This is a genomic window from Paenirhodobacter sp. YD-8 (genome assembly GCF_056590935.1).
Window position 1 is genome coordinate 3,043,513 of the sequence record NZ_CM152649.1, and the last position, 222,499, is coordinate 3,266,011.

202 protein-coding genes, 4 tRNA genes and 2 pseudogenes (2 of these 208 running past the window's edge) are annotated in these 222,499 nt (G+C 68.6%); 74 read left to right on the forward strand and 134 right to left on the reverse strand.

From position 1 onward, the window contains the following. Positions 1-439 carry the beginning of a HupA family protein gene (locus AC0QTQ_RS14755; RefSeq protein ID WP_480257201.1) on the reverse strand. It extends 482 nt beyond the left edge of the window, so only the first 439 of its 921 coding nucleotides appear in the window; its start codon is at positions 437-439; its stop codon lies beyond the left edge, outside the window. A gap of 228 nt (positions 440-667) precedes the next feature. Here AC0QTQ_RS14755 and thyX point away from each other — a divergent pair, with 228 nt between their 5' ends. Genes thyX through AC0QTQ_RS14770 form a run of 3 tightly spaced genes read left to right on the forward strand, consistent with a single transcriptional unit; the run spans position 668 to position 3,055 of the window. After that, a complete protein-coding gene (thyX, locus tag AC0QTQ_RS14760; RefSeq protein ID WP_480257202.1) occupies positions 668-1,582 on the forward strand; it encodes an FAD-dependent thymidylate synthase in 915 nt (304 codons plus the stop codon). Continuing rightward, complete coding sequence (locus AC0QTQ_RS14765) at positions 1,579-2,622, forward strand: type I restriction endonuclease (RefSeq protein WP_480257203.1); 1,044 nt, start codon at positions 1,579-1,581, stop codon at positions 2,620-2,622. Before thyX ends, AC0QTQ_RS14765 begins: the two co-directional genes overlap by 4 nt. Before the next feature lie 4 nt (positions 2,623-2,626). Then, positions 2,627-3,055 carry a DUF1810 domain-containing protein gene (locus AC0QTQ_RS14770; protein WP_480257204.1) on the forward strand — a complete coding sequence of 143 codons (429 nt, stop codon included), beginning with the start codon at positions 2,627-2,629 and terminating at the stop codon, positions 3,053-3,055. On the opposite strand, the gene AC0QTQ_RS14775 is transcribed toward AC0QTQ_RS14770, so the two are convergent. Continuing rightward, on the reverse strand, positions 3,030-3,863 hold the full coding sequence (locus tag AC0QTQ_RS14775; RefSeq protein WP_480257205.1) for an alpha/beta fold hydrolase: 834 nt from the start codon (positions 3,861-3,863) through the stop codon (positions 3,030-3,032). The two genes, AC0QTQ_RS14770 and AC0QTQ_RS14775, sit on opposite strands and share 26 nt — an antisense overlap. Positions 3,864-3,923: 60 nt before the next feature. On the opposite strand from AC0QTQ_RS14775, the gene AC0QTQ_RS14780 reads away from it, so the two are divergent. Next, positions 3,924-4,526: a hypothetical protein gene (locus AC0QTQ_RS14780; RefSeq protein WP_121532775.1), complete on the forward strand. Its 603-nt coding sequence runs from the start codon at positions 3,924-3,926 to the stop codon at positions 4,524-4,526. 55 nt (positions 4,527-4,581) lie between these two features. On the opposite strand, the gene AC0QTQ_RS14785 is transcribed toward AC0QTQ_RS14780, so the two are convergent. From AC0QTQ_RS14785 to fabA, 3 genes are read right to left on the reverse strand one after another with little or no spacing between them, the layout of a single operon-like run. Then, a complete protein-coding gene (locus AC0QTQ_RS14785; protein ID WP_121532773.1) occupies positions 4,582-5,370 on the reverse strand; it encodes an enoyl-ACP reductase FabI in 789 nt (262 codons plus the stop codon). 16 nt (positions 5,371-5,386) lie between these two features. Then, entirely contained in the window at positions 5,387-6,616 is a 1,230-nt protein-coding gene (gene fabB, locus AC0QTQ_RS14790; RefSeq protein WP_121532771.1) for a beta-ketoacyl-ACP synthase I, read from the reverse strand. A gap of 24 nt (positions 6,617-6,640) precedes the next feature. Beyond that, positions 6,641-7,150 (reverse strand): bifunctional 3-hydroxydecanoyl-ACP dehydratase/trans-2-decenoyl-ACP isomerase, encoded by a 510-nt coding sequence (gene fabA / locus AC0QTQ_RS14795; RefSeq protein ID WP_128149306.1) that lies wholly within the window; start codon positions 7,148-7,150, stop codon positions 6,641-6,643. A 172-nt stretch (positions 7,151-7,322) separates the two neighbouring features. Between fabA and irrA the strand changes: the two genes are divergently transcribed. Further along, positions 7,323-7,751, forward strand: a complete 429-nt coding sequence (gene irrA / locus AC0QTQ_RS14800; protein ID WP_480257206.1) for an iron response transcriptional regulator IrrA — start codon at positions 7,323-7,325, stop codon at positions 7,749-7,751. Between the two features lie 6 nt (positions 7,752-7,757). Here the strand turns inward: irrA and AC0QTQ_RS14805 are convergent, their stop codons facing one another. Further along, positions 7,758-8,210 (reverse strand): N-acetyltransferase family protein, encoded by a 453-nt coding sequence (locus AC0QTQ_RS14805; RefSeq protein ID WP_480257207.1) that lies wholly within the window; start codon positions 8,208-8,210, stop codon positions 7,758-7,760. A gap of 66 nt (positions 8,211-8,276) precedes the next feature. Beyond that, entirely contained in the window at positions 8,277-8,846 is a 570-nt protein-coding gene (gene efp / locus AC0QTQ_RS14810; RefSeq protein ID WP_128149303.1) for an elongation factor P, read from the reverse strand. A gap of 97 nt (positions 8,847-8,943) precedes the next feature. Here efp and epmA point away from each other — a divergent pair, with 97 nt between their 5' ends. Continuing rightward, on the forward strand, positions 8,944-10,008 hold the full coding sequence (gene epmA / locus AC0QTQ_RS14815; protein ID WP_480257208.1) for an EF-P lysine aminoacylase EpmA: 1,065 nt from the start codon (positions 8,944-8,946) through the stop codon (positions 10,006-10,008). Here epmA and AC0QTQ_RS14820 read toward each other — a convergent pair. From AC0QTQ_RS14820 to AC0QTQ_RS14835, 4 genes are all read right to left on the reverse strand, one after another. Next, the gene (locus tag AC0QTQ_RS14820) at positions 9,984-10,364 is read right to left on the reverse strand and encodes a DUF2237 family protein (protein WP_121532761.1); all 381 of its coding nucleotides are present in this window, start codon (positions 10,362-10,364) and stop codon (positions 9,984-9,986) included. The genes epmA and AC0QTQ_RS14820 overlap by 25 nt on opposite strands. 13 nt (positions 10,365-10,377) lie before the next feature. After that, positions 10,378-11,541 carry a serine hydrolase domain-containing protein gene (locus tag AC0QTQ_RS14825; protein WP_480257209.1) on the reverse strand — a complete coding sequence of 388 codons (1,164 nt, stop codon included), beginning with the start codon at positions 11,539-11,541 and terminating at the stop codon, positions 10,378-10,380. A gap of 99 nt (positions 11,542-11,640) precedes the next feature. Then, positions 11,641-12,159 (reverse strand): MarR family winged helix-turn-helix transcriptional regulator, encoded by a 519-nt coding sequence (locus AC0QTQ_RS14830; RefSeq protein ID WP_121532757.1) that lies wholly within the window; start codon positions 12,157-12,159, stop codon positions 11,641-11,643. A gap of 81 nt (positions 12,160-12,240) precedes the next feature. Continuing rightward, the gene (locus AC0QTQ_RS14835) at positions 12,241-12,519 is read right to left on the reverse strand and encodes an FAD assembly factor SdhE (protein ID WP_480259239.1); all 279 of its coding nucleotides are present in this window, start codon (positions 12,517-12,519) and stop codon (positions 12,241-12,243) included. A 146-nt stretch (positions 12,520-12,665) separates the two neighbouring features. On the opposite strand from AC0QTQ_RS14835, the gene AC0QTQ_RS14840 reads away from it, so the two are divergent. Together AC0QTQ_RS14840 and AC0QTQ_RS14845 are read left to right on the forward strand one after the other, a co-directional pair. Next, entirely contained in the window at positions 12,666-13,868 is a 1,203-nt protein-coding gene (locus AC0QTQ_RS14840) for a pyridoxal phosphate-dependent aminotransferase (RefSeq protein WP_121532755.1), read from the forward strand. An 11-nt stretch (positions 13,869-13,879) separates the two neighbouring features. After that, positions 13,880-14,305: a hypothetical protein gene (locus AC0QTQ_RS14845; protein WP_121532753.1), complete on the forward strand. Its 426-nt coding sequence runs from the start codon at positions 13,880-13,882 to the stop codon at positions 14,303-14,305. A 170-nt stretch (positions 14,306-14,475) separates the two neighbouring features. Here AC0QTQ_RS14845 and AC0QTQ_RS14850 read toward each other — a convergent pair whose 3' ends face one another. The 4 genes from AC0QTQ_RS14850 to ppk2 form a co-directional block, all read right to left on the reverse strand. Next, positions 14,476-15,858 carry an MATE family efflux transporter gene (locus tag AC0QTQ_RS14850; RefSeq protein WP_480257210.1) on the reverse strand — a complete coding sequence of 461 codons (1,383 nt, stop codon included), beginning with the start codon at positions 15,856-15,858 and terminating at the stop codon, positions 14,476-14,478. A 44-nt stretch (positions 15,859-15,902) separates the two neighbouring features. Then, positions 15,903-16,478: a cytochrome b/b6 domain-containing protein gene (locus tag AC0QTQ_RS14855; protein WP_480257211.1), complete on the reverse strand. Its 576-nt coding sequence runs from the start codon at positions 16,476-16,478 to the stop codon at positions 15,903-15,905. Positions 16,479-16,545: 67 nt separating this feature from the next. Beyond that, positions 16,546-17,001: a c-type cytochrome gene (locus tag AC0QTQ_RS14860; protein WP_121532748.1), complete on the reverse strand. Its 456-nt coding sequence runs from the start codon at positions 16,999-17,001 to the stop codon at positions 16,546-16,548. Positions 17,002-17,196: 195 nt separating this feature from the next. Further along, positions 17,197-18,225: a polyphosphate kinase 2 gene (gene ppk2 / locus AC0QTQ_RS14865; protein WP_480257212.1), complete on the reverse strand. Its 1,029-nt coding sequence runs from the start codon at positions 18,223-18,225 to the stop codon at positions 17,197-17,199. Positions 18,226-18,427: 202 nt separating this feature from the next. Between ppk2 and AC0QTQ_RS14870 the strand changes: the two genes are divergently transcribed. The 3 genes from AC0QTQ_RS14870 to parE all read left to right on the forward strand — a co-directional run bounded on the left by AC0QTQ_RS14870 (position 18,428) and on the right by parE (position 21,512). Continuing rightward, on the forward strand, positions 18,428-18,640 hold the full coding sequence (locus AC0QTQ_RS14870; protein WP_480257213.1) for a hypothetical protein: 213 nt from the start codon (positions 18,428-18,430) through the stop codon (positions 18,638-18,640). A gap of 69 nt (positions 18,641-18,709) precedes the next feature. Next, positions 18,710-19,375 (forward strand): glutathione S-transferase family protein, encoded by a 666-nt coding sequence (locus AC0QTQ_RS14875; RefSeq protein WP_480257214.1) that lies wholly within the window; start codon positions 18,710-18,712, stop codon positions 19,373-19,375. Between the two features lie 178 nt (positions 19,376-19,553). Then, positions 19,554-21,512, forward strand: coding sequence for a DNA topoisomerase IV subunit B (gene parE, locus AC0QTQ_RS14880; RefSeq protein ID WP_480257215.1), 1,959 nt, complete (start codon positions 19,554-19,556; stop codon positions 21,510-21,512). 6 nt (positions 21,513-21,518) lie between these two features. Here the strand turns inward: parE and AC0QTQ_RS14885 are convergent, their stop codons facing one another. The 4 genes from AC0QTQ_RS14885 to AC0QTQ_RS14900 form a co-directional block, all read right to left on the reverse strand. After that, positions 21,519-22,382, reverse strand: a complete 864-nt coding sequence (locus AC0QTQ_RS14885; protein ID WP_480257216.1) for a BRCT domain-containing protein — start codon at positions 22,380-22,382, stop codon at positions 21,519-21,521. A 64-nt stretch (positions 22,383-22,446) separates the two neighbouring features. Then, the gene (locus AC0QTQ_RS14890) at positions 22,447-22,854 is read right to left on the reverse strand and encodes a cytochrome C (protein WP_480257217.1); all 408 of its coding nucleotides are present in this window, start codon (positions 22,852-22,854) and stop codon (positions 22,447-22,449) included. A 91-nt stretch (positions 22,855-22,945) separates the two neighbouring features. After that, the gene (locus AC0QTQ_RS14895; protein ID WP_480257218.1) at positions 22,946-23,599 is read right to left on the reverse strand and encodes a 3-oxoacid CoA-transferase subunit B; all 654 of its coding nucleotides are present in this window, start codon (positions 23,597-23,599) and stop codon (positions 22,946-22,948) included. A gap of 12 nt (positions 23,600-23,611) precedes the next feature. Further along, positions 23,612-24,262, reverse strand: a complete 651-nt coding sequence (locus tag AC0QTQ_RS14900; protein WP_480257219.1) for a 3-oxoacid CoA-transferase subunit A — start codon at positions 24,260-24,262, stop codon at positions 23,612-23,614. A 487-nt stretch (positions 24,263-24,749) separates the two neighbouring features. On the opposite strand from AC0QTQ_RS14900, the gene AC0QTQ_RS14905 reads away from it, so the two are divergent. Genes AC0QTQ_RS14905 through AC0QTQ_RS14915 form a run of 3 tightly spaced genes read left to right on the forward strand, consistent with a single transcriptional unit; the run spans position 24,750 to position 27,602 of the window. Then, positions 24,750-25,769: a TRAP transporter substrate-binding protein gene (locus AC0QTQ_RS14905; RefSeq protein ID WP_480257220.1), complete on the forward strand. Its 1,020-nt coding sequence runs from the start codon at positions 24,750-24,752 to the stop codon at positions 25,767-25,769. Beyond that, positions 25,766-26,311 carry a TRAP transporter small permease gene (locus AC0QTQ_RS14910; RefSeq protein ID WP_480257221.1) on the forward strand — a complete coding sequence of 182 codons (546 nt, stop codon included), beginning with the start codon at positions 25,766-25,768 and terminating at the stop codon, positions 26,309-26,311. Before AC0QTQ_RS14905 ends, AC0QTQ_RS14910 begins: the two co-directional genes overlap by 4 nt. A 10-nt stretch (positions 26,312-26,321) precedes the next feature. Next, positions 26,322-27,602, forward strand: coding sequence for a TRAP transporter large permease (locus tag AC0QTQ_RS14915; protein WP_480257222.1), 1,281 nt, complete (start codon positions 26,322-26,324; stop codon positions 27,600-27,602). On the opposite strand, the gene ftrA is transcribed toward AC0QTQ_RS14915, so the two are convergent. Then, on the reverse strand, positions 27,595-28,602 hold the full coding sequence (gene ftrA, locus AC0QTQ_RS14920) for a transcriptional regulator FtrA (RefSeq protein ID WP_480257223.1): 1,008 nt from the start codon (positions 28,600-28,602) through the stop codon (positions 27,595-27,597). The genes AC0QTQ_RS14915 and ftrA overlap by 8 nt on opposite strands. Positions 28,603-28,666: 64 nt before the next feature. Between ftrA and AC0QTQ_RS14925 the strand changes: the two genes are divergently transcribed. After that, on the forward strand, positions 28,667-29,071 hold the full coding sequence (locus AC0QTQ_RS14925) for a rhodanese-like domain-containing protein (RefSeq protein WP_480257224.1): 405 nt from the start codon (positions 28,667-28,669) through the stop codon (positions 29,069-29,071). 80 nt (positions 29,072-29,151) lie between these two features. Here the strand turns inward: AC0QTQ_RS14925 and AC0QTQ_RS14930 are convergent, their stop codons facing one another. Continuing rightward, positions 29,152-29,349, reverse strand: a complete 198-nt coding sequence (locus AC0QTQ_RS14930; RefSeq protein WP_128149281.1) for a hypothetical protein — start codon at positions 29,347-29,349, stop codon at positions 29,152-29,154. A 250-nt stretch (positions 29,350-29,599) separates the two neighbouring features. Beyond that, a complete protein-coding gene (locus tag AC0QTQ_RS14935) occupies positions 29,600-30,211 on the reverse strand; it encodes a 50S ribosomal protein L25/general stress protein Ctc (protein WP_121532724.1) in 612 nt (203 codons plus the stop codon). A 204-nt stretch (positions 30,212-30,415) separates the two neighbouring features. Between AC0QTQ_RS14935 and AC0QTQ_RS14940 the strand changes: the two genes are divergently transcribed. Beyond that, complete coding sequence (locus AC0QTQ_RS14940; protein WP_480257225.1) at positions 30,416-31,315, forward strand: bifunctional helix-turn-helix transcriptional regulator/GNAT family N-acetyltransferase; 900 nt, start codon at positions 30,416-30,418, stop codon at positions 31,313-31,315. Here AC0QTQ_RS14940 and AC0QTQ_RS14945 read toward each other — a convergent pair. Together AC0QTQ_RS14945 and trpA are read right to left on the reverse strand one after the other, a co-directional pair. Further along, positions 31,306-32,469 (reverse strand): alpha-hydroxy acid oxidase, encoded by a 1,164-nt coding sequence (locus AC0QTQ_RS14945; protein WP_121532720.1) that lies wholly within the window; start codon positions 32,467-32,469, stop codon positions 31,306-31,308. The two genes, AC0QTQ_RS14940 and AC0QTQ_RS14945, sit on opposite strands and share 10 nt — an antisense overlap. Positions 32,470-32,644: 175 nt before the next feature. Further along, a complete protein-coding gene (gene trpA / locus AC0QTQ_RS14950; RefSeq protein WP_121532718.1) occupies positions 32,645-33,436 on the reverse strand; it encodes a tryptophan synthase subunit alpha in 792 nt (263 codons plus the stop codon). A gap of 136 nt (positions 33,437-33,572) precedes the next feature. On the opposite strand from trpA, the gene ychF reads away from it, so the two are divergent. Next, positions 33,573-34,670, forward strand: coding sequence for a redox-regulated ATPase YchF (gene ychF, locus AC0QTQ_RS14955; RefSeq protein ID WP_480257226.1), 1,098 nt, complete (start codon positions 33,573-33,575; stop codon positions 34,668-34,670). A gap of 112 nt (positions 34,671-34,782) precedes the next feature. Here the strand turns inward: ychF and AC0QTQ_RS14960 are convergent, their stop codons facing one another. The 3 genes from AC0QTQ_RS14960 to ptsP all read right to left on the reverse strand — a co-directional run bounded on the left by AC0QTQ_RS14960 (position 34,783) and on the right by ptsP (position 40,189). Further along, entirely contained in the window at positions 34,783-36,528 is a 1,746-nt protein-coding gene (locus AC0QTQ_RS14960; RefSeq protein ID WP_480257227.1) for a fructose-specific PTS transporter subunit EIIC, read from the reverse strand. Positions 36,529-36,659: 131 nt separating this feature from the next. Next, complete coding sequence (locus tag AC0QTQ_RS14965; protein WP_480257228.1) at positions 36,660-37,643, reverse strand: 1-phosphofructokinase family hexose kinase; 984 nt, start codon at positions 37,641-37,643, stop codon at positions 36,660-36,662. Further along, positions 37,640-40,189 (reverse strand): phosphoenolpyruvate--protein phosphotransferase, encoded by a 2,550-nt coding sequence (gene ptsP, locus AC0QTQ_RS14970; RefSeq protein ID WP_480257229.1) that lies wholly within the window; start codon positions 40,187-40,189, stop codon positions 37,640-37,642. The genes AC0QTQ_RS14965 and ptsP overlap by 4 nt, the downstream gene beginning before the upstream one ends. A gap of 174 nt (positions 40,190-40,363) precedes the next feature. Between ptsP and AC0QTQ_RS14975 the strand changes: the two genes are divergently transcribed. After that, positions 40,364-41,341: a LacI family DNA-binding transcriptional regulator gene (locus AC0QTQ_RS14975; RefSeq protein ID WP_480257230.1), complete on the forward strand. Its 978-nt coding sequence runs from the start codon at positions 40,364-40,366 to the stop codon at positions 41,339-41,341. A gap of 58 nt (positions 41,342-41,399) precedes the next feature. Here the strand turns inward: AC0QTQ_RS14975 and AC0QTQ_RS14980 are convergent. The 10 genes and pseudogenes from AC0QTQ_RS14980 to lysA form a co-directional block, all read right to left on the reverse strand. After that, a pseudogene (locus AC0QTQ_RS14980) lies at positions 41,400-41,567 on the reverse strand (IS5/IS1182 family transposase); the annotation flags it as partial. A gap of 154 nt (positions 41,568-41,721) precedes the next feature. Then, positions 41,722-43,374 (reverse strand): flavin monoamine oxidase family protein, encoded by a 1,653-nt coding sequence (locus tag AC0QTQ_RS14985; protein WP_480257231.1) that lies wholly within the window; start codon positions 43,372-43,374, stop codon positions 41,722-41,724. A gap of 441 nt (positions 43,375-43,815) precedes the next feature. Continuing rightward, a complete protein-coding gene (locus AC0QTQ_RS14990; RefSeq protein WP_480257232.1) occupies positions 43,816-45,384 on the reverse strand; it encodes a D-aminopeptidase in 1,569 nt (522 codons plus the stop codon). 49 nt (positions 45,385-45,433) lie between these two features. Continuing rightward, positions 45,434-45,949: a L,D-transpeptidase family protein gene (locus AC0QTQ_RS14995; RefSeq protein WP_113901818.1), complete on the reverse strand. Its 516-nt coding sequence runs from the start codon at positions 45,947-45,949 to the stop codon at positions 45,434-45,436. Positions 45,950-45,958: 9 nt separating this feature from the next. Beyond that, positions 45,959-46,948 carry an ABC transporter ATP-binding protein gene (locus AC0QTQ_RS15000; protein WP_480257233.1) on the reverse strand — a complete coding sequence of 330 codons (990 nt, stop codon included), beginning with the start codon at positions 46,946-46,948 and terminating at the stop codon, positions 45,959-45,961. Next, a complete protein-coding gene (locus tag AC0QTQ_RS15005; protein WP_113901816.1) occupies positions 46,945-47,952 on the reverse strand; it encodes an ABC transporter ATP-binding protein in 1,008 nt (335 codons plus the stop codon). The genes AC0QTQ_RS15000 and AC0QTQ_RS15005 overlap by 4 nt, the downstream gene beginning before the upstream one ends. Before the next feature lie 3 nt (positions 47,953-47,955). Next, a complete protein-coding gene (locus AC0QTQ_RS15010) occupies positions 47,956-48,852 on the reverse strand; it encodes an ABC transporter permease (RefSeq protein ID WP_480257234.1) in 897 nt (298 codons plus the stop codon). Then, entirely contained in the window at positions 48,852-49,787 is a 936-nt protein-coding gene (locus AC0QTQ_RS15015; protein WP_480257235.1) for an ABC transporter permease, read from the reverse strand. Before AC0QTQ_RS15015 ends, AC0QTQ_RS15010 begins: the two co-directional genes overlap by 1 nt. 134 nt (positions 49,788-49,921) lie before the next feature. Beyond that, positions 49,922-51,505 carry an ABC transporter substrate-binding protein gene (locus AC0QTQ_RS15020; protein ID WP_480257236.1) on the reverse strand — a complete coding sequence of 528 codons (1,584 nt, stop codon included), beginning with the start codon at positions 51,503-51,505 and terminating at the stop codon, positions 49,922-49,924. A 100-nt stretch (positions 51,506-51,605) separates the two neighbouring features. Further along, positions 51,606-52,922 carry a diaminopimelate decarboxylase gene (lysA, locus tag AC0QTQ_RS15025; protein ID WP_480257237.1) on the reverse strand — a complete coding sequence of 439 codons (1,317 nt, stop codon included), beginning with the start codon at positions 52,920-52,922 and terminating at the stop codon, positions 51,606-51,608. Positions 52,923-53,082: 160 nt separating this feature from the next. Here lysA and AC0QTQ_RS15030 point away from each other — a divergent pair, with 160 nt between their 5' ends. Further along, positions 53,083-53,973 (forward strand): LysR substrate-binding domain-containing protein, encoded by an 891-nt coding sequence (locus tag AC0QTQ_RS15030; protein WP_480257238.1) that lies wholly within the window; start codon positions 53,083-53,085, stop codon positions 53,971-53,973. A gap of 806 nt (positions 53,974-54,779) precedes the next feature. On the opposite strand, the gene AC0QTQ_RS15035 is transcribed toward AC0QTQ_RS15030, so the two are convergent. From AC0QTQ_RS15035 to AC0QTQ_RS15045, 3 genes and pseudogenes are all read right to left on the reverse strand, one after another. After that, a tRNA-Ser gene (locus tag AC0QTQ_RS15035) sits at positions 54,780-54,869 on the reverse strand. A 150-nt stretch (positions 54,870-55,019) separates the two neighbouring features. Next, a pseudogene (locus AC0QTQ_RS15040) lies at positions 55,020-55,648 on the reverse strand (FMN-binding negative transcriptional regulator). Positions 55,649-55,708: 60 nt separating this feature from the next. Next, positions 55,709-56,575: a LysR family transcriptional regulator gene (locus tag AC0QTQ_RS15045; RefSeq protein WP_480257239.1), complete on the reverse strand. Its 867-nt coding sequence runs from the start codon at positions 56,573-56,575 to the stop codon at positions 55,709-55,711. Between the two features lie 99 nt (positions 56,576-56,674). On the opposite strand from AC0QTQ_RS15045, the gene AC0QTQ_RS15050 reads away from it, so the two are divergent. Next, positions 56,675-57,607 (forward strand): DMT family transporter, encoded by a 933-nt coding sequence (locus tag AC0QTQ_RS15050; protein WP_480257240.1) that lies wholly within the window; start codon positions 56,675-56,677, stop codon positions 57,605-57,607. Here the strand turns inward: AC0QTQ_RS15050 and AC0QTQ_RS15055 are convergent. The 5 genes from AC0QTQ_RS15055 to AC0QTQ_RS15075 all read right to left on the reverse strand — a co-directional run bounded on the left by AC0QTQ_RS15055 (position 57,601) and on the right by AC0QTQ_RS15075 (position 62,559). Then, positions 57,601-58,572 (reverse strand): Csu type fimbrial protein, encoded by a 972-nt coding sequence (locus tag AC0QTQ_RS15055; protein WP_480257241.1) that lies wholly within the window; start codon positions 58,570-58,572, stop codon positions 57,601-57,603. The genes AC0QTQ_RS15050 and AC0QTQ_RS15055 overlap by 7 nt on opposite strands. Then, positions 58,569-60,956, reverse strand: coding sequence for a fimbria/pilus outer membrane usher protein (locus AC0QTQ_RS15060; RefSeq protein ID WP_480257242.1), 2,388 nt, complete (start codon positions 60,954-60,956; stop codon positions 58,569-58,571). The genes AC0QTQ_RS15055 and AC0QTQ_RS15060 overlap by 4 nt, the downstream gene beginning before the upstream one ends. Then, positions 60,934-61,641 (reverse strand): fimbrial biogenesis chaperone, encoded by a 708-nt coding sequence (locus tag AC0QTQ_RS15065; RefSeq protein ID WP_480257243.1) that lies wholly within the window; start codon positions 61,639-61,641, stop codon positions 60,934-60,936. Before AC0QTQ_RS15065 ends, AC0QTQ_RS15060 begins: the two co-directional genes overlap by 23 nt. Positions 61,642-61,661: 20 nt before the next feature. Continuing rightward, positions 61,662-62,195 carry a Csu type fimbrial protein gene (locus AC0QTQ_RS15070; protein WP_480257244.1) on the reverse strand — a complete coding sequence of 178 codons (534 nt, stop codon included), beginning with the start codon at positions 62,193-62,195 and terminating at the stop codon, positions 61,662-61,664. Positions 62,196-62,482: 287 nt separating this feature from the next. Continuing rightward, positions 62,483-62,559: transfer RNA gene (locus tag AC0QTQ_RS15075), tRNA-His, on the reverse strand. 128 nt (positions 62,560-62,687) lie between these two features. Here AC0QTQ_RS15075 and AC0QTQ_RS15080 point away from each other — a divergent pair. Continuing rightward, positions 62,688-62,924 (forward strand): DUF6324 family protein, encoded by a 237-nt coding sequence (locus tag AC0QTQ_RS15080; protein WP_121532657.1) that lies wholly within the window; start codon positions 62,688-62,690, stop codon positions 62,922-62,924. Here AC0QTQ_RS15080 and AC0QTQ_RS15085 read toward each other — a convergent pair. From AC0QTQ_RS15085 to AC0QTQ_RS15110, 6 genes are all read right to left on the reverse strand, one after another. Next, a complete protein-coding gene (locus AC0QTQ_RS15085) occupies positions 62,908-63,378 on the reverse strand; it encodes an MmcB family DNA repair protein (protein WP_480257245.1) in 471 nt (156 codons plus the stop codon). The two genes, AC0QTQ_RS15080 and AC0QTQ_RS15085, sit on opposite strands and share 17 nt — an antisense overlap. 320 nt (positions 63,379-63,698) lie before the next feature. Further along, complete coding sequence (locus tag AC0QTQ_RS15090) at positions 63,699-64,049, reverse strand: hypothetical protein (protein WP_480257246.1); 351 nt, start codon at positions 64,047-64,049, stop codon at positions 63,699-63,701. Positions 64,050-64,175: 126 nt separating this feature from the next. Further along, positions 64,176-64,676 carry a transcription antitermination factor NusB gene (gene nusB, locus AC0QTQ_RS15095; protein WP_480257247.1) on the reverse strand — a complete coding sequence of 167 codons (501 nt, stop codon included), beginning with the start codon at positions 64,674-64,676 and terminating at the stop codon, positions 64,176-64,178. After that, complete coding sequence (locus AC0QTQ_RS15100) at positions 64,673-65,224, reverse strand: 6,7-dimethyl-8-ribityllumazine synthase (RefSeq protein WP_480257248.1); 552 nt, start codon at positions 65,222-65,224, stop codon at positions 64,673-64,675. The genes nusB and AC0QTQ_RS15100 overlap by 4 nt, the downstream gene beginning before the upstream one ends. A gap of 1 nt (position 65,225) precedes the next feature. Next, complete coding sequence (ribB, locus tag AC0QTQ_RS15105; RefSeq protein WP_121532647.1) at positions 65,226-66,359, reverse strand: 3,4-dihydroxy-2-butanone-4-phosphate synthase; 1,134 nt, start codon at positions 66,357-66,359, stop codon at positions 65,226-65,228. Next, positions 66,356-66,952: a riboflavin synthase gene (locus AC0QTQ_RS15110; protein WP_480257249.1), complete on the reverse strand. Its 597-nt coding sequence runs from the start codon at positions 66,950-66,952 to the stop codon at positions 66,356-66,358. The genes ribB and AC0QTQ_RS15110 overlap by 4 nt, the downstream gene beginning before the upstream one ends. 201 nt (positions 66,953-67,153) lie before the next feature. Between AC0QTQ_RS15110 and AC0QTQ_RS15115 the strand changes: the two genes are divergently transcribed. The 3 genes from AC0QTQ_RS15115 to AC0QTQ_RS15125 all read left to right on the forward strand — a co-directional run bounded on the left by AC0QTQ_RS15115 (position 67,154) and on the right by AC0QTQ_RS15125 (position 71,678). Then, on the forward strand, positions 67,154-68,440 hold the full coding sequence (locus AC0QTQ_RS15115; protein ID WP_480257250.1) for a capsule biosynthesis protein: 1,287 nt from the start codon (positions 67,154-67,156) through the stop codon (positions 68,438-68,440). A gap of 80 nt (positions 68,441-68,520) precedes the next feature. Then, positions 68,521-69,651, forward strand: a complete 1,131-nt coding sequence (locus AC0QTQ_RS15120; RefSeq protein ID WP_480257251.1) for a polysaccharide biosynthesis/export family protein — start codon at positions 68,521-68,523, stop codon at positions 69,649-69,651. Continuing rightward, entirely contained in the window at positions 69,651-71,678 is a 2,028-nt protein-coding gene (locus AC0QTQ_RS15125) for a capsular polysaccharide biosynthesis protein (RefSeq protein ID WP_480257252.1), read from the forward strand. The genes AC0QTQ_RS15120 and AC0QTQ_RS15125 overlap by 1 nt, the downstream gene beginning before the upstream one ends. Here the strand turns inward: AC0QTQ_RS15125 and ribD are convergent. The 5 genes from ribD to AC0QTQ_RS15150 all read right to left on the reverse strand — a co-directional run bounded on the left by ribD (position 71,675) and on the right by AC0QTQ_RS15150 (position 74,527). After that, on the reverse strand, positions 71,675-72,763 hold the full coding sequence (gene ribD / locus AC0QTQ_RS15130; protein WP_480257253.1) for a bifunctional diaminohydroxyphosphoribosylaminopyrimidine deaminase/5-amino-6-(5-phosphoribosylamino)uracil reductase RibD: 1,089 nt from the start codon (positions 72,761-72,763) through the stop codon (positions 71,675-71,677). The genes AC0QTQ_RS15125 and ribD overlap by 4 nt on opposite strands. Beyond that, positions 72,760-73,227 (reverse strand): transcriptional regulator NrdR, encoded by a 468-nt coding sequence (nrdR, locus tag AC0QTQ_RS15135; RefSeq protein ID WP_113898914.1) that lies wholly within the window; start codon positions 73,225-73,227, stop codon positions 72,760-72,762. The genes ribD and nrdR overlap by 4 nt, the downstream gene beginning before the upstream one ends. Before the next feature lie 140 nt (positions 73,228-73,367). Next, positions 73,368-73,784 (reverse strand): secondary thiamine-phosphate synthase enzyme YjbQ, encoded by a 417-nt coding sequence (locus AC0QTQ_RS15140; RefSeq protein ID WP_480257254.1) that lies wholly within the window; start codon positions 73,782-73,784, stop codon positions 73,368-73,370. After that, positions 73,784-74,104, reverse strand: coding sequence for a hypothetical protein (locus tag AC0QTQ_RS15145; protein ID WP_128151101.1), 321 nt, complete (start codon positions 74,102-74,104; stop codon positions 73,784-73,786). The genes AC0QTQ_RS15140 and AC0QTQ_RS15145 overlap by 1 nt, the downstream gene beginning before the upstream one ends. A gap of 57 nt (positions 74,105-74,161) precedes the next feature. Then, complete coding sequence (locus tag AC0QTQ_RS15150; protein ID WP_121532633.1) at positions 74,162-74,527, reverse strand: winged helix-turn-helix transcriptional regulator; 366 nt, start codon at positions 74,525-74,527, stop codon at positions 74,162-74,164. 105 nt (positions 74,528-74,632) lie between these two features. On the opposite strand from AC0QTQ_RS15150, the gene AC0QTQ_RS15155 reads away from it, so the two are divergent. Next, on the forward strand, positions 74,633-75,496 hold the full coding sequence (locus AC0QTQ_RS15155; protein WP_480257255.1) for an SDR family oxidoreductase: 864 nt from the start codon (positions 74,633-74,635) through the stop codon (positions 75,494-75,496). A gap of 9 nt (positions 75,497-75,505) precedes the next feature. Here AC0QTQ_RS15155 and AC0QTQ_RS15160 read toward each other — a convergent pair whose 3' ends face one another. The 4 genes from AC0QTQ_RS15160 to dnaG all read right to left on the reverse strand — a co-directional run bounded on the left by AC0QTQ_RS15160 (position 75,506) and on the right by dnaG (position 80,710). Beyond that, a complete protein-coding gene (locus tag AC0QTQ_RS15160; RefSeq protein WP_480257256.1) occupies positions 75,506-75,898 on the reverse strand; it encodes a hypothetical protein in 393 nt (130 codons plus the stop codon). Between the two features lie 112 nt (positions 75,899-76,010). Then, positions 76,011-76,523 carry a mismatch-specific DNA-glycosylase gene (locus tag AC0QTQ_RS15165; protein ID WP_480257257.1) on the reverse strand — a complete coding sequence of 171 codons (513 nt, stop codon included), beginning with the start codon at positions 76,521-76,523 and terminating at the stop codon, positions 76,011-76,013. A gap of 32 nt (positions 76,524-76,555) precedes the next feature. Beyond that, positions 76,556-78,568 carry an RNA polymerase sigma factor RpoD gene (rpoD, locus tag AC0QTQ_RS15170; RefSeq protein WP_480257258.1) on the reverse strand — a complete coding sequence of 671 codons (2,013 nt, stop codon included), beginning with the start codon at positions 78,566-78,568 and terminating at the stop codon, positions 76,556-76,558. A 135-nt stretch (positions 78,569-78,703) separates the two neighbouring features. Further along, positions 78,704-80,710, reverse strand: coding sequence for a DNA primase (gene dnaG / locus AC0QTQ_RS15175; RefSeq protein WP_480257259.1), 2,007 nt, complete (start codon positions 80,708-80,710; stop codon positions 78,704-78,706). Positions 80,711-81,021: 311 nt separating this feature from the next. Between dnaG and AC0QTQ_RS15180 the strand changes: the two genes are divergently transcribed. The 3 genes from AC0QTQ_RS15180 to AC0QTQ_RS15190 are packed head-to-tail and all read left to right on the forward strand — an operon-like array spanning position 81,022 to position 83,959. After that, entirely contained in the window at positions 81,022-82,743 is a 1,722-nt protein-coding gene (locus tag AC0QTQ_RS15180; protein WP_480257260.1) for a TadE/TadG family type IV pilus assembly protein, read from the forward strand. Between the two features lie 11 nt (positions 82,744-82,754). Further along, positions 82,755-83,303 (forward strand): TadE/TadG family type IV pilus assembly protein, encoded by a 549-nt coding sequence (locus AC0QTQ_RS15185; protein ID WP_480257261.1) that lies wholly within the window; start codon positions 82,755-82,757, stop codon positions 83,301-83,303. Then, positions 83,300-83,959, forward strand: coding sequence for a TadE/TadG family type IV pilus assembly protein (locus tag AC0QTQ_RS15190; RefSeq protein ID WP_480257262.1), 660 nt, complete (start codon positions 83,300-83,302; stop codon positions 83,957-83,959). Before AC0QTQ_RS15185 ends, AC0QTQ_RS15190 begins: the two co-directional genes overlap by 4 nt. An 84-nt stretch (positions 83,960-84,043) precedes the next feature. Here AC0QTQ_RS15190 and glpX read toward each other — a convergent pair whose 3' ends face one another. The 3 genes from glpX to AC0QTQ_RS15205 all read right to left on the reverse strand — a co-directional run bounded on the left by glpX (position 84,044) and on the right by AC0QTQ_RS15205 (position 86,714). After that, the gene (gene glpX / locus AC0QTQ_RS15195; protein ID WP_480257263.1) at positions 84,044-85,009 is read right to left on the reverse strand and encodes a class II fructose-bisphosphatase; all 966 of its coding nucleotides are present in this window, start codon (positions 85,007-85,009) and stop codon (positions 84,044-84,046) included. Between the two features lie 132 nt (positions 85,010-85,141). Beyond that, complete coding sequence (locus tag AC0QTQ_RS15200) at positions 85,142-86,440, reverse strand: homoserine dehydrogenase (protein WP_480257264.1); 1,299 nt, start codon at positions 86,438-86,440, stop codon at positions 85,142-85,144. A 76-nt stretch (positions 86,441-86,516) separates the two neighbouring features. Next, the gene (locus AC0QTQ_RS15205) at positions 86,517-86,714 is read right to left on the reverse strand and encodes a hypothetical protein (protein ID WP_480257265.1); all 198 of its coding nucleotides are present in this window, start codon (positions 86,712-86,714) and stop codon (positions 86,517-86,519) included. A 115-nt stretch (positions 86,715-86,829) separates the two neighbouring features. Between AC0QTQ_RS15205 and AC0QTQ_RS15210 the strand changes: the two genes are divergently transcribed. From AC0QTQ_RS15210 to AC0QTQ_RS15220, 3 genes are all read left to right on the forward strand, one after another. Beyond that, complete coding sequence (locus tag AC0QTQ_RS15210; protein WP_480257266.1) at positions 86,830-87,417, forward strand: TetR-type transcription factor C-terminal domain-containing protein; 588 nt, start codon at positions 86,830-86,832, stop codon at positions 87,415-87,417. Positions 87,418-87,460: 43 nt separating this feature from the next. Next, entirely contained in the window at positions 87,461-89,203 is a 1,743-nt protein-coding gene (recJ, locus tag AC0QTQ_RS15215; RefSeq protein WP_480257267.1) for a single-stranded-DNA-specific exonuclease RecJ, read from the forward strand. A gap of 156 nt (positions 89,204-89,359) precedes the next feature. Next, positions 89,360-89,434 (forward strand) — tRNA-Glu (locus tag AC0QTQ_RS15220). A gap of 87 nt (positions 89,435-89,521) precedes the next feature. Here AC0QTQ_RS15220 and AC0QTQ_RS15225 read toward each other — a convergent pair. The 4 genes from AC0QTQ_RS15225 to AC0QTQ_RS15240 all read right to left on the reverse strand — a co-directional run bounded on the left by AC0QTQ_RS15225 (position 89,522) and on the right by AC0QTQ_RS15240 (position 93,575). Continuing rightward, the gene (locus AC0QTQ_RS15225) at positions 89,522-90,172 is read right to left on the reverse strand and encodes an ANTAR domain-containing response regulator (RefSeq protein ID WP_480257268.1); all 651 of its coding nucleotides are present in this window, start codon (positions 90,170-90,172) and stop codon (positions 89,522-89,524) included. A gap of 7 nt (positions 90,173-90,179) precedes the next feature. Beyond that, a complete protein-coding gene (locus AC0QTQ_RS15230) occupies positions 90,180-91,328 on the reverse strand; it encodes a transporter substrate-binding domain-containing protein (RefSeq protein ID WP_480257269.1) in 1,149 nt (382 codons plus the stop codon). A gap of 33 nt (positions 91,329-91,361) precedes the next feature. Further along, on the reverse strand, positions 91,362-92,468 hold the full coding sequence (locus AC0QTQ_RS15235; RefSeq protein WP_480257270.1) for an AAA family ATPase: 1,107 nt from the start codon (positions 92,466-92,468) through the stop codon (positions 91,362-91,364). Between the two features lie 63 nt (positions 92,469-92,531). Continuing rightward, positions 92,532-93,575: an aliphatic amidase gene (locus AC0QTQ_RS15240; protein ID WP_121532601.1), complete on the reverse strand. Its 1,044-nt coding sequence runs from the start codon at positions 93,573-93,575 to the stop codon at positions 92,532-92,534. Positions 93,576-94,421: 846 nt separating this feature from the next. Here AC0QTQ_RS15240 and AC0QTQ_RS15245 point away from each other — a divergent pair. From AC0QTQ_RS15245 to AC0QTQ_RS15295, 11 genes are read left to right on the forward strand one after another with little or no spacing between them, the layout of a single operon-like run. Further along, on the forward strand, positions 94,422-95,669 hold the full coding sequence (locus AC0QTQ_RS15245) for a transporter substrate-binding domain-containing protein (RefSeq protein ID WP_480257271.1): 1,248 nt from the start codon (positions 94,422-94,424) through the stop codon (positions 95,667-95,669). A gap of 60 nt (positions 95,670-95,729) precedes the next feature. After that, positions 95,730-96,623, forward strand: coding sequence for an urea ABC transporter permease subunit UrtB (gene urtB, locus AC0QTQ_RS15250; RefSeq protein ID WP_480257272.1), 894 nt, complete (start codon positions 95,730-95,732; stop codon positions 96,621-96,623). 5 nt (positions 96,624-96,628) lie between these two features. Continuing rightward, positions 96,629-97,774 (forward strand): urea ABC transporter permease subunit UrtC, encoded by a 1,146-nt coding sequence (urtC, locus tag AC0QTQ_RS15255; RefSeq protein ID WP_480257273.1) that lies wholly within the window; start codon positions 96,629-96,631, stop codon positions 97,772-97,774. Positions 97,775-97,777: 3 nt separating this feature from the next. Further along, positions 97,778-98,527: an urea ABC transporter ATP-binding protein UrtD gene (gene urtD, locus AC0QTQ_RS15260; RefSeq protein WP_121532593.1), complete on the forward strand. Its 750-nt coding sequence runs from the start codon at positions 97,778-97,780 to the stop codon at positions 98,525-98,527. After that, positions 98,527-99,222, forward strand: a complete 696-nt coding sequence (gene urtE, locus AC0QTQ_RS15265; protein WP_480257274.1) for an urea ABC transporter ATP-binding subunit UrtE — start codon at positions 98,527-98,529, stop codon at positions 99,220-99,222. Before urtD ends, urtE begins: the two co-directional genes overlap by 1 nt. Positions 99,223-99,273: 51 nt before the next feature. Further along, the gene (ureE, locus tag AC0QTQ_RS15270) at positions 99,274-99,732 is read left to right on the forward strand and encodes an urease accessory protein UreE (RefSeq protein WP_480257275.1); all 459 of its coding nucleotides are present in this window, start codon (positions 99,274-99,276) and stop codon (positions 99,730-99,732) included. After that, a complete protein-coding gene (locus AC0QTQ_RS15275; protein WP_480257276.1) occupies positions 99,729-100,397 on the forward strand; it encodes an urease accessory protein UreF in 669 nt (222 codons plus the stop codon). The genes ureE and AC0QTQ_RS15275 overlap by 4 nt, the downstream gene beginning before the upstream one ends. A gap of 13 nt (positions 100,398-100,410) precedes the next feature. Next, complete coding sequence (locus tag AC0QTQ_RS15280; RefSeq protein WP_480257277.1) at positions 100,411-101,106, forward strand: urease subunit beta; 696 nt, start codon at positions 100,411-100,413, stop codon at positions 101,104-101,106. A gap of 3 nt (positions 101,107-101,109) precedes the next feature. Further along, a complete protein-coding gene (ureC, locus tag AC0QTQ_RS15285; protein ID WP_480257278.1) occupies positions 101,110-102,822 on the forward strand; it encodes an urease subunit alpha in 1,713 nt (570 codons plus the stop codon). Continuing rightward, entirely contained in the window at positions 102,819-103,505 is a 687-nt protein-coding gene (gene ureG, locus AC0QTQ_RS15290) for an urease accessory protein UreG (RefSeq protein ID WP_480257279.1), read from the forward strand. Before ureC ends, ureG begins: the two co-directional genes overlap by 4 nt. Further along, on the forward strand, positions 103,505-104,344 hold the full coding sequence (locus AC0QTQ_RS15295; RefSeq protein WP_480257280.1) for an urease accessory protein UreD: 840 nt from the start codon (positions 103,505-103,507) through the stop codon (positions 104,342-104,344). Before ureG ends, AC0QTQ_RS15295 begins: the two co-directional genes overlap by 1 nt. Before the next feature lie 3 nt (positions 104,345-104,347). Here AC0QTQ_RS15295 and hisG read toward each other — a convergent pair whose 3' ends face one another. Genes hisG through hisS form a run of 3 tightly spaced genes read right to left on the reverse strand, consistent with a single transcriptional unit; the run spans position 104,348 to position 107,603 of the window. After that, positions 104,348-105,040 carry an ATP phosphoribosyltransferase gene (hisG, locus tag AC0QTQ_RS15300; protein ID WP_480257281.1) on the reverse strand — a complete coding sequence of 231 codons (693 nt, stop codon included), beginning with the start codon at positions 105,038-105,040 and terminating at the stop codon, positions 104,348-104,350. Continuing rightward, positions 105,037-106,110, reverse strand: coding sequence for an ATP phosphoribosyltransferase regulatory subunit (locus AC0QTQ_RS15305; RefSeq protein WP_480257282.1), 1,074 nt, complete (start codon positions 106,108-106,110; stop codon positions 105,037-105,039). Before AC0QTQ_RS15305 ends, hisG begins: the two co-directional genes overlap by 4 nt. Then, positions 106,110-107,603 (reverse strand): histidine--tRNA ligase, encoded by a 1,494-nt coding sequence (gene hisS / locus AC0QTQ_RS15310; protein ID WP_480257283.1) that lies wholly within the window; start codon positions 107,601-107,603, stop codon positions 106,110-106,112. The genes AC0QTQ_RS15305 and hisS overlap by 1 nt, the downstream gene beginning before the upstream one ends. Positions 107,604-107,676: 73 nt before the next feature. On the opposite strand from hisS, the gene AC0QTQ_RS15315 reads away from it, so the two are divergent. Then, a complete protein-coding gene (locus AC0QTQ_RS15315) occupies positions 107,677-107,883 on the forward strand; it encodes a SlyX family protein (protein ID WP_121532571.1) in 207 nt (68 codons plus the stop codon). A 33-nt stretch (positions 107,884-107,916) separates the two neighbouring features. On the opposite strand, the gene dnaE is transcribed toward AC0QTQ_RS15315, so the two are convergent. After that, the gene (dnaE, locus tag AC0QTQ_RS15320) at positions 107,917-111,417 is read right to left on the reverse strand and encodes a DNA polymerase III subunit alpha (RefSeq protein ID WP_480257284.1); all 3,501 of its coding nucleotides are present in this window, start codon (positions 111,415-111,417) and stop codon (positions 107,917-107,919) included. 218 nt (positions 111,418-111,635) lie between these two features. Here dnaE and xdhA point away from each other — a divergent pair, with 218 nt between their 5' ends. The 8 genes from xdhA to AC0QTQ_RS15360 all read left to right on the forward strand — a co-directional run bounded on the left by xdhA (position 111,636) and on the right by AC0QTQ_RS15360 (position 122,412). Next, complete coding sequence (xdhA, locus tag AC0QTQ_RS15325) at positions 111,636-113,024, forward strand: xanthine dehydrogenase small subunit (protein WP_480257285.1); 1,389 nt, start codon at positions 111,636-111,638, stop codon at positions 113,022-113,024. Next, positions 113,021-115,369, forward strand: a complete 2,349-nt coding sequence (gene xdhB, locus AC0QTQ_RS15330) for a xanthine dehydrogenase molybdopterin binding subunit (protein ID WP_480257286.1) — start codon at positions 113,021-113,023, stop codon at positions 115,367-115,369. The genes xdhA and xdhB overlap by 4 nt, the downstream gene beginning before the upstream one ends. Beyond that, positions 115,366-116,310, forward strand: a complete 945-nt coding sequence (gene xdhC / locus AC0QTQ_RS15335) for a xanthine dehydrogenase accessory protein XdhC (protein ID WP_480257287.1) — start codon at positions 115,366-115,368, stop codon at positions 116,308-116,310. The genes xdhB and xdhC overlap by 4 nt, the downstream gene beginning before the upstream one ends. Then, positions 116,310-117,827: an ABC transporter ATP-binding protein gene (locus AC0QTQ_RS15340; protein ID WP_121532563.1), complete on the forward strand. Its 1,518-nt coding sequence runs from the start codon at positions 116,310-116,312 to the stop codon at positions 117,825-117,827. Before xdhC ends, AC0QTQ_RS15340 begins: the two co-directional genes overlap by 1 nt. Next, positions 117,824-118,903, forward strand: coding sequence for an ABC transporter permease (locus tag AC0QTQ_RS15345; RefSeq protein WP_121532561.1), 1,080 nt, complete (start codon positions 117,824-117,826; stop codon positions 118,901-118,903). Before AC0QTQ_RS15340 ends, AC0QTQ_RS15345 begins: the two co-directional genes overlap by 4 nt. Continuing rightward, a complete protein-coding gene (locus AC0QTQ_RS15350; RefSeq protein ID WP_113902000.1) occupies positions 118,900-119,832 on the forward strand; it encodes an ABC transporter permease in 933 nt (310 codons plus the stop codon). Before AC0QTQ_RS15345 ends, AC0QTQ_RS15350 begins: the two co-directional genes overlap by 4 nt. 43 nt (positions 119,833-119,875) lie before the next feature. Continuing rightward, complete coding sequence (locus AC0QTQ_RS15355) at positions 119,876-120,958, forward strand: BMP family ABC transporter substrate-binding protein (RefSeq protein WP_480257288.1); 1,083 nt, start codon at positions 119,876-119,878, stop codon at positions 120,956-120,958. Positions 120,959-121,128: 170 nt separating this feature from the next. Beyond that, positions 121,129-122,412, forward strand: coding sequence for an NAD(P)/FAD-dependent oxidoreductase (locus AC0QTQ_RS15360; RefSeq protein ID WP_480257289.1), 1,284 nt, complete (start codon positions 121,129-121,131; stop codon positions 122,410-122,412). 109 nt (positions 122,413-122,521) lie between these two features. Here AC0QTQ_RS15360 and AC0QTQ_RS15365 read toward each other — a convergent pair whose 3' ends face one another. The 8 genes from AC0QTQ_RS15365 to AC0QTQ_RS15400 form a co-directional block, all read right to left on the reverse strand. Continuing rightward, on the reverse strand, positions 122,522-124,453 hold the full coding sequence (locus AC0QTQ_RS15365) for an OmpA family protein (protein ID WP_480257290.1): 1,932 nt from the start codon (positions 124,451-124,453) through the stop codon (positions 122,522-122,524). A 130-nt stretch (positions 124,454-124,583) separates the two neighbouring features. Continuing rightward, positions 124,584-125,144, reverse strand: a complete 561-nt coding sequence (locus AC0QTQ_RS15370; protein ID WP_480257291.1) for a CHAP domain-containing protein — start codon at positions 125,142-125,144, stop codon at positions 124,584-124,586. A 204-nt stretch (positions 125,145-125,348) separates the two neighbouring features. Then, positions 125,349-126,221 (reverse strand): formate/nitrite transporter family protein, encoded by an 873-nt coding sequence (locus tag AC0QTQ_RS15375; protein WP_480257292.1) that lies wholly within the window; start codon positions 126,219-126,221, stop codon positions 125,349-125,351. 63 nt (positions 126,222-126,284) lie between these two features. Next, the gene (locus tag AC0QTQ_RS15380; protein ID WP_480257293.1) at positions 126,285-127,889 is read right to left on the reverse strand and encodes a sulfatase-like hydrolase/transferase; all 1,605 of its coding nucleotides are present in this window, start codon (positions 127,887-127,889) and stop codon (positions 126,285-126,287) included. Positions 127,890-128,054: 165 nt separating this feature from the next. Continuing rightward, positions 128,055-128,699 carry a 3-oxoacid CoA-transferase subunit B gene (locus tag AC0QTQ_RS15385; protein WP_480257294.1) on the reverse strand — a complete coding sequence of 215 codons (645 nt, stop codon included), beginning with the start codon at positions 128,697-128,699 and terminating at the stop codon, positions 128,055-128,057. Then, positions 128,699-129,403 (reverse strand): CoA transferase subunit A, encoded by a 705-nt coding sequence (locus tag AC0QTQ_RS15390; protein WP_480257295.1) that lies wholly within the window; start codon positions 129,401-129,403, stop codon positions 128,699-128,701. The genes AC0QTQ_RS15385 and AC0QTQ_RS15390 overlap by 1 nt, the downstream gene beginning before the upstream one ends. Beyond that, on the reverse strand, positions 129,400-130,689 hold the full coding sequence (locus AC0QTQ_RS15395) for an RNA polymerase factor sigma-54 (RefSeq protein ID WP_480257296.1): 1,290 nt from the start codon (positions 130,687-130,689) through the stop codon (positions 129,400-129,402). The genes AC0QTQ_RS15390 and AC0QTQ_RS15395 overlap by 4 nt, the downstream gene beginning before the upstream one ends. Positions 130,690-130,749: 60 nt before the next feature. Further along, the gene (locus AC0QTQ_RS15400; RefSeq protein WP_480257297.1) at positions 130,750-132,000 is read right to left on the reverse strand and encodes a CobW family GTP-binding protein; all 1,251 of its coding nucleotides are present in this window, start codon (positions 131,998-132,000) and stop codon (positions 130,750-130,752) included. A 427-nt stretch (positions 132,001-132,427) separates the two neighbouring features. On the opposite strand from AC0QTQ_RS15400, the gene AC0QTQ_RS15405 reads away from it, so the two are divergent. Then, positions 132,428-134,407, forward strand: coding sequence for a sigma-54-dependent Fis family transcriptional regulator (locus AC0QTQ_RS15405; protein ID WP_480257298.1), 1,980 nt, complete (start codon positions 132,428-132,430; stop codon positions 134,405-134,407). A 91-nt stretch (positions 134,408-134,498) separates the two neighbouring features. Here AC0QTQ_RS15405 and AC0QTQ_RS15410 read toward each other — a convergent pair whose 3' ends face one another. The 7 genes from AC0QTQ_RS15410 to AC0QTQ_RS15440 all read right to left on the reverse strand — a co-directional run bounded on the left by AC0QTQ_RS15410 (position 134,499) and on the right by AC0QTQ_RS15440 (position 143,387). Next, positions 134,499-135,329, reverse strand: coding sequence for a hypothetical protein (locus AC0QTQ_RS15410; protein WP_480257299.1), 831 nt, complete (start codon positions 135,327-135,329; stop codon positions 134,499-134,501). Next, entirely contained in the window at positions 135,326-137,596 is a 2,271-nt protein-coding gene (locus AC0QTQ_RS15415) for a hydantoinase B/oxoprolinase family protein (RefSeq protein WP_480257300.1), read from the reverse strand. Before AC0QTQ_RS15415 ends, AC0QTQ_RS15410 begins: the two co-directional genes overlap by 4 nt. A gap of 55 nt (positions 137,597-137,651) precedes the next feature. Continuing rightward, complete coding sequence (locus AC0QTQ_RS15420) at positions 137,652-139,808, reverse strand: hydantoinase/oxoprolinase family protein (RefSeq protein ID WP_121533746.1); 2,157 nt, start codon at positions 139,806-139,808, stop codon at positions 137,652-137,654. Between the two features lie 99 nt (positions 139,809-139,907). Further along, complete coding sequence (locus tag AC0QTQ_RS15425) at positions 139,908-140,312, reverse strand: acetone carboxylase subunit gamma (protein ID WP_245965265.1); 405 nt, start codon at positions 140,310-140,312, stop codon at positions 139,908-139,910. 3 nt (positions 140,313-140,315) lie between these two features. Beyond that, the gene (locus AC0QTQ_RS15430; protein WP_480257301.1) at positions 140,316-142,250 is read right to left on the reverse strand and encodes a hydantoinase/oxoprolinase family protein; all 1,935 of its coding nucleotides are present in this window, start codon (positions 142,248-142,250) and stop codon (positions 140,316-140,318) included. Positions 142,251-142,578: 328 nt separating this feature from the next. After that, on the reverse strand, positions 142,579-142,857 hold the full coding sequence (locus AC0QTQ_RS15435; protein WP_121533748.1) for an SH3 domain-containing protein: 279 nt from the start codon (positions 142,855-142,857) through the stop codon (positions 142,579-142,581). Between the two features lie 453 nt (positions 142,858-143,310). Further along, positions 143,311-143,387, reverse strand: a tRNA-Met gene (locus tag AC0QTQ_RS15440). Between the two features lie 202 nt (positions 143,388-143,589). On the opposite strand from AC0QTQ_RS15440, the gene AC0QTQ_RS15445 reads away from it, so the two are divergent. Further along, positions 143,590-144,297 carry a DUF1796 family putative cysteine peptidase gene (locus AC0QTQ_RS15445; protein ID WP_480257302.1) on the forward strand — a complete coding sequence of 236 codons (708 nt, stop codon included), beginning with the start codon at positions 143,590-143,592 and terminating at the stop codon, positions 144,295-144,297. A 19-nt stretch (positions 144,298-144,316) separates the two neighbouring features. Here AC0QTQ_RS15445 and AC0QTQ_RS15450 read toward each other — a convergent pair whose 3' ends face one another. Continuing rightward, a complete protein-coding gene (locus tag AC0QTQ_RS15450) occupies positions 144,317-144,934 on the reverse strand; it encodes a L,D-transpeptidase (protein ID WP_480257303.1) in 618 nt (205 codons plus the stop codon). 113 nt (positions 144,935-145,047) lie between these two features. Beyond that, a complete protein-coding gene (locus AC0QTQ_RS15455; RefSeq protein ID WP_121533752.1) occupies positions 145,048-145,257 on the reverse strand; it encodes a YgaP family membrane protein in 210 nt (69 codons plus the stop codon). A 147-nt stretch (positions 145,258-145,404) separates the two neighbouring features. On the opposite strand from AC0QTQ_RS15455, the gene AC0QTQ_RS15460 reads away from it, so the two are divergent. Then, the gene (locus AC0QTQ_RS15460; RefSeq protein ID WP_480257304.1) at positions 145,405-147,837 is read left to right on the forward strand and encodes a heavy metal translocating P-type ATPase; all 2,433 of its coding nucleotides are present in this window, start codon (positions 145,405-145,407) and stop codon (positions 147,835-147,837) included. 35 nt (positions 147,838-147,872) lie between these two features. On the opposite strand, the gene AC0QTQ_RS15465 is transcribed toward AC0QTQ_RS15460, so the two are convergent. The 3 genes from AC0QTQ_RS15465 to glpD all read right to left on the reverse strand — a co-directional run bounded on the left by AC0QTQ_RS15465 (position 147,873) and on the right by glpD (position 151,476). After that, a complete protein-coding gene (locus AC0QTQ_RS15465; protein ID WP_121533754.1) occupies positions 147,873-148,262 on the reverse strand; it encodes a tautomerase family protein in 390 nt (129 codons plus the stop codon). Between the two features lie 137 nt (positions 148,263-148,399). Further along, positions 148,400-149,878 (reverse strand): glycerol kinase GlpK, encoded by a 1,479-nt coding sequence (gene glpK / locus AC0QTQ_RS15470; protein ID WP_480257305.1) that lies wholly within the window; start codon positions 149,876-149,878, stop codon positions 148,400-148,402. Between the two features lie 20 nt (positions 149,879-149,898). Then, a complete protein-coding gene (gene glpD, locus AC0QTQ_RS15475) occupies positions 149,899-151,476 on the reverse strand; it encodes a glycerol-3-phosphate dehydrogenase (protein WP_480257306.1) in 1,578 nt (525 codons plus the stop codon). Between the two features lie 299 nt (positions 151,477-151,775). Between glpD and AC0QTQ_RS15480 the strand changes: the two genes are divergently transcribed. Further along, positions 151,776-152,120 carry a lytic transglycosylase domain-containing protein gene (locus tag AC0QTQ_RS15480; protein WP_342769162.1) on the forward strand — a complete coding sequence of 115 codons (345 nt, stop codon included), beginning with the start codon at positions 151,776-151,778 and terminating at the stop codon, positions 152,118-152,120. Between the two features lie 57 nt (positions 152,121-152,177). Here AC0QTQ_RS15480 and AC0QTQ_RS15485 read toward each other — a convergent pair whose 3' ends face one another. Further along, on the reverse strand, positions 152,178-154,676 hold the full coding sequence (locus AC0QTQ_RS15485; RefSeq protein ID WP_480257307.1) for an ABC transporter permease: 2,499 nt from the start codon (positions 154,674-154,676) through the stop codon (positions 152,178-152,180). Beyond that, positions 154,673-155,344, reverse strand: coding sequence for an ABC transporter ATP-binding protein (locus AC0QTQ_RS15490; RefSeq protein WP_480257308.1), 672 nt, complete (start codon positions 155,342-155,344; stop codon positions 154,673-154,675). Before AC0QTQ_RS15490 ends, AC0QTQ_RS15485 begins: the two co-directional genes overlap by 4 nt. Here AC0QTQ_RS15490 and AC0QTQ_RS15495 point away from each other — a divergent pair. Beyond that, on the forward strand, positions 155,343-156,035 hold the full coding sequence (locus AC0QTQ_RS15495; protein ID WP_480257309.1) for an arylesterase: 693 nt from the start codon (positions 155,343-155,345) through the stop codon (positions 156,033-156,035). The genes AC0QTQ_RS15490 and AC0QTQ_RS15495 overlap by 2 nt on opposite strands. A gap of 2 nt (positions 156,036-156,037) precedes the next feature. On the opposite strand, the gene AC0QTQ_RS15500 is transcribed toward AC0QTQ_RS15495, so the two are convergent. The 3 genes from AC0QTQ_RS15500 to hemC form a co-directional block, all read right to left on the reverse strand. Continuing rightward, positions 156,038-157,243, reverse strand: coding sequence for an MFS transporter (locus AC0QTQ_RS15500; protein ID WP_480257310.1), 1,206 nt, complete (start codon positions 157,241-157,243; stop codon positions 156,038-156,040). Between the two features lie 75 nt (positions 157,244-157,318). Further along, the gene (locus AC0QTQ_RS15505; protein ID WP_480257311.1) at positions 157,319-158,695 is read right to left on the reverse strand and encodes an FAD-binding oxidoreductase; all 1,377 of its coding nucleotides are present in this window, start codon (positions 158,693-158,695) and stop codon (positions 157,319-157,321) included. Positions 158,696-158,789: 94 nt separating this feature from the next. Beyond that, positions 158,790-159,734 (reverse strand): hydroxymethylbilane synthase, encoded by a 945-nt coding sequence (hemC, locus tag AC0QTQ_RS15510; protein WP_480257312.1) that lies wholly within the window; start codon positions 159,732-159,734, stop codon positions 158,790-158,792. Between the two features lie 115 nt (positions 159,735-159,849). On the opposite strand from hemC, the gene hemE reads away from it, so the two are divergent. Further along, positions 159,850-160,881, forward strand: coding sequence for a uroporphyrinogen decarboxylase (hemE, locus tag AC0QTQ_RS15515; RefSeq protein WP_480257313.1), 1,032 nt, complete (start codon positions 159,850-159,852; stop codon positions 160,879-160,881). 84 nt (positions 160,882-160,965) lie between these two features. Here the strand turns inward: hemE and AC0QTQ_RS15520 are convergent, their stop codons facing one another. Both AC0QTQ_RS15520 and hemF read right to left on the reverse strand, forming a co-directional pair. Continuing rightward, positions 160,966-162,993, reverse strand: coding sequence for a DEAD/DEAH box helicase (locus AC0QTQ_RS15520; RefSeq protein WP_480257314.1), 2,028 nt, complete (start codon positions 162,991-162,993; stop codon positions 160,966-160,968). Positions 162,994-163,134: 141 nt separating this feature from the next. Further along, positions 163,135-164,019 (reverse strand): oxygen-dependent coproporphyrinogen oxidase, encoded by an 885-nt coding sequence (gene hemF / locus AC0QTQ_RS15525; protein WP_480257315.1) that lies wholly within the window; start codon positions 164,017-164,019, stop codon positions 163,135-163,137. Between the two features lie 102 nt (positions 164,020-164,121). On the opposite strand from hemF, the gene AC0QTQ_RS15530 reads away from it, so the two are divergent. Then, the gene (locus AC0QTQ_RS15530) at positions 164,122-164,532 is read left to right on the forward strand and encodes a hypothetical protein (protein ID WP_480257316.1); all 411 of its coding nucleotides are present in this window, start codon (positions 164,122-164,124) and stop codon (positions 164,530-164,532) included. 19 nt (positions 164,533-164,551) lie between these two features. Here the strand turns inward: AC0QTQ_RS15530 and AC0QTQ_RS15535 are convergent, their stop codons facing one another. From AC0QTQ_RS15535 to clpS, 3 genes are read right to left on the reverse strand one after another with little or no spacing between them, the layout of a single operon-like run. Next, on the reverse strand, positions 164,552-165,361 hold the full coding sequence (locus AC0QTQ_RS15535) for an SDR family NAD(P)-dependent oxidoreductase (protein ID WP_480257317.1): 810 nt from the start codon (positions 165,359-165,361) through the stop codon (positions 164,552-164,554). A 42-nt stretch (positions 165,362-165,403) separates the two neighbouring features. Further along, entirely contained in the window at positions 165,404-166,465 is a 1,062-nt protein-coding gene (locus AC0QTQ_RS15540) for a class I SAM-dependent methyltransferase (RefSeq protein WP_480257318.1), read from the reverse strand. Between the two features lie 22 nt (positions 166,466-166,487). Further along, complete coding sequence (gene clpS, locus AC0QTQ_RS15545) at positions 166,488-166,829, reverse strand: ATP-dependent Clp protease adapter ClpS (protein ID WP_113899604.1); 342 nt, start codon at positions 166,827-166,829, stop codon at positions 166,488-166,490. Positions 166,830-166,950: 121 nt separating this feature from the next. Here clpS and AC0QTQ_RS15550 point away from each other — a divergent pair, with 121 nt between their 5' ends. Together AC0QTQ_RS15550 and AC0QTQ_RS15555 are read left to right on the forward strand one after the other, a co-directional pair. Next, positions 166,951-167,646 (forward strand): HAD family hydrolase, encoded by a 696-nt coding sequence (locus tag AC0QTQ_RS15550; RefSeq protein WP_121533771.1) that lies wholly within the window; start codon positions 166,951-166,953, stop codon positions 167,644-167,646. Positions 167,647-167,906: 260 nt separating this feature from the next. After that, positions 167,907-169,559 (forward strand): D-alanyl-D-alanine carboxypeptidase family protein, encoded by a 1,653-nt coding sequence (locus AC0QTQ_RS15555; RefSeq protein WP_480257319.1) that lies wholly within the window; start codon positions 167,907-167,909, stop codon positions 169,557-169,559. A 74-nt stretch (positions 169,560-169,633) separates the two neighbouring features. On the opposite strand, the gene ccoS is transcribed toward AC0QTQ_RS15555, so the two are convergent. The 8 genes from ccoS to ccoN all read right to left on the reverse strand — a co-directional run bounded on the left by ccoS (position 169,634) and on the right by ccoN (position 177,711). After that, positions 169,634-169,792, reverse strand: a complete 159-nt coding sequence (ccoS, locus tag AC0QTQ_RS15560) for a cbb3-type cytochrome oxidase assembly protein CcoS (protein ID WP_113899601.1) — start codon at positions 169,790-169,792, stop codon at positions 169,634-169,636. Positions 169,793-169,804: 12 nt separating this feature from the next. Next, a complete protein-coding gene (locus tag AC0QTQ_RS15565; protein WP_480257320.1) occupies positions 169,805-172,051 on the reverse strand; it encodes a heavy metal translocating P-type ATPase in 2,247 nt (748 codons plus the stop codon). A 4-nt stretch (positions 172,052-172,055) separates the two neighbouring features. After that, a complete protein-coding gene (locus tag AC0QTQ_RS15570) occupies positions 172,056-172,511 on the reverse strand; it encodes a FixH family protein (protein WP_121533775.1) in 456 nt (151 codons plus the stop codon). Positions 172,512-172,521: 10 nt separating this feature from the next. Next, positions 172,522-173,964, reverse strand: a complete 1,443-nt coding sequence (gene ccoG / locus AC0QTQ_RS15575; RefSeq protein WP_480257321.1) for a cytochrome c oxidase accessory protein CcoG — start codon at positions 173,962-173,964, stop codon at positions 172,522-172,524. A gap of 271 nt (positions 173,965-174,235) precedes the next feature. Then, positions 174,236-175,129 carry a cytochrome-c oxidase, cbb3-type subunit III gene (gene ccoP, locus AC0QTQ_RS15580; protein ID WP_480257322.1) on the reverse strand — a complete coding sequence of 298 codons (894 nt, stop codon included), beginning with the start codon at positions 175,127-175,129 and terminating at the stop codon, positions 174,236-174,238. Between the two features lie 12 nt (positions 175,130-175,141). Continuing rightward, positions 175,142-175,357, reverse strand: coding sequence for a cbb3-type cytochrome c oxidase subunit 3 (locus tag AC0QTQ_RS15585; protein WP_121533778.1), 216 nt, complete (start codon positions 175,355-175,357; stop codon positions 175,142-175,144). 11 nt (positions 175,358-175,368) lie between these two features. Next, complete coding sequence (ccoO, locus tag AC0QTQ_RS15590; RefSeq protein WP_480257323.1) at positions 175,369-176,097, reverse strand: cytochrome-c oxidase, cbb3-type subunit II; 729 nt, start codon at positions 176,095-176,097, stop codon at positions 175,369-175,371. A gap of 12 nt (positions 176,098-176,109) precedes the next feature. Further along, positions 176,110-177,711: a cytochrome-c oxidase, cbb3-type subunit I gene (gene ccoN / locus AC0QTQ_RS15595; RefSeq protein WP_480257324.1), complete on the reverse strand. Its 1,602-nt coding sequence runs from the start codon at positions 177,709-177,711 to the stop codon at positions 176,110-176,112. Positions 177,712-177,964: 253 nt separating this feature from the next. On the opposite strand from ccoN, the gene AC0QTQ_RS15600 reads away from it, so the two are divergent. Continuing rightward, entirely contained in the window at positions 177,965-178,804 is an 840-nt protein-coding gene (locus AC0QTQ_RS15600; RefSeq protein ID WP_480257325.1) for a universal stress protein, read from the forward strand. A 59-nt stretch (positions 178,805-178,863) separates the two neighbouring features. Here the strand turns inward: AC0QTQ_RS15600 and AC0QTQ_RS15605 are convergent, their stop codons facing one another. Both AC0QTQ_RS15605 and fnrL read right to left on the reverse strand, forming a co-directional pair. Then, a complete protein-coding gene (locus tag AC0QTQ_RS15605) occupies positions 178,864-179,190 on the reverse strand; it encodes a YnfA family protein (protein ID WP_480257326.1) in 327 nt (108 codons plus the stop codon). A 31-nt stretch (positions 179,191-179,221) separates the two neighbouring features. After that, positions 179,222-179,968, reverse strand: coding sequence for a transcriptional regulator FnrL (gene fnrL / locus AC0QTQ_RS15610; RefSeq protein WP_480257327.1), 747 nt, complete (start codon positions 179,966-179,968; stop codon positions 179,222-179,224). 58 nt (positions 179,969-180,026) lie between these two features. On the opposite strand from fnrL, the gene hemN reads away from it, so the two are divergent. Beyond that, entirely contained in the window at positions 180,027-181,382 is a 1,356-nt protein-coding gene (hemN, locus tag AC0QTQ_RS15615) for an oxygen-independent coproporphyrinogen III oxidase (protein ID WP_480257328.1), read from the forward strand. A 171-nt stretch (positions 181,383-181,553) separates the two neighbouring features. Here the strand turns inward: hemN and AC0QTQ_RS15620 are convergent, their stop codons facing one another. From AC0QTQ_RS15620 to AC0QTQ_RS15645, 6 genes are all read right to left on the reverse strand, one after another. Then, positions 181,554-182,780, reverse strand: coding sequence for a glycosyltransferase (locus tag AC0QTQ_RS15620; protein WP_480257329.1), 1,227 nt, complete (start codon positions 182,778-182,780; stop codon positions 181,554-181,556). Next, positions 182,777-184,369 (reverse strand): ABC transporter ATP-binding protein, encoded by a 1,593-nt coding sequence (locus tag AC0QTQ_RS15625; protein WP_480257330.1) that lies wholly within the window; start codon positions 184,367-184,369, stop codon positions 182,777-182,779. Before AC0QTQ_RS15625 ends, AC0QTQ_RS15620 begins: the two co-directional genes overlap by 4 nt. After that, positions 184,366-185,472 carry an ABC transporter permease gene (locus AC0QTQ_RS15630; protein ID WP_480257331.1) on the reverse strand — a complete coding sequence of 369 codons (1,107 nt, stop codon included), beginning with the start codon at positions 185,470-185,472 and terminating at the stop codon, positions 184,366-184,368. The genes AC0QTQ_RS15625 and AC0QTQ_RS15630 overlap by 4 nt, the downstream gene beginning before the upstream one ends. Beyond that, complete coding sequence (locus AC0QTQ_RS15635; RefSeq protein WP_121533788.1) at positions 185,472-186,623, reverse strand: microcin C ABC transporter permease YejB; 1,152 nt, start codon at positions 186,621-186,623, stop codon at positions 185,472-185,474. The genes AC0QTQ_RS15630 and AC0QTQ_RS15635 overlap by 1 nt, the downstream gene beginning before the upstream one ends. Before the next feature lie 31 nt (positions 186,624-186,654). Further along, the gene (locus AC0QTQ_RS15640) at positions 186,655-188,544 is read right to left on the reverse strand and encodes an extracellular solute-binding protein (protein WP_480257332.1); all 1,890 of its coding nucleotides are present in this window, start codon (positions 188,542-188,544) and stop codon (positions 186,655-186,657) included. A 139-nt stretch (positions 188,545-188,683) separates the two neighbouring features. After that, entirely contained in the window at positions 188,684-189,217 is a 534-nt protein-coding gene (locus tag AC0QTQ_RS15645; protein WP_121533790.1) for a c-type cytochrome, read from the reverse strand. 200 nt (positions 189,218-189,417) lie between these two features. Here AC0QTQ_RS15645 and AC0QTQ_RS15650 point away from each other — a divergent pair, with 200 nt between their 5' ends. Next, complete coding sequence (locus AC0QTQ_RS15650; RefSeq protein WP_480257333.1) at positions 189,418-190,266, forward strand: prephenate dehydratase; 849 nt, start codon at positions 189,418-189,420, stop codon at positions 190,264-190,266. 22 nt (positions 190,267-190,288) lie between these two features. Here AC0QTQ_RS15650 and AC0QTQ_RS15655 read toward each other — a convergent pair whose 3' ends face one another. Both AC0QTQ_RS15655 and nudC read right to left on the reverse strand, forming a co-directional pair. After that, positions 190,289-190,765, reverse strand: coding sequence for an SRPBCC family protein (locus AC0QTQ_RS15655; RefSeq protein WP_121533792.1), 477 nt, complete (start codon positions 190,763-190,765; stop codon positions 190,289-190,291). Positions 190,766-190,832: 67 nt separating this feature from the next. Continuing rightward, positions 190,833-191,825, reverse strand: coding sequence for an NAD(+) diphosphatase (nudC, locus tag AC0QTQ_RS15660; protein ID WP_480259240.1), 993 nt, complete (start codon positions 191,823-191,825; stop codon positions 190,833-190,835). A gap of 281 nt (positions 191,826-192,106) precedes the next feature. On the opposite strand from nudC, the gene AC0QTQ_RS15665 reads away from it, so the two are divergent. From AC0QTQ_RS15665 to AC0QTQ_RS15685, 5 genes are all read left to right on the forward strand, one after another. After that, positions 192,107-194,026 (forward strand): bifunctional 2',3'-cyclic-nucleotide 2'-phosphodiesterase/3'-nucleotidase, encoded by a 1,920-nt coding sequence (locus AC0QTQ_RS15665; RefSeq protein WP_480257334.1) that lies wholly within the window; start codon positions 192,107-192,109, stop codon positions 194,024-194,026. Between the two features lie 187 nt (positions 194,027-194,213). After that, positions 194,214-195,233 carry an ABC transporter substrate-binding protein gene (locus AC0QTQ_RS15670; RefSeq protein WP_121533795.1) on the forward strand — a complete coding sequence of 340 codons (1,020 nt, stop codon included), beginning with the start codon at positions 194,214-194,216 and terminating at the stop codon, positions 195,231-195,233. A 47-nt stretch (positions 195,234-195,280) separates the two neighbouring features. After that, entirely contained in the window at positions 195,281-196,069 is a 789-nt protein-coding gene (locus AC0QTQ_RS15675) for an ABC transporter ATP-binding protein (RefSeq protein ID WP_480257335.1), read from the forward strand. Continuing rightward, positions 196,069-196,833, forward strand: coding sequence for an ABC transporter permease (locus AC0QTQ_RS15680; RefSeq protein WP_121533797.1), 765 nt, complete (start codon positions 196,069-196,071; stop codon positions 196,831-196,833). Before AC0QTQ_RS15675 ends, AC0QTQ_RS15680 begins: the two co-directional genes overlap by 1 nt. 162 nt (positions 196,834-196,995) lie before the next feature. Next, entirely contained in the window at positions 196,996-197,832 is an 837-nt protein-coding gene (locus AC0QTQ_RS15685) for an EamA family transporter (protein WP_480257336.1), read from the forward strand. Here the strand turns inward: AC0QTQ_RS15685 and AC0QTQ_RS15690 are convergent. The 4 genes from AC0QTQ_RS15690 to fsa form a co-directional block, all read right to left on the reverse strand. Beyond that, positions 197,829-198,527: a CDP-alcohol phosphatidyltransferase family protein gene (locus tag AC0QTQ_RS15690; RefSeq protein WP_480257337.1), complete on the reverse strand. Its 699-nt coding sequence runs from the start codon at positions 198,525-198,527 to the stop codon at positions 197,829-197,831. The genes AC0QTQ_RS15685 and AC0QTQ_RS15690 overlap by 4 nt on opposite strands. Positions 198,528-198,613: 86 nt before the next feature. Then, complete coding sequence (locus tag AC0QTQ_RS15695) at positions 198,614-199,540, reverse strand: tyrosine recombinase XerC (RefSeq protein WP_480257338.1); 927 nt, start codon at positions 199,538-199,540, stop codon at positions 198,614-198,616. After that, positions 199,537-200,241, reverse strand: coding sequence for a DUF484 family protein (locus AC0QTQ_RS15700; protein WP_128148097.1), 705 nt, complete (start codon positions 200,239-200,241; stop codon positions 199,537-199,539). The genes AC0QTQ_RS15695 and AC0QTQ_RS15700 overlap by 4 nt, the downstream gene beginning before the upstream one ends. A 151-nt stretch (positions 200,242-200,392) precedes the next feature. Beyond that, the gene (fsa, locus tag AC0QTQ_RS15705; protein WP_480257339.1) at positions 200,393-201,046 is read right to left on the reverse strand and encodes a fructose-6-phosphate aldolase; all 654 of its coding nucleotides are present in this window, start codon (positions 201,044-201,046) and stop codon (positions 200,393-200,395) included. Positions 201,047-201,174: 128 nt separating this feature from the next. On the opposite strand from fsa, the gene AC0QTQ_RS15710 reads away from it, so the two are divergent. The 4 genes from AC0QTQ_RS15710 (at position 201,175) to AC0QTQ_RS15725 (ending at position 206,190) form a co-directional block, all read left to right on the forward strand. After that, positions 201,175-203,364, forward strand: coding sequence for a primosomal protein N' (locus AC0QTQ_RS15710; RefSeq protein ID WP_480257340.1), 2,190 nt, complete (start codon positions 201,175-201,177; stop codon positions 203,362-203,364). A gap of 113 nt (positions 203,365-203,477) precedes the next feature. Continuing rightward, entirely contained in the window at positions 203,478-204,101 is a 624-nt protein-coding gene (locus AC0QTQ_RS15715) for a GcrA family cell cycle regulator (RefSeq protein ID WP_480257341.1), read from the forward strand. A 93-nt stretch (positions 204,102-204,194) separates the two neighbouring features. Continuing rightward, the gene (rimO, locus tag AC0QTQ_RS15720) at positions 204,195-205,601 is read left to right on the forward strand and encodes a 30S ribosomal protein S12 methylthiotransferase RimO (RefSeq protein ID WP_480257342.1); all 1,407 of its coding nucleotides are present in this window, start codon (positions 204,195-204,197) and stop codon (positions 205,599-205,601) included. Positions 205,602-205,698: 97 nt separating this feature from the next. Then, positions 205,699-206,190, forward strand: a complete 492-nt coding sequence (locus tag AC0QTQ_RS15725) for a CAP domain-containing protein (RefSeq protein ID WP_480257343.1) — start codon at positions 205,699-205,701, stop codon at positions 206,188-206,190. 60 nt (positions 206,191-206,250) lie between these two features. Here the strand turns inward: AC0QTQ_RS15725 and AC0QTQ_RS15730 are convergent, their stop codons facing one another. Beyond that, positions 206,251-206,667 carry a hypothetical protein gene (locus AC0QTQ_RS15730; RefSeq protein ID WP_480257344.1) on the reverse strand — a complete coding sequence of 139 codons (417 nt, stop codon included), beginning with the start codon at positions 206,665-206,667 and terminating at the stop codon, positions 206,251-206,253. A gap of 92 nt (positions 206,668-206,759) precedes the next feature. Next, positions 206,760-207,176, reverse strand: a complete 417-nt coding sequence (locus AC0QTQ_RS15735) for a hypothetical protein (RefSeq protein ID WP_480257345.1) — start codon at positions 207,174-207,176, stop codon at positions 206,760-206,762. A gap of 257 nt (positions 207,177-207,433) precedes the next feature. Between AC0QTQ_RS15735 and ettA the strand changes: the two genes are divergently transcribed. Continuing rightward, complete coding sequence (gene ettA / locus AC0QTQ_RS15740; RefSeq protein WP_121533810.1) at positions 207,434-209,089, forward strand: energy-dependent translational throttle protein EttA; 1,656 nt, start codon at positions 207,434-207,436, stop codon at positions 209,087-209,089. Between the two features lie 201 nt (positions 209,090-209,290). Here the strand turns inward: ettA and AC0QTQ_RS15745 are convergent, their stop codons facing one another. The 4 genes from AC0QTQ_RS15745 to AC0QTQ_RS15760 are packed head-to-tail and all read right to left on the reverse strand — an operon-like array spanning position 209,291 to position 216,031. After that, positions 209,291-211,384, reverse strand: a complete 2,094-nt coding sequence (locus AC0QTQ_RS15745; protein ID WP_480257346.1) for a hypothetical protein — start codon at positions 211,382-211,384, stop codon at positions 209,291-209,293. Continuing rightward, positions 211,381-214,119 (reverse strand): DUF4159 domain-containing protein, encoded by a 2,739-nt coding sequence (locus tag AC0QTQ_RS15750; protein ID WP_480257347.1) that lies wholly within the window; start codon positions 214,117-214,119, stop codon positions 211,381-211,383. Before AC0QTQ_RS15750 ends, AC0QTQ_RS15745 begins: the two co-directional genes overlap by 4 nt. After that, the gene (locus tag AC0QTQ_RS15755; protein WP_480257348.1) at positions 214,116-215,027 is read right to left on the reverse strand and encodes a DUF58 domain-containing protein; all 912 of its coding nucleotides are present in this window, start codon (positions 215,025-215,027) and stop codon (positions 214,116-214,118) included. The genes AC0QTQ_RS15750 and AC0QTQ_RS15755 overlap by 4 nt, the downstream gene beginning before the upstream one ends. Next, positions 215,024-216,031, reverse strand: coding sequence for an AAA family ATPase (locus AC0QTQ_RS15760; RefSeq protein ID WP_121533813.1), 1,008 nt, complete (start codon positions 216,029-216,031; stop codon positions 215,024-215,026). The genes AC0QTQ_RS15755 and AC0QTQ_RS15760 overlap by 4 nt, the downstream gene beginning before the upstream one ends. A gap of 70 nt (positions 216,032-216,101) precedes the next feature. On the opposite strand from AC0QTQ_RS15760, the gene AC0QTQ_RS15765 reads away from it, so the two are divergent. Continuing rightward, entirely contained in the window at positions 216,102-216,707 is a 606-nt protein-coding gene (locus AC0QTQ_RS15765) for a DUF1285 domain-containing protein (RefSeq protein ID WP_480257349.1), read from the forward strand. Positions 216,708-216,796: 89 nt separating this feature from the next. On the opposite strand, the gene AC0QTQ_RS15770 is transcribed toward AC0QTQ_RS15765, so the two are convergent. The 5 genes from AC0QTQ_RS15770 to AC0QTQ_RS15790 all read right to left on the reverse strand — a co-directional run. Then, on the reverse strand, positions 216,797-217,738 hold the full coding sequence (locus tag AC0QTQ_RS15770; RefSeq protein ID WP_121533815.1) for a cation diffusion facilitator family transporter: 942 nt from the start codon (positions 217,736-217,738) through the stop codon (positions 216,797-216,799). 70 nt (positions 217,739-217,808) lie between these two features. Then, a complete protein-coding gene (gene polA / locus AC0QTQ_RS15775; RefSeq protein ID WP_480257350.1) occupies positions 217,809-220,667 on the reverse strand; it encodes a DNA polymerase I in 2,859 nt (952 codons plus the stop codon). Positions 220,668-220,790: 123 nt separating this feature from the next. Next, the gene (locus tag AC0QTQ_RS15780) at positions 220,791-220,985 is read right to left on the reverse strand and encodes a zinc-finger domain-containing protein (RefSeq protein ID WP_113899559.1); all 195 of its coding nucleotides are present in this window, start codon (positions 220,983-220,985) and stop codon (positions 220,791-220,793) included. A gap of 96 nt (positions 220,986-221,081) precedes the next feature. Then, entirely contained in the window at positions 221,082-221,462 is a 381-nt protein-coding gene (locus AC0QTQ_RS15785) for an HIT domain-containing protein (protein WP_480257351.1), read from the reverse strand. 10 nt (positions 221,463-221,472) lie between these two features. Then, positions 221,473-222,499 carry the 3' portion of a DUF5928 domain-containing protein gene (locus AC0QTQ_RS15790; protein WP_480257352.1) on the reverse strand. 548 nt of this gene lie beyond the right edge of the window, so only the last 1,027 of its 1,575 coding nucleotides appear in the window; its start codon lies beyond the right edge, outside the window — the gene reads right to left on this strand; the stop codon is at positions 221,473-221,475.

The following is a 222,499-nucleotide window of genomic DNA, read 5'->3' on the forward strand; positions in this document are numbered from 1 at the left end:
CCTGACCGGCCCCCGGCCCGGTGCCGATCTCGGGCCGCTCGAAGGCGCCCTTGCGGGTGTAGACGCCGCCGGCGAAATACTTGTTGAACTGCCCGCCATCCGCCACCGTCGTCGCCGACACCGAACCGTCGGGCGACTGCGCCGCAAGCGCGATGAACAGCCGGTCGAGCGCGTCTTCCTGCACCGAATAGGCCTGATAGCCCGCCACGTCGAGCGCGGCGGTGCGGCGATACTGCACCGTCGCCGGCGTCGAATCGAGCGAGGCGATCTGCACGCTCAGGGTCTGGGCCGCGGGGTCATAGGCGATGGCATTCACGTTCACCCGCAGATCGGCGGGGATATCGGCGGCCGAGGTGATCGACCCGTTGCCCGTGCTGCCGCCATCCGTTCCGCCGCCCGCCGGACCGACAACGGCCGCCCCGCCACAAGCCGAAATCATGAGAACTGCCGAAAGCGGCAAAACGAGCCTGAACATTATGGTATCTTTCTTTGAGCCTGCCTCGCCGCGAAGCGTGCCCAAGCCCTCCCGGAAAGTCAATTCTTGCACACGTTTGCGCGTGTCCGGCCCCCTCGCCGTGGCCCCCCGGAAACACCCGCATCATGTCGCGGTTCCGCGCACCCGCCCCTCCAGATATAGTGCGAACCGAATCTATCCCCGGAGGACCCCATGCCGCTCACCCCCGAACAGGAAGCCGAGATCGCCGCACAGCGCGCCACCGCCTCCCCCACCCTGCGCGCCACCGCCCCGGGGATGGAGGCGCATCTCTATACCGCGCATCCGGTGCTCGACCACGGCCTCGTGCGGGTGATCGACTACATGGGCGACGACGCGGCGATCTGTCAGGCGGCGCGCGTGAGTTACGGCCGCGGCACCAAGGCGGTCAGCGACGACCGCGGCCTGATCCGCTATCTGATGCGGCACTGGCACTCGACGCCGTTCGAGATGTGCGAGGTCAAGTTCCACGTCAAGCTGCCGGTCTTCGTCGCCCGGCAATGGATCCGCCACCGCACCGCCAACGTGAACGAATATTCGGCGCGCTATTCGATCCTCGACCGCGAGTTCTACATCCCCGCGCCCGAGAACCTTGCCGCGCAGTCCACCGTGAACAACCAGGGCCGCGGTCAGGTGCTGGAAGGAGCCGAGGCCGCGCGCGTGCTCGACCTGCTGCGCGAGGACGCGATGCGCAGCTATGACCATTACGAGGACATGCTGACCCCCGACGCCGAGGCGGGCAAGCTGGGCCTCGCGCGCGAGCTTGCGCGGATGAACCTGCCGGCGAACATCTACACGCAGTGGTACTGGAAGATAGACCTGCACAACCTCTTCCACTTCCTGCGCCTGCGCGCCGATACCCATGCGCAATACGAAATCCGGGTCTATGCCGAGACGATGTGCGCGATCGTCAAGGACTGGGTCCCCGCCGCCTACGAGGCCTTCGAGGATTACCGTCTGGGCGGGGAGACCCTGTCGGGCAAGGCGGTCGAGGTGCTGAAAAGAAGGCTTGCCGGAGAGGCCGTGACGCAGGAGACTTCCGGCATGAGCAAGGGCGAATGGCGGGAATTCATAGGGATTTGGGGATGACCGGAATTGACGTTGCGTTAAAAGGACTTTCAGAACGTATCCGCCAGCATGCGGCGACCATCATAACCGAGGAAGCGGTGAAGACGTCTGTCGTCTTGCCGTTTCTTCAGTCCCTCGGATACGATGTTTTCAATCCGGCAGAAGTCATTCCAGAATTCACCGCCGATGCCGTCGGCAAGAAAGGTGAAAAGGTTGACTACGCCATTCGGCTGAACAATGAGGTTCGCATTCTCATCGAGTGCAAACCTCTTGACGCCAAGCTGGAGCGAAAGCATCTGGCGCAGCTTTTCCGCTACTTCACCGTCACCAACGCCCGCTTCGCAATCCTTACGAACGGGCAAGTGTATGAATTTTATACAGATCTTGATGAGCCAAACAAGCTCGACAACAAGCCGTTCTTCACCTTCGACCTTCTCGATGTGAATTCAAGCTCGGTAACAGAACTTCGCAAGTTTGAAAAATCTGCCTTCGACGTGGACAAGATCCTGCTGAATGCAGGTCGCCTGAAATACGTCTCGAGCGTCAAACGTTTTCTCAGCGCACAATTTGAGGAACCCTCGCAAGAGTTTCTCAAACTCATTGCGTCGGAGGTCTACGACGGGCGGATCACGGCACAGGTGCGGGACGCAATCGGCGCGGCGACCAAGATCGCGTTCCGTGAAATCGTTCGGGAATCCGTGCAGGCGAAACTCTCCTCTGCGTTGGAAACCACCCAGCACACCGAACACCCGGAGGAAGAGGCTTCGGCAGAGGATATCGTCACCACTCAGGATGAAATTGAAGGGATGCTGACGATCCGGGCAATCGTCCGAGATATTATATCGGCCGAACGTGTCGGACTCCGGGACGCCAAAACCTATTGTGCCGTGCTGGTCGACAACAACAACCGAAAACCCCTTGCCCGGCTGCATTTCAACCGCAAGCAATGGTATTTGAGCCTCTTCGACACCGAAGAAGAAGAGCGGATCGCCATTGGCTCGCTCACTGATATTTACCAGTTCTCCGAACGACTGCGGAGCCGGGCCAAACAGCTCGGTTGAGCCCATGCCCGACCGCTTCCACGCCCCGCAATCCCGTGACCTGCCCATTGCCCTGCGCGAACTCCGCGCGGGGCGGAAGCTGACGCACTGGATCTGGTGGATCTTTCCGCAACTCGCCGCCCTCGGCCGCTCGCAGCGCGCGATCGACTTTGGCATCCGCGATCTCGACGAAGCGCGCGCCTATCTAGCCGACCCCACCTTGCGCGCGAACCTGATCACGGCGGCCGAGGCGGTGCTCACCCACCCCGACACGCCGATCGTGGACATCATGGGCCCCGTCGACGCGCTGAAGCTGCGCTCCTGCGCGACGCTCTTCGAGGCGGCCTCGGAGGGGCGCGAGCCGGTCTTCGCGCGCCTCCTCGACACGTTCTATGCCGGTGAGCGCTGCCCGCTCACCCGCGCCGCGATCACAGCCGCGCCACCCAATCCCTGAGCACCGCGACCGCCTCGGGCTCGTCGAGGAAGGGGATATGGGCGCGGCCCGGCACCTCGGCAAACAGCATGTCGGGGCGGCGGCGGCGCATCTCGGCCGCGGCCCCCGCGCCCAGCAGGTCGGAATTCGCGCCGCGGATCAGCGCAAGCGGCAGCCCCTCGCAGGCGTCGAACAGCGGCCAGGCCTCGGGCACGCTGCCATCGGTCGGGAAGGCCGAGACGAAGGCGTCGCGCAGCGCCGGGTCATAGTTGATCGTCACCCCCGCGGGCGTCTCGAGGTAATGGCGCTCGACCTCCTCGCGCCAGCGGCCTGCCGGCACGCCCTCGAACCCCGCCATCACCGAAGGCAGCTTTGCCGCCAGCTCGCGGAAGGTCTGCGCCACCGGATTGCGGCCGATATAGGCGAAGATCTTCATCAGCCCGTCCTTCTCCAGCGCCGGGCCGACGTCGTTCAGGCACAGCCCGGTGACACGCGGCCTGGCGACGGCGGCCAGATACATGCCGATCAGCCCGCCGCGCGAAGTGCCGAGGATCGCCGCCGAGGCCAGCCCGAGATGGTCGAGCAGCGCCAGCGCATCCGCCCCCTCGCGCGGCACGGTATAGGTGGCGGCGCCGGTCCAGGCGCTGTCGCCGCGGCCGCGGTAATCCATCCGGATCACCCGGCAGCCCGCCAGCGCCGGCATCGCATAGTCGAAGTCGCGCCCGGTGCGGGTGAGCCCCGCCAGCGCCAGCACCGCCGGCCCCTCGCCCTCGTCGCGATAGGCGATCCGCGCCCCGTCATCGGCGGTAAAGAACTGAACTTCGGTCATGTTTTCCCTCTTGGCACCGGCCCCTGCCCCGCTACCTTAGCGACAAAGAAGGAGAAGACCATGCCCGAGACGCTGGAAAAGATGCAGGCGCGCCTCGCGGAGCTCGAGGCGCAGATCGAGGCGGAATGGGAAAACCGGCGCGAACGGCTGAATTACCACCTCGACCGCGGGCGGGTGGTCTTTGGCGAGGGCGTGCGCGAGGCGCATCGCCATGCACGCGTCAACCTGTGGCTGTTCCTGCGCCGCACCCGGCCGCTGGTCGTGCTGACCGCGCCGCTGATCTATGCGGTGGTGATCCCCTTCGCGCTGCTCGACCTCTTCGTGACGATCTATCAGACGATCTGCTTTCCGGTCTACGGCATCCAGAAGGTGCGCCGGCGCGACCATGTGGTGATCGACCGCCATCACCTTGCCTATCTGAACGGAATCCAGAAGCTGAACTGCATGTATTGCAGCTATGGCAACGGCGTCATCGCCTATGTCCGCGAGGTGGCGGCGCGGACCGAGAAATACTGGTGCCCGATCAAGCACGCGCGGCGGATGAAGGGCGCGCATGGCTATTACGGCGAGTTCTGCGACTTCGGCGATGCCGAGGCGTTCCAGAAGGAAACGCCGCGGCTGCGGCGCGAGCTGCGCGAGGTCGAGCCGCCAGCGAAGGACTGAGCCGCAACGAAGAGGGGCCCCGAAGGGCCCCTTGCATCCTGTGCCGCGATGCAGATCAGAGGTTGTCGGGCTGCGGCATGCCAAGGACGTGATAGCCGCAATCGACCATCACGATATCGCCGGTCGAGCACGCGCCATAGTCCGAGCACAGCCAGACCGCGGTGCCGCCCACGGCCTCGAGCGTCGCGTTCTGCCGCAGCGGGCTGTTCGCCTCGGTGTGGCGGAAGGTCTTGCGCGCACCGCCGATCGCGGCGCCGGCCAGGGTCTTCATCGGGCCGGGCGAGATCGCGTTGACCCGGATCCCCTGCGGGCCGAGGTCGTTCGCCAGATAGCGCATCGAGGATTCGAGCGCCGCCTTCGCCACGCCCATCACGTTGTAGAACGGCGTCACCCGGTTCGAACCGCCATAGGTCAGCGTCACCAGCGAGCCGCCCTCGGGCATCAGCTCGGCGGCGCGGCGCGCCACGTCGATGAAGCTGAACACCGAGATGCACATCGAGTTCTTGAAGTTCTCGCGGCTGGTGTTGATGAACCGCCCGGTCAGCTCGTGCTTGTCGGAATAGGCGATGGCATGGATCAGGAAATCGATCGTGCCCCATTCCTCCTTCAGCCGCGCGAAGGCGGCATCGAGGCTCGCGTCGTCGTTCACATCGACATCGACGAGCAACGTCGAGCCGACGGAAGCCGCCAGAGGCTCCACCCGCTTGCCGAAGGCCTCGCCCTGATAGGAAAAGGCAAGCTCCGCCCCTTCCGCCGCCAGCGCCGACGCGATGCCCCAGGCGATCGAGCGGTCGTTCGCGACCCCCATCACCAGGCCGCGCTTGCCCTTCATCAAGTCTGCCATGTCCTGCCTGTCCCGTTCAGTCCTGATATTTGCTCATCACCAGAGTCGCGTTGGTGCCGCCGAAGCCGAAGCTGTTCGACAGGACCGAGTCGAACTCCACGTTCTCGCGCAGAGAGGTGGCAATTTCCTCGGGCCGGATCGCCGGGTCAAGCTGGGTGACGTTGGCCGAGGCGGTGATGAAGCCACCCTGCATCATCAGAAGGCAATAGATCGCCTCGTGCACACCGGTCGCGCCCAGGCTGTGGCCGGTGAGCGACTTGGTCGAGGAGACCGGCGGCACCGCCCCCTCGCCGAAGACGCGGCGCACGGCCTCGATCTCGGTGACGTCGCCCGCGGAGGTCGAAGTGCCATGCGCGTTGATGTAGCTGACCTGCCGGCCTTCGGGCAGGGTGCTCAGCGCAAGCCGCATCGAGCGCTCGCCGCCCTCGCCCGAGGGCGCAACCATGTCGTAGCCGTCCGAGGTGGCGCCATAGCCGGTGACCTCGGCATAGATCTTGGCACCGCGCGCCTTCGCGTGTTCGAGCTCCTCGAGCACCACGATGCCGCCGCCGCCGGCGATGACGAAGCCGTCGCGGGTCGCGTCGAAGGGACGGCTCGCGGTCTCGGGCGTGTCGTTGTATTTCGAGCTCATCGCCCCCATCGCGTCGAACAGGCAGCTGAGCGTCCAGTGCAGCTCCTCGCCGCCGCCGGCGAAGACGATGTCCTGCTTGCCCATCTGGATCAGCTCGGTGCCGTTGCCGATGCAATGCGCCGAGGTCGAGCAGGCCGAGGTGATCGAATAGTTCACGCCCTTGATCTTGTAGGGCGTGGCCAGACAGGCCGAGGCGGTCGAGGACATGCAGCGCGTCACCATGAACGGCCCCATGCGCTTCGGCGCGCCCTTGGTGATGACGGTCTGGTGCGCCTCGAAGAAGTTCGAGGTCGAGGGCCCGCCCGAACCGACGATCAGCCCGGTGCGCGGGTTCGACACGTCGCTCTCTTCAAGCCCGGCATCGGCGATCGCCTGCTCCATCGACAGGAAGGCATAGGCGGCGCCCGGCCCCATGAAGCGCAGGTTGCGCTTGTCGATGTGATCCTCAAGCGTGATCTTCGGCTCGCCCTTGACCTGGCTGCGGAAGCCGTGCTCGGCGTAATCGGGCGCGAAGACGATGCCCGAGCGGCCGGCCTTCAGGCTGGCGGTGACTTCGTCGGCGGAATTGCCGATCGGCGAGACGATGCCCAGACCGGTGATGACGACGCGGCGCATGGTGGCCTCCTCAATGTTCGGGGGTCAGCTCTCGGAGAGCGCGACCTTCATGTCCTTGACGATGTAGATCACTTCGCCATCGGCCTCGACGATCCCGTCGGCGACGCCCATGGTCAGCCGGCGCGTCTGCAGCGCCTTGGTGAAATCGACCTTGTAGGTCAGCATCTTGCGGTCCGGGCGCACCATGCCGGTGAGCTTGACCTCGCCGACGCCGAGCGCATAGCCCCGCCCCTGCCAGCCACGCCAGCCGAGGTTGAAGCCGGTCAGCTGCCACAGCCCGTCAAGGCCGAGGCAGCCGGGCATGATCGGGTTGCCGGGGAAATGGCAGTCGAAGAACCACAGGTCCGGGGTGATGTCGAATTCGGCGACGACATGGCCCTTGCCATGCAGCCCGCCATCGGCCGAGATCTCGGTGATGCGGTCCATCATCAGCATCGGCGGCGCCGGCAGCTGGGCATTGCCCGGCCCGAACAGCTCGCCGCGCGCGCATTTCAGCAGATCCTCTTTCCCGAAGCTTGTCGGAAAGCCAGCCATCGGCACGTATCCCCCCAGTGGTTTGCCCCTCCCCTCTATCACCCGCGCAGGCGCACGTGCAAGGGCCGCCCCCGCCGCAGGCGCAGCCATTGCAGCCCCCGCGCCCCCTGTCGCGGGGCGATTGTCCATTGAAAGCTTCGGCTTTCATGAAATATAGATGGGGCTGGGAGACATGACCGTGACAACGATGCTTGCACATGAGCGGGGTCAGCGCTGGCTGACCGAGGGCGGATTGCGCCCGACGCGGCAGCGGCTTTCGCTGGCGTCCTTGCTTGTGGGCGACGGGATGAACCGCCATGTCACCGCCGAAAGCCTCTATGCCGCGGCGCTCCAGGCGGGCGAGAAAGTGTCGCTCGCCACCGTCTACAACACGCTGCGCGCCTTTTGCGACGCCGGGATCATGCACGAGATCACCGTCGACGGCACGCGCAGCTATTTCGACACCCGGATCGACGATCACCCGCATTTCTTCTGGGAAGACGAGAACCGCCTGTCGGATGCCGCGCCCGAGGAACTGGAGATCGCGCGCCTGCCCGAGGCGCCCGCCGGCACCGAGATCAGCCGCGTCGATGTGGTGATCCGGCTGCGCCGCAAGGGCTGAGCCCGCTCACCCAGCAGGCATCCAGGCGTAATGCACGACCGGATGGCCGCGCTCCGGATGCCGCCCCTCTCGCGTCAGCATCAGCCCGGCCCGCTCGTAGAACGCGCGTGCGGCGTCATTCTGCGCCCAGGTGTAGAGTGTGAACCCTCCGGGCATCCGCCGCTTTGCCAGATCGAGGAGTTGCCGGCCAAGCCCCCGCCCGATCCGGTCCGGCCGCACGAAGATCTCCTCGAGCACGCCGCGCGCGGGGGCGAGCGCCAGGAAGGCGACGATCTCACCCGCCGCCTCGGTCACCGTCACCTCGGGCCAGAGCGTGCCGAGCGCCGCCCCGACCCGATCGCGCAGAAACGCGGGTGAGGGCAGGTTCGGCGCCCCGCCGTGGCCCGCGCTTGCGTGCCAGATCCGGGCGATGGCGTCAGCGTCCGCCGGACGGGCCGGGCGCAGAAGGATATGTTCCATGGAAGCCTCCGGAAAACGCGAAAGGCGCCCCGAAGGGCGCCTTTCAAACCGGGTCGGGGCGGAGGATCACTCCTTCGCACGCTCGACGTAGGAGTTGTCGGTGGTGTTGATGATGATCTTGGTGCCGACGCCGATATGCGGGGGCACCATCACGCGGATGCCGCCGGTACAGGTCGCGGGCTTGTAGGAAGACGAGGCGGTCTGGCCCTTGACCACCGGCTCGGTGTCCTCGACCTCGACGGTGACCTTCTGCGGCAGCTCGATCGACAGCGCCACGCCCTCGTGGGTCAGCATCCACACCCGGATGCCGTCGCGCAGGTGGACCTTGGCGTCGCCCACGACATCCTCGCTCACCGCGATCTGGTCGTAGGTTTCGGGGTTCATGAAGTGATAGCCTTCGCCGTCCTCGTAGAGGAAGTCATACTCGGCCTCGTCGACATGCGCCTTCTCGACGCTGTCCACGGTGCGCCAGCGCTCCGACACCTTCACCCCATCCGAGATGCGGCGCATTTCGACCTGGGTCACCGAGTTGCCCTTGCCCGGGTGAACGTTTTCGGCGGTGAGCACGATGTAGAGAACACCGTCCATATCGAGGACGTTGCCCTTGCGGATCGAGGAGGCGATGACTTTGGCCATGATTGCGGTCCCTGGTTGTAGAAGGCAGGCTCTGGCGCCCGGATGGCTGAGCGCCTAAACCATCCGCAACGGAATTTCCAGTCGAAAGCCACAGAACATGTCCGAGACCCCGTGGTGGAACGCCGAACGGCATGCCGACCGCCGCCCGATCCTGCTCGCGCGCAACCGGACCCGGCGCGCGATCGGTGACTGGCTCGAGGCGCGCGACTTCATCGAGGTCGATCCTTCGGCCCTGCAGATCAGCCCCGGGAACGAGGCGCATCTGCACGCCTTCACCACCACCGCGATCGGCAATGACGGGCTGCCGCATCCGATGTATCTGCACACCTCGCCCGAATTCGCGATGAAGAAGCTGCTCGCGGCGGGCGAGCGGCGGATTTTCGCCTTCGCCCATGTCTGGCGCAACCGCGAGCGCGGCAGCCGTCACAGCCCCGAGTTCACCATGCTCGAATGGTATCGGGTGGGCGAGGATTACACCGTGCTGATGGCCGATTGCGCGGCGATGCTGCGGCTGGCGGCCGAGGCGGCGGGGGTGCGGGTGTTCCGCTATCGCGGCATCGACTGCGATCCCTTCGCCGAGCCCGAGCGGCTGAGCGTGGCCGAGGCCTTTGCCCGCCATGCCGGCATCGACCTGCTGGCCACCTGCCGCGGCGCCGAGACCGACGCCGAAGCCCTGCGCGCGCAGTGCCGGGCCGTGGGGATCGGCGTCGGCGACGACGATACCTGGTCACTGATGCTGTCGAAGGTGCTGGTCGAGAAGGTCGAACCGCATCTCGGCCATGGCCGCACCACGATCCTCGACCGCTATCCGGCCGCCGAGGCGGCGCTCGCCCGCCCCGCCCCCGATGACGACCGCGTCGCCGAGCGGTTCGAGCTCTATGCCTGCGGGGTCGAGCTGGCGAATGGCTTTGGCGAGCTGACCGATGCCGCCGAGCAGCGCCACCGCTTCGAGCTGGAGATGGAGGAGAAGGCCCGGATCTATGGCGAGCGTTACCCGATCGACGAGGATTTCCTCGCCGCCCTCGCCCAGATGCCCGCCGCCAGCGGCATCGCGCTCGGCTTCGACCGGCTGGTGATGCTCGCCACCTCGGCGCCGCGGATCGAGGACGTGCTCTGGACCCCGGTCGCCGATCCGGCTCAGAACGGCGACAGCACCCGGTAAAGCCGCAGCACCTCGAGCGGCACCAGCTCGAGCGTGCGCGCATGCGTCGCCTCGAGCACGACAGGCGGCGCGCAGCCCTCGTCATGCGCCTCGAGGAAGCGCCCCGCGCACAGGCACCAGCGGTCTCCGGGTTTCAGCCCGGTGAACCCGAGTTCGATCCGCGGCGAGACGAGATCGTTGCCGACATAGCTTGACCAGGCCAGGAACTCGGCCGTCATCACCGCGCAGACGGTATGCGCCCCGGCATCCTCCCAGCAGGTGTTGCAATGCCCGTCGCGGAAGAAGCCGGTGCGCGGCGCCCCCGAACACAGCTCGAGCGGCCCGCCCAGCACGTTGACCGAAGGCTCCATCTCCATCGTGCGCTCCCCCTCAGGGAGCAGCCTGCGCGAGGGCGCGGAACATCGCAAGGTTTTCCTCGTTGACGCCCTCGGCATCAAAGCCGCGATCGGCGCTGTTCACCGCGATCACCACGCCCGCCGCGGGGTTCACGTAGATGTACTGGCCATAGATCCCGCGCGCCATGTAGTCGCCGCCATGATCGGCATTGTCGACCGGGACCCACCACTGGAAACCATAGCCCGCCCCGTCCGCCGCCTGATGCGCGGTCGAGGCCGCGACCCAATCGGCCGGCACGATCTGGCGGCCGTTCCAGAAGCCCTTTTGCAGGAACATCTGGCCGATGCGGGCATAATCGCGGGTGCGCAGGTTCAGCCCGCCCAGCACGAAGCCCGTGCCCTCGCCGTCGGTCAGCATCACCGGGCTCGCCTCGAGCCCCATCGGCGCGATGATCCGCTCCTGCATCAGTTCGACCGGATCGCGCCCGGTGGCACCATGGATCACCATGCCCAGCACATGCGTGTCGATCGAGACATAATGCATGTGGCTGCCGGGCGCCGTCGCCCGCGTCTTCAGCGAGGCCGCGAAGGCATCCATCGAGCCGCCAAGCGCCAGCACCCGGCCCATGCGGTTGATGTCGGAACCGAAGTCCATGTAATCCTCGTTGAAGGCGACCCCCGAGGACATGGTCAGCACGTCGCGGATCGTCGTGCCGTCATAGGCCGAGCCCTTCAGGGCCGGCACATATTGCGTCACCTGCGCATCGAGATCGGGGATCCTGCCCTCGGCCACCACCGTGCCGAAGAGCGCCGACAGCACCGATTTCGCCATCGACCAGCTGATCCGCAGATCCTCGGCCCCGGTGCCGAGGAAATAGTCCTCCTGCACGATCCGGCCCGCGCGCAGCATCACGATCGAAGTGACGGCGCGACGGGTGATCCAGTCGCGCTCGACCGGGCCGATCGGTTCCGCCACGCCCGCGGGCAGCGGCGAGACCGGCCCGGTGCCGCGATCGAGCACGCGCGAGCGGAACAGCCGATCCATGTGCGAGAAGTTCTGCACGATCCGCTGTTCCGAAAACAGCCCGTTCACCGCAATCAGCCGGGTGATTTCCTCGCGCTTCCAGATCCCCGCCGCGATGGCAATCACCACCACCACAAGCAGCACCCGCGCCCCGATCCGCATCATCCGCCGCATCCGTTCCTCCCTGCCGCGCCGGCCGCCCTCCCGCAGCCCGGATGCAGGGAAGCACGGCGCGCCGGGGCCCGGCAAGCCCGCCCCGGCGTCAGTCGCGCGTCAATAGATGTAGCGGATCTGTTCGCTCCACGAGCGCTCCATCCGGCGCAGGGTGCGGTTCATCTCCTCGATCCGGGCAAGGTCGAGCGTGCCGCGCGCCTCCATGCCGCGCGCCTGACGGCGAAAGATCTCGGCCACCGCGTCGCGCATCCGCCGCCCCTTCGAGGTCAGCCGCACCCGCACCGAGCGCCGGTCGACCTCGCTGCGCTGATGGTGCATGTAGCCGGCTTCGACCAGCTTCTTCAGGTTGTAGCTGACATTCGAGCCCTGGTAATAGCCGCGCGATTTCAGCTCGCCCGCGGTCACCTCGTTCTCGCCGATGTTGAACAGCAGCAAGGCCTGCACCGGGTTGATGTCGAGCACAGCGGTGCGCTCGAACTCGTCCTTGATCACGTCGAGCAGCAGCCGGTGCAGCCGCTCGAGCAGCGACAGGCTGTCGAGATAGCCGGCCAGAAGCGCCGGCGGGCAATCCCGCTCCGCCTCGTCGCGCAGCGTCGTCATGGGGGTTTGAAAGGTCATCCGTCTCTCCCGCCGCTCGTTCCCGCATCGAGACTCGCGAAGAAAAGACAAATTTCCGTTAAACCGGCCCGGTCCGTCGGCTCAGGCGCGCACGTTCAGGTGCCGCGAGCGCGCGAAATCGGCGATCACCGCCAGAAGGTCGGCATAGACTTCCGGGCAGGGCAGCGCCCCCGACACCCACAGATAGAGGTCCTGGTCGTTTTCCTCGAGCAGCGCGTCATAAAGCGTCAGCGTCGCCTCGTCGAGCGCGGCAAGCTTCTCGTCCGCCCAGGGGCCGAGGATCAGGTCCATCTCCTTGGTGCCGCGCCGCCAGCTGCGCATCCGCATCCGCTTCAGCCGCGCTTCGCTCGTCTCGACGATCATAGCCGCCCCCCTGTCATGAACCCGTCACGGGCTGTGCCACCTCGGCGGGGCGCACGTCAACCCCTGCCCTGCCTGCGTCTCTTGATCGCATGCGGGGGCAGGCGTAAAGGATGCACCCGGCAGATTCAAACCGGAGCTCTCCCATGGCCTTCCTTTCCGACACGCTTGCGCGCGTGAAACCCTCGCCGACGATCGCGGTGACGAACAAGGCCCGCGAACTGAAGGAGGCCGGGCGCGACGTGATCGGCCTCGGCGCGGGCGAGCCCGATTTCGACACGCCCGAGAACATCAAGCGCGCCGCGATCGCCGCGATCGAGAGCGGCAAGACGAAATACACCGCCGTCGACGGCATCCCGGAACTGAAGAAGGCGATCTGCGCCAAGTTCGAGCGCGAGAACGGCCTGAGCTACAAGCCCTCGCAGATCACCGTCGGCACCGGCGGCAAGCAGGTGCTCTACAACGCGCTGGTCGCCACGCTGAACCCCGGCGACGAGGTGGTGATCCCCGCCCCCTACTGGGTGAGCTACCCGGACATGGTGCTGCTCGCCGGCGGCACCCCGGTCTTCGTCGAGGGCCGGATGCAGACCGGCTACAAGATCACCGGCGCGCAGCTGGAAGCGGCGATCACGCCGAAGACGAAATGGGTGATCTTCAACTCGCCCTCGAACCCCTCGGGCGCCGCCTATTCGCGCGACGAGCTGAAGGAGCTGACCGACGTGCTGATGCGTCACCCGCAGGTCTGGGTGATGTCGGATGACATGTACGAACACCTGACCTTCGGCGATTTCGAATTCGTCACCCCGGCGCAGGTCGAACCGGGCCTCTACGACCGCACGCTGACCTGCAACGGCGTCTCCAAGGCCTATGCGATGACCGGCTGGCGCATCGGCTACGCGGGCGGCCCGGAAGCGCTGATCAAGGCGATGGGCAAGGTGCAGTCGCAGTCGACCTCGAACCCCTGCTCGATCTCGCAATATGCCGCGGTCGAGGCGCTGAACGGGCCGCAGGATTACGTGATCGAAAGCCGCAAGGCCTTCGAGCGCCGCCGCGATCTGGTGGTTGCCGCGCTGAACACCTGCCCCGGCATCACCTGCCCGACGCCCGAGGGCGCGTTCTACGTCTATCCCTCGATCGAAGGCTGCATCGGCAAGACCTCGGCCGGCGGCGTGAAGATCGAGAACGACGAGGCCTTCGCCGCGGCGCTGCTCGAGGAGGCCGGCGTGGCCGTCGTCTTCGGCGCGGCCTTCGGCCTTTCGCCGAACTTCCGCATCAGCTACGCTACCTCGGACGCCGCGCTGACCGAGGCCTGCGCGCGGATCAAGGCCTTCTGCGAAGGGCTGAAGTAACAGGGGGCATGATGGCGGGCGATCTGCCGGACTACTATTTCCGCATCCGCGAGAACGGCGCGGCGGTGTTCAAGGTCGATACCGAGAACCGCCAGCGCCGGATCGAGATGGACCAGATCGCCGTCGTCAACACCCGCAACGGCGAGATCAAGCCGCAGGGCGACCGGCGGCTCACTCCCGAGGACCTGGCCGAGATCGAGGCCTGGATGGCAAGGCGCGTGGCCCTTCTGGCCGCGCGCGACATCGATGACATCCTGCGCGCGGTCGACTATCTGAACCTGACCACGCATTGGGTGCAGACCAAGGCGAGCGAAGCGCAGCTCGACGAGGTGACCGACAGCCTGTTGCTGGCGATGCATGACCTGCGCACGGTGCTCGTGCGCAAGAAGGCCGAGCGGCTGATGAAGGGCATGCCCTCCGAGGGCAACACCGACTGAACCGGCCGCAAGGGGGCGCTGCCCCCTCGCCGCGTGCCGCGGCTCACCCCCGGGATATTTTCAGCAATTGGAAGCGTGGAAGCCTGGGCTTCCCCAAAGGCCCGGTTCTTTCTTCTTGGTCGAAATACCTCGGGGGTGAGCGGCGCAAGCCGCGAGGGGGCAGCGCCCCCTCACGCCGCATGCAGCCAGGGACCGCGCCAGAACCGCAAGGAGAGCAGCGTCGCGGCACAGACCAGACCGCAGGCCAGCCCGAGCCAGAGCCCCACGCCCCCCAGCCCGAGCGGGAAGGTCAGCACATAGCCCGCCGGGATGCCGATCAGCCAGTAACAGGCGCCGGCCACCCACATCGGCACACGCGTGTCCTGCACCCCGCGCAGCAGCCCCATCGCCATCACCTGGGTCGAATCGAAGAGCTGGAACAGCGCCGCCACCGCAAGCAGGCGGGTGGCGAAGCCCAGAATCGCCTGCGCCTCGGGTTTCGCCGTGTCGAGGAAGGGGGCGATCAGCAGCTCCGGCACGCCGAGGAACAGGCCGACCGACAGCAGCGCGAAGAGGAAGGACAGCGCCTGCGCCACCGCCGCGCCCCCGCGCAGCCGGGCGAAATCGCGCGCGCCCTTCGCCCGCCCGGCCCGCACCGTCGCCGCATTCGACAGCCCCATGTGCACCATGAAGACGATCGAGGCGAGTTCGAGCGCGATGCCATGCGCGGCGAGCTGCTCGGTGCCGATCCAGCCCATCATCACCGCCGAGGCCTGGAACATCCCGGTCTCGAAGAGCGCGGTGAGCCCGATCGGCATGCCGACGCGGAAGACGGCGCGGAAGGCCTCCCAATCGGGGCGCCAGAAACGCTGGAACAGGTGGAAGCGGCGCAGCTCGGGCAGCCAGGCGGCGTAGATCATCAGCAGCACCGCGGTGACGATCTGCACCACCACCGAGGCCAGCGCCGCGCCGCGCAGCCCCATCTCGGGCGCGCCCCAATGGCCGAAGATCAGCGCCCAGTTCAGCGCGGCGTTCAGCCCGACGCCGACCAGGGTCACCCACATCACCATCTGCGTGCGCAGCTGCGCGCTGAGATAGGCGCGCAGCACCGCGATGATCAGCGCCGGCACCATGCCCCACATCGCGACGCGCAGATAGTCCTGCGCCAGTGCCGCGGTGCCGGGCGCCTGGCCCAGAAACCGCAGCAGCGGCCCCGCGAAGGCCAGCACCGGCATCACCGCCAGCCCGAAGAGGATCGACAGCCACAGCGCCATGCGTGCGTCGCGGCGCACCTGGGTCTCGTCGCCGGCGCCAAGGGCCGCGGCGATCAGCCCCATCACCGCATAGGAAAACCCCGAGCCGAGAAGAAAGAGGATGAAGAACAGCCCCGAGGCCAGCACCGCCGCGGCCAGCTCGGCCACGCCATAGCGGCCAAGCATCATCGTGTCGGTGACATGCAGCGCCATCTGCGCAAGATTCGAGCCGACAAGCGGCAGCCCGAGCGCCAGAAGCGCACGGACATGGGCGACGACGGAAAGCCGCGCCGGGGGGATCTGGGCCTGCGGTGAAGACATGGGCGGACGCTAGCCGAGCCCGCCGGCCGCGGCAAGGCGGATGCTCAGTCGCGACGCCGCCCGGTGATCATCGGGGTGACCAGATCCTCGCGCTTCCACAGCCGGTAGAAGACGATGGCACCGATGTGCAGCACCACGAGCGCCGCCACCAGCCAGGCAAGACGGTGGTGCCAGGAGAGCGCAAGGCGGTTCCAGTCGGTCGAGACCCAGCCCGCGAGCGGCCCGGTGTTGATGTAATCCTCGGGGTCGAGGAACAGCCCGGTCAGCACCTGCGCGCTCAGCGCCAGAAGCAGCGCGAGCACCGACCAGCCGCCCAGCGGGTTGTGGCCGGTCACCTGCACCGCGCGGCGCGCGGGCAGCGTGCGGGCATAGGCGAGAACCGCCCTCGGCCCCTTGACGAAGGAGGCAAAGCGCGCATTGCGCGGCCCGACGAGGCCCCAGATCAGGCGGAAGATCAGCAGCCCGATCACCGTGTAGCCCAGCCAGAAATGCCAGGTCATCTGCAGCGGCCCGAAATGGCCGAGCAGCCAGGCGCCGATCACGGCGACCGCCAGCAGCCAGTGGAACAGCCGCAGCGCCGGGTCCCAGATCTGCCGGCTCGTCTCGGGGGTGTCGCTCATCATCCGCTCCGTCGCAAAAGATGACCCGGGCGCCGCCGCCCGGGCCGATTTCAGATCTGCACTCCGGTCATTCCGGCAGGCGATACTCGTCGTGGCAGGCCTTGCAGGTGCCGCCGAACTTGCCGAAGGCCGCGGCGAAGGCGCCGGCATCCTCGCCACCGGCCGCCGCGACCAGTGCCGCTCCGGCGTCCTTGAAGGCCTTTTCCTTGGCCAGGAAGTCATCGAAATTCGACCAGATCGCGGGCTTGGCGCGGTTGTCGTCGGGGATCTCGGCGGCCGAGCTGCCCTCGGGGAAGAAGTCCTTGAAATCGCTCGTCAGAAGCGGGGCAAGCGCCTCCGCCTCGGTCTTCGCCGCGGCCGGATCATAGGCCTTGGCGAGTTCGCCCATCTTCTTCATCTCATAGCCGAGCTTCTTGAAATAGGTCTGGCGCGCGCCGACGGCCTCCATCGGGCTGGCCACCGCGAGGGTGACGGCCCCGAGGACCATGGCGGCAGGAAGGGTCACGGTAAAGAGCTTGCGCATTCAACGACTCCTGTTGTTGGGCTGGCACCCGATCATACGCATCTGCGCGCCATTTCCGACGCGACATATCGCATCTTCGGAAGGTGCCATGCCGCCGTGCGGCTGGTCCAGCCGGCAGGAGACGGATTTCACGAGATTTTCAACCGGGGCGAGAGCAGCGGCGGGAAACCGCCGCCCCCGCCCCGTCCCCCTCGGTCAGGGCTTTGCCGGCACCACCCGCCGCGTGGCCGGATGCAGCGCGGCACCAAGGATATGGTCGGCCTGATGGATCACATGGCTCGCATGCCCCACAAGCAGCGGGTCGGGCGGCGTGGCGATCGCCGGGTCCTTGTCGGGATAGTCGAGCGTCGACAGGAAGTGCCGCATGCAGTTCAGCCGCGCCCGCTTCTTGTCGTTCGACTTCACGATCACCCAGGGGCTGTCGGCGGTGTCGGTGTAGAAGAACATCGCCTCCTTCGCCTCGGTGTAATCGTCCCACTTGTCGAGCGAGGCGAGGTCGATCGGGCTCAGCTTCCAGCGCTTGAGCGGGTCGGTCGCGCGTTCGGTGAAGCGGCGGCGCTGCTCCTCGCGAGTGACCGAGAACCAGTACTTGTAAAGCCGGATCCCCGAGCGCACGAGCATCCGCTCGAATTCCGGGGCCTGACGCATGAACTCGAGGTATTCGGTCGGCGAGCAAAAGCCCATGACCCGTTCGACGCCCGCACGGTTGTACCAGCTGCGGTCATAGAAGACCATCTCGCCCGAGGTCGGCAACCAGTTGACATAGCGCTGGAAATACCATTGCCCGCGCTCCTCGTCCGAGGGCTTGTTCAGCGCCACGACCCGCGCGAACCGCGGATTGAGATGCTCGTTGAAGCGCTTGATCGTGCCGCCCTTGCCGGCCGCGTCGCGCCCCTCGAAGAGGATGACGAATTTCTGCCCGGTCTCCTGCGCCCAGAGCTGCACCTTCAGCAGCTCGGCCTGCAACAGCGCCTTCTCCTTCTCGTAGGCGGGGCGGCCCATCCGGTGCGGATAGGGGTATTTCCCGCTCTCGAAAGCCAGCCGGATCGCGTTCGGGTCGAGCTTCGGAAAGCTCTGCGGCCCCTTCAGCGCATCCTCGCCCGGCTCGGTCTCGGCAGGCGCCGCGACGGGCTCTGCCGCCTCCGGCACGACCTCTGCCGCCGGGGCAGGCTCCTGCTGCGGCTCTGCCCCCGCCAGCGTGTCGCCGATGCTCTGATCTTCCATGCGCGTCCCTCCGTCTGATCGGCGTGATCTTGCCGCAAGGCAGCGAAACTGTCCTTGACCCGTGTCAAGAAACCGTCACGAAACCGCCGCGACGGCGCGACGACAGGTCATCTTGCCGGGGGGCCGCGCCGGTGCGACCCTGTGCCGGCATCGCCCTCGGGTGCAAGGCGCCCCGCGAGGGTCCGGGCAGTGGGAGGAGAAGATGGCAGATCGCAATTTTTGCACCGCAGGTCAGGATTCTCAAGGCCGCTGGCACATCGCCTGCCGCGAGCCGGCGATGGGGTCCGTCGGCATCTTGCAGAACATGCGCTACACGCTGCAGATGTCCTGGCCCCACGACCAGCATTTCGACAAATGCGTCGACCACATCCGGCGTTTGGGCGGCACGCGCTGGACGACGAACGTTCTGCCCTGAGCCCTTCCGTTCCCCGTCCGCTTCGGGCAGGATGCCCCTCCGGAACAGGCAGGGACAGGGAGAACCGCCATGATCACGCTCTATGGCGTCTATCGCTCGCGCGCGTCGCGCAACATCTGGGCGCTCGAGGAACTCGGCCTGCCCTGGCAGCTGAAGACGGTCATCCAGGCTTACCGGCTCGAGGCGAAGGGCATCGACCCGAAATCCCCGGGCGCGCCCTTCAACACCCGCTCGCCCGATTTCCTGCGGCTTTCGCCCGCGGGCGCTATCCCGGTGATGGAGGACGCCGGCCTGCTGCTGACCGAGTCGCTCGCGATCAACCTCTACCTCGCGAAGAAGGCCGGCGGCCCGCTGGGTCCGCGCGACCCCCGCGAGGAGGCGCTGATGATGCAATGGGCGCTTTACGGCGCAACCTCGATCGAGGAGCCCGCCCTCGCGATCCAGTTCGCCCTTGCCGCCGGCAAGCCCGATGGCGCCGAGGGCGCGATCGCCGGCGCCGTCGACCGGCTGAACCGGCCGCTCACCGTGCTCGAAACCCATCTCGGCGCGCACAGCCACATGGTCGGCGGCCGCTTCACCGTGGCCGACATCAACATGGCGGAAATCCTGCGCTACGCCCAGGGCCACGCGCCGCTGATGGCGCGCTTCCCGCGCGTCGCGGGCTGGCTCAAGCTCTGCCAGGACCGCCCCGCCTTCCGCAAGATGTGGAGCACGCGCGAGGCCGAGCCCGCGTAAGCGCGCGCATACCCGCCCTGCCTGCATCGGCAGCCGGAACGGCCCGGCTGCCGTTTTCTTGGCCGAAATACTCCGGGGGGGCGGCCACCGGCCGCGGGGGGCAGCACCCCCCTGCTTGCCCCCCCTCCCCAAGCTGCGCTATCCCTGACCTCCATACCCAAGAAGGAAAGCGAGCAGCATGGCCGACGATCTTCTCTCCGCGCAGCCGTCCGAGACCTATGACGCCTCCTCGATCGAGGTGCTCGAAGGGCTCGAGCCGGTGCGCAAGCGTCCGGGCATGTATATCGGCGGCACCGACGAGCGCGCGCTGCACCACATGGTCGCCGAAATCCTCGACAACGCGATGGACGAGGCGGTCGCCGGCCACGCCACCCGCATCGGAGTCGAGATGAACGCCGACGGCTCGGTCACCGTCACCGACAACGGCCGCGGCATCCCGGTCGACCCGCATCCGAAATTCCCCGGCAAGTCGGCGCTCGAGGTGATCCTGTGCACCCTGCACGCCGGCGGCAAATTCTCGAACAAGGCCTATTCGACCTCGGGCGGGTTGAACGGCGTCGGCTCCTCGGTGGTCAACGCGCTCTCCGACCTGATGGTGGTGCAGGTCGCGCGCAACAAGGAACTTTACGAACAGCGCTTCTCGCGCGGCGTGCCGCAGGGGCCGGTCGAGAAACTCGGCGCCGCGCCGAACCGCCGCGGCACCTCGGTCACCTTCCATCCCGACCCCGAGATCTTCGGCTCGCTCGCGCTGAAGCCCTCGCGGCTGTTCAAGATGACGCGCTCGAAGGCCTATCTGTTCTCGGGCGTCGAGATCCGCTGGAAAAGCGCGCTTGCCGACGGCGACACGCCGATGGAGGCGACCTTCCATTTCCCGAACGGGCTTTCCGACTTCCTGAACGAGGTGCTGACCGGCACCTCGACCTATGCCGAGCGCCCCTTCGCCGGCCGCGTCTCCTTCGAGGAGAAATTCGGCGTGCCGGGCTCGGTCGAATGGGCGATCAACTGGACGCCGGCGCGTGACGGCTTCATCCACAGCTATTGCAACACCGTGCCCACGCCCGAGGGCGGCACGCATGAGGCGGGCTTCTGGAACGCGATCCTGAAGGGCATCCGCGCCTATGGGGATCTGTCGAACAACAAGAAGGCCGCGCAGATCACCCGCGAGGACATGCTCACGGGCGGCTGCGCGCTGATCTCGATCTTCATTCGCGAGCCCTCCTTCGTCGGCCAGACAAAGGACCGGCTCTCGACCGAAGAGGCCGCGAAATGGGTCGAAAGCGCGGTGCGCGACCATTTCGACAACTGGCTGGCGGCCGACCCGAAATCGGCCGGCGCGATCCTCGATTTCCTGGTGCTGCGCGCCGAGGAGCGGCTGCGGCGCCGGCAGGAAAAGGAAACCTCGCGCAAGACCGCGACGAAGAAGCTGCGCCTGCCCGGCAAGCTCGTCGACTGCTCGGCCACCAACCGCTCGGGGACCGAGCTGTTCCTGGTCGAGGGCGACTCGGCCGGCGGCTCGGCCAAGATGGCGCGCGACCGCACCCATCAGGCGCTGCTGCCGCTGCGCGGCAAGATCCTGAACGTTCTGGGTGCGGCCAGTTCCAAGCTCGGCCAGAACCAGGAGATCAACGACCTCGCGCAGGCGCTTGGCGTCGGCCTCGGCACCAAGTTCCGTGTCGATGATCTGCGCTATGACAAGGTCATCATCATGACCGACGCCGATGTCGACGGCGCCCATATCGCCTCTCTTCTGATGACCTTCTTCTTCACCCAGATGCGGCCGCTCATCGACAAGGGCCACCTCTACCTCGCCTGCCCGCCGCTCTACCGGCTGACGCAGGGGGCGAAGCGCGTCTATGTCTCGGACGATGCCGAGAAGGAGGCGATGCTGGCCAAGGGCCTGGGCGGCAAGGGCAAGATCGACGTGCAGCGCTTCAAGGGTCTGGGCGAGATGGACGCCAAGGACCTGAAGGACACGACGATGAACCCCGAGACGCGCAAGCTGATCCGGGTGACGATCGACGACGACTTCGCCGGCGAGACCGGCGATCTGGTCGAGCGTCTGATGGGCAAGAAACCCGAGCTGCGCTTCCAGTACATCACCGAGAACGCGCGCTTCGTCGAAGAGCTGGATGTGTGAGGGCGCTCAGCGCCCCATCAGCCCCAGAAGCTGCCATTCCGAGACGAATTGCGGCCCCTTGCCCCGCAACCGCAGCTCCATCGCCTTGCGCAGCTTGGTGCCGCGGTTGACCTCGATCCAGTCGCGCGAGGCGGTGCCGCCGATGATGACGTAATCGGTCCGACCGCTCACCGATTTCGCGATCTCGGCACCAAGCTCGCTCAGCTGCCGCTCCAGCAGGCTGCGCGGCGAGGTGCGGAAGGTGCCGGTCAGCACGACGGAGCGCTCGATGATCTCGTCGGGGAAGCTCTGCAGCCGATGCTCGGCGACATTCGCAACGCCAAAGACGTTGGAGAGCCCGGTATCGCCATAGGAATCGCCCACGACCTCGGCAATCGCGTCGCAGATCAGGGCGCCCTCGTCGGGCGTGACGATCCCGTCCTCGACCGCATCGCGGCAGGTGTTGTAGATCTCGCGCACCCCGACCGTCTCGACCAGCGCCGGGCTCAGCTCGACAAGCCGCACGATCCCTTCCGCCTCGGAGGTGGTGATGATGTTGTCGCACACGATGCCCCGGCAATAGCCGAGAAACCGGTTCAGCGCACTTTTCGCGCAGCTCGGGTCGATCCGCTCCGCGCGGGTCTCGACCATCTGGGTGACCGTCTCGTGCTCGAGAAGTTCGGCCTCGAAATCGTCGAGGATATCCGAGGCGTCGGCGTCCGCGATGCGGGTGATGAAGGTCCGGCACTCGGCCAGCAGCGGCGCGACCTCGCCCTGTTCGATCATGCCGCTCGCCGCGACGCCTTCGAGGAAGCCCGTGAAATGGCAGAAGAACTTGCGATCGTTCGCCACACGATGGATCGCCCCGAGGGCGCGGCCGTTATGGTCCATGGAAAAGGTCTCTCCGATGCAATGCGGTGCGAAGCATTGCGCCGGAGCGGCCGCGAGGCAAGCCTCACTTCTCCATCGCCTTGATGTATTCCATCAGCTTGACCAGCCGCAGCGGCGTGGGCGTCGGGATGCCGTCGCCGCTGTCGTAAAGCACCACCTGGCCCTCGGCCAGCGCCTCGAACGGGGGCATGTCGCCCGCCTGCGCGCCGACCATCTCGCCGTGCTGCTTGTAGCCGACGATCTTCGACATCACCCGCGCCTCGGGGAAGACGCCCTCGTTCAGCGTGGTCAGATCGGCAAGCGGCGTCGGGTTCAGCTTCAGCTCCTGGGCGATCGGGCCCGGATCGCGGCCATTGCCGTGACAGCCCGCGCAATAGCTCGCGTAATCCTCGGCGGGCGTCGGCACGCGCTCGGCGGCAGGCGGCAGGCAGGCGGCAAGGGCGAGCGGGGCGATCAGCATCAGGGCGCGCATCGGGGTCTTCCTCTGTTTCGCCACAAGCAAAGCACGCCGGGCGGGCGGGGGCAAGCCGGCGTCCCGCCGCGCCCCCGGCCCCGGGCAGGCCTCAGGCAAGAACCATCTCGGGCACCTCGTCCGGCACGATCAGCGCCGCCTCGGTCTCGGCCAGCACCGCCTCGACCGAAACGCCCGGCGCGCGTTCGCGCAGAACCAGCCCCGCGTCCGTCGGTTCGATCACCGCAAGTTCCGTCACCACCAGATCGACCCGGCGCAGCGTGGTCAGCGGCAGCGTGCAGCGCCGCACGATCTTCGACTCGCCCTTGGCCGAATGCTGCATGCCGACGATCACCCGCGCGGCGCCGGTGGCCAGGTCCATCGCCCCGCCCATGCCCGGCACCATCTTGCCCGGCACCATCCAGTTCGCCAGATGCCCCGCCTCGTCGACCTGCAGCCCGCCGAGCACCGTGGCATCGACATGGCCGCCACGGATCAGCGCAAAGCTCATCGCGCTGTCGATCGAGGCCGCCCCCGGCACCAGCGCGACAAAGCCCGCCCCGGCGTCGGTCAGGCTCGGGTTCTCGAGGCCCTCGGGCGGCAGGCCACCGAGCCCGATCACCCCGTTCTCCGCCTGGAAGAACACGCCCCGTTCGGCCGGCACATAGCGCGCCACCAGGCTCGGCAGGCCGATGCCCAGGTTGACGAGCGCCCCGGGCGCGATTTCCCGCGCGATGCGCCGCGCGATCAATTCCTTCGCGTTCATCTGTGTTCCTCCTCAGCCGCGCATCAGCAGGTGATCGACCAGCACGCCGGGCGTCTTCACGGCATCCGGGGGGATCGCGCCCACCGGCAGGTAATGTTCCGCCTCGGCGATCACCACCCGACCGGCAAGCGCGATGATCGGGTTGAAGTTATGCGCGGTCAGGGAATAGGTCAGGTTGCCGATGTAATCGGCCTGATGCGCGCCGATCAGGGCGAAATCGGCGGTGATCGGCAGCTCGAGCAGGAAGCGCTTGCCCTCGATCTCGATCACCCGCTTGCCCTCCTCGACCTCGGTGCCGAGCCCGGTGGGCGTCAGCACCCCGCCAAGCCCCGCGCCCCCCGAGCGGATCCGCTCGATCAGCGTGCCCTGCGGCACAAGCTCGACCGCGATCTCGCCCGCCAGCATCTTTGCCTGGGTCTCGGGGTTCAGCCCGATGTGCGAGGTGACGACGCGGCGCACCGCGCCCGCGGTAATCAGCTTGCCGATGCCGCGCCCGGGGTGTGCCGTGTCATTGGCGATCACCGTCAGTTCGCGGGCCTGCCGCGCCACCAGCGCGTCGATCATCCGCTCGGGCGTGCCCACCCCCATGAACCCGCCGATCAGCAGGCTCGAACCGTCGGGAATCCGCTCTGCCGCGGCCTCCGGTTTCAGCGCACCCTTCATCCAGCTTCCTTTCCGCGGTCGTCCCGGCCGGGGCCGGTTCCGCCGCGCTCCTCTGCGCCGCCCCCGCGCGCCCCGGGGGCCATTTCCGTTGCCGCGACAGGGGCGCCCTGCGGCCGAAAAGCCGCTGCCCGTCACCGGGCGCAGGGTCCGTTCCGGATCCGCGATCTGCCGAAGATGCCTCTGCGTGCTCCCTCCCGGCCGCCCGAATTTCGGCCGCGGGGTCCGCCTCGCTCTCCTCCAGTGCCGCCGCTGCGGGCCGCGCCTCATGCGCCTTTCATGAAGCCTCTCATCGTCCGATGCAAGGGCACGATCGGCGCCCCGAATGTGCAATGCCGCACAAAGGACACAGCCCCGCCCCGGCCGCATCCGCGGCATGGACCCTTGCGGTTTCATGCTCTAACACTTGAGCCGAAGACCATGCCGGACGTGTCCCGGGGCTCCCCCTCCGCGCCGCAGATCCGGCCTCACGCAGCAGGGAGCTGACCCAATGGCACGACATCTTCTCTCCACCGGCACCGCGATCCTTCTGGCGCTGGCAGCACCGGCCGGCGCCGAGACCACGCTGACCGTGGCGAACTGGCTGCCGCCGTCGCATCCGCTGGTGTCGGAGGTGATCGTACCGATGAGCGAGAAGATCGCCGAGGCGACGCATGGCGCGGTGAAGGCGACGATCCTGCCCGCGCCCCTCGGGCCGCCCGGCGCGCATTTCGACTTTGCGGTGAACGGCGTCGCCGACATCACCTTCGGCGTGCAGGGCTACAACCCCGGCCGGTTCAAGACCACGAACGTGGTCGAGCTGCCGTTCCTCGGCGAAAGCGCCGAGGACGTCTCGGTCGCCTACTGGCGGGTGTGGGAAAAACTCCTCAAGCCCGCCGGCGAATATGACCAGGTCAAGGTGCTCGCCGTGTTCAGCCACGGCCCGGGCGAGATCTTCATGAAGGATGGCGACGTCTCCTCGCCCGACTTCCTGCAGGGCAAGAAGATCCGCGTCGGCGGCGGCATCGTGCACGAGATCGTCTCGGCGCTTGGAGCGGCGCCGGTCGAGGGGCCGTCGTCCAAGGCCTATGAGCTGCTCAGCCAGGGCGTCGCCGACGGCATCACCTTCCCCTATGAATCGGTGAACTATTTCAAGCTGATCCCGCAGCTGAAGAAGGCGGTGGCAGTGCCGGGCGGGCTCTTCAACACCTCGTTCTACATCGTGATGAACAAGGCGAAATGGGACAGCCTGACGCCCGAGGAACAGGCGCAGATCGACAGCGTCACCGGCGAGGCGCTGGCGCGGCTCGCCGGGCAGATGTGGGACCGCCAGGATGCGCTCGGCCGCGAGGCGATGGCCGGCAAGATCGCGATCGAACCCGCGACCGAGGCACAGATCGCCGCCTGGAAGACCGCGCTGCAGCCGCTCGTCGACGCCAAGCTCGCCGAGGCCGCCTCGGCCGGGATCGACGCGACGGCCGCCGAGGCGATGCTGAAGGACGAGATCGCCAAGGAAGAGGCGGCGAAGTGAGCGACAAGGCGGCGGAGGTCTTCCTCCGCACCCCCGAGACCGACCCGTCCTCGGGCCGCCACCCCGAGCCCGCGCCGGTGCGCCGCACCCGCGCGCGGCTTGCACTCGCCGCGATCTGCGGCGCGATGCTGCTGGCGATGATGGGGCTGACCGTCGCCGACGTGCTGGGCCGCTACCTGCTCGGCGCGCCGATCACCGGCGCGACCGAGCTGACCGAGATGATGCTCGCCGCGGTGATCTTCCTCGGCCTGCCGGCGGTCAGCCTCGACCGCGACCACGTCACCGTCGACATCGTGACCGAGCATCTGCCGTCCCGCCTCCAGCCCTGGCGCGAGCTGCTGACGGCGCTGGTCTCGGCGGCGATGCTGTCTGTCGTCAGCTGGCGGATCTGGGTCTATGCCGGGCAGATCGCGGGCTATGGCGGGGCGACGAACTCGCTGCGCCTGCCGATCGCGCCGCTGGGCTATCTGGCCGCGGCCTGCTGCGCCCTCGGCGCGGTCTTCACCCTTTACGCCGCGCTGCGCGGCCTGCGTCGCAAGTGACGGGGACATGATGGAACATTGGCAGCTTGGCATCGCGGTCCTCCTCGTGCTGCTTCTGGGCGGCGTGCCGATCGCCTTTGCGCTGACCGCGGTGGGGCTGGTCGGCACGATCTCGATCATCGGCTGGGCGCCGGCGATGGCACTGCTCGGCTCGACCTTCTTCGACAATGGCCGCGACTATTCGCTGTCGGTGCTGCCGCTCTTCCTGATGATGGGCAATTTCGTGGTGCAGTCGGGCATCGCAAGCGAGCTTTACAACGCCGCCTATGCCTGGCTGCGCCACCGCAAGGGCGGCCTCGCGACGGCGACGGTGATCGCCTGCGGCGCCTTCAGCTCGGTCTGCGGCTCGTCGATGGCGACGGCGGCGACGATGACGCGCATCGCGCTCCCTTCGATGCGGCGCTTCGGCTATCCCGACCGGCTCTCCACCGCCTCGATCGCGGCAGGCGGCACGCTCGGCATCCTGATCCCGCCCTCGGTGATCCTCGTCTTCTACGGGATCATGACACAGCAGGACATCGGCAAGCTCTTCCTCGCCGGCATCATCCCCGGCCTTCTCGGCATCTTCGGCTATGCGATGGCGGTGCGCTTTTCCGTGGCCACGGGCAAGGACGATCTGCCGGTCGAGCCGAAGCTGCCGCTCAGGGACCGCATCCTGGCACTGAAGGGCACGGCCGGGGCGCTGCTGCTCTTCGTCTATGTGATGGGCGGGATCTATCTGGGCGTCTTCACCCCCACCGAAAGCGCGGGCATGGGCGCGGGCGGGGCCCTGCTTCTGACGATCCTGTCGCGGCGCTTCAGCTGGGGCGCGCTGCTCGACGTGCTCTATGACACGATGAAGACGACGGCGATGATGTTCTTCATCCTGTTCGGCGCGCTGACCTTCTCGAACTATGTCAATCTCTCCGGCATGACCCGCGACATCCAGGCCTTTCTCGAGGCCTTCGGCGGCAACCGCTGGGGGGTGATCTTCCTGATCCTGCTGATCTATCTGGTGCTCGGCTGCGTGTTCGAGAGCCTGTCGATGATCATGCTGACAGTGCCGGTGTTCTACCCGATCGTCGCGGCGCAGGGGTTCGACCTGATCTGGTTCGGCATCTTCGTGGTGGTGGTGACGGAGATTTCCTACATCACCCCGCCGGTCGGGCTGAACGCCTTCGTGCTGCGCTCGGTGGTGCCGGACGTGGCGCTTGGCACGATCTTCCGCGGCCTCGGCCCGTTCATCGTCGCCGACGCGATCCGCATCGCGATTCTGACGCTGGTGCCGGGGCTGGTGCTCTTCCTCACCTGAGGGCGCGACCGAACTGCCGCCGCCACGCCCCGGGCGAGAGCCCATAGCGGGCGTGGAAGGCGCGGCGCAGCACCGCGGCCGAGCCGAAGCCCGCCGCCTCCGCGACCGCCTCGAGCGGCGCCTCCGAGGTCTCCAAAAGCTCTGCCGCCCGCGCCAGCCGCGCCTGTGCCTGATAGCGCGCGGGGGTGGTGCCCGTCGCCTCGGCAAAGCGGCGCAGGAAGGTGCGCTCCGACATCCCCGCCCGCGCCGCCAGCGCCCGCGCCGGCGGGGTTTCGGCCAGATCCCGCGTCAGCGCCTCGAGGATCGGTGCCAGTCGCCCTCCCTCCCCCGCCCGCGGCACCGGGCGCAGCAGGAACTGCGCCTGCCCGCCCTCGCGCGAGGCCGGCATGACCAGGCGCCGCGCCACAAGGTTCGCGGCCTCGGCCCCGAAATCACGGCGCACGATATGCAGGCCAAGGTCCATCCCCGCGGCCGAGCCCGCCGAGGTCAGGATCTGCCCCTCGTCGACGAACAGAACATCGGGATCCACCCGCACCGCCGGAAAGCGCGCCGCCAGCGCCTCGGCATAGCGCCAGTGCGTCACCGCCCGCCGGCCATCGAGCAGCCCCGTGGCGGCCAGCACGAAGGCGCCCGAGCAGATCGAGGCGAGCCGCGCCCCCCGCGCATGCGCCGCCCGCAACGCCGCGATCAGCGCCTCGGGCACCGGTGCGTCAAGGCCGCGCCAGCCCGGCACCACGATCAGCCCGGCCTCCGCCAGAAGCTCCAACCCGCCATCGCAGCCGATGCGCAGCCCCCCCTCGGCCCGCATCGGCCCGGGATCGGCCGCGGCGGTCGCACAGCGATACCAGTTCGGCCCCATCTCGGGGCGGGGAAGGCCGAAGATCTCGGTCGCGATGCCGAACTCGAAGGTGCACAGCCCGTCATAGGCCAGCACCGCGACGCGCGGGTTGGCGATCGGCGGCAGGGCAAGGTTTGGCAGGATCTGCGCGATCGTTGTCATGCTGCCAGCTTACGCGCGCGGGTGCCGGCTGCCAAGATCCGGTCATCGAGAGAAGGAGAGCCCGATGAACCCCGTTCTTGCCCGCCCCGCCCCTGCGCCCGAAAGCCTGATCGCGCCGCTTGCGCAGCAATGCGCGCTGCACACCGATTGCCACGACGTGCATGACGCGATGGCCCTGCCCGATCCGGGCTTCGTGCTGCTGCATGTGATGGGCACGCCCGAGACCTATGCCCGCCGCCATGTGCCGGGCGCGATCTTCCTGCCGCACCGGCAGCTGACGGCCGAGCGGCTGGCCGACTGGCCCGCGGACACGCTTTTCGTCGTCTACTGCTCGGGCCCGCATTGCAACGCGGCCGAACAGGCGGCGCTGGCGCTGGCGCGGCTCGGCCGGCCGGTGAAGATCATGCTGGGCGGGATCCTGGGCTGGGAGTTCGAGGGCTTTGCCTTCGCCACCGGCCCCGCCGCCTGACCCTCTGGCCCAGACGGCACGGGGCGGCCCCGTGAGGGCCGCCCCGTCGCACGGCCCCCGAGGGGCCGCCTGCGCTGCCGTCACTCGGCGGCGAAGAGGTTGGTGAACTTGCCGCACCAGTCGTTCGGCTTCACCACCGGCCACAGGCCGCGGCTGTCGTCATCCTTCTGGGTCACAGGCGGATTCGCGCGGCACAGACCGCCGTCGTCGAGCTGGCTGGGGGAGTTTGCCACGTGGTCTTCGTAGAACACGCAGGCGTTGCAGGATTGATGCGCCATGATCGCCTCCTTGGCTTGCTGGATTGCAGGTCGCGGATGGCTGGCGGGCATCAAGGCTGGCTGGCTGTCTGAAGGCAAACTACGTCCCCGACTCGCTGCCGTCAAGAAAAATCGAATGATTCCAATTAGTTGACTGATTTCATCAGGGTTTTCAGGGAAAGAAAAACCGTCGGATTTGGAGATCCGCCCCCCGGAAATGCGAAACGCCGGGCACAGGGCCCGGCGTTCGTGCAAAGCATGTGAGCCGAAATCAGGCTTCGGCTTCGCCTTCCGCGGCTTCGGCCGAGATCAGCCCCGACGGCGCCGCGATGTTGGCGACGACGAAGTTGCGATCGACGGTCGGCTTGCAGCCTTCCGGCAGCGCGATGTCATTGATGTGGATGACGTCACCGATCAGCTTGCCGGTCAGGTCGACGGTGATGTGATCCGGGATGTCACCGGCCAGCACCTCGAGTTCGACTTCCGGACGCACGACGGTCAGGGTGCCGCCACGCTTCAGGCCCGGCGCGGCCTCGGCGTTGTCGAAGTTCACGTGGATGAACAGGTTGATGCGCGAGGCACGGTGGGTGCGCATGAAGTCGATGTGGGTCGGCAGATCCTTGACCACATCCTTCTGCACGCCGCGGCAGATCACCCGCACGTCTTCCTGACCTTCAACCTTCAGGTTGAAGAGGGTCGACATGAAGCGGCCCTTGCGCAGGCGGGTCAGCAGCTTGTTGTAGTCGAAGTTCAGAGCGACCGGCTCCTTGCCGTCACCGTAGACGATGCCGGGCACCATGCCCTGACGACGTGCAGCGCGAGCGGCCCCCTTGCCCGTCCCCGTGCGCACGACGGCTTCGATCGTTTCGATCTCTTTAGCCATTTGGGAATTCCTTACATCTGGCGTTTCGGGCCGCCTCCAAGGGTGCCGGCCCATGAGGCGGTGCGGATAAGCCGAAAAGCCCAATTTGGCAAGGCAAAAGTGGCCCGCGACACCGGCCCCGCCCCCGGCCCCGCACGGGCGGGGATTGCATGCGGAATTCATCTGACATAAGTCAGGTAAAATACCGGACAAAGGTCAGACATCATGCCCGCAAACCTGCCCCCACCCGATGCCGTCGCCCGCGTGCGCCGCTTCAACCGCGCCATCACCCGTGCCGTCGGCGCGCTCAACACCTCGTTCCTCGACCGCGGCCGGCCGCTTGGCGCGGCGCGGGTGCTGAACGCGATCGGTCAGGGCCGCAGCGATCTGGGCGAGATCCGCGCCTATCTCGGCCTCGATTCGGGGCTGATGAGCCGGCTCCTGCGCGGGCTCGAGGCCGAGGGGCTGGTCGCGACCGCCGCCGACGCGCAGGACAGCCGCCGCCGGGTGGTGCACCTGACCCCGGCCGGCGCCGCGGAATTCGCCGAATACGAGCGGCTGTCGGACGCCCAGGCCGCAGGCATCCTTGCCACTCACCCCGATCCCGGGGCACTGCTCGCCGCGATGGACCTGATCGGTTCGGCGCTCGGGCGCGACCGGATCACGCTCGAGGTCTGCGACCCGCGCAGCCCCGAGGCGCTCCGCTGCCTGCAGGCCTATTACGCCGAGCTGGCCGCGCGCCTGCCGCACAGCTTCGACGTCTCGCTCTCCTGCGACCCGCAGGCCGAGGCGATGATGGCGCCCCGCGGCGCCTTCCTCGTCGCGATGTCGGACGGGCTGCCGCTCGGCTGCGTCGGGCTGAAGGGCACCGATGCGGGCTATGCCGAGATCAAGCGGCTCTGGGTGGCCCCGGCGGCGCGCGGGCTCGGCCTGGCCCGCCGGCTGATGGACGGCGCCGAGACGGCGGCGCAGGGTCTCGGCATCGCGCTACTGCGGCTCGACACCAACAGCGCCCTGCCCGAGGCCATCGCGCTCTACCGTGCCACCGGCTGGACCGAGATCGCGCGCTTCAACGACGATCCCTACCCCGATGTCTTCTTCGAGAAGCGGCTCGCTCAGGCGTAGCTGTCGAAGAAGCCCTCGGGCACCAGCAGGTTCTCGCGCCGCAGGGCCTTCACGTCGCGCTCCCCGCACAGCGCCATCGAGGTATCGAGCTCCTTGCGGATGATCTCGAGCGCCGTGGTCACCCCCGCCTCGCCCATGGCGCCGAGACCATAGATGAAGGCCCGGCCGATCATCGTGCCGGTCGCGCCAAGCGCAAGCGCCTTCAGCACGTCCTGCCCCGAGCGGATGCCGCTGTCGAGGAAGACCTCGGTCCTGTCGCCGACCGCGGCGAGGATCGAGGGCAGCATGCGGATCGTCGACAGCGCGCCATCGAGCTGCCGGCCGCCGTGGTTCGACACCACGATCGCATCGGCGCCGAAATCGGCCGCCATCCGCGCGTCCTCGGCATCGAGGATCCCCTTCAGGATCAGCTTGCCGCCCCATTGGTCCCGAATCCGCGCGATCTTCGACCAGTCGAGCTTGGGGTCGAACTGCTCGGCGGTCCAGGTCATCAGCGAGGACGGGTCATTCACCCCCTTCGCGTGGCCGACGATATTGCCGAAGAAGCGCCGCGGCGTGCCCAGCATCTCGAGCCCCCACTGCACCTTCGTCGCCATGTTGACGATGTTGGGCAGGGTCAGCTTCGGCGGCGCCGACAGGCCGTTCTTCAGATCCTTGTGACGCTGCCCGAGGATCTGAAGATCGAGCGTCAGCACCAGCGCCGAACAGCCCGCCTTCTTCGCCCGCTCGATGATCGCGTCGACGAAGTCCTCGTCGCGCATCACGTAAAGCTGGAACCAGAACGGCGCCGGCGACTGCGCCGCCACATCCTCGATCGAGCAGATCGACATCGTCGAGAGGGTGAAGGGCACGCCGAATTTCGCCGCCGCCCGCGCCGCCTTGATCTCGCCATCGGCGCGCTGCATGCCGGTCATCCCGACCGGGGCCAGCGCCACCGGCATCGCCACCTTCTGGCCGATCATCGCGCTTTCGGTGCTGCGCCCCGACATGTCCACGGCCACCTTCTGCCGCAGCCGGACCTGCGCGAAATCCGAGATATTCTCGCGGAAGGTCTGTTCGGTGTAGGAGCCGCTCTCGCAATAGTCGAAGAACATCTTCGGCGTGCGCTTGCGGTGCAGCTCCTTCAGATCGGCGATGCAGGTGATGACGGCCATGGGAAAACCTCCGCTTCTGGTAATGTCGCCTTACCAATTCAAGCGGGAAAGATCAATCCACCGGAAAGCCCCGACTCTCCCGCCCGGCTTTCTCCTTGCCGAAAATACCTTCGGGGGGTGAATGCCGAAGGCAGAGGGGGGCAGACGGCCCCCCTGCGCAGGGCCCGGAACACCCTCAGGCCGAATGCGCGCCCGCGGCAAGCTCGGCCACGCGGGCCAGAACCTCGGCCGGGGACTTGCCCTCGCCCACCAGCTTCACGATCGCCGAGCCGACGACACAGCCGTCGGCGACGCCCGCGATGGTGCGCGCGGCCTCCGGCGTCGAGATGCCGAAGCCCACCACCACCGGCAGATCGGTCGAGGCCTTGATCCGCGCCACTTCGGGGCCGACATCGCCCGCCTGCGCCGCCTGGCTGCCGGTGATGCCGGTGACCGAGACGTAATAGACAAAGCCCGAGGTGTTCTGCAGCACCTTCGGCAGGCGCTTGTCATCGGTCGTCGGCGTCGCGAGACGGATGAAGTTCAGCCCCGCGTTCTTCGCCGGGATGCAGAGTTCCGCATCTTCCTCGGGCGGCAGGTCGACGACGATCAGCCCGTCGACGCCGGCCTTCAGCGCATCGGCCACGAACTTTTCGCTGCCGCGGTTATAGATCGGGTTGTAATAGCCCATCATCACGATCGGCGTGACGTCGTCGGTCTTGCGGAACTCGGCCACCATGTCGAGCGTCTTCTGCAGGGTCTGGCCGCCATCCAGCGCGCGCTGACCGGCAAGCTGGATCGTCGGGCCGTCCGCCATCGGATCGGTGAACGGCATGCCGAGCTCGATCACGTCGACGCCCGCCGCGGGCATCCCCTTCATCACCGCGAGCGAGGTCTCGATGTCCGGGTCTCCCGCCATGATATAGGCGACGAAGGCCTTCTTCCCCTCGGCCTTCAGCGCGGCAAATCTGGCATCGATGCGAGTCATGTGCGGTCCCCTGCTCTGTCCGCCCGGGTTTGCGGCATGGATGCGGGAAAATCAATGCCGAAAGGGGCGCGGCTTGCCATGCAACGCGCGCCCGCGTAAGAGGCGCGCAACAGCGGATGAGCGAGAGGGCAAGATCATGGGCTTCAAGATGGGGATCGTCGGGCTCCCGAACGTGGGCAAGTCGACGCTGTTCAACGCGCTCACCAAGACCGCCGCGGCGCAGGCGGCGAACTTCCCCTTCTGCACGATCGAGCCGAACGTGGGCGAGGTCGCGGTGCCCGACGCGCGGCTCGAGGCGCTGGCCGCGATCGCCGGCTCGAAGCAGCTCATTCCGACCCGGATGACCTTCGTCGACATCGCGGGCCTCGTGAAGGGCGCCTCGAAGGGCGAGGGCCTTGGCAACCAGTTCCTCGCGAACATCCGCGAGGTCGATGCCATCGCCCATGTGCTGCGCTGCTTCGAGGATGGCGATGTGACCCATGTCGAGGGCCGCGTCGATCCGATCGCCGATGCCGAGACGATCGAGACCGAGCTGATGATCGCCGACCTCGAGAGCCTCGAGAAGCGGCTCGCGAACCTTTCGCGCAAGATCAACGCCGGCGACAAGCAGGCGAAGGAAGACGCGCGCCTGATGCTGGCCGCGAAGGAGGTCCTCGAAAAGGGCCTGCCCGCGCGCACCGTCAAGATCGTCGAGGATGATCGCAAGGCCTGGAACATGCTGCAGCTGCTGACGGCGAAGCCGGTCCTTTATGTCTGCAACGTCGAGGAGGCGCAGGCCGCCACCGGCAACGCGCTGTCCGAGAAGGTGGCGCAGATGGCGCAGGAACAGGGCGCCGCCTCGGTGGTGATCTCGGCCAAGATCGAGGAAGAGATCAGCCAGCTCGACGACGAGGAAGCGACGATGTTCCTCGAGGAGCTCGGGTTGCACGAGGCCGGCCTCGACCGTCTGATCCGGGCGGGCTATCAGCTTCTGGGCCTCGAGACCTATTTCACCGTCGGCCCGAAGGAGGCCCGCGCCTGGACGATCCGCAAGGGCACGCTTGCGCCGCAGGCGGCGGGCGTCATCCACGGCGATTTCGAGCGCGGCTTCATCCGCGCCGAGACCGTGGCCTATGAGGATTACGTGAAATACAAGGGCGAGACCGGCGCCAAGGAGGCGGGCAAGTTCCGCGTCGAGGGCAAGACCTACGAAGTTCAGGACGGCGACGTGCTGCACTTCCTGTTCAACGCCTGAGCCCATCCGGGCCTGACATCCCGGGGGGCGCAAACGGCGCCGCCCGGACGCCCTGCACGCGATCCGCGCAAGACGCCCGGGCGACCGGGGAGGACCTGTCCGAGGGCCGCGCTCAGGCGGCCTTCAGCTGGGCGGAGGCAGCCGCCGCCGCAAGCCGCGGCTTGACGATCCGCAGCGCGATGACCGAGACCGCCGTGCCCGCCAGCATCGCGATCACGAAGCCCGGCAGGTTGCCCACCGCGTTCGGGATCGGCAGCACGAAGATGCCGCCATGGGGCACCTTGAGCTGAACCCCCATCGCCATGCAGATCGCACCGGCCACCGCCGAGCCCGCGATCAGCGAGGGGATCACCCGGAACGGGTCGCGCGCGGCGAAGGGGATCGCGCCTTCGGTGACGAAGGACAGGCCCAGCACGAAGGCCGCATTGCCCGCCTCGCGTTCCTCGGGGGTGAAGCGGTTGGCAAAGAGCTTCGTCGCGATCGAGAGCGCAAGCGGCGGCGTCATGCCGGCGCACATCACCGCAGCCATCGGCTCGGTCACGTTCGCGGCGATCAGCGTGGTGCCGAAGGCATAGGCCGCCTTGTTGATCGGCCCGCCCATGTCGACGGCCATCATCCCACCGAGCAGCGCGCCAAGAACCGCCGCCTGCGCGCCCTGCATCCCCTGCAGCCAGGCGGTGAGCGCGGCCAGGAGTTCCGCCGTCGGCTTGCCGATCACATAGAACATCAGCAAGCCGGTGATCGAGACCCCCAGAAGCGGCAGGATCAGCACGGGTTTCAGCCCCTGCAGCGTCTTCGGCAGCTTGATCGCCCGGTTCAGCCACAGCACCGCATAGCCGGCGATGAAGCCCGCGAGGATGCCGCCGATGAAGCCCGCGCCGATCGTGCCGGCGATCACGCCGCCGGTCATGCCGGGCGCGATGCCGGGCCGGTCGGCGATCGAGAAGGCGATATAGCCAGCGAGCGCCGGCACCATCAGCGTGAAGGCCCCCTTCGCGCCGATCTGGAACAGCGTCCAGCCCAGCGTGCCCTGATGCGCGTCGTCATAGACATAGATGCCGCCAAGCGCGAAGGCGATGGCGATCAGGATGCCGCCCGCCACGACGAAGGGCAGCATGAAGGACACACCGGTCATCAGGTGCTTGTAGACACCCGCCGCACCGCCGGCCTTCGCCGGAGCGGCACCGCTTTGCGCCTCGGCGGGGGCGTCGTCTTGCCCGGCCCTCAACACCGCGGCCTCGGCGATGGCGCGGCGGATCAGCCCGGCGCCGTCATTGATCGCGGGTTTCGTCTGCGACTGGAACACCCGCTTGCCGGCAAAGCGGCTCAGCTCGACCTGGCGGTCGGCGGCGATCACCACGAGGTCCGCCGCGGCAATCTCCGCCGCCGTCAGCGCGTCTTCCGAACCGACCGAGCCCTGGGTCTCGACCCGGATCTCGGCGCCGATTTCCTTCGCGCCCTGCTGCAGCCCCTCGGCCGCCATGAAGGTATGCGCGATGCCGGTCGGGCACGAGGTGATCGCGACGATCTTCAGCCCGGCGCCGATGCCCGGCGCCGATGCAGCGCCCTCGAGCCGGCCGAGCACCGCAGCCGGCGCATCGAGCACCTCCTGCAGCGTCGCGCGCAGCACCTGCTTGCCCTCGAAGCGCGGATCGGGCGGCAGCTCGCCCACCAGCAGCACCTTCGCCGCACCCGCCACCGTCGCGGCGTCGAGCGGGTCGCTCACGCCCTCGGGCATGTGCAGCTCGATCCGGATCGCGCGGCCCAGCCCGGCCGCGGCCTTCTTCAGCGCTTCGCGCGCCAGCATCCCGTGCGTCGCCAGGGTCTCGGCGCCGATCACGGCCACGATATCGGACATTTCTTCCTCCTGTCCTCCAGTGTCTTCTCCGCCCGGCCCCATCGGGGCCCGGGCCTCCCGCATCGGCGACCGCCCGTGGGCGGTGCGCCCTTTTCGTCCGGCCGGGTCTCCCTCCCCGGCCGCAATCCCGCTCAGCCCTCGGCGAGCCACGCCGAAAGCGGGCGCACCGGCACGGCGCTGGCAAGCGAGCGCAGCTCGGTCCTTTCGGGCAGGTGGGGCCCGGCGTTGCGCAGCTTGCCCACCGAAAAGGCGGTGGCGCGCTGTGCCAGCCGGTCGAGCGTCAGCCCCTCGGCCAGCGCCGAGACGATCCCCGCCACCATCGCGTCGCCCGCCCCCACGGTCGATCCGTGCGAAAGCGCGACCGGGGCAGCGTGGACGGCCACATCCCGACCGACGAAGATCGCCCCCTCGGTGCCCAGCGACACGACGACGAGCGCAATGCCGCGATCAAGCAGCCACCGCGCCGCGGCGACCAGATCGGCGCGCACGGCCAGAGGCCGGCCGAGGCACTCCTCGAGTTCGTGCCGGTTCGGCTTGATCGCGAAGGGGGCGGCATCGGCGGGCAGCGCCAGCGCCGCGCGCAGCGGCGCGCCCGAGACATCGAGCATCACCCGCGCGCCGCGCCGGGCAAGCCCGCCCGCAAGCCGCGCCGAGGCGTCATCGTCAAGCCCCGGCGGCTGGCTGCCCGAGATCGCGACAAGCGCGCCCGCACCCACATCCGCAAGGCTGTCGGCCACCGCCGCCAGATCGCGCGCCGAGGCGGAAAAGCCCGGCAGGTTGACGTCGGTGGTGCGCCCGCCCTCCTCCAGCAGCTTGATGTTGGTGCGCGTGGGTTCCGCGAGCCGCACCATGCGGTCGGCAATCCCCTTCGAGGCGAAAAGCTTCTCGAAGCGCGCGGCATTTTCGGCACCAAGGAGGCCATGAATGGCGACCCGCGCGCCCCAGTCCGCGAGGCAGGAGGCGACGTTCACCCCCTTGCCGCCCGGGTCGTGGCGGGCCGAGCGGGCGCGGGCGACCTCGCCCGGCACCAGCTGCGAAAGCCCCACGGTCAGATCGACGGCCGGGTTCAGCGCGACGGTGTGAAGGTCGGCGGTGTGAAGGTCGGCGGCGCTCATGACGCCACCTGCGGATCAAGGGCGAGCGCGCGCACCTGATCGGCGTCGGTCATCGCCAGCGCCCGTTCGGCCAGCGCCTGCAGCGCGGGCAGCGCCGCACCGCGCAGCCGCGCCTTCACCGCCGGGATGTCGCGCGGCGTCATCGACAGCTCGTCGACGCCAAGGCCGGCCAGCAGCCCCGCCCCGAAGGGATCGCCCGCGATGCCGCCGCAGACGCCGACCCAGCGGCCATGCGCATGCGCGCCCTTCACCGTCGCCGCGATCAGCGCCAGCACCGCGGGGTGCAGGCTGTCCGCCTCGGGCGCCAGCACCGGGTTCTGCCGGTCGATCGCCAGCGTGTATTGCGTCAGGTCATTGGTGCCGATCGAGAAGAAATCGGCATGCCGCGCCAGCCGGTCGGCCAAGAGCGCCGCCGAGGGCACCTCGATCATGATGCCAAGCGGGATCTCGGGCGCCTTCATCTCGGCGCGGATCCGCCCCGCCGTCTCGCGCAGCGCGATCAGCTCGGGTTCAGAGGTGATCATCGGGAACATCACCGAGATCCGGGCGCCATCGCGCGCCGCGCGGTAGAGCGCGCGCAGCTGCGGCACCAGCAGTTCCGGCCGGCGCAACAAAAGCCGCGCGCCGCGCACGCCGAGGAAGGGGTTCTCCTCGCGCGGCAGGTCCAGATAGGAGACCTGCTTGTCGCCGCCGATGTCGAGCGCGCGGATGACGAGCGGCCGGTCCCCCATCGCCTCGGCCATCGCGCTATAGGCCTGATACTGGTCTTCCTCGGTCGGGCTTTCGGCGCGTTCGAGGAACAGGAACTCGGTGCGCATCAGCCCGACGCCCTCGGCCCCTTGGGCAAGCGCGAAGGGCGCCTGTTCGGCCAGGTTGATGTTCGCGCCGATCTCGATGCGGTGACCGTCGGTGGTGGCCGCCGGCAGCGCGCGGGCGGCGGCATCCAGCTCGCGCCGCCCCTCCTCGGCCGCGATCCAGGCGCGGGCCGAGGCCAGATCCGCCTCGGAGGGCTCGAGATAGAGCCGCCCGCCGGTGCCGTCGACGATCGCCTCGGCACCATCGGTCAGCCGCGACAGCGCCGCGCCCGCGCCGACCACCGCCGGCAGGCCGAGCGTGCGCGCAAGGATCGCGCTGTGCGAGGTCGGCCCGCCCTGCGCGGTCACCAGGCCACGGACCCGCGCGGGGTCGAGCCCGGCGGTGTCGGTGGGCGTCAGGTCGTCGGCGATCAGGATCGTGCCTTCGGGCAGCTCGGCCGGGGTCGGACGCGCCAGCACCGGATCGATCAGGGCAAGCACCCGCTGCCCCACATCGCGCAGATCGGCGGCGCGGCCGGCGAGGATCGCATTGCCAGACCGGCGCATCGGCTCGGCCGCCTCCTCGATCGCGCGGTTCCACGACCAGGCAAGGCCATGGCCGTCGACGAGGGATTGCGAGGCATGGATCACCAGCGCCGGATCGCCCAGCAGTTCGGCCTGGGCGCGGAAGATGCCGGCGTCGGCCTCGCCCAGACGGCGGGCGGTGTCATCGGCGAGCGCGCGCAGCTGTTCACGGGCCCGGGCAAGTGCCGCATGCAAACGGTCGGCGGCGCGGGCCAGATCCTCGGGCTTGCCGGGCTCGGCATCGGGGATCTCGGTCGGCCCGGTCTCGAGCCGATGGAGCCGCCCGATCGCCAGCCCCGGCGCGGCCGACACCCCGTCGATCACCCGCGGGTCGTCGACATCGGGGGCGTGAACCGGCTGCCAGCCACCCGCCGCCTGCGCCGCGGCCCGCTTCGCCTCGGCCTGTGCGGCCTGCGCCTTCTCGCGCGCCGACAGGCCCGCGACGACGATGCGCAGGGTCGAGAGCGCATCGGCCGCATCCGGCCCCTCGGCCGAGAAGGTCAGCGCATCGCCCGCCTTCAGCCCGAGCTGCAGCAGCGACAGCATGTTGCGTGCGTCCGCCGCCTCGGCCCCGTGGCGCACGCGGATGCGCGACGAGAAGCGCCGCGCCGTCTCGGCCCATTCGGTCGCCGGGCGCGCGTGCAGCCCCGAGGGATAGTCGAGCACCCAGTCGAAGCTCTGCCCGAGGTCGGTCGCCGGGGCGGCGGCCGGCGCCGTGCCCTCGTCGCCCGCGAGTGCCGCGATGATCTCGTCGGCAGTCTCGGTGCGGGACAGGCGTTCAAGCCGCGGCACGTCCTGCATCAGCCGGGTCAGCCGGCGCAGGATGCCGATATGTGCGTCCGAGCGCGCCGCGATCGCCACCACCAGCTGCGCCGTCTGCCCCTCGTTCCAGCGCACGCCGTCGCGGACCTGCAGCACGGCGATGCCGTCGCGCTGGATGAGATCGCGCTCGTCGAGCATGCCATGCGGGATCGCGATGCCACGGCCAAGGAAGGTGTCCGCCGCCGCCTCGCGCTTGGCCATACTGGCCTCGAAACCCGGCCGCGTGCAGCCCGCGGCCGCCAGAAGCGCCGCCGCCTGTCGCAGCGCGTCGGCCTTGTCGGCGACCTTCGCATCCAGACGGATCAATTCGCGGGGCAAAAGCCCGGGATCATGGGAAAGGGACATTGGCGCTCCTCCAGCCACTGCGTGACGGCACATTAACACGTCTGTGGGAACGTTCCCACAATATTTTCCGCTGCACCCGCGAAGGCCCTCCACATACCCGCGCTATTTCATTGCGAAATCACTGAAAACATGGCATGTTCCGCGCAGCCAGAAACTGGAAACGTTTGCAGTGACATGAGCGTCAGCATCAAGGATGTCGCGCGGGCCGCGGGGGTTTCGACCTCGACCGTCTCTCGCGCCCTCGGCAAGGGGCCGGTCAGCGCCGAGGTGCTGCACCGGGTCGAATCGGCCGTTGCCGCCACCGGCTACCGACCGAACCTTGCCGCGCGACAGCTGCGCTCGCAGCGCTCGATGGCGGTCGGGCTGATCGTCGCCGACATCCGCAACCCGTTCTTCACCCAGCTCAGCCGGGCGGTCGAGGATGCCGCCTATGCCGCGGGCATGCGGGTGCTGCTGTGCAACACCGACGAGGACCCGGCGCGCGAGGCGATGTATCTCGAACTGATGGCCGAGGAACGGGTGAGCGGGCTGATCATGACGCCGACGCGCCATCTCTCGCCCGCCGCGCTGGCCCGCGTGGACCGGCCCGTGGTGCTGGTCGACCGCGCCATGCCCGAGACCGATTTCGACAGCGTCGTGCTCGACAATGCCCGCGCCTCGGCCGAGCTGGTCGATCATCTGGTGGCCTCGGGCCGGCGACGGATCGCCGGGCTGTTCGGCTCGACCTCCGCCACCGGCATGGAGCGGCGCGCCGAGGTCGAGGCGGCGCTCGAGCGTCACGGCCTGCCGGTGCGCAGCGCGCTCTCGCTGCCGAGCTTCGATGCCGGACACGCGGCGCTTGCGGAACTGCTCGAGCGCGAGATGCCCGATGCGCTGATCCTGTCGAACGGTCTGTTCGTGCGCGCCGCACTGAAGCTGTGCCACGAGCGCCGGATCGCAATCCCGGGCCAATTGGCGATCGCGGGCTTCGACGACGAGGTCTGGACCGACCTCGTCGATCCGGGCATCACGGTGATCCGCCAGCCGGTCGAGGATTTCGGCCGCGAGGCGATGCAGGCGCTGCTCGCCCGGATCGGCTCGGCCAAGATGCGGCCGCGGCGGGTGGTGCTGGCGGGCGAGCTGATCGTGCGCGGCTCGACCGCGCCGGCCTGAGCGTCCCCCCGCCCGGTCGGCGGGGCAGAGCAGGCTCGGACCTCGTTCCGGGTCACCGTCAGAAGAAGACAATTGCAGCGAGCACGATCGCGGAAGAGAACGTTTCCGGGCGGCGGTCGTATCGGGTCGCCCCCGCCTTCCAATCCTTCAGGCGGCCGAACATGGTCTCGATGCGGTCACGTCGCGTGTCGCACCGCTTGCCGTATCTGACAGCCCAATTGCGCGACACCGTCGTCTGATCGGCCTTGTGAAACGCGGGGGGACCGCGCCGAGGGCGCAGGCGCGGCCGGCGGCAAACCTCCGTCCCCCCCCCCGCGATCCAGACCCGCCGTTCGATACTGCGGCAGGCCGGCGCGGCGTTTCGGAGATCCGCCCGCTTCTCACTCCGGCAAGCGCACCGGGCCGAGATCCGCCCAGCGATCGCCGGGCCCCGGATTGTCGGCGGCGCAAGCACCGCCCAGATGGGTCATGATGCCCCAGACCGCGTTCAGCGCCGTCTGCACCGCGCCCTCGACCCAGGCCGGGGTCCAGCTGATGCCGTCGCCTGCCAGGAAGATGCCGCGTTGCTGCTCGGGGAACCCCGCCTGCATGAAATGACCATACATCCGGAGATTGTAGCGATAGTGACCGGGCAGCGCCCCCTTGAAGGCCCCGAGGAAATTCTCGTCCGCCTCCCAGCTGACGCAGATCGGATTGCCGCGGATGTGGCTGCGGATATCGACGCCGGGATAGATCCGCTCCAGCGCCGCAAGCGCCAGTTCCACGCGCTTCTCCGGGCCGTAGGGCAACAGCTTCAGCGCATCGGTCATCCAGCTGTAGGACAGGCAGATCACCGCGGGCTGGTCCGGGCCATTGTCGAAGAAATAGGTGCCGCGCGTGTTGCGATCGGTCAGCGTCATCGACAGCAGCGGGCGCCCGTCGGGGCCGAGATCGTTCCAGAACGGCCGATCGACCATCACGAAGGTCTTGGCGGCCTGCATGTAGCGGGTGCGATCGAGCGCCATCCACAGCTTCTGGTCGAACAGCGCCTCGTCCACCTCGACCGAGGTGGTCAAAAGGTGGCTCTGGCAGGTGACCAGAACCGCGGCATAGTCGCGTGCCACCCCCCAGAGATCGGTCACCGTCAGCCCGCCCTGCGCATTGCGTGCGATCCGGACGGCCCGCCCGAGCGTCGCCCCGCCGTTCAGCGCCGCGAGCGACGTGCCTTCGGGCCAGTGCACGCAGGGCACCACCTCGCGCCAGAGCCGGTGCAGCACCGTCTCCACCCCGCCGACGATGAAACGCTGATGGTCATCAAGTTCCAGCAGGTTGACACGCAGGATCTCGAGCATCGAATTCGGAAAATCGCTGTCCCAGCCGCCGGTGCCGAACCCGACTTGGCCAAACACCTCGCGGTGGCGGAAACTCAGGTTTCGGAACGCCTGCGATGAGGTGACAAAGTCGTAGAAGGTGCGCTCGTCCCATTTCTCGACGATCGGATCCCAGAGCTCTTTGATCCGCGCCGCGTCACGCGCCCGCACCGCCTGCGTCAATGCGGCGAAATCGGCATGTTCCTCGAGCGCGGCGCGATAGGCCTCTGCCACCTCCTGATAGAGGTGGGGCAGATCATCGGCCTGCCGGGCGAAATGTGTCTCACCTTCCAGATCGATCACCGTCGACCCGGCCGCCGGCGTCAACGGGTTCGGGAAAGGCCGGCTTTCCATCCCGAGCCTGTCGACATAATGATAGAAGGCGCGCGACGAGACCGGGAAGCGCATCCCGCCCAGTTCCGCGATCACCGACTCGGCGCCCTCGAAGGGCTCGGAACGCAGCCGCCCGCCGAATTTGGCGGATTCGTAGATCTCGGGCCGCAGCCCCATCTTCATCAACTCGTGCCCGGCAATGATCCCCGCCGCCCCCGCACCGATCACCGCCACGGGCTGGCCATACCTCTCGGCCGGAATGTGACCAAGCCCCGCGGGGTGGGTCAGCCAGTCGTCATAGGCGAAGGGAAAGTCTGGGCCGAAGGCGGTGACGGGCTTCTCAACATTCATGGCAGATCGGGCTTCCTGTTGGCCAAAATGGCGTAACTATATGAAGAACTATACGTTTTCCGGAGGACAGAAGGGAAGCGGACACTCTGTCAGACGCCGCCGACGAAAGGGCGGATCGAGGCCGTTTTTTCGGCACTTTGTATGCCGCTGGCGGCAGCCGCGTCGGCGGAGGCACGGATGATCCCGACGCCCACCGTCATCCCGGTCGGGTTCGAACATGTCCGGCGACGTCCCGTCCCCGCACGCGCCCATGGAAATGACGTCGTGGTGGCCCAGGCCAATCTCGCAGGGGACGAGGGGGAGTTGACGTTCGGCGGGCGGCCCGTCATCGCCGGCCCCGACGGCGCAGCCCCCGCCTGCGCTGGCGCTCGGGCGACGCGGTGCTCATCGTGGACCTGGCAAGACAGATGCCGCCCCGGCACGGTATCGGGCGGCCCCCGCTCAGGGACTGCCGAGCCGGCGATAGAGAATGCCGCGCGCCAGCCAGCAGCCGAGGCTCAGCCCTGTCACGCGGCCCGCGTCGTCGCGACGGATGTGCAGCGTCCATTCCCCGGGCGGGGCGGCATCCATCGCGCGGCGGCTGGTCACCGTCCACACATCGCGCGCCAACGGATACATGCGCTCCATCGGACCGGCCCCCAGCATCCCGTCGAAGCCGATATGGGCCGCTCCGTCGCGCGCCTCGATGTCCAGCGTGGCGCCGAGCCCGTCGGACCGGTAGCGCCCGGCGATTTCCGTTGCATCTGCCCGCGCAAGCGGTTCCAGCCGCTCGGCGCGGACAGTCAGGTTCTCCCCCCGGCGCTCCATCACCAGATGATCGCCCTCGCGCTGCAGCACGAGGCCCGGCGCTTCGGCGCGGGTCTCCCCCACAGGGCGCAGCAGGACCGGCGAGACGGCATATTGCAGCCGCACCCCTGCCGGCACATCGCGGGTGCGCAGGAACAGATCACGGTCACGGTCGAGCCAGAGCCCGTCCCAACCGGCCCCGGGCAGGGCGGCGGCGGGGGCCGGCGCGCCCAGCGCGGCGGCCATCAGCCCTTCGGCCGCGCGCATCGCGCTGGCCTCATGGTTAAAGATCACCACGACCGAGAGCCGTTCTGCCGCCACATGCAGCCGATAGGAGCAGAAGCCCCGCACCCCGCCACCATGTGCCGTCAGAGCCTGGCCGAGATGATGATAGCGGCGCAGGCCATAGCCATAGGGAGCGGCCGTGCCATCGGCAAAGGTGACGGGGGCAGAGATCCGATTGTACAGTCCCATCGCATCGTCGCGCGTGGCATCGATGTGCCGTTCCCAGGCCAGCATGTCGTCGAGCGAGGCGGAAACCCCCGAATCCCCGAACCAGGTCAGCGCGCTCTCGGCCGGCACGAAGCCCACCTCGTCATTGCCTTCGTAGCCGATCACGCCATCAAGGCGCTTGGCCATGTCAGGCGCGAGGCAGGCCGTCGGCATGCCGGCGGGCCGGAAGATGCGCTCGTCCAGCAGGTCGCCGAAATCGCGCCCGGTGGCGCGGCAGATCAACTCGGCGAGCAGGCGGAAATTGCCGTTCGAATAGGAGAAATGCGCCCCCGGCGGGAACTGCCCGTCCTGCGCCTGCGCCAGCAATGCCACCCCATCGGCCGCAGTGAACCGCCCCTCGGGGGCCGCGCCGTGCAGAACGGTCAGCGCCCAGTAGTCGCGCAGACCGGACTGGTTGTGGCACAGCTGGGCAATGGTCGGCAGGGGTCCACGGAACCGCGGCAGCAGCTCGGGAAGACGCGGTGCCAGCACCTCGGGATCGGGAAACAGATCCAGAAGCAGCGCGCAGGTCATCTGTTTCGAGATCGAGCAGATCGGCATCCGCCGCGCCGAGGTCATCGGCACGCGCGCCGCGGTGTCGGCATAGCCCCAGGCGCGCCGGGCGATCACGCGCCCGCGATGGACGACACCGGCCACCCCGGCAGGGCCGCGATACTGGTCGGGCAGCAGATCAAGCGCACCTTCGAGCGCCGAGATGTCAACTTCGCTCATCCGTTCCCCCGCGGTTTGCGGTCTGTCCGATCGCTCGTCCCGTGACGAGCTATTCCGCCGCGCGGAAACAGAGCCTGGTGTCGGGCCGTGCCAGGGCCAGGAAGTCCAGCAGGTCATCGCGGCTCAGGGCCGCGCAACCGGCGGTGGCGCCATAGCCCGGGCTTGCCACATGCAGGAAGATCGCACTGCCCGCGCCGGGCACCACCGGATCGTCGTTCTGCCCCAGCACGACGACGATGTCGTAGAGATCATCGCGACGCCACAGCTCCTCGTGGCTGGCCTCGAAGGGCAGCTTCACCGGGCGGTTGTAATCGGGGTGATCGGGCGCGTCGCACCAGCCGTCATCGGCGGCGATGGCCGCGGTCGGAAAGACCGAGACCGGCGCGGCGCCGAGCTTGTCGGCGCGATAGAGCACGCGACGGATCGGCCAGCAGCCGATCGGGCTCACCCCGTCGCCTTCGGCGCGCTTCTCGGCGATGCCACTGCGCCCCACCGCGGAGCGCCAGATGCGATCGCCAAAGCGTGCCTGCCAGATATCCCCCTGCCGGGTCACGATCAGATCCATGTCTTCCTCTCAGCCGTCCAACGGAAAATGGCAGGCCACGGCGCGGCCGGCACGCTCCTGCAAGGCCGGGTCCTCCGCCCGGCAGATGTCGCGGGCGAAGGGGCAGCGGGTGTGGAACCGACAGCCCGAAGGCAGGTTCATCGGGCTCGGGATCTCGCCCTGCATCATCGGGCGCTCGCCGCCGCGCGCGCGCGGATCGGGGCGCGGCACGGCGGACATCAGCAGCATCGTATAGGGATGCAGGGGCTGGGCGAACAGCTCCTCGGTGGTGCCGACCTCGACCAGACGGCCGAGGAACATCACCCCCACCCGATCCGCGAACTGGCGCACCACAGCAAGATCGTGGGTGATGAAGAAATAGGTCAGCTTCAGCTGATCCTGCAGATCGGCGAGCAGGTTCAGCACCTGCGCCTGGATCGACACGTCAAGCGCCGAGACACTTTCATCGCAGACCACGAAATCGGGCTTGTTCGCCAGCGCCCGCGCGATGCCGATGCGCTGACGCTGACCGCCGGAGAACTGGTGCGGATAATTGCGCAGATACTGTTTGCGCAGGCCCACCATCTCCAGCAGCTCGACACAGCGGTCGCGAATCTCGTCGGGCGTGCCGTAACCATGGCTGCGCAGCGGTTCGGCGAGAATCTGCCCGATCCGCATCCGCGGGTTCAGCGAGGCATAGGGGTCCTGGAACACGATCTGCAGCTTCTTGCGCAGGGCCCGCATCGCGGTCTCGTCAAGTCCGGTCAGTTCGGTGCCGCGATAGGCGATCGAACCCGAGGTGGGTTCCTGCAACCGCAGCATCACCCGACCGAGCGTGGTCTTGCCACAGCCGGATTCCCCCACCAGCGCGAAGGTCTCGCGGGCGCGGATGTCGAGCGTGATGCCGTCGACCGCACGCACCACACGGGGCGAGCCGTTGGCGAACCCGCCGCCGACCTGGTAATGCTTGGTCAGGTCGCGGGTCGAGAGCAGGATGTCAGAGCCGGTGTCGGTCGTCATGGCGTTTCCCCCTTCGGCTGGGCATCCTGCGGGCTGTGCAGCCAGCAGCGCGCGGCATGATCCTGCCCGAGCGCAATCAGGTCGGGCGCACGCTGGCAGCGCGGCATCGCTTCGCCACAGCGCGGGCTGAAGCGGCATCCCGGCGGCAGCTTGGCCAAGTTCGGCACCATGCCGGGGATCGACGGCATCCGCCGCGCCACCCGCGGCTCGGTCGCGCGCGGGATCGAGGCCAAGAGCCCGCGGGTATAGGGATGCGAGGGCCGCTCGAAGAGGTCGAACACATCGGCCTGCTCGACGATCTGCCCCGCATACATCACGTTCACCTCGTCGCACATCTCGGCGATGATCCCCAGATCATGCGTGATCATGATGATCGACGTGCCCACCCGGTCACGCAGCTCGCGCATCAGCCGCAGGATCTGTGCCTGGGTCGTCACATCGAGCGCCGTCGTCGGCTCATCGGCGATCAGCAGCTTCGGCTCGCAGATCAGCCCCATGGCAATCATCGCGCGTTGGCGCAGCCCGCCCGACAACTGGTGCGGATAGGCATCGAGCCGCGTCTTCGGTTCGGGGATGCCGACCAGCTCGAACATCTCGAGCACCCGCGCGCGAATGGCGCGGCGGCCCAGCCCCTGATGGATTGCCAGCGGCTCGCCCACCTGCTCCCAGACCTTGCGAACCGGGTTCAGGCTGGTCATCGGTTCCTGGAACACCATCGCGATGTCGCGGCCGCGAATGTCGCGCAGACCGGCTGGCCCCAGCTTCGACAGATCGGTGCCGTCAAGCAGGATCGACTGGGCGCTCACCCGGCCCTGTGGCTGCGGCACAAGCCCCATCAGCGACAGCGCCGTCATGCTCTTGCCCGAGCCGCTTTCGCCCACCAGCCCGACGATGCGGCCCCGGCCGACGTCGAAAGACAGCTCGTCCAGCACCCGGACATTGCCGCGATCGCCGCTGAAATCGGTGCACAGGCCGCGCACGGAAAGGATTGCGTCTTGCACCATGGTCTAGTCCTTCATCGACGGGTCGAGGGCGTCGCGCAGCCCGTCCCCGATGAAATTGAAGGCGAGCACGGTCAGCAGGATCGCGATGCCCGGGGAGATTGCGACGCTCGGGTTCTGGAACATGTATTCCTTGCCCTTCGCCACCAGCAGGCCCCAGCTTGCTTCGGGCGGCTGCACGCCCACCCCCAGGAAGGAGAGGCTCGATTCCCACATGATCGCCTCCGGGATCGACAGCGAGAAGAGCACGATCAGCGTTGGCACCACATTGGGGAAGATATGGTCGAACATGATCCGGCCGCGCGAGGTGCCATTGGCACGGGCCGCCTCGACGAATTCCTTCTCGCGCAGCGCGAGGGTCTGCGCCCGCACGACCCGCGCCACCGAGGCCCAGCCGACCAGCGCCAGCGCGAGGAAGATGTTCAGCAGGTTCGCGCCCAGCGTATACATCACCACCATCGCCAGCAGCAGCGAGGGAAAGGCGATCATCATGTCGGCGAGCCGCATGACACCGAAATCGATCCTGCCGCCCAGATAGCCGCTGAGGATCCCCATGAAGGTGCCGATCACCAGCGAGATCAGGCTCGGCACGATGCCCACGACAAGCGAGATCCGCGCGCCGTAGAGGATCCGCGTGAGCACGTCGCGGCCGAAATTGTCGGTGCCCAGCCAGTAGGTGGTCGAGGGCGGAAGAAGTTGCTCGTCCAGCGCCACACGATAGGGGTCGTGCGGGCTGATCCAGGGCGCGAAGATGGCGCAGAAGATCAGGAACAGCACAAAGACGAGGCCGGTCATCGCCATCCGGTTCCGGCGGAAGGCACGGACCGTGTCACGCAGGAAGCTTGCCTCCTCGAGCACTTCGGGGGTGGCGAGATCGGTGGTCAGATCGGGAGAACGGGTCATCACGTCTCTTTCCTCATCTGGGCACGGATGCGGGGGTCAAGGATGGAATAGAGGATGTCGGCCACCAGGTTGCCGAGAATCACCAGCACCGTGGCGAACAGGACTGCCCCCTGCAGCAGCGGCATGTCCCGCGACGAGATTGCGCTGACCGTGATCCGCCCGACACCGGGGATCGAGAAGATCGCCTCGGTGATGACCGCGCCGGACAGCAGGCTCGCCACCTGGATCGCCATGATCGTCACCACCGGGATCAGAGCGTTCTTCAGCGCGTGGCGGGTGATGACGCCGGATTCGCGCAGCCCCTTCGCCCGCGCCGTGCGGATGAAATCCAGTCGCATCACCTCGAGCAGGCTCGAGCGCGTCAGCCGGGCGATCACCCCGGCCGAGGACCAGCCGAGCGCCACGGCGGGCAGGACCATGTATTTCCAGCCGTAGAAGCCCGACACCGGCAGCAGCTTCAGCTTCATCGCGAAGATGAATTGCAGCAGCAGCGCAGACCAGAAGATCGGCATCGACACGCCGAGGAGCGAGAAGCCCATGAAGAACCGGTCGACCAGGCTGTCGCGCCGGACCGCCGAAAGGATCCCGACCGGAATTCCGATGCTCCACGATACCAGCGCGGCGCAGACCGCCAGCATCAGCGTGTTCGGAAAGGCCTTCAGGATCAGGTCGGTGACCGGACGGTTCAGCTTGATCGACGTTCCCAGATCGCCCTGAACCGCATTCCACAGGAAGCTGAAGTAGCGCACGATCAGCGGATCATCGAGATGCATCTGGGCCCGCACCCGCGCGACCACGTCGGGGCTGGCGTGTTCCCGCATCATCAGCTCGATCGGGTCACCGGGCACCACGTTCATCATCAGGAACAGGATGATCGTGATCCCGATCAGCACCGGGATCGACACGAGAATGCGTTTGAGCGCAAACATCAACATCGGTGGAATGCTCTTTCTGCGACGCCCGCAGAATGCGGCGGCGCTCGGGCGTTTTCGGAAGGGGCTGGGCCGAAACAGAGGCCGGGGCACAGCGCGGTTTCACGACGCGCATGTGCCCCGGCGGACAGGCTCCGTTACTCGACCTCGACGTTGTAGTAGCTCATGTCGCTCCAGCCGTTCCACGGAACGACGAAATGCTTCACCCGCGGCTGCACGACATAGCTGTGATCAAGGCTGAACATCGGCACCCAGGCGGCATCCTTGTCGACGATCTGCGCCGTCAGATCCTGATAGACCTTGCAGCGCGCCTCCGGGTCGGTCATGCCGCGCGCTTTCTCGATCGCGGCAAAGACCTCCGGATCGTTGTTGTTGTAGGCACGCGTCTTGGTGCCCGCCTCCGAGAAGAAGGTGTAGAAGAAGTTGTCGGGATCGTTGAAATCGGCCGACCAGACCTGGGTATAGGCGTCGGTCTCGCCGGCCTTGCGCGCGGCAAGATAGGCCGCCTCGTCCGTGGTGACGAGATGCGCCCTGAACCCGGCTTCGGCCACCTGCGCCTGAATGATCTGGTTCATGTCGGACCAGCGCGACGACCAGCTCGACACCTGTTGCAGGTTGATGTCGACCCCGTCCGGATAGCCGGCCTCGGCCAGCAGCTCCTTGGCCTTGGCGGGGTTGTATTCGATCGGCTTCGCCGGGGTATAGCAGGTCAGCCCGCGCGGCATCACGCCATCCTCGAGCTTGCCCCGGCCGTAGAAGTTCTTGTCGAGGATGGTCTGCCGGTCGATCGACATCTGGAACGCCTTGCGCACTCGGACGTCGTCGAAGGGCTTCTTCGCCTGGTTGATGTTGTAATAGTAGATGCCGACGCGCGGCCCCGAGACGATATGATCCTTCCACTGCTCCGAGCCGTAGAAATAGGGCGTCTGGGTCGGGGCGTAATCCATGTCGAACACGTCGATCTCGTCGGATTCGAACAGCATCCGCAGCGTCTCGGGGTCCGAGACCACGCGGATCAGCAGCCGGTCGAGCTTGGGCCGTCCGCGCCAGTACTCGTCATTCGCCTCGAGCATCTGGCTGTCGTTCAGCGTATAATCGCGCAGGATGAACGGGCCGGTGCCGTTGGTGGTTTCCGGCGTCAGACCGAACTGGTCGCCCGCGGCCTCGGTGAAGGCGCGGTTGTAGATCGAGGCACTGGGCGCCGCCAGCAGCGCAAGAAAGGCGGCATAGGGCTTGGTCAGGGTGATCTGGACCGTCTGGTCATCGAGCGCCTTCAGGCCCGACACGCTGGCGGCCTTGCCGTCGAGCCGGTCCTCTGCGCCGGCGACGAAGGTCAGGATGTCGGTGCTCAGAGCCTTGGTCGCGGGGTTCAGCATCCGATCGAAGGTGTAGACCACGTCATCGGCGGTCAGCACCGCGCCGTTGTGGAACTTCACGCCCTTGCGCAGATGGAACGTATAGGTCAGCCCGTCGTCCGAGACGTCCCAGCTTTCGGCCAGACCGGGAACCAGTGCCGACTGCCCCGGCCCGGTGGTTTCCGATTCCACCAGCCGGTCGAAGATGTTCAGCGGCAACGTGTAAAAATCCGTCGTCATCTGCGCATCGGCGCTTTTCGGATCGTCGAGATAGGACACGCGCAGCATGTTCTCGGCCAGCGCGGGCGACAGCAGCATCAGGCTGGTCAGCCCCGTGGCCAGTAGCAGATTCAGTTTCCCGGTCATGTGTTTCCTCGTTCTGTTGGGTTGTCGCCATCGGATTGGCGCCTTGCGACTTTATTTGCACGGAGGCACCTGTCGCACGGCACCCCCTTCCCCGGTCTGTCTAGCCTGCGCTTTGCCAGGTGCCGGGCGTTTCCAGCTTCAGCACCTCGCCGATCCCCTCGCGGCGCCGGATGATGCGGAACCTGTCGCCTTCCACAAGAACTTCGGGGATCAGATCCCGCGAATTGTAGGTCGACGACATGGCGGCACCATAGGCTCCGGCATCGCGGAACGCCAGCAGGTCTCCGGGGCGCAGCGCGCCCAGATCGGCGTAAGTTCCGAAATCATCAGAACTTTCACAGACCGGCCCGACCAGGCGCACGGGCGGTTGCGCGGGGGCGATCCGCGGCGGGTGGACGGTCGTGACCGGATGGTGGGCATCGTAAAGCGCGGGGCGCATCAGGTCGTTCATCGCGGCATCGAGAATGGCGAATTCCGCCCCGTCGCCGGGTTTCAGGTAAAGCACGCCTGACACCAGAACCCCGGCACCCGCGCAAAGCCATCGGCCGGGCTCGATATTCAGCGCCAGATCCAGGTCCCCGACCGTCTGGCCGATGATCCGCGCATAGTCGGCCAGATCGGGGCCGGGCCGACCCGCAGCGCCGATGCCGAGCCCCCCGCCCAGATCGAGCCGCTCGACCTCCAGCCCGGCCGCGCGCAGATCGCGCACCAGCCCGGCCATGGCCTCCCAGGCGTGGCGGAACGGCGCAAGGTCGAGGATCTGCGAGCCGATATGCACCGCCAGCCCGACCACGCGCAGCTCGGGCCGCGCCGCAGCCGCGGCATAGAGCGCCGGGATTGCGTCAAGGGCGATGCCGAATTTGCTGTCCTTGCGGGCGGTGGTGATCTTGGCATGGGTCAGCGCATCGACATCCGGGTTGACCCGCAGCGCCACCGGCGCCCGCAGCCCCAGTTCGCGCGCCGCCGCGGCCACGGCCTCCAGCTCGGCCGGGCTCTCGACATTGATCTGGCCCAGCCCCGCCCGAAGCGCGGCGCGGATCTCGGCGCCGGTCTTGCCGACGCCGGAAAAGATGATGTGCTCCGCCGGCGCGCCGGCCGCCAGCGCCCGCGCCATCTCGCCGCCCGAAACGATATCCATGCCGGCGCCAAGCGCCGCGAACTCGGCCAGAACGTTGATGTTGCTGTTGGCCTTCACCGCAAAGCAGACCGTCACGCCATGCGGGGCGACGGCCTCGGCCAGCGCGGTGTACTTGTCCCGCAGGGCCGTTGCCGAATAGGCGTAGAACGGCGTGCCGACAGCGGCAGCGATACGGTCGAGCGGTACGTCCTCGATCGCGAAGGTCGTGTCACGGCGGCTGAGCCGGGTGTCGGCCAGGGGCTCGCAGGGGCAGGCGGGGATCGGCGTGGCCAGGGTCATGAGGTGTCTTCATCCATCGGCGTTTCCATAGCTCTCCCAGATGTTTTTATGCACTCAAAATGTTATATTGAATGTGTTCATTCACTTTCGATATATACAGGACAACGTGGGGGGCCGAATGAAGCTGAATCAGCGCCAAATCGATGTTTTCAATGCGGTGATGATCAACAAGAGTCTCACCGCAGCTGCCGTGAAACTGGGCAGTTCGCAGCCGACGCTCAGCCGCGAGCTGCGCGAGATCGAGGCGCGGCTGGGGTTCGACCTGTTCCTGCGGTTCGGCAAGCGCCTGACGCCGACGGAACAGGCGCTGCTGCTGCACGAGGTCGTGCTGCGGTCCTTCGTCGGGCTTGACGAGATCGGGCGCGCCGCCTCGGCGATCCGCAGCCATAATGCCGCAAGTTTCCGCATCGCCAGCATTCCGGCCTATGCGGAATCGATCATCCCGCGGGTGATCCAGAGATGCCTGAAATCGCCGCAAGCCCTGCATTTCTCGATTCATTCGCATGAAGAGCCCTCGCTGCGGACCGAGATGACGACGCAGGTCTTCGACCTGTGCATGGCCGAGAGCCTGTTCGAACGCGACAGCGCCACAAGCGAGACGATATTCGTCGGCGACATGGTCTGCGTGCTGCCGCAAGATCATCCGCTTGCCCCGCGCAAGATCCTGTCACCGCAGGACTTCGCCGGGCAGCCCTTCCTCTATTTCAGCCAGCACGATCCCTACCGCCACAAGCTCGATCTCATGTTCCAGGCGGCGGGGGTCGCACGGGACTATGCCGCCGAGACGACCACCGCCTCCGGCATCTGCGCCATGGTGGCGGCGGGGCTGGGGGTCTCGATCATCAACCCGCTGACTGCGGCCAGCCAGATCGGCGGGCGGGTCGTGTTCCGCCGCCTGTCACACCCCGTCCCCTATCACCTGTCGCTCTGGCACCCCGAGCGCACGAACCGGCTGGCGCAGATCCGACGCTTCATCACCGCCCTGCAGGAGGTGGCCTCCGAGATGGCCACCGAACTGGACAGTCTCCTGCTGCGCGGCGTCACCAACTGACCCCGCGCACAGCGTCGCCCCGATCGGGTCACGTCCCGGGACGAGCCCCCGCTTCGTCGGACGGTATCGGGCACGTCCGATGGGAGCTCCCGCCGCTGAAACCGTCGCCGCACCGCGCGGGGGGGGGGGGCGAGAACGAGCGGCCAGACCGCCAACTGGCGTGGCCTTGCCCCGGCGCCGGAGCGCACTGCTTCCCGCCCGTCTGGCTCGATCGGAACAGGGCGGCCGCGCCTTACGACCGCCGCGGCCGCTGGCCGGCAATCGCAGGCCCGCAGTGAGGCGGAGGCGGGAAAGCCGGGCGCGACCGGAGCGAAGAAAGACCCAGCCGTCTGCACCAGACGGGGCCCTCATCAGGCGGGCCATTCTCGAGGCCCGGATCGCGATCCCCCTGCCCTGCGGCGGCATCCGAGCCTGTCGGATCTGTAGCGCGAGCAGATCGCGGATCTGGCGAGCGCCCCGGATCAGCCGGAGCCGAAGCGGGAGGCGACGGGAATCCCCCGGGGCTGATTTCCGAAATCCCGATGATGCCCGACGATGCGGCGTCCGGAGGGCATGAGATCGAACTTGTCGGGGACCTGGCAGGGATTTTGTCGTTGTCGGATCTGGACACGACAAATCCCCTGCGGCGTTGCTGCAGCAATCGGCGTCAAGGCTGACGATCCACTTCCCCACAGTCTTCAAGCGTCGCAAAAAGGTGGAGCAAGTCGTGCAGCGGAACAAGGCGCCCGGGATGCCCTCCCCTCGAGGCCATTCCGATCAAGCGTATTGTATTCACATGAGAAATAATCGCACCCCGCAGCGGGTGGTGGCGGAGACGAAGGGATTCGAACCCTCGAGACGGTTTCCCGCCTGCACCCTTAGCAGGGGTGTGCCTTCGACCACTCGGCCACGTCTCCGCCGACCCGTTTAGCGACACGCCGCAGCATCGGCAAGTCGAAATCGTGCGCCGCCGGCGCGTCGCGTCGCCGGGCGAGGCAACAGCACCCGGCCGACCGGGTCAGCGGCAAGGCAACGGCCCGAAACCGCCACCGCCAGATCCGGGCAGGTCACTCGCTTCGGGGCAGGCGGGCCTCCATGTCGGCGGCCATCGCGGCGTGGCCGGTGCGACGCAGGCCCTCGATGGTGCCGAGGTAAACGCGCGCCTCGCGGTTCTGGCTCAGCTTCGCCTTCGCCACGGCCCGCGTCGCCGCGAGGCGGAAGGCAACGATGCCTGCCAGCATCTGCGCCATGTAATCGGCCGGCGCATCGGCCATCCGCCAGGCGTCCTTGCCGTTCACGCGCCGCTCGTGGCTGTGTGTCAGCAGCCCGACGGCCGCGCGCCTGGCGTGCTCGTCGTGCTGGAGGGGGGTCGTGCCATGGACATGGACCCCCTCATAATTCCAGGTCGGCACATGCCGGTGATGCCCGGGCTTCGAGGGGGAGAAGCCGGGCGAGACATCGGCATCCTCGCCGCGAAAGATCGCCAGAACCTCGCCCCCTCCGGGATCAGCCGGTGCATCGGGTTCGCCGCCGCGACATGACCGATGAGCGCCCCGTCAGGCGCCCTCAACACGGGGATGTGGTTCGCGATCAGCCCGTCCTCCGTCTGCGCCACGATGCAGGCAAGTGGCGCGACCTTGATCAGCGCAGCGATGCGATCTGCGTCAAGCTCCTGAAACTGCAGGGGAACATACATCGTGGCCTCCGTCTGGCTGGAGCCGCAGCATAGGACAGTCTTGCGGACCTGTCGCCCCCGTCAGGGCTCTTCCAGCGCGCGGCGCTGCGCGGTGATCGCCGAGGCGATCGCATCGGCCACCGCCCGCACCCGGCGCGAGGCGGCGAGATCGGCGTGAATCGCCAGCAGCACCGGCCGCGCCATCCGCCCGCCCTGCGGCAGGGTCTCGGCAAGCAGCCTGAGCCCGGCGCGGCGGGCCAGGAAATGCGGCAGCACGCCGACCCCCAGCCCCGCCGCCACCGCCGTCACCTGCGCCTCGAGCGTGTTGACGGCGAAGCGGCCGCCCTCTCCCGCCCCGAAGGCGCGCGACCAGGCGAGCGGCGTGCCGAGGCTGGCAAGATCGGGCCAGCTCACCTGCCGCACGGGCCGCGCCCCGTCCGCCGGACCATACAGCCCGAAGCCCATCACCGCGAGCCGCCGCACCGTCAGATTGCCGCTCTCCGGCTCGACCATGCGCAAGGCAAGGTCGGCGTCGTGGCGGTGCAGGTTCACCGTCATCGGCGAAAAGCTGATCTCGACATCAAGCCCCGGATTCGCGGCCAGAAGCGGGGCGAGCGCCGGCACCACGAAGGGCGAGATCAGGCTCTCGATGCTGGCCAGCCGCACGAGGCCGCGGATCTCGACCTGCGCCTCGGCCTCGCGCCGCATCTGCTGTGCGGCAAGCTCCATCGCCTCGGCCCGCGGCAGCAGCGCCGCGCCCTGATCGGTCAGGTCATAGCCCTGCTGATGGCGCAGGAACAGCGGCAGGCCCATGCCCTGCTCGACCCGCTCGATCCGGCGCGAGATCGTCGCCACCCCGATGCCAAGCTGTCGCGCCGCCCCCGACAGCGTGCCGTCCCGCGCCAGCGCAAGGAAAATGCGGATGTCGTCCCAGTTCAGCCGATCCATGGTCTTTCCGTTTTCGGAAAACAGGTGAAAGAAGCTTGCCATATTCAGCATGGGAACGGAATGGCAGACAGGGGCATTCCCACCTGATGGAGACCCGAGATGTCCCTCACCGACCTGACCGAAAACCCCCACGCCGAGACCCGCCGCATCGAAGGCTCCGCCTTCGTGCTGAGCGCGCTGGCCGCGGTGTTCTGGGGCTCGAATTTCGAAGCGACGCGGATCGTTCTGCAGGAGCTGCCGCCCTGGAGCGCCGCCGCCGGGCGCTTCGTCTTTGCCGCGCTCGGCATCCTGCTGTGGCTGCGCCTCGCCGAGGGGCCGGGGCTGCGGGCGTTGCGGCGCAATGCCCTGGCCTTCCTCGTGCTGGGCGTGGTGGGGGTCGCGGGCTTCAACGCCGCACTTTTCCTTGGCATGCGCACCTCGAGCCCGGTCACCGCGGCGCTGATCATGGGGACGAGCCCGCTCACCACGAACCTGCTCGAGGCGCTGATCGGCGGACGCTGGCCAGCCCGGCGGGCGCTTTTCGGCATGGCGATCAGCCTGATCGGCGTGGCGCTGACCGTCGGCGCCTTCTCCGGCGCGCGCTTTGCCCCGGGCGATCTGCTGATCTTCGCGGGCAGCCTGGCCTGGGCGCTTTACACCATCGGCTGCCGTCGCTGGGTGCGGGACGCCAGCCCGCTTGAGACCTCGGCCTGGACGATGCTCGCCGGGGCCGTGACGCTATTGATCGCCGCCTTCGCCCTCGAAGACCCGCTCGCGATCGCCGCCGCGGCCTCGCCCACCGCCTGGGGCGCGATCCTGTGGATGGCGCTGATCGGCTCGGTGCTGGCCTATCTGTTCTGGCAGGTCGGGATCTCGGTGCGCGGCCCCGCGGCGACCTCGGTGCTGTTCAACCTGGTACCGGTCTCGGCGCTGCTGATCGCCGCGGCCTTCGGCCGGATGCCGCATCTGACGCAGGTGATTGGCGTCGCGGTGGCGATCTTCGGCGTGCTGCTGGCAAGCGGGCGGATCGGCCGCCGCCCGCGCGCTCAGTAGGTCACCGTCACCACGACCGTATCGGAATAGGCGCCAGGCGGCGGTGTCGCCTGCGCCGGAACCCGGCCATAGACGGTGAAGGCCTGCGCGGCGCCCTGCCCCGCGCCGGACTGCGCCAGCCCGTCGGCAAGCGTGCCCCAGTCGAGGCTGCGCGCGGCATCGCGGTAAAGGCGATAGCCCACCGCATCGCCCGCGGTGCTGCGCATCTGCCGGTCGGTCGGACCGCTGCCGTAGAACCCGTAGTTCAGCCCGACATCGAAGGCCGAGCCGAGGGTGCAGGTGACGCTGATCGCACTCGTCGCATCAAGCGCGGCACTCAGCACCCCGGTCGTGCCGAAGTCGAGATCGCCCGCCGTGACCAGACAATCGGGCGGCACCGTGGCCGAGACGGTGAAGCTGAAGCTCGCGCTGCGGTTCACGCAGAGCAGCAGCAGGTTGCAGGTGCGATAGTCGACCCGCACGTCGATCGGGTCGCGGCTGAAGACCGAGGCATAGCTGCCCGGCGCCACCCCGCTCTGCCCGCCCGGCACCCGGCCATAGATCGGGATGTCGACGCCGGTGGTGGTCAGCAGGCTGAGCAGCGAGCCATCGCTGAGGGTGATCGGCGCGCCGCCGTAACTCCAGTAATTCGAGCCGAGCACCTGGCTGCGCGCCGCGTCGCGGTAAAGCTGATAGTTCAGCGCCGTCGCGGTGGTGCCGCTGACCATCTGCCGCGCACCGCTGCTGGCGCCGCCCAGACCCTCGCCGATGTTGATGGTGATGGTGATCGAGGACAACAGCCCGAGGAACGTCGAGCAATCCGCGTGGATGATGCCGCTGCTGTCGGTGGGGCCGCCGCCCAGCACGTCGACCGCACCGAACACCACATCGGTCGCCGAGAAGCTGCAGCTTTGCGCCTGAGCGGCGGCGGTGGCGCCAAGCCACAGCAGCAGGGCGCTCAGCAGCGCGGTGATGGCCTGTCTCATTGGCACAGCACCCCGCGGATCTCGGGGATCGTGCCGGGCGTGTCGACATAGGGAAACTGTGCCCGGCAGCTGTGGCCGTCGGGATAGCTCACCGCGATCTCGTTCGCGGCGCCAAGGCCAAGCGCATAGACGAGCCCGTCATAGCCCACGAGGATCGGCTCGCCCGTGCCATTGACCAGCGCCGCGCCGCCCACCGGCAGGGCCGCGCCCGCGGCATCGACAAGACCGACCAGCGCGCCATGCGCCTCGGTCTCGACGCCGAAATCGACGGTGACGCCGTTGCGATAGGCGGGACGGACGATGCGCCGGGTCTCGCCGGTCACCGCATCCAGCGGCAGGCTTGCGGTGTCGATGGCAAGGCTGTTGCGCTCATAGGAGCGCAGGTCCGGCACCAGCAGACGCCCCCCCGGCCCGGTGCGACCGACGGCGCGGTTCTCCGCCTCGACCGCGACGCCCGGCGCGCCGGCATCGACCACGGCGAAGGCGTCATCGATCCGGCGCGACAGGAACAGCCCGCCCCCCGCCGCGACCAGCGCCCCTTCAAGGCGCAGCCCGGCGCCCGAGCTTTCGCCATAGCGGCGCAGCGCCACCTCGGCCCGGCCGAGCCGGCCGGTATGCGCCAGCCGCGCATCGGCAAGCCCGCCGTCATCAGTGCGGCCAAGCTGCCCGCGCCAGTCCCAGCCCTCTTCCCGCAGGCCACTGCGGCCCGAGGCGGACAGGCTGCTGCGCGCCGCGCCACCTCGGCTCTCGACCGTCGCCCCGGCAGTGCCGCGCCGCCCGAAGGGCAGCGACAGGCCGAGCCCGACCACGGTATCGGCGCCGTCCCCCTGCACCGAATAGGCCGACAGGTTCAGCGACCCTTCCGCGAAGAGCGGCCGGCTGTAGCTGAGGCCAAGGCTGCGCTCGGCACTGCCGTCGGTGCGGCCAAGATCGGCGGCAAAAAGACTCATGCTTGCGCCGCCGGCAACGGTGAGCGGCACCGAAAGCGCAACCTGCCCCAGATGGCGCAGCGGCGCCGAGCCCGGCGGGCCCGCCGCGGGGGTCTCGGCACTGACCGAGGCGATGTCGTCGAATTGCCCCCAGCTGCGCTGCGCCCGGCCCGAAAGCTGCACCCGGCCCAGATGCACCCGCCCCGAAACCTCGGCCAGACGGCCGTGATCGGTGGCGGTGCGGCTGTCGGCGACGGTCACCGCCGCGGTGCCGCGCGTGCCGAGACGGAAGGTGGCGCCCAGCCCGGCAAGCTGCAGCCCCTCCCCGGCTTCGCCGTGAAACTGCAGCGTGACCGCATCGCTCAGCCCATAGCGCAGCGAGGCGACGCCATACTGCCCCTCGCCATAGCGGTCATCCTCCGTGCCGATGCCGAGCCGCGGCCGGCCAAGCGCCAGCGCGTAATCGAGCGTGCCACGCCGCAGCAATTCGTCCGAGACGAGAAAGGGCAGCGCCACCTGCACCTCGTGGCCGGTGACGTCGCGCAGCACCACGGTGGCCAGCCCCGAACCGGTCGGCAACGGCAGGTCGGAAATCGAGAACGGCCCCGCCGGCACGTCGGCCGCATAGGTGCGGATCGAGCCGGAATAGACCTCGACCGTCGAGGGCACCTCGGCGCTGCCGGAATAGGACGGCAGGGGCAGCGTCACGCGGTCGGGGCGCAGCGCGAAATTGCGCTCGATCATCACCCCGCCAAGCCGCACCGCACGCGACCAGCCCGGCCCGCGGCTGGTGATGTCGCCGAATTGCAGCTGCGCCGCGCGCCCCGGGAAGGCAGAGCGCCAATAGGTCTCGAGCCGGCGATAGCGCAGCGCCTCGCCGGTGCCCCCGGTCAGCGCGAAACCGTGGCTGACCGCCCCGAAAGGGGTGAAGAGGCGCGCGTCGAAACTGCCGGACTGGCTCTCTCCCGCGGCCCCGTCCCCGCCGTAGGTTTCCAGATCGAGCAGGTAGTTCAGCACGAGGCCGACGCCGGTGTCGACGGCGGGCGGGCCATCCTCTTGCGCCAGCGGCACGGGCGCGCGCGCGCTCAGGGCGCGCGGCGCGCGCGCCGCGGCCGCCGCCTCGAACCGGATCGTCTGCGCCGCCTCGTCAAGCGACCAGTCGAGCCCGGGCAACGCATCGAGCGGCACGAGGCCGGTCCGCGCCACCGGGTCGGGCAGGATGCCGCTGCCACGCAGCTCCTCGGCCTCGGCGCACAGCGTGCCGTCCATCCCTTCGCGGAACTCCGCGATCAACTGCATCGGCGCGCCGTTGACGAAGACCTCGAGGAACAGCGCGCGGGCGGCCGGATCGGCACAGGCCGCCTCCTCCGCCCGCGCCGGCGAGATCAGCGACAGCGCCAGCAGGACCGAAACCCCGCGCAGCCGCCCCCGTCTATTCCCGCCCGACCGGCACATCGAGCGCCCCGAAGTTGGTCTGCGCCCGCAGCCGCATCGCGCCGCTGCCCAGCCGGCCCGAGCCGATCGGCCATTGCATGACCGAGCCGCCGAGCACATAGCCAAGCAACCCCGGTCGGCGCACCGCGCCGCCCAGCGTCACATCGGCGATGCGCAGATGCAGATCTCCGGTGTTGCGCGCGACCAGCACCGCCCCTGCCCCGCTGCCCCGGATCGACCAGCGCAGCTGTGGCGCGCTCGCGCCGGCGCCGACGAAGAACACCGGCAGCCGCAGTTCGGTGGCGAAATTCACCCGCCCGCTGCGCGTCATGCGCCGGTCCGGCACCTCGTCGACGATGACGCGATAGGCCTCCTCGCCGCGGATCCGCTCCTTGGCCGTGCGCACCACCCGGATCGTCTGGCTCGCGCCCGGCGCGATGCGGGTCATCGGCGGGCTCACGACCACATCGCGCGTCGGCTCGAGGCTCTCGCGGCCATTGCGCTGCACCCAGCGATAGACACGGGCCTGCACGGTCATCACCGCGCTCCCCTCGTTGCGCAGCGCCAGCTTGCCCGCCGCGGCGGGCGCCACCACCTCGAGCAGCACCGGCGCCACGCGCAACCCCTCCGCTGCGGCCGCGAACGGCAGCAGCCCTGACAGCACGGCCGCGCACAGCGCGCCGCGCAGGAACGACAGCCCCCTCATGGCTCCTCCGGGCCGCGGTTTCAGAAGGTCACGGTGACCGCCACGGTGTCCGTATAGGTCCCCGTGGCTGGCGTGGTCTGCGCCGGAACCCGGCCATAGATGGTGAAGGTCTGGGTCGAGCCGGTGCCGCTGCTGCTGACGGTATCCGTGCCCACGACATCCCCCCAGTTGACCGTGCGACTGCCATCCTGGAACATCTGGTAATCGATCGCGCCGCCGGCGCCGGTCATCTGCCGCGTCGTCGTCGTCGCCCCGCTGGTGCTGCCGGCGTTCAGGCCGATGTTATAGGGGGTGGACGGCGTGCAGACCACCTTGAGCTCGCTGCTCGTGTCGATCGCCGTCGTCAGCGCGCCCTGGGTGCCGAAATCGAGGGTGTTGGTCGCCGTGATCTTGCAATCGTCCGTGATGGTGATGGTGACACCGAAGTTGTCAGTCGCCGTCAATGCCGAGGCGCCCGTCGCCATCGCCAGCACGAAGACCGCGGCACAGGCCCCTTTCGGAAAGTTTGCAGCAAAGGCAGCAGCGGGAACACGCCCGTGTCCGAGAGGTCGCATGGAAACTCCTGCATTCATGGAAATGGGTTGGCGCAAAAACACGCGCGACAGTCACTGAACTGTGAGCAGCCTAGTCCCGAAACACAACTTTGGCGAGAAATTGCCGCTACGTCAGGTAATTTCCGCACAGTGCGACACGGCTGCATCATGTGACACTGGACCGCAGGCGCCGGGGGCAGCCGGACAGCGGTTCCCCGCCGGTCGGAAGAGGTCCGATCAGCACGGCAGACACCGCACCAGGTCCGAGAACCTGCGAAGCGGACGAGGCATTCAGGGAATGGGGGAGATGGTACCGCCTTCCCGGTTCGAACGGGAGACCCCCAGATCCACAATCTGGTGCTCTAACCAACTGAGCTAAGGCGGCACTGCGCGGGGATTTAGCGGCAGACGCGCGGGATTGCAAGGGGCGGAAACGCCCCTTTCGGCATTTTCCGTTGCTTCGCGCCCGGCTTGGCGTTAGCCAACGTGCTCGACAGTTGCGGAGGCCACCCCATGAGCATCAACAAGCAAAGCGACATCGCCGGTGACCTGCAGATCGGGCCGACCGATCACGGCATGGTGCGCATCTACATCGTCGGCGAGGATTTCGAGTTCCCCTTCGACTTCGACCCCGAAGAGGCCGAAGACATCGCTGAGGAACTGATGGCCGCGGCCGAGCAGGCCCGCGCCATCGCCGAGGACCAGAGCGGCAAGTCCGGCAAGGGCCAGAAGCCTAAGGGTAAAAAGTAACCCCCACCGGCCCCGGCGCCAGCGGCAGGCCGGGGTCGGTGCGCCCCTGCAGCCGCAGCGCCGCGGTGCGGGCAAAGCCCTGCGTCACCGCCTTGCGCCGCGCCGGCGCCAGCCGCACCTCGGGCGCCATCCGGGCGATCTCGCCACCGAAGCGGTCGGCGCGGATCAGCCCGGTGTCGGCGGGCAGGATCTCGGCCGGAAAATCGGCATCCACCGCCCAGAAGAAGCGGTCGGCATAGTCGAGATAGCCGTGCCACTTGTGATCCGAGGTGAAATCGGCCCGCCCCGACTTGCACTCGACCACCCAGATTTCGCCCTTGCGGCCAAGCGCCATCACGTCGACGCGAAGCCCCGGCTTCGGCACCAGCTCGGTCACGCAGGCGAAGCCGTGATCGACAAGGCAGCGGCAGGCGCCGCGGGCGAGAAGCTGACCGGGGGTGAGATCCTGGGACATGGGGCGAATGTGAACGAAACGTAAACATTTGTCCAGCCCGCAAAGCCCGCCCCTGCCCCCTTGCCGAAGCGCGGTCACACGCCTATCTCTGGCCGTGGCGGTTACTGCTCTTCGCGTCAATGGGGCCCTTTTCCAGTGGCCGATAACCATTCCTGAGGGGGCTGGCTCTGTCGAGATCCTGGTCTCGTTACCTGGCCCCCACCTGACTTGTCAGGCTCTCGGGAAATTCACGCCCCGACGGTTGCTGCGGTTTCCGCCACCCAATGAAAAAGCCCCCCGCAGCGCGGAGGGCTTTTTTCGTTCCGGGACGCGCGCGCGGATCAGCGCGGCAGGCGCTGCACCTTGCGGCTCGTCTTCGCCTCGACCGGCACCGGAATCGGCGCCAGCTGCACCGCGGTGTCGAGCCCGGCCGGGATGCCGTCGCGCTTGCCGCCGCCCGGGGGCGTCTCGTCCTCGGCCATGCGCATGATGGTGATCGCGAATTGCACGCCGGCAAAGACCACCGTGTTCGCCAGGAAGAGAATGGCCACCGCGATATAGCCGATATCCGACGACAGGATCAGATGGCGCAGATGCGCGACGTCGAAGCCAAGCAGCAGACCGACGAAGGCGGCCGAGAGGCCGGCGCCGAAGATGACATTGCGGATATAGAGCCGGACGAGTTCGGGCATGACGATTCCCCTTTCGTTACATGCAATGTAACGCATGTCTGACAAAATCAAACAGTCCGGAATGCCGCAGGGGAAAATTCTTTTCCCGAAACGGCGAAGGCCCGCCGGCCGGGCGGGCCTGCCGGCTCAGAACGCCTCGGGCCGGATCTCGCGGGCCATGTGATCAAGCACGGCATTGACGAATTTCGGCTCCTTGCCTTCGGGGAAGAAGGCGCGGGCGACCTCGACGAATTCGTTGATCACCACGCGGACCGGCGTCGCCGGGTTCACCAGTTCCGCCCCGGCGGCACGGAAGAGCGCGCGCAGCACCGGGTCGATGCGGTCGATCGGCCATTTCGCCACCAGCGCCCGGTCGGTCGCCTGGTCGATCTTCGCCTGCCACATGACCGCATCGTCAAGCAGCCGGCGGAACAGGTTCATGTCGCCTTCCGCCAGCGCCTCCTCGCCCTCTTCGAGGGCAAGGCCGAAGCGATAGTTCTCGAACTCGAGGGCGACGCGGTCCACCCCCTGCCCCGCGGCTTCCATCTGGAACAGCGCCTGCACCGCATAGAGCCGCGCGGCGGATTTCATCCGGCGCTTCTCCTCGGGGGTCAGCTTCTGCGGGGTCTCGGGGGCGGTGTCGGTCATGCTTGGCTCGGTCCTTCGGTCTCGCCGGCCAGGCGGAACGACTCACCCTGCGGGCGGAAGCCGATCCCCTGCGTCCGGCCTGCCCATTTGCGCGACAACGCGACAAGATGCAAGGCCGCAGCGGCAGCACCGCCGCCCTTGTTCTGATCGGCCGGGTCGGCGCGGACCTCGGCCTGGGGGCGGTTCTCGACGGTCAAGATGCCGTTGCCGATGCACACGCCCTGCAGGCCGAGCATCGTCAGCCCGCGCGAGCTGTCGTTGCACACGGTCTCGTAATGCGTGGTCTCGCCGCGGATCACGCAGCCGATCGCGACGAAACCGTCGTAATCGGCCATCCGCGCCGCCATGCCGATCGCCGTCGGGATCTCGAGCGCGCCGGGCACCTCGATCACATCGACGACCGCGCCGGCCTCGGCCGCCGTGGCCTTCGCCCCGGCGATCATGTTGTCGGCGATGTCGCGGTAATAGGGCGCCACGACGATGAGCAGGCGCACCGGCTTGTCGAAGACCGGCAGCGGCAGGGTGTAGTGCTGTTCGTTCGCCGCCATCTCAATACCCCCGCGTGCCGTCGATCTCGAGCCCGTAGCCGTCCAGCCCCACCACCTTCGGCAGGCCCGAATTGGTCAGCAGGATCAGCTTCGACAGGCCGAGCGCCGACAGGATCTGCGCGCCGAGCCCGTATTGGCGCAGCGTCTGCGGCGAGGTCTCGCCGGGCTGGGCCATCTTCATCGAGGTCTCGCGCAGCAGCACGACGACGCCGCGCCCCTCGGCCGCGATCGCCTCCATCGCACGCCCCATCTCGCCGGCCTTGGCCGGGTTCAGACCCAGCACGTCGGCCATCGGATCGAGCGCGTGCATGCGCACCAGAACCGGCTCGGGCGTGGTGATGTCGCCCTTGGTCAGCACGATGTGCTCGGCGCCCTCGGTCTCGTCACTGAAGACGCGCATCGACCAGTCGCCGCCGAAGGCCGAGCGCACCGGCTTCTGCGCGGTCTCGCGCACCAGGTTGTCATAGCGGCGACGGTAGGCGATCAGATCGGAGATCGTGCCGATCTTCAGCCCCTGACGCTGCGCGAAGGCCACGAGGTCGGGAAGGCGCGCCATCGTGCCGTCCTCGTTCATGATCTCGCAGATCACGCCGGCGGGGTTCAGCCCGGCAAGCCGCGCGATGTCGACCGCGGCCTCGGTATGGCCGGCGCGGACGAGCACCCCGCCCTCGCGGGCGCGCAGCGGGAAGACGTGGCCCGGCGTGGCGATATCGGCCGCGCCCTTGCCGGCGTCGATCGCGACGGCAATGGTGCGGGCGCGGTCATGCGCCGAGATCCCGGTGGTCACGCCCTCGCGCGCCTCGATCGAGGTGGTGAAGGCGGTCTCCTGCCGCGACGAGTTGTTCGCGCTCATCAGGCTGAGGCCGAGCGCATCGACGCGCGCCCCGGTCAGCGCCAGGCAGATCAGCCCGCGGCCGTGCATCGCCATGAAGTTGATCGCGTTCGGCGTCGCCATCTGCGCCGGGATCACGAGGTCGCCCTCGTTCTCGCGGTCCTCGTGATCGACAAGGATGAACATCTTGCCGTTGCGCGCGTCCTCGATGATTTCCTCGATCGAGGAAATCACGTCGGAATAGCGCTTTTCCACCGGACCGGGCGTATCGTGAAGGCCGGACTTGTCCACCGGTTGCGTCATGCGTTCCACTCCTGCAGCCGCGCGACATAGCGTGCGAGCGTGTCGATTTCGAGATTGACCGGGTCGCCGGGCTGCGCCGCGCCCCAGGTCGTCGCCGCCTTGGTATGCGGGATGATGTTGACGCCGAAGGTCGTGCCCTCGACCTCGTTGACGGTCAGCGAGGTGCCGTTGAGCGCGACCGAGCCCTTCGGCGCGATGTATTTCGCCAGCACCTCGGGGGCGCGGAAGGTGAAGCGGGTGCTGTCGCCCTCGTCGCGCATCGCGACGATCTCGGCCACGCCGTCGACATGGCCCGAGACGATATGCCCGCCCAGCTCGTCGCCCACCTTCAGCGCGCGTTCGAGGTTGAGCCGCTTGCCCACATGCCAGGAATTGCGCCCGATGCTGGTCTTCGACACGGTCTCGGCCGAGATCTCGACGTCAAACCAGTCCGCGCCCTTGGCGATCACCGTCAGGCAGACGCCGTCGCAGGCGATCGAGGCGCCGATGTCGACGCCCTCCATGTCGTAATGGCAACCGATCCGCGCGCGCAGGTCGCCCGCCTGATCGAGCGCCCGGACCTCTCCCATATCGGTCACGATTCCGGTGAACATTCGCATCCCCTTGCTCTGGCGCACCCTGCCTAGCCCGCACCGCCCGTTCACGCAAGGCCGGCGCCGCACAGCGCCTGCGCGAAATGGCCATCGCGGCCACGCTTTCGCCCCATTGCGGCCGCGCTTGCCCGGCAGGATCGGCGAATTCCCGTGACAGCCCCGGGATTTCGCCCCAGAAGGGGAGCAGTTCCGGAACCGCCGATGCATCGTTACGCCGACCGCACCTTCCTTTTGCTGCAGGGCCCGCACGGCCCCTTCTTCCACCAGCTGGGGCGGATGCTGGCGGCTGCGGGCGCCGGGGTCTGGCGCGTCGCCTTCAACCGCGGCGACGAGGCGTTCTGGTTCGATGCGGCCACGCTGATCCGCTACACCGGCGCCCCCGAGGACTGGCCCACCCGCATCGCCGCGCTGATCGCCGAGAAGGGCGTGACCGACCTTGTCCTTTACGGTGACACCCGCCCGATCCATGCCGAGGCGATCGCGGCCGCCCGCGCCGCCGGGGTGACGGTGCATGTCTTCGAGGAAGGCTATCTGCGCCCCTATTGGGTGACCTACGAGCGCGGCGGCTCGAACGGCAATTCGCGGCTGATGACCCTCGGCGTCGCCGAGATGCGCGCCGCGCTTGCGCAAAGCGAGATCGAGTTCCCCGAGGCCCCGCCCCGCTGGGGCGACATGCGCCACCACATCTTCTATGGCGCGCTCTACCATTTCTTCGTGATGGCGCTGAACCGGCGCTATGCCGGCTTCCGCCCGCATCGCGACATCACCGTGATCGAGGAGTTTCGCCTCTACCTGCACCGGCTGCTGCTGATGCCCGTCCACCGGATCGAGCGGGCGCTTGCCACGCTGCGGGTGCGGCGGGGCGGCTTTCCGGTGCATCTGGTGCTGATGCAGCTCGAACATGATTCGAGCTTCCGCATGCACTCCTCCTTCGCCTCGCAGACCGAGTTCGTGACCCTGGTGATGGAGGGCTTCGCCGCCGGCGCCCCGGCCCATCACCATCTCGTCTTCAAGGCCCACCCGCTCGAGGATGGACGCGCGCCGATCACCCGCGCGATCCGCGAGGCGACGGCGCGGCTTGGCCTGACGGGCCGGGTGCATTTCATCCGCGGCGGCAAGCTGGCCGGTCTGCTCGCGCAGGCGCGCAGCGCCGTCACCGTGAACTCGACCGCCGCACAGCAGGTGCTGTGGCGCGGCCTGCCGCTCAAGGCCTTCGGCCGGGCGGTCTTCGACAAGCCCGAATTCGTCTCGGCCCAGCCGATCGCCGAATTCTTCGCCAGCCCCCGCCGCCCCGACACCCGCGCCTATCGCGACTATCGCCACTACCTGCTGGAAACCAGCCAGGTGCCGGGGGGCTTCTACTCCACCCGCGGCCGGCGGATCCTGCTGCGCCAGGTCGTCGACATGATGCTGTCGCCCGAGGACCCCTATGACGCGCTGACCGCCGGGAACGCGGCGCCCCGGCAACAGTTGCGGGTGGTCCGCTGAACAGACTGGTTTTTTCTTGCGGTTTTCGTTAACTTCAGCCGCAAAAGCATAAAAGCGCCCCCGCGAGAGGAGCACGAGCAGTGAACGTCAAACCGTCCCGCAGGACCCTGCTTCTGGGTCTGTCTGCGGCCCTTCTTGGCACCGCCTCCTGCGGTCTGCCCCGGTCCGGTCCGAACAAGCGCGAGATTTTCGCCGGCTCGGTGATGAAACAGGGCGATGCCTTCGTCGTCACCGTCAACGACCACGTGGTGCGGGCAACCGCGGTGCAGCCGGCGCTCGGCTTCACCTCGTCCTTCGTCAATGCGGGTGTGCTCGGCTCCGACACGATCAACCCCGGCGACACGCTGACCCTGACGATCTGGGAAAACGTCGACGACGGCGTGATGAGCAAGAAGGGCGTGCCGACCCAGCTGACCGAGGTGCAGGTCGACGGCGCGGGTTATATCTTCATCCCCTACGCCGGGCGCATCAAGGCCGCGGGCAATTCGCCCGACGCGCTGCGCAAGGTGATCACCGAGAAACTCGACGCGCAGACGCCGGACCCGCAGGTCGCGGTGGCGCGCGCGCCCGGCGACGGCTCGACCGTCTCGGTGATGGGCGCGATCGCCGGACAGGGCGTCTATGCGATCGAGCGGCCGACCCGCACCCTCTCGGCGATGATCGCGCGGGCCGGCGGCGTGACCGTCAAGCCCGAGGTGGCGAAGATCACCGTCACCCGCGGCACCAAGACCGGCACGGTCTGGCTCAAGGATCTCTACGAGAACCCGAAGATGGACATCGCCCTGCGCGGCGGCGACGTCATCCTCGTCGAACAGGACACCCGCTCCTTCACCTCGCTCGGCGCCACCGGCTCGCAGGCGCGCGTGCCCTTCGAGACGCAGACGCTCAGCGCGCTCGAGGCGATCGCCACCGTCGGCGGGCTGCAGACCGGCCTGGCCGATCCCACCGGCGTCTTCGTGTTCCGCAATGAACCGGCCGAGATCGCCGCGGTCGTGCTGGGCCGCAATGACCTCGTGGGCGACCAGCGCATGGTCTACCTGCTCGACCTGACCAGCCCGAACGGCATGTTCCTCGCGCGCGATTTCGTCATCCGCGACGGCGACACCGTCTATGTGACCGAAGCGCCCTACGTGCAGTGGCAGAAATCGCTCTCGGCGATCACCGGCTCGCTCGGCCCGGTCAACTCGGTCAGCAACCTCACCGGGAACTGATGCCCGGCGTCACGCCCGATCCGGCCGCCGGGGAGCCTTCCCGGCGGCTTTTCTTCTACAACGGCGGCTTCCTGCGCGAACGCCGGCTGCGGCAGATCCTGCGCGCCGCGGGCTGGTCGCTGCATCTGGGCCTGCCCGGGCCCGCCGACCGCGTCGCGGTCTGGGGCCGCTCGCCCTATGCGCACCGCGGCGAGGCGGTGGCGGCGCGGCGCGGCGTCGGGCTGGTGCGGCTCGAGGACGCCTTCCTGCGCAGTGTGCACCCCGGGCGCGCGGGCGGCGCCGGGCCGCTCGGCCTGCTGATCGACCCCGAGGGCGTGCATTTCGACAGCGCCCGCCCGTCGATGCTGGAGCGCCTCCTGGCCCGCCATCCGCTCGACGACACTTACCTTTTGCAACGTGCTCGCGACGGGATCGGCCGGCTGAAGGCACTTGAGCTGTCAAAATACAACAATTTCGACGAACGCCTCGAACCGCCGCCACCGGGCTATGTGCTGGTGCTCGACCAGACCGCGGGCGATGCCTCGATCACCCATGGCGGGGCCAGTGCCCGCACCTTCCGCGAGATGCTCGCCGTCGCGCAGATCGAGCATCCGGGCGCGCGGATCCTGATCAAGACCCACCCCGAGACCCGCGCCGGGCTGCGCCCCGGCCATTACGGCCCCGAGCATTGCGATGCCCGCACGCAGCTGTTCACCGATCCGGTCTCGCCTTGGCAGCTGCTCGACGGCGCCATCGCGGTCTATACCGTCTCGTCGCTGATGGGGTTCGAGGCGATCCTCGCCGGCCACCGGCCCCGCGTTTTCGGCCAGCCCTTCTATGCCGGCTGGGGCCTGACGCAGGATGAGAATCCCGTCGCCCGGCGCGAACGCCGCCTGACCCGCGCCCAGCTGTTCGCCGCAAGCCACATCCTTGCCCCGACCTGGTTCGACCCGTGCCGGCAGCGGATCTGCAGCTTCGAGGAGGCCGTCGATCAGCTCGAGGCCGAGGTCCGCGCCTGGCGGCAGGACCGCGCCGGCCATGTCGCCAGCGGCATGCGGCTGTGGAAGCGACGCCCGCTGCAGCAGGTCTTCGGCCGCGAGACGCCACTGCGCTTCGTCGATCCGCCCGCCCGCGCGGCGCAGGTGGCACGCGACAGCGGCCGCAGCCTGCTGGTCTGGGCCGGCAAGGCGCCCCCTGACCTGCCCGCGCTGCGGGTCGAGGACGGTTTCCTGCGCTCGCGCGGGCTGGGCGCCGCGCTGATCCCGCCGCTCTCGCTCGTCACCGATGCGCAGGGCATCTATTACGACCCCACCCGCCCCTCGGATCTCGAGACGCTGATTTCGCACGAGCCGCCCCCCGGCGGGCGGCTGCGGGCCGAGCGCCTGCTCGCTGCGATCCGCAAGGCGGGGGTGTCGAAATACAACCTCGGCGGCGCCCTGCCCCCGCTGCCCGAAGGCCACCGCATCCTCGTGCCCGGACAGGTCGAAGACGATGCCTCGATCCGTCTGGGCGCAGGAGGGATTTGCACTAATCTGGCATTGCTGGCGCGGGTGCGGGCTGAAAACCCCACCGCAATCGTCCTTTTCAAACCTCACCCCGATGTCGAGGCGGGTCTGCGCCCGGGCCGCGTGGAACCGTCCGAGGCGCTGCGCTTTGCCGACCAGATCGTCGAACAGGCCGATCCCGTCGCCCTGATCGGGGCGGTGCACGAGGTCTGGACGATGACCTCGCTTCTCGGCTTCGAGGCGCTGATCCGCGGCGTGCCCGTCACCGTGACCGGCGCGCCCTTCTATGCCGGCTGGGGGCTGACCCGCGACCTGGGCAGGGTCCCGGCCCGACGCAGCGCACGGCCCGACCTGCTCGCCTTCGTTCATGCCGTGCTGATCGCCTATCCGCGCTATTTCGACCCGGTCTCGCGCCGCCCCTGCCCGCCCGAGGTCGTGCTCGACCGGCTGGCGAACGGCCCGTTGCCTACGCCCGGGCGGCTGAACCGCAGCCTCGCGAAACTGCAGGGGGCCTTCGCCGCCTGGGCCTTCCTCTGGCGCTAGCGCCGCCAGCGATGCAGCACGTCGCCGCCCAGGGCCTCGACCGAGGCAAGGGTGAAGCGCGGCGCATCCGACAGATGCGCCAGCCCCAGCGGGCCAAGCGCCGGGCGGGCATCGGCGCCAAGCGCCACGCCCGCGGTGAAGCCGATCAGCTCGTCGACCAGCGCCGCCCGCATCAGCGCCGCGGCGAACTGGCCGCCGCCCTCGCAAAACACCCGGGTCAGGCCGCGCGCGCCAAGCGCCGCGCTCAGCGCGACCACATCAAGCCCTTGACCGGACAGCGGAACCTCGATCAGCTCGGCGCCGATCCCGGCCCAGAAGGCGCGCGCCTCGGGGGGCGCGGCAGGGCCATGCACCAGCCACAGCGGCGCCTCGGAAACCGATCCCGCCAGCCGGTCGCGCGGCAGGTCAAGCCCGGCCGAAGCCACCACCCGCACCGGCTGGCGCAGCGGGGTGAAGCTGCGCACGGTCAGCAGCGGGTCGTCCGCCCGCGCCGTGCCACCGCCGACCAGAACCGCATCGAAGCGCGCACGCAGCGCATGCACCCGCGCCCGCGCCGGGGCCGAGGTGATCCACTGGCTCTCGCCATTCGCAAGCGCGATGCGGCCATCGAAACTGGTGGCGAGCTTCAGCGCCAGCCAGGGCCGGCCACGGGTGATGCGGCTGAGAAACCCCGCCTGCAGCGCCCGCGCCTCGGCCTCCATCAGCCCGACATTGACCGCAAGCCCCGCCGCGCGCAGCATCGCATGGCCACGGCCCGAGACTCGCGGGTCGGGGTCTTCCTGCGCGCTGACCACCCGGGCAATGCCGGCGGCGATCAGCCCCTCGGAACAGGGCGGGGTCTTGCCGTGATGGGAACAGGGTTCGAGCGTGACATAGGCCGTCGCCCCCCGCGCCGCCGCCCCGGCCATGTCGAGCGCGCGGCGTTCGGCATGCGGCCGCCCGCCCGGCTGGGTCCAGCCGCGACCGACGATGCGGCCGTCGTTCACGATGACACAGCCCACCGCTGGGTTCGGCCAGACATTGCCCAGCCCCCGCGCGGCAAGGCCAAGCGCAAGCGCCATGAAGCGCCGGTCGGCGTCGGTCACTCGCTCTCGCCCGTCTGCGGCCGCAGCTCGGAGACGAACTTGTCGAAATCGTCGGCAGCCTGGAAGTTCTTGTAGACGCTCGCGAAACGGACATAGGCGACGGTGTCGATCCGGGCCAGTGTCTCCATCACGATCTCGCCGATGGTGCGCGACGGGATGTCGGTATCGCCCAGGCTTTCCAGCCGCCGCACGATGCCCGAGATCATCTGGTCGATGCGATCGGGCTCGATCGGGCGCTTCTGCATGGCGATGCGGATCGAGCGTTCCAGCTTGTCGCGGTCGAAATCCTCGCGCTTGCCCGAGGACTTGATCACCACGAGGTCGCGCAGCTGCACGCGTTCATAGGTGGTGAAGCGCCCGCCACAGGCCGGGCAAAAGCGCCGGCGCCGGATCGCCACATGGTCCTCGGCCGGGCGGCTGTCCTTCACCTGTGTGTCGACATTTCCGCAAAACGGGCAGCGCATGGCTTCTCCCTTTTCCTGTTCCCGCCGCATGTGGGGTCTGGTGCCCCGGTTATCCACAGGACTATAGGGGGGAGGCGAGCTTTTGGGTAGCATAAATGTGAGACCACCAGATCCGGTGGGCCGGGTGTGGCGGCCGGGACTCAGCGCAGCAGCGCCACCACCTCGCGCCGCTGGGGCGCGCACCGATGTTCGAAAAGGTATATTCCCTGCCAGGTCCCAAGCACCATTCGCCCGGAAATGACGGGAATCTGCAAGCTGGTCGGCAACAGCGCCGCCTTCACATGGGCCGGCATGTCATCCGGCCCCTCGGAGGTGTGGGTCATCCAGGCGCTTTCCGGCCGGTCCGAGGGCGGCACCAGCCGGTGCAACGCCTCGGTCAGATCGCGGCGCACCTCTGGGTCGGCATTCTCCTGGATCACCAGGCTGGCCGAGGTGTGGCGCACGAAGAGGGTCAGCAGCGCCTCCTCGGGCGCCGCCGCCTCGACCCAGGCGCGCAGCGCGCCGGTGAATTCGTAAAGCCCGGGGCCGCGTGTCGCGATCTCGACGCGGCGGTGCATCACGCGCCGGGCTGGGCGGCCTCGCGCCCCTTGGCATAGATCGCCAGACACTCGGGGTTGATGTCCATGATCGCGCGTTCCCTGGCGAAGGCCTTGTCGACCGCCGCGGCATCGAGCCCGGTCTTCGGCACGCCCACCGGCGCTTTCGAGCCATCGGCGATACCGGTCATCAGGGTATAGCTGCCATCCTTCTCGGCCGTGACCAGGGCAAAGCAGGTGCCCGCCTTGTCGAGGCTCGGCGCGGTCGGGTCGGTCGACATCCCCTCGAGCGTGCAGGCACCAAGCAGCATCGGGAAAAGCAGGAACAGGCGCGCGGTCATCGGATCCTCCGGAAGTCTTTTCCCAGAGGTAGCAGGCCCGCGCGCGCGGCGAAAGCCCTAGGCTTGCGCCGCGAAGGCCGCGCGCGCGGTGGCGATCTCGGGGGCGGAGGCCTTGGCCCAGTCGATCAGCGCGCAAAGCGGGCCGAGCAGCGAGCGGCCCAGATCGGTCAGCGCATATTCGACGCTCGGCGGTTTCGTCGGGAAGACCTGCCGCGCGATCAGCCCGTCGCGTTCGAGATCGCGCAGCGATTGCGTCAGCATCCGGCGCGAGATGTCGGGCAGGCTGCGGGCGAGCGCATTGAAGCGGCACGGGCCCGGCTCGAGCTCGAGCAGGATCAGTGTCGTCCATTTCGCCGCGATATGGTCGAGCACGTGGCGCACCGGGCAATTGGCGAGGTCCATCTGGTCCAGCATGTCGCGCATCGGTTCCCTCCAGGTAACCTTGGCAGGAAAACCTGCCTCCTTTCCGCATGATGATACGGTCTCTAAAAGAGACTTATACACGATTCGCAACCGGAGGAAACGGAGATGAGCGAACAGACCTTCCTGGTGACCGGCGCCAACGGGCAGCTGGGCCAACTGGTGATTGCGGCGCTGCGGGCGCGGGTGGCGCCCGGCCAGATCATCGGCCTGGTGCGGCGCCCCGAGGATGCGGCGGCGCTCGAGGCGCAGGGCCTCGGCGCGCGGCTTGGCGATTACGACGACGTCGACAGCCTGACCGCCGCCTTTGCGGGGGTCGACCGGCTGCTGCTGATCTCGGGCTCGGCCGTGGGCCAGCGCGCGCGTCAGCACGGCAATGTCGTCGCGGCGGCGAAGACGGCGGGCGTGGGCTTCATCGCCTACACCTCGATCCTGAACGCGCAGGGCTCGGCGATGGCGCTGGCGGCCGAGCACAAGGCGACCGAGACGATGATCCTCGAGAGCGGCATCGCGCATACCTTCCTGCGCAACGGCTGGTATTCCGAGAACCTGCTGGCCTCGCTCGGAACCGACCTGGGCCTTGGCAAGCATTTCGGCGCGGCCGGCGAAGGCCGGTTCTCGACCGCACCGCGGCACGACTATGCCGAGGCGGCGGCGGTGGTGCTCGCGGGCGCGGGCCACGAGGGCAAGACCTACGAGCTTGCGGGCGACGCGAGCGTGACGCTGGCCGAGTTCGCGGCGCTGCTGTCGCAGGCGGCGGGCAAGCCGGTCGCCTATGTCGACATGCCGGAAGCCGATTACGCCGCGGCGCTGATCGGCGCGGGCCTGCCCGAGGGCTTTGCGAAGATCCTGGCCGACAGCGATGCACAGGCGGCGAAGGGAGCGCTTTTCGACGAAAGCCACACGCTCTCGGCGCTGATCGGGCATCCGACCGAGCCGATGGCCGAGACCATCGCCCGCGCGCTGGCCTGAGCCCCTGCCCTAGTTGAAGGGGAAGAACGGCACCAGCGGGCAGAAATGCTGCGCGGCCGCGGCGCTCATCCCCTTGTCCCGCGCACCGAAGCGGGTGAAGCCGCTGTCGGTCGCCTTGGCATCGCTGAGCGAGAAATCCACCCCCTCGCCCGCATGGCGCGGCGGGGGGGAGGTGCGGTAGATCCGCGTCGAGGACGGCAGGCCGAGCCCGCGCAGGACGAAATCGCCCGCGGCACACCAGAAATCATCATTGCCGGTGAGGCCGCCGAAGGCGACATGGAACTCCTGCCCGCCTGCGGGCACGACGCGCAGCCCGTTCAGCGCGAGGAAATCGCCGGCCGATGCGGTGCCCGCGGAAAGGGCGAGAGCCGCGGCGGTGAGCAATGGGGCAAGGGCACGCATGGAACACTCCCTGAAGCCGCCCGGCATGACCGGGCAGAGCAAGGGTAGACCTGCCGGAGAGGAAGTCCAAGAGGAAGCAGGGGGCGCTGCCCCCTCTTCGGCTGCGCCGAATTCACCCCCGAGGTATTTTCGGCAAGGAGAAGGGGATTTCGCGCAGGAAGGTGCCGAAGGCGCGCCAGATGCCCTCGTCCCAGGCCCCGTTCGCCGCGCCCGAGGTCGAGGGCAGGATCCAGACCGGAAGGCCGTCGTGCTCGATCGGGCCGAAACCGACGCGGGGCGCACCAAGGAAGCGGCGCGCCGCGTTCTTGCCGTTGAAGGCGAAGCTATGCGGGCGGTACTGAGCGAGGAACGCCCGCAGGCGCGCGGGATCATAGGCCTGTGCCGGGATCTGGGCGTCGCCGCCCGACACGCCCTTGGCGAGATCGGTCAGGCCGATGCCGAAGCCCAGAAGCCGCGCCTCGTCACCGACGGCGAGCGGTTCGGGCACAAGGCCCGCGCGAAAGAGCACCGGCCAGAACTTGTTGCCGGGCCCGGCGTAATAGCGCCCGAGCTCGGCCGAGCGGCGGCCAGCGGCGGTGCCACAGATGATCGTGCGCAGGCCGGGGGCGGCGAAATCGGGCAGCATGGCAAAACGCCCCCTTTCGGGGGCGCCTTTCATCACTGGTCGAGGAAGGAGCGCAGCTTGCGCGAGCGCGAGGGGTGCTTGAGCTTCCTCAGCGCCTTCGCCTCGATCTGGCGGATACGTTCGCGGGTGACCGAGAACTGCTGGCCGACCTCTTCGAGCGTATGGTCGGTGTTCATGCCGATGCCGAAGCGCATGCGCAGCACGCGTTCCTCGCGCGGCGTGAGCGAGGCCAGGACCCGCGTCGTCGTCTCCTTCAGGTTTTCCTGAATGGCGCTGTCGAGCGGCAGGACGGCGTTCTTGTCCTCGATGAAATCGCCGAGCTGGCTGTCTTCCTCGTCGCCGATCGGCGTTTCGAGCGAGATCGGTTCCTTGGCGATCTTCATCACCTTGCGGACCTTCTCGAGCGGCATCTGCAGCTTTTCGGCCAGTTCCTCGGGCGTCGGCTCGCGGCCGATCTCGTGCAGCATCTGGCGGCCGGTGCGCACCAGCTTGTTGATCGTCTCGATCATGTGCACCGGGATACGGATGGTGCGCGCCTGATCGGCGATCGAGCGGGTGATCGCCTGACGGATCCACCAGGTCGCATAGGTCGAGAACTTGTAGCCGCGGCGGTATTCGAACTTGTCGACCGCCTTCATCAGGCCGATGTTGCCTTCCTGGATCAGGTCGAGGAACTGCAGCCCGCGGTTGGTGTATTTCTTCGCGATCGAGATCACGAGACGCAGGTTGGCCTCGACCATTTCCTTCTTGGCCTGACGTGCCTCTTTCTCGCCCTTCTGCACCTGGTTCACGATGCGGCGGAATTCGGAGATGTCGACGCCGACATACTGGCCGACCTGCGCCATCTCGGCGCGCAGATCGTCGACCTTGTCGCCCGATTTCTCGAACAGCGTCGCCCAGGTCCGGCCGCCCTTCGCCTGCATCCGGTCGACCCAGGTCGGGTCAAGCTCGTAGCCGCGGTATTCCTCGATGAATTCGCGGCGGTTGACGCGGGCGGCGTCGGCCAGCTTCACCATGCCGCTGTCGATCGACATGATCTTGCGGTTGATGCCGTAGAGCTGGTCGATCAGCGCCTCGATGCGGTTGTTGTGCAGATGCAGTTCGTTGACGAGGCCGACGATTTCCGAGCGCAGCTTCTGATAGGCCGCCTCTTCGGCGACCGAGAAGGTGCCGTCCTCGTTCAGCGTCGCCGACATGCGCAGGTCCTGCATCTCGGCGAGCGTCGCATAGTCGCGCGCGATCACCTCGAGGGTTTCCAGAACCTTCGGTTTCAGCGCCGCTTCCATCGCGGCGAGCGACATGTTCGAGCCTTCGTCGTCTTCCTCGTCGTCGTCCGAGCGCATCAGCGGATTGCCGTCGGCATCCAGCTCGGGCTCGTTCGAGGCACGGCGCGGGGCCGCGGCGGCGCCCCCCGCCTGCGTCTCGTCGACCTCGATCCCCTCGACCGGGGCTTCCATGTCGTCCTCTTCGCCGTCGAGCGAGCGGCCGAAGGTCGCCTCGAGGTCGATCACGTCGCGCAGCAGGATCTCTTCGTTCAGAAGTTCATCGCGCCAGATGGTGATCGCCTGGAAGGTCAGCGGGCTTTCGCACAGGCCCGCGATCATCGTGTTGCGGCCGGCCTCGATGCGCTTGGCGATGGCAATCTCGCCCTCGCGCGACAGCAGTTCGACCGAGCCCATCTCGCGCAGATACATCCGCACCGGGTCGTCGGTGCGGTCGAGCGTCTCGCTCGTCGAGGTCGCGACGGTGATCTCGCGCGAGCCGGAGCCGGTCTCGGCCACGGCGCCGCCGGCCTCGGGCTCTTCGCTTTCTTCCGCCTCGACGACGTTGATGCCCATCTCCGAGAGCATCGACATCACATCCTCGATCTGGTCGCCCGACACCTGCTCGGGCGGCATCACGGCGTTCAGCTGGTCATAGGTGATGTAGCCGCGTTCCTTCGCCTCTGCGATCATGCGCTTGACCGCGGCCTTGCTCATGTCGAAGGAGGTGTCCTCGTCCGCGGCGGTGTCGGGCTTGTTCTCGTCGATGTCCTTGGCGGCCATGTGCGCTCCTGCTCGGGCTCTCTCGGGCGTCGTCACGCCGGTGGGCCGGGGCGCGACGGGATCGAATCGGTTGATCTGTCTTATCGAATCACGGGGTCGAATCACAGGGCCGAATCGGCCCTTTTGCGCAGCGTCTCAGGCACTGCCACTTCCACCGCCATGTTTTTCCAGAAGAGACTGCAAAAAGGCAGACATCGCTTCACGGTCCTCGCCCAGATCACTGGTGTCCTCCAGTCTCGATTTCCCGGCCTGATGCAGCGCCTGGGTCGCCTGGGTGATTCGCCAGGTGAGCCCCTCGTCGGCCAGGCCGGCCAGTTCTTCCATCGCCTCCTCGGTCTCGCTGCGCACGGCACGCGCCGCCTGCAGCTTGGCCAGCTCTTCGGCAAGGCACATGCGCGCGAAGTCGGTGTCGTCGCGGCGCAGGACCGGGGGGGCCGAGCGCACATGGGGCTGGGCGAGCAGCTTTTCAAGGTCATCGCCCGCCCGGGCAAGGGCCGCCGCGATCGCCTCGGGCGGTTCGGCGCAATGGGCAAGGATCAGGCCGCGCAGCCGTTCGTGCCCCGGATCGACGAAGACGATGCGATCGAGGCGGGCCTCGAACTCGGCCACCAGCACCGGATGCGCGACGAGAATCGCCAGGATCATCGTCTCGCGCAGCGCCTCGGTCACGCGCTCGTCGGGGGCGGCGGCGAGCAGCGTCGAGCGGGTCGCGGGCAGCGGCAGCGCGGGCGCCGGGGCGCGACCGAAGCCCCGCCCGCGTGCGGACTGCCAGCCGCCGCCCTCGCGCGGGGGCTGCCATCCGCCGCCATCACGCGGGGCAGAGCGGAGCCCCTCGTCCCGCCCGCCGCGGGACCGGTTCATGCCGAAGAGATCCTCGCGCAGCCGCTTGATCTCCTCGCCGTAATGCACCTTGATCGAGGGATCCTTGATCCGGCTGATCGTCGCGCGCAGCGTCTTGTCGAGAGCGGCGCGGCGTTCGGGGCTGTCGAAGACCTTGCCCTCGATCTCGCGCGCCCAAAGCAGGTCGACCATCGGCCGGGCGCCGGCGATCACCTGCTCCATCGCGGCGCGTCCGCCCGCTTGGATGAGCTCGTCCGGGTCCTGCCCGCCCGGCAGCATGGCAAAGCGCAGCGCCTTGCCCGCCTCGAGCAGCGGCAAGGCCAGGTCGATCACCCGCAGCGCCGCGCGCATCCCCGCCGCGTCGCCATCCAGCGCGATCACCGGCTCGTCGTGGATGCGCCACATCAGGTGCAGCTGCTCCTCGGTCACCGCGGTGCCCAAGGGCGCGACGGCGCCGCCAAAGCCCGCCTCGACCAGCGCGATCACGTCCATGTAGCCTTCGCAAACGATGAGCGGCGCGCCCTTCGCGCAGGCCTCGCGCGCGGGGCCGTGGTTGTAGAGGTTGCGGCCCTTGTCGAAGAGCGCGGTCTCGGGGCCGTTCAGGTATTTCGCCCGCGCGTTCGGGTCCATCGCCCGCCCGCCCAGCGAGATCGCCCGCCCCCGCGCATCGCGGATCGGATAGATGATGCGGCCGCGGAAGCGGTCATAGGGCGCGCCGCCATCCTCGGGGCGGGCGCAAAGCCCGGCCTCGACGATCAGGTCGGGGGCGATCCCCTTCGCCTTCAGCGCGTTGAACAGGCCCTGGCGCTGGTCGGGGGCAAAGCCGATCTCGAAACGCGCCTGCGCCTCGGGGCCGAGGCGGCGGCGGGCAAGGTAGTCGCGCGCGACGGCCCCGCCCTGCATCGACAGCTGCAGCCGGTAATGCTTCACCGCCTCTTCCATCACCTTCGCAAGTTCGCTGCGCCGGTCGGCCTTCTGCGCCGCCACCGGATCGCGCGCCGGCATCTGCATCCCCGCCTCGCGCGCCAGGATCTCGACCGCCTCCATGAAGCCGACATTCTCGGTCTCGCGCAGGAAGGTCAGCGCGTCGCCCTTCGCCTGGCAGCCGAAGCAATAGTAATAGCCCTTGCGGTCGTCGACGTGGAAGGAGGCGCTCTTTTCTTGATGGAACGGGCATGGCGCCCAGAAGTCGCCCTTGGCCTGGTTCGACTTGCGCATGTCCCATACGACCTTGCGCCCGACCACCTGCGAGATCGAGACGCGATTGCGCAATTCGTCAAGGAAGCCGGGCGGAAGACTCATGCCCCCTAATATGGCCCCCCGGCGCCCCCTGTCGAGAGGGGGGAACAGCGAATCGAAGCGCAGGGCGATGCAAGAAAACGTTAAGAATTCCTGCAGAAGCCCCGGCAGAGCAGGCCGGAATTGCGGCGCATTGCCCAATGCCGACAAGACGATTCCCGCGAATTCGGCCAATTGCCCCGCACGCCCTGAACAATCGGGCGAATTTGCCCGCGCAGCGCCCCAATTCCGCCCCGAAGCACGCGCATACCCCTCCCCGGAAAAGACTATTCGCGCCCTGCGATCCGCCGCCGGGACGGGATGGAGAGAGCAGCATGGTGACTTTCCGGCACGAGAGCAGAACCGCCCGTCGGCTCGCCCGCTTCCTGCGCGAGGAGGACGGCGCGCTGATTCACCTGGCGATGCAGATCTTCCTCGTCATGCTGATCTGCACCGGCATCTCGATCGATTTCGTGCGCCTGGAAGAGCGGCGCACCAAGATCCAGAACACGCTTGACCGCGCCACGCTGGCCGCCGCCTCGCTGTCGCAGCAGCTCGACCCGACGCTCGTCGTCAACGACTACCTGAAGAAGGCCGGGCTCGACTATCTCGACGTGACGCCCGAGGTCGCGCAGGGCAGCCTGGGCGAATGGCGCCGGGTGACGGTCAAGGCCACCGACAACATGCACACCATCTTCGGCGGGCTGATCAACATCAACTCGCTCGAGGTGGTCGGCGCCAGCACCGCGCAGGAAGAGATCGGCAACGTCGAGATCTCGCTCGTGCTCGATATCTCGGGCTCGATGAACGAGAACATCTATTACCCGACGAACAGCAGCTATGACGGCCGCTACCCGACGCGCATGGACAAGCTGCGCCCGGCCGCCCTCGCCTTCGTGCAGAAGATGTTCGACACGGTGCAGCCCTCAAGCGCACCGGCCGGCCGGCTCTCGATCTCGATCGTGCCCTACAACCAGCAGGTGACGCTCGGCACCAAGACCTCGGCCGGGTTCAACCTCTCGACCGATCACACGAAGAACACCTGCGCCGACATCGAGACCCTGTCCGACGGCGATTTCGCCATCTCCGCATCGCGGGAGCTGCAGCGCACGATGTATGGCGACAGCTTCGACTATGCAGGGCAGTACGCGCTTGGCCAGGGCACCTGGTCGGTACAGAAGAGCATCTATGTCGAGAACTGCCCGAACGCCACCGCGGCGGCAGTGCTGGCCTTTGCCAACAACCAGACGACGATCAACAGCGCGATCAACGCCCTCACCCCGGGCGGCGACACCGCGATCGACGTCGGTGCCCGCTGGGGCCTCGCGCTGCTCGATCCGGCCGCGCGCACCGCTCTCGACAAGCTGATCATCAAGGGCTACGCGAGCTCCGACCTCTCGGGGCGCCCCTTCGACTACAGCAACGGCACCCAGACCGTCAGCGACAGCGCGATGAAGGTGCTGGTGCTGATGACCGACGGGCAGAACACCCGCTCCTATTCGACCAAGGCTGCCTATCGCACCGGCGAGTCGGGCTTCGTGTCGACCTACAGCGCCACCGCCTTCGCAGATTCGAACACGAACAGCACCTGGTGGGGCAAGCTGTATTACTACTCCCCCGGCCGGACGAAGCCCTATTACCGGCTCTACGACAAGACTTGGTACAGCACGCCGAGCGGCACGATCTACCCGATCACCTGGGAAACGATCTGGAGCAAGAACTACACGCTGCAATACGTGATCAACACCTTCCTCTACAACCCGCTGCGGGCGATCGACTCGACGGTCACGACCAGCGGCATCTACAACGACATGTCCGTGCAGTCGGAGTTCTCGCAGAAGGATGCGGCGCTGCTGAAGCTGTGCGAGGTCGCCAAGAACGATCAGCACGGGATCTATGTCTTCACCGTCGCGGTGAATGCGCCGACGGCGGGCAAGACGATCCTGCGGCAATGCGCGACGTCGGAGGGCTATGCCTATGACGTCAACGCCGAGGATCTGACCGACGCCTTCTCCTCGATCGCCTCGGCGATCAACGCGCTGCGGCTGACGAACTGAGGAGGCGGAGGATGCGCAAGCCACACCGCCCCGGACTTCCCCTTCTGCGCAGGCTGCGGCGCGAGGATGGCGCCGTCACCATCCCGACGATCTTCTGGCTGCCGCTGTATTTCATGATCATGCTCGCCGGCGTCGAGATGATGGTGACGAACCTGCGCCAGATCCTGCTCGAGCGCGCCGTCGACGTGGCCACGCGCGAGCTGCGTCTTGGCAACATGGTCAACCTGACGCATGACGAGCTGAAGCAGAAGATCTGCTCTGCGATCCGTTTCGTGCCCGACTGCACCGCGAACCTCGCGGTCGAGATCTTCCCGGTCGACACCACGACCTGGCAGTTCAGCAACGCCGGCCACACCCTCTGCACCGATTCGACCAGCACCGAGATGCTGAATCCGACACTCGATTACGGCGGGTCGAACCAGCTGATGGTGGTGCGGGCCTGCCTGAAGCTGAAGGCGATGTCCGACATGGACCCGCTTGGCGCAGCGCTGGTGAAGGATGCAGGCGGCCGCTTCGCCCTGGTCGCGATGACCGCCTATGTGAACGAGCCGAGGGAATGATGACGACGTTGCGGTTCCTGCGCCGGTTCCTGAAACAAAGCCGCGGCTCGGCCGTGATCGAGGGGCTCTTCGGCAGCGTGCTGCTGCTGGGCTGGTTCATGGCCGCCTATCAGATCTACGACGCCTTCCGCATGCGCGCGGTGGTGTCGCGCGCCACCTATACCGTCGCCGACCTGATCTCGCGCGAGCGCGATCCGATCGGGCCCGCCTATGTCGCCGGCATCAAGAAGATCTTCGATGCCGCCACCCGCTCGAGCGGCGACGGGCAAAGCTGGATCCGGGTGACGCTGGTCTCCTGCGTCGAAACCGAAACGGATGCCCGGGCCTGCGACGGCACCAACAAGCTGGTGACCTTGCGCGCCTCGGACTCGACGGCGGGTTCGGTTGCCTCCTTCGCCACCGGCGGCCACGCCGCCTACACCCAGTCGACGCTCGACGCCAAGGCCAACGTCATCCCGATGATGGCCGCCGGGGATTCCGCGGCGATCGTCGAGGCCGGCTATCTCTACTGGCCGATCTTCAACATCGGCGACAAGGCGCTGTCGCTTGGCGGCAACAACACCGTCGAGATGGGGCTGAGATCGAACCTGCAATTCGGCGAGTTCGTGGTCACCCGCCCGCGCGGACCGCGCACGAAGTGGTTCGACAGCAAGTAATCCCGCCTCCAGACGGCGCCCGAGTGCAAAACGCCGGACCCTCGGGCCCGGCGTTCGATCTTGGCGGCCTTGCGCGGGACGCGCTCAGCGGATCGGGTTGCGATAGATCACCCGCCGCACCGAGCCGGTCTTCGAGCGCATCAGGATCGTCTCGGTCTCGATGTAGTTCGGTTCGCGCTTCACGCCGCGCACGATCGAGCCGTTGGTGACGCCGGTCGCGGCAAAGATCACGTCCGACTTCACCAGCTCGTCGCGGGTGTAGATCTTGTCGAGATCGGTGATCCCGGCCTTGGCCGCGCGGCCGCGCTCGTCGTCGTTGCGGAACAGGAGTCTGCCCCACATCTGACCGCCCATGCACTTGAGCGCCGAGGCCGCCAGCACGCCTTCCGGCGCGCCGCCCGAGCCCATGTACATGTCGATGCCGGTGAAATCGGGCTCGGCGCAATGGATCACGCCGGCAACGTCGCCATCGGTGATCAGCCGGATCGCGGCGCCAGTCTCGCGCACTTCGCGGATCAGCTCGACGTGGCGGTCACGCTCGAGGATGCAGCAGGTGATGTCCTCGGGCTTCACGCCCTGCGCCTTGGCCAGCGCCAGTACGCGTTCGGTCGGCGTCATCTCGAGCGAGACGATGTCGGTCGGATAGCCCGGGCCGATCGCCAGCTTGTCCATGTAGACGTCCGGGGCGTGCAGAAGCGTGCCGCGCGGCGCCATCGCGACGACGGTCAGCGCGTTCGGCATGTCGTTCGCGGTCAGCGTGGTGCCTTCGAGCGGGTCGAGCGCGATGTCGACGGCCGGGCCCGCGCCGGTGCCCACTTCCTCGCCGATATAGAGCATCGGCGCCTCGTCGCGCTCGCCCTCGCCGATCACCACGACGCCCTTGATGTCGAGGCTGTTGAGCTGTTCGCGCATGGCGTTCACGGCGGCCTGGTCGGCGGCCTTCTCGTCACCGCGGCCGATCAGCCGGGCAGAGGCATGCGCCGCGGCCTCGGAGACGCGGGCAAGGCCCAGCGAGAGCATGCGGTCGTTGAAATCGATGGGGGGAGTCATGGTTGTGTCCTGTCTCGGAATGCGAAGGGCCGCCAACAGCTAAGCCCGAGCGCGCGCGCGAAACAACCCTGAGAACGCTAACGGCGGGCGCGCAGGCGGCGCGGCGCCGCCCCTGCCCCGCCGCCGGGACGATCAGACCTCTTCGATCCGCATCGCCACCGCCTCGCCCGCGACGACACCGGTCGCCGGGAAGCCCGCAATCGCAAGGTCGATCGCGTCGCGCGTGGTCTTGTGGGTGACGATCAGCACCGGCGCGGTCGCATCGGCATGGCCATACTGGCGCATCCGCGAGATCGAGATCCCGGCCTCGCCCAGCACCGTCGCGACCTTGGCCAGCGCGCCGGGCTTGTCCATCAGCTCGAGCCGCAGGTAATAGGCCGCCGGTGCCGAGGCCACCGCCGCGACCGGCTCGGCGAGCGTCGCCGCGGGCTGACCGAAGGTCGGCATCCGCAGCCCGCGCGCGAGGTCGACCACGTCGCCCATCACCGCCGAGGCCGTCGGCCCCTCGCCCGCACCGGCACCGCGCAGCACGATCTGGCCGACCGAATCGCCTTCCAGCAACACCATGTTGGTGCCGCCCTGCAGCTGCCCGAAGGGCGAGGACGAGGGCACGAGGCAGGGCATCATCCGCTGCTCGAGCCCGCGGCCGGTGATCTGCGCCACGCCGAGCAGCTTGATCTTGTAGCCCATGTCATCGGCGCGGCGGATATCGTCGATCGAGATCTTGCCGATACCCTCGAGCTGCACCGCGTCGAAGCTGACCTTGGTGCCGAAGGCGATGGCGGCGAGGATCGCCAGCTTGTGCCCCGCGTCGATGCCCCCGACATCGAGGTTCGGGTCGGCCTCGAGATAGCCAAGCGCGCGCGCCTCCTCGAACACCGTCTCGTAGGGCAGGCCGGCGCTTTCCATCCGGGTCAGGATATAGTTGCAGGTGCCGTTCATCACCCCCATCACGCGGCGGATCGCGTTGCCCGCAAGCCCTTCGGTCAGCGCTTTGATGACCGGGATGCCGCCTGCCACCGCCGCCTCGAAGCGGATCACCCGGCCAAGCGCCTCGGCGCTTTCGGCCAGTGCCTGGCCGTGATGGGCCAGCAGCGCCTTGTTCGCCGTCACCACGTCCTTGCCGGAGCTCAGCGCCGCTTCCATCGCGTTCTTCGCCGCGCCCTCGTGCCCGCCCATCAGCTCGACGAAGACGTCGACGTCGTCGCGCTGCGCCAGCGCCACGGGATCGCTTTCCCAGGCATAGCCCGACAGATCCGCATCGCGGTTCTTCGTGCGGTCCCGCGCCGAGACGGCGGTGATCACCACCGGCCGGCCCGAACGCGCCGCCAGCAGATCGGCATGGCGCTGCACGATCTTGACCACGCCGATGCCGACGGTGCCGAGCCCGGCGATGCCGAGGCGGAGCGGGGAAACGTCGGGGGCGGACATGGGAACCTCTTGCGCTGGATTGGTCTTGAGCCCTGTTAGCCTGTCGGGCGCGACCTTGCAACGCGTCGAAGCCGGCTCAGGGCTGCTCGGCGCGGATCGCCGCAGCCCGCGCGCGCAGCGCATCCGCCCGCGCCTCGAGCACCGGCGCCGGATCGGGCGTCAGCGGCGCCTCGGAAAGGAGCGTCTCCATCGGCACCAGCGCGGGATAGTCCGCATCCGAGACGCCGCAACCGGCAAGCGCGAGAAGACCGAGGGCAAGGGCAAGGCGGGTCATGGCGGCTCCTGTCAACGGCCCGACCATAAGCCCGCCCGCCGGCGCTGACCAGAGCCGCAAGACGTCCCCGCAGCCGGGGTTTGATATTGAACAGATGTTCAGATAATCTGCGCAGATGGCACGCAAGACAGGCTCCCATTCCGAAATCACCGGCCCGCGCGTCCGCGCCGAGGCGCAGCGTCTGTTCGCGCGCCACGGCTTTGCCGCGGTCTCGATGCGGCAGATCGCGGCGGCGGTCGGCGTGCAGGCCGGCGCGCTCTACCTCTACACCCCCGACAAGGAGGCGCTGCTTTTCGACCTGTTGAAAAGCCACATGGAAGAGCTGCTCTCCGCCTGGGCCGAGGTCGCGCCACAGGGCGAGCCGCGCGCCGCGCTGGAAACCTTCGTGCGCTTTCACATCCGCTTCAACCTGACCCGGGCCGAGGCGGTGTTCCTGAGCTACATGGAGCTGCGCAACCTGAGCCCCGGGAATTTCGCGGTGATCGAGGGGCTGCGCCGCGCCTACGAGACCGAGCTGGAAAAGATCCTGATCGCCGGCCGCGCGGCAGGGGCCTTTGCCCTGCCCGACACCAAGCTTGCCACGCTCGCGATCATCGCCATGCTGACCGGGGTGAACACCTGGTATCGCGAGGGCGGGCGGCTCAGCCTCGACACCGTCGAGGCGATCTATTGGGACATGGTGCGCAAGGCCGTCGGCGCCTGAGCCAATGCTGGCAGGCCGCGCGCCGATCGGCTATGGGAAGGGCATGAGTGCATTCCTTGATGTCGAAGCGTCGCTGACCGGGCGGCGCTGGATCGGCCCCACGGACGAGGCCGACCGCCTTGCCGAGGCGATGGCGCGCGAGACGCGCCTGCCCCTGCCGCTTGCCCGCGTGCTCGTCGCCCGCGGCGTCGCCCCCGAAGAGGCCGCGGGCTTCCTCGAACCCACCCTGCGCGAGCTGCTGCCCGACCCGCGCAGCCTGCGCGACATGGAAAAGGCCGCCGCCCGCTTCCTGAGCGCGATCGACGGGCGCGAGCGCATCGCCGTCTTTGCCGATTACGACGTCGACGGCGGGTCCTCGGCGGCGCTTCTGCTGACCTGGCTGCGCGCCATCGGCCGCGAGGCGACGCTCTATATCCCCGACCGCATCGACGAGGGCTATGGCCCGAATGTGCCGGCGATGCAGGCGCTGGCCAAGGACCACCCGCTGATCGTCTGCGTCGACTGCGGCACGCTCAGCCACGAGCCGGTGGCCGCGGCGAAACCCGCCGACGTGGTGATCCTCGACCACCACCTCGGCGCCGAGACCCTGCCCGAGGCGCTGGCCGTGGTGAACCCGAACCGGCTCGACGAGGACGGCTCGCTCGGCCATCTCTGCGCCGCCTCGGTCGTCTTCCTGATGCTGGTCGAAGCGAACCGGCAGCTGCGCGAGAAGGGCGTGAAAGGCCCCGACCTGATGGGGCTTCTCGACCTCGTGGCGCTGGCGACGGTGGCCGATGTCGCGCCGCTGATCGGGGTGAACCGGGCGCTGGTGCGGCAGGGGCTGAAGGTGATGGCGCGGCGCGAGCGGCCGGGGCTGGTGGCACTCTCCGACGTCGCGCGGCTCGATCAGGCGCCCTCGGCCTATCATCTGGGCTTCGTCCTTGGCCCGCGGGTGAACGCGGGCGGGCGGATCGGCGCGGCCGATCTTGGCGCGCGGCTTTTGTCGACCGCCGACCGCAACGAGGCCGAGGCGCTCGCCGCCCGGCTCGACCAGCTGAATTCCGAGCGCCGCGAGATCGAGAACCGGGTGCGCGACGCCGCCCTTGCCCAGGCCGAGGAGCGCGGGCTTGACGCGCCGCTCGTCTGGGCGGCGGGCGAAGGCTGGCACCCGGGCGTGGTGGGCATCGTCGCCGCCCGGCTGAAGGAGGCGACGAACCGCCCCGCGGTGGTGATCGGGCTCGAGAATGGCATCGGCAAGGGCTCGGCCCGCTCGGTCGCTGGCGTCGACCTTGGTGCTTCGGTGCAGCGCGTCGCGGCCGAGGGGCTGCTGCTGAAGGGCGGCGGGCACCGGATGGCCGCCGGCCTCACCGTCGCGGCGGAGCAGCTGGAACCCGCCATGGCACGGCTGAGCGAGCTTCTGGCGCGGCAGGGCGCCGGCGCCGGCGGGCCGCGCGATCTGCGCCTCGACGGGCTCTTGATGCCCGGCGCCGCCACCGCCCAGCTGATCGAGGATCTCGAGCGCGCCGGCCCCTTCGGCCAGGGCGCCCCTGCCCCGCGTTTCGCCTTCCCCGACATGGAAGTGACCGGCCCGCGCCGGATCGGCGAAAGCCACCTGCGCTTCTCGCTGGGCGACGGGCTCGGATCGCGGATCGAGGCGGTAGCCTTCGGCGCCTTCGACGGCCCGCTCGGCCCGGCGCTGAGCGCGGGCGGAGCGGGGCGCTTTCACCTCGCGGGCAAGCTCGAGATCAACACCTGGGGCGGGCGGCGCAAGGTGCAGCTGCGCCTCGACGATGCCGCGCGCGCCTGAGCCCATCGGCAAACCCTTGAGCACAGGCGTTTTTCAAGAAAATCGCGCGGCCGTGAAGAAAGTTGCGATAAACTGAAAAAACCCTCTTGCGAGTCACCCGAAGCTCGCCTAAACACCGCTCCACGCCGCGCAGCAACGCGCTGAAGCGGAAACGGTGGCCCGTTCGTCTATCGGTTAGGACGTCAGGTTTTCAACCTGAAAAGAGGGGTTCGACTCCCCTACGGGCTGCCACTTCTTCCCCAGAACATCAAAGACAAGCAATCGCGATGCGGTTGGTTTCGCGTATCCAGACGCCTCTGAGCCTCGCCTCTTGGACGCTCAGTCCTGCTCTGGTTTCGGAATGCGCGACTTGCGCGCGGCGGCACCCGGCGCGGGCTTGAGATTGCTCAGCATGTCATCGGCGGTGATGATCGCCTGCGCGATCTCGACCGTCGTCGTGCGCCGCGACATCGCGTGCTTGCGGATGATCTCATAGGCCTCGCGGTCGTCGACGCCATGGTGCTGCATCAGGATCCGTTTCGCATCGCTGATCGTCTGCATGGTCTCCAGCTTGCGGCGGATCTTCTCGTTTTCCTCGCGCAGCGCGTTCTGCTCGCTCCAGCATTGCCGCGCCATGACGATCGCGCTCATCACCCCGATCGCGCGCAGCGGCTTGGTCAGGATGCCATGCGCGCCGATCTCGCTCAGCTGCGCCAGAACCGAGGGGTTCTCGTAACCGACGATGGCGATGATCGTCGGCAGCTCCGTGCGCGCGCGGGTGATCATCGCGCGCAGGTATTTCGCGCTGCCCTCGGCCATGTCGACGAAGACGACATCGTATTTCTCGGCCAGCGTCTTCGGCGGCGGCCAGAAGGCGTCGTGCACGCAGCCGATGCGGCTGAGCTGCTGGCGCAGCTCTTCCGCCGTGCGGTCGAACGGGTGCACGACGGCGATGTTCAGGTCCCGCAGGGTGCGGACGAAGTCGGTCATCTCCCCCTCACCCGCGACTGATCTTGCGCCCCTGCACGATCAGGTCGGCCGAGGCGGGCATCACCAGGTAGGGGTCCGGCTTGATCGCCATCGGAACCTCGTGCTCGATCACGTATTCGCCCTCCTCGTCGATCCGCGCGATGCGGGAATGCAGGTAGGTGTGCTGATTGTCGGGATCGATCGTCACCCGGCCCTGCGGCGCCTCGAACGACTGCCCGACCAGCGTCGCGCGCAGCGCATCGGTGTCGTCGCAGCCGCAATCGCGCAGCGCCTGCGCGAAGAAATGCATCTGGATATAGGCCGCCTCGCCGCAGCTGGTGACATCGGTCAGATCGCCGTGCAGCCGGGCATAGCTTTCCAGATACTGCGCGTTGCGCGGCGTCTCGAGCGTGCGGAAATAGGGCGCGGCGGTCAGATGCCCGGCCATCAGACCGGCGCCGATCTCGGCGACATCGGCCTCGTTCGTGGTCAGGCTGGCCACCGGAATATCGCCCCCCCGGCCGCCGGCGCGGTGATAGGCGCGATAGAACTCGGCACTGTCCTGCCCGACCACGGTCGAGAAGATCGCATCGGGGCGCTGCTCGAGAATGCGCGCGACGATCGCGTCGAAGGCACCCGGGCCGCTGTCGAGGGGCACATATTCCTCCTCGACCACCTCGCCGCCCGACAGGCGCAGAACATGGCGCATCACCCGGTTCGACTCGTGCGGATAGATGTAATCCGAACCGACGAAATAGATCCGCGGCCCGTAATTCGCCATCAGATAGCGCGCCAGCGGCACGCTGTTCTGGTTCGGCACGGCACCGCCATAGAAGACGTTCGGCGAGAACTCGAAGCCCTCGTAGATCGTCGGGTAGAAGAACAGCGCATTGCGCCGCTCGACCACCGGCAGCACCTCCTTGCGCGCCGAGGACTTGTAGCAGGCAAAGAGCGTGTTGATCCGGTCCTCGACGATCAGCTTCTCGGCCAGACGGCCATAGTCGCGCGGCTCCGAGCCGGGGTCATAGCGCACCGCCTCGATCGGGCGCCCGAGCACCCCCCCCGCCGCGTTGATTTCCTCGATGGCCAGCATCGCGCCATGCAGCTGCGACAGCTCGACATTTGCGGTCGATCCGGTTTCCGAGAACAGGATCCCAACTTTCCAACAGTCAGACATGACGCCCTTGATATTCCCCTGGCGCAGTCTCACTCAGGCGTCCCCCTCGACGAATGTCAAGGTTTGCCCCTCGAGCACCGCGGTGATGATGCGCCGGTTCACCGAACTGCCCGTTGCGGCGGCAGAAAGCAGATATTCGGCCAGCGGAAACTCGAGATGCTTGCGGATCGTGCGGCGCAGCCCGCGCGCGCCGAAGCGCTTGTCATAGCCAAGCTCGGCCAGATGGCGCATCACCGCGGGCCCGACCTCGAGATGGCAGTCGTGCTTCAGAAGCCGCCGGTTCAGCTTGCCGATCTCGACCTCGACGATCGCCGGCAGGAAGTCGGTGCCGATCGCGTTGAAGGTCTCGATCTGGTCGATGCGGTTGACGAATTCGGGCGGGAAGCGCTTGAGCAGCTTCTCGAGCACCAGCTCGGGCCCGGTTTGCGGCTGTGCGCGTTTGCCGCGGCCCGCGGGTTTCGCCACGCCGGCCCGTTCCATCAGCTCGCTTGCACCGAGGTTCGTGGTCATGAACACGATGGCGTTGCGGAAGGAATAGGTGCGCTCGCCCGAGGCGACCGTCAGGATGCCGTTGTCGAGCACGTTCAGCAGCGCCAGCACGACCTCGTCGCTCGCCTTTTCAAGCTCGTCGAACAGCACGATACCGGGGCGGTCATGGCTGCCCTCGATCTTGTCCTGATCGAGGATCGTCGTGCCCTCCTTCGAGCCGACATAGCCCGGAGGCGCGCCGGTCAGCGCGGCGGCGTAATGTTCCTGGGCGAGAGTGTTCATGTCGACCCGGCAGAAGGCGTCGGCATCGCCGTGCAGCGCCCGGGCGAGGACGCGCACCGTCTCGGTCTTGCCGACCCCCGTGGGCCCGGCAAACAGGAACGAGGCCAGCGGCTTGCGCGGGTCGCCGATGTCGGCGCAGATCACCGTCATGATCCGCATCACCGAGGCGATCATCTCGTCCTGACCGACGATATTGCCGCGCAGCTCCCGCTCGATCATCGCCAGATCGAAGGTGAAGCGCGAGGCCGGCATGAAGCGCGGGGCAGCGCGGGGCGCAGCCTCCGCCGGCAGGAGGTTTTCGTCGTTCATCGCAGCGGCAAGTTTCTGCGCGCGCTGCGTCTGCGCAATGCGGTCGGTGAGGAAAGGCATGGTCGTCTCGGGAAGAAAGGGAAAAAGGGGCGGAGCGGCGGGGTCCGCTCCGCCAGTCGGGGATTATTGCGCCTCTTCCTCCTTCAGCCCGCTCGGCAGCCCGCCGATCGGACAGCAGGCGGTCGACAGGGTCGACCGGGTGAAGGCCTCGACGTTCTCCTGCGCCTTCTTCGCGTCGGTGACCCAGGTCTTGTAGAAATCGAACGGGCAATCGGCCACGCCCTTGTCGCCGTCGCCCGAGTTGTAGACGCCGGTATAGCCGCGGTGGAGCAGCTTGAAGAGGTGGTTGGCCGACTGGTCGTTCTGCCGCGCGTCGCGGATCTGCGAGATCGACAGCTGCGCATATTGCACGCCCATCTCTTCCTCGGCGCAGGAGCCCAGCGTGCGCCCGTCGAAGCCGCAGATGGTCGAGTGGCCGAAGAAGGAATAGACCCCATCCCAGCCGGTGCAGTTCGCGACGGCGACATAGGAGACGTTGGCCCAGGCCATCGCCTTCGCCATGGTGATCTGCTGTTCCTTGGCCGGATACATGTAGCCCTGGCAGCGCACGATCAGCTCGGCGCCCTTCATCGCGCAGTCGCGCCAGATCTCGGGATAGTTGCCGTCATCGCAGATGATCAGCGAGATCTTCATCCCCTTCGGACCCTCGCTGACGAAGGTGCCGGCACCTGGATACCAGCCCTCGATCGGGGTCCAGGGCAGGATCTTGCGATACTTCTGCACGATCTCGCCCTTGTTGTTCATCAGGATCAGCGTGTTGTAGGGCACCTTCTTCGGGTGTTCCTCGTGCCGCTCGCCGGTGATCGAGAACACGCCCCAGGTGTTGGCCTTGCGGCAGGCGCGGGCGAAGATCTCGGTCTCGTCGCCGGGGATCGAGGCGGCGGTCGCCATCATCTCGTCGCCGTCATACATCACGCCCATGGTCGAGTATTCGGGGAAGATCACCAGATCGAGCCCCGGCAGACCCTGCTTCAGCCCGACGACCACGTCGGCGATCTTCTGTGCGTTCTCCAGAACCTCGGCGCGGGTGTGCAGCCGCGGGATCTTGTAGTTGACGACGGCGACGCCGACGGTGTCGTCCGTGCTGGTGATATCTCCGTGTCGCATGATGCGAACCTTTCCTGTTGGCGGATGGGTGATGTCGGGGAACACGCGGCGGGCACGCGGCAAGGCGCGTTCCGGTCTCGCTGGACCGGGGCCGATCATGGTCCGGAATGAAGAAAGGGCTCCTCAACGCCCGGATCGGGACGTGTGAGAGAGCCCTCTTGCTCGCTGTCCGAGGGATCGCTGTTGATCCCTGCCGCTTCATTACGATCCCGAATCCATGATTTTTCAAGAAAAATATATCATTTAATATCAAATACTTGAAATAAAACTCCAACAACTCCCACGATGCACCCCTGCCCCACCCCGGATGCCACCGACGCGATTCGGCCGCGGCGACGGCACCTGGAAAAGGAACTTCGCGCGCGGGTTGCACGCCCGCACGTGCACGTGCGCGCCTGTGCGAGGGGGAACCGAGCCGCGATTCGCCACCCGGATCTTTCGGAAAACGCACAGTTACCGAGATTCCCCCCGGCCACGCCGGTCAGAAATTAATCATTTCGTGACGCAGATCCGAAAAACGCGCCTTTTCCGCCCGCCCATCCCGGCCCGGCCTTGAAAACCGAAAATCGGTGTCGCTAGCCTTTCCTCACGGCACCAAGGACGCTGCCGCTGCGGACCCGCCTTCCCGTGTTCCGCTCCCGGACCGAAACTGTTCCGGCACTTCCATCGTCTCATCTCCGAGCCATCGGCACTCTGCCCGCACCTGCGCCCCGTCGCGCGCCGCAGGCGGTTTCGCTGGCTCCGTTTCGATCCGTGCCGGCCAGATCTCGCGATCCGGACCGCAATGCCATTCCCCACATCCCATCGCGACCCCTTGCGGGCCGCCCTCCAGCAGAGGACCTGACAATGACCTTCTCCCGCAGACAGTTCCTGAAGACCGGCTCGGCGCTCGGCGCAGGCGCGCTTTCGGCGCCGTTCCTCGGCAGCCGCGCCTTCGCCGCCGGCACGATCGACGTCGGCGTGCTGTTCTCCGCCACCGGCGGGCTCTCGATCATCGAGGACAGCATGCAGAAGGCCACGCTGATGGCGATCGAGGAGATCAACGCGGCGGGCGGCGTGAACGGGATGCAGGTCAAGCCGGTGATCGAGGACGGCGCCTCGGATCCGAAGACCTTCAACGAGAAGGCCTCGAAACTGGTGCTGCAGGACCGCGTGCCGGCGGTCTTCGGCTGCTACACCTCGGCCAGCCGCAAGGCGGTGCTGCCGGTCTTCGAAAAGCGCAAGAACCTGCTCTTCTACCCGACCTATTACGAAGGCTCGGAATGCTCGAAGAACGTGGTCTACACGGGCTCGGCGCCGAACCAGCAGCTCGACGTCTTCATCCCCTGGATCATCAAGACGCTCGGCAAGAAGAAGTTCTTCATCGTCGGCTCGAACTACATCTATCCGCGCGAGATGTCGAAGGTCTGCAAGATCCTGATCGAGCAGAACGGCGCCGAATGGGTGGCCGACGAATATCTGGAACTCGGCCATTCCGAATGGGGCGCGATGGTGTCGAAGATCAAGGACAGCGGCTGCGACGTGGTCCTGTCGAACGTGGTGGGCGACTCGGTCGTGGCCTTCTACCGCGAGTTCAAGAACCAGGGCCTCGATCACGCCACGCTGCCGATCTGCGCCTCGGTGACCTCGGAAATCGAGATCGCCGCGATGGGGCCGGAATATGCCGCGGGCAGCTACACCTCCTTCCCCTATTTCCAGTCGATCGACACGCCCGAGAACAAGACCTTCGTCGAGAACTACCGCAAGTTCACCAATGATCCGAAGGCGGTGACCCATTTTGCGATGATGAGCTGCTACATGCAGGTCTATCTGTGGAAGCTTGCCGCCGAGAAGGCCGCGGCGACCGAGCCGAAGGCGATCATCGGCGCGATCGGCGGTGTCGAGTTCGACGCGCCGGTGGGCAAGGTCAAGGTCGACCCTGACAACCTGCACCTCTACCTCACCCCGCGCATCGCGCAGTGGCAGGCCGACGGCCAGAGCAAGATCGTCGACGCCGCCCCCGCCCCGATCAAGCCGCTGCCCTACAGCGCCTACGGCGAGACCGCCGAGAACCTGTTCTGCACCGGCTCGGGGCTCGATTCCACCAAGCTCTGATCCAAGTCCCGGAGGGCGGCACGACGTCGCCCTCCGGCCCAGGCATTCACGGGGACCTCCATGGCTGACACCCTCTTCATCGGCCTGTCGCTGGCGTCGATCCTGCTGCTCGTCGCGCTCGGGCTGTCCATCATCTTTGGCTCGATGGGCGTCATCAACATGGCGCATGGCGAGCTGGCGATGATCGGCGCCTATACGGCGGTGCTGTCCGGCATCTATCTGCACCTGAACCTGATCGCGGCGATCCCGCTCGCCTTCCTCGTCACCGCGGGGGTGGGCTGGCTGATCGAGCGGCTGGTGATCCGCCATCTCTACAAGCGGATCATGGACACGCTGCTGGCGACCTGGGGCATCGCGCTGCTGTTGCAGCAGGCGATCCGGCTGCAGTTCGGCGCGACCTTCTTCGGCGTCAACATCCCGGGGCTCGGCACCGGGCTGCAGAACGTCAGCCTGCCCGCCTTCTTCCAGCAGTCCTGGAAGATCGGCGATTTCGTGATCCAGCCCTATCGCAGCTTCATCATCCTCGTCACCATCGCCCTCGCCGTGGCCACCTGGGCGCTGCTCTACAAGACCCGCTGGGGCATCCAGGTGCGAGCGATCATGCGCAACCCCGAAATGGCCGCCGCCTGCGGCATCGACGTGCGCAAGGTCTCGTCGATGACCTTCGCCTATGGCTCGGGCCTTGCCGGCGTCGCGGGCGTGCTGCTTGCCGGGTTCAAGACCGTCTCGCCCGAGATGGGGTCGACCCTCGTCGTCGACGGTTTCATGGTCGTCGTCGTGGGCGGCGTCGGCAGCCTCGTCGGCACCGCCGCCGCGGCCGGGATCCTGGGCGAGATCAACGGCATCGTTTCGCTGGTGTCGAACGACATCCTCGCCCGCGCCGTGGTCCTCGCGCTGGTGATCGGGGTGATCATGTGGAAGCCCACCGGGCTTTTCAACTTCAAGGGACGCTGAAGGCGATGAAACTCAGACTCACGACCCGCGGCGCGCTCGAGGCCGCCGCCTACGGCACCTTCATCCTCGTGGTGCTGCTGCTGCCCACCGTCGCCGACGTGTTCTGGCTGAACCGTTTCGCCAAGTATCTGGTCTATGGCATGCTCGGCATCGCGGTGGCGCTGTCCTGGGGCTATGCCGGGGTGCTCAACCTCGGCCAGGGGCTGTTCTTCGGCCTTGGCGCCTACATGGTCGCGATGACGCTGAAGCTGCAGAGCGAGACCTCGATGCAGCAGGGCGCCGACACGCCGATCCCCGATTTCATGGCCTGGAACTCGCAGCCCGGCGCACTCAAGGATCTGTGCTGCATCGCCCCCGGCTCTTGGCTGTGGATCCCGTTCCAGTCGCAGGCCTTCGGCATCGCGATGGTGCTGCTGGTGCCGACCGCGGTCGCCTTCCTGATCGGCTGGTCGATCTTCCGGCTGCGGATCTCGGGCGTGTTCATCTCGATCATCACCCTCGCCCTCGTGCTGCTGGTGCGGCTGCTGATCGTCGACTGGCAGCCGGTGACGAACGGGTTCAACGGGCTGACCGACCTTGGCTGGCTGACCATCGGCGGCTTCGAGTTCGACCCCTATGTGGTGCCGACCTATTACCTCGTCGCCTTCGGCACGGTGGCGGTGCTGCTGCTCACCCGGCTGCTGGTGGCGACGCGGGCGGGGCTGGTGCTGCAGGCGACGCGCGACGACGCGAACCGCGCGCGTTATCTCGGCTATGACGTGGCGCGCTATCAGGTGTTCTTCTTCACCGTCTCCGGGCTGATCGCCGGGATCGCCGGCGCCTTCTACGTGATCGCCTCGGAATTCGCCTCGCCCACCTTCCTCGATCTGACCTTCTCGGTCTCGATGGTGGTCTGGGCCGCGGTCGGCGGGCGCAACTCGCTGCTCGGCGCCTGCATCGGCGCGATCCTGATCAACACGATCCAGGCCACGGTAAGCGAAAGCGAGATGCTGGCCGAAGCCTGGAAGGCGATCATCGGGCTGATCTTCGTGCTGGTCGTGCTGTTCCTGCCGCGCGGCATCGCCGGGCTTGCCCGCGACATCGCGATGCGTCTGGCCGCGCTCCTCGGCCGCGGCACCCCCGCCGCGCAACCCCTTCAGAAATCGGAGTGAGCCATGGCGCAGAACGCATTGGTCATCGACGGCATCGGCGTCGACTTCTCGGGCTTCAAGGCGGTGGACGGCTTTTCCACCGTCATCGAGGAGGGCGAGGTGCGGGTGCTGCTGGGCGCGAACGGCGCCGGCAAGACCACGCTGATGGACCTGATCAGCGGCAAGACGAAATCGACCGAAGGCTCGGTGCATCTGTTCGGCCGCGAGATCACCAATCTCGAGGAACACCAGATCGCGCAGGCCGGCGTCGGCCGCAAGTTCCAGATCCCCTCGGTGTTCCGCGACCTGACGGTGCGCGAGAACCTGATCGTCGCCTGCGCCCGCCAGCCCTCGGTGCTGGGCAACCTGCGCCTGCGCCGCAACGCCGCCGAGAGGCGCCGCTTCGACGAGGTGGTCGAGCTGACGGCACTTGGCGACGTGCTCGACCGCGTCGCGGGTGTGCTCTCGCACGGCCAGACGCAATGGCTGGAGCTTGGCATGCTGATCGGCCAGGGCGCGCGTGTGATGCTGCTCGACGAACCCACCGCCGGCATGACCGTGGGCGAGACGATGAAGACCGCGGCGCTCATCAACCGGCTGCGCGGCGACTACACCATGCTGGTGGTCGAGCACGACATGGCCTTCGTGCGCGAGATCGCCAGCAAGATCACCGTCATGCACCTGGGCAAGCACCTGGCCGAGGGCCGGGTCGAGCAGATCGAACAGAACCCCGCCGTGCGCGAGGCCTATCTCGGAAGCGGAGGCATCCACTGATGTTGCAGATCACCGACATCGACAGCTACTACGGCGCAAGCCACATCCTGCACGGCGTCGGCCTCGAGGCCGGCAAGGGCGAGCTTGTCGGCATCCTCGGGCGCAACGGCACCGGCAAGACGACGCTCCTGCGCACGATCATGGGGATGACCACCCGCGCCACCGGCAGCCTGAAGCTGAACGGTCAGGAGCTGATCGGCGAGCCCACCAACAAGCGCGCCTTCGCGGGCTTCGGCTATGTGCCGCAGGGCCGCCAGATCATCCCCGACTTCACCATCCGCGAGAACATCCTGATGGGGCGTTTCGCGGCGAAGGACGGGCGCAAGGACATCCCCGAGATCGTCTACGAGATCTTCCCCTATCTGATCGAGAACCTCGACCGGCCCGGCGGCGTATTGTCGGGCGGACAACAGCAGCAGCTCGCCATCGCCCGCGCGCTGGCGACCGAACCGAGCGTGCTGCTGCTCGACGAACCGACCGAGGGTATCCAGCCCAATATCGTCGAGCAGATCGAGAAGACGATCATCCGGCTGAACAAGGAGCTCGGCCTGACCATCCTGCTGGTCGAGCAGAACATCCGCTTCGTGCGCGCCGCAGCGAGCCGCTTCGTGATGATGGAAAACGGCCGCTCGGTCGCGACCGGCACCACCGCCGACCTGACCGAAGCGCTGATCTCGAAACACATGACGATCTGAGCCGGGGGCGGCCTCCGCCCCCTCCCCCCTGTCCTGCGCCGGAGCATCGCGATGACCCTGCTCGTGAACCGCCTTCTCGGCACGCTTGCCGATCCCTGGCTTGGCGAGGCCGTGCACCGGCTCGAACACCGCGGCGCGGTCGAGACCGTCACCCTGCCCCGCGCCGACCTGGCGCGGCGCCGGCTGCGGCTGCGCACCGACCGCGGCAGCGATCTGGCGATCGCCCTGCCGCGCGAGGTGGCGCTGGTCGACCGGGCGGTGCTGCTTCTCGATCCCGACCGGGCGGTGATCCTGCGCGTCGAGGCCGAAAACTGGCTGCGGCTGCGCCCGCGTGACGGGGCCGAGGCGCTGTCGCTGGGCTATTTCGCCGGCAACCTGCACTGGCGCGCGCGGTTCGAGGGCGGCGATCTGCTCGTCGCTGTCGAGCACCCGCTTGCGACCTATCTCGAGCGGCTGCGCGACCGGCTGGCCGAGGGCCGCGTGCGGCAGGTGGAACAGGCCACCGGATGAGCGACGCCGCGCTTCTCGCCCTGTTGCAGCTGTGCGACACCGCCTTCCCCTCGGGCGCCTTCGCCTTCTCGGGCGGGCTCGAGGCGCTGGTGGGCGAGGGACGGGTGCAGGGCGCGGCACAGGTCGGCGATTTCCTGACCGACGAGGTGCTGCCCCGCTGGGCTGGCTTCGACCGGGTCTTCCTGCGCCGCGCCCATGCCACCTGCGACCTGGAGGAGATCGCCCGGATCGACGCCGACTGCGAGCTGCACAGCACGGTGGAAAGCCTTGCCTCGGCCTCGCGCCGGACCGGGCGGGCGGCGCTCTCGACCCACACGCGGCTTGGCACCCCGGGCTGTGCCGCGCTTCTGGCGCAGGTACGCGCCGGGCAGACACCCGGGCACGCGGCGGTGGTGCAGGGGCTGGCCGGAAACGGCCTTGGCCTGGCGCTTGCCCCGCTCGAGGCCGGCACGCTCCACGCCCTCGCGCTTGCCACGCTTTCGGCCGCGGTGCGGCTTGGCGCGCTTGGCGCAATGCAGGCGCAGCAGATCCTTGCCGCCGCCCGCCCGGCCATGGCCGCGCTGCTCGCCGCCCCGCCGCCCGCCGCCCCCTTCACCTTCAGCCCGCGCGCCGACATCGCCGCGATGCGCCACGGGCAGACCCCGCTGCGGCTTTTCGCCGTCTGAACAGGAGGATCCGATGCAACTGACCCCGACGGAACTCGAACGGCTGACGATCTTCACGGCCGCCGAACTCGCCCGCCGCCGCCGCGCCCGCGGCCGGCTGCTGAACTATCCCGAGGCCGCGGCGCTGATCGCCGACGAGATCCTCGAGGGCGCGCGCGACGGGCAGAGCGTGGCCGAGCTGATCTCCTTCGGCTCGACGATCCTGACCAGCGACGAGGTGATGCCGGGCGTGGCGCAGATCATGCCGATGCTGCAGGTCGAGGCGACCTTCCCCGACGGCACCAAGCTCGTCACCGTGCATGACCCGATCCGGCCGGGCGACGCCGCCCCCGCCCCGGGGCCCCTGCCCGGCGAGATCATCGCCGCCGAGGGCGAGATCGAGCTGAACGCCGGCCGCCCGAAGGTGACGCTCGCGGTCACCAACACCGGCGACCGGCCGGTGCAGATCGGCAGCCATTTCCATTTCTTCGAGGTCAACCGCGCCCTCGACTTCGACCGCGCCGCGGCCTTCGGCATGCGCCTCGACATCCCCGCGGGCACCGCGGTGCGCTTCGAGCCCGGCCATGGCCGCGAGGTGACGCTCGTCGCGATCGGCGGGCGGGCCGAGGTCGGCGGGCTGAACGGGCTGACGAATGGCGACAGCCGCGATCCGGCGGTGAAGGCCGCTGCGCTTGAACGGGCGCGGCAGGGCGGTTTCAGGGGAGCTTGAGCGATGGCGACGATGACCCGCGCGGCCTATGCCGCGCTTTACGGGCCCACGACGGGCGACATGGTGCGGCTTGGCGACACCTCGCTTCTGGCCGAGATCGAGCATGACCACGCGATCCCGGGCGAGGAATGCCTGCACGGCGGCGGCAAGACGCTGCGTGACGGGATGGGGCTCGCGGCCGGGTGGACCAGCGCCGACGGCGTGCTCGACATGCTGATCTCGAACGTGGTGGTGATCGACGCGGTGCTGGGCATCGTGAAGGGCGATCTCGGCATCAAGGACGGCCGCATCGCGGGCTTCGGCAAGGCCGGCAACCCGGCGGTGATGGACGGCGTGCACCCGAACCTGATCGTCGGCGCCGCAACCACGGTGCGCGACGGCGAGGGCATGATCGCCACCGCCGGCGCGATCGACGTGCATGTGCATTTCGACAGCGCCCAGCTGGTCGAGCACGCCCTTGCCAGCGGCATCACGACGATGCTCGGCGGCTCGCTCGGCCCGATCACCGTCGGCATCGACAGCGGCGGGCCGTTCAACACCGGCAAGATGCTGCAGGCCTCGGAACACTGGCCGATGAACTTCGGCTTCCTCGGCCGCGGCAACGCGCACCGCCCCGAGGCGATGGTCGAGCAGATGAAGACCGGCTGCATGGGGCTGAAGATCCACGAGGACTGGGGCGCGATGCCGGCGGCGATCGACTGCTGCCTCTCGGTCGCCGACGATCTCGACTTCCAGGTACAGCTGCATACCGACACGCTGAACGAGAGCGGCTTTGTCGAGGATACGCTCGCCGCCATCGCCGGGCGGGTGATCCACATGTATCACACCGAGGGCGCGGGCGGCGGCCATGCCCCCGACATCATCCGCGTCGCGGGCGAGATGAACTGCCTGCCCTCCTCGACCAACCCGACCAACCCCTACACCGTCAACACCTTCGAGGAACACCTCGACATGACGATGGTGTGCCATCACCTGAACCCCGCGATCCCCGAGGACGTGGCCTTCGCCGAAAGCCGGATCCGCGGCCAGACCATCGCCGCCGAGGACGTGCTGCACGACATCGGCGCGATCTCGATGCTGGGCTCGGACAGTCAGGGCATGGGCCGCATCGGCGAGGTGATCTGCCGCACCTGGCAGCTCGCCTCGAAGATGAAGGACCAGCGCGGCCGCCTGCCCGGCGAGACCGCCCTGCGCGGCGACAACGCCCGGATCAAGCGCTACATCGCGAAATACACGATCAACGCCGCGCGCTGCTTCGGCATCGAGGAGCATGTGGGCAGCCTCGAGACCGGCAAGATCGCCGATGTCGTGCTGTGGCGGCCGGCGCTGTTCGGGATCAAGCCCGAGATCGTGGTGAAGGGCGGCTTCATCGCCTGGGGCACCATGGGCGACAGCGCCGCCAGCCTGATGACCTGCGAGCCGCTGATCCAGCGCCCGCAATGGGGCGCCTTCGGCCGCGCCGCGCCGGCGCTTGGCGTGAATTTCGTGCATCCGCTGGCGCTTGCGGCCGATCTTGCCGGCACGCTCGATCTGCGCAAGCGGTTGCTGCCGGTGCGCGGCACCCGCAAGCTGGCCAAATCCGACATGCTGTTCAACGACGCCTGCCCGAAGATCACCGTCGACCCCGCCACCTTCGACGTCTTCGTCGACGGCGAGCTGGCCACCTGCGCGCCCGCCCGCGAGGTGCCCCTGGCGCAAAGGTACATGCTGCGATGACCCATCCCTTCCCCGATTTCACCGCCCCCGCGGGCCCGGCCCGGATCGGCATCGGCGGCCCCGTCGGCTCGGGCAAGACCGCGCTGATCGAGCGGCTGATCCCCGCGCTGACCGCCCGCGGGATCTCGCTCGCCGTGATCACCAACGACCTCGTCACCGACGAGGATGCCGAGCGCGTGCGCCGCTCGGGCCTGATCGACCCGGCGCGGGTGCGCGCGGTCGAGGCCGGCGCCTGCCCGCATACGGTGATCCGCGAGGATCCGACGCTGAACCTCGCGGCGGCCGAGGATCTCGACGCCGCCTTCCCCGGGCTCGACCTGATCCTTCTCGAAAGCGGCGGCGACAATCTCGCCTCGACCTTCTCGCTCGATCTGGTCGACTGGTGGATGTTCGTGATCGACGTCGGTCAGGGCGACGACATCCCGCGCAAGCGCGGCCCGGGGATCATGCAATCGGACCTGCTGGTGATCAACAAGCTCGACCTTGCGCCCTATGTCCATGTCAATGCCGCCGCGATCCTGCGCGAGGCCCGGGCGATCCGCGCGGCGCGTCCGGTGCTTGGCTGCTGCTGCCGGCCCTATGGGCGCGACGGGGCGGACGGCACCGACGGCATCGACGCGATCGTCGATCTGATCGACCGCGAGGTGCTGTTCACCCGCGCCGCGCGGCAGGATGCAGGCTGATGGCGCGCGACCTGCCGTCGCGCCCGCCGGGGCGCCGGGTCGAGGCGCGGCTGGCATTCCGCTGCCTGGACGGGCGCACCTTCCTTGGCGCGCAGATGACCCCGCACCCGTTCCACATCACCCGCCCCTTCGCGCTGCCGGGCGATCCGGAGGGGCTGGCCAGCCTGTATCTGCAATCCTCCTCGGGTGGGCTTTACGGCGACGATGACCTGCGGCTGTCGGTGACGCTCGAACCCGGGGCGCGGCTGCACCTGACCACCCAGGCCTCGAGCGTCGTCCATGCCGGGCGCGGCGGTATGGCGCGGCAATCGTGCCGGCTGCGGCTCGGGGCGGGGGCCCATGCCGAATACCTGCCCGACCCGCTGATCCTGTTTCCGGGTGCCGCCTTCTGCGGCGCGCTCGAGCTCGACCTTGCCCCCGGCGCGCGGGCGATCCTGTGCGACAGCTTCCTGACCCATGATCCCGCGGGCGCGGGCGGTCTGTTCGAGGCGTTGGAGACCACCGTCTCGATCCGCACCGAAGGGGCCGCGGGGCTGATCGACCGGCAATGCACAAGCGGTGCCGACTGGGCCCGGCGCTGTGCCGGCGCGCTTGCGACCTTCTACCTTGCCGGCTGCACGGATGCACAGGCGGTGGCGGCCGATCTGAACGCGCGGCTGCGCGACTGGCCCGCGGCACGGGAGGTGTTCTGGGGGATCGAGGCGATGCCCGGTCGCGCGCTTGTCGCGCTGCGCCTTCTCGCCCCGGACGGGCGGCGGCTCGGGGCGCTCACCGCCCCGTTGCTGCCCGCATTGCGCGCCGCACTGACCGGATGGGACAGCGCGGCGCGGCGGAAATAGCGCTCAAACCCCGAGCTGTGCGATCAGCGCCGCGCGCGGCGCCTCGAGCCCCGCCCAATCGGCCATGCGCGAGGCGAAGAGCGTCGCCTGCGAGCTGTGAATAAGCCCGTCCGACAGGATCTTCAGGTGGTTCGCCCGCAGCGTCTCGCCCGACGAGGTGATGTCGGCGATCGCCTCGGCGGTGAGGTTCTTCACCGTGCCCTCGGTCGCGCCCTGGCTGTCGACCAACTGCCAGTCGGCAATCCCCTCGCGGGTCAGGAACTCGCGCACCAGACGGTGATATTTCGTCGCGATCCGCAACCGGTGACCATGCGCCGCACGGAAGGCATGCGCGGCGGCATCCAGATCCTCGAGCGTGTCGACATCGGCCCAGCAGGCCGGCACCGCGATGATCAGATCGGCATGGCCGAAGCCCATCGGCGCCAGCTCCTCGACCAGCGTCTGCCAGTCGGCGAGCTTGTCGCGCACGAGGTCGGACCCCGTCACGCCCAGATGGATGCGCCCCGCGGCCAGCTCGCGCGGGATCTCGCCCGCCGAGAGCAGCACGAGTTCGACCTTCTCGGCGCCATCGACAGCGCCCGCATATTCGCGCTCCGACCCGGTGCGGCGCAGGCGGATGCCCCGCTCGGCGAACCAGTCGAAGGTCTTCTCCATCAGCCGCCCCTTCGAGGGCACGCCCAGCTTGATCGCGCTCATGCCTGCGCCTCCAGATCGGCCACCAGCCCCGGACGGATCACCCCGCCCACGGCCGGAATCTCGCGCCCCTGCCCGAGGAAGCGGGTCAGCGCGTCATAGCGCCCGCCCGAGGCCACCGGCGGCAGCGCCGGATCGGCGGCGGTGAAGGTGAAGACGAAGCCGTCGTAATATTCCATCGTGGTGCGGCCGTGGCTCGCCTCGAAGCGCAGCGCCGAGGTGTCGATGCCGCGCGCGGCCATCGCGGCCAGGCGCCGCTCGAGCCGGGCGATCGCCGGCGGCAGCGCGGCGATGCCAAGCGCCGACAGCCGCGCGGGGGCCTCTTCGGCCGGGCAGCTCAGCGCGAAGAGCGCGTCAAGCTGTGCGACGACCTCGGTCGGGATCGGCGCGGCGGCGGCATCGGCGCGCAGCACGGCGATACGCGCCGCCATCTCCTCGGGGCTGCGCAGCCCGATCCAGGGCGCACCCTCGGGCGCCCCGGCGGACAGCAGCGCGGCGCGCCCGCCCGGCACCGGGGTGATCCCCGCATAGCGCTGCAACAGGCCGTGGAAGCGACGCGGCCGCCAGATGTGACGAGCAAGCGCCGCCTTGCGCGGCGCAATGGTGTCGATGCCCTCGACCGCGGCGCGCAGGATGCCGATGTCGCCGATCGTGCTGGTCAGCCGCAGATGCGCCAGCAGCCGGGCGAAGAGCGCAAAGACCTCGGCATCGGCGGCCTCGGGGTCCTCGCGGTCGAAGACCTCGTAGCCCGCCTGCAGATATTCGTTCGCCCGCGCCACGCCGCGGTGATCCTGACGGCGGAAGACCTCGCCCATGTAGCAATAGCGCGCAGGTTCCGCCCCGCCCGCCATGTGCGCCTCGACCACCGGCACGGTGAAGTCGGGGCGCAGCATCATCTCGCCGCGCAGCGGGTCCGAGGTGACATAGGCGCGGGCGCGGATATCCTCGCCGTAAAGGTCAAGCAGGGTCTCGGCCGGCTGCAGGATGTCGGGCGTGACCTCGGCGGCGCCGGCACGCAGGAAGGCGCCCAGAAGGCGCTCGCCGATCTCGCGGGAACGGGGTTTCGACGCCATCACAGGCCCAGCCCCAGCATGCGCTTCACCGTGGCGACCATCTCGTCGCGCGGCACTTCGACCTGCGCGGGCTGGTTCTTCCACTCCTCGAGGCTGGCCGAGGCGGCGATCTTCGCGCCGAGCACCAGGTCCTTGATCTGCACGACGCCGCGCGCGGCCTCGTCGGTGCCCTGGATGATCGCGACCGGGCTCTCGCGCTTGTCGGCGTATTTGAGCTGATTGCCGAAGTTCTTCGGATTGCCCAGATAGACCTCGGCGCGCAGCCCGGCGCGACGCAGCTCGGAGGCCATGGCGAGGTAATCGCCCATCCGGTCGCGGTCCATCACCGTCACGACGACGGGGCCCTGTGCCGTGCCACCGATCCGCCCCTTGGCGCGCAGCGCGGCCCGCAGCCGGTCGACGCCGATCGAGACGCCGGTCGCCGGCACGGTCTGGCCGGTGAAGCGCTTGACGAGGTCGTCATAGCGCCCGCCGCCCGCGACCGACCCGAAGGAGCGCTTGCGCCCCTTCTCGTCGAGGATCTCGAAGGTCAGTTCGGCCTCGAACACCGGGCCGGTATAATAGCCAAGCCCGCGCACCACCGAGGGGTCGATGACGATGCGGTCCGGGCCATAGCCCTGCCCGTCGAGAAGCGCGGCGATGAGTTCAAGCTCGTCCACCCCCTCGGCGCCAAGGGCCGAGCCCGCGACCAGCTCGCGCAGCCGCGCGACGGTGGCGGCGCCGGTGTCGCGCTTGGCCTCCATGAAGCCCATCACCACGTCGGCCTGTTCATTCGTCAGCCCGGCGCCCTTGGTGAAGTCGCCCGACTCGTCAAGCCGCCCCTTGCCGATCAGCGCGCGCACGCCCGTCTCGCCGAACTTGTCGAACTTGTCGATCGCGCGCAGCACGATGCCACGCTCGGCCGCGAACTTCTCGGGGTCGGTCGGGTCGAGCACGCCCGCCACTTCCATCACCCCGTTCAGCACCTTGCGGTTGTTCACCCGCACGACATAGTCGCCGCGCGGAATGCCCACGGCTTCCAGCGCATCGGCCAGCATGCCGCAGATCTCGGCATCGGCCGCGACCGACGGCGCGCCCACGGTGTCGGCGTCGCATTGATAGAACTGGCGGAAGCGGCCGGGGCCGGGCTTCTCGTTGCGCCAGACCGGGCCCATCGTATAGCGCCGGTAGGGGCTGGGCAGGTCATTGCGGAACTGCGCCGCGACGCGCGCGAGCGGCGCCGTCATGTCATAGCGCAGCGCCAGCCAGTCGCCGCCCTCGTCCTGCCAGGCGAAAACGCCCTCGTTCGGCCGGTCGACATCGGGCAGGAACTTGCCCAGTGCCTCGACCGTCTCGACCGCCGAGGTTTCCAGCGGGTCGAAGCCATGCGCGCGATAGACGTCCGCGATGGTGGCGAGCATTTCGGTCCGCTCGGTCACTTCCGAGCCGAAATAGTCGCGAAACCCCTTCGGCGTTTCCGCGCGCGGACGGCGCGGTTTCTTCTCGCTGGACATGGTCTTGCACCCGATCGTTTCTCGGGCGAGGGTGTAGCGGATGGGCTGCCGCGCGGCAAGCGCCGGAGGGAAAATGACGGACCGGATCGAGCGGCTCGAGGAACAGATGGCGTTCCTCGTGAAGACGGTGGATGAGCTGAGCGACGTCGTCGCCCGGCAGGAGCGCGAGATCGCACGCCTGTCGCGCGGTCTCGGGATGCTGATGGAGCGCGAGGCCGAGCGCGAATTTTCGGACGGCGGGCAGATCCCGCTCGCCGACCAGAAGCCGCCGCATTACTGACGCACGGCCGGCCCGGCCCGGACCGCCCCGGGCTCAGATCTCCTCGACCAGCGCCACGCCACGCAGCGAGCGGATCGCGCCCTTCACCTTCGGGTTCACCGGGAACTCCTTGCCGGCGCACAGCTGATAGCGGCAATTGCGCTCGCTGTCGTACACGGTGAAATGCACCGGCCCGCGCGAGCGCACCTTGCCCTCGCCGCTGATCCGCTCGAGCAGCGACGCGATCGAGCCCACGGCCTCGGGCGTCTCGACATGGATCATCAGCCCGGTGCTGCCGGCATCGGCGGTGACCTGGTCGATCGGCTGCGCGCCCTGCGCGAGCATCTTCACCGTCTCGCCCTCGACATCGACCTTGACCGTCAGCACCACCGCCTGCCCGGGTTCGAGGTATTGCCGCGTGGCCTCGAGCGTGTCGGAAAACACCGTCACCTCGAAGGGGCCGGTCGGGTCCGACATCGAGACGAAGGCGAAACGGTTGCCCTTCGCCGACTTCCGTTCCTGCCGCACGGCGACCTGGCCCGCGATCTTGCCGATGAACGGCCCGCCTTGCGCCTTGGCCGCGATCTCGGCCAGGGTCATCACGTTTTTGCGTTTCAGCGCAGGTAGATAGTCGTCAAGCGGGTGGCCCGACAGATAGAAACCGATGGCCTTGTGCTCTTCCGCCAGCCGCTCGGAGGGCAGCCAGTCGTCGACATCGGCAATCCGCGGCGGCGGCAGATCGTCGCCCGCATCACCAAAGAGCGACACCTGCGCCGAGGCCTTGGCCTCGGCCACCGCGGCTGACCAGGCCATCAGCCCCTCAAGGCTTTCGAACACCCGCCGCCGGTTCGGGTCGAGCTGGTCGAAGGCGCCGGCGCGGGCCAGCATCTCGAGCGGCCGCTTGCCGATCCGCTTCAGATCGCAGCGCCGGGCAAAGTCGAACAGGTCGCGGAACGGCATGTCGTCGCGCGCCTCGACGATCAGCTTCATCGCCTCGACACCGACGTTCTTCAGCGCGCCGAGCGCATAGACAAGCTGCTGGTTCACCACGTCGAAGGTGGCGAGCGAGCGGTTCACGCAGGGCGGCACCACGGTGATGCCAAGCGCGCGCCGCACCTCGCCCATATAGGTCGAGAGCTTGTCGGTCAGATGGATATCGCAGTTCATCACGCCGGCCATGAACTCGACCGGGTGGTTCGCCTTCAGCCAGGCGGTCTGATAGGAGACCAGCGCATAGGCGGCGGCGTGCGACTTGTTGAAGCCGTAGTTCGCGAATTTCTCGAGCAGGTCGAAGACCTCGCCGGCCTTCTTCGCGTCGATGTTGTGGGTCTTCTTCGCGCCCTCGATGAACTTCGGGCGCTCCTTCGCCATCTCCTCGGCGATCTTCTTGCCCATGGCGCGGCGCAGAAGGTCGGCGCCGCCCAGCGAATAGCCCGCCATGACCTGGGCGATCTGCATCACCTGTTCCTGATAGACGATGATGCCCTGCGTTTCCTTCAGGATCGGGTCGATCGTCGGGTGCAGCGATTCGAGCGGCCGCAGCCCGTGCTTGACCTCGCAATAGACCGGGATGTTCTCCATCGGGCCCGGACGATACAGCGCCACAAGCGCCACGATATCCTCGATGCAGGTCGGCTTCATGCGCCGCAGCGCGTCCATCATCCCCGTCGATTCCACCTGGAACACGGCGACGGTATGGGCGCGGGCGTAAAGATCATAGGTCTTCGCGTCGTCGATCGGGATCGCGTTGATCTGGTTCTCGGCGCCCTCGGCAGGCTCGTAGAGCGTGTTGCCCGCGGCATCGACATGCAGCGGCCGGCCCGACTTGCGGATCAGGTTCACCGCGTTCTGGATCACGGTGAGCGTCTTCAGCCCGAGGAAGTCGAACTTCACCAGACCGGCCTTTTCCACCCATTTCATGTTGAACTGGCTGGCCGGCATGTCCGAGCGCGGATCCTGGTACAGCGGCACCAGCTCGTCGAGCGGCCGGTCGCCGATCACCACGCCCGCGGCGTGGGTCGAGGCGTTGCGCAACAGCCCCTCGATCTGCTGGGCATAGTTCAGAAGGCGGCCGACGACCTCTTCCTTCGCCGCCTCGCGCAGGCGGGGCTCGTCGGCCAGGGCCTTCTCGATCGAGACCGGCTTCACCCCCTCGACCGGGATCATCTTCGACAGCTTGTCGACCTGGCCATAGGACATCTGCAGCACGCGCCCGACGTCGCGCACCGCGGCCTTCGACAGCAGCGCCCCGAAGGCGGCGATCTGGCCCACCTTGTTGCGCCCGTATTTCTGCTGCACGTATCTGATCACCTCTTCGCGGCGGTCCATGCAGAAGTCGACGTCGAAGTCGGGCATCGAGACGCGTTCCGGGTTCAGGAAGCGTTCGAACAGCAGCGCATAGCGCATCGGGTCGAGGTCGGTGATCGTCAGCGCATAGGCGACAAGCGAGCCCGCGCCCGAGCCACGCCCCGGCCCGACCGGGATGTCATGCGCCTTGCCCCATTTGATGAAGTCGGCCACGATCAGGAAGTAGCCGGGGAAGCCCATCTGCTCGATGATGCCCAGCTCGAATTTCAGCCGCTCCTCGTATTCCTCGACCGGGCAGGCATGCGGGATCACCGCAAGCCGGTTCTTCAGCCCTTCCCAGGCCTGGCGGCGCAGCTCCTCGACCTCGTTATCGGCGAATTTCGGCAGCAGCGGCGGACGCTTGTAGACGGCGAAGGCACAGCGTTTCGCGATCTCGACGGTGTTCTCCACCGCCTCCGGCAGGTCGGCGAACAGCGCGACCATCTCCGCCTCGGACTTGAAGTAATGCTGCGGCGTCAGGCGCCGGCGCGGCTCGATCTGGTCGACATAGGTGCCCTCGGCAATGCACAGCATCGCGTCATGCGCCTCGAACATCTCGGTCTTCGGGAAGAACACCTCGTTCGTCGCGACGATCGGCAGTCCCATCTCATAGGCCAGCTCCAGGAAGGGCCGCTCGGTCGCCCGCTCGCCGTCCATCAGCCGCCCGCCCTCGCCCGGATGGCGCTGCAGCTCGACATAGAGCCGGTCGGGATAGATCGCGGCGAGCCGTTCGAGGAAGGCCCGCGCCTTCGGCAGCTGGCCGGACTGGATGAGCTTGCCCACCGGCCCCTCGGCGCCACCGGTCAGGCAGATGATCCCCTCGGAATGCGCCTGCAGATCCTCGAGCGACACCTGCGGCAGCATCCCGTTCTTGTCGATGTAAAGACAGGTCGAGAGCTTCATCAGGTTCATGTAGCCCGCTTCGGACTGCGCCAGCAGCACGACGGGGGCGGGCAGCTTCGGCTTCTCGCCCGGCCGGCTCTCCTCGAAGGTCACATCGGTCTGACAGCCCATGATCGGCTGCAGCCCGTACTCCTTCGCGGTGGTGCAGAACTCGAGCGCCGAGAACATGACATTGGTGTCGGTGACGGCGACGGCGGGGATCTTCGCCGCATCGCACATCTTGATCAGCTTCTTCACCGGCATCGCGCCCTCGAGCAGCGAATATTCGGTGTGCACGCGCAGGTGGATGAATCGGGGATCGGCCATGGCGGCACGATAAGCGGGTGCGGCGGCGGGCGGAAGAGGGCGCACCGCCGCCGGCATGCCTGAAATTTAATCAACAGGTCAAAATTCTCGCAGCGTTCTGCGCCCCTGCCCTTGCCAAGACCCGGCGCTTGGGTTTTGCTGGTCGGATGGGAGAGCCCCCCGCTCTATGCCGCATCGGGCGCGGGGTCGAAAACATCGGTATCGCGGCGGACATGACCATGGAAATCTCGTTTCTTCTGAACGGAGAAACCCGGGTGGCGCGGTTCGAAGAGCCCACCCTCAGCGTGCTCGACTGGCTGCGCGCCGAGGGGCTGACCGGCACCAAGGAAGGCTGCAACGAAGGTGATTGCGGCGCCTGCACGGTGATGGTGAGCGACGCCACGGGGGCACGCGCGGTGAATGCCTGCCTGATGATGATGCCTCAGATCGCCGGCAAGGCGCTGCGCACGGTCGAGGGCATCGCCGCCCCCGACGGCACCCTGCACCCGGTGCAGAAGGCGATGGTCGAATGCCACGGCAGCCAGTGCGGCTTCTGCACCCCGGGCTTCGTCGTCTCGATGGCGACCGCACACCTGAACCACCGGACCGATCACGACGACATCCTTGCCGGCAACCTGTGCCGCTGCACCGGCTATGCGCCGATCATCCGCGCCGCCGAAGCGGCAAAGGATGCCCCCGCCGCCGACTGGCTCGCGGCCGACCGCGCCTTCACCTTGCCTGAAGCACCTTCGGGGGCGCGGGGGCAGACAGCCCCCGCCTTCCTGCCCCGCTCCGCAGACGAGCTGGCCGCCTGGTATCCCGCCCACCCCGAGGCGGTGCTGATCGCCGGCGCGACCGATGTCGGGCTGTGGGTGACGAAACAGCTCCGCACCCTGCCCGAGGTTGCCTTCCTCGGCGGCTGTACCGATCTTGCCGAGATCACCGAGACCGAGACCGGCTTCACCATCGGCGCCGGTGTCACCATCGCCGCGCTGCGGGCCTGGGCCGCCGGGCCGCATCCGGCGCTCGCGGGGCTGCTGCGCCGCTTCGCCTCGGAACAGGTGCGCCAGGCCGCGACGATCGGCGGCAATATCGCCAACGGCTCGCCGATCGGGGATGGCCCGCCGGCGCTGATTGCCATGGGCGCCACCCTGACCCTGCGCCTTGGCGACACCCGCCGCAGCCTGCCGCTCGAGGAGTTCTTCCTCGATTACCGCAAGCAGGACCGCCGCCCGGGCGAATTCGTCGAGAGCATCAGCGTGCCGAAATCGGCGCCGGGGCTTGCCTGCTACAAACTGTCGAAAAGGTTCGATCAGGACATTTCTGCTGTCTGCGGCTGCTTCAATCTGACCGTTGAAGGTTCGAAAATTGCAAGCGCGCGGATCGCCTTCGGCGGCATGGCCGGGGTGCCGAAACGCGCCTTGGCGCTCGAGGCGGCGCTGACCGGCGCGCCCTTCACCGAAGCGGCCGTCACCGCCGCCCTGCCCAGCTTGGCCGAGGATTTCGCGCCGATGAGCGACATGCGCGCCTCGGCTGCCTACCGGATGCAGGCCGCGCAGGCGATGGCGCTGCGCTATCTCCGCGAGCGCTCGGGCGAGCCTGTCTCGGTGCTGGAGGTGCAGGCATGAGCGTCGGCGCCCCCCTGCCCCATGACTCGGCCGAGCTGCACGTCACCGGCCGCGCACGCTATGTCGACGACATCCCCTGCCCGGCTGGCACGCTGCATCTGGCCTTCGGTCTCTCGACCGAGGCAAGCGCCGTGATCGAGGAGATGGACCTTGCCGCCGTGCGGCAAAGCCCGGGCGTGGTCGCGGTGTTGACCGCAGCCGACATGCCCTTTGCCAACGATGCCTCGCCCGCGCCGCTGCCCGAACCCGTTCTGGCCGAGGGCGAGGTGCATTACATCGGCCAGCCGATGTTCCTTGTCGTCGCCGAAAGCCACCGCGCCGCCCGCATCGCGGCGCGCAGGGGCCGGATCCGCTATGCCCCCCGCACGCCGATCCTGACGCTCGACGCGGCGCTTGCGGCGAACAGCCGGTTCGAGGGCGGGCCGGTGGTGTGGTCGCGCGGCGAGGTCGAGCCGGCGCTGGCCCAAGCCACCCATCTCGTCGAAGGCACGGTCGAGATCGGCGGTCAGGAGCATTTCTATCTGGAAGGCCAGGCGGCGCTGGCCCTGCCCGAGGACGTGGGCGTCACCATCCGCTGTTCCTCGCAGCACCCGACCGAGGTGCAGCACAAGGTGGCCGAGGCGCTCGGCCTGCACATGCACGACGTGCGGGTCGAGATGCGGCGCATGGGCGGCGGCTTCGGCGGCAAGGAGAGCCAGGGCAATCACCTGGCCATTGCCTGCGCGGTGGCGGCGCGGCTGACCGGGCGGGCATGCAAGATGCGCTACGACCGCGACGATGACATGGTCATCACCGGCAAGCGCCACGATTTCCGCATCCACTACCGGATCGGCGCCGATGCCGAAGGCAGGCTGCTGGGGGCCGAGTTCATCCAGCTGGCCCGCTGCGGCTGGTCGCCCGACCTCAGCCTGCCGGTCTGCGACCGGGCGATGCTGCACGCCGACAATGCCTATTTCATCCCGGCGCTGCGGGTCGAGAGCCACCGGCTGCGCACCAACACCCAGTCGAACACCGCCTATCGCGGCTTCGGCGGGCCGCAGGGGATGCTGGGTATCGAGCGCGCGATGGAGCATCTGGCGCATGTGATCGGGATCGAGCCCGCCGAGCTGCGCCGTCGCAACTTCTATGACGAGGCCGCGCCCCTATCGCCGGCGGCGGGGCCGTCTGCCCCCCCGAGCCCCTCCGAGAGCATTTCGGCCAGGAAAAAGCAGGCGACCCATTACGGTCAGGAGGTGGAGGATTTCATCCTGCACGGGCTGCTGGCGGACCTGGAAAAATCAAGCGATTACGCCGCCCGCAAGGCCGAGATCGCCGTCTGGAACAGCCAAAATCGAACCTTGAAGCGCGGCATCGCGCTGAGCCCGGTGAAATTCGGCATCTCCTTCACGCTCACCCATCTGAACCAGGCCGGCGCGCTGGTGCATGTCTATTCCGACGGTTCGGTCCTGCTCAATCACGGCGGCACCGAGATGGGACAGGGGCTGCACCGCAAGGTCTGTCAGGTCGCGGCGCGAGTCTTCGGCATCGACAGCGAGGCCGTTCGGATCACCGCGAGCGACACCGCGAAGGTGCCCAACACCTCGGCCACGGCGGCCTCGTCGGGGGCCGACATGAACGGCATGGCGGTGCAGGCCGCCTGCGAGACGGTGCGCGAGCGGCTGGCGGGGTTCGTGGCGGCGCGCGAGGGCTGCGCGCCGGGCGAGGTGGTCTTTGCCGGGGGCCGCGTCGCGGTGCCGGGCAAGGACTGGTCCTTTGCCGAGGTGGCGCTGGCCGCCTATGGCGCGCGGGTGTCGCTGTCCTCGACCGGTTTCTATGCCACGCCGAAGATCAGCTGGGACCGCGTCGCCGGGCGCGGCCGGCCGTTCTATTACTTCGCCTATGGCGCGGCGGTGACCGAGGTGGTGATCGACACGCTGACCGGCGAGAACCGGATCCTGCGCACCGACATCCTGCATGACGCGGGATCGTCGCTGAACCCGGCGCTCGACATCGGACAGGTCGAGGGCGCCTATGTGCAGGGTGCGGGCTGGCTGACCACCGAGGAGCTGGTGTGGAACGCGAAGGGGCAGCTGACGACGCACGCCCCCTCGACCTACAAGATCCCGGCCTGTTCCGACCGGCCGCGGGTGTTCAACGTGCGGCTCTGGGATGCGCCGAACCGCGAGGAGACGGTGTTCCGCTCGAAGGCCGTGGGCGAGCCGCCCTTCATGCTGGGGATTTCGGCTTTCCTTGCGCTGAACGCGGCCTGCGCGGCCTGTGGCCCGGCCTGGCCCGATCTGCAGGCACCGGCGACAGCCGAGGCGGTGCTGGCCGCCGTCGCCCGGGCCCGGGGCGCGGCAGCATGAGCCTCGATCCCGACGCGCTGATCCGGGCCGCCGCGCGCGGCCCCTTCGTGCGCATCACCGTGGCCGAGGTGCGCGGTTCCGCCCCGCGCGAGCCGGGCGCGGCGATGCTGGTCTGGCCCGACCGCACCGAGGGCACGATCGGTGGCGGGCGACTGGAATTCGAGGCGATCGCGCGCGCCCGTGCGACGCTGGCCCCGCATCTCGAGCGCATTGCGCTTGGGCCGGCGATGGGGCAGTGCTGCGGCGGCGCCGTGGTGCTGGCCTATGAGCCGATGACGGCCGCGACGGTCGCCGCCCTTGCCCCGGGCTGGCATGCGCGCCCGGTGGGCGGGCCGGCCGAGATGCCGCTCGCGCTGCGCCGGGCCCTTGCCCGCGCCCGCGACCGCGGCGAGGCCCCTGCCCTGCTGATCGAGGGCTGGCTGATCGAGGAGGTCGCGCCGCGCGCGACCGAGCTGTGGATCTGGGGCGCGGGCCATGTCGGGCGGGCGCTCGCCGGCGTGCTGGCCCCGCTGCCCGGGCTGCGGCTTCGCTGGGCCGACACCGGGGCCGAGCGTTTTCCCGAGGTGATCCCCGAGGGCGTCGAGACGCTGATCGCCGAGAACCCCGCCGATCTTGTTCCGCTTGCCCCCCTGAGCGCGCGCCACCTGATCCTGACCTATTCCCACGCGCTTGATTTCGAGCTGTGCCACCGCCTGCTCGACCACGGCTTTGCCGCCTGCGGGCTGATCGGCTCGGCGACGAAATGGGCAAGGTTCCGGTCCAGACTGGCAGATCTGGGCCATTCCGAAGCCCAAATTTCCCGCATTGCCTGTCCGATAGGCGATCCGACCTTCGGGAAGGCACCGCAGGCCATTGCGATTTCGGTCGCCGCCGCGCTACTGAGAGAGTTGAGCGCCACAAGAGCCGGAACGGCCAGCAGATTGGAAGGACGCGCCGGGTGATGGGGACAACACTTCTGAAGATCGAGGGCCTGACCAAGGCCTATCCCGGGGTCGTGGCCAATGACGGCGTCGGATTCGAGGTCGGCCGCGGCGAGGTGCACGCGCTTCTGGGCGAGAACGGTGCCGGCAAATCGACGCTGGTGAAGATGATCTACGGCCTCGTGAAGCCCGATTCGGGCACGATGACCTTCAACGGCGCCCCCTACACCCCGGCCGAACCGCGCGCGGCGCGGCTGTCGGGTGTGGCGATGGTGTTTCAGCACTTCTCGCTCTTTGAGGCGCTGAACGTGGCCGAGAATGTCGCCCTCGGCATGGAGAACCCACCGCCGCTGCGCGACCTTGCGCGCCGCATCCGCGAGATCTCGGCCGCCTACGGGCTGCCGCTCGACCCCGAGCGGCTGGTGGGCGATCTGTCTGCGGGCGAGCGCCAGCGCGTCGAGATCATCCGCTGCCTGCTGCAGGACCCGAAGCTGCTGATCATGGACGAACCGACCTCGGTCTTGACGCCGCAGGAGGTCGACATCCTCTTTCACACCCTGCGCAAACTGTCGTCCGAGGGCACGGCGATCCTCTACATCAGCCACAAGCTCGAGGAGATCCGCAGCCTGTGCGATGGCGCGACGATCCTGCGCGGCGGCAAGGTGGTGGGCTCTTGCGTGCCGCGCGAGAAGACCGCGCGCGAGCTGGCCGAGATGATGGTGGGCGGCGAGTTCACCACCACCGACCGCAGCGGCCGCGCGCTTGGCGCGACGATCTTCGAGGTCAAGGCGCTCTCCCTGCCCTCGATGTCGCAATTCGGCCCGTCGCTGCGCGAGGTGTCGCTGTCGCTGCGCGCGGGCGAGGTGCTGGGCATCGGCGGCGTCGCCGGCAACGGCCAGGAGGAACTTCTGGCCACGCTCTCGGGCGAGGTGCCCTCGGCCCCCGGCACGGTGAAACTGCACGGGCAGGACATCTCCGACCTCGGGCCGAACGACCGGCGCCGGCTGGGCCTGCAGGGGGCGCCGGAAGAGCGGCTCGGCCATGCCGCCGTGCCGAACATGAGCCTGACCGACAATGCGTTGCTGACCGGCACGGTGCGCCGGCCGCTGACCCGCAAGGGCTTCCTCGACATGACCGCGGCGCGGCTTTTCGCCGAGGAGATCATCCAGGCCTTCGACGTGCGTACGCCCGGCCCGCATGTGGCGGCGCGCGCGCTCTCGGGCGGGAACCTGCAGAAATTCGTGATCGGCCGCGAGGTGTTGCAAGCGCCCGAGGTGCTGATCGTGAACCAACCGACCTGGGGCGTCGATGCGGCCGCGGCCGCGGCGATCCGGCAGGCGCTTCTGGACCTTGCCGCGAAGGGCGCGGCGGTGATCGTGATCTCGCAAGACCTTGACGAACTGATGGAAATTGCCGACCGCTTCTGCGCGCTGAACGAGGGGCGGCTCAGCGATCCGCGCCCGACCGAGGGGCTGACGATCGACGAGATCGGGCTGATGCTGGGCGGGGCCCATGGAATGGCGGAGGCGGCGCAATGATCCGGCTGGTGAAACGGCCCGTGCCCTCGAAGGCATGGTCCTGGGCGACGCCCCTGATTGCCGTTCTGGCGACGATGATCGCCGGCGGCATCCTGTTCGCGGCGCTTGGCAAGAACCCGGTCGAGGCTATCCGGGTGATCTTCTGGGATCCGCTCTTCGGCCCGAACGCGGGCTATTTCCGCGGCCAGCTCCTGGTGAAGGCGGCGCCCCTGATCCTGATCGCCTCGGGGCTTGCCGTGGGCTTCCGGGCCGGGATCTGGAACATCGGTGCGGAAGGCCAATACATCATCGGCGCGATCTGCGGCGCGGCGCTGGCGCTCGCCGTCTATCCCACCGAAAGTGCGTGGCTGTTCCCGGCGATGGTGATCCTCGGCGCGCTTGGCGGGTTCCTCTGGGGGCTGATCCCCGCCCTTCTGAAGGTGATCTTCGGCACGAACGAGATCCTCGTCTCGCTGATGCTGGTCTATGTCGCACAGAACCTGCTCGCCTACATGGCCTTCGGGCCGCTGAAGAACCCCGAGGGCTATGGCTTTCCGGGCTCGCGCAACCTGCAGCAATATGCCTCGGCCCATAACCCCGAGCTGATCATGGGCACCGGCGCGCATTGGGGCGTGGTCGCGGCGCTGATCGCGGTGATCGGCGCCTATATCCTGATGCACCGCCACATCGCGGGCTTCCGCATCCGCGTCGCGGGCGAGGCGCCGCGGGCGGCGCGTTTTGCCGGCGTGGTGCCGGCGCGGCTGGTGGTGTTCTGCCTCGGGCTCTCGGGCGCGCTCGCGGGGCTTGCCGGGCTCTTCGAGGTCTCGGGCCCCTCGGGGCAGATCACCGACAGCTTCAACGCGGGCTATGGCTTCACCGCGATCATCGTCGCTTTCCTCGGCCGGCTGCACCCGATCGGCATCCTTCTCGCCGGTCTGCTGATGGCGCTCACCTATATCGGCGGCGACATGGCGCAGCTGATGCTGTCGCTGCCCTCGGCGGCGATCCAGGTGTTCCAGGGGATGCTCCTGTTCTTCCTGCTGGGCTTCGACCTGCTCACCAATTACCGTGTCCGCATCGGGAGGGCCCGCGCATGATCCTCGGCGGCATCGACATCGTCACGCTGATCGCCACGCTGATGGCGGCCTCGACCCCGGTGCTGCTGGCGGCAACGGGCGAGCTGGTGGCCGAGAAATCGGGCGTGCTGAACCTCGGCGTCGAGGGGATGATGATCATCGGCGCCGTCGCGGGCTTTGCCGCGGCCGTCGGCACCGGCAGCCCGGTGCTGGGCTTTCTGGGCGGCGCCCTTGCCGGCGCGCTGCTTGCCACCCTCTTTGCCGTGCTGACCCAGGTGTTCCTGTCGAACCAGACCGCAACCGGCCTTGCCCTCACGCTCTTCGGGCTCGGCCTGTCGGCGCTGTTCGGCAAGGGCTTCGAGGGGGTGCGGCCGCCCGCCACCGGCAAGGTGCCCTTCGGCCCGCTGAGCGAGATCCCGGGGCTTGGCCGCATCCTCTTTTCGCATGACTGGGTGGTCTATCTGTCGCTTGCCCTTGTCGTCGCGGTCTGGGCCTTTCTCAGGTTCACCCGTGCCGGGCTGATCCTGCGCGCCGTGGGCGAGAATGCCGAGGCGGCGCATGCGCTTGGCTACCGGGTCGTCGCGGTGCGGTTGATGGCGCTCGCCTTCGGCGGTGCGCTCGCCGGGATGGGCGGCGCCTATCTCAGCCTCGTGCGCGTGCCGCAATGGACCGAGGGGATGACCGCCGGCGCCGGCTGGATCGCGCTCGCCATCGTCGTCTTCGCCTCCTGGCGTGCCGGGCGGGTGCTGATCGGCGCCTATCTCTTCGGCGGCATCACCGCGCTGCAGCTGCAGCTGCAGGCCGCGGGCTATGCGATCCCGGTGCACCTGCTGTCGATGGCGCCCTATGTGCTGACCATCGTCGTGCTGGTCGTCCTGTCCGCCATCCACCGCCGCGGGGTGCAGGCCGCGCCTGCCGCCCTCGGCCGGTCGTTCCATGCCTCGACCTGAGGCAGCCATCCGGGCCTTCGGGCCTCAACCACGGGGAGTTCCCATGAACCGCAGAACCTTCCTTCAGACCACCGCCGCGACCGCCGTCGCCGCTGCCGCGGGCCTGCCCGCCCGCGCCGCCGATCCGCTGAAAGTGGGCTTCATCTATGTCGGCCCGATCGGCGACATGGGCTGGTCCTATCAGCACGATCAGGCCCGCCAGGCGATCGCGAAGGAATTCGGCGACAAGATCGTCACCACCTATGTCGAGAACGTGCCCGAGGGCCCGGACGCCGAGCGCGCCCTGACCCAGCTCGCCCTCGAGGGCAACCAGCTGATCTTCGCGACCTCCTTCGGTTTCATGGACGCCACCGTGAACGTGGCGAAGAAGTTCCCGAACGTGAAGTTCGAGCACGCCACCGGCTACAAGCGCGCCGACAACCTCGCCACCTATGACGCGCGCTTCTACGAGGGCCGCGCGATTCAGGGCACCATCGCCGGCCGGATGACGAAGAGCAACAAGATCGGCTACATCGGCTCGTTCCCGATCCCGGAAGTGGTGCAGGGCATCAACTCGGCCTACATCCACGCCAAGAAGGTGAACCCGGATGTCGAGATCAAGGTGGTCTGGGCCTACACCTGGTTCGACCCCGCGAAGGAGGCCGACGCCGCTGCCGCGCTGATCGCCGAGGGCTGCGACGTCATCATGCAGCACACCGACTCGACCGCGCCGCAGGCCAAGGCCCAGGAAGCCGGCAACGTCATCACCTTCGGTCAGGCCTCGGACATGGCGGCCTTCGCGCCGATGCCGCGCGTCACCTCGACGATCGACAACTGGGAGCCCTATTACAAGAAGCGCGTCGCGGCGATGCTCGACGGCAGCTGGACCTCGGAATCGACCTGGGGCGGGATCGGCACCGGCATGGTGAAGATCGGCGAGATCAGCTCGGCGGTACCCGCCGAGGTGAAGGCCGAGGTCGAGGCGCTCGAGGCCAAGATCGCCTCGGGCGAGTACCACCCCTTCACTGGCCCGCTGAACAAGCAGGACGGATCGGCCTGGCTCGCCGCGGGCGCGACCCCGGACGACGGCACCCTCGCCGGGATGAACTTCTTCGTCGAAGGCATCAAGGCCGAACTGCCGAAGTGATCCGCGGCCCTTGCCGCACCGAAAGGCGGGCCTCTGGCCCGCCTTTTTTCATTGGGACTTTCCCGAATTGACCTGCATCATTGCGCTTGACAGAACAATTCATCACATTCAGGTATGCGCATGTATACTGCCGTGTACCGTCGCGGCATTCAGGGAGAGAGGGAAGAGGAATGGCACATATCGTGGTTCTCGGGGCCGGGCTTGGCGGCGCCATCATGGCCTACGAGCTGCGCGACAACGTCCGCAAGGAAGACAAGATCACGGTCATCACCAAGGACCCGAAATACCATTTCGTGCCCTCGAACCCCTGGGTCGCCGTCGGCTGGCGCGACCGCACCGACATCACCGTCGACCTCGCGCCGACGATGGCGCGCAAGGACATCGATTTCGTCCCCGTCGCCGCGGCCCGCCTGCACCCCGACGAGAACCGTGTCGAGCTGGTCGACGGTCAGTCGATCTCCTACGATTACATCGTCATCGCCACCGGCCCCGAACTTGCCTTCGACGAGATCGAGGGCTTCGGCCCCGAGGGCTTCACCCAGTCGATCTGCCACGTCGATCATGCCGAGAGGGCCCGCACCGCCTTCGAGCGCTTTTGCGAAAATCCCGGTCCGATCATCATCGGCGCGGTGCAGGGGGCGAGCTGCTATGGCCCGGCCTACGAGTTCTGCTTCATCCTCGACACCGCGTTGCGCAAGATGAAGATCCGCGATCAGGTGCCGATGACCTTCATCACCTCGGAACCCTATGTCGGCCATCTCGGCCTCGACGGGGTGGGCGACACCAAGGGGCTGATGGAATCGAACCTGCGTGACAAGCACATCAAGTGGATGACCTCGTGCAAGGTGCAGAAGGTCGAGGACGGCAAGATGACCGTCGAGGAGATCGCCGACGACGGCTCCTCGAAGGGCGTGAAGGAGATGCCCTTCGGCTATGCGATGATGCTGCCCGCCTTCCGCGGTATCCCGGCGCTGATCGGGCTCGAGGGGCTGGTGAATCCGCGCGGCTTCGTGATCGTCGACAAGTATCAGCGCAACCCGAAATACCGCAACGTCTTCGGCGTCGGCGTCTGCGTCGCGATCCCGCCCGTCGCCGCCACCCCGGTGCCGGTCGGCGTGCCGAAGACCGGCTTCATGATCGAGTCGATGGTCACCGCCACCGCGCATAACATCGGCAACCTCGTGCGCGGCAGCGAGCCCGACGAGGTCGGCACCTGGAACGCGGTCTGTCTGGCCGATTTCGGCGATCAGGGCATCGCCTTCGTGGCGCAGCCGCAGATCCCGCCGCGCAACGTGAACTGGTCGGCGCAGGGCAAGTGGGTGCACTGGGCGAAGGAAGGGTTCGAGCGCTACTTCATGCACAAGCTGCGCAAGGGCACCTCGGAAACCTTCTACGAGAAGGCCGCGATGAAGATGCTCGGCATCGACAAGCTGAAGGCGACGAAGAAGGGATAAGCTCCGGAGGAGACGGGCCGACCACTCGGGCCCGGTTCGGAGCGAGCCCGCCGCGGCGGGCAAAGGAAAGGCGGGCCACAAGGCCCGCCTTTCGGTTTCATCCGTGCGCTCAGTTCTGCGGCACGTCGAGCAGCCCGGTGATGCGGCGCACCACGGTGCGGCGGTTCGCGGGCTCCGATCCATAGGTCGGCACCAGCAGCTCTTCCTCGCCATAGCCCTGCACGACCATGTTTTCCGACGGCACGCCGTAATATTCGGTCAGCGCGAGGGCGAGCGATTCCGCGCGCCGGTCCGAGAGCGTCAGGTTGTAGGCCGGATCGCCCACCGCATCGGTGTGCCCCTCGACGAGGAAGACCTCTTCGGGGTTCGCGGCGATCATGTCCTGCATCGTGCGGCCCAGCTCGGCCAGCGCCGGCGCCTGGTCGGGCCCGATCGCCGCCGAGCCCGAGGGGAAGGTGACGTTCTGCACCGTCACCGCCGGGGCCAGCGCGCGCACCTGCTCGATCTGGCGGATCTGCGCTAGGCTGAAGGCCCGGTTCGCCGGGTTCTGCGCGGCCAGCGCCTCACGCAGCGCCGCCTCGTTGTTGCTCGACGAGTAATAGCCCGTGGGCGAGGGCAGCGTGGCGTAATCCACCGGCTCCAGGTCGCGCGAATCGTCGATCAGCACATATTGCCGCCCGTCGGGGTCGATCCGCACCCGTTTCACGATCCGGCGCATCGGGTCGTACAGGGTCACGATCTGCGTGCCGTCGGGCTTCGTCGCGACCGTGCGCAGCGAGCCGTCAGGATAGCTTTCCGAGCTCATCGTCGTGCCGGGCTGACGCATCAGCACGTCATCGTCCTTGATCACCGAATAGGTGCCGTCGGGGTTGCGCACCACGACCCGGTCGCCCGAGTTCGCGGCAACGCGGCTGCCATTGCTCAGCAACGCCCCCACCGCCATCGCGCCGATTCCGAGGATGGCGAGCTTTTCAAGGTCGGACAGGCCGTGGTCCTTCTTGCGGGCGCGCGGCTGGCCGTAGAGGTTGGTGTAGAAGTCCTGCCCCGCGCGACGGGTGTTGTCGCGGGTGAAGACCTGACGCTCGACCCGCACGCCATCGCGCGGCCGGGCCCTCGGGTCGATCCCGGCCGAGAGCGCCTCGTTGCGCGGCGGCTTCACCGGCACCAACCCCTGGAGACCGGGCTGTCGGCGCCCGCCCTGCTGCGCATCAAGCGCATCGCGCAGGTTCGGCGGCAGGCGCTCGGGCTGCGGCTGCTGCAGCCCGGGACGGACCTGCTGCTGACCCGGGATCAGCGGCGCACCCGGCAGCTGATTGCCCGGCTGAGGTTTCCCGGGTTTCGGCTGCACCGGCGGCGGGTTGCCCGGCAACTGGCCGGTCGGCAGCTGATTGCCCGGCTGAGGTTTCCCGGGTTTCGGCTGCACCGGCGGCGGGTTGCCCGGCAGCTGGCCGGTCGGCGGCTGCAGCCCCGGTTGCGGATTCGCGGGTTTCGGCTTCCGGCTGTCGGGCGACTGCTGCAGACCCTGCAGCGAGCTGTGCGGCGGCGTCTGCCAGGTCGGGGCGGTCGGCACGGGCGTGCCCTGCTGCCCCTGCGGGCGCGGCTGCTGGCCGGGCACCGGCAGGCGGTTCTGGTTCTGCAGCCCCACCCCGTTGCCCTGCGATGCCTGCGGCTTCGCGGGCTTGGGTTGCTGCGGCTTTGCCGGCTTCGGCTGCACCAGTTGCGGCTGCAGCTGCTGCAGCTTCGGCGGTTTCGCCGGCTGCGCCGGGCTCAGCCCGGGATTGGCAGGTATTGCCGGGATCGCGCGGGCCGGGGGCTGCTGCTGTTTCGGCGGCTTCGGCTGCTGCTGCTTCGGCGGTTTCACGGCAGTGTCACCACCCCCCCCCTGGCCACCACAGATCTGCCGCGCCTGCTTTGCGGACTTGCCGGCGGCGATCTGCGCCGCGATGCAGGCTGACCCCATGTTGCTCTGCGCCTCGATCACCGTCGGCTGCAGGATCGAAAGACCGGCGACCAGCGCCGTGGTCATCCTGAGGATCTTCATGACTCAACTCCCGTCACGACGGCCACGGGCCGCCGGTTGTCGGGAATATAAGCATATCTGCCGGAAAAAAGTTCCGAGTCGTTCAATCCGCGGCAAAAATACGCGTGATTTGAACCCGGATCGGCTGAACTCAGCCGTTCGCCGCGGCCTTGTAGATGAAGCCGTAGGTCGGATAGACGCTGCCCAGCGTGTTCGGCAGCGTTTCCACCCGCACGCGCGACCAGTCATTCGCCGGCGAGACATCGACCACCGCCATGTCGAGCGACACCTTGTTGCGGTGCCAGTTCGCGTGATCGACGAGGATCCGGCGCTCGGAGACGATGCGCGAGACGACCGCGACATGGCCCATCGGCATGCCGCGGGTGGCGCGGAAGTTCAGAACCGCGCCGACAACCGGGCGCTGCCCCTTCGGATAGAGGTTCGTCGCCTTCTGCCACCAGGTCTTGGCATTGCCCTGCAGATTGATGCCGCTCACCTCGCGCGCGAAGGGCACGCACCAGATCCGGCCGCGCCGGGTCTGCATCGCCGAGGATTGCGCGACGGCCTGCTTCAGCTCCTCGGGCGCGACCGCGGCGACCCGGACGACCTGGTCCTGCTGCTGATGACGGTTTTCCGCATGAACCGGCGTCATGCCGGACAGGAACATCGCACAGCCCAGAACAGCGGTCGCAACAAGCGTCTTCAAGGTCATCAGTTCGCCTTCGCGGATCGGTCGACAGGAGCGGTCTGCCGCATCGCGGCGAAACCGTGCACACAGCAATTCCAGATCGGGTTCCGCAAGCAAAGCCAAGATGTCCCGCCGGCCGGAAAGCGGGCGAGAAACGGCCGAAACTGTTTCAGCGCGTGAGCGGCTTTCCGCTCACGCAAAATCCGATAACGAATTTTTCATGAATTCCTACCGGCGGCTGTCACGCCGATGCCAGAATCTTTCATAGCTGAACTCGGGTTCCGGGCGGGCATGCTCGATTCGGATCTGCGCCCAGATCAGACTCGTGAAGATCACGGTGCCGCCGAGGATGTTGCCCGTCAGCGCCGGCAGGGTGAAGCCGAAGAGCGCGCGGGCAAGGCTCACCTCCCCCGCCAGCAGCAGAAGCACCGCCTCGCAGGTGCCGGCGATGACATGCGAGAAGCCCGCCAGCGAGATCAGCCAGGTCACCAGCACGATCAGGAACGCCCCGGTGCCCCCGGCATTGGGCAGCATCCACACCAGCGCCGCGATCAGCCAGCCCGCCCCGACGCCCAGAAGCAGGGTCTCGAGCGGCCCGGGCGCCAGCGCATGGCGCGAGATCTCGAGCAGCGCGGCGAAAAGCGGCGGGTTCAGCGCCTCGAAGCCCAGCAGCGCCGCCCCGAAGGCCGCGGCCCCGATCAGGTTGAAGACCAGCACCAGCCCCCACAACCGCGCGAGCCGCAACAGCACCGCCCGCCGCGGATCGACGAGGCAGGGGCTGACCGCGGTGATCGTGTTCTCGGTGAACAGCTGCATCTGGCCGAGAATCACCAGCAGGAAGCCGATGCTGTAGCCGAGGTTCTCGACCAGCGGCCGCCAGGGCGCGTCGGGCAGATGTGCGTGAAAGAGCGCCTTGCCCAGCACCGAGAAGCCAAGCGCCAGCCCGGCGATCAGCGCCGACATCATCAGCGCCGAGGCCGGGCGCTGCAGCTCCTCGACGCCTTCGCGGCGGATGAGCTCGAAGACCACCGGCGCCGAGATCGGCGTCGCCTCCTCGATCGCTGCCAGATCCTGTTCACTGATCCCGTCGCTGCCGCTCATCGCACCCTTCCCCGGTTTTCCCGGGCGGGGAACGCGCGGGGCGGGGCGGCGGTTCCCGCCCGCTCAGCCGGAGGCGCTGATCCCGGTCAGGCGCCGGTCGGCGCGCTCCATCCGCAGGTCGAGCATCGCCGCGCGCAGCCGCGCGACATGCGCCCGCCCTTCCGGCGTCTCGGCGAAGTCGCGTGTCTCGGCGGGGTCGGCCTGACGGTCGAACAGAAGCGGCGGCAGCCCGCCGTTGAAATGCACGAGCGTATGCGTCGCGTCGCGCAGGATCGCGGCGTTGCAGCGGGTCTCGGGCAGGGTGAAGGCGCGCTGGAAGCGGGTCGGGGCGCCGGGCTCGGCCAGGTCGATCTCGGTCAGCGCCAGTCCGCGCCAGTCCTCCGGCCGTTCGCCGCGCAGGAAGGGCGTCAGCGGCGCCCCGTCCATCGCCGCGGGGGGCACCCCGCCCAGAAGGTCGAGCAGCGTCGGCGTGACATCGACGGTCGAGACCACATCCGCGACCACCCGCCCCGCCTGCGCGCCCGGCGCACGGATCACCAGCGGCACGTGATGCGCCGCGGCCAGGACGTTGTCCTTGCCCCAATAGCCCTGATCGCCCAGCATCTCGCCATGATCGGCCATCAGCACCAGCACGGTGCGCCCGGCCTGCCCGGTCGCGTCGAGCCAGTCGAGAATGCGGCCGAGATGCGCGTCGACCTCGGCCACGAGGCCAAGATAGACGGCCCGCAGATCGGCGGTGGCGGCGGGGGGGAGTGCCTCGCAGCGGCCGTCGACCCCCCAGTGCAGCCCGAATTGCGACGGCGCCGAGAACCAGGCGTCGCGGAACGGATGCGCGGCACCCGCCGGCACCGGCGCCGGGATGCGCGCGGTCTCGGCAAGCCGGTTCCACGGCGCCGGTGCGACCAGCGGCGGGTGCGGGCGGATATAGGTCAGATGCGCGCTCCACACCCCGTCGCGCCGCGCCTCGAGCGCCTCGAGCGTGCGGTCGGTGAGAAAGGCGGTGTCGCTGTCCTCGGCGCGGTAGAAGGCGGGCGCGCGCAGCCCCTCGCCCATCGGGCGATAGAGGTCGAACCAGCGCGCCGGCAGCGGCTCGGGCAGGTCGTAGCCGCGCCGGCGCAGATGCCCGATCCAGGCCAGCGGCGCCTCGAAGCGCATCTCCACGATTTCGCGAAAGCCGCGGGCGGGCAGCTCGTAGGTGGCGAGATCCGGGTCGCGCGGGTCGCGCTCGGCCGGGTCGGCGGCCATGTCGCAATAGCCAAACAGCAGCGGCTCGCGGCCGAGGCGGCGCAGCTCGGTCGCGAGCGTGGCGTGATGGCGGGCGACGGGCGCCCCGTTGCGGATGCCGCGGTGGTTGAAGGCGTAAAGCCCGGTCAGCAGCGAGGCCCGCGACGGCCCGCAGGGCACCGCGGCGGTGAAGCAATTTGCAAAGCTCACCCCCTCGGCCCGCAGGCGGTCGAGCGCCGGCGTCGGCACGATCCCCGCAAGCGCGCCGAAAACCACATCGGCGCGCAGCTGATCGAGGGTGACCAGCAGCAGGTTCAGGCCATTCGTCACGCCCGCTTCGTCCTGGATCGGCACCGCAACCTCCTGCACCGTCTGAGTTGCCGCATCTTCGGGCAGCGCGGCGGGAATGTCACGCCGCTGCCGTGCCCCGGCCCGTGCGATCATCGGATGGCCAAGACCGCATCGGGGCTTTCGGGTCTGAGAGGGAGAGGGGCGCTGCCCCCTCGGCCTTCGGCCTCACCCCCGGGATATTTGGGGCAATTGGAAGCGCCGCAGGCGGGATGGGATGCGAAGGCCCCGCGGTGGCGCGGGGCCTTCGCGGCGGTCGGATCAGTCGACGATCGTCGCCTCGGTCGCGGCGCGCAGCTGCTCCTCGGTCACGCCATCGGCGAGCTCGACGATGTGCAGCCCCTTGTGCGTCACATCGAGCACGCCGAGATTGGTGATGATCCGGTCGACCACGCCCTGGCCGGTCAGCGGCAGGGTGCAGGCCTTCAGCACCTTCGACTCGCCGTGCTTGTTGGTGTGGTCCATCACCACCACGACGCGCTTGACGCCGGCGACCAGATCCATCGCCCCGCCCATGCCCTTGACCAGCTTGCCCGGGATCATCCAGTTCGCCAGATCGCCCTTTTCGCTCACTTCCATCGCGCCGAGGATCGCCATCGCGATCTTGCCGCCGCGGATCATGCCGAAGCTGGTGGCGCTGTCGAAATAGGCGGTCTGCGGCAGTTCGGTGATCGTCTGCTTGCCGGCGTTGATCAGGTCGGGATCCTCGTCGCCCTCATAGGGGAAGGGGCCCATGCCGAGCATGCCGTTCTCCGACTGCAGCGTCACGTTCACCCCCGCGGGGATGAAGTTCGGCACCAGCGTCGGGATGCCGATGCCGAGGTTCACATAGGTGCCGTCGTGCAGCTCTTTTGCCGCGCGCGCGGCCATCTGGTTGCGGTCCCAGCCCTTCACGAACTCGGCCATCATACTGCCTCCCGCTTGCGCACGGTGCGCTGTTCGATGCGTTTCTCGTGCGTGCCCTGGATCAGCCGGTGCACGTAGATCCCGGGCAGATGGATCAGGTCGGGGTCGATCGAGCCGGTCGGCACGATCTCCTCGACCTCCATCACGCAGACGCGCCCGCACATCGCCGCCGGCGGGTTGAAGTTGCGCGCGGTCTTGCGGAAGATCGCGTTGCCGCTCTCGTCCGCCTTCCAGGCCTTGACGATCGAGACATCGGCGACGATGCCGCGCTCGAGGATATAGGTCACGCCGTCGAAGTCCTTGTGCTCCTTGCCCTCGGCGACCACGGTGCCGACGCCGGTCTTGGTGTAGAAGCCCGGGATGCCGGCGCCGCCGGCGCGCATGCGCTCGGCCAGGGTTCCTTGCGGGGTGAATTCGAGCTCGAGCTCGCCCGACAGGTATTGGCGCATGAATTCCGCGTTCTCGCCGACATAGGACGAGATCATCTTGCGGATCTGGCGGGTGTCGAGCAGCTTGCCGAGGCCGAAGCCGTCGACGCCGCAATTGTTCGAGGCGATGGTGAGGTCCTTGACCCCGCTTGCGACCAGCGCGTCGATCAGAAGTTCCGGAATGCCGCACAGGCCGAACCCGCCCGCCGCAATCGTCATCCCGTCGACCAGAAGCCCGTCCAGGGCCTCCGACGCCGAGCCGTAGATCTTTCTCATGAGGTCCGTCCTCCCTTTCCTCTGTCGCGGGCCGGCGGAATGCCCGCCCGGGCCCGATGATTGGCGACCGCGCGGCGCGAGAGCGCGATGCCGCGCCCGGCCAGAACCGCGACGAGCGCGTCGTCGCCGAGTGGCGCCACCGCCGGTTCGGCGGCGATGATCTCGGCCAGCAGGGCGCGCAGCGCCGGCGCCGGCACCCGGCCCTGCCCGCGCGAGCCGGTGCGCGCGAAGAAGGCCTCCATCGGCAGCATGCCGCGCGGCGTCTGCAGCAAGAGCCCGCTGCGCACCCGGCTGATCGTGCTGTCATGATAGCCGAGCGCGCGCGCCACCTCGGCGCAGGTCAGCGGCACCAGCGCCGCCGGCCCGGTTTCCAGAAACGCCTGCTGGCGCGCGACGACATGGGCCGCCACCTCGAGCACCATGCGGTTGCGGCGCGACAGCGTGCGCGCGATCCATTTCGCGGTGGCAAGCGCGCCGGGCCCCGCCCCCTGTTCCGTGACCGAAATCGCCGGCAGGGCCTCGCGGTTCAGCGCGACCTGCCAGCCGCCGGCCGCGCGCGTGACGATCAGGTCGGGGGCGCGGCGCAGCTCGGGGGCATCGCCGAAATGCGCGCCGGGCTTCGGATCGAGCCGGCGCAGTTGCGCGACGAGCGCGGCGAGGTCCTCGGCGCCGACACCGCAGCGCGCCTGCAAGCTGGCCGCCTCGCCGCGCGCGAGCAGCGGCAGGTTCTCGAGCAGGCGCTGCATCGGCGCGCTCAGCGCCTCGCGGTCGGCGAGCTGCAGCGCCAGGCATTCGGCGAGCGTGCGGGCGAAAAGCCCGGCGGGCTCCATCTGCTGCAGCCGGGCGAGCACCGCCTCGGCCTCGGCCAGCGTGCAGCCCGCCCGCGCCGCCAGCCCCGCAAGCGGCGCGCCGAGCCAGCCGCTCGGCTCCAGCGCCTCGGCCATCACGGCGGCAATCGCCGCCTCGCGCGGGGAGCGGACCAGAAGGCCGATCTGGCGCGCGACATGGGCATGCAGCCCGGGCGCGGCATCGGCCATCCGCTCGGCTTCGCCGCCATCGCCGCCCGCCTGCGGCCGCCAGCGCGGCGGCGCGCGGCCCGGGCGCGGCGCGTCAGGCTCGGGATCGGGCAGCGTGACCTGCAGGCAGGGGTTGTCGGCCGCCGCCGCGACCAAGGCCCCGCACAGCCCGGCGCTGTCCATCTGCAGATACTCGAGCGCCTGCCGCATCGCCTGCGACATCTGCACCGACATCTTCTGCCCGAGCCCGAGGCCCGTCACTGCACGCATCTGCCCCTCCGCCACCGCGGGCCACAGTAGCGCCCGACGCCGGCCGGGCAAGCTCCGGTCTCAGCCATGGCGGCGGATCTCGCCCAGGAACCGCGGCTGGACGATGAACGCCTCGGAGGCGAACTCCTGCCGCGGGGTGAGCGGGACGCGCTCGGCCAGCCAGCTGCGGGTGGGCAGGCCCGGGGTGGTTGCGGCGCGGCGCAGCGCCTCGCGGTCGCCGGGCGTCGCGGCCAGGCGGGTGCGGATCGCGGCCTCGTCGGCGGGGGCGAGATCCTCGCCGATGAAGACGAGGCGGCCGCGCCGGTCGGAGAGCGCCCCGCCGCGCGGCCAGGCCGGCAGGCGCACCGGCAGGCAGGCGGTGCCGTCGACGCATTGCACCACCACCGGCACCTCGAGCCCGGGCAACGCCATCAGCCCCTTCACCCGCAGCAGCCGGCCGCTCCAGGCCTCGAGGATCTGGCCGAGCGCGAGGGCAAAGCCGCGCCAGCCCGGCGCCTCGGCAAACTCGACGACGAAGCTGCGCACCCGTCCCGAATGCGACGGAGCATGGCCCTGCCCCGGAATGGGGAACGGCACGGGCTGCGGCGCGCGCAGCGCGGTCACCGCGCCAAGCCAGTCGGTCGCGTCGGCAGGCACCGCCTCGGCGGCATAGAGCCCCGCGCCGAAGATCGCGGCGGGATCGGCCTCGCCCTCGGTCAGCAGGATCTGCGCGGCGCCGGGGTTCAGCGCCGCAAGTTCGCGGCGCACCGCGGCGGTCTCGACCTGCCCCGCCAGCGCCGATTTCGACAGCAGCAGCCGGTCTGCGAGGCTGACCTGCACCCGCGCCTCGCGGTGGCGCGGCAGCTGCATCCGCGCGCGCTCGCAATCGACCACGGTCAGCACCCCGTCACAGCGGAACCGCGCCGAGACCAGCCGGTCCTCCATCAGCGCGCGCAGGACCGGCGCCGGATCGGCGAGCCCCGTCGTCTCGATGAGCACCCGCGTCACCGGCGCAATCTCGCGCCGCGAGACGCGTTCGTGCAGGCGCATCAGCGCGCGCATCAGATCGCCCTGCACGGTGCAGCACAGACAGCCCGAATCAAGGATGACGAGGCTGTCGTCGATTCGCTCGACGAGGTGGTGGTCGATGCCGATCTCGCCCAGCTCGTTGATGAAAACCGCCGCGCCGGCCATCTCGGGCCGGGCCGTCAGCGCGTTCAGAAGCGTCGTCTTGCCGGCGCCGAGAAAGCCCGTGAGCACCGTCACCGGCACCCGCCCCACCGCTTTTGCCGCAACCGCAAAGGGTGCAGAGCCGTTCTTGTCCATCGTCATTCCTCCCTCTCCCGAAGGAACAGGAAGCAGGTTTCTTGCCAGTTGACCAAGCGGCAATGAAGACCGGGACTTACTGCGGGGCGGAGGCAGGCCGCCCACCCGGCACCGGACGAGGACCGGACGGGAGACGCGGCCGGGCGTCCGGTTTCCGGACGCGGCGATCGGCCCGGCGCATGCCGGGAACCGGACCGGCCATGCCGGAATTGCCGCGCCGCAGCGTCGCGGACCCGGGCTGCGGACCCGCCCGGGGACGGCGCCCCGCCCCCTTCGCGCAAGAGAATTTCCCTTTTCGCAAAGGGGAATGCTAAGCTGCGCGCGAGGAGAGGAGACAGACCCGGCACGACCGGGCACCTGCCGCAGACGTCTCGGGGAGGAGACGGGCGCAGCAGGGGGCGACCGGCCCCTGTCTCCAGGGAGGAGAAGTCACATGCCACAGACGATGCTGCGTCAGCGGTTGTCGCGCCCCGAGAACGACACCCAGATCATGACCTCGTGGGAACGGTTCATGGAGGGGCAGGAACCGGGATCGGACGCGCTGCGCCGGCTGATCGACGATTCATGGCGGCGCTGTCACGGCGCGGTCGACCCGGGACGCCAGAGCGCGCCCCTGCCCGCCATGGGCGACGCGCTGCACGACCTGCTCGCCGACAGCGAGGACCTGATGCAGGCCGGCGCGCCGGTGATCGCCTCGGCCCGCGACTTCCTGTTCGAGACCGGCACGGTGATGGTGCTGACCGACTGCGCCGGCAAGGTGCTGAGCGTCGAGGGGGACAATGCCCTGCGCGACCCGAGCGAGGCGATTCACCTGATGCCCGGCGCTGACTGGAGCGAGGCCACCTGCGGCACCAACGCGATCGGCACCACGCTGCAGATCGGCCAGCCGATCCAGATCCACGCCGCCGAGCATTACTGCTCGGGGATCAAGCACTGGTCGTGCTCGGCCGCGGTGATCCGCGAGCCGGTGAGCGGCGCCACGCTCGGCGCGATCGACATCTCGGGGCTGAACGAAAGCTACAGCCGGCACAGCCTCGCGCTCGCCATCGCCGCGGCGGGGCGGATCGAGAACCGCCTGGTGCAGCGCGAGCTGAAGCTGCGCTATCAGCTGCTCGACCAGTGCCTCGAGCGGCTGCGCGGCCCGGGGCGGGACGGGCTGATCGTCTTCGACCGCTCGGGCCGGCCGATCAAGACGAACGAGCGGGCAGCGGCGCTGATGGCGGAACTGGCGAAGACCGGGGCGGAGGATGCGCAGTCGATCCGCAACCTGCTGCTGCCCTGGAAGAAGGGCCGCGTCGCCCCCGAGAACATGCCGGGCTGGATCGACCACGACTGGATCGAACCGGTGCATCAGGAGGGCGAGCGGCTCGGGGCGGTGCTGGTGCTGCCCGACCGCGCGGCAACGGTGCGGCGCGCCGGGCTGCGCACCGTCGCGCCCCGTCCGGGCGTCGATCCCTTCGACCGGCTGTCCGGAACGGCGCCGGCCTATCTCGAGGCGATCCGCCGCGCCCGGCTCTTGGCAAAAAGCCCCGCGCCCGTGCTGTTGCTGGGCGAGACCGGGGTCGGCAAGGACGCCTTCGCCCAGGCCCTGCACGAGGCGGGGGCGCAGGCCAAGGGCCCCTTCGTCGCGATCAATTGCGGCGGCTTCTCGCGCGAGCTGCTGACCTCGGAGCTGTTCGGCTATGCCGACGGCGCCTTCACCGGCGCGCGCCGCGGCGGCATGACCGGCAAGATCGAGGCGGCCGACGGCGGCACGCTGTTCCTCGACGAGATCGGGGAGATGCCGCTCGATCTGCAACCGCATCTGCTGCGCGTGCTGGAATCGGGCGAGGTCTACCGCATCGGCGAGAACCGGCCGCGCAAGGTGAAGCTGCGGCTGATCGCGGCGACCAACCGCGACCTGAAGACCGAGGCGGGCGAGGGCCGGTTCCGGCTCGATCTGTTCTACCGCATCGCCGTGACCTCGCTGAAGCTGCCGGCACTGCGCGAGCGGATGTCGGACCTGCCGGCGCTTGCCGCGCATCTGGTGGCCCAGATCGCCGCGCGCTACGAAAGCCCGGTGCCGGCGATCGCGCCCGCGGTCCTCGAGGCGCTGGCGGGCCACGACTGGCCCGGCAACATCCGCGAGCTGCGCAATGTGCTCGAGGGGATGTTCCTTGAAAGCGAGGGCGCGATCCTGCGGCCCGAGGCGCTGCCGCCCGAGCTGCAGATCACGCCCCGGCTGATCGGCCTGGCCGAGGCGCTGTCGCCGCTCGACCGGGCCGAGCGCGACGCGATCGCCGCCGCGATCCGGCGCCATCAGGGCAACATGACCTCGGCCGCGCGCGATCTCGGCATCGCCAAGAGCACGCTCTACGTCCGGCTCGACAAGCTCGGACTGAAGGACCACATCGCGCAGCTGCGCGAGGGCTGAAACGGGAAACGGCACCCGGGGTCCCGGGTGCCGTCCCTGCAGCGCGCCCCCTGGAGGAGGAATGGCAGGCGCCGCAAAGCGCGTGGGGCCCTCAGGCCGGAACGGTGCCGCGCAGGCGGGCGACGGCCTCGAGCACCGCCTCGGGCGCATGGGCGACCGGCACCTCGGCGAACAGGAACTGCCCCGCGCCGGTTTCGGGCAGCGGTTCGCCGGCGAAGAGTGTCGCCGTCACGTCGCACCCGGTCGCCGCCGGATCGGCGCCGATCACCGCATCGAAGCCGCGCTGCCCCGGCGCCGCACCGCGTCCGACCACCGCCCAGCGGTAATGCCGTGCGGCATTCAGGATCGGCGCGTAGCGGTCGGCCGGCCCCGGCTCGGCCCCTTCCTCGAGCAGCAGCCCGCCCACCGGCCGGCCTGCCACACAGCGGATGAAATCGGCCATGTACATCGCCGCATCCTCGACCGCGTCGGCATCGACCTCGGCCTCACGTCCGGCCGCGATCTGCGCCTCGGCAAGCCACGCCCCCGGCGCCGGCATCGCCAGCACCAAGGGCACCTGGCCCTGCAGATGGGCGCCGACCGCCACCGTCACCTCGTCGAGCAGCGCCCGCGGGCCCTCCTCCTCGAGCATCCGGCGCAGGGGATAGGGGACGCGCTTCTTCGCCCCCATCTCGGCCGCAAGCCCCGGGTGACGCGCCCGCCAGGAACGGAACATGTCGCCCACGTCGACCACCGCCACATCGCCGCGCAGCAGGCCCCGGGCCTGAGTGAACCACGACAGGTATTTCGCCGCGCCCTCGGCCCAGGGGTCGCCCGCCTCGCCCAGCAGAAGCCGCCGGGCATAGCCCGACGACTCCAGCCAGACCCGCAGCGCCTTCGTGCCCGAACCCTTGGGCAGATCCTCTGCGAGAGACTGGCTCATTGCTTTTCGTCTCCCGGCACACCCGCCGCCGCCAGACGCGCCTCGAGCTCGGCGATGCGCACGTCCTTCGGGTGGACCATGTAGTTCGGCTTCGGCTCGTCGCCGCGGCGGGTCTTGTCGGGCGAGCCCATGTAGAGCGTCTCGACATCGTCCCCCCAGCAGCCGAAATAGGGCAGATGCGCCGGGGGCCTGGGCTGGTTCCAGCCCTTGACGAACTCGGCATAGGGCACCGAGCGGGCGATGCGCGCCTTGCGCTCGTCGGCGCGCGCCTTCTCGGTCGCCTCGAAGTCGATCGCCAGCGTCGCCGGGTCGAACACCACCTTGTAGAGCCGCGCCGCCACCTCGGCCGACATCAGCCCCTCCTCGATGTCCTTGACCACGCCCACCGGGTCGCGTTCGAGCAGGTCGCCATAGCCCGCACCGGCGCCCTGGCTGATCATGTAGAGCTCGCCCCGCTTCGAGATGTCGAAGCCCATGCCCATGTGATGGGTGGTGTAGCGCGCGCCCTCGAAGGGCTGCTCGTTCATGATCTCCTCGATCGAGTGGCGGAATTTCTCCGGCTCGTTCAGCATCACGTCATAGACGTCGACGCCCTGCACCTTCGACAGCGGATAGGTGCCGCAGGCATAGCCGCCGAAGAGACCCTGGATCGGCGGGATCTTCGCCCCCTGAGCCGTGGTCATGAAGCCCCACTGCTCGCTGTCCTTCGTCGCCACCATCATCGTGTAGCCCTGGCCGCCGCGATACTTGCCCGGCGCGATGGCGTCGCGCGTCATCTTCTTCGAGACGAGCTGCAGGAACGGCACGTCTTCCTCGTTCACCTCCTGCTCGCCGATATCGGCCATGGTGGCGAAGATCGGCGCCAGCGCATGTTCGCCATCGCGGTTCGAGGTCGCCCCCGCCCCCATGCCGTTCAGGTCGGCGCAGAGGTTGCCGAGCGTCTCGCCATGCTGGCTGACCCCACCCCAGATGAAGGTGTTGATCATGTTGAAGGCCGGCGCGTGGACCTTGGTGAACTTCTCCGGGCAGGAGTAGAGGAACTTCGCCACCGCGTGCTGGCCCGCGGTGAAGCCGGTGAAGATCGACATCAGCGACTGCGAGTTCGGCGCGTCATAGGAACAGTTCAGGATCGAGTGCGGATCGGTGATCACCTCGATCGGCGCCATCGCCGCCTGACCGCGCGGCAGGTCGGGCCAGATGTAGCACAGGAAGAGCTGCGACAGCATCCCCTTGAGCCCGCCGAGGATGGTGTTCGTCGCCCGGTTGGTGAACTCGGGGCTCGAGCCGCGGAAGTCGAAGGTCAGCTGGTCGCCCTTCTTCGTCAGCGTGCAGTTCACCTTGACCACGCAGTTCTCGCGCAGGGTCGAGTCCTGGATGATGTAGGTGCGCACCGACATGTCCGGCCATTCCGAGACCCGGCGCTTCACCTCGGCGCGCACGTCCTCCATGGTCAGCCGCAGCGTCGAGATCAGCGCGTCGGCGCCGTCGGTCTTCAGCGTCTCCTCGATGCGCTGCTTGATGCGCAGGCAGGCGAAGAGCTTCACCTTCATGTCTTCGAGCTGCAGCTTCGGCTCGCGCACCGAGTTCTGCAGGAAGGTCAACAGGTCGCGCTTGATCTGATAGTTCTCGACCACCTTGAAGGGCGACATCTTCAGCCCCTCGTCCGAGGGGCTTTCCGCCATCGACGGCATGCCGCCCGGCTCGATCGCGCCGTTCTCGCCCTCGTGCACGGTCGAGGCGACCCAGCACACCAGCCGGCCCTCGTGGAAGATCGGCAGGATCATCGACTGGTCGGTGTTGTGCACGTTGCCATAGCGGCTGTCGTTGTGAATGAAGCCGTCGCCGTCGCGCACGCCCACGGTGGGCTCGTTCATCCAGTTCTTGACGATGAACTTGATCGGGTGGTGCACGACCGACGAGAACAGCAGCACGCCGCCCGCCGAGGCGATGGCGAGGTCGCCCGAGGCCGAATAGATGCCGGTGATGACATCGCCCCATTTCGCGCCGGGCGCCGCGCCCATCTGCTCGACCATCTCATAGCCCTCGTCGCAGCCGGCCTGCAGCCGGTCACGGATCTTGGCGATGGTATGGGTGTCGGGGACATTGGCGATGGCGTGCTCCTCGTCGACCGAGCGCGGCATCAGGTCGTGGTTTTGCATGATCTCGGGATCAGGACCGAGGAACAGCGTGGTGTCCTCGAGGAACTTCTTGATCAGCTTCATGTCTTCGGCAGAGGGCGCCGGCCCCCCGGTGGTCATGTCTTTCATGGGAACTCCTCCTGTTGGAATGGGCCCCGGCGCTCCTCTCGCCGGGGCACGCGTGTCAGTGCTTGGTGACCGGGGCCTCGTTGCGCAGGAACCAGGTCGCGCCCTGCTTTGCCGCGACCAGCGTCCAGCCCGGATTGACGAGGAAGGTCGTCACTTCCGAGGCGACGATCGCCGGACCTGCGATCTCGACGCCGGGGTCGAGGTCCTTGCGGGCCCAGACCGGGGTCTCGAAGGCCTCGTCATGGCCGACGAAGTGGCAGGTGCGGTGCCCGCTCGGGGCCGGGGGGGCCGAACGTTCGGGCTTCGGCAGCGGCTTGATGTTCTGGAACTGCACCGTCTCGTGCTGGCGATAGCTCGACACGCGGATGGTGTTGATCCGGATCCCCGCCTCGGGCGCCTGGCTGCCCTCGCCGAAGCGCTTGCCATAGTCGGTCGAGAACTGGTTGATGACCTGCAGCACGTCGCTCGGGCTGTTCAGCTCGTGGATCGGGATCACCGCCGTGGTCTGCACCAGCTGGTTGCCATAGCGCATGTCCAGTTCCAGGTTGTGCTGGATCTGCTCGGCCGGCACGCCCTGGCGCAGCAGGTCCTGACGGCCGCGTTCCTTCAGCTCGGCCACGATGCCGTTGAACCGCTCGTAATCGCTGAAGATCCGCCGGGTGTTGCTGTCGTAAAGCACCATGTAGAGCGACTTCTCGTGGATGTGGAGCTGGTGCATGTTGCCCGCCCCCACCGCCGAGAACACCGAGCTGAGCGGCGGCGCCAGGATCTTGTCGATCGCCAGGTTCTGCGCGATGCCGCAGCAATGCAGCGGCCCGTTGCCGCCATAGGCGAGCATGGTGAAGTCCTTCGGATCATAGCCGCGGGCACGCAGTTCGGTGAAAAGCCCGTTCGCCATGTTGGCGTCGACCTTCTCGCGAATGAGCTTGGCCGCCTCGATCACCGAGACATCGAGATCGTCGCACAGCGCATCCTCGACCGCCGCCTTCGCCCGGCGCGGGTTGAGCGGGATCGAGCCGCCGGCATAGTTCTCGGCGTCGAGATAGCCGAGCAGGAGGTCGGCGTCGGTCACGGTGGGCTTCATCCCGCCGCGGTCGTAGCACGCCGGCCCCGGGTCCGAGCCCGCGCTTTCCGGTCCGCATTTCACCGTCTTGTACATCCGGTCATAGGCGGCAACCGAGCCACCGCCCGCGCCCAGCGTCACCAGATGCACCATCGGCACCGAGACCAGCCAGCGGTCGATGACCGGGTTGAAGTCATAGTGCTTGATGCCGCCCTCGACGACGATGCCGATGTCATAGGAGGTGCCGCCCATGTCGGTCGCCACGACGTTGCCAAGCTCGGCCTGCAGCGACAGGTGCTCGGAGGCGCCGATGCCCGAGACCGGGCCCGAGTGGATGGTCTGCAGCGCGTCGGTCGAGTTCAGCTGCGCCATGCCGCCCGAGTTGTGGATCACCAGCATCGGCTTTTCGTAATTGTGCACGCGCAGGTTCTGCTCGAGCGCGGACAGCGCGTGATACATCGTCGAATGCAGATAGCCGTCGACGATCGCCGAGGTGGCGCGGACGTATTCGCCCTTCCGGCCCGCGACCTGGTGCGACAGGATCACCGGGATCGCGCCCAGGAGATGCGAGGGGTATTCCTCGAGCACGATCTCCTCGATGCGCTGCTCGTGGGCGGGGTTCACCACCGAGTTCACCAGCGCCACGACGATGATCTGGGCGCCGCGGTCGACGAGTTCGCGCAGCTGGCGGCGGACGTCTTCCTCGTCGAGGCCCATCACCAGCTTGCCCTCGAAATCGAGCCGCTCGCGGATGCCGCGGATCATGTGCGCCTCGACCAGCGGGTCGGGACGCTGGGCATTGGGCAGATCCTGCTTGCCCATGTCGTCAAGCCCCTCGCCATAGCCGCGCGCGCGGCTGAGCGGCACGGTGGCCTCATAGCCCGCGGTGACCAGCATGCCGATCTTCGGGCCCTTATGCTCGATCAGCGCATTGGTGCCGAGCGTGGTGGCGTAGCGCACCGAGTCCACCTGCTGCAGGATGTCCTCGAGTTCCAGATCGAGGACCTTGCAGGCCTTGCCCAGGGCCTCGTTGAAGCCCATCGCAAGGTTGTGGTGCGTGGTCAGTGCCTTGGTCTCGATATAGCGCCCACCCCAGACGACGAAGCAGTCGGTGAAGGTGCCGCCGATATCAACGGAAACGCGTTTCATGCTCTCTCCCTGTGCATTGGGTCCGGGGGCTGCCCTCCTCCGGCAGCCGGTCCCGGCAATGGTTGTGCCCCCCGCGCGCGCCGCGGAGGGCGGCGTCGGTCAGTGCGCGTGGCCGCGCCCGGGCACCACGGCGGGGCCGGCATCGGGCAGCATCGCCGGGCCGCGGCTCGCCCATTGCGCCTTCAGCGCGGGCACGTCGACCTGCATGTCCCACAGCGGCGGGTGGCCCGGGGTCGCGTATTCCGTCTCGATCTGGGTGCCGCATTTCGGGCAGCAGAATTCGAGGATGCGCACCCATTCCGGATCGGGGCAGAAGGTGTAGCGATACTTCGCCGGGTCGATCACCGGCGGATGGATCTCGCGCGGGTCGCGGTTGTGCACCAGCAGCCCTTCCTTGTAGTTGCCCGCGGCCGGCGCGATCACGTGATCGCAGACGCGGCACTCCCATTTCTCGGTCTCGAGGTCGATGCGCAGGTATTCGGTCATCGGCACTTTCATCGTCATGGCTTATTCCTCCCGGTCCAGAATGACGTCGCCCGCTTCGGACACGGTGAGGGTCCACCCCGCCGGAATGAGCGCCGTGAAGTAATCCTCCTCGAGGATCGCGGGCCCCTTGGCCCAGTCGCCCGCCGCCATGCCGTTCAGCCGGTAGACCGGCAGATCGGTGCGGCCCTGCCCGGCAACAAGCACCTCGCGCGTGGCTGCCGCCTCGGCGCGGGTCCGGCGGTTGACCGCGACGGTGCGGGTCTCGCCCCGGCGCAGGCTCTTCGTCGCGACGAATTCAAGCTCGACCGCGCCCGCCTTCGCCAGATCGGCGGGGAAGCCCTCGCCCTCGGCCAGCTCGTGCACGACCTCGCCCTCGGTGGTCTCGGTCACCAGACGCGCCGCAACGGTATAGCTGCCCGCCTCGAAGCCTTCGGCGAACATGTCGCGCGCGGCCTTCTGCGCCAGCGCCTCGCGCGCCGTGGCAAGCGCCGCGCTGGTGTTTTCGGGCAGCGTCACCGCATAGCGCTGCGAGACATCGCAGGCGCCGATGCCATAGGCCGAGAACACCGCCGCCATCGCCGGCATCGCCACCCGCGTGATCCCCGCCTTCTCGGCGACACCACAGGCCAGCAGCGGACCGGCGCCACCGAAGGCCATCATCACCGTGTCGGGCGAGATCGTGGTGAAGCGGTGCAGCTCGTCCGCGACCTTCGCCTCGAAGGCGTCGGCCATCATCGTCACCGCGGTCTCGAGATCGACGCCCAGCGGCTCGGCGATGTTGGTGCGGATCGCCGCCTCGGCGCGGCCCGCATCAAGCCCCATGCCACCGCCGAAATAGGAGGCGGGGTCGAACAGGCCGGCGAGAAGGCTGGCGTCGGTGATCGTCGCCTCCTTCCCGCCGCGGCCGAAGCATGCGGGGCCGGGGAGGGCGCCCACGCTGTCCGGACCGATCACGATCTTGCCGTCCTTCACCTTGAACACCGAGCTGCCGCCGGCGCCGGCCGAGATGATCTCGCACAGCGGGAAGGAGACCGAGATCCCCTCGACATGTCCGCGACGGATCTCGGCGACCTTGCCCTCGGTGCACTGGCCGATGTCGGTGGTGGTGCCGCCGACGTCGATCGAGACCGCATCGCGGAAACCATAGAGCGCGGAGAAGGCCTTCACCCCCTCCATGCCGCCGCGCGGGCCCGAGGAATAGGTCTTGATCGCCACCGTCTTCGCCACGCGCGAGGCGTCGCCGTCGTTGCGGAAGATCAGGAGCGGGTTCTTCGTGCGGTATTCGCGCAGCCGGTTCTCGGCCTGGAACAGGAAGGCCTCCATCGACGGGTGCAGGAAGGAGTTGATCAGCGCCGACCAGGCGCGGCGGTCGGGGTTGCGGTCGACGGTGAGGTCCGAGGCATAGAGCACCGGCACCGCCCCCAGCAGGTGGCGCGGATACTTGCGCAGCACGATCTGCTTCACCCGTTCCTCGGCCTTGTGGAAGCCCTCGCCGGTGAAGCAGATCACCAGACGGTTCGCGCCGGCGGCGGTGAGCTGGTTGATCGTGCGCACGATCGCGACCTCGGCCTCGGGCGTCTCGAGCGCGTCGGTCTCGACAAAGCCCACCCGGTCACCGACGAGCGCGGCCCAGACCTCGGCATCATGGGTGGCCAGCTGCGCGGGCAGATCCTCGGCGCCCGTCGCGAGAATCAGGCCGAGCTTCGGCCCCTTGCGCTCGCAGATCGCGTTGGTGCCCTGCGTCGTCGAGTAGCGGATCAGGTCGACTTCCTCGAGCAGCCGCTTCACGTCGGTCGCGCCATAGACGACCTCCGAGGCCTTCTGCAGCCCCTCGAAGAAGCATTTCGACAGATCGTAGGGCGTGGTCAGGACCTTGGTCTTGGTCACGCCGTCATCCGACATGATGCAGACGTCGGTGAGAGTCCCGCCGTTATCAATGTTAATCTGAAATGCCATTGCGCATTTCTCCTCCCATACCTGTTGCGACGGCGCCTCCTGCGCGCCGGGGCCTCGGCAGATGCGGGAAAGGCTCCTCCCCCTCCACGCGCCGACGAACCTGTCAGCGAAGGAAGCAGGGTTGATGCCAGATCGGGCCGGTTGCCGCGAAAATCGCACAACCTTCTGTTTTCGAAAGATTTTATAAAATCATGCAGAGCGGGAGGGCCGGGCCGGGGGCCGCGACCATCCGGCTTTCGGTCACCGTCCGCCACGCGGGCGGACGCCCGGACGGATCAGCGCGCCCGGCACGGACGGGCACACGCGACAGGGGGCAAGCAGATCGCCGTCAGCGATGCGCGAGATACTCCGCCGAAACATATCCCGAGACACTGGGCTTGTCGGTCAGATAGACCTTGCACCAGACCTTGCCGTTGTTCGTCACACAGTTCTGACGGGTAAGACGCGTTCCGTCCGGCAGGCCGATGATGATCTTGCGGTCAAGGCCCGGACCCTCGCGAAGCTTCAGAAGGTCATCCGGCCCGGCGCCTTTGACGACGGCACCGGAACCGAGCGCACATCCGGTTGCGATCACGAGGGCGAGGAGCGCAGCAAAATGAGGTCGCATGATCTGTCCTGAATCGTTTCGCCATCCATACGACACCCGCAGGCGAAAGGACAGCGGACAGGAAATGGACGCGCATCAGCAGCGCATCGGAGCGCCGGCTCCGATCCGGCCAGGCGAGGGGCCCACCCGAGGATTTCACCCGGCGCCAGTCACGCCACCGCGTCGGAGAACGAGGCGAAGTGGCAGGCGATCGGCCCGGCAGATGCCTCGAGACTTGCATCGGCATCCGCACTGCAGCGCTCGATGCCGCTGGGCGCTCACCACGACCTTTCTTGACGGCGGCGAGGTTCCGATGCCGGCCGGGGAGGGATAGCCGGCGAAGCCCTATCCGAGCCGCGACTCGGCAGCGGCGATTTCGCCGGGGAAGCGCCGGGCGAGAACGCAAACCGCAAGCCGCCCTGACGGTCCGTCCGGGTGATCCGGCGATTTCTCTTCAGAAGCTGGGGGAAGTTTTGGTGGCGAGGGGGGGACTCGAACCCCCGACCCCGTGATTATGAGTCACGTGCTCTAACCTGCTGAGCTACCTAGCCACGCTGTGGCGCGTAGCTATGCGATGGCGCGCGGGGCGTCAATAGGCTTGCGCGAAAAATCTGCGCCCGCCCCGCACGGCGGGCATCGGCAGGCCCCTGCCCCGCCCCCGGCACCGCCGACAGGCCTTCGGCGGTGGATTTCGGCCCGGAAACCCCCTAGCCTCGGCGGGCAGACCCCCGCCCCCCGAGCACGAGACCCGCAGTGACCACAGCCAGCCCCGGCGTCGCCTTCTATTCGATCGGAGAGAACTGTCTTGGCCACGGCGTCTTGCAGCGCCACGGCGTCGCGCCGCTGCTTTCCACGCCGTTCAGCCACGCGCGGTCGAACATCGACTATGCGACGCAGCTCGTCGAAACCGATTTCGTCGACATGCTGACGCCGCGGTTCCTGCACCACGAGCAGCGCAACAAGACGCGGATGCCGGTCCATTCGCTCTATACCTGCGAGGCCGGACTCTATGAGAAATCCGTCTGCAACGGCTTCGAATTCTCGCATCATGACGTGATCGACGATGCCGAGAACCGCGCAAGCTACCTGCGCAAGGCGCAGCGGTTTCTCGACGGGCTGAGCGGCACCGGCCCGGCGTGTTTCCTCTATCACTACCGGCTGCACCGCACTCAGGACATCGCGCGGGTGGCGGCCAAGCTGCGCCGGTTTCAGGAGCTGTGCCGTGCCCGCTCCGGCCGGCCGATCTCGGTCACGATGTTCACCCAGCGCCTCGTCGGCAGCGACGACCAGCGCCGGGTGGAGTTCCTGCGGCCCGACGGCATCCCCGTGGCGATCCTGCACACCCGGCACAAATGGTGCGGCACCGATCCCGAGCAGTTCTGGGGCCGGGTCGACGACGATCTCTTCGCGCGGATGATCGGCGCCTTCGAGTTTCACGCGGCAACGGCCGGGACCTTCTGACCCCGGCCCGGGGCCCGTCTCAGTAGACCGTCACCGGCGTGCCGACCGGCACCGACTGGAACAGCTCGATGACGTGGTCGTTGACCATCCGCAGGCAGCCGTTCGACACCGCATGACCGATCGAGCTCGGCTCGGTGGTGCCGTGGATGCGGATCGCGGTGTCGCGGCCGTCCTGATAGAGATACATCGCCCGCGCGCCGAGCGGATTGTTCGGGCCGCCGGGCATGCCGGTCTCGGCATATTTCGCGTAATGGTCGGGCGAGCGCTTGACCATCTCGGGCGTCGGCTTCCAGCTCGGCCATTCGACCTTGCGCCCGACATAGGCGGTGCCGCGGAATTTCAGCTCGTCCTTGCCCACCGCCACGCCATAGCGCATCGCCTTGCCCGGCGCGATGACGTGGTAGAGGAAGAACTTGTCCGAGACGATGATGATCGAGCCCACGGCCAGCTCCGGCCGGACGTTCACCTCGGTCGGGTAATAGCGCTTCGCGATCGGCCATTGCGGCGCCGGTTTCTCCGGCGGCAGCACCTCGACCGGGTTCGAGGCGGAAGAGCCGGTGGCGGTGGTCTGTGCGGCCAGGGCAGTGCCCGCGAAGGACAGCACGGCGAGGGTGGTCAGAAGGGTGCGGCGAAGCATCGCGGTCTCCGGTTATCGTTGCGGCAAGGCTATCAGGGCGCCTTGCCCCCCTCAACGGAAAAGGAAAAGGGCGGGTTCCCCCGCCCTGTCCCGAAATCTGTCCGGCGCGGGGCTCACTTGCCCTGGAAGGCGCAGCCGGTCTTGAAGCCGAGCTTCGAGAAGATCATCGCCGCCGGGCAGAAACCGGTGAAGGCCGACTGCAGCAGGTTCAGGCCGATGAAGACGGTGAACCACAGGAAGTAATGCGAGACATACCAGGTCAGCAACACGCTGATCAGGACCATCACGCCGGCAAAGGCGAAGATCGTGCGGTCGAGGTTCATGGGGGGACTCCGTGACGGGGGTGGATCGGTTGGAAGGCGCTTTCGCCCCAGCTAGCATTGCCGCAACACAAATTCAAGTTCAGGAATGTTTTCCGGAGAGTTGACCCGGGCGGGGGCGCGCTCCAAGTGAAGCATTGGAGGTGCCCGATGTCCAAGACCACGTTCACCATCGACGGAATGCATTGCGGCGCCTGCACCGGCCGCGTCGAGCGGGCACTGAGCGCCGAGCCGGGCGTGACCAGCGCCACGGCGAACCTGATGGCGCGCTCGGCCCGGGTCGAGTTCGAGGCACCGGCCACCCCCGCCTCGCTGGCCGCGGCGCTCGCGAAGGCGGGCTATCCGGTCAACCGCGCCGAGGCGACGCTCGACATCACCGGCATGACCTGCGCGAGCTGCGTCAGTCATGTCGAGCACGCGCTGACCGCGCTGCCCGGGGTGATCGAAGCCTCGGTCAACCTGGCCACCGAGACCGCGCAGGTGGGCTATGCCCAGGGCGCCGTCGCGCCCTCCGAGATGGTGAAGGCGGTCGAGGGCGCGGGCTATGGTGCGCGCGTCGCCACCGCCGATGCCCCCGCCGCGCCGGTCGCCGAACGGCAGGCGGCCGAGGCGGCAAAGCTGAAGCGACAGGTGTTGATCTCGGCCGCGCTCACCCTGCCGGTCTTCGTGCTGGCCATGGGCACGCATCTGATCCCCGGCTTCCACATGGCGGTGATGCACACGATCGGCGAGCGCGCGAGCTGGTGGATCCAGCTGGTCCTCACCGCGCTGGTGCTGGCCTTCCCCGGCCGGGTGTTCCTGCGCATCGGCATCCCGGCCCTGCTGCGCGGCGCGCCCGAGATGAACTCGCTCGTCGCCATGGGGGCGCTGGCAGCGTTCCTCTATTCCGCGGTGGTGACCATCGCCCCGGGCCTTCTGCCCGTCTCGGCCCGCTCCGTCTATTTCGAGGCAGCGGCGGTGATCGTCACGCTGATCCTTGTCGGCCGCTGGCTCGAGGCGCGGGCGAAGGGACGCGCGGGCGAGGCGATCTCGCGCCTCGTCGCGCTGCGCCCGGCAACGGCCCGCGTCGCGCGCGAAAGCGGCACCGTCGAGCTGCCGGTCGAGGAACTCGCCCCGGGTGACATCGTGCTTCTGGCCCCGGGCGAACGCGTCGCGGTCGACGGGCTGGTGACCGAGGGGCATGGCTGGATCGACGAATCGATGCTGACGGGCGAGCCCGCCCCGGTCGAGAAGACGCCGGGCGCTGAGATCACCGGCGGCACGGTGAACGGGCAGACGGCGCTCGCTTTCCGCGTCACCGCGACCGGCACCGACACGGTGCTCGCGCGCATCATCGCGCTGGTCGAGGAGGCGCAGGGCCAGAAGCTGCCGGTGCAGGCGCTGGTCGACAAGATCACCCGTGTCTTCGTGCCGGCGGTGATGGGGCTGTCGCTGCTGACCTTCGCGATCTGGATGCTGGCGGGGCAGGGCTTCACCCATGCCCTCGTCGCGGCAATCTCGGTGATGATCATCGCCTGCCCCTGCGCGATGGGGCTGGCAACGCCGGTCTCGATCCTTGTCGGCACCGGGCGGGGCGCGGAACTCGGCCTGCTGTTCCGCCGCGGCGACGCGCTGCAGCGCCTGTCCGAGGTCAGGACCCTCGCCTTCGACAAGACCGGCACGCTGACCCTTGGCCACCCCGAGCTGACCGATCTGATCCCGGTCGCGGGCATCACTGCGGAAGACGCACTTGCCACCGCCGCGGCGCCCGAGGCGCGTTCGGAACATCCGCTGGCCCGCGCGATCGTGGCGGCGGCCGCGGCGCGCGGCCTGCCCCTGCCCCGCGCCCGCAAGGTCGAGGCCCTGCCCGGCCGCGGCCTTTCGGCCGAGGTCGATGGCAAGACCGTGCTTCTGGGCAATGCCCGCGCGATGACCGAGGCGGGCGTCGACATCGGCCCGCTCGCGGCACAGGCGCTGGCGCTGGCGGGTGAGGGCAAGACGCCCATCTACCTTGCCCGCGACGGTGCGGCAGTGGCGCTTCTGGCGGTTGCCGACCCGATCAAGGAACACGCGGCCGAGGCGGTCTCGGCGTTGCAGGCGGCCGGCATCGAGGTGGCCCTCGTCACCGGCGACGCGAAACCCACGGCCGAAGCGGTGGCGCGGCGGCTCGGCATCACCCGGGTGGAGGCCGAGGTCCTGCCCGAGGGCAAGGTCGCTGCGGTGAACGCGCTTGGCGGCAAAGGCGCCGTGGCCTTCGTCGGCGACGGCATCAACGACGCGCCGGCGCTTGCGGCGGCGGATGTGGGGCTTGCGATCGGCACCGGCACCGACGTCGCGATCGAGGCGGCCGAGGTGGTGCTGATGGGCGACGACCCGCGCGGCGCGGCCCGCGCGCTCAAGCTCTCGCGCGCGGTGATGCGCAACATCCGCGAGAACCTGTTCTGGGCCTTCGCCTATAACGTCGCGCTGATCCCGGTGGCCATGGGCGTGCTGCGCCCCTTCGGCGGGCCCGGCCTGTCGCCGATGCTCGCCGCGGGCGCGATGGCCTTTTCCTCGGTCTTCGTGGTGACGAACGCGCTGCGCCTGCGCCGCGCCCGGTTCTGACCGGAAGGGGGGCGGTCACCGCCCCCCGCCTGCGCTCACAGCTCGCCGGTCAGGAACTGTGCCCGGCCATGGCCGAAGGACCAGTCCTCGTCGCCGTTCTCGGTGAAGGAGATCATCACGTCACTCGGCGCGATGCCGCATTTCGCCTGCAGATCGGCGCAGAGGTTTTCATAGAAGGCCACCTTCGCCTCGCGCCCGCGCGGCCGCGACACCACGTGCAGCATCACGAATTTCTCGGTGCGCGGAATGCCCAGCCCGGTGTCGAGCGCCTTCAGGTGGCTCGGCGCGTGCTCGGTCAGGATCTGATAGCGGTCGCCCTGCGGCACCTTGAAGGTGCGCACCATCGCCTCGTGGGCGGTGTCGAGCAGCAGCTCGATCTCTTCCGGCGTGCGGCCCTTGATGACGTGGTATTGCATGAGAGGCATTCGGTCTTGCTCCTGTTGGGTCGTTCTTTCCCCCCGTTGCGGAACCCATGCCTCCCCGCCATGGCAGGCCCGCCCGGCGGGCGCACCCGTGCCCGGGCTACGCCCCTGCCCCGGCGCTGTCGAGCCGGCCGCGCCGATCAGACCGAAATCGTTGCCGTGACGGCACGGCGCCAGCGCGCATAGGCCGCCGCGCGCGGCGCCTCGGCCATCGCGGGCTCGAACCGGCGCTCGAGCGCCCAGTGCCGCCCGACCTCCTCGGGCCCCGGGCACAGCCCCGACTGCCAGCCCGCAAGCCAGGCCGCGCCAAGCGCCGTGGTCTCGGTCACCACCGGCCGGTCGACCGGGGCGCCGAGGATGTCGGCCAGGAACTGCATCGTCCAGTCCGAGCGCGCCATGCCGCCATCGACGCGCAACACGCCCAGATCGAGCGTACCGGCATCCGCCCGCATTGCCTCCCACAGGTCGCGGGTCTGATAGCCCACCGATTGCAGCGCGGCGCGGGCGATCTCGGCCCGGCCGGTGCCGCGGGTCAGGCCGAAGATCGCGCCCTGCGCCTCGGGCCGCCACCAGGGCGCGCCGAGGCCGGTGAAGGCGGGCACCATCAGCACCTGTTGCGCGGGATCCGCGGTCTCGGCCAGCGCCTGCGTCTCGGCTGCGCTGTCAATGAGCTTCAGCCCGTCGCGCAGCCATTGCACCACCGCCCCGGCGACGAAGATCGAGCCCTCGAGCGCGAAATGCGTGCGCCCGGCAAAGCGGCTCGCCACCGTGGTCAGCAGCCGGTGCCCCGAGGCAATGCGCGCCGCGCCGGTGGTCAGCAGCGCAAAGCAGCCGGTGCCATAGGTCGATTTCATCATCCCCGGCGCGAAACAGCCCTGCCCCATCGCCGCCGCCTGCTGATCGCCCGCCACGCCGCGGATCGGCAGCGCCCGGCCGAACAGCGCGGGATCGGTGGTGCCGAAGTCGGCCGCGCAATCGCGCACCTCGGGCAAGAGCGCCATCGGCACGCCGAACATCCGGCACAGATCCGCGTCCCACTCGCCGCGCTCGATGTCATAGAGCATCGTGCGCGCGGCATTGGTGGCGTCGGTCGCATGCACCCGCCCGCCGGTCAGCCGCCAGATCAGGAAGGCGTCGACGGTGCCGAAGGCCAGCGCCCCCGCCTCGGCCCGCGCCCGCGCGCCCGGCACTGCATCGAGCAACCAGCCGATCTTCGTGGCCGAGAAATAGGGGTCGAGCAGCAGCCCGGTCTTCGCCGTCACCTCGGCCTCGGCGCCCGCATCGCGCAGGGCAGTGCAGGCGGGGGCGGTGCGGCGGTCCTGCCAGACAAGCGCATTGGCGATCGGCGCGCCGCTGGCGCGGTCCCAGATCACCGTCGTCTCGCGCTGATTGGTGATGCCGATCGCAACCACCGCGTCGCTCATCGCGGCGCGCGCGCAAGACAGCGTCGTCGCCCAGATCTCCTCGGGGTCGTGCTCGACCTCGCCCGGGCGCGGGTAGATCTGCGCGAATTCGCGCTGCACCGTCGCCACCGGGGTCAGCCCGCCCGTGCCCGTCACCGCGAAACGGATCGCGCGTGACGAGGTGGTGCCCTGATCGAGGGCCAGAATCTCGCTCATCCTCTCCTCCCGGCCTCTCCTCAGGCCTCCGTTATCCCGGCTTCCGCACGGATCTGCGCCAGCATCCCCGCCACCGCCTGCACCTGCGCCGGGCTCAGCCGCAGGCCAAGCTTGCTGCGCCGCCACAGCACGTCCTCGGCCGTCACCGCCCATTCGCGGGTGACAAGCCAGCGCAGTTCGGCCTCGGTCAGGGTGGCGCCCAGATCGGCGCCCAGATCCCCGGCCGTGCGTGCCGCGCCCAGCCAGGCGCGCGCCTCGGTGCCATAGCTGCGCACCAGCCGCGCGGCCCAGGGCGCGCACAGGAACGGATAGTCGCGGATCAGATCGTCGGCGAGTGCAGGCCGGCCATCCACCGGGAAATCGCCGCCGGGCAGCGCCGCGCCGGCGGTCCATGGCCCCGTCGCCGCCGGGAAGAAGGGCGCAAGCTTCGCCAGCGCCGCCTCTGCCAGCCGCCGATAGGTGGTGATCTTGCCGCCGAAGATGTTCAGCAGCGGCGCCCCCTCGGCATCGAGGCGCAGCACATAGTCACGCGTCGCCGCGGTGGCCGAGCTGGCCCCGTCGTCATAAAGCGGCCGCACGCCGGAATAGGTCCAGACCACATCGGCGGGGGTCACGGGTTTGGCGAAATACTCCGACACGAAGGCGCACAGATAGGCGACCTCGTCCTCGCTGCACTGCGCCGCGCCCGGGGCGCCGCGGTGGTCCTGATCGGTGGTGCCGATCAGGGTGAAATTGTCCTCGTAGGGGATGGCGAAGCAGATCCGCCCGTCGCGCCCCTGGAAGAAATAGGCCCGGTCGTGATCGAAGAGCCGCCGCGTCACGATATGCGAGCCGCGCACCAGCCGCACCCCCTCGGTCGAGGGCACATGGATGGTGGTGCGGATCACCTCGCCGACCCAGGGGCCGGCGGCATTCACCAGCGCCCGCGCCCAGACGCTGCCCGCCGGGGTGACCACGCGCCACAGATCGCCCTCGCGATGCGCCTCGGTCACCCGGGTGCGGGTGCGGATCTCGGCGCCGCGCGCGGCCGCATCGCGCGCATTCAGCACGACAAGCCGCGCATCGTCGACCCAGCCGTCGGAATATTCATAGGCCTTGGCAAAGCCCGGCCGCAGCGGCGCGCCGGCCGGATCGCGGCGCAGGTCGAGCGCGCGGGTGCCGGGCAGCGAGCGCCGGCCGCCGAGGTGGTCATAGAGGAACAGCCCCGCCCGGATCATCGCCGCTGGCCGCTTACCCTTCAGCCAGGGCAGGAACAGCCCCACCAGCCGGCCGACCGGGGTGTCGGTCGGAAAGCGCATCGCCGGGTCGATCGGCAGCACGAAGCGCATCGGATGACTGATGTGCGGGCTCGCCGCGAGCAACACCTCGCGCTCGGCGAGCGCCTCGTGCACGAGGCGAATCTCGAGATATTCGAGATAGCGCAACCCGCCGTGAAACAGCTTGGTCGAGGCCGAAGACGTGGCCTGAGCAAGGTCTGCCTGCTCGAAAAGCAGCACCGAGAGGCCACGACCGGCCGCATCGCGGGCAATGCCGCAGCCGTTCACGCCACCGCCGATGATGCACAGATCGACGGGATTTTCCTGCGTTGCTAAGGACATGACACCTCCTGGGATGGTCAGAGTGGGCCCGAGGTCGTGGCAGATGTCAAAGCCTTTCGGCGAGATCCCGCTCATCGGCGCACAGGGGCCCCGCTGCGCGCTAGGCGGCTTTCTCACGTGATTGTATCAATGTTGTAATCAAATGAGGAATGGAGCAGTTCCCGATGATGATCCGCCGCAGCCTGCTGCTGACGTTGCCCCTGGTTATCGCCCTCGCCGCCTGCGGCGCAGATCCCCGCGCGTCTTCGAAGGGCATGTCCCCGGATCAACTGCCGCTCCAGCCCGGCGAAAGCACCGAAATGCGGGGCCTCATCAACAAATACGCCGATCACTACGAGGTGCCGCGCACGCTGGTGCACCGCATCGTGCAGCGCGAAAGCGGTTACAACCCGACGGCGCGCAACGGCTCCTACATGGGGCTGATGCAGATCGACCCGCGCACCGCCTCGACCATGGGCTTCTCGGGCTCGTCGCGCGAGCTGCTCGATGCCGAGACGAACCTGAAATACGCGGTGAAATACCTGCGCGGTGCGTGGCTCTGTGCCGATGGCAACGAGAACGAGGCCGTGGGCTGGTATGCGCGCGGCTACTATTACGAGGCGAAGCGCCGCGGCATCCTGAAAGATGCCGGCCTGCGCGGCTGACCCCTCTCGCATGACGACGCCCCTGCTCCGGGGCGGGATGGCCGCCCCCGGGCGGCCTCATTCGTTTTCGCGCAGCACCCGGGCCGGGCGGGCCACCAGCGGGCGCAACGCGAAGACCAGCCCCGCGAGCAGAACCGCGCCGATGCCACCCAGGGCGATCGCCACGGCCGGGCCGGGCGCAAAGCGATAGCTTGCCTCCATCACGAAATGCAGCACCGCCCAGCCGGCGAGCGCGCCGACCGCGACGGCGATGATCCCGGCCGCGGCGCCGGCGAACGCCGCGCGCAGCGCAAAGGAGCGCAGGATCATCCCGCGCGTGGCGCCCAGCGTCTTCAGAAGCGCCGCCTCGCGCGCCCGTGCCCCCTCGCCCGCCGCCGCCGCGCCGATCAGCACGGTGAAGCCGGTCGCCAGCGTGACCGAGGCCGCGAGCGCCACCGCCCGCGCGATGGTGCCAAGCGCCTCGCTCACCCGCGCAATGGCGTCGCGCACCCGGATCGCGGTGATGTTCGGGAAGGCGCGCGCCAGATCGCGCAGGATCGCCGCCTCGCTCGCCTCCGGGGCGTAGATCGTGGCGATGTCGGTGTGCGGCGCGCCCGCCAGCGCCGCGGGGTTCAGCGTCAGCACGAAGCCGATGCCGGCGGTCGAGAAATCGACATCGCGCAACGAGGTGATCGCCGCCTCGATGTCGCGGCCAAGGATGTTCACGGTGATCCGGTCGCCCAGTTTCAGGCCGAGTTCCGCCGCCTCCTTCGCGGCAAAGCTTGCCTGCGGCGGGCCGTCATAGCCCTCGGGCCACCAGGTGCCCGCCGTCAGCCGCTCGCGCGGGGTGGCGGCGAAGGTCACACCGCGGTCGCCGCGCAGCACCCAGTGATCGCCCGCCACCTCGCGCGCCGGACGGCCGTTGATCTGGGTGATGACGCCGCGCAGCATCGGCGCGGTGTCGACGCGGCTCACCTCGGGGAAGGCCCGCAGCCGGGCGAGCAGCGGATCCAGCTGGTCGGGCTGGATGTCGATGATGAAATAGGCCGGCGCCACCTGCGGCAGGTCGCGCGCGATGGCGCCGCGCAGCCCGGCGTCTATCTGGCCCACGGCCGAGAGCACCGACAGCCCGAGACCAAGCGACAGCACCACCGGCAGCACCTCGGAGCGCGGCCCGCCGATCGCGGCCAGCGCCGCATGCAGCGCGGGCCGGCCCTGTGCCAGCGGGATCGCCGCGCGGGCAAGCCCGCGCAGGCCAAGCGCCGCCAGAGCCAGCAGGCCAAGCGCGCCCGCGACGCCGGCAAAGGCCGCCAGCGTCAGCCCGACCTCGCCCGAAAGCGTGGCCCCCGCCCCGACCAGCGCCACCACCAGCGCGCCGATCAGCACCAGCGACCCCGCGGGCGGCAGACTGCGCCTGCGCCCGGTGCTGCGATACAGCGTCGCCGCGCGCAGCGCCGACATCCGGCCCAGCGGCCAGAGCGCGAAGATCGCGGCGGTCAGCGCGCCGTAAAGCGCCGCCTCGAAGAGCGGGCGGGCCGACAGCCCGACCTCGACCGGCACCGGCATTGCCCGCGCGATGGCCCCCGCGGCGGCGAGCACCGCCCCCGCCCCCAGGATCAGCCCGGCCGCGATCCCCGCCGCGCCCAGCACCGCAAGCTGGATCAGGAAGGCCGCGCGGATCGTGCCCGAGGTCGCGCCCAGCGCGCGCAGCGTGGCGATGGTCTCGGCCTTGCGCTCGATCCAGGCCGAGACGGTGGCCGAGATCCCGACGCCGCCCACCGCAAGCCCCGCAAGCCCCACAAGGACCAGGAAGGTCGCCAGCCGGTCGGTGAAGCGCTCGGCCCCCGGCGCGGCGCGGCGGCTGTCGCTCCAGCGCATCCCCGCCCCCTCGAACCGGGCCAGCGCCGCGGTCTTCAGTGTGGCAAGCGTCGCGCCCGCAGGCAGGGTGACGCGGTATTGGGTTTCGTAAAGCGAGCCCGGGGCGAGCAGCGGCCCGGCCTCGATCGCGGCAAGCGAGACGATGCTGCGCGGCCCGAAGGCGATGCCCGCGCCGGTGCTGTCAGGCTCGCGCAGGATCCGCGCCATCATCACGAAATCCTGTCCGCCCAGGGCGAAGCGGTCGCCCGGTTTCAGCCCGAGCCGGTCGGCCAGCACCGGGTCGAGGAAGGCGCCCGGCACGCCGCCCTGCCCGGCCAGCGCCGCAGGCGATAGCGGCGGGTCGAGCGCCAGCGTCCCGGTCAAGGGATAGGCGCCATCGACCGCCTTCACCTGGGTGAGCGCGAAGTCGTCGCCCGCGTTCAGCATCGAGCGGAAGGCGACCAGTTCCGACACCTGCGCGGCATGGGCGGCGATCCAGTCACGTTCCTCCGCCGTGGCGCGGCGATAGGTGAAGTCGTATTGCGCGTCACCGCCCAGCAGCACCGCGCCCTGATCGGCCAGCCCCGCCCGGATCGCGCCGCGCACCAGCCCCACCGCGGCAATCGCCGCGACGCCGAGCATCAGGCACAGCAGGAAGACCCGGAAGCCCCGAAGCCCGCCACGCAGCTCGCGCCGGGCGATGCGCCAGGCAAGGCTCATGCCCGCACCCGCCCGTCGGCGATCTGCACCACCCGGTCGCAGCGCGTCGCAAGCTCGGGCGCATGGGTGACAAGGACGAGCGTCGCCCCGTGCCGGTCGCGCAGACCGAAAAGCAGGTCCATGATCGCCGCGCCATTCGCCGCATCGAGGTTGCCGGTGGGCTCGTCCGCAAGCAGAATCGCCGGGCGCGGCGCCACGGCCCGGGCCAGCGCCACGCGCTGTTGCTCGCCGCCCGACATCTCGGACGGATAATGGCCGCGCCGATGCGCAAGACCCACGGCGGCAAGTTCGGCCTCGGCCCGCGCCCGGGCATCGCCCACTCCCGCGATCTCGAGCGGCAGCGCGACGTTTTCGAGCGCCGTCATCGTCGGCACCAGGTGGAAGGACTGGAACACGATCCCCATCGTGCCGCGGCGGAAACGGGCCAGCGCGTCCTCGTCCATCGCCGTCAGGTCCTGCCCCAGCGCCGTGACCCGGCCGCCGCTCGCCCGCTCCAACCCGCCCATCAGCATCAGCAGCGAGGACTTGCCCGACCCCGAGGGGCCGGTCAGCCCGACGCTCTCGCCCCGGTTGATGTTCAGCGAAATGCCGCGCAGGATCTCGACCGGGCCGGCATTGCCGTCAAGGGTGAGCCGGGCGTCGTCGAGCGAAAGGACCGTGTCCGTCATGAGAAACCATTTTTCCGTGCCTGTCTTCGGATATGGGCCCCGCGCGCGGCTGTGCAAGCTGGCGGCGGCGGCTTTCCTCGCCCTCGCCCTGCCTGCCGCGGCGGAAGTGCCCGAGGTTCTGGCCTTCGGCGACAGCCTGACCCAGGGCTACGGGCTGATGCCGGGCGAGGGTCTGGTGCCGCAGCTGCAGGGGTGGCTCGCCGCGCAGGGGACCGCGGTGCAGGTGGTGAACGCCGGCGTCTCGGGCGACACCACGGCCGGCGGGCGGGCGCGGATCGACTGGTCGCTGACCCCCGGCATTGATGCGGTGATCGTCGAGCTTGGCGGCAACGACCTGCTGCGCGGCCTGCCGCCCGCCGCGGCGCGCGCGAACCTCGATGCGATCCTGTCTGCCGTGACGGCGCGCGGGCTGCCGGTGCTCTTGGTGGGGCTGCCGGCGCCCGGCAATTACGGCCCCGCCTACAAGGCCGAGTTCGACGCGATCTGGCCGGCGCTTGCGGCGAAGTATCACGCGCTGCTGCTGCCCGACCTGCTCGCGCCGATTGCCGCGCTGCCGCCCGAGGAGCGCGCCGCGCGCGGGCTGATGCAGGGCGACAACATCCACCCCTCGGCCGCGGGGGTGAAGCTGGTGGTGGCGGAACTTGGCCCGAGGGTGCTCGAACTGCTGGCACAGGCGCAGCCCGCGCCCTGAGCTCAGACCGGGCGGCGGTCCATCCACCACAGCATGCCGGCGCCCAGCACGCCCAGCCCCGCGCCCAGCCCGGCCACAAGCCCATAGCCGCCAAGCGTGGTGCCGATCGCGAAGGTGGCGGCGCAGATGCCGTCGCCCGCAAGCTTTTGCAGCGCCATCAGCGAGGCACCGGCACCGGGGCGGTCGCTGAGCAGTTCCTGCAGATAGGCCATCGGCTGGGTCAGCACGATCGCGCCCCCCGCGGCGCCCGGCAGCATCAGCAACCAGACGAAGGGGGTGCCGGCCAGAAGCGGGATGCCGGCGAGGTGGACGGCGTAAAGCGCCATGCCCACCCAGATCAGGCTGCGCGCCTCGACCCGGCCCAGAATGCGCGGCAGCGCCAGCATGAAGGGCACCTCGAGCCCGGCCATGATCCCCGCGTAAAGCGCCGTCGCCCCGGCGCCCCGCCCCGGCACTGCCGCGAAGACAAGGCCGATGACGACGAGGTAAAGCGTCACCGCGCCATGGATCGTGCCAAGCGCCAGCACCCGCGCCAGCACCCGCCCGCCGGCGATCTCGCCCAGCGACTGGCGGAAGGTGAGCCCCGAGCGGGTGTCGCTCCAGCGCGTCGCGCCATCGCGCGGCCAGAACAGCGCGGTGAGGGCGAGGATCGCGACCGAGAGCATAAGGCACACGGGATAGACCGCGGTCAGCGGCGTGCCGGCGCGGAAGGCCACCGCCCAGACCGGCAGAACCACCACCCACGGCACCGCGAAAAGCGCGCGCAGCGTGCTTTGCACGGCGCGGCGGTCCTCCTCGGGGTGGGTGGTCGCGGCAAGACGGGCCAGCGCGAAAAGCTGGCCGAAGAACGAGCCCGACAGCGGCAGGAGCAGCGCATGGGCAAACGCGAAGCCCGGCGCGTTCGGCGCAAGGATCACCATCCCGGTGCCCAGCGTCAGGAACGCCCCGGTGACGAGCGCAATGCCGCGCCGGTTCGCGCGCTGATCGGCGAGGATGCCGAACACCACCGAGGACGAGACGGCGATCGCCGAGGCCACCACCAGCAGCACCGAAAAGGCACTGTCGCTCAGGTGAAAGACGGTGACCGCCAGCGCCGAGACATAGGGGGCCATGGTCGCCGCATGGGCGCCATAGAGCACCAGAAGCGCGGCGGCGAGCAGCAGCGCGGGGTCACGCAGGATCGGTCGGAACGGGGCAAGAAACGGCATTGTCACCTCGGGCAATGCCGCCTCATGCGCCGGGGCGCAGCGCGATGCAAGGGGGCGCCGGGGGCGCCCTGCGGCTCAGGGCAGCATCTTGCCGGGGTTCAGGATCCCCTTCGGATCAAGCGCCGCCTTGATCGCCGCCATCACACTCAGCGCCACCGGGTCCTTGTGCGCGGCAAGCGTGGCGCGCTTCGACAGCCCCACCCCGTGCTCGGCCGAGAAGCTGCCGCCAAGCGCCACCGCCTCGCCGGCGATCGCGGCGCGGATCGCGGCCAGATGGCTCGCCTCATCGCGGCCCGGATAGACCGTGTAATGGATGTTGCCGTCGCCCAGATGCGCCACGAGGAAGACCTCGGCCTCGGGGTCGAGCGTGGCGAGCCGCAGCTCCATCCGGGTCAGGAACTCCTGCAGCCGGTCGAGCGGCAGCGCCACGTCGGTGTCGACCATCACCGGCTGCACGAAGGTGATCTCGGCCGCGGATTCGCGCATCGTCCAGAGCCGGCGGCGCTGTGCCTCCGAGGTCGCGACCACCGCCTCGGTGAGCGAGCCGTCCTCGAGCGCCGCCTCGAGCAGGGTCTCCAGCCGCTCGACCGGGTCCTCGCCGGCGATGGTGGTCGCGATCTCGACCATCACGTTCACCGCACAGGGTTCGAACGGGCAGGCAAGCTCGGGTTTCAGCCGGCCAAGACGCTCCATGTAATGGGCGGGCATGAACTCGAAAGCCTCGACGGCGCCGCCGCTGCCGGCCTGCAGCCGGTGCAAGAGCGCGAGCGCCCCCTCGAGCGTGTCCATGCCCAGAAGCGCGGTCGCATGGGCAACCGGCGCCGGCGCCAGCTTCAGCACCGCCGCGGTGATGACGCCGAGCGTGCCCTCGGCGCCGATCATCAGATCGCGCAGGTCATAGCCGCTGTTGTCCTTGTGCAGCCCGGTCAGCAGGTTCATCACCCGTCCGTCGGCCAGAACCACCTCGATGCCCAGGCACAGCGCCCGCGCATTGCCATAGCGCAGCACGTTCGAGCCACCGGCATTGGTCGAGAGGAACCCGCCCACCATCGCCGAGCCCTTCGCCCCGAAGGTCAGCGGGAAGACAAGCCCGTGGCGCGCCGCCTCGTCGTGCAACGTTTCAAGGATCACCCCCGCCTCGGCGGTGATCGTGCGCGCGGCGGGGTTCACCTCGCGCAGCCGGTTCATCCGTGCGAGCGACAGCATCAGCGCCCCCTCGGCCGCGGCGCCGCCGTTCATCCCGGTGTTGCCGCCCACCGGCACCACCGGCGTGCCGGTCTCGCTTGCAAGCCGCAGCACCGCGGAAACTTCCTCGGTCGAGCCCGGGCGCAGCACCGCAAGCGGGGTCCAGTGATAGTGCCCGGTCCAGTCGTCGCGGTAGCCCGCGGTATCGTCGCCGGTCAGCACGTTGGCGGGGCCGATCAGGTCACGCAGGCGGTCGAGAAGGGTCATGCGGGTCTCCCGTGGATGCGGCGGCCGCCACCCCTGGGCGTTCGGGCGCTGTCCGCGCCAGTGCCCCCCGGAGGCGACCGTCATCGCGGCCGGCTCAGCGCCAGTCGAAAAAGCCTTTCGGCGCCTGCGCGAGCAGCCGGCGCGCCAGATCGGCACCAAGCGCGGCGCCTTCGGTCAGCGCGCCATGCGCCTCGCCCGAGATCGACTCTGAGCCATCCGGGCGCAGGATCTCGCCGCGCAGCCAGAGCCGGTCGTCAAGGATCTCGGCAAGCCCCGCAATCGGCGTCTCGCACGAGCCGTCGAGCGTGGCGAGGAAGCTGCGCTCGGCCGCCAGACGCACCCCCGTGGGCCGGTCGTGGATCGCGGCGAGCAGATCGGCGCAGCGCGTATCGGCCGTGCGCCGCTCGATCCCGATGGCGCCCTGCGCGACGGCGGGCAGCATCTCGTCGGGGCCGATGGCAGAGCGCGCGACCTCGGCCTTGCCCAGCCGGTTCAGCCCGGCCATGGCAAGGAAGGTGGCATCCGCCACACCGTCCTCGAGCTTCTTCAGCCGGGTCTGCACATTGCCACGGAACTCGACCAGCTTCAGATCGGGCCGGCGGTTTGCCAGCTGCGCCCGCCGGCGCAGGCTCGACGAGCCGACGACCGCGCCCTCGGGCAGGTCGGCGAGGCTTGCGTAGCGCATCGAGACGAAGGCGTCACGGGTGTCCTCGCGCGGCAGGAAGCAGTCGAGCAGCAGCCCCTCGGGCTGGGCCGTCGGCATGTCCTTCATCGAATGCACCGCGATGTCGATCGCACCCGAGACGAGCGCCTCCTCGATCTCCTTGGTGAACAGGCCCTTGCCGCCAAGCGCCTTCAGCGGCTGGTCGGCCGCGATCAGCGCGGCATTGTCGCCGGTGGTGCGGATCACCACGATCTCGAAGGCCTCCGGCGGCAGGTCATGCGCCGCACTAAGCCGCGCGCGGGTCTCATGAGCCTGCGCGAGCGCGAGCGGCGAGCCGCGGGTGCCGATCTTCAGCGGGTCCGTTGCGGAGGGCATCTGTTTCATGGCCCACGGCATAGCCGCGACCGATTGCCCGCGCAAGCGGGGCGAACGCGCGCAATGCTTGACAATCGGCCGCAGCCCGCGATGAAGAGGGACAAAGGAGATCCCGATGAGCGACAAGACGATCCTGCGCGCGCTGCGTGGCGAGGTGCTGCCCACCCCTCCGGTCTGGATGATGCGGCAGGCGGGCCGCTACCTGCCCGAATATCGCGCGACCCGGGCGCAGGCGGGGGATTTCCTCTCGCTGTGCTACAATTCCGAGCTTGCGGCCGAGGTCACGCTGCAGCCGATCCGCCGCTATGGCTTCGACGCGGCGATCCTGTTCGCCGACATCCTGCTCTTGCCGCAGGCGCTTGGCGTCGATCTGTGGTTCGAGACCGGCGAAGGCCCGCGGATGTCGACCACCACGACGCCGGCCGAGTTGGCCGCGCTGAAGGGCTGCGACGACATCCACGACACGCTCGCCCCGATCTACGAGACGGTGCGGATCCTGCGCCGCGAACTGCCGTCGGAGACCACGCTGATCGGTTTTGCCGGCGCGCCCTGGACCGTCGCGACCTACATGATCGCCGGCCGCGGCACCCGCGACCAAGGCCCGGCGCATGCGCTGAAGGCCACCGATCGCGCCACCTTCGCCGGCATCATCGACCGGCTGACCGAGGCGACGGTCGAGTATCTGGCGAAGCAGGTCGAGGCCGGGGCCGAGGTCGTCAAGCTCTTCGACAGCTGGGCGGGCAGCCTGAAGGGCCAGGATTTCGAGGATTTCGCCGTCGCCCCCACGGCGCGGATCATCGCCGAACTGAAAGCGCGCTTCCCAGGCCTGCCGGTCATCGCCTTCCCGCGCGAGGCGGGCGAGGGCTATGTCGGCTTTGCGAAGAAGACCGGCGCCGATTGTGTCGCGATCGACAATTCGGTCTCGGCCGACTGGGCGGCGGCAAACGTGCAGAAGGACGGCTGCGTGCAGGGCAACCTTGATCCCCGTCACATGGTGACCGGCGGCGCGGCACTGGTCGAGGCGACGCGCGAGGTGGTGCGCGCCTTCTCGAAGGGGCCGCATATCTTCAACCTCGGCCATGGCATCACCCCCGACGCCGATCCCGAGAATGTCGCGCTGATGGTCGAGACGATCCGCAAGGGATAGGGTCCGCGACCGCCGGGGCCGGCGAAGATGCGTATTCATGCGAAGAAAAAAGGGGCCGCGAGGCCCCTTTTTGTCATTCGCGGATCATTTGCCGCGGAAGGTCTTCGGCCCGGGCTTGCCACCCGGCTTGCCGGCAAACTTGCCCGCGGGCTTTCCCGCGTATTTTTCGGCGGGCTTGCCGCCCTTGGCGTATTTCGCCTTCGGGGCAGCATCCTTCGCGGCGGCGCCATGGCCGCCCTCGCGTGCCCAAGGGGCGGCCTTGCGGGCCTTCGGCGCGCCGCCCTCGCCTTCGGGGCGGTCGAACTTGCGCGCCGGGCGCGGGCCATCGGTGCCCTCGGCCCGCTCGAACTTGCGGGGCGGGCGCGGCGCGCCCTCGCCCTCGACGCGGTCATATTTGCGTGCGGGCTTCGGGGCACCCTCGCCCCAGCCCTGGCCCTTGCGGTGCGGCTTGCGCGGGCCGCGGTCGTCGTCGCTCTTCGACCAGCGCGAGGGGCGCGGCGCCGGGCGGTCGAGCCCTTCGGGGGCATCGGCCAGCGGCGTGACGGTGCACTTGTCTTCCATCACCATCGAGGGAGCGAGCGAGCCCTCGAACCGGTCCGCGGCCTCGGCGTGGATCTGAACGAAGGTGTGGTCCTGCATCACCCGGATCATGCCGATGTCGCGCCGGGTCAGATCGCCCGCGCGGCACAGCATCGGCAACAGCCATTTCGGGTCGACCCACTGGTCATGCCCCATGGTCAGCCGGAACCAGCGCGAATTGCCGAATTCCTCGCGCGCGCGCGGCTTCGGCCCGTCGAGCGTGACCGGCACCAGATCCTCGGGCGCCGAGCGCGCGGCGCGGAAGTTGCGCAGCACGGCAGCGGCCAGCGCGCGCGGCTCGAACGCCTCAAGCAGGCGCTCGATGCCGTCGAGCTCATCGGCGGTCGGCGCCTCGGTCAGCACTGCCTGCTGCAGCATGCGTTCCTCGTCGCGGGCGAAGATCTCTTCGGGGCCCGGCGCGCTTTCCCAGGTGGCGCTCACGCCCGCCTCGCGCAGCAGCCGCTCGCCCTTCGAACGCAGGTTCAGCGGCACCACCAGCGCCGAGATCCCCTTCGCGCCGGCGCGGCCGGTGCGGCCCGAACGGTGCAGCAGCGCCTCCTTGTTCTGCGGCAGGTCGGCGTGGACGACAAGTTCCAGCCCCGGCAGGTCGATGCCGCGCGCCGCGACGTCGGTCGCGATGCAGACCCGGGCCCGACCGTCGCGCAGCATCTGCAGCGCGCGCGAGCGTTCGTCCTGCGTCAGCTCGCCCGAGAGCGCCACCACCGAGAAGCCGCGGTTGAGCAGCTTGCCGGTCAGGTGCGTGACCGCGGCGCGGGTCGAGCAGAACACGATCGCGCGTTCAGGTTCATGGAAGCGCAGCAGGTTGACGATGGCGTTCTCGCGGTCAGTCTTGTCGACGACGAGGGCACGATAGTCGATGTCGGCATGCTGGCTGCGCGCGGCGATGGTCGAGATCCGCTCGGCGTCGCGCTGGAAGGTGGCGGCAAGGCGGGCGATCTCGGGCGGCACGGTGGCCGAGAACATCAGCGTGCGGCGGGTCTCGGGCGCGGTCTCGAGGATGAACTCGAGATCCTCGCGGAAGCCGAGGTCGAGCATCTCGTCGGCCTCGTCGAGGGTGACGACCTTCAGTTCGCTCAGATCGAGCGCGCCGCGACGGATGTGATCGCAGATCCGGCCCGGGGTGCCGACGACGATATGCGCGCCGCGTTCGAGCGCGCGACGCTCGGCCCGCGCATCCATGCCGCCGACGGCGCCGGCGATCACCGCCCCCGCCCGGGCGTAGAGCCAGCTCAGTTCGCGGCTGACCTGCTGCGCAAGCTCGCGCGTCGGCGCCACGACCAGGGCCCGCGGCAGATCGGCATAGGGCGGGATGCCCTCGTCGCCGACCAGCTCGGAGGCCATGGCAAGGCCGAAGGCCACGGTCTTGCCCGAGCCCGTCTGCGCCGAGACCAGAAGATCGCGCCCGGACAGGCCCGGATCGGAAACCGCCTCCTGCACGGGGGTGAGGGCGGCATAGCCCTTCTCGGCCAACGCCTCTTGCAGCGTGGCGGGAAGGTGATCGAACTGGGTCATGTCAGGGGCTTTCGCAACGGCGGAAAGCGCGGGTTCTAGCGGCTTTCGCCCAGGAAGGAAAGCCCTTTCATCCCGCCCGCTGGCTACGGCGGCAATGCGCCGCGCGACGCAAGGGGCAGCGGCGCGCCCCGTCTGCCCGCCTCAGACCCATTTCGCCAGCGGCGGCAGGCTCATCAGCACCGCATCGGCATTGTGCCCGGTCTCGAGCCCGAATTTCGTGCCGCGGTCGTAGACGAGGTTGTATTCCGCATAAAGCCCGCGGTGGATCAGCTGCGCGTCACGGTCGGCCTCGGAGGCGGGAGTGCCGAGGCGGCGCTCGGTCACCGGCAGGAAGGCGGGCAGGAAGGCCGCGCCCACGTCCCGGGTGAAGGCGAAATCCGCGTCCCAGTCGCCGCTGTTCAGATCGTCATAGAAGATGCCGCCGACGCCGCGCGCCCGGTGCCGGTGCGGGATGAAGAAATACTCGTCCGCCCAGGCCTTGAAGCGCGGGTAATAGGCCGGGTCATGCGCATCGCAGGCGGCCTGCAGCGCGGCATGGAAATGCGCCGTGTCCTCGGCATATTCGATGCAGGGATTGAGGTCGGCGCCGCCGCCGAACCACCACGCGCCGGGGGTCCAGAACATCCGGGTGTTCATGTGCACGGCCGGCGTGTGCGGGTTGCGCATGTGGGCGACAAGCGAGATCCCCGAGGCCCAGAACCGCGGGTCGGCCTCCATCCCCGGCACGCCGCGCGCCGCCATCGCCTTTTGCGCCCGCGGCGCGAGCCGGCCCCAGACCGTCGAGATATTGACGCCGACCTTCTCGAAGACGCGCCCGCCGCGCATCACCGACATCTTGCCGCCGCCCTGATCCTCGCCATCGGCGCCGGTGCGGGTGGTGGGCGTGACCTCGAAACGGCCCGCGGGCAGGTCGCCCGGCCCCTCGAACCCGTCCTCGAGCGCCTCGAAGGCCGCGACGATGCGGTCGCGCAGGGTCGAGAACCAGGCACTGGCGGCGGCCTTGCGGGGCTCGAATGTGTCGGTCATGGCGATCTCCCTTTTTGCGCCGTCCTAGCAGGCAAGGCGCGAGGGGGGAATTGCGTTTTCCGCCCGGCCGGAGAAGAATGCGGCATCAGCCGGAGACCCGCCATGCGCAAGACCGCCGCCCTTCTCGCCCTGCTCGTCCTTGCCGCCTGCGGCACGCCGCAGGAGCAGTGCATCAACCGCGCCACGCGCGAGACCCGCAACCTGCAGTCGCTGCTGGCCGAGACCGAGGCGAACCTCGCCCGCGGCTATGCCTGGGAGGAATACGAGGTGCCGACGACGCGGTGGGAAGTGTGCGGCTATGACACCTACACCAAGCCGAACGGCCAGGTGATCCAGAAGCCGCGGATGTGTCTCGAGGATGACACGATCACCCGCCGCCGGCAGGTGGTGATCGACCCGGCCTCGGAAACCCGCAAGCGCGACAACCTGCGCGCCAAGATCCGCGCCCTTGCGCCGCAGATGAATGCCGAGATCGCGGCCTGCCGGGCCGCCTATCCGGAAGAGCCGAAGTAAACGCGCCGGGGCGTGTCGATCAGTAGACCGGCACGCGCACCGTGTCGGCGATGCCGCGGCCGCCGTCGACGGTGACGATCTGGCCGGTGACGAAGCCCGCCCCCGACGAGGCAAGGTATTGCACCGTCTCGGCAAGCTCGGTCGGCGGCGCGATGCGGCCAAGCGGCGTGCCCGCGGTGATCGCCTCGCGCCAGTCGGCATTCTCGCGCAGCGCCGCGTGCAGCGAGGCGCTCATCATCGAGGCGAAGGCGACGCCGTTCACCCGGATCCGGTGCGGCGCGAGCGCGAGCGCAAGCCCGCGCGTCGCCTGATCCTGCGCCGCGCAGGCGATGGAATAGGCCAGAAGCTCGGGCTGGGTGCGCTGTGCGGCAAGGGTCGAGACGTTGACGATGCAGCCGACCTCGCCGGTCCGGCGCCCGTCCTTCTCGGCCAGCGCGATCATCCGCTTCGCCGTCAGCTGCGACAGCCGCAGCCCGGCCTTCATGTTGTGGCGCAGCATCGATTCCAGCACATCGGCATCGGGTTCGAGCGGATCGCAGGGGGTGAAGCTGCGCGCGGCGTTGACCAGGATGTCGATGCGTTCGAAGGCGTCGATGGTGGCCGACAGCAGGTTGGCGATGGTCAGCTTCTCGCACAGATCGCCCGAGAAGACGCGCGCCGGGCCCTCGGCCTTGGCGCTTTCGCCGAACTCGGCCATCAGCTTCGCCTCGTCGATGTCGGCGCACATCACCTGCGCGCCGCGATCCAGGAAGTGACGCGCGATGGCAAGGCCGATGCCGTTGGCGGCGCCGGTGATGATCGCGGTCTTTCCGGTGATGGCCAGAGACATGGCGGCTCCCTTCGGAGTGGTTTCCGCCCCTGTTAGCGCATTTCAGCGCCGGGGGCGAGAGACACGGCGACGCTGTGACGCGACGGCGGGGGCAGGACGGGCGGCGCCCTGCACGATCGGCCGCTCGGCACGGATCAGACGGAAGGCGCCGTCCGGGCCGCCGGGCGGCACGATCTCGGTCACCTCGTGGAAGGCGGCACGCAGCGCCTCCTCGTAGGGCAGATGGCGGTTCGCCACCATCCACAGCGTGCCCGACAGCGACAGCATCGAGGCGGCGGCGCGGATGAAGGCCTGCCCGAGCGCCGGGTCGGCGGCGCGCGTGCTGTGGAAGGGCGGGTTCATCACCGCCGCGGTATAGCGCGCCTCGGGCTTGAAGACGGTGGCGTCGGCCCAGACGAAATGCGCCCGCGGATCGGGGATGTTGAGCCGCGCGCAGTCAAGCGCGGCATGTTCCGCCTCGATCAGATCGAGGCTCTCGACGCCCTTGCGCGCCAGAACCTGCGCCGCAAGCCAGCCCCAGCCGGCACCGATATCGGCCATGCGGGCGGGCAGCGTGTCGGGCAGCGCCGCCGCCAGCAGCGCCGAGCCGCGGTCGATGCCATCGGCCGAGAACACGCCGGGCTGGGTGACGAAGCCCGGCGCCACCTCGCTGCGGTGCCCCTTCCAGTCGTCGAGCGCGCCATGCGCCGCCTCGAGCCGGAAGATCTTGCCATGCGCCTTGGCGATCGGCTCGCCCACCGGCAGCCGCGCGCGCAGATCGCGCAGCATGGAATCGATGCCGTCGGTCTTCAGCCCGTCGACCCAGATCGGGCCGCCCGGCACCACCACCTCGCAGGCGAGCGCCAGGATCGCCCGCGCCTCGGCCTTGGCGCGCGGCAGGAACACCACTGCGGCGGCATAGGGCCCCTCGGGGGCGGGATCGGCCGCGATGCCGCGGGCGCGCAGCGCCTCCCAGTCCGGGCGGAAGCCCTGCACGGCATGCAGCCGCTCGCTGGGCAGATCGCTCAGATCGGTGGCGGAGGTCGGGCGGAACAGCGCGATGCGCCCCGCGGCGGGCAGGGCATCGGGCGCGTCAAGCGCAAGGGAGAGGCGGGGGTGGCTCATGGCTGGCAGAGGCGCGCGCGCCTCACTCCTTTTCCATCGTGCATTGCAGCGGGTGCTGATGGCGGCGGGCGAAATCCATCACCTGCGCGACCTTGGTCTCGGCCACCTCGAAGCTGAACACGCCGACCACGGCGAGCCCCTTCTTGTGCACGGTCAGCATGATCTCGAAAGCTTGCGCGTGGCTCAGGCCGAAGAAGCGTTCGAGGATATGGACGACGAACTCCATCGGGGTGTAATCGTCGTTCAGGAGCAGCACCTTGTACATCGGCGGGCGCTGCGTCTTGGGTTTCGTCTTGAGGGCAACGCCGGCCTCGCCTTCGGCATCGTCCTTGCGGTCGGCCATCATCTCAAGCGGGTGGAACATTGCGCCTCGGTCTTCGGGAATCGCTCACGGTATCGGGGGAATATAGGCAGATCATGGCACAAGGAAAGACTTTGCGGGCGAGGAATCTGCCCGCCGCGGGTCGCTCGGCGCGGAGGATCGGATGAAACTGACGACGATCGGCTTCGACGCCGATGACACGCTGTGGCACAACGAGCGCTTCTTCCGCCTGACCCAGGCCCGTTTCACCGAGCTTCTGGCCGATCACGCCGACAGCGCCCGGCTGGGCGAGCGGCTGCTCGCGGCCGAGCGGCGCAACGTCGGGATCTATGGCTTCGGGGTGAAGGGCTTCACCCTCTCGATGATCGAGACCGCGGTCGAGGTCAGCGGCGGCGCGGTACCGGGCGCGGTGATCGCCGAGATCCTGGCCGCCGGGCGCGAGATGCTCGCCCATCCGATCGAGCTTCTGCCCGAGGCGCGCGCGGCGGTCGAGGCGCTCGCCGGCCGCTATCGCCTCGTCCTCGTGACCAAGGGCGACCTGATCGACCAGGAGCGGAAACTTGCCCAGTCGGGGCTGGGCGATCTGTTCGACGCGGTCGAGATCGTGTCGGACAAGCGCAAGGCCACCTATACCGAGGTCTTCGCCCGCCACGGCACCGGGGCGGGGGCCGCGATGATGATCGGCAACTCGTTGAAATCCGACGTTCTTCCGATGATCGAGGCCGGCGGCTGGGGGGTGCATGTGCCGCATGAGATGACCTGGGCGCTCGAGGAGGCCGAGGCGCCGCACGGACACCCGCGCTTTGCCGCCCTGCCCTCGCTGTCGGGGCTGCACGAACTGCTCGAGCGGATCGGGTGAGCGCCCGGAAAATGCCCATCAACGCCTTGAATTTGTGCGGTTTCACGGCTGCGACACCATGCCGCCGGGGCGTTGCCGCCGCCGCCCTCACCACCCCTCGCCGCCGCGCCGGGCGGATCCACGAGATCTGGGGGCACTGCCTGAGTGTCGTAGCGAAAGCGCTTGAAAATAGGCGGTTTTCAGGGGGGAAAAGCCGTGTTAGGCTGGCCTTCAAAGCTCCGGCAAACAACGGGGCACGAGGCAGCACAAGGACAGAAACCGTGACCACGCTCGCGCGATGGGTCCGTTACGGGCTATTTGCACTCTCCCTGATCTTCCTGCCGCTGGCTGCGCTGGCTGCGCCCTTTGCCGCGATGGTGATGGATGCGCGAACCGGCGAGGTGCTCTATTCCCAGAACGCCGATACCCGGTTGCACCCTGCCTCGCTGACCAAGATGATGACGCTGTACCTGACCTTCGACGCGATCGAGCGCGGCCAGGTCAGCCTTGATTCCGTGGTCACCGTCACCGCCCATGCGGCAAGCCAGCCGCCCTCGCGGCTTGGCCTGCGGCCCGGGCAGAAGATCCAGCTGCGCTATCTGATCCGCGCCGCGGCGGTGAAATCGGCAAACGATGCGGCGGCGGCGATCGGCGATTACCTCGGCGGCGACGAGGCGGGCTTTGCCAGCAAGATGAACCGCATGGCCAAGGCGCTTGGCATGAAGAACACCACCTTCAGGAACGCCAACGGCCTGACCCGCGAGGGCCACATGTCGACCGCGCATGACATGACGATCCTCGGGCGCCACCTGATCTACGACTTCCCGCAGTATTACAACCTGTTCTCGCGCCGCACGGCCGACGCCGGCATCGCCAAGGTATCGAGCACGAACCGCCGCTTCCTCGATGCCTATGACGGCGCCGACGGGATCAAGACCGGCTACACCGTGCCCGCGGGCTTCAACCTCGTCGCCTCGGCGCAGCGCGGCAACAAGCGCATCATCGCCACCGTCTTCGGCGGCACCTCGACCGCGCAGCGCAACGCCAAGGTGGCCGAGCTGCTCGACCTCGGCTTCGCGCGCGCGCCGGGCAGCACCACCGTCGACAAGCCGACGCCGCCCGCGCTGATGGCGGACGCGACCGGCGTTGCCGGCCCCGAGGTCAGTGGCGCCGAGGCTGACGCGGACGAGGGCGATACCCCGGTCGCCGCGGCGAAGACGCTGCGCCTTGCGGCGGCCCCGCCGGCGAGCCCGCGCCCGATGGCGCGCCCGGGCACGGCCGCGCATGACACCGAGGCGGTCGCCCTCGCGCTTGCCAAGGCGATCGAGCCCGCAGCCCCGGCCGCGGCGCCTGTCGCCGCCCTGGCCGAGGTCACCGATGTCGTCGCTCAGGCGGCGCCCCCTGCCGCCCCGGCGCGCACCACCGCCCCGGTCGCCGCCGCGGGCTTCGTGCAGGCCGCCGCGCCGCAGCCCGAGACGCTGGCGATGAACGACTTTTCCGAGGACACGCCGGCCGAGGGCGACGCCCCCGATCCGCGCGAACCGATGTTCGTGCAGACCTCGACGCCGCAGCCCGAGACGCTGGAGATGGCCGGCCACAAGAACCCGACCGACAACACGGTGATCCTGGCCGCCCTGACGCCCCCCGCCCCTGCCCCGCAGCAGGAGCGCGAGGTGGTGGCCCGCGCCTCGAGCTCGGGCGGGCGCAACTGGGGCGTCAACGTCGGCAAGTTCCCCTCGCAATACGCCGCCGAACGCTCGCTGCTGAAGACGGCGCTGATGGAAAGCGACACGCTCGGCGATGCGCTGCGCAAGGTCGCCCGCGGCAAGACCGGCTTCGAGGCGAATTTCGTCGGCATGACCAAGGCCGGCGCCGAGCTCGCCTGCGCGCGGCTGACCGCCCGCGCCTCGGACTGCACGGTGATCGGGCCCTGAGCCCCCCGCCCCACCGCCAGACAGACGAAAGCCGGCCCGAGGGCCGGCTTTTTCATGCCTGGGGATCGCGCGGATCAGCCCTTCGGGTGATCGTCGTATTCGTCCGACAGGATGCGCTCGCTGTCGCCCTTCGGGTCTTCATACTGCCGCGTGCGCAGCGTCCAGAAGAAGGCCACGAGGCCGAAGCCGCCCAGGAACAGCGAGATCGGGATCAGATAGGTCAGGACGGACATCGGCGCCTCCGCTCACTTCAGCCGCAGGGAGTTCAGCGACACCGTAATCGAGGACAGCGACATCGCCAAGGCCGCGGCGAGCGGCGTCGCCAGACCGACCAGCGCGATCGGCACCGCAACGACGTTGTAAAGCCCCGAAAGCGCGAAGTTCTGCTTGATCCGCCGCCGCGCCTGCACCGAGATCCGCACGGCATCCGCCACCGGGGCCAGATCCTGGCCGAGCAGCACGATATCCGAGGCGGTGCGCGCCGCATCGAGTGCCGAGGCGGGCGAGATCGAGACATGCGCCGAGGCGAGCGCCGCGGTGTCGTTCAGCCCGTCGCCCACCATCAGCACCCGCGCGCCCTGGCCGGTCATCTCGGCGACGAGCGCCGCCTTTTCCTCGGGCCGGGCCCCCGCGTGCCACTCGGCAATCCCAAGCCGGCGGGCAAGGGCCGCAACCGCGCCCTCGACATCGCCCGAGACCAGCAGCACGCGTTTCTTCTGCGCCAGAAGCGCCGAGACGGCCGCCTCGGCGCCCGGGCGCAGGCTGTCGGCAAAACGCAGCGTCACCGGTGCCTCAGCGCCGATGCGCAGATGGGTCGCGGTCACGCTGCCTGCCTCGGCCCCGACCCAGTCTGCCCGGCCAAGGCGCAGGATCGCACCGTCAAGTCGCCCCTCGACGCCATAGCCCGGCACCTCGCGCAGATCGTCGAGGGCGGCGGGCACGATGCCGCGCACCTGCGCGGCCGCGGCCAGCGCCGTCGCCAGCGGATGCGACGAGGCCCCGCCAAGCGCCGCGGCAATGGCGAATTGCGCGGGCGTCAGGTCGAAGAGGTTCTCGGGCGTCGGCGCGCCCATGGTCAGCGTGCCGGTCTTGTCGAAGACGACGGTGTCGACCTCGGCCAGCCGCTCGAGCGCGGTGCCATCCTTGATCAGCAGCCCCTTGCGGAAGAGCTTGCCCGAGGCCGCGGTGACCACCGCCGGCACCGCAAGGCCAAGCGCGCAGGGGCAGGTGATGATGAGCACCGCCGCGGCGATGTTGATCGCGTGGCGCACGTCGCCGCCGGTGATCCACAGCCAGGTCAGGAAGGACGAGAAGGCGAGCGTATGCACCAGCGGCGAATAGGCGCGCGCGGCACGCTCGGCCAGCGAGGTGTATTTCGTCTTCGCCGATTCCGCCGTAGCGACCAGATCGGCCATGCGGTGCAGCGAGCTGTCCTTGCCCGCCGCGGTGACGCGCAGGGTGAGCGGGCCGGTGAGGTTCACCTCGCCCGCCGAGAGCGTGACCCCCGGCCCGGCATAGACCGGCAACGACTCGCCGGTCAGAAGCGAGCGGTCGGTCTCGGACGTGCCCTCGGTCACCGTGCCATCGGCCGGGATCCGGCCGCCCGGCCGCACCCGGATGATGTCGCCCGGCACAAGCTCGCCCACCGGCACCACGACCTCGGCGCCCTCGCGCAGCACCGTCGCGCGCGGCACCTCGAGCGCGGCAAGCTCCTCGGCCGCGGAGCGCGCCACGGCGCGGGTGCGGTAATCGAGATAGCGCCCGACGAGCAGGAAGAAGGACAGCATCACCGCCGCATCGAAATAGGCCTGATGGCCGTGATGCGCGGTTTCATAAAGAGAGATCGACGAGGCCAAGATCAGCGCCAGCGAGATCGGCACGTCCATGTTGACGCGCCCGCGACGCAGCCCGGCCCAGGCCGAGGCGAAGAAGGGCTGCCCGGCGAAGACCACCGTCGGCAGCGCGATCGCCGCCGAGATCCAGTGGAACATGTCGCGCGTGGCGTCCTCGGCCCCCGACCAGACCGAGATCGAGAGCAGCATGATGTTCATCATCGCGAAGCCCGAGACGCCGATGCGCATCAGCAGGTCGCGGCCGCGCTTGTCAGTCTCGGTCGCCGACAGCAGGCCCGGGTCAAGCTCGTAGGCCTCATAGCCGATGCCGTCGAGCGCGGCGACGAGCGGGGCCGCCTCCACCCCGGGCTCGGCGTCGATCGAGACGCGCTTGAGCGTCAGGTTCACCCGCGCCGAGCGCACGCCGGGCTGGCGCGACAGTTCGCGTTCGACATCGGTGATGCAGACCGCGCAATGCGCCGTCGGCAGGGACAGCATGATCCGCGCGCCATGGATGTCACCCGACTTTGCCAGCGCCTCGGCCGAGGGGGCCGCTAGGCAGGCCGGGCAGGCCGAGGCGGAAACGTGCTCCGCCTCCCCCGCCGGCAGGGCGGGAGAGGCGGCAGGGGTCAGACCGTTCGCGGCAGGGGCGACCGTCATCGGCTTACTTGTCCACGAACAGGTCGATGCGCTGACGGAACTTGGTGCCGTCATGGGCGACCGCGTCGAGGTGGATCAGCCAGGCGCCCGGCGCGAGCTGCACCGGCGCCGAGAAGATCCCGCCCGAGAACGAGAACTCGGGCTCGACGTCTTCGCTGGCCATGGTGGTGCGGCCGACGAGCGCGTGCAGGGTGGCCACCCGCGCGGGCAGCCCCCCCTTGTCGCGGATCACCAGCGAAAGGACGCCGCGGTCATAGGTCGGCTCGACCACCCAGCCGAGCTTTTCCTGCGCGGCACGGTCGGCGTCGAAGGTCTGCGACGCGACATAGGAGTTCGACACCTCGAGGCCGGGGAAGGTCTTCACCGCCTTCACCGCCATGGTGACGTTGACGGCGATGACGATGCCGAAGAAGGCGAGCGCGATCAGCAGGACCTTCCGGCCGGTCAGGGGTTTTCCCATTCTGTGCTCCTCAGTGGTGCTGTTCACGGCCGTTGAACACCGCTTCGGCCGCGGCGCGGTCGGTGCCCTTCACGTCTTCGACCCAGATCCTGATCTCGGACCGGTCCTCGCGCGCCATCTTCGACCCGGCCGGCGCCTCGATGTAGAGCCGCTGGGTATAAAGCTGGTCGGCGGGTGCGGTGACGGTATCACCCGGCTGCCCCTCGAGCGAGAGCTTCAGCGGCGCGTGGCCTTCACGATCTTCTGAAGTGACGGAGATCCGGTAGGTCGTGTCTTCGCCATGCTTGTTGCGCAGACGCAGCGTGTAGATGTTGCGGATCGAGCCGTCGCCCTGCACGACGTAGAGCGGGTCGCGGTTCGGGGTGACGTTGAAGTCGATCGGCGAGCGCATGAAGAGCGCGACGATCAGCCCGATGCCGATGCCGGCCCAGAGGGTGAAATAGAGGATCGTGCGCGGCCGGAAGATGTGCTTCCAGACATTCGTCGGATGCTCGCCGGCGCGTTCCTTCGCCTCGTCCTTCAGCGCGATGTAGCCGATCAGCCCGTGCGGCTTGCCGACCTTGTCCATCATCTCGTTGCAGGCGTCGATGCACAGCCCGCAGGTGATGCATTCAAGCTGCTGGCCGTTGCGGATGTCGATGCCCATCGGACAGACGTTGAAACAGGCCTGACAGTCGATGCAGTCGCCGTTGCCGGCAACGCCCGGCTTGCCGCGCGGCTCGCCGCGCCATTCGCGATAGGCGATGGTGATCGTGTCCTCGTCCATCATCGCGGCCTGGATCCGCGGCCAGGGGCAGGCATAGATGCAGATCTGCTCGCGCGCGAAGCCGCCGAAGGCGAAGGTGGTCGCGGTGGCGACGGCGATCGTGGTGTAGGCCACGGCCGAGGCCGAGCCGTGCAGCAGGTCATGCAGAAGCGTCGGCGCGTCGGTGAAGTAGAAGACCCAGGCGCCGCCGGTGGCAACGCCGATCAGGAGCCACAGCGTCCATTTCGTCATCCGCTTGCGGATCTTCTCGAAGTTCCACTTCTGCCGCAGCAGGCGGATGCGGGCGTTGCGGTCGCCCTCGACGATGCGCTCGACGAGGATGAAGAGGTCGGTCCAGACCGTCTGCGGGCAGGCATAGCCGCACCACACGCGCCCCATCGCCGAGGTGAAGAGGAAGAGCCCGAGCCCCGCCATGATGAGAAGACCCGCGACGAAATAGAACTCGTGCGGCCAGATCTCGATCATGAAGAAGAAGAAACGCCGGTTCGCCAGGTCGACGAGCACCGCCTGATCGGGCAGCGCCGGACCGCGATCCCAGCGGATCCACGGGGTGATGTAGTAGATGCCCAGCATCAGGGTCATCAGCACCCATTTCAGGGTGCGGAAATGACCCTTCACACGGCGCGGGAAGACGGGTTCGCGCGCGGCGTAAAGCGGGCCGGGTTCACTCGGTTCGGTGGAGCTCACAGGTCTCTCTCCGTTGTCTGATCTCTCAATTCCGGTCCCTTCTGCTATGGCAGGACCGGAAAGGCTTTGACATGCGTCAAAATTGCAGATTTCTGATACAGGATATGCCGGCCCGGGAAAAGGAAACCCCGCACGCGCAGGCGGCGGGGCGATTGCATCGTCGTCCGGCAGGAAAGAACACCGGCGCCCCCAGGAAACGCGCGAACAGGACGGGGCGCCGGTGCCACCCGGGGGGCTTCGGATCGCTCCGCAGTCCCCCGAATTTCTTGTGTTACTGACCGCCGCCCAGCGAGTGGACGTAGGCCGCGACCGAACGGATCTGCGCTTCGCTCAGACGCGCCGTGCCGCCTTCGGGGGCATAGCTCCACGAGGGCATGACACCCGCGCGGCCGAATTCGACGGTCTTCGTGATGGTGGCCTGATCGCCGCCATAGAGCCAGATCGCGTCGGTCAGGTTCGGTGCGCCCATCTCCTGCATGCCCTTGGCGTCTTCGCCGTGGCAGGCGGTGCAGTTGTTGGCGAAGACCTCCGCGCCGGCCGTGGCCTTGGCGGCATCGGCCTGCTGGCCCGAGATCTGCAGCACGTATTGCACGACGTCGTCGATCTGGGTCTGGTCGAGCAGACCGTCGGTCAGGTGCGCCGGCATCGCCGCGGCCGGGTTGGTGTCCGGATCCAGCGGGTCACGGATGCCGTGCAGCACGTCGGTGTAGATCTGTTCGATCGTGCCGCCATGCAGCCAGTCGCTGTCGAGCAGGTTCGGGAAGCCCGGGTTGCCGCCCGCGCCCGCGCCGTGGCACTGCGCACACCAGGTGCGGAACACCGCGCCGCCGGCGTTGCGGGTGAAGTCGACCAGTTCCGGATCGTTGGCGATCTGGTTCAGGTCGGTCGCCACCAGCTTTTCCTCGATCGGCTTGTTCGCGTCGGCATACTTCTGGATGTCGGCCGCGACATCGGCGCGGGTCGAGCTGTGCAGAAGGCCCGGCGTCGCCCCCGAGGCGAAGATCGGCCAGGCCGGCATCGCGATCGAGTAGGCCACGCCCCAGACGATGCAGGCGTAGAAGGTCCACAGCCACCAGCGCGGCAGCGGGTTGTTGTATTCGGAAATGCCGTCCCACGAATGGCCCGTGGTCTCGACTTCCTTCTTGGTGGTCGGTTTTTTGCTCATGTCCACGCCTCCTTACAACGTGGCGCCGTCGTCCTTGCAGCAGCCGTCCTTGCAGCCGCCGCCAGAACAGGCGGGTTTGTCATCATGCCGGAAGGGGATGCTTGCCGTATCGTCATGGACCCGGCGCGAGCCAGGGCGCAGCGCGAAGACGACGGCTCCCACGAAGACAAGGAGCATCGCCAGCGCAGCCCAGCTGTCGGCGAATTCACGGAAGATATGGTAGTCCATCCCCTGCCCCCTCAGCGACTTGCCACGGGTTCGAAGGTCGAGAAGTCGACCATCGTGCCGAGAACCTGCAGATAGGCGATCAGCGCATCCATCTCCGAAATGCCGGGCTGGCCATCGAAGTTGCGGATGTTGACCTTTGCGCCATACCGTTCGGTCAGGCCGTCGGTATCGCCGTCAGGATTGACCTGCGCGGCGAAGTCGGCCTTCGCGTTGGCGATCATCTCGGAGGTGTAGGGCACACCCACGAGCTGATCGGTCTTGAGACGGTCCTCGATATAGGTGGGTTCGATCATGCGGTGCTTGAGGAACCCGTATTTCGGCATCACCGATTCCGGCACGACCGATTGCGGGTTCGTCAGGTGGTCCACATGCCACGCATCCGAGTAGCGGTTGCCGACGCGGGCGAGGTCGGGCCCCGTCCGCTTCGAGCCCCACTGGAACGGGTGGTCATACATCGACTCGGCGGCGAGCGAGTAGTGACCGTAACGTTCCACCTCGTCGCGCATCGGACGGATCATCTGCGAGTGGCAGACATAGCAGCCCTCCCGCACGTAGATGTCGCGGCCCGTCAGCTCGAGCGGGGTGTAGGGACGCACGCCTTCCACCTTCTCGATGGTGTTCTCGAGATAGAACAGGGGCGCGATCTCCACGATGCCGCCGATGGTGACAACGAGGAAGGAGAAGATCAGCAGCAGCGTGGCGTTCTTTTCGATGACGCCATGTTTGTCCAGAAGTGCCATCTGCGGATCTCCTTATTCGGCCGGAACTGCGGCAACCGAGGCGGCGGCAGCGCGCGGCTGCTTGGCGACGGTGGCCCACAGGTTGTAGGCCATGATGCAGGCGCCAGTGAGATACATCACACCACCCAGACCACGCACCACATACATCGGATGCTTCGCGGCGACGGTGTCGGCGAAGGCGTTCACGAGGAAGCCCTGGCTGTCGACTTCACGCCACATCAGCCCTTCCATGATGCCCGTCACCCACATCGACGCGGCATAGAGCACGATGCCGATGGTGGCGAGCCAGAAGTGCCAGCTCACGAGCTTGGCCGAGTAGAGCCGTTCACGCGACCACAGTTTCGGCACCAGGAAGTAGAGCGCGCCGAAGGTGATCATGCCGTTCCAGCCGAGCGCGCCCGAGTGCACGTGACCGATCGTCCAGTCGGTGTAGTGCGACAGCGAGTTCACCGCCTTGATCGACATCATCGGGCCTTCGAAGGTCGACATGCCGTAGAAGCCGACCGAGACCACCATCATCCGGATGACCGGGTCCGTGCGCAGCTTGTCCCAGGCGCCCGAGAGCGTCATCAGGCCGTTGATCATGCCACCCCACGAGGGCATCCACAGGATCACCGACATCACCATGCCGAGGGTCGAGGCCCAGTCCGGCAGAGCGGTGTAGTGCAGGTGGTGCGGACCGGCCCAGATGTAGAGGAAGATCAGCGCCCAGAAGTGCACGATCGAGAGCTTGTAGGAATAGACCGGACGTTCGGCCTGCTTCGGCACGAAGTAGTACATCATGCCGAGGAAGCCCGCGGTCAGGAAGAAGCCCACCGCGTTGTGGCCGTACCACCACTGCGTCATCGCGTTCTGCACGCCCGAGAACACCTGCACCGACTTCGAGCCGAAGATCGACACCGGGATCGCGAGGTTGTTCACCACGTGCAGCATCGCGATGGTCACGATGAAGGACAGGTAGAACCAGTTCGCCACGTAGATGTGGGGTTCCTTGCGCTTGAAGATGGTGCCGAGGAAGGTGATCAGGTAGGCGACCCAGACGATCGTGATCAGCCAGTCGATGTGCCATTCCATCTCGGCGTATTCCTGCGACTGCGTCGCACCGAGGATGTAGCCCGAGGCCGCGGTCACGATGATCAGCTGCCAGCCCCAGAACACGAACCAGCCGAAGGCCGTGCCACCGAAGAGACGCGCCGCCGAGGTGCGCTGCACCACGTAGAACGACGTGGCGATCAGCGCGTTGCCACCGAAGGCGAAGATCACTGCCGAGGTGTGCAGCGGCCGCAGCTTGCCGAAGTTCAGGTAGCCCTGGGCCCACTCGAAGTTGAGCGCCGGGAAGGCGAGCTGGAAGGCGATGATGACGGCGACGAGGAAGCCCACGATTCCCCAGAACACCGTCGCGATCACGCCTGCGCGGATAACGCCGTCAAAATATTCGCTTTCGGAGGGTTTCGGCCCTCCCATGGTGCGCAGCACCCAGATGAACGCGATCGCTGCTGCCAGCATGATCTCGATCGCGTTCACCATGTACGGAAGATCGCGCGCGTAGTTGGCCGCGATGGCGGCAAGTACCGCCACCAGACCAAGCGCGATCAGCTTGATGTAATCCCACATGTTGTGCGTCCCTTCGTCTTGTCTTCCCCCCGTTCCCAGAATCGGTCGTTCCGGGGCGGGGAGTTTCGACTATCGCTCTTGTGGTCTCAGGGTATGCCTGACGCATTGATCTGTATCAAATCAATCACGAGGGGGTGAGCTCATTCGCCGCAGGATCGTCCCCGCGGGGCCACACCACTTGATCGGGATCAAGGTTTTGCCAACTTCCACGAGCTAGGGTGCCGGCAGGAAACAGACGCGGAGGACAAAAACAATGGCCTACAAGACCTTGTTGACGATCGTGACGGATGTCGCGGCCGCCAAGGCACAGCTGGACACGGCGGTTGCCGTCGCCCGGCAGCAGGATGCGCATCTCGATGTCCTGTGCATGGGCGTCGACCGCACGCAGACCGGATATTACTACGCAGGCGCCACCGCCTTCGTGCAGCAGGAGACCCTCGACCGTGCGCAGGAGGATGCGCGCGAGATCGAGGCCGCGGTGAAGACCCGGCTCGGCGCCGAGGACATCCGCTGGAGCGCGGAGGCCGTCGTCGTGCAGATCGGCGCCATCGCCACCGTGGCCGGGCTGCGCGCCCGCTTCGCCGACCTCGTGATCATGGGCCGCCCCTATGGCAAGGGCCGCGGTCAGGAGATCGAGGCCGCGGTCGAGGCGGCGCTCTTCGAGGGCCAGGTGCCGGTGATGATCGTTCCCGACGGCTATTCCGGCGCGGTCGGGGCGCGGCGCGTGGTCGTCGCCTGGAACCAGTCGAACGAGGCGATGAGCGCGATCCGCAAGGCCCTGCCCTTCCTGAAGGCGGCCGAGCTGGTCGACATCACCGTCATCGACCCGCCGCCGCATGGCCCGGAACGCTCGGACCCCGGCGGCCAGCTGAGCCAGATGCTCGCCCGCCACGGCGTCCACGCCGAGGTCTCGGTGCTGGCAAAGACCATGCCGCGGGTGTCGGACGTGCTGATCCGCCACGTGCGCGAGACCGAGGCCGACATGATCGTGATGGGCGCCTATGGCCACTCGCGCTTCCGCGAGGCGATCCTCGGCGGCGCCACCCGGCACATGCTGGAACTGGCCGAAGTGCCGGTGCTAATGGCGCATTGACGAAATCCACTCCGCGAACGGAAGCGGCGCCCCTCGGGGCGCCGTTTTCACCTTCCGGGTCAGGCGGAGCGAGGCGCCCACAGGATGATCGCCGCTCCCAGCAGGCAGAGCGCCGCACCGAGCAGGTCCCAGCCATCCGGCCGCTGCCCCTCGACAAGCCACAGCCAGCCGAGCGACGCCGCGATATAGACCCCGCCATAGATCGCGAAGGCCCGCCCCGCCGCATCGGCCGGGCTGCGCGTCAGCAGATAGGCGAAGGCCGCCAGCGACAGCATCCCGGGCAACAGCCACCAGATGCTGCGCTCCTGCCGCATCCAGATCCAGACGGCGAAACAGCCGAAGATCTCGCACAGCGCCGCGGCAAGATAGAGTGCGAAGGCCGCCATCCCCTGCCCTTCCGCGTTTCGCGTCGCGCGCTCAGGCCAGGAAACCGCCGTCGCTGTCGTCGCCCGCCTCGATCAGCAGCCGGTCCATGTCCGGCACCGTGACGTGGCGCTTGCCCTCGAGCTCGATCACCCCGTCGCGCTTCAGCGCCGAGATCTGCCGGCTCACCGTTTCCAGCGTCAGGCCAAGGTAATCGGCCATCGCCTCGCGGGTCAGCGGCAGGTCGAAGGTCATCCGCCCGGTCGCCGTGCGCAGCTTGATCGAGGCATCGCGCCGCGCCACGATCGACAGGAGCGAGGCGATCTTCTCGCGCGCCGTCTTGCGGCCCAGAAGCAGCATCCATTCGCGCGCCGCATCCAGTTCGTCGAGGGTCATCTGCAGCAGCCGCTGCGCGATGTGGGGCGTGCGCTCCATCATTTCCTCGAAGGGCTTGCGGCGGAAGCAGCACATCAGGATGTCGGTCGTCGCGGTGACGTTGTAGGCGGCGCTCTCGCGGCCCGGGCGGCCGACGAAGTCGGAGGGCAGCAACAGCCCCACCATCTGCGTGCGCCCGTCCTCGAGCGTCTGCGTCAGCGTCGCGATGCCCGAGACCACCGAGGCCACGAAATCCATCTTGTCGCCCGACCAGATCACCGTCTGACCGGCCTCGAAGCTGCGGTAATACTTGATCGATTCGAGCTCTTCGAGCTCGTCCGTCTCGCAACGGGCGCAGACGGCGCGGTGCCGAATCGGACAGTCCCCACAGGCGAGGGAGACCGGATGCACGTCATCGTGAGCCATCGTTGCCACTTGATTTGGGTCAATTCGCGTTTCGTTATCTCCCCCTAAAGATATGCGCATGGAACAGGAATCGCAACTCACCCGGCTCGGGCTCTTCGACGCACGGGTGCCCCGCTATACGAGCTACCCGACCGCGCCCCATTTCTCGACCGAAGTGGGGCCGTCGCTTTTCGCCCAGTGGATCGAGGCGATCCCCGCCGGGTCGCGGATCTCGCTCTACATGCACGTGCCCTTCTGCCGCCGGCTGTGCTGGTTCTGCGCCTGCCGCACCCAGGGCACGCAAAGCGACGAGCCGGTGCGCGTCTATGCCGAGACGCTGCTGAGCGAACTGAAGATGCTGAAGGAACGGCTGGCGCCGGGCGTCACCCTGTCGCGGCTGCACTGGGGCGGCGGCACGCCGACGCTGATGCCCGCCGACATGATGCGCCGCATCGCCGCCGCGGTCTTCGACGCCGTGCCGATGGGCGAGGGCGCCGAGTTCTCGGTCGAGATCGACCCGAACGAAATCGACGCCGCGCGGATGGATGCGCTCGCGGAAAGCGGGCTCAACCGCGCCTCGATCGGGGTGCAGGATTTCGACCCGCAGATCCAGCAGGTGATCGGCCGCGAGCAGAGCTATGAGGTGACGAAGGCCGCCGTGGACATGATCCGCGACCGCGGCGTCGCCAGCCTGAACGCCGACATCCTCTACGGCCTGCCGCACCAGACGCCGACGAAGATCGCGGAATCGGTGCAGAAGCTGCTGTCGCTCGGCCCCGACCGGGTGGCGCTTTACGGCTATGCCCATGTGCCGTGGATGGCGCGGCGGCAGACGATGATCCCCTCGGACCACCTGCCGACGCCACAGGAACGGCTGGAACTCTTCGAGGTCGCGCGCAAGCTCTTCGTCGCCGACGGCTATGACGAGATCGGCATCGACCATTTCGCCCTGCCGACCGACGGGCTGTCGGTCGCGCAGAAGGCGGGCAAGCTGCGGCGCAATTTCCAGGGCTATACCGATGACCTCGCCGAGGCCTTGGTGGGCATGGGCGCCTCCTCGATCTCGCGCTTCCCGCAGGGCTATGCGCAGAACGCCCCGGCCACCGGCGCCCATACCGGCGCGATCCGCGACGGGCATTTCTCCACCGCCCGCGGCCATGTCTTCACCGCCGAGGACAAGATGCGCGCGCGGCTGATCGAGGCGCTGATGTGCGACTTCCGCGTCTCGGCGGCCGAGCTGATCGCCGATTACGCCGCCGATCCGGCCGAGCTGGCCGCGATGTTCCGCAGCTGTGCCGCGAAGTTCGAGGACATGGTGAAAGTGACCGCCGAGGGGCTCGAGATCCCGGAAAAGGGCCGCCCCCTCACCCGGATGATCGCGCGCCACTTCGACGCCTATGACCTGTCGAAGGCGGGCCACAGCTCGGCGATCTGATACACGGCCGAGGGGCGCGCCAGCGGGGCGCCCCTTTTCTGGTTTCGCCCCTCCCCTGCCCCGGCCGCGGGTGCCTCCGGCGGGAGTATTTCGTCCAAGAAAAAGCCGATACCTTTTTCCCCGGAGGAAATACTCCCGGGGGCGCGGGGGCAGGCAGCCCCCGCCGCGGCCTCAGCCGGCGCGCCCGGCGGCCTCGACGAACGCCACCAGCCGCGGCAGGCAGATCGTCTGCAGGTCGTATTTCTCGAGGATCGTTGCGCGCGCGGCCACGCGCAGCGGATCGTAGCGCGCGGGATCGGCCAGCGCCTCGGTCAGCGCGGCCGACCAGCCCGCGACATCGAAGAAATCGACGAGCCGGCCGTTCACCCCGTCGGTGATCACCTCGCGCAGGGGGGCGGTGTCTGACGCGATCACCAGCGCCTGCGCCGCCATCGATTCCATCAGCGACCAGCTCAGCACGAAGGGATAGGTCAGATAGGCATGCACCCGCCCGATCTGCAGGATCGAGACGAAATCGCCATAGCTGACGCGGCCGAGGAAATGCACCCGGCTCAGATCGAGCCGGTCGCCGACCTCGGCCAGCATCTTTTGCTTCCAGCTGCCCGCGTCCTTCGGGGCGCCGCCATAGCTCTGCCCCTCCTCGCCGACGATCAGCACCTGTGCCGCCGGGCGCGCGGCCATCACCGCGGGCAGCGCCCGCATGAAGGTGTGAAAGCCGCGATAGGGTTCGAGCGAGCGGCTGACGAAGGTCAGCACCTCGTCGCCCGGGCGGAAGGTCAGCGTCGTGCCCGGCACGGTGAAGCGCGCCGCCGGGTCGGGCTTCACCCGCTCGGTGTCGATGCCGTCATGGCATACGGTAATCTTCGCGCGCAGCTCGGGCGGGAAGGTGTCGGCCTGGAACTCGGTCGGGCTCAGTGCCGCATCGGCCTGCACCATCGCCTGGATCAGATGCGCCGAGCGCGCGGTGGTCGAGATCCGGCTTTCCAGCCCGGGGCGGGCGAACTCGGGGTCGAAATCGGTGTCGAGCCCGGTGGTGCGATACATCAGCTCGGCATAGACGAGCAGCTTCGCCTCGGGCCAGACCTCTTTCAGATAGAGCGTCTCGCCCCAGCCGGAATGGCCGAAGATCACGTCGGGCACATAGCCGTGGTGCTCGCGCAGGGTGCGGGCGGCAAGCGCCGCGCGCAGGCCGCGTTCGCTGACCTCGGCATACATCTTCGTCAGCCGCGGTTCGATCGTCACCTCGGAGGGCTTGCGGTATTTCACCACCCGCACCGGCGAGGGGCGGCCGTTCGTCTCGGCGGTCAGCGCCAGAACCTCGTGGCCGCGCGCCTGAAGGGCCGGGGCAAGGCGGGGAAACTGCCCCGGGAAATTCTGGTGGACGAACAGGATCTTCAAACGGTCTCTCCAAGCGCGGCCGCCATCAGCGCACGGGTGTACCCGGTCTTCGGCGCGGCAAAGAGCTCGGCCGCGGGGCCGGCCTCGACCACGTCGCCGCGGCGCATCACCAGCACCTTGTGCGCGAGCGCGCGCACCACGCGCAGATCGTGGCTGATGAAGAGGTAGGCAAGGCCATGGCGGCGCTGCAGCTCGCGCAGGAGATCGACGATCTGCACTTGCACCGTCATGTCGAGCGCCGAGGTCGGCTCGTCCAGCACCACGAGCCGCGGCCGCAGGATCATCGCCCGGGCGATGGCGATGCGTTGCCGCTGCCCGCCCGAGAATTCATGCGGATAGCGCTCCATCATCGCCGGGTCGAGCCCAGTCTCGGTCATGATCTCGGCCACCATCTCGCGGCGGTTGCGGCCGGGCTCGACGCCATGCACGGTCAGCCCCTCGGCGATGATCTGCTCGACCGTCATCCGTGGCGAGAGCGCGCCGAACGGGTCCTGAAAGACGATCTGCATGTCGCGGCGCAAGGGCCGCAGCGCCCGCGCCTGCCAGTGCGAGATCTCCTGCCCGGCGAAGGTGATCGGCCCCTCGCTCTCGATCAGGCGCATCAGCGCGAGGGCGAGCGTCGTCTTGCCCGACCCCGACTCGCCGACGATGCCCAGCGTCTCGCCGGCACGCACGCTCAGCGTCGCGTCATTCACCGCCTTCACATGGCCCACGGTGCGGCGCAGGAGCCCGCGCTTGACCGGGAACCAGACCTTGAGATGATCGGCCTTCAACAGCTCGGCCGCGTCCGCCGGCACCGGCTCGGCCCGGCCTTTTGGCTCGGCCGCAAGCAGCTTGCGGGTGTAGGGGTGCTGCGGGTTCGCAAAGATCTCGGCCGCCGGGCCCTGCTCGACGATCTCGCCCTGGCTCATCACGCAGACCCGGTCGGCGATGCGCCGCACCACCCCCAGATCATGCGAGATGAACAGCAGCGACATCCCCTCCTCGGCCTTCAGCTCGGCCAGCAGCTCGAGGATCTGCGCCTGGATGGTGACGTCGAGGGCGGTCGTGGGCTCGTCGGCGATCAGCAGGTCCGGCCCGTTCGCCAGCGCCATCGCGATCATCACGCGCTGGCGCTGCCCGCCCGAGAGCTGGTGCGGGTAATCGGCAAGCCGGGTCTCGGGCTCGGGGATGCCGACGCGGGTCAGCAGTTCGAGGATGCGGGCGCGCGCCGCGGGGCCGGACAGCCCCTGATGCAGCGCAAGGCTCTCGCCGATCTGCTTCTCGATCGTGTGCAGCGGGTTGAGCGAGGTCATCGGCTCCTGAAAGATGAAGCTGATGTCATTGCCGCGCACCCGGCGCAGCTCGGCCTCGGGCGCGCCGATCATCTCGGCGCCGGCATAGCGCACCGAGCCCTCGAGCACCGCATTCGGGCCCAAAAGCGCCACCGTCGACAGCGCCGTCACCGACTTGCCGGACCCGGACTCGCCCACCAGCGCCACGGTCTCGCCCTTGTTCACGGCAAAGCTGACCCCCTTCACCGCGGGCACAAGCCGGCCGTCGGCGCGGAAGGAGATGCGCAGGTTCTCGACCTGGAGGACGGGGTTCATTTGAACACCTTTCTGGGGTCGAAGGCGTCCCGCACGCCCTCGAACACGAAGACGAGCAGCGAAAGCATGATCGAGAAGGTGAAGAAGGCGGTGAAGGCAAGCCAGGGCGCCTGCAGGTTCTGCTTGCCCTGCAGCGCCAGTTCGCCAAGCGACGGCGCGGAACTCGGCAGTCCATAGCCGAGGTAGTCGAGCGAGGCGAGGGTCGAGATCGCGCCGGTGATGACGAAGGGCAGCATCGTCAGGGTCGCCACCATCGCATTGGGCAGGATGTGGCGGAACATGATGACCCGGTCGGCAACGCCAAGCGCGCGGGCGGCACGCACGTATTCGAAGTTGCGCGCGCGCAGGAACTCGGCCCGCACCACGCCGGTCAGCGCCGGCCAGCCGAACAGGATGACGATGAAGACCAGCAGCCAGAAGCCGCGCCCGAGGATCGCGAAGAGGATGATGATGACGTAAAGCGAGGGGGTCGAGGACCAGATCTCGAGCAGACGCTGCAAGATCAGGTCGGTGCGGCCGCCGAAATAGCCCTGCACCGCGCCCGCCGCGATCCCCACCACCGAGGAGATCGAGGTGACGATCAGCGCGAACAGAACCGAGGTGCGGAAGCCGTAGATCACCCGGGCGAGCACGTCGCGCGCGGTGTCGTCGGTGCCCAGCCAATGCGCGTGATCCGGCGCCGAGGGGGCGGCGCCGACATTGTTGATGGTGCGGTAATGATAGGGGATCGGCGGCCAGATCATCCAGCCGCGCTCGATCTTTTCGCCGCCGACGGTGCCGGTGGTCTTCGCCTCGGCCATCGTCTCCTCGGGCGTGTCCCAGCATTCCTCGCGCCCGCCGGTGACGATCAGGCATTGCACCGAGGGGTCGCGATAGATCGCCTCGGTGCGGAAGTCGCCACCGAAGGCGGTTTCCGGGTAGAAGCGATAGGCCGGCACGAAGAACTCGCCGCGATAGCGCACGAGGATCGGCTTGTCGTTCGCGATCACCTCGGCAAAGAGCGACAGCACGAACAGCGTGGCGAACAGCACCAGCGACCAGAAGGCGCGGCGGTTGGCGCGGAAGTTGCGCCAGCGCCGGGCGTTCAGCGGCGACAGGATCATCAGCCGGCCCTCCGCTCGAAGTCGATGCGCGGATCGACGAAGACATAGGTCAGGTCGCTGAGGATGCCGACGACCAGAGAGATCAGCCCGAAGACGTAGAGCGTGCCGAAGATCACCGGGTAATTGCGCTCGACCGCCGCCTGGAAGCCCAGAAGCCCCAGCCCGTCGAGCGAGAAGATCGTCTCGACGATGATCGAGGAGCCGAAGAAGACGCCGAGGAAGGTGGCCGGGAAGCCCGCGATCACGATCAGCATGGCGTTGCGGAAGACGTGGCCGTAAAGGACCTTGCGCTCGCTCAGCCCCTTCGCCCGCGCGGTCATCACATATTGCTTGTTGATCTCGTCAAGGAAGGAGTTCTTCGTCAGCAGCGTCATCGTGGCAAAGCCCGAGATCGTCATCGCCACCGTCGGCAGGGTGATGTGCCACAGGTAGTCGAACGCCTTGCCCGCCATGCTGAGGCTGTCGAAATTGTCCGAGGTCAGGCCGCGCAGCGGGAAGATCTTCCAGAAGCTGCCGCCGGCGAACAGAACCATCAGCATCACCGCGAACAGGAACGACGGGATCGCATAGGCGACGACGATCGCCCCCGAGGTCCAGGTGTCGAAGGGCGAGCCGTCCTTCACCGCCTTGCGGATGCCAAGCGGGATCGAGATCAGATAGGCGAGCAGCGTCGACCACAGGCCGAGCGAGATCGACACCGGCATCTTCTCGAGCACCAGCTCGACCACCGTCTTGTTGTGGAAGAAGCTCTTGCCGAAGTCGAAGGTCAGATAATCGCCCATCATCGTGACGAAGCGCTTCCAGGCCGGGATCTTTTCCTTGCGGCAATCGGGGTTCTTCAGATCGGGCGTCACCCCCTCGGGGCAGGTGATGCGCGCAAAGCCCATCTGCACCTCGAGCTGCGCCAGCAGCTCGGGCGAGATCCCGCGCGCGCCCTGATAGCCGCCGTCCTCGACGCCGCCCTGCCCCTGCGTGCCGGCATCGCCGCCGCCCGAGAGGTTGCGCATCGTGTCCGCCTCGCCCTGCACGCGGGCGATGATCTGCTCGATCGGCCCGCCGGGAACGAATTGCGTCAGCGTGAAGTTGATCAGCATGATCCCGAACAGCGTCGGAATCACCAGAAGCAACCGCCGCAGAATATAGGCCCCCATGCCTGTCCGCCCTTTCGTGCCGCGCCTTGGGTCAGAACGCCCCGGCGGCTTTCAGCTTTTCGCCCTTTTCGGCGTTGTACCACCAGAAGTCCAGTTCGCCGAGCGCATGCGGCGGCAGCGCAGCGGGGTGCTCGTACATGTCGTAATAGGCGACGGTGTAGCTTGCCTTGAACCATTGCGGCACCCAGAAGTGGAAGGCGCGCAACGCACGGTCAAGCGCATGCACCCGCGGCGTCAGCTCGTCTTGCGTCTGCGCCTCCTCGACCAGCCGCACCAGCCCGTCGATGCCCGGGTTCGCAAGCCCCATGGCGTTGAACACGTCCCCCGCCCCGCCCGAGCCGAAATACTGCTGCAGATCGGCGCCCGGGATCTCGTTCTGGCCGAGCGAGGTGGTGATCATGTCATAGTCATGCGAGCGGCGCCGGTTTTCATATTGCGCGTCATCCACCCGCGCCATCGCGGCATCGACGCCAAGGGCGCGCAGGTTCTCGACATAGGGATTGACGACGCGGTCGAAGCTCTGGTCGTCGTTCAGGATCTCGACCTTCAGCGTCTCGCCCTTCGCATTGCGCCGCATGCCGTCATCGGCCACCGGCCAGCCCGCGGCATCCAGAAGCGCCGCCGCCTTGCGCAGGTTGCCGCGGTCAAGCTGGCGCTTGCCGGACACCGGCGCCATCGCCACCGGATCGGTCAGCACCCCCGCGGGCAGATCGGCGGCGAAGGGCTTCAGGATCTCGGCCTCCTCGGGCGTGGGCGTGCCGGTCGCGGCCAGAGGCGAGTTCTCCCAGATCGAGTTCACCCGTGCGTAGATCCCGTAGAACAGCGTCTCGTTCGACCATTCGAAGTTGAACATCAGCCCGAGCGCCTCGCGCACGCGGATATCCTGGAACCGCTCGCGCCGCAGGTTGATCGCAAAGGCCTGGCCCGAGGCCACATTGCCGTTCGGCAGTTCCGCCTTCACCACCTGCCCCTTCTTCAGCGCCGGGAAGTCATAGCCCGTCGCCCAGGCAAGCGAGCTCGCCTCGTTGCGGAAGGTATAGCTGCCGGCCTTGAAGCCCTCGAAGGCAGCCTGATAATCGCCGTAATACTCGACGCGGATCTTGTCGAAGTTGTAGCGCCCGATGTTGATCGGCAGCTTCGCGCCCCAATAGGCGGGGTTGCGCTTCCACACCACGGTGCGGCCGTTCTTGGCACTGTCGAACGTGTAGGGGCCCGAGCCGATCAGCGCCACCTGCGAGGATTTCGCCAGGTCGATGCCGTCGCGCGCGAACTGCGCCTTCGAGAACACTGGCAGCCCGCCCGCCGACTGGATGATGTCGCGCCGCGGAGAGCCCGGCACGAAGGTGAATTTCACCCGTTTCGCATCGAGCACCTCGACCGAGGCGATCTGTTGCGCCACCACCGCGCGGAAGCTCGACAGCCCCTTGTCGCGCAGCTGCTCGTAGGAAAAGAGCACATCCTCGGTGGTCAGCGGCGTGCCATCCGAGAAGGTGATGCCGTCGCGCAGGGTGAAGATCACCCAGTCCTTCGAGGCCGGGTATTCGAGGCTTTCGCACAGCAGGCAATAGGCCTCGCCCACGGTGTCGTCGGTGCCGGTCAGCATCGATTCCTGCGAGATCGAGGACAGCGCCGCCGCCCGCCCCTCGAGCGTGTAGGGGTTGAAGTTGTCGAAGCCCCCCGGCGCCCATTCCGAGATCTCGCCGCCCTTCGGCGCCTCGGGGTTGACGTAGTCGAGATGGGCGAAATCGGGGCCATATTTCAGGTTGCCCAGCGTCGAGATCGCCGTGGCGGTGATCGTCTCCTCGGCCCGGGCCCCGGCCGCGAGCCCCGCCCAGAGCGCCGCGCCCAGCAGCAGTGCCCCGACCATCCGTCCCGCACCATTGCCCTGCATCCGCCGCACCGCGACCATCGAACCCGTCATCCGTCTCTCCCGTATCTTGCCCGCCCAGCTAAAAGGGCATCGCGCCGGGGTGCAAGTTGCAACTGCGTGAGAGCATGGCAAAAGGGCCGCCCCCGCGGGACGGCCCTTCCGGAACGCGATCCGATCAGCCGTTCGGCGATCAGTTGCTCAGGCTTTTCAGATAGGTGATGACGTTGTTGCGGTCCTCGGCCTTGGGCAGGCCGGCGAAGGACATCTTGTTGCCCGGGATGTAGTCCTTCGGGCCGCTCAGCCACTGGTTCAGCGCCTCGAGCGTCCATTCGCCGCCATGCGCCTTGAGCGCGTCGGAATAGCCGAAGCCCTCGACCGAGGCGACCGGACGACCGACGACGCCGTCAAGATGCGGGCCGGTGGCGTTGGTGCCATCGACCTTGTGGCAGGCCTTGCACTTGCCGAAGACCTTGGCGCCCTTCTCGGCATCGCCCTCGCCCAGCACGATCTGGACCTCTTCGGCCGGTGCCGCAGCGGCCGCGTCGCCGCCGCCCGCGCCACCCGGGGCCGCGGTCATCATCGCGACCTCGGTGCCGTCGGCCGCGACATGCTCGCCCGAGGCGAGCGAGAACAGCTTGCCCGAGGCGCCATTGGCGACGAGGAAGAACAGGAAGGCGCCCAGCACGCCGCCCGCAGCCTTGGTGATGGTGGTCGAATTGAGCATGACTCGCCCCTGAGTTTCGCTGTCCAGTTGCCGGCACTTACCCGGTTTGCCCCCTTGCTTTCAAGATTTTTTGAAGAAAGCTCCGAATTCTGCGCCTTTTGTCGCGCCTGGACGGCTTTTCCCGGCACCGGCGCGCGCGATCCGGCTTTTCCTGTCCGCGCGCGCGGTATAGGGAGGCGCGAGGAGAGACGGAGGGACCGATGAGCATTCCGCGCAAGGGCGTGATCGCATTCCAGGGCGAGCTTGGCGCCTATTCGCACGAGGCCTGCCGCGAGGCGCGCCCGGACATGGAGGCCCTTCCGTGCAACACCTTCGAGGAGGTGATCGAGGCGGTGCGCCGCGGCGACGCCGATCTCGCGATGCTGCCGGTCGAGAACTCGACCTATGGCCGCGTCGCCGACATCCACCGTCTCCTGCCCGAATCCGGGCTGCACATCCTTGACGAGCTGTTCGTGCGGGTGCGGATCTGCCTGATGAGCGTGCCGGGTCGCAAGCTCGACGAGATCACCGACGTGCGCGCGCATCTGGTGCTGTTGCCGCAATCGGCGCGCTTCCTGCGCGAGCATGGCATCACCGGGCATGCCGCCGCCGACAGCGCCGGTGCCGCGGCGGATCTGGCGCGCAGCCAGGCCCCGGGCGAAGGCGTGCTGGCCTCGGCCCTTGCCGCCGACATCTATGGCCTCGAGGTGCTCGCGCATGACATCGAGGACCACGCCCACAACACCACCCGCTTCCTGGTGATGGGGCGCGAGCCCGACCTGAAGCGGCGCGGCCACGGCCGGATGATGACCACCTTCGTGTTCCGCGTGCGCAACATCCCGGCCGCGCTCTACAAGGCGCTTGGCGGCTTCGCGACGAATGGCGTGAACATGACCAAGCTCGAAAGCTACATGGTCGACGGCAATTTCACCGCGACGCAGTTCTATGCCGATGTCGAGGGACACCCCGATGACAGCAACCTGCGTCTGGCGCTCGACGAACTCGACTATTTCACCTCGAACATGGCGCTGCTCGGCGTCTATCCCGCCGACCCGCGCCGGCACGGCTGAGCCCTCGCGCGCGCGGCGCGGCTCAGGCCGCGCCCTGCGTTGCGGCGAAGCGCGCGCCAAGCGCCGCACCGAAGGCCGCGATGCGCTCCTCGAAACGATGCTCGAGCCGGCCGCGACCGAGCTTTGCCGATTGCAGCAGCAGCCGTGCGCCCAGCGTGCGCGGCTTTGCCTCGAGCGTCACATGCAGCCGCGCCCGCCCCGTCGCCGGTTCGACGATCTGCAGCGTCAGGCTCAGCTCGAACCCGTGCGACTTGCCGAAATAGTCGAGCGCGGCGGGACGCTCGAAACGGGTGATCTCGGCGCTCAGCTGGCGCAGCCGGCCGCGGAAGCGAAAGCCGATGTCCCAGGCCATCCCCGCCCCCGGCGCCGCAAGCGTGTCGGTGCGCCGCAGGCTGACGCCCTTGCGCCGCGCCGCACGCTCGAAGGTCGAGAAATCGGCAAGCTGGTCGAAGACGAATTCAGCCGGGGCGGCGATGTCGGCGCGGCCGGAAAACTTCATGCCGAGGCTCCTTGAACGATCGTGGCCCGGCGCGCCCGGGCGAAAGGGATATCGGGGCAAGGTGCCGTCAATGCAACCGGTCCGCAAGCCATTGGCGCAGCATCCAGCCCGCGATGGCGCCCGAACGTGGCGCCCGGATCACGGGATCGGCGCCGGCAAAGACCGCCGCCAGCCGCTCGCGGCTGATCCACAGCGCGTCCTCGATCTCGGCCGGATCGCAGGCGATCTCGGTGCTTGTGGCCTCGGCGGCGCAGCCGATCATCAGCGAGGCCGGGAACGGCCAGGGCTGCGAGACGAGCAGCCGCACCGGTCCGACCCGCACCGCGGTTTCCTCGAACACCTCGCGGCGGACGGCGGATTCGACCGGCTCGCCCGGCTCCATGAAGCCCGCAAGGCAGGAATACATCCCCTCGGGCCAGCCCGGCGACCGGCCAAGCAGCACCGAGTTGCCGCGGGTGACGCACATGATGACGCAAGGGTCGGTGCGCGGGAAATGCTGCGTGTTGCAGGCCGGGCAGACCCGCTGCCAGCCGCCGAGCACGGGTGCGCTGGCCGCGCCGCAGGCCGAGCAGAAACCATGCGTGCCGTGCCAGTTCAACAGCGCCCGCGCCGTCGCCGCAAGCTCCGCCGCGCGCGGATCAAGCCGCATCATCGCGCCGCGCAGATCGGCGAAGGCCGCGCCTGCCGGCAGGTCCGGGTGATGCTGCGCGCTGCCGTCGAAGAAGGCGCCGAAATCGGGCTCGGGCCCCTCGGGCACCCAGGGCGAGAGATCGGCGGCAAAGACCGGCGCCCCGCCCGACAGCCCCAGAAAGATCAGCCCGCCCGTCATGTGCGACAGCAGCTCCGCCCCCGGCGCAAGACCGGCCAGCCCGGCGCCCAGCACCGGATCGGCCGCGGCCTCCTCGCCCGCCAGCAGCGGACGGCCGCGCCAGAACGGCAGGATCCGCGCCGCGGGATCGGCCGCCATCCGCGCCAGCGCCGCGGCATCCCCGCGCAGATAAGCTGCGCGATCAAGCCCCGAGCCCGCGAAGGCAAGGCCCGGCCGGGCATCGACCGCCATCGTCGCGGCATCGAAACGGGGATCTGGGGAACAGGCGTCAGACATGGGAGCTCCGGCACGGCGCGGGGCGATCTGCCCTGCCCCTTCCTTTTGCCATGCTGCGGCGGCAAAAGGCCAGCGGCGTTGCGCCCTCGCCGGACTGCGCCCGATCAGCCGCAGCGCGGAAAAAGGCGCAACCGGTGGTTGAAACTTGGTAAATTCAGCTTAGGCTGGCACAGCGTCGTTCCGGCTGCCCGCGCCTTTTTTCGCGGGCCCCGGGCCGATGGCGGAAGGGAACGGACATGGCGCGGACGGCAGAGGGGACGGCTTCGGACGAGGCAGGAGCGGACCGGGTGCGGCTGCGCGTGCTGGCGACGACCGACGTGCATGGCCACCTGCGCGCCCATGATTACGGCCAGGACCTGCCCGAGGACGATTGCGGCCTGACCCGGATCGCGAGCCTTGTCGCGACCGCCCGAGCCGAAGTGCCGAACACCCTGCTGCTCGACAATGGCGACATCCTGCAGGGCACGCCGCTCGTCGACCACTGGGCGCGGCGGGGGCTGGCGGCAGGCGAGGTGCACCCGGTTTTCGAGGTGATGAACGCGCTTGGCTACGATGCCGGCACGATCGGCAATCACGAGTTCAACTTCGGCCTCGACTATCTCGCCCGCGCGCTGGCGGGGGCGGGGTTTCCGCTGACCTGCGCCAATGCGGTTCGACGCGCCGGGGCGACACCGCTCGAGGACGAGACACTGCTGCCGCCCTGGGTGATCCTCGAGCGTGACCTCACCGATGCGGCCGGGCGCGTGCGGCGGCTGAAGATCGGGGTGATCGGCTTCGTGCCGCCGCAGATCCTGATGTGGGACCGGCTGCAGCTCGAGAACCGTCTGACCGCGCGCGGCATCACCGAGGCAGCCCGCGCCCATGTGCCGGCCCTGCGCGCGGCGGGGGCGGATGTCGTGATCGCGCTGGCCCACACCGGGATCGAGCCGCACCTGCCGCCCGATCTGCCCGACCGCGCGACGGAACATGCCGCCGTGCCGCTGGCCGCCGTGCCCGGGATCGACGCGCTGATCTGCGGCCACAGCCACCTCTCCTTCCCCGGCCCCGACACCGCCGCGACCGCGGCCGTCGACCCCGTGCGCGGCCTGATCCATGGCAAGCCGGCGGTGATGCCGGGCCGCTGGGGCTCGCATCTGGGGGTGCTGGATCTGGTGCTGGCGCCCACCGACGCGGGGGGCTGGCGGGTCGAGACGGGCCGCGCCACCCTGCGCCCGGTGCGCAATGCCCGCACCGGCATCCCCGCGCCCGAGGCCCCTGCCCTCGTCGCCCGCATCGCCCCCGCGCACGAAGAGGTGCGGCGCGACCTCGCCCGGCCGGTCGGCAGACTGACCCGGCCGATCCAGAGCTTCTTCTCGATGGTCGCGCCCGACGCCGGGCTGGACCTCGTCGCCGCCGCGCAAAGCGCCCATGTCCGCGCCCGCCTTGCCGGCCGACCCGAGGCGGCGCTGCCGGTTCTGGCCGCGGTGGCGCCCGGGAAATGCGGCGGGCGCGGCGGCCCGGGCTTCTTCACCGACATCCCGGCCGGGCCGCTCTCGCGCCGCCACGTGCTCGAGATGTGCCTGTTCCCGAACACCGTCACCGCGGTGCGGGTGAGCGGTGCGCGGCTGGCCGACTGGCTCGAACGGGCGGCCTGCGTCTTTGCCACCATCGCCCCGGGGCGGGCCGATCAACCGCTGCTCGACCCGGCCTTTCCCTGCTACAACTTCGACGTGCTCGTCGGGCTGAGCTACGAGATCGACCTCAGCCAGCCGGCCCGCTTCGCCCCCGACGGCAGCCCGGCCAGTGACAGCCGGCGCATCCGCAACCTGCGCCACGCCGGCCGCCCCATCGACCCCGCGGCCGAGTTCGTGATCGCCACGAACAGCTATCGCAGCTCGGGCGCAGGCGGCTTTCCGGGAGCGGCCGAGGGTGTCCTCGACCTCGGCCCCGCCACCAGCTCGCGCGTCGTGCTGTTCGACAGCCTCGCGCAGGACCCGCCGCCGTCCCCCGCGGCCGATCCGGTGTGGCGCTTTGCCCCGATCGCGGGCGCCAGCGCGCTTCTCGAAACCTCGCCGCGTGCCGCCGGGCGCCTCGCCGAGGCCGGCCCCGCCGCCGCGCGCCTTGAGGAGCTCGGCCTGACCGCTGCCGGCTTTCTTCAGATTCGGGTGCATTTCTGACCAGATTGCGCAAAGCGTTTCATCAGATGCGCAAAACTCAGGCCAAATGGAAACGTCTGGTCAAAATTTGACCACATGACCCATATCTTCCCGGTCTCTGCCCCGACGTGCAGCGCATGTTGCATTCCCCCTGCCCGACGGATGGGCGCAGGATCGGCCCGACCTCAGAACCGGGAGTTTGACCAAGATGTTTCACCGCACCCTGACGGGATTGGCCGCCGCCGCAACGGTGCTGGGCTTCACCGCCCCGGCGCTGCACGCCGAAACCACCGTGCCTTTCGCCCTCGACTGGAAGTTCGAGGGCCCCGCCGCGCCCTACACGCTGGCCGTCGACAAGGGGTTCTACAAGGCCGAGGGCCTCGATGTGCAGGTGACGGAGGGCGCGGGCTCGCTCGACGCGATCCCGAAAGTGGCGACCGGTGCCTTCCCGCTCGGCTTCACCGACATCAACTCGCTGATGAAATTCCTCGACCAGAACCCCGGCGCCCCGGTCACCGCGGTGATGATGGTCTATGACAAGCCCGCCTTCGCCGTCGTCGGCCGCAAGTCGCTCGGCATCGAGACGCCGAAGGATCTCGAGGGCAAGGCGCTCGGCGCGCCGCCGCCGGACGGGGCCTGGGCGCAGTTCCCGATCTTCGCCAAGGAACAGGGCCTCGACATGTCGAAGATCACCGTCGAGCCGGTGGGCTTCCCGGTGCGCGAGCCGATGCTGGCCGAGGGCAAGGTCGCCGCGATCACCGGCTTCTCCTTCACCTCGACGCTGAACGCCGAACGGCTCGGCGTGCCGGCCGACGATCTGACCGTGCTGCTGATGGCCGATTACGGCGTCGCGCTCTACGGCAACGCGATCATCGTCAACACCGACTGGGCGAAGGCCCACCCCGAGATGGTGACGGGCTTCCTGCGCGCCACCGCGAAGGGCTGGAAAGAGGCGATCGCCGCCCCCGCCGCCGCCGTCGAGACCCTGGTGAAACGCAACCCGGCCGCCGATGCGGGGCTCGAGACCAAGCGCCTCGAGCTCGCCATCGCCGGCAACGTGCTGACCGACTACGTCAAGGAACACGGCATGGGCAACGTCGACGCGGCCCGTTTTGCCAAGTCGATCGAACAGCTCGGCACCACCTACGAGTTCAAGACCACGCCCGAGGCGAAGACCTTCTTCGACCCGGAATACCTGCCCACTGACGGCAGCCTGATGCTGCAGTGACCGGACAGGGGGCCTTCGGGCCCCCCGTCCTCGCTCAAGGTGGGACCATGCAGAAATTCATCGACATCCGCGGCGTGAAACACGCCTACAAGACGAAGAACGGCCCGCTGCCGGTTCTCGACGGGCTCGACGTGGGCGTGGGCGTGGGCGAGTTCTGCGCCGTCGTCGGCCCCTCGGGCTGCGGCAAATCCACGCTGACGCGCCTTGTCTCGGGGCTGATGCGGCCCGACGAGGGCGCGGTCGTGCTGGACGGGCAAGAGGTGTCGAGCCCGCGCAAGACCGTGGGCATGGCGTTCCAGAACCCGGTGATGCTCGAATGGCGCACGATCCTCGAGAACGTGATGCTGCCGCTCGAGATCGTCGCGCCGGGCATGGGGCGCGCCGAAAAGGAGGCGCGCGCCACCCATCTGCTCGAGATGGTCGGGCTGAAGGGCTTCGAGAAGAAGCGCCCCTCGGAGCTGTCTGGCGGCATGCGCCAGCGCGCCTCGCTGTGCCGCGCCATCGTGCACAAGCCGCAGGTGCTGATCATGGACGAACCCTTCGGCGCGCTCGACAACTTCACCCGCGAGGATCTGTGGCAGACGATGCGCGACCTGCGCGCGGCCGAGCCCTTCACCTGCATCCTCATCACCCATGACCTGCGCGAAAGCGTGTTCCTCGGCGATCAGGTGATCGTGCTCTCGGGCCGCCCGGCCAGGACGCAATACGTGCTTGATGTCGACCTGCCGACCGACCGCACGATCGACATTCTCTATGAACCGAAGGCGGTCGCGATGCTGCACCTTCTGCGCGAGCAGATCCGCATCGCCCAGGGCCGCGACGGAGACCTGCACTGATGGACCGCGCCCAGAAAATCCTCGTGCCGCTCGCGGCGATCGTGATCTTCCTCGTGCTGTGGGAGTTCGTCGTCTGGGTGAACGGCTGGCCCGATTACAAGATGGCCGCGCCTTCGGACCTGCCGCCGGCGTTCTGGAAGTTCCACACCCTGTTCCTGACGATGGGCTGGCAGACGCTGTGGCGCACCGTGCTGGGGCTCGGCCTCGCCGTCGTCTTCGGCACCTTCCTCGGCATGGTGATGGGGTTCTCGAAGATTGCGCGCGACGGGCTCTATCCCCTGCTCGTCGGCTTCAACGCGATCCCGAAGGCGACGCTGGTGCCGGTGATCGCGCTGATCTTCATCGGCCAGCACGATTTCAACACCGTGCTGATGGCCTTCCTGATCTCCTTCTTCCCGATCGCGGTCTCGGTCGGCATCGGGCTCAGCACGCTCGAACCCGAATACCGCGACATCCTTGCCGCGCTTGGCGCCTCGAAGTTCACGATCTTCCGCAAGATCGCCCTGCCGAAGACCCTGCCCGAGTTCTTCGGCGCGCTGAAGGTCGCGGTGACGCTCGCCTTCATCGGCACCAACCTCGTCGAGATCGTCAGCCCGCATGGCAAGGGGCTCGGCGCGCTCTTCCTCTCGGGGCAGACGAACTCGGACTATCCGCTGATGTTCGCGGTGCTGATCGCCCTCGCCGTGCTCGGCATCGTGCTCTACTACGCCGTCGTCGCGCTCGAGAAGATCTTCGCCGGCTGGGCCGAGCGCAGCCCGGGCTGAAACGCCCCCTGCGCTTCCAATTGCCCCAAATATCCCGGGGGTGAGGCCGAAGGCCGAGGGGGCAGCGCCCCCTCCCTTCCCCGCCGCCGCCCACGCCACCTTGCAAGGCGCAGGGCCCCGCGCTAGGGGCAGTCAGCGTCCCCCGCGCCAAGGTGTGCAACGATGTCCCTGCCGATCCTCTTCGCGGTGCTGGCCGCGGCCCTGCTGCATGCGCTGTGGAACGCGCTCGTCCGCCTTGGCGGCTCGAAGATCCGGGCGATGGCGATGCTGTCGCTGGCCGAGGCGGGGGTGGGGCTTGCGATCGTGCTTGCCCGCCCGCTCCCCGCCGCCGCGGCCTGGCCCTGGCTGATCGCCTCTTGCGGGTTGCAGGTCGCCTACAAGACCTTCCTCGCCCATGCCTATGAGGCGGGCGATCTGAGCCGGGTCTATCCGATCTCGCGCGGCACGGCGCCGATGCTGGTGGCGATCGTCTCGGCGCTCTTCGCGATCGACCCGATCGCGCCCGCGGGCTACCTCGGCGTCGCGGTGCTGGCCTCGGGCATCCTGTTCATGGCGCATGGCGTCTTCACCGATGGCGAGAGCCGCCGGCTTCTGCCCTTCGCCCTCGGCGCGGCGCTGTCGACGGCCAGCTACACCCTCGTCGACGGCATCGGCGCGCGGGTCTCGGGCGATGCGGCGGGCTATGTCGGCTGGCTGATGATGGGCAGCGGGCTCATCTTCGCCCTGGCGGCCCCCGCCTGGCGCGGCCCGGCGATGCTGCGGGGCTCGGCGCGCGACTGGTTCTTTGCCGGGCTTGGCGCCGCGGCCTCCTATGGCGCCTATGCGATCTCGATCTGGGCGATGACCCGCGCCCCGATCGCCCTCGTCGCGGTGCTGCGCGAGACCTCGATCCTGTTCGCGGTGCTGATCGGCTGGCTCGTCTTCCACGAGCGGATGACGCGCACGAAGGCGGTGGCGGCGGCGCTGATCGTGACCGGCGTGGTGCTGACCCGGCTTTAGGCGGCGCGCCGCTCGGGCACGATCTGCTGCGCGATGCCGACGAAGAGCAGATAGACCGAGGTCACCACCAGCCCCCAATGCGCCCAGCTTTGCGGATGGAAATGCACCATCGCCGCCCAGGCGGCGAACACCGTCCAGGCGAGCGACATCGGCAGCGACAGGGTGCGCCAGCGTTTCGTGCGGGTCGGGTGGATGAATTTCAGCGGGAAGAACATCCCCACTGCCAGCACCAGCACCACGCCGAGGATGACATAGTAATCGGGCTTCAGCGCGAACAGCACCAGCACCACCATGTTCCAGCACGCGGGAAAGCCAGAGAAGGAGTTATCCTTCGTCTTCATCCGGGTATCGGCGAAATAGATGACGCTCGCATAGGTGATGGCGATGATCGCGAGCCAGCCGGTCCAGCCCGGCAGCAGCCCCGATTTGAACAGCGCATAGGCCGGCACGAAGACATAGGTCAGATAGTCGACGATCAGGTCCATCAGCACGCCGTCATAGGTCGGGCAGTTGTGCTTGACGTCGTAATGGCGGGCCAGCGGCCCGTCGATGCCGTCGACGACCAGCGCGACGACCAGCCACAGGAACATCAGCGACCACTTCTGCTCGACGGCGGCCAGCATGGCAAGCATCGACAGCACGGCGCCGGTGGCGGTGAGCAGATGCACGGAAAGGGCTTTGAGACGGATGTTCATGCGCGCCTTCCTGCCGCAATCGGTCCAAGGGTGCAAGCCTCGCCTCACCTCGCGTCAGCAATTGGCCGAACCGTTGCCGCGCGCCCTCAGGCGCGGGGATGGGCGGCCTGATAGACCTGCATCAGCCGCGCCGTGTCGACCGCGGTATAGACCTGGGTCGTGGCGAGGCTCGCATGGCCCAGAAGTTCCTGGATCGCGCGCAGATCGCCACCCGCGGCCAGCAGATGGGTGGCAAAGCTGTGGCGCAGCGCATGTGGTGTCGCCGTCGCCGGCAGGCCAAGCGCATTGCGCGCAAGCTCCATCGCCTTCTCGATCTGGCGCGGGTTCAGCGCGCCGCCGCGCACACCGCGGAAAAGCGGCGCCTGCGCCTCGACCGGCCAGGGGCAAAGCCGCACATACTCGGCCACCGCGTCGCGCGCGGCGGGCAGCACCGGCACCAGCCGCTCCTTGTCGCCCTTGCCGCGGATGCGCAGCACCTCGGGCAGCGGATGGGCGGCGCCGGTCAGCCCCAGCGCCTCGGAGATGCGCAGCCCGCAGCCATAGAGCAGCGTCACCACCGCCGCGTCGCGCGCCGCAACCCAGGGCTCCATCGCCTGCAGCTCGACCTGCTCGATCACCGCCTTCGCCGCATCGACGGCGAGTGGCCGCGGCAGCTTGCGGGTGTATTTCGGGGCGCGCGCCGACAGCACATGCGTGGCGTCGAACCCCTCGCGGTCGGACAGCCAGCGGATGAAGCTTTTCACCGAGGACAGCGCCCGGGCGAGCGAGCGCGCCGAAAGCCCCCTGCCCCGCTCATGCGCCATCCAGGCGCGCATGTCGGCTTGCCCGAGCGCGCCAAGCCGCGCCAGCCCGAGACTTTCGCCGTGATGGCCGTGCAAAAAGCCCAGGAACCCCGCGACATCGGTGCGATAGGCGGCAATCGTGTGTTCGGAGGCGCCGTCGAGCGCGCGCATCTGGTCAAGCCAGCGCGCCAGCGCATCGCCTGTGGCGGGCGAAAAGCCCGGCTGGGTCATGCCAGCCAGCGGCGCATCGCACGCTCGAAGACCGCGCCGAAGAAGCCCAGAAGATCGGTGCCCTGCGTCGGCTTGAACTGATGCGGATCCTCGGCGCCGAAGACCAGCATGCCCGGAAGCCGCCCCGCGCCCAGATCGAGCGCCAGCGCCGCCTCCGAGCGGATCCAGGCCGCCGCCTCGCCATAGATCGCCTCGGATTGCGGCTGGCACTGGCGCAGCACGACCTGCCGCGGCTGGCCGCCGCGGGCGGGGCGCATGTATTCGGCGACGAAGCCCGGCTCGGCCACGCACAGCACTTCGCCCAGCCGGCGCAGGACCGCATCCTCGCCGCCATGCTGGCTTTCGAGCACCAGCCGCACCGTGTCGACGCGCAGCACCTCGGCGACCTCGGTCGTGAGGTTCTTGAGGAAGGCCTCGAAATCGACGGGATCGAGCAGCGCCAGCACCGCGCGATGGATCTGATTGGTGCCGGCCAGATTCTCGTAGGCCGCCGCGATCACCGAGCGATGCGTATCCTCGAGCCGGTCGAGCCGCCGCTCGAGCCGCGCCATGGCGACGCCGCGCAGGTCGACGATGTTCGCCCCCATCGCGCGCTCGTTCGCGGCGACAAGCGCGCGCATCAGGTCGCGGTCCTCGAGGATCACGTCGGGATCGGAAATGATCTTGTCGCGCAGCTGCTGCGCGAATGCGGTATCGCTCATGCCTGTCTCGTGCCCGGTGGTTCGCGGTCTTTTGCGCGATCCTACACGCGATCGTGGTCAATTGCAGGTGAATTCTGTCCCCGGACCACGGCGCCGAAACGAAAACGGCCCGCCGAGACGGCGGGCCGGTGCACGGGATCTGCAGCTCGGATCAGACGATCTTCTGCCCGGTCTTCGCCCAGTCCTTGAGGAACTGGTCAAGCCCCTTGTCGGTCAGCACGTGGTTCGCCATCGCCTTGATGACAGCGGGCGGCGCAGTGATCACGTCGGCGCCGATCTTCGCGCATTCGGTGATGTGGTTCACGTTACGGATCGAGGCGGCCAGGATTTCCGTCTTGTAATCGTAGTTGTCATAGATCGTGCGGATGTCGTCGATCAGCTCGACACCGTCGAGGTTGATGTCGTCGAGACGGCCGATGAAGGGCGAGATGAAGCTCGCCCCGGCCTTCGCCGCGAGGATCGCCTGCGCGGCCGAGAAGCACAGCGTGACGTTGACCATGTGGCCTTCGGATGCGAAAGCCTTGCAGGCGGTCAGGCCATCCCAGGTGAGCGGCACCTTGATCGCGATGTTGGAGGCGATCTTGGCAAGCTTCAGACCTTCGGTGATCATGTCCTTGGCCTCGGTGGCCACGACCTCGGCCGAGACCGGGCCCGAAACCATGTCGCAGATCTCCTTCGTCACCTCGAGGATGTCGCGGCCCGATTTCAGGATCAGCGAGGGGTTGGTGGTGACACCGTCGACCATGCCGAGATCGTTCAGTTCCTTGATCGCCGCCACATCGGCGGTATCGACGAAGAATTTCATGGGAAGCCTCCAGAGCAGCAATTGCGGGCCAGATAGCGCAAACGCCTCGCTTTGGCGAGAGGGGATCGGGTCCGGCGCGACCGGACGAAGGGGGGCGCTGCCCGCCGGCGGCATCGAAAGTCTGTCGCATGACTGAGGTTGGGTTCCATCCCGAAGGCAGCCGCGTCGCGGTGCTGACGGCCGAGCCGATCGGGCGACCGCTCGACTATCTCGCGCCCGAGGGCGGCTGTTTCCCCGGCGCCTTCGTCGAGGTGCCGCTTGGCCCGCGCAAGGTGATGGGCGTGGTCTGGGGGCCGGGCGACGGGCGTTTCGACGCGGCCCGGCTGCGCGCGGTGGCGCGGGTTCTCGACGTGCCGCCGATGCGCGCCGAGCTGCAGGCCTTCCTGATCCGGATGGGCGCCTATACCATGACCTCGCTGCCGGCGATGCTGCGGCTGGCGACGCGCACGCCGGGACTCTTCGATGCGCCCGGCGCGCGCAAGGTCTATCGCCGCGGCGCGGGCGAGCCCGGGCGGCTGACCGAAGCGCGCGAGCGGGTGCTCGAGGTGCTCGACGCCCATGACGGCGGCGGCTTCTACCTGACCGAGCTTGCGCAGCTCGCGGGCGTCACGCCGCAGGTGGTGAAGGGGCTGGTCGCGACCGGCGCGGTCGACGAATTCGAGCAGCCGCGCGACCTGCCCTTCGCGCGGCTCGACCCCGCCTTGCCGGGCAAGGTGCTGTCCGAGGATCAGGCGGCCGCGGCCGCCGCGCTGCGCGCGGGCATGGGCGGGTTCGGGGTGACGCTTCTCAAGGGCGTCACCGGCTCGGGCAAGACCGAGGTCTATCTCGAGGCGGTCGCCGCCTGTCTGGCCGCCGGGCGGCAGGCACTGGTGCTGCTGCCCGAGATCGCGCTGACCACCGAATTCATCGCCCGCGTCGAGGCGCGCTTTGGCGCGCGGCCCGGCGAATGGCATTCGGGCGCGACGCAGGGCGAGCGGCGGCGGCTGTGGCGGATGTGCGCCGAGGGCGGGGTGCAGATGGTGGTGGGCGCACGCTCGGCGCTGTTCCTGCCGTTCCGCGACCTCGGCCTGATCGTCGTCGACGAGGAGCATGACGGATCGTACAAGCAGGAAGAGGGCGTGCTGTACAACGCCCGCGACATGGCCGTGCTGCGCGCCTCCTTCGCCACGGCACAGGTGGTGCTCGCCTCGGCCACGCCCTCGCTCGAAAGCTGGGTGAACGCGGAAAGCGGCAAATACGCGCGCATCGACCTCGCCGCGCGGTTCGGCGTGTCGGAGCTTCCGGAGATGCGGGCGATCGACCTGCGCGAGGAGCGGATCGAAAGCGCGCACTGGATCTCGCCCACCCTCGTCGGCGAGGTGGTGAAGCGGCTTGGCAGCGGCGAGCAGTCGATGCTGTTCCTGAACCGGCGCGGCTATGCCCCCGTCACCATCTGCCGCGCCTGCGGCCATCAGATCGGCTGCGACCATTGCGACGCGCGGATGGTCGAGCACCGTTTCCTGAAGCGCCTCGTCTGCCATCAATGCGGCGAGACGAAGCCGATCCCCACCGCCTGCCCGAGCTGCGGCGTCGAGGGCAAGCTCGCCCCGGTCGGCCCGGGGGTCGAGCGGCTGGCCGAGGAAGTGGCCGAGCGCTTCCCGACGGCGCGGCTCTCGGTGCTGAGCTCGGATCTCTTCGGCTCGGCCCGCGCGCTGAAGGAGGCGATTGCCGACATCGCGGCAGGCGGCGCCGATATCATCATCGGCACGCAGATCGTGGCGAAGGGGCACAACTTCCCGCGGCTGACGCTGGTGGGCGTGATCGACGCCGATCTTGGGTTGCAGGGCTCGGACCTGCGCGCGGCCGAGCACACGTTCCAGCTGATGCGGCAGGTGGCGGGGCGCGCAGGGCGGGCGGATAAGCCCGGCCTTGCGCTGTTGCAGACCTGCCAGCCCGAGCATCCGGTGATCCGCGCGATCCTTGGCGGCGACGAGGAAGCGTTCTGGCGCGCCGAGGCCGCGGCGCGGCGCGCGCAGGGCGTGCCGCCCTTCGGCCGGATGGCGGGGATCATCCTGTCGGGGCCCGAGGTGGCGCCGCTCTTCGAGATCGGCAATGCGCTGGCGCGCGCGCCGGCGCCGCTCGCCCGCATCGGCGCGCAGGTCTTCGGCCCGGCGCCCGCGCCGATCGCGCGGGTGCGCGGCCGGCACCGGGTGCGGATGCTGGTGAAGGCCGAGAAGGGCGCACCGTTGCAGGACGCGCTGCGCGCCTGGCTGCGGCAGGTGAAGCTGCCCGCCCAGGTGCGGCTTACCATCGACATCGACCCGCAGTCGTTCCTGTGACGCTGCGCGGCCTTGAATTCCGGGGGCGGCGCTTGTATCTCCCCCTGTCCCCACCGTAGAATGGGAAGAACAGCCGGGGCCACTCCCCCGGCAGGACCGATGAAAGGGTGCCCATGTCCTGGACCGATGAACGCGTCGAACTTCTGAAGAAGATGTGGTCCGAGGGTCAGTCCGCGAGCCAGATCGCCAAGGAGCTCGGCGGCGTCACCCGCAACGCCGTGATCGGCAAGGTGCACCGGCTGGGCCTGTCGAACCGCGCCGGCTCGGAAGGCGCCGCGCCCGAGGCCGAAGCGCCGGCGACGAAGCCTGTCGTCGAACCGGCACCCGCGCCGGAACCCGTCGCCGCCCGGCCCGAACCGGCGCCCGAGCCGGTGCGTGCCGCGCCGGCACAGCCCGCGCGCCCCACGCCCGTGCCGCGCCCCGAGCCCGTCGCCGCGGTCGCCACGCCCGCGATGCGCAAGCCCGTGGTGCCCGCCGGCCAGCCGCTGCCGCCGCAGCCCTCGCTGAACGAGATCAGCCCCGAGACCCTCGCCTCGGTGCGCGAGGTCGAGAAACGCTCGCGCAAGATCTCGCTGATGGAGCTGACCGAGCGCACCTGCAAATGGCCGATCGGCGACCCGGCGACCGACAACTTCTATTTCTGCGGCCTGCCGAGCCAGCCCGGCAAACCCTATTGCGAGGCGCATGTCTCGGTCGCGTTCCAGCCGATGAGCACCCGCCGCGACCGGCGGCGGTAAGCGGGACGCGGGGCGCTGCCCCGCACCCCGAGGTATTTCCAGCAAGATGAAAGGGCGGGTCACAGGGCCCGCCTTCGCCGTCGAGAGGGCGAGATGAGCCAGAACCCCCCGAACCTGCGCCCCGACCTGGCGCCGCATCCCCGTTTCGACGAGTCCCGCCGCGAGGGCCAGCCGACGATCGGCATGGTCTCGCTCGGCTGTCCGAAGGCGCTGGTCGACAGCGAGCGGATCCTGACCCGGCTGCGCGCCGAGGGCTATGCGATCTCGCCCGATTACACCGGCGCCGATGCGGTGATCGTCAACACCTGCGGCTTTCTCGACACCGCCAAGGCCGAAAGCCTCGAGGCGATCGGCGAGGCGCTGACCGAGAACGGCAAGGTGATCGTGACCGGCTGTCTGGGCGCCGAGCCCGAGTTCATCACCGGCGTGCATCCCAAGGTTCTGGCGGTGACCGGGCCGCAGCAATACGAGCAGGTTCTGGATGCCGTGCATGGTGCCGTGCCGCCCGCGCCCGATCCGTTCATCGACCTGCTGCCGGCGACCGGGGTCAAGCTGACGCCGCGCCATTACAGCTATCTGAAGATCTCCGAGGGCTGCAACCACGCCTGCAAGTTCTGCATCATCCCCGACATGCGCGGCAAGCTGGTCTCGCGCCCGGCGCACGCGGTGCTGCGCGAGGCCGAGAAGCTGTTTGATGCCGGGGTGCGCGAGCTTCTGGTGATCTCGCAGGACACCTCGGCCTATGGCCTCGACCGCAAGCACGACCTCAGCCCCTGGAAGGGCGGCGAGGTGCGCGCCCATATCACCGATCTCGCCCGCGAGATGGGCAAGATGGCGCGCGAGGCCGAGGCCTGGGTGCGGCTGCATTACGTCTATCCCTACCCGCATGTGCGCGACCTGATCCCGGTGATGGCCGAGACCGGCGCCGGCGGCGGTGTGCTGCCCTATCTCGACATCCCGTTCCAGCACGCCCACCCCGACGTGCTGAAACGCATGGCGCGGCCCGCGGCCTCGGCGAAGACGCTTGACGAGATCGCCGCCTGGCGCGCCGCCTGCCCCGAGATCGTCCTGCGCTCGACCTTCATCGTCGGCTATCCCGGCGAGACGGAAGCGGAATTCCAGTATCTGCTCGACTGGATGGACGAGGCGCAGCTCGACCGCGTCGGCTGCTTCCAATACGAGAACGTCAAGGGCGCGCGCTCGAACGCGCTGCCCGACCATGTGCCCGCAGAGGTCAAGCAGGACCGCTGGGAGCGGTTCATGGAGAAGGCGCAGGCGATCTCGGAAGCGAAGCTCGCCGCGAAGGTCGGCAGCCTGCAACAGGTGATCGTCGACGAGGTCGATGCCGAGGGCGCCACCTGCCGCACCCGCGCCGACGCCCCCGAGATCGACGGCAACCTGTTCATCGACGAGGACTTCGAGGGGTTGCAGCCCGGCGACATGCTGATGGTCGAGGTCGAGGACGCCTCGGAATACGATCTCTGGGGCCGGCGGATCTGAGCGGCGGGCGGTTTTTCGCCGCCTGCCATGATCGCGCCCGATTTGGGGCGGACAGTGGCCCCCGTTTGCGGCAGGTTCGCCGCAACCGGAGGATGAAATGACCCTGACGCTGACCCGCCCTGCCCTGCTGCTGTTCCTGTCCCTTGCCCTGCCGCAAACCGCCGGCGCGGTGACCAGCCAGGGCGCCTGCACCATCTCGCAGCCCGTGGTGTCGCAGATGGCGCAGATGGTGAATGCCGAGCGCCAGGCCCACGGCCTGCCGCCGCTGAAGGTCGATGCCAAGCTGAATACCGCTGCCCAGGCCCATGCCTGCGACATGGCGTCGAAGGGCTATTTCGACCATGTCGAGCCGAATGGGTCGACGCCGAAGGTCCGGGTCAAGCGCGCCGGCTTCCGCACCTGCCTGACCGCCGAGAACATCTCGCTCGACTGGAAAAGCCCGGAACGGGCGATGCAGGCGCTGATGGTCTCGCCCGGGCACCGCGCAAACATCCTGCGCCGCGGGATGACCTCGCTCGGCATCGGTTACGTGCCGCGGCAGGGCAATGCCGGCCCCTGGTTCGTGCAGGTCTTCGCGAAGGGCTGCTGAAGGCACAGCAAAAGGGCGGCCCGAAGACCGCCCCTGTTGCCTGGTCCCTTGCGGGTCGGCTCAGCTGTCACGCCCCATCGCGACCTGCGGGTTCACGATGGTGTTGCGGTTCTGGTGCGAGACGACGAAGGCCACCGTCTGCAGATCGCCTTCGCGCTGCGCCTTCTGCACGCGGATCAGCTCGGCCGTGGTGTAATCGGCCGGGTTCAGCCCGACCTGCGCCGCGATCTGCGCCTTGCCGGCGGTCACCGCATCGCCCTGCGCCGCGCCCACGCGGTTCAGGAAGTAGTCGTAGGTGCTCTGGTCGCCCGCATCGCGCGCGCCGAGCAGCTGATGCAGCTCCGTCGCGCTGTAGGCGCCGGCATCCACGCCCAGATAGTTGGCGATCTGCTGCAGGCCCGGGTTCGTTTCGGCCGCCGAAGCCACACCCGCCGAAAGCACCAGCGCAACCGCCGCGTAAGTCATGTTCCGTTTCATCTTTTCTCTCCGTTCCTTGGAGCCGGGGCGGTCATCGCCGCATCCGCACAGCTCCGTCCGTCTTGTCAGTCTGTCGGCCGAGCCGGCCCGGCTCAGCTGTCACGCCCCATCGCGACCTGCGGGTTCACGATGGTGTTGCGGTTCTGGTGCGAGACGACGAAGGCCACCGTCTGCAGATCGCCTTCGCGCTGCGCCTTCTGCACGCGGACCAGTTCCGCCGTGGTGTATTCGGCCGGGTTCAGCCCGACCTGCGCCGCGATCTGCGCCTTGCCGGCGGTCACCGCATCGCCCTGCGCCGCGCCCACGCGGTTCAGGAAGTAGTCGTAGGTGCTCTGGTCGCCCGCATCGCGCGCGCCGAGCAGCTGATGCAGCTCCGTCGCGCTGTAGGCGCCGGCATCCACGCCCAGATAGTTGGCGATCTGCTGCAGGCCCGGGTTCGTTTCGGCCGCCGAAGCGACACCCGCCGAAAGCACCAGCGCAACCGCTGCGTAAGTCATGTTCCGTTTCATCTTTTCTCTCCGTATCCTCGACTTTTCAGTCGGTTATCTGTCCGCTTCGGGTTTCCCCTTCGCTGTGAGAGTGAGATAGGCCTGTTCGAATTAATTGAAAATGGCGATGATTAAACATGACAATGCGCATTTTTGCACAGACATGACCCCTTGAAATTTCGGCGGGGCAGATGAGGGGACGGGGCAGAGGCCCTTCCCTCGGGGGGGTGTTTCGCCTATCTAGCGGAAAACCCGAATTTCCCCGAAAGGTGCGCTGAATGGCCTCGTATCAATACGTCTATCACATGGACGGCGTCTCGAAGACCTATCCGGGCGGCAAGAAATGCTTCGAGAACATCCGCCTGAACTTCCTGCCCGGCGTGAAGATCGGCGTCGTCGGCGTCAACGGTGCCGGTAAATCGACGCTCTTGAAGATCATGGCGGGCATCGACAAGGACTTCCAGGGCGAGGCCTGGGCCGCCAAGGGCGCCAAGGTCGGCTATCTTGCCCAGGAACCGCAGCTCGATGACGCCAAGTCCGTGCGCGAGAACGTCATGGAAGGCGTCGCGGAAAAGACCGCCAAGCTCGAACGCTACAACGAGCTCGCGATGAACTACTCGGACGACACCGCCGAGGAGATGGCGCGGCTGCAAGACGAGATCGACGCCGAGAACCTGTGGGATCTCGACAGCCAGGTCGACATCGCGCTCGAGGCGCTGCGCTGCCCGCCCGACGACGCCAATGTCGCCACCCTCTCGGGCGGCGAGCGGCGCCGCGTGGCGCTGTGCAAGCTGCTGCTCGAGGCGCCCGACATGCTGCTCCTCGACGAACCGACCAACCACCTTGACGCCGAGACCATCGCCTGGCTGCAAAAGCACCTGATCGAGTACAAGGGCACGATCCTGATCGTCACCCACGACCGCTACTTCCTCGACGACATCACCTCCTGGATCCTCGAGCTCGAACGCGGCCGCGGCATCCCCTACGAGGGCAACTACTCCGCCTGGCTCGAGCAGAAGGCGAAGCGGCTCGAGCAGGAAGCGCGCGAGGACAAGGCCAAGCAGAAGGTCATGGCCAAGGAACTCGAGTGGATCCGCGCCGGCGCCAAGGCGCGTCAGGCGAAGTCGAAGGCCCGTATCGCGGCTTACGAGAAGATGGCGGACCGTTCCGAGAAGGAACGGGTCGGCACCGCGCAGATCATCATCCCGAACGGCCCGCGCCTTGGCGGCAAGGTGATCGAGCTCGACGGCATCTCGAAGCATTTCGGCGACAAGCAGCTGATCGAGAACCTGTCGTTCTCGATCCCGCCGGGGGCGATCGTCGGGGTGATCGGCCCGAACGGCGCCGGCAAGTCGACGCTGTTCAAGATGATCACCGGCCAGGAGGCGCCCGACGCCGGCACCGTCACCATCGGCGAGACGGTGAAGCTTTCCTATGTCGACCAGTCGCGCGACGCGCTCGACCCGGAGAAGAACGTTTGGGAAGAGATCTCCGGCGGGGCCGAGCTGATCCAGCTCGGCGAGGCCACGGTGAACTCGCGCAGCTACGTGGGCGCCTTCAACTTCAAGGGCTCGGACCAGCAGAAGAAGGTGGGCCTGCTTTCGGGCGGTGAACGCAACCGCGTGCACATGGCCAAGCTGCTGAAATCGGGCGGCAACGTGCTGCTCCTCGACGAACCGACGAACGACCTCGACGTGGAAACGCTGCAGGCGCTCGAAGCGGCAATCGAGGATTTCGCCGGCTGCGCGGTGATCATCTCGCACGACCGCTTCTTCCTCGACCGTCTGTGCACCCACATCCTCGCCTTCGAGGGCGAGGCGCATGTCGAGTTCTTCGAGGGCAACTTCGAGGATTACGAGAACGACAAGATCCGCCGCATGGGCCCCGACGCCGCCGAGCCGAAGCGCGTGAAGTACAAGAAGTTCAGCCGCTGAGCTCTGGCCGCGCCGCACCGGCGCGGCACTCCCCTGCCCCGGCCTCTGCCCGTTTCCCGCGGGCGGGGGCCTTCTCTTTTCCGGGCTCCGTCCTGCGAAAGCCCCGCGGCCCCGGACCGGAACCGCGCCCCCCGCTTTCTCCTTGCCGAAAAAACCTCGGGGTGAGGCCGCAGGCCGAGGGGCAGCGCCCCTTCACCCCGCTCAGCCCCGGCGCTTCCCCCGGCCCTCGGAGAGCCAGGCCGCCACGCTCAGAAGTGCGGCAAGCGCGAGCCAGGCCCAGGCGGGCAGCACCGGGCTCACCCGGATGTCGGCCACCGCCGCCGCACCGCGCGGCGTGATGCCGATCCAGCCGCGCCCGGCGGACGGCCGCCCCTCGCGCACCGTGCGCAGCGCAGGGATCCCGTCCTCGAGCCGGCTCACCCCGCCGCCCGAGGCCTGCACGGCGGCGCCCAGCGGGCCGGCGCTCGCGATCGTGCCCTCGAACTCGCGGGGCGAGGCGGGGCCGAGCGCCACCACCCGCTCCAGATCGCCCTGCTTCAGCCGGTAGAGCCCCGGCCCCGGCGCCTGCCAGCGCGCGCTGAACCGGCCGGGCCCCGCCTCGGTCAGTGCCAGATCCTGCGTGCTGCCATCGGGCAGCGTCACCGTGACCGGCCTAGGCGCCTCCTTCATCGTGCGCCGCGTCACGGTCAGCGACAGGCTGCCCGGCTCGACCTCGGCGATCAGCGCCTCTTCCTCGAGCTCGGGTTCCTTCATCTCCCAGTGTGCGATCCGGCGCAGAAGTTCGAGCTGCGGCCCGCCGCCCTCGAAGCCGCGATCCCACAGCCACGGGTGATCCGAGGCGAGCAGCGCCACCCGCCCCTTGCCGGCATGCGACAGCACCAGAAGCGGCTTGTCCTCGGCGCCCTTCATCACCACCTCGCCGGTGGCGTCGGTCAGCTCGATCTGGCGCAGCCAGCGGCCCCAGTGCTTCGGCCCGGGTTCGCCCTCGGGCGGCGGTGCGCCCTCGAGCCCCGCGGTCACCGGATGGCGCAGGCCAAGCTCGGTCGGACGCGGCAGATAGGCCTCGGACAGCACCCGCCCGGTGGGCCGCGCCGGCATGATCTCGCCCAAGGGCGTCTGCCACAGGCTCTCGACGGTGGCGAACTCGGGCCCGGCCGAGATCAGCACCGCGCCGCCGCGTTCGACGTAATCGCGGATATTGGCGAAATAGGCGGGCGGCAGGATGCCACGCTCGCCGTAGCGGTCGAAGATGATCAGATCGAACTCGTCGATCTTGTCGATGAACAGCTCCTGCGTCGGGAAGGCGATCAGCGACAGTTCCGACACCGGCACGCCGTCCTGCTTCTCGGGCGGGCGCAGGATGGTGAAATGCACGAGGTCGACGCCCGCATCGGATTTCAGCAGGTTGCGCCAGGTGCGCTCGCCCGCATGCGGCTGGCCCGAAACGAGCAGCACCCGCAGCCGGTCGCGCACGCCGTTGATCTGCACCACCGCAGCGTTGTTGCGCGCGGTCAGCTCGCCGGGTGCGGGGGCAAGGGTGAACTGCACCACGTTCTGCCCGCCATGGTCGAGCGTCAGCGGCAGTTCCAGATCCTGCCCGACCTCGACGCGATAGCTGCGCGCCTCGCCGCCGTCGATGGCGATGGAGAGGTCCGCCTCGGTCCCCGCGGCTTTCGGCACCGCGCCCTCGTCGAGCACCTTGAGCCGGATCCGCGTCTCCTCGCCGATGATGCCGAAGGCGGGGGCGGTCTCGATCAGCAGGCGGCGGTCCCAGTCCTTCGCATGGCCGGTCAGCACCAGCTGCAGCGGCGCGGGCAGCGCGGGGGCAAGGTCTGCGTCATGCACCTGCCCGTCGGTGACGACGATGGCGCCGGCAACGCGGGCGCGCGGCTCGGCCGCCAGCGCCTCGGCCAGCGCCGCGCCGATCTGGGTGCCGGCGTTCTTCGCCCCGTCGGGCACGGTGATCCGGCGCAGCTCGGTATTGGGAAGCGCCTGCACCTCGGCCGCAAGGCGCGCCACCGCCGCATCGGTCTGTGCCGCGCGGTCGGACAGCGTCTGCGAGGCGGTGCGGTCGTCAATCAGCAGCACGATGTCCGACAGCGGCGTGCGCTCCTCGCGCTGCAGCGAGGGCTGCGCGAGCGCGCCCAGAAGGGCGAGGGCCGCCAGCGCGCGCAGCGCCCAGCCCCGCAGCCCGCGCCACAGCGCCAGCGCCAGCAGCAACGCCGCCAGACCCGCGCCCGCGGCAATCACCGCCCAGGGCAGCAGCGGCGCGAAGATCACCGAAAGCCCGCTCATTGCCCCAGCCTTTCCAGCAGCGCAGGCACATGCACCTGGTCGGATTTGTAATTGCCGGTCAACACATGCATCACCAGGTTCACGCCGAAACGCCAGGCGATCTCGCGCTGACGCTCGCCGGCCGAGCCGCGGCCGAGCGGGAACATCGGCTCGCCCACATCATCGACGGCCCAGGCCGAGGCCCAGTCATTGCCGCCGATCACCACCGGCGTCACGCCATCGTTCAGGTTGCGAAAGGGCATGCCCTCGGTCGTTTCGGCCTCGGCCGCGGCCTCGACCCAGATCGGCCCGTCATAGCGGCCGGGGAAGCTTTGCAGCAGGTAGAAGCTGCGGGTCAGCACATGGTCTGCCGGGATCGGTTCGAGCGGCGGGATCTCGAGCGGCGCGGCCAGCGCCTGCAGCCGCCGCCCGGCGTCGGTCGCGGTGCCGATGCCGGCCAGATCGGCGTCGCGGGTGTCGAACAGGATCATCCCGCCGCCGCGCAGGAAGCGGTTGAGTTTCGCATAGGCCGCGGCCGAGGGCGCGGGCGCGTCCGCCGTCACCGGCCAGTAGATCAGGGTGAAGAGCGCCAGATCGTCGGTCTCGAGGTTCAGCTCCATCGGCGCCGAGGGTTCGACCGTGGTGCGCCGGGTCAGCACCTGCGTCAACCCGCGCAGCCCCGCCATCGACACCCGGTCGATCGCCGCCTCCCCGGTCGGCACATAGGCGAGGACAACGTTCGAGGCGGCCTCGACAGCCCGGGCGATCGGCATCGTGTCCTCGGCGCGGGCCTGCGGCGCAAGGCCGAGGCCGGCCGCCAGAACCAGCACCGCCGTGCCCGCGCGCGGGCCGCGCAGCCGACCGGCCAGGGCGAGCGAGGCGAGGATGTCGATCAGCAGCGCGAGCAGCGCCGCCGCCAGCAGCGCGCCCTTGAGCGGCATCTGCCGCGGCGCGGCCAGCCCCTCGAGCGTCACGCCGAGCGGCCAGTGGGCCGGCGCCAGCACCCGCCCGCGGGCGAGCGCATCAAGCGCGACACTGCGGTCATCGGCGGCATAGATCCCGGGTGGCAGGTCGGGGCCCGGCGTCGCCTCGGCCAGCACCTCGCCCGCCACACCCGCGGCGGCCTCGGCGGTCTCGATCCGGCCGAAGCCATCGAGCCGCTTCACCGGCACCCAGGTGCGGCCGGCAAGATCGGAGGCCGTGGGGGCGGCGGTGCGGCTTGACACGGCGAGGCGGTCGAGCATCTGCGGGAACAGGCCCGAGAGCGGCAGGTTCGACCAGTCGGCATTCGCGGTGACGTGGAACAGCACCACCTCGCCCGCGCCAAAGGCCGCGCGGGTGACGAGCGGCGTGCCATCGGCCAGCGCGGCGATGCTGCGCTCGGCAAGTTCGGGGCCGGGCTCGGCCATCACCTGCTCGCGCACGGTCACATCCTCGGGCACGGCAAGGCCCGCGAAGGGCGAGGCCTCGGGGAAAGGTGCCAGACGACGCGGCTCGCCCCAGCTCATCGTGCCGCCGACCGAGCGCCCGCCCTGCCGCAGCCGCACCGGCAGCAGGACATCGCCCGCGGTGTCGGCCGCGGCCATGCGCGGGCCGGCGAACCGGATCAGCAGCCCGCCCTTCTCGACCCAGTCGGCCAGCGCGTCGGCCTCGGCCACCTCGCCGACATCGGCCAGGATCACCACGTCGGGGTTGGCCACCAGCGCGTCTTCCAGCGTGCCCTCGATCAGGTCGGCGGTCGGCGCCAGCGCCTGATGCAGGTAATGCAGCGGCGACAGCAGTTCGAGCCCCTCGCGCGGTGCGGCGGCGGAAATCAGCGCCACCTTGCGCCGCTTCACCGCGTCATCGGTCAAGCTGACGGCACCGGCCGAGCGGATGCCGGCAATCTCGAAACGGGCGACGCGGTTGCGCAGCTCGGGCGGCAGGTCGAAGCGGGCCACGGCCTTGGTCGCGTTTTGCGGGTGCACCGTCTCGCGCGCCAGTTCCCGCTCGATCCCCGAGGGGTCGGGGCCGATCGCGGCGATCTCGTAATCGCCCGAGACCGGGGTCGCGGACAGAAGCGGCAGCGAGACCACCCGCCCCTCGACCGTCGCGGGGCCAAGCGCCAGCACCGGCGTGCCCGGCTGCCAGACCCGCAACGCGCCGCGCGCGGTGAGGGCGGCGACCAGCCCCGCGCGCCCGGCACGGTCAAGCCCGTCCGAGAGCCACAGCGTGTCGAAGCGCCCGGCAGGCAGGATCTTCGCCGGGTCGAGATCGGGCGAGGGCTCCCAGGGCTGCGGGGCAAGGCCGGGCAGGCCGGCCTCGAGGTCGGCGGCGTTGACGAAGGCGGGCGGCGCGGGTGGCGGATCGGCGAGCGAGATCAGCGCCACCGGGCGGCCCGCCGCCGCGGCCTCGGTCAGCGCGCGCGAGATCCGCTCGAGCCGGCGCGGCCAGTCGCGGGCCGAGGGCCAGCCGCCATCCTCGACGATCAGCAGCGGCCCCTGCCCCGGCGCGACCGGCACCGGGTGCAGCACCGGCCCGGCAAAGCCGAGGATCGCCGCGGCAAGCGCCGCCATGCGCAGCGCCAGAAGCCACCAGGGCGTGCGCTCGGCCTGCACCTCCTCGTCGGCAAGGCCGGCAAGCAGCGCCACCCCCGGGAAGCGGCGGCGCACCGGCGCGGGCGGTGTCGCGCGCAGCAGGAACCACAGGATCGGCAGCGCCGCGAGGCCCAGCAGCAGCCAGGGCGCAGTGAAGCCGAGGGGGCCGAAGATCGTCATCCCCGCCCCCGCTCCAGCGCCGCATGCAGCCACAGAAGCGCCGCCTCGGGCGGGGTCGCGGTGCGGTGGGTCGAGAATTGCCAGCCCGCCTCGGCCGCCATCCGGGCCAGACGGTCGCGCCGCTCGGCCAGCCGGGCGCGGTAGCGGGCGCGCAGGTCCGCGGCCTCGCGCGTCTCGTGGCGCAGCCCGCCGCCCATCGATTCGAAGATGGTGCGACCGTCGAAGGGGAAATCCTCCTCGGCCGGGTCGAGGATCTGCAGCATCACCCCGGTCACGCCGCGATCGGCGAGCGTGCCAAGCGCCGCCGCAATCGCCTCGATATCGCCGAAGAAATCGGACAGAAACACCGCCCGCCCCTGCGCCGCGATCCCCGCGACCTCGGGCGTGCCGTAATCGGGGCCGGGGGCGGTGTCGTCGCCCAGGAGCGTGGCAAGCGTCATCAGCTGCGCCCGGCCCGGGCGCGGCGGGGCGAGCGGGCCGGTCAGCCCCACCCGTTCGCCGCCCCGCACCGCGAGCACGGCAAGCGCCAGCGCAAGCAGCCGGGCGCGCGCGCCCTTCGTCGGGCGCGCGCCCCGCCCCGAGGGGGCACCGGTGAAGCGCATCGAGGCCGAGCCGTCGACCCAGAGCGACAGCGACTGCGCCAGCTGCCATTCCCGGTCGCGCACGAATTGCGTGTCCGACCGCGCCGAGCGGCGCCAGTCGACAAAGCGCGCGGCATCACCCGAATGGGCCGGGCGGTATTGCCAGAACTCCTCGCCCGGGCCGGCGCGGCGCCGGCCGTGGCCGCCCATCTGCACCGTGGCCGCCAGCCGTTCGGCCGCGACCAGAAGCGCAGGCAGCGCGCCCGCCGTCCGCTCCGCCTCGCGGCGCAGCGACAGCGCGGCGATCTCGGGGCCGGGAAGGCTCACGCAGCCGCCTCGATCTCGATCCCGGTCACCTCGGCCGCGACGCGGGCGATCACCTGCGACAGGGTCTCGCCGCGGGCGCGGGCGGCAAAGCCGAGCGCCATGCGGTGGCTGAGCACCGGACGGGCGAGCGCCACGACGTCCTCGACCGAGGGGGCGAGGCGACCGTTCAGCAGCGCGCGCGCACGCACCGTCAGCATCAGCGCCTGCGCCGCGCGCGGACCGGGACCCCAGGCGAGGGCCTCGCGCACCACCGGCAGCGCCTCGGGCTCGCCCGGGCGGCAGGCGCGGACAAGATCGAGGATCGCCTCGACCACGCTTTCGCCGACCGGCATCCGCCGCACCAGCGCCTGTGCGGCGATCAGCTCCTCGGCCGAGAAGACGCGGATCGCCTCGGCCTCGGTCGCGCCGGTGGTGGCCAGCAGGATCTCGCGCTCGGTGTCGCGGGTCGGGTATTCGACGTCGACCTGCACGAGGAACCGGTCAAGCTGCGCCTCGGGCAGCGGATAGGTGCCTTCCTGCTCGATCGGGTTCTGCGTCGCGAGCACGTGGAAGGGCGGGCCAAGCGGGCGATGCACGCCGGCGACCGTCACTTCACGCTCCTGCATCGCCTGCAGCAGGGCGGATTGTGTGCGCGGCGAGGCGCGGTTGATCTCGTCGGCCATCAAGAGCTGGCAGAAGACCGGGCCCTCGAGGAAGCGGAAGGCGCGGCTGCCGTCGGGCGCGGTCTCGAGCACCTCGGAGCCGAGGATGTCGGCGGGCATCAGGTCGGGGGTGAACTGGATCCGGCCCGGGTTCAGCCCCATCACCGTGGCAAGCGTGTCGACGAGCATCGTCTTGCCGAGCCCCGGCAGGCCGACAAGCAGCGCGTGCCCGCCCGAGAGCATCGCGGCAAGCACCAGCTCGACCACCCGCTCCTGGCCGATGAAGCGGCGGTTGACCGAGGCCCGCGCCGCACCGAGCCTGGCGCCCAGGCGCTCGATTTCGCTCACGAGGTCTTCGGTCATGACAGTGGCTCCCTTCGGCGATATGGTCATCTGAACAGATATCCGCCCACGACCCAATCGCAAAGAGCCGATGACCGAGACCGACGCCTCACAAAAGACCGTGAAAGCCCCGAGCGCCGAGGGCATCGCCGCCGCCGCGACGCAGGCGCATCGCAAGGGGCCGCCGCCCGTGCACCTGTGGAACCCGCCCTTTTGCGGCGATATCGACATGGAAATCCGCCGCGACGGCACCTGGTTCTATCTGGGCACGCCGATCGGCCGGGCGCCGCTGGTCAGGCTCTTCGCCTCGATCCTGAAGCTCGAAGACGGGAAATACTTCCTCGTCACCCCGGTCGAGAAAGTCGGCATCCGCGTCGTCGACGCGCCTTTCGTCGCCGTCGATTGCGAGGTCTCGGGCACCGGCGCCGATCAGGCACTGAGCTTCACCACGAATGTCGGCGATGTGGTCACTGCCGGGCCAGAGCACAGGATCCGCGTCGCCCGCGCGGCCGATGGCGAACCCAGCCCCTACATCCACATCCGCCGCGGGCTCGAGGCGCTGATCGACCGCAAGACCTTCTACCGCCTCGTCGAGATCGCCACCCCCGCCCCGTTCGAGGGCGAGGACTGGCTGGGTCTGACCTCGCGGGGGGAGTTCTTCCCGATCATTCCGATGGCCGAGCTGAGCGAGGGCTGAGCGCCCGGCCGGTCACGGGTGGAGGGCACGGCGGGGGCTGCCTGCCACCGCACCCCCGGGAGTATTTCGGCCAAGAAAAAGGGCACGGGTCAGGCGCAGCCGCCCGCCGCCGCCTGATCGGCGCAGCCGGCGGCACGGGTCTCGGGTTCGAGCGTGGCGTGGCGGATGTCGAAATCGGCGGCGAGCATCGCCTTGGCCCGGGCGATGGTCGCGGCGTAATCCGCCCCCTCGGCCAGCACCAGATGCGCCTCGAGCGCGTCGCGCTTTTCATCGAGCGCCCAGATGTGCAGGTGATGCACGCCCTCGACCCCCTCGATCGCGGCAAGGCGGGTGGCGACGTCGCCGCAATCGCATTCGGGCGGGGCACCCAGCATCAGGATGCGCAGCACCGGCCGGATCTCGCCCGCGACATGCCACAGGATGATTGCCGAGATCGCGATGGTCAGCACCGGGTCGACGAGGCGGAAATCCCACAGCAGGATCATCACGCCGCCGACGATCACCGCGACCGAGGCGCCGGCATCGGCGAGGTTGTGCAGGAAGGCGGCGCGGATGTTCACGCTGTCCTTCGCCAGGCTGAAGGTCAGCGCCGCGGTGCCGAGGTCGATGACGAGGGCGAGAAGCGCCAGCCAGACCACCGGCCAGCCCGCGACCTCGGGCGGGTTCGCCAGACGGCCCGCGGCCTCGGCCAGAAGCCACAGCGCCACGAGGATCAGCGCGACATAGTTCACCAGCGCCGCCACCACCTCGGCCCGGTCCCAGCCGAAGCTCATCTCGGGGCTTGGCCCCCGCCGCGCGAGGCGACGCGCGCCGAAGGCAAGGACCAGCGCCGCCGCATCCGAGAAGTTGTGCACACCGTCGGCGATCAGCGCGACGGAATCGGCAAGCCAGCCGCCAAGCACCTGCGCGACGGTCAGCAGGACGTTGATCGCCACCGCCCAGACCACCAGCCGGTCGCCCATCTCGGCGCTCAGGTGGTGGTGCCCGTGGTCGTGGGAATGGCCGTGGTCGTGGGTGTGGTCATGCGGCATGGGGAGGTCCGGTGCTGGCGCCGCCCGGGGGCGGACGGCCGGCCCATCCTTGCGCCGCGCGCGGCCGGGGTCAATGCGCCTCGGCCCAGCTTGCCCCCTGCCCCGCCTCGACCACCAGCGGCACCGAGAGCTTCACCACCGGCTCGGCCGCGCCCTCCATGATGTCGCGCGCGGCGCGGATCAGCCGCTCGACATCGGCCTCGGCCACCTCGAAGATCAATTCGTCGTGCACCTGCAACAGCATCGTCGCGTCAAGCCCGGCGATCGCCGCCGGCATCCGGATCATCGCACGACGGATGATGTCGGCGGCCGCGCCCTGAATGGGCGCGTTGATCGCGGCGCGCTTGGCAAAGCCCGCCCGCGGCCCCTTGTCGTTGATCTCGGGGGTGTGGATCTTGCGCCCGAACAGGGTGCGCACGAAGCCGTTCTCCTTGGCGAAGGCGATGGTGTCGTCCATGTAGGCGCGGATGCCCGGGAAACGCTCGAAATAGCGGTCGATGAAGGCCTGCGCCTCGGCCCGCGGGATGCGCAGGTTGCGCGCAAGGCCGAAGGCCGAGATGCCGTAGATCACCCCGAAGTTGATCGCCTTCGCCTGCCGGCGCACCATCGGGTCCATGCCCTCGATCGGCACGCCAAACATCTCGGAGGCGGTCATCGCGTGGATGTCGAGCCCGTGATGGAAGGCATCGCGCAACGCCGGAATGTCGGCGACATGGGCAAGGATTCGCAGCTCGATCTGGCTGTAGTCGAGCGAGACGATCCGCCGGCCCGCGGGGGCGACAAAGGCCTCGCGGATGCGCCGCCCCTCGTCCGAGCGGACCGGGATGTTCTGCAGGTTCGGATCGGTCGAGGCGAGGCGGCCGGTGTTGGCACCGGCGATGCTGTAGGAAGTATGCACGCGCCCGGTGTCGGGGTTCACATGGCCCTGCAGCGCGTCGGTATAGGTCGATTTCAGCTTCGAGATCTGCCGCCAGTCGAGCACCTTGGCGGCGAGCCGTGCGGCCTGCGGGTTGGTGTCCTCGAGCGTGGTGATGTCCTCGAGCACGTCGGCGCCGGTCGACCAGGCACCGGCCTTGCCGCGCGAGCCGCCCTCGACCCCCATCTGCTCGAAGAGGATCTCGCCCAGCTGCTTCGGCGAGCCGACGTTGAAGGGCTGCCCCGCCACCTCCTGGATCTCGGCCTCGAGCCCGGCCATGCGCTGCGCGAAGACATTCGACATGCGGGCAAGCACCGCGGTGTCGACCTTCACCCCCGCCATCTCCATCTCGGCCAGCACCGGCACCAGCGGGCGCTCGAGCGTCTCGTAGACGGTGGTCACCTCGGCGCGGTGCAGCATCGGTGCGAAACGGCGCCAGAGCCGGAAGGTGATATCGGCATCCTCGGCCGAATAGGGCACGGCCTTCTCGATCGCGACCTTGTCGAAGGTGATCTGCGCCTTGCCCGAGCCCAGAAGCTCCTTGATCGGGATCGGGGTGTGGCCGAGGTATTCCTCGCTCAGCGCATCCATGCCATGGCCGTGCAGGCCGGCGAACATCGCATAGCTCATCAGCATGGTGTCGGCGATCGGGGCGACGCGGATGCCCTGCCGGGCAAAGATCTTCCAGTCGTATTTCATGTTCTGGCCGATCTTCAGGATGGCCGCGTCCTCGAGCACGGGCTTGAGCAGCGCCAGCGCCGCGGCCGGGTCCATCTGCCCCTCGGCCCGTTCGACCCCGCCGAAGAGGTCGTCGCCGCCGCTGCTGTGGCCAAGCGGCACATAGGCCGCCCGCCCCGCCGCGGTGGCAAGCGACACGCCGACCAGATCCGCCTGCATCTCGTCAAGCGAGGTGGTCTCGGTATCGACGGCCAGAACGCCCGTGGCGCGCGCCTCGGCAAGCCAGGCTGCCAGCGTTTCGCCATCGCGGATGCAGACATAGGCCGTGGCGTCGAAGGGCGCCTCGGGCGCGGCGGCAGGGGCCACGGCGGCAGCGGGGGCCGCGCCATTGCCCCAACGCTCGGCCGCCTTCTCGGAGGACGAGGCCGGTGCCGCGACCGGCGCCTCGACCCCGAACTTGTCCGCCACGCGCTTCGTCAGGGTGCGGAATTCCATCCGGTTCAGGAAGTCGATCAGCGCCGCGGGCTCGGGGTCCTTCACCTCGAGATCGTCGAGGGTGAAATCGAGCGGCGCGGCATCGTCGAGGGTGACGAGCCGCTTCGAGATCCGGATCTGGTCGGCGAAGTCGATCAGGGTCTGGCGCCGCTTGGGCTGTTTCACTTCTTCGGCGCGGGCGAGCAGCGTCTCGACATCGCCGTATTCCTGGATCAGCTGCGCCGCGGTCTTGATGCCGATGCCGGGCGCGCCCGGCACGTTGTCGACCGAATCGCCGGCGAGCGCCTGCACGTCGACCACCTTCTCGGGCGGCACGCCGAATTTCGCCTCGACCTCCTCGGGTCCGATCGTCAGGTTCTTCATCGCGTCGAGCATCTCGACGCCGCCGCCCACCAGCTGCATCAGATCCTTGTCGGAAGAGATGATGGTGACGCGCCCGCCCGCCTCGCGCGCCTGGCGGGCAAGGGTGGCGATGATGTCGTCGGCCTCGAACCCCTCCATCTCCTTGCAGGCGATGTTGAAGGCACGCGTCGCCTCGCGGGTCAGCGGGAACTGCGGGCGCAGATCCTCTGGCGGCGGCGGGCGGTTCGCCTTGTATTCGGGGAAGATCTCGGACCGGAAGGTCTTCGAGGAATAGTCGAAGATCACCGCCGCATGGGTCGGCGCATCGCCGTTCTTGGCATCCTCGATATAGCGGAAGACCATGTTGCAAAAGCCCGCGACGGCGCCCACCGGCAGCCCGTCCGACTTGCGGGTCAGCGGCGGCAGCGCGTGATAGGCGCGGAAGATGAAGGCAGAGCCGTCGATCAGATGCAGGTGGCAGCCTTTGCCGAAAGCCATGGGGTCCCTCCGTTCAGGCCCCCGTTGTGCCACAGCCGCGCTCGCCCCGAAACCCGAAACGGGGCCGCAAATGCGAACGGGCGGCCCGAGGGCCGCCCGCATGCGCGCGAAGATGCGTCAGGCTCAGTGGCCCGATTGCGCATGCTCGCGGTCGATCACGTATTTCTTGTCGCAATAGGGGCATTCGACCCAGCCCGTGTCGTGCGGGATCGTCAGCCAGACGCGCGGATGGCCAAGCGCACCCTCGCCGCCGTCACAGGCGACCTTCCAGCTGGTCACGACTTGCGTCTCGGGGGCGTCGGGGGCGGTTGCGGTCATCTGCGGCTCCGTGGAATGCGGCGCGGTGGCGCGCCTTTGGCGGCATATTAGCGATTGCCGGGAACGGGGCAAGGGGCCCCGCGCCCGCCCCGCCCCTCAGTCGAGGTCGAGCATCCGGCCGAGCGAGCGGCCGCCAAGGATGTGCAGGTGGAAATGCGGCACTTCCTGCACGCCGTTCTCGCCCGCATTGGTGATCGCACGGAAGCCCTTGCCGCCGTCCTTCACCGCGATCCCGAGCATGTCGCAGACCTTGGCGCAGGCGCGGGTGAAGTCGATGATCTCGGCGTCCGAGGCCTCGGCGCAGAAATGGTCATAGGTGACATAGGGCCCTTTCGGGATCGCCAGCACATGCACCGGCGCCTTCGGCGCGATGTCGCGGAAGACGAGCGTGTGCTCGGTCTCCAGCACGGTGTTGTTCGGGATCTCGCCGCGCAGGATGCGGGCGAAGATGTTGTTCGTATCGTAGACGTAAGCCACGGGTCTCTCCTCAGTCGACGAACAGATAATGGGTCGCCGCGATGTCCTGCGCAACCTCGGGCTCGATGTTCAGGAAGCGCGCGAGCGGCGGCGCGTTCTCCTCGCTCGGCACGCTTTCGCGCATCCGCACGAACATCGGGAAGCGCGCGTCGCGCATCCGGTCGCTCTCGAATTTCAGATCGAAGCGGATCGTCGGCAAGAGCCGGTCGATCACGTCCTGTGGCGTGCTGTCGCCGGCCAAGCCGATGCGGCGGGCGTGGCCGATCAGGTACTCGTCGGTGAAGTCGCATTCGATCTCGAGGATGCGCACCGTCGCCTTGTCGGAGACGAAATCCTGCATCATGTCGAAATCTGCCGGGTCGACGCAGATGATCAGCTTGTCGGTGCGGAAATAGTCGAACAGCATCCGCACCAGCGCCCGCCGGTGCCGGTTGCGCTTTTCCACCGTGCGCTCGATGCCGCCGAGGTCGGGCAGCCCGCCCTCCTCGTGGAACAGGTATTCGACCGCGGGAATGCCGGTGCGCAGGCGGATCTGCTCGAGCAGCCGCTTCGCCACGTGCCATTTCTTGCACACCACCATCATCAGCGTGCGCTCGCGCCCGAGGCTCGATTCCGTCTCCCAGAAGCGGGGGGCAAAGCGGCGCCCGATGCGGCCGCGGCCGGTCAGGAACTTGTAGAGCGACCGCCCCTCGTTCGAGATCGGGAAGGTGACGCCGGTCTTCGTCCACAACTCGCCAAGCCGCTGCTTGAGCTCGAGCGCATCGGCGCTGATCTTGCGGGCAAACAGGAAGTCCTGCGCCAGCAGCAGATCGTAGTGATCGTTGTAGAAGGTCACCGGCATGCCGTAGTCGGTGAACATCAGGAAGGTGAGCGTCCGGGTGCGGATCTCCTTCTCGGGCACGACATGGCGCACGATGGTCTGGAAGAAGGTCTCGTCAGGGATCCAGGTGGTGCGGAAGAAACGCATCACGTCGGGTCGCTCGGTGCAGAAGGCGAGAACCGCCTCGACCGTGTGGCGGCGCAGGCACCACCATTGC

Coding starts and splice junctions, on each gene's coding strand:
- AC0QTQ_RS15770 (WP_121533815.1), bottom strand. CDS start 217,738: ATGCCGCATGACCACACCCACGACCACGGCCATTCCCACGACCACGGG.
- AC0QTQ_RS15730 (WP_480257344.1), bottom strand. CDS start 206,667: ATGAAACGGAACATGACTTACGCGGCGGTTGCGCTGGTGCTTTCGGCG.
- AC0QTQ_RS15650 (WP_480257333.1), top strand. CDS start 189,418: ATGAGCATTCCGCGCAAGGGCGTGATCGCATTCCAGGGCGAGCTTGGC.
- xdhA (WP_480257285.1), top strand. CDS start 111,636: ATGGAAATCTCGTTTCTTCTGAACGGAGAAACCCGGGTGGCGCGGTTC.
- AC0QTQ_RS14845 (WP_121532753.1), top strand. CDS start 13,880: ATGGCGGGCGATCTGCCGGACTACTATTTCCGCATCCGCGAGAACGGC.
- fsa (WP_480257339.1), bottom strand. CDS start 201,046: ATGAAATTCTTCGTCGATACCGCCGATGTGGCGGCGATCAAGGAACTG.
- AC0QTQ_RS15750 (WP_480257347.1), bottom strand. CDS start 214,119: ATGACGATCTTCGGCCCCCTCGGCTTCACTGCGCCCTGGCTGCTGCTG.
- AC0QTQ_RS14855 (WP_480257211.1), bottom strand. CDS start 16,478: ATGAGCGACACCCCCGAGACGAGCCGGCAGATCTGGGACCCGGCGCTG.
- AC0QTQ_RS14935 (WP_121532724.1), bottom strand. CDS start 30,211: ATGGCTAAAGAGATCGAAACGATCGAAGCCGTCGTGCGCACGGGGACG.
- AC0QTQ_RS15165 (WP_480257257.1), bottom strand. CDS start 76,523: ATGCTGCCCGATTTCGCCGCCCCCGGCCTGCGCACGATCATCTGTGGC.
- hemC (WP_480257312.1), bottom strand. CDS start 159,734: ATGCCCTCCGCAACGGACCCGCTGAAGATCGGCACCCGCGGCTCGCCG.
- AC0QTQ_RS14915 (WP_480257222.1), top strand. CDS start 26,322: ATGGAACATTGGCAGCTTGGCATCGCGGTCCTCCTCGTGCTGCTTCTG.
- AC0QTQ_RS15280 (WP_480257277.1), top strand. CDS start 100,411: ATGCAACTGACCCCGACGGAACTCGAACGGCTGACGATCTTCACGGCC.
- ureE (WP_480257275.1), top strand. CDS start 99,274: ATGACCCTGCTCGTGAACCGCCTTCTCGGCACGCTTGCCGATCCCTGG.
- AC0QTQ_RS15240 (WP_121532601.1), bottom strand. CDS start 93,575: ATGCGACACGGAGATATCACCAGCACGGACGACACCGTCGGCGTCGCC.
- AC0QTQ_RS15005 (WP_113901816.1), bottom strand. CDS start 47,952: ATGGTGCAAGACGCAATCCTTTCCGTGCGCGGCCTGTGCACCGATTTC.
- AC0QTQ_RS15090 (WP_480257246.1), bottom strand. CDS start 64,049: ATGCCCGAACTCGTCCGGCTCTATATCCGCAATGTCATCTTCGGCGCC.
- AC0QTQ_RS15425 (WP_245965265.1), bottom strand. CDS start 140,312: ATGACGATGAAAGTGCCGATGACCGAATACCTGCGCATCGACCTCGAG.
- AC0QTQ_RS15480 (WP_342769162.1), top strand. CDS start 151,776: ATGCGGGGCCTCATCAACAAATACGCCGATCACTACGAGGTGCCGCGC.
- AC0QTQ_RS14925 (WP_480257224.1), top strand. CDS start 28,667: ATGAACCCCGTTCTTGCCCGCCCCGCCCCTGCGCCCGAAAGCCTGATC.
- recJ (WP_480257267.1), top strand. CDS start 87,461: ATGAGTGCATTCCTTGATGTCGAAGCGTCGCTGACCGGGCGGCGCTGG.
- AC0QTQ_RS15685 (WP_480257336.1), top strand. CDS start 196,996: ATGTCCCTGCCGATCCTCTTCGCGGTGCTGGCCGCGGCCCTGCTGCAT.
- AC0QTQ_RS15625 (WP_480257330.1), bottom strand. CDS start 184,369: ATGAACCCCGTCCTCCAGGTCGAGAACCTGCGCATCTCCTTCCGCGCC.
- AC0QTQ_RS15295 (WP_480257280.1), top strand. CDS start 103,505: ATGGCGCGCGACCTGCCGTCGCGCCCGCCGGGGCGCCGGGTCGAGGCG.
- AC0QTQ_RS15640 (WP_480257332.1), bottom strand. CDS start 188,544: ATGACGGGTTCGATGGTCGCGGTGCGGCGGATGCAGGGCAATGGTGCG.
- ribB (WP_121532647.1), bottom strand. CDS start 66,359: ATGACGCAACCGGTGGACAAGTCCGGCCTTCACGATACGCCCGGTCCG.
- AC0QTQ_RS15745 (WP_480257346.1), bottom strand. CDS start 211,384: ATGAGCGGGCTTTCGGTGATCTTCGCGCCGCTGCTGCCCTGGGCGGTG.
- AC0QTQ_RS15190 (WP_480257262.1), top strand. CDS start 83,300: ATGATGACGACGTTGCGGTTCCTGCGCCGGTTCCTGAAACAAAGCCGC.
- ureC (WP_480257278.1), top strand. CDS start 101,110: ATGGCGACGATGACCCGCGCGGCCTATGCCGCGCTTTACGGGCCCACG.
- AC0QTQ_RS14840 (WP_121532755.1), top strand. CDS start 12,666: ATGGCCTTCCTTTCCGACACGCTTGCGCGCGTGAAACCCTCGCCGACG.
- AC0QTQ_RS15245 (WP_480257271.1), top strand. CDS start 94,422: ATGACCTTCTCCCGCAGACAGTTCCTGAAGACCGGCTCGGCGCTCGGC.
- rimO (WP_480257342.1), top strand. CDS start 204,195: ATGAGCCAGAACCCCCCGAACCTGCGCCCCGACCTGGCGCCGCATCCC.
- AC0QTQ_RS15350 (WP_113902000.1), top strand. CDS start 118,900: ATGATCCTCGGCGGCATCGACATCGTCACGCTGATCGCCACGCTGATG.
- AC0QTQ_RS14990 (WP_480257232.1), bottom strand. CDS start 45,384: ATGAGCGAAGTTGACATCTCGGCGCTCGAAGGTGCGCTTGATCTGCTG.
- fnrL (WP_480257327.1), bottom strand. CDS start 179,968: ATGGCTCACGATGACGTGCATCCGGTCTCCCTCGCCTGTGGGGACTGT.
- AC0QTQ_RS15400 (WP_480257297.1), bottom strand. CDS start 132,000: ATGACGATGGACAAGAACGGCTCTGCACCCTTTGCGGTTGCGGCAAAA.
- ychF (WP_480257226.1), top strand. CDS start 33,573: ATGGGCTTCAAGATGGGGATCGTCGGGCTCCCGAACGTGGGCAAGTCG.
- AC0QTQ_RS15150 (WP_121532633.1), bottom strand. CDS start 74,527: ATGCGCGACATGCTGGACCAGATGGACCTCGCCAATTGCCCGGTGCGC.
- AC0QTQ_RS14850 (WP_480257210.1), bottom strand. CDS start 15,858: ATGTCTTCACCGCAGGCCCAGATCCCCCCGGCGCGGCTTTCCGTCGTC.
- AC0QTQ_RS14965 (WP_480257228.1), bottom strand. CDS start 37,643: ATGAGCGCCGCCGACCTTCACACCGCCGACCTTCACACCGTCGCGCTG.
- ppk2 (WP_480257212.1), bottom strand. CDS start 18,225: ATGGAAGATCAGAGCATCGGCGACACGCTGGCGGGGGCAGAGCCGCAG.
- AC0QTQ_RS14905 (WP_480257220.1), top strand. CDS start 24,750: ATGGCACGACATCTTCTCTCCACCGGCACCGCGATCCTTCTGGCGCTG.
- ccoO (WP_480257323.1), bottom strand. CDS start 176,097: ATGGCACTTCTGGACAAACATGGCGTCATCGAAAAGAACGCCACGCTG.
- AC0QTQ_RS14885 (WP_480257216.1), bottom strand. CDS start 22,382: ATGGACCATAACGGCCGCGCCCTCGGGGCGATCCATCGTGTGGCGAAC.
- AC0QTQ_RS15670 (WP_121533795.1), top strand. CDS start 194,214: ATGTTTCACCGCACCCTGACGGGATTGGCCGCCGCCGCAACGGTGCTG.
- urtB (WP_480257272.1), top strand. CDS start 95,730: ATGGCTGACACCCTCTTCATCGGCCTGTCGCTGGCGTCGATCCTGCTG.
- AC0QTQ_RS15355 (WP_480257288.1), top strand. CDS start 119,876: ATGAACCGCAGAACCTTCCTTCAGACCACCGCCGCGACCGCCGTCGCC.
- parE (WP_480257215.1), top strand. CDS start 19,554: ATGGCCGACGATCTTCTCTCCGCGCAGCCGTCCGAGACCTATGACGCC.
- xdhB (WP_480257286.1), top strand. CDS start 113,021: ATGAGCGTCGGCGCCCCCCTGCCCCATGACTCGGCCGAGCTGCACGTC.
- AC0QTQ_RS15065 (WP_480257243.1), bottom strand. CDS start 61,641: ATGAGGGGGCTGTCGTTCCTGCGCGGCGCGCTGTGCGCGGCCGTGCTG.
- AC0QTQ_RS15110 (WP_480257249.1), bottom strand. CDS start 66,952: ATGTTCACCGGAATCGTGACCGATATGGGAGAGGTCCGGGCGCTCGAT.
- AC0QTQ_RS15420 (WP_121533746.1), bottom strand. CDS start 139,808: ATGAAACGCGTTTCCGTTGATATCGGCGGCACCTTCACCGACTGCTTC.
- AC0QTQ_RS15235 (WP_480257270.1), bottom strand. CDS start 92,468: ATGCCTTTCCTCACCGACCGCATTGCGCAGACGCAGCGCGCGCAGAAA.
- AC0QTQ_RS15690 (WP_480257337.1), bottom strand. CDS start 198,527: ATGAACATCCGTCTCAAAGCCCTTTCCGTGCATCTGCTCACCGCCACC.
- urtD (WP_121532593.1), top strand. CDS start 97,778: ATGGCGCAGAACGCATTGGTCATCGACGGCATCGGCGTCGACTTCTCG.
- nrdR (WP_113898914.1), bottom strand. CDS start 73,227: ATGCGCTGCCCGTTTTGCGGAAATGTCGACACACAGGTGAAGGACAGC.
- AC0QTQ_RS15395 (WP_480257296.1), bottom strand. CDS start 130,689: ATGCGTGCAGTGACGGGCCTCGGGCTCGGGCAGAAGATGTCGGTGCAG.
- thyX (WP_480257202.1), top strand. CDS start 668: ATGCCGCTCACCCCCGAACAGGAAGCCGAGATCGCCGCACAGCGCGCC.
- lysA (WP_480257237.1), bottom strand. CDS start 52,922: ATGACCCTGGCCACGCCGATCCCCGCCTGCCCCTGCGAGCCCCTGGCC.
- AC0QTQ_RS15450 (WP_480257303.1), bottom strand. CDS start 144,934: ATGCTTCGCCGCACCCTTCTGACCACCCTCGCCGTGCTGTCCTTCGCG.
- AC0QTQ_RS15160 (WP_480257256.1), bottom strand. CDS start 75,898: ATGCGTGCCCTTGCCCCATTGCTCACCGCCGCGGCTCTCGCCCTTTCC.
- AC0QTQ_RS15630 (WP_480257331.1), bottom strand. CDS start 185,472: ATGATCCTGTCGCCGCTGAACGCCCGGCGCTGGCGCAACTTCCGCGCC.
- efp (WP_128149303.1), bottom strand. CDS start 8,846: ATGGCCAAAGTCATCGCCTCCTCGATCCGCAAGGGCAACGTCCTCGAT.
- AC0QTQ_RS14940 (WP_480257225.1), top strand. CDS start 30,416: ATGCCCGCAAACCTGCCCCCACCCGATGCCGTCGCCCGCGTGCGCCGC.
- AC0QTQ_RS15015 (WP_480257235.1), bottom strand. CDS start 49,787: ATGTTGATGTTTGCGCTCAAACGCATTCTCGTGTCGATCCCGGTGCTG.
- urtE (WP_480257274.1), top strand. CDS start 98,527: ATGTTGCAGATCACCGACATCGACAGCTACTACGGCGCAAGCCACATC.
- AC0QTQ_RS14895 (WP_480257218.1), bottom strand. CDS start 23,599: ATGAACGCGAAGGAATTGATCGCGCGGCGCATCGCGCGGGAAATCGCG.
- AC0QTQ_RS15225 (WP_480257268.1), bottom strand. CDS start 90,172: ATGACCGACTTCGTCCGCACCCTGCGGGACCTGAACATCGCCGTCGTG.
- AC0QTQ_RS15370 (WP_480257291.1), bottom strand. CDS start 125,144: ATGACCTTGAAGACGCTTGTTGCGACCGCTGTTCTGGGCTGTGCGATG.
- AC0QTQ_RS15390 (WP_480257295.1), bottom strand. CDS start 129,403: ATGAGAAAGATCTACGGCTCGGCGTCGGAGGCCCTGGACGGGCTTCTG.
- AC0QTQ_RS15380 (WP_480257293.1), bottom strand. CDS start 127,889: ATGATCGCACGGGCCGGGGCACGGCAGCGGCGTGACATTCCCGCCGCG.
- AC0QTQ_RS15460 (WP_480257304.1), top strand. CDS start 145,405: ATGTCCAAGACCACGTTCACCATCGACGGAATGCATTGCGGCGCCTGC.
- xdhC (WP_480257287.1), top strand. CDS start 115,366: ATGAGCCTCGATCCCGACGCGCTGATCCGGGCCGCCGCGCGCGGCCCC.
- AC0QTQ_RS15045 (WP_480257239.1), bottom strand. CDS start 56,575: ATGGATCGGCTGAACTGGGACGACATCCGCATTTTCCTTGCGCTGGCG.
- AC0QTQ_RS14975 (WP_480257230.1), top strand. CDS start 40,364: ATGAGCGTCAGCATCAAGGATGTCGCGCGGGCCGCGGGGGTTTCGACC.
- AC0QTQ_RS15725 (WP_480257343.1), top strand. CDS start 205,699: ATGACCCTGACGCTGACCCGCCCTGCCCTGCTGCTGTTCCTGTCCCTT.
- ftrA (WP_480257223.1), bottom strand. CDS start 28,602: ATGACAACGATCGCGCAGATCCTGCCAAACCTTGCCCTGCCGCCGATC.
- AC0QTQ_RS15665 (WP_480257334.1), top strand. CDS start 192,107: ATGGCGCGGACGGCAGAGGGGACGGCTTCGGACGAGGCAGGAGCGGAC.
- AC0QTQ_RS15180 (WP_480257260.1), top strand. CDS start 81,022: ATGGTGACTTTCCGGCACGAGAGCAGAACCGCCCGTCGGCTCGCCCGC.
- AC0QTQ_RS15495 (WP_480257309.1), top strand. CDS start 155,343: ATGAGAAACCATTTTTCCGTGCCTGTCTTCGGATATGGGCCCCGCGCG.
- AC0QTQ_RS15530 (WP_480257316.1), top strand. CDS start 164,122: ATGCGCAAGACCGCCGCCCTTCTCGCCCTGCTCGTCCTTGCCGCCTGC.
- AC0QTQ_RS15305 (WP_480257282.1), bottom strand. CDS start 106,110: ATGGCGTCGAAACCCCGTTCCCGCGAGATCGGCGAGCGCCTTCTGGGC.
- AC0QTQ_RS15085 (WP_480257245.1), bottom strand. CDS start 63,378: ATGTCCCAGGATCTCACCCCCGGTCAGCTTCTCGCCCGCGGCGCCTGC.
- AC0QTQ_RS15505 (WP_480257311.1), bottom strand. CDS start 158,695: ATGACCCTTCTCGACCGCCTGCGTGACCTGATCGGCCCCGCCAACGTG.
- AC0QTQ_RS15535 (WP_480257317.1), bottom strand. CDS start 165,361: ATGTCTCTGGCCATCACCGGAAAGACCGCGATCATCACCGGCGCCGCC.
- fabB (WP_121532771.1), bottom strand. CDS start 6,616: ATGCGCCGCGTCGTCATCACCGGTCTGGGCATCGTCTCGCCGATCGGC.
- fabA (WP_128149306.1), bottom strand. CDS start 7,150: ATGGCTGGCTTTCCGACAAGCTTCGGGAAAGAGGATCTGCTGAAATGC.
- AC0QTQ_RS15635 (WP_121533788.1), bottom strand. CDS start 186,623: ATGGGGGCCTATATTCTGCGGCGGTTGCTTCTGGTGATTCCGACGCTG.
- AC0QTQ_RS15415 (WP_480257300.1), bottom strand. CDS start 137,596: ATGAAAGACATGACCACCGGGGGGCCGGCGCCCTCTGCCGAAGACATG.
- dnaG (WP_480257259.1), bottom strand. CDS start 80,710: ATGAGTCTTCCGCCCGGCTTCCTTGACGAATTGCGCAATCGCGTCTCG.
- AC0QTQ_RS15275 (WP_480257276.1), top strand. CDS start 99,729: ATGAGCGACGCCGCGCTTCTCGCCCTGTTGCAGCTGTGCGACACCGCC.
- epmA (WP_480257208.1), top strand. CDS start 8,944: ATGTCCGAGACCCCGTGGTGGAACGCCGAACGGCATGCCGACCGCCGC.
- AC0QTQ_RS15360 (WP_480257289.1), top strand. CDS start 121,129: ATGGCACATATCGTGGTTCTCGGGGCCGGGCTTGGCGGCGCCATCATG.
- AC0QTQ_RS15405 (WP_480257298.1), top strand. CDS start 132,428: ATGCCACAGACGATGCTGCGTCAGCGGTTGTCGCGCCCCGAGAACGAC.
- AC0QTQ_RS15140 (WP_480257254.1), bottom strand. CDS start 73,784: ATGCACCGCCGCGTCGAGATCGCGACACGCGGCCCCGGGCTTTACGAA.
- AC0QTQ_RS15070 (WP_480257244.1), bottom strand. CDS start 62,195: ATGCGACCTCTCGGACACGGGCGTGTTCCCGCTGCTGCCTTTGCTGCA.
- AC0QTQ_RS15205 (WP_480257265.1), bottom strand. CDS start 86,714: ATGACCCGCCTTGCCCTTGCCCTCGGTCTTCTCGCGCTTGCCGGTTGC.
- AC0QTQ_RS15100 (WP_480257248.1), bottom strand. CDS start 65,224: ATGGCGGCGAACGAACAGCACTACACCCTGCCGCTGCCGGTCTTCGAC.
- ureG (WP_480257279.1), top strand. CDS start 102,819: ATGACCCATCCCTTCCCCGATTTCACCGCCCCCGCGGGCCCGGCCCGG.
- AC0QTQ_RS14785 (WP_121532773.1), bottom strand. CDS start 5,370: ATGGCAGACTTGATGAAGGGCAAGCGCGGCCTGGTGATGGGGGTCGCG.
- AC0QTQ_RS14890 (WP_480257217.1), bottom strand. CDS start 22,854: ATGCGCGCCCTGATGCTGATCGCCCCGCTCGCCCTTGCCGCCTGCCTG.
- AC0QTQ_RS15430 (WP_480257301.1), bottom strand. CDS start 142,250: ATGGCATTTCAGATTAACATTGATAACGGCGGGACTCTCACCGACGTC.
- AC0QTQ_RS15520 (WP_480257314.1), bottom strand. CDS start 162,993: ATGACCCAGTTCGATCACCTTCCCGCCACGCTGCAAGAGGCGTTGGCC.
- ccoP (WP_480257322.1), bottom strand. CDS start 175,129: ATGAGCAAAAAACCGACCACCAAGAAGGAAGTCGAGACCACGGGCCAT.
- hemN (WP_480257328.1), top strand. CDS start 180,027: ATGGAACAGGAATCGCAACTCACCCGGCTCGGGCTCTTCGACGCACGG.
- AC0QTQ_RS15675 (WP_480257335.1), top strand. CDS start 195,281: ATGCAGAAATTCATCGACATCCGCGGCGTGAAACACGCCTACAAGACG.
- nudC (WP_480259240.1), bottom strand. CDS start 191,825: ATGGCGGTCGATGCCCGGCCGGGCCTTGCCTTCGCGGGCTCGGGGCTT.
- AC0QTQ_RS15145 (WP_128151101.1), bottom strand. CDS start 74,104: ATGACCGCGCGCCTGTTCCTGCTTTTCCCGATGCTGCTTGGTGCCTGC.
- ccoS (WP_113899601.1), bottom strand. CDS start 169,792: ATGTCCGTCCTGACCTATCTGATCCCGATCTCGCTGTTCCTGGGCGGC.
- AC0QTQ_RS14830 (WP_121532757.1), bottom strand. CDS start 12,159: ATGACCTTTCAAACCCCCATGACGACGCTGCGCGACGAGGCGGAGCGG.
- AC0QTQ_RS15385 (WP_480257294.1), bottom strand. CDS start 128,699: ATGGCCGAGTTCGTGAAGGGCTGGGACCGCAACCAGATGGCCGCGCGC.
- AC0QTQ_RS15735 (WP_480257345.1), bottom strand. CDS start 207,176: ATGAAACGGAACATGACTTACGCAGCGGTTGCGCTGGTGCTTTCGGCG.
- AC0QTQ_RS15435 (WP_121533748.1), bottom strand. CDS start 142,857: ATGCGACCTCATTTTGCTGCGCTCCTCGCCCTCGTGATCGCAACCGGA.
- AC0QTQ_RS15765 (WP_480257349.1), top strand. CDS start 216,102: ATGACCGAGACCGACGCCTCACAAAAGACCGTGAAAGCCCCGAGCGCC.
- dnaE (WP_480257284.1), bottom strand. CDS start 111,417: ATGGCCGATCCCCGATTCATCCACCTGCGCGTGCACACCGAATATTCG.
- AC0QTQ_RS15490 (WP_480257308.1), bottom strand. CDS start 155,344: ATGACGGACACGGTCCTTTCGCTCGACGACGCCCGGCTCACCCTTGAC.
- AC0QTQ_RS15185 (WP_480257261.1), top strand. CDS start 82,755: ATGCGCAAGCCACACCGCCCCGGACTTCCCCTTCTGCGCAGGCTGCGG.
- polA (WP_480257350.1), bottom strand. CDS start 220,667: ATGGCTTTCGGCAAAGGCTGCCACCTGCATCTGATCGACGGCTCTGCC.
- AC0QTQ_RS14985 (WP_480257231.1), bottom strand. CDS start 43,374: ATGAATGTTGAGAAGCCCGTCACCGCCTTCGGCCCAGACTTTCCCTTC.
- AC0QTQ_RS15570 (WP_121533775.1), bottom strand. CDS start 172,511: ATGGGAAAACCCCTGACCGGCCGGAAGGTCCTGCTGATCGCGCTCGCC.
- hemE (WP_480257313.1), top strand. CDS start 159,850: ATGAGCGACAAGACGATCCTGCGCGCGCTGCGTGGCGAGGTGCTGCCC.
- AC0QTQ_RS15125 (WP_480257252.1), top strand. CDS start 69,651: ATGCCCGGCGTCACGCCCGATCCGGCCGCCGGGGAGCCTTCCCGGCGG.
- AC0QTQ_RS15500 (WP_480257310.1), bottom strand. CDS start 157,243: ATGCCGTTTCTTGCCCCGTTCCGACCGATCCTGCGTGACCCCGCGCTG.
- AC0QTQ_RS15315 (WP_121532571.1), top strand. CDS start 107,677: ATGACGGACCGGATCGAGCGGCTCGAGGAACAGATGGCGTTCCTCGTG.
- AC0QTQ_RS15465 (WP_121533754.1), bottom strand. CDS start 148,262: ATGCCTCTCATGCAATACCACGTCATCAAGGGCCGCACGCCGGAAGAG.
- AC0QTQ_RS14900 (WP_480257219.1), bottom strand. CDS start 24,262: ATGAAGGGTGCGCTGAAACCGGAGGCCGCGGCAGAGCGGATTCCCGAC.
- AC0QTQ_RS15550 (WP_121533771.1), top strand. CDS start 166,951: ATGAAACTGACGACGATCGGCTTCGACGCCGATGACACGCTGTGGCAC.
- AC0QTQ_RS15700 (WP_128148097.1), bottom strand. CDS start 200,241: ATGAGCGATACCGCATTCGCGCAGCAGCTGCGCGACAAGATCATTTCC.
- AC0QTQ_RS15455 (WP_121533752.1), bottom strand. CDS start 145,257: ATGAACCTCGACCGCACGATCTTCGCCTTTGCCGGCGTGATGGTCCTG.
- AC0QTQ_RS14820 (WP_121532761.1), bottom strand. CDS start 10,364: ATGGAGATGGAGCCTTCGGTCAACGTGCTGGGCGGGCCGCTCGAGCTG.
- AC0QTQ_RS14825 (WP_480257209.1), bottom strand. CDS start 11,541: ATGCGGCGGATGATGCGGATCGGGGCGCGGGTGCTGCTTGTGGTGGTG.
- AC0QTQ_RS15340 (WP_121532563.1), top strand. CDS start 116,310: ATGGGGACAACACTTCTGAAGATCGAGGGCCTGACCAAGGCCTATCCC.
- AC0QTQ_RS14805 (WP_480257207.1), bottom strand. CDS start 8,210: ATGGAACATATCCTTCTGCGCCCGGCCCGTCCGGCGGACGCTGACGCC.
- AC0QTQ_RS15760 (WP_121533813.1), bottom strand. CDS start 216,031: ATGACCGAAGACCTCGTGAGCGAAATCGAGCGCCTGGGCGCCAGGCTC.
- AC0QTQ_RS15710 (WP_480257340.1), top strand. CDS start 201,175: ATGACTGAGGTTGGGTTCCATCCCGAAGGCAGCCGCGTCGCGGTGCTG.
- AC0QTQ_RS14870 (WP_480257213.1), top strand. CDS start 18,428: ATGGCAGATCGCAATTTTTGCACCGCAGGTCAGGATTCTCAAGGCCGC.
- ccoN (WP_480257324.1), bottom strand. CDS start 177,711: ATGTGGGATTACATCAAGCTGATCGCGCTTGGTCTGGTGGCGGTACTT.
- AC0QTQ_RS15345 (WP_121532561.1), top strand. CDS start 117,824: ATGATCCGGCTGGTGAAACGGCCCGTGCCCTCGAAGGCATGGTCCTGG.
- AC0QTQ_RS15600 (WP_480257325.1), top strand. CDS start 177,965: ATGGCCTACAAGACCTTGTTGACGATCGTGACGGATGTCGCGGCCGCC.
- AC0QTQ_RS15365 (WP_480257290.1), bottom strand. CDS start 124,453: ATGAAGATCCTCAGGATGACCACGGCGCTGGTCGCCGGTCTTTCGATC.
- AC0QTQ_RS14860 (WP_121532748.1), bottom strand. CDS start 17,001: ATGCGCAAGCTCTTTACCGTGACCCTTCCTGCCGCCATGGTCCTCGGG.
- hisG (WP_480257281.1), bottom strand. CDS start 105,040: ATGAGCGCGATCAAGCTGGGCGTGCCCTCGAAGGGGCGGCTGATGGAG.
- glpD (WP_480257306.1), bottom strand. CDS start 151,476: ATGTCCTTAGCAACGCAGGAAAATCCCGTCGATCTGTGCATCATCGGC.
- AC0QTQ_RS15115 (WP_480257250.1), top strand. CDS start 67,154: ATGCATCGTTACGCCGACCGCACCTTCCTTTTGCTGCAGGGCCCGCAC.
- AC0QTQ_RS15000 (WP_480257233.1), bottom strand. CDS start 46,948: ATGACGACCGACACCGGCTCTGACATCCTGCTCTCGACCCGCGACCTG.
- AC0QTQ_RS15155 (WP_480257255.1), top strand. CDS start 74,633: ATGAGCGAACAGACCTTCCTGGTGACCGGCGCCAACGGGCAGCTGGGC.
- urtC (WP_480257273.1), top strand. CDS start 96,629: ATGAAACTCAGACTCACGACCCGCGGCGCGCTCGAGGCCGCCGCCTAC.
- AC0QTQ_RS14775 (WP_480257205.1), bottom strand. CDS start 3,863: ATGACCGAAGTTCAGTTCTTTACCGCCGATGACGGGGCGCGGATCGCC.
- AC0QTQ_RS15585 (WP_121533778.1), bottom strand. CDS start 175,357: ATGGACTACCATATCTTCCGTGAATTCGCCGACAGCTGGGCTGCGCTG.
- clpS (WP_113899604.1), bottom strand. CDS start 166,829: ATGTTCCACCCGCTTGAGATGATGGCCGACCGCAAGGACGATGCCGAA.
- AC0QTQ_RS15375 (WP_480257292.1), bottom strand. CDS start 126,221: ATGAGCGGCAGCGACGGGATCAGTGAACAGGATCTGGCAGCGATCGAG.
- AC0QTQ_RS15050 (WP_480257240.1), top strand. CDS start 56,675: ATGTCCCTCACCGACCTGACCGAAAACCCCCACGCCGAGACCCGCCGC.
- AC0QTQ_RS15230 (WP_480257269.1), bottom strand. CDS start 91,328: ATGTCTGACTGTTGGAAAGTTGGGATCCTGTTCTCGGAAACCGGATCG.
- ptsP (WP_480257229.1), bottom strand. CDS start 40,189: ATGTCCCTTTCCCATGATCCCGGGCTTTTGCCCCGCGAATTGATCCGT.
- AC0QTQ_RS15010 (WP_480257234.1), bottom strand. CDS start 48,852: ATGACCCGTTCTCCCGATCTGACCACCGATCTCGCCACCCCCGAAGTG.
- AC0QTQ_RS15030 (WP_480257238.1), top strand. CDS start 53,083: ATGATCAACAAGAGTCTCACCGCAGCTGCCGTGAAACTGGGCAGTTCG.
- glpK (WP_480257305.1), bottom strand. CDS start 149,878: ATGAGCGAGATTCTGGCCCTCGATCAGGGCACCACCTCGTCACGCGCG.
- irrA (WP_480257206.1), top strand. CDS start 7,323: ATGACCGTGACAACGATGCTTGCACATGAGCGGGGTCAGCGCTGGCTG.
- AC0QTQ_RS15695 (WP_480257338.1), bottom strand. CDS start 199,540: ATGACCCAGCCGGGCTTTTCGCCCGCCACAGGCGATGCGCTGGCGCGC.
- AC0QTQ_RS14875 (WP_480257214.1), top strand. CDS start 18,710: ATGATCACGCTCTATGGCGTCTATCGCTCGCGCGCGTCGCGCAACATC.
- hemF (WP_480257315.1), bottom strand. CDS start 164,019: ATGACCGACACATTCGAGCCCCGCAAGGCCGCCGCCAGTGCCTGGTTC.
- AC0QTQ_RS15210 (WP_480257266.1), top strand. CDS start 86,830: ATGGCACGCAAGACAGGCTCCCATTCCGAAATCACCGGCCCGCGCGTC.
- AC0QTQ_RS15020 (WP_480257236.1), bottom strand. CDS start 51,505: ATGACCGGGAAACTGAATCTGCTACTGGCCACGGGGCTGACCAGCCTG.
- AC0QTQ_RS15060 (WP_480257242.1), bottom strand. CDS start 60,956: ATGTGCCGGTCGGGCGGGAATAGACGGGGGCGGCTGCGCGGGGTTTCG.
- AC0QTQ_RS14765 (WP_480257203.1), top strand. CDS start 1,579: ATGACCGGAATTGACGTTGCGTTAAAAGGACTTTCAGAACGTATCCGC.
- AC0QTQ_RS14770 (WP_480257204.1), top strand. CDS start 2,627: ATGCCCGACCGCTTCCACGCCCCGCAATCCCGTGACCTGCCCATTGCC.
- AC0QTQ_RS15410 (WP_480257299.1), bottom strand. CDS start 135,329: ATGAGCCAGTCTCTCGCAGAGGATCTGCCCAAGGGTTCGGGCACGAAG.
- AC0QTQ_RS15780 (WP_113899559.1), bottom strand. CDS start 220,985: ATGACCGCAACCGCCCCCGACGCCCCCGAGACGCAAGTCGTGACCAGC.
- AC0QTQ_RS14945 (WP_121532720.1), bottom strand. CDS start 32,469: ATGGCCGTCATCACCTGCATCGCCGATCTGAAGGAGCTGCACCGCAAG.
- nusB (WP_480257247.1), bottom strand. CDS start 64,676: ATGACCGACACCGCCCCCGAGACCCCGCAGAAGCTGACCCCCGAGGAG.
- glpX (WP_480257263.1), bottom strand. CDS start 85,009: ATGACTCCCCCCATCGATTTCAACGACCGCATGCTCTCGCTGGGCCTT.
- AC0QTQ_RS14995 (WP_113901818.1), bottom strand. CDS start 45,949: ATGGATCTGATCGTGACCCGGCAGGGGGATATCTGGCAGGCACGCTTT.
- AC0QTQ_RS14780 (WP_121532775.1), top strand. CDS start 3,924: ATGCCCGAGACGCTGGAAAAGATGCAGGCGCGCCTCGCGGAGCTCGAG.
- AC0QTQ_RS15055 (WP_480257241.1), bottom strand. CDS start 58,572: ATGAGACAGGCCATCACCGCGCTGCTGAGCGCCCTGCTGCTGTGGCTT.
- AC0QTQ_RS15605 (WP_480257326.1), bottom strand. CDS start 179,190: ATGGCGGCCTTCGCACTCTATCTTGCCGCGGCGCTGTGCGAGATCTTC.
- AC0QTQ_RS15645 (WP_121533790.1), bottom strand. CDS start 189,217: ATGCTCAATTCGACCACCATCACCAAGGCTGCGGGCGGCGTGCTGGGC.
- AC0QTQ_RS15565 (WP_480257320.1), bottom strand. CDS start 172,051: ATGACGGTCGCCCCTGCCGCGAACGGTCTGACCCCTGCCGCCTCTCCC.
- AC0QTQ_RS15485 (WP_480257307.1), bottom strand. CDS start 154,676: ATGAGCCTTGCCTGGCGCATCGCCCGGCGCGAGCTGCGTGGCGGGCTT.
- AC0QTQ_RS15200 (WP_480257264.1), bottom strand. CDS start 86,440: ATGTCCGCCCCCGACGTTTCCCCGCTCCGCCTCGGCATCGCCGGGCTC.
- rpoD (WP_480257258.1), bottom strand. CDS start 78,568: ATGGCCGCCAAGGACATCGACGAGAACAAGCCCGACACCGCCGCGGAC.
- AC0QTQ_RS14930 (WP_128149281.1), bottom strand. CDS start 29,349: ATGGCGCATCAATCCTGCAACGCCTGCGTGTTCTACGAAGACCACGTG.
- ettA (WP_121533810.1), top strand. CDS start 207,434: ATGGCCTCGTATCAATACGTCTATCACATGGACGGCGTCTCGAAGACC.
- trpA (WP_121532718.1), bottom strand. CDS start 33,436: ATGACTCGCATCGATGCCAGATTTGCCGCGCTGAAGGCCGAGGGGAAG.
- hisS (WP_480257283.1), bottom strand. CDS start 107,603: ATGTCCAGCGAGAAGAAACCGCGCCGTCCGCGCGCGGAAACGCCGAAG.
- AC0QTQ_RS15715 (WP_480257341.1), top strand. CDS start 203,478: ATGTCCTGGACCGATGAACGCGTCGAACTTCTGAAGAAGATGTGGTCC.
- AC0QTQ_RS15080 (WP_121532657.1), top strand. CDS start 62,688: ATGAGCATCAACAAGCAAAGCGACATCGCCGGTGACCTGCAGATCGGG.
- AC0QTQ_RS15655 (WP_121533792.1), bottom strand. CDS start 190,765: ATGAAGTTTTCCGGCCGCGCCGACATCGCCGCCCCGGCTGAATTCGTC.
- AC0QTQ_RS14960 (WP_480257227.1), bottom strand. CDS start 36,528: ATGTCCGATATCGTGGCCGTGATCGGCGCCGAGACCCTGGCGACGCAC.
- AC0QTQ_RS15680 (WP_121533797.1), top strand. CDS start 196,069: ATGGACCGCGCCCAGAAAATCCTCGTGCCGCTCGCGGCGATCGTGATC.
- AC0QTQ_RS15540 (WP_480257318.1), bottom strand. CDS start 166,465: ATGAGCCACCCCCGCCTCTCCCTTGCGCTTGACGCGCCCGATGCCCTG.